Here is a 175,917-nt window from a genome sequence, read left to right as displayed (position 1 = left end):
ACTCGCCCATCTTGTTGGCGAGCCGGATCTCATTGCGCAATTTCGTGGCTTCGGCCTGCAGCCGCGTGATCTGCTCGGCATTCGCCTTGGGATCGACCTTGGGAGGCGGCGGGGGCTTGAGAGTGGTAATCGGGCGGATCATCAAAACCTCCGGAGCCGGTCCAGTCCTGCTTCAGGCAGTTTGCTGCCGTCAACGCCCCCGCGCCCGACAGTGAAGCCCCGGCCGTTTACCGGGGCGGCTTCCAATAAACATCAAGGGCGGCGAGTTCTTCCTCGACCTCCCTCGCCTTGCCTTCGGCGTTCGCGCCGGATTTGGCGGCGATCAGCGCAGCCAGTATTTCGGTTGCGGCGAGAGCCGGCGCCATGCTCCTGAAATATGACTGCGAGCCCGTGGTGACGATGATGCTTTCGCGCGCCATCCTGGCCAGCGGCGACACGCTGCTGTCCGTGATGGCCACGATCGCTACCCGGCGTTCCGCCGCCTGGCGCGCCACTTCGATCGTCGCCCGGGAGTAAGGCGCCAGACTTATCGCCAGCACTGCATCGCCGTCGCCGGCACCGCGCAAGGCATCGATACCCATGGCGCCGGAAGCATCCAGGAGTCTCACCTCGCGGCCCAGGAAAGAAAGCGTGTGCGCGAAATGCTGCGCGACAGCCTGTTCCGACCGCAGGCCGAGGCTGAATAACGTGCGTGAGCCCGCGAGAACATCCGCCGCGGCGATAAACTGGGTGGCGTTGCTGTACTCGCCGAGGCTGGCGATTTGGGCGGCAAGCATGTCGGCAACGACGCCCACCGTCGAGAAGCCGCCGTCGCCGGCAGGCTGCGTCTCCAGGAAGCGCGCGGACGTGCCGGACAGACTGCCCGGCTGGCGCATCGCCTTGGCGTAGAGACTGCGCATGTCCTCATAGCCATCGAGGCCGAGCCATCGCGCGAGGCGCATCATCGTGCTGTGCGAAACTCCCGCCTGATGCGCCTGCTCACGCATCGACATCAGAGCGACATCCTGTGGATGATCGAGCACAAACCGGGCAGCTACCCTGAGCTGCGGCGGCATCGTCTCATACCGTTCGACCAGTAGTTCCGCCAACGGACCTTTTTCCATGTCAATCTTACCCCATTCACCCCCCTTCAACCTACTCCCGACTTCCTCAGAATGCAACAGTTGGAACTTTGGCTGGAACCGCATTCCAAATGGACTTCCATTTTGAATCGCGCTACCTTAAGCTGCACTGGCGAACAACTTCGGTGCTGCAAGCTTCCGTGGATGTTCGCGAATACAACCGCATCTGAGGAGAGATCGATGGCTGGTCCCGTACCCCCGACAACCGGAGGAAGCCCAGAGCAGAATCTGGACAAGATGATCAAACACCAGGAGCGCATGTTCTCCCTGGAGATCAAGAAAGAGATCGCGAAGTCCGAGCACGACATGATGATGAGCACTGCAAGGACGCTCGGCCAATCCGCCGAGAAGGCTTAACGGCCGCGATCCCAAAATCTGCGCGCCGCCGAACAGATGCACCGGCGGCGCAACATTTCGGCAGTGGTCGGTTCAGCTCTGATTCGGGCTGGGAGCCGTTGCCTTCTGGAGGTGGAGTTGCATGTCCGCAGGATCGATCAACAGATTGTTGGACACGGCGCTCATGCGTCCGTTCCGGCTGAGTGCTCCTGATATCCTCGGCAAGACGGCTGGGCGCGAGGTCGCATTGCAGGTCACGCGCGGGCTGCATGCCGGCGCCACTCTGGACCTGGCCGAGCCGCTTTATACGGTCGGCTCGAGCACCGAATCCGACATCGTCCTGAGAGATACCGGCATCGCGCCCATCCATGCGCGCCTGCGCCGCAAAGGCGGGCAGGTCGAGGTTGAAGCGGTCGGCGGCGACATCGTTCTGGCGAATGGCGACATCGTGCCGAAAGGCCATGGCCGCCGCTGCGAGCTGCCGCTGGAGGTTGTTTTCGGCGAAGCTCAGGTCCTTTTGACCGGTCCCGAACAATCGCTGCCCAGCCGGAATACCCCCAGCCGGCCGATTCTGGTGGCGGCCGGACTGGTCGCGGTCGCCTTCGCCATATCCATTGCGGCCAATGGCTTGTCGCTGGCCGGTTCCGATCCATCCGCGCAACAAGGCGCCGGGGATGCGAAGCTGACCAAGCTCGCCTTCGCCGACGGAGTTCAGCAATATTCGCTTCTCGATGCCACGCAGGAGGCCGGTCTCGCGCAAGGCCCGGTGAGCATCGCCAACGCCGGGGCGCAGCTCAAACTTCGCCTCGCCGAGGCAGGAATCGGCACGCTTGGCGTGGAAGAAAGCCATGGCAGGCTGACCGTCTCCGGGACGATCGCAGAACAGCAGAATGAAGCCTGGACCGGAATCCAGTCGTGGTTCGACCAGACCTATGGCGGCCATGTTCCGCTCGTCTCCGACGTCGTGGCCGGAGGTGTCGCGCAGGCGCCGCGGCTGCCGCTGCAGGCGATCTGGTACGGCCAGCGGCCATACATCATCACGAGCGACGGCGCGCGCTACTATGAGGGCGCCTTCGTGAGCGATGGCTGGGCGATCAAAGAGATCGGCGAAAAGCAACTTCTGTTGACGAAAGGCGGCTCGACGGTCGCTCTGAACTACCCATGAACCGTCGTCTGGAGGGGCCGGGACTCGACGCGGGAAGACTGGACACATCGGGGCGCGAAGCGCAGCAGGCTGACGGCGCGCGCGGCCAGACGATCAACAGGCGGCGGCTGAACAATGTCGAGAAGGCGGCCGCGCGCACACGGGAAGCGAACGGGGCTGCGCGCTCCGAGCGCCCCGAAACCACCGATTTTCAACCACCGTCGGGCAGTACCGGAAAATCTCTCGACGATGCGCTCATCGACTTCATCATGCCGCGTATCCCGGACCCCGCGATTCTGCGCCGATCCGCCTCCATCCTCCAGCATTGCGTTACCGATCTTGTTCCGGAGCTTGAGGGCGGCGAGCAGCTCAAAAACCTCGCCAGGACGCTGATGCAGGACGAGATAGAGCGCCATCGGGAACTGCTCGGCCGGTTGCAGGGAGGTATCGAGACCTGACCGATGCGCACGACACGGTGCAGCTGCTCCATGTACTCGGCTATCTCTACGGGTGTCATGGGCAGGTGAAGCGCGGTGCCGCGTATCTGCTTATCGCCGCGCAACTTGCTCCCGGCAACGCCGGCGTCCTGCGAACACTCGCCCATGTCCTGACGCTCGACGGCGAGGCGGACAAGGCACTCGCAACCATCGCACGACTGGAGACCCTGGACGGAATGGACCATCCAACGCTTGCACTTCTGAAGAGCCGGGCGCTGCTGGCTGCGGGCCGCACGGCGGAAGCGCGGCACGCATTCCGCGACTTCCTCGTGCAACGGGATGACGGCTGACCATGATCGACCGGCTGACACAGCTGCTTGCGAAACTCTCGAACCGCGGCGACCTGGTCATCGCTATCCTGATGCTGACGGCGGTGGTGATGATGCTCATCCCGCTGCCGACTTTCCTCGTCGACATCCTCATCACCGCAAACATCGCGATCAGCGTGCTCATCCTGCTGGTGTCGTTCTACGTCACGCACCCACTGGAATTTTCGTCGCTGCCGTCGGTCATTCTCGTCGCCACGCTATTCCGGCTGGCAATCACCATCACCACGACACGATTGATCCTGTTGCAGGCGGACGCCGGCGAAGTCGTCACCGCATTCGGCACATTCGTGGTGGGTGGCAGCATCGCCGTCGGCATGGTCGTCTTCCTGATCATCACCATCGCGCAGTTCATCGTGGTGGCGAAAGGCGCCGAGCGCGTCGCCGAAGTGGCTGCGCGCTTCACGCTGGACGCCTTGCCCGGCAAGCAGATGAGCATCGACGCGGAGCTGCGCAACGGCGACATCGACCAGGCCGAAGCGCGCCGCCTGCGCCATCAGCTCGAGCGCGAAAGCCAGCTGTTCGGCGCGATGGACGGCGCCATGAAATTCGTCAAGGGCGACGTCATCGCCGGCATCGTCATCATTCTCGTCAACCTGATCGGCGGATTTGCGATCGGCACGCTGCAGCACGGCATGTCGCTGGGCGAGGCCGCTGCGACCTACTCCCTGCTCACCGTCGGCGACGGGCTGGTTGCGCAGATCCCTGCCCTTCTCGTGGCCGTCGCCTCGGGCACGATGGTGACGCGGGTGGCAAGTGCCGATGGCGACGGCGACCTCGGCCGGCAGATCACCGGGCAGCTTCTGCGCGATTCACGCGCCCTGGGTCTCGCCGCGGTAATCATGATCGGCCTCGGCATGGTGCCGGGTTTCCCCACTGTCGTGTTTCTGGTTCTCGGAGCAGCTTTCGGCGCGGGTGCCTACGCAATCCACCGGCGCACGGCGGCTGCCGACAAAAGCGAGGCGACAGGGCTTGTCGAGATCCCGGAACAGCGCGCCGTTTCGCCGGCGACCTCGGTCGGAGAAGTCGACGCCTCGCAATCCTCGTCCCGGATCGTCGTCCGGCTCGGACCCGAACTCGGGCAGGCGATTCCCGAACCTGAATTCAGCCAGCAGGCAACGCGTATCCGGCGCGAACTGTTCGGGGACCTCGGCGTCGATGTGCCGGCGATCGGCCTGCATGTCGACCCGGCGCTGGCACCCCGGCATCTGCGCATAGATCTTGAGGGTGCGCCCATCCTGGACGCGGAAATTCCAGCCGACCGCGTGCTGGTCGAGGAGGACGGAACACATCTCGATCTGCTCGGTGTCGCCCATGAAGACGGTCCGCCGGTTGCCGGGCACAAGACCAGGACGATATGGGCCGAAGCACGCCACAGCGGCGCCTTGCAGGAGGCGGGCGTCAGCTTTTTCACACCCGTCGAAACCTCGGCCAAGTGGCTCGCCCACGCGCTCAGGCTTTATGCCGGCCACTTCGTCGGTATCCAGGAAACACGCCGGCTTCTGTCGGACATCGAGCCGGACTATGCCGACCTCGTCAAGGAAGCGCAGGAAACCGTTCCGCTGCAGAAGATCGCCGAGGTGCTTCGTCGGCTGGTCGCCGAAAACGTGCCTATCCGCAACCTGCGGCTTGTGCTGGAAGCGCTCATCGAATGGGGCCAGCGCGAGCAGGATGTAGTGCTTCTCACCGAATACGTACGCACCGCCCTGAAGCGCCAGATCAGCTTTCGCGCGGCCGACCGCAACAACATCATCGCCGCCTATGTTCTGCAACGGTCGGCTGAAGAGATATTGAGAGCCGCGGTCCAGGAAACCTCCTCGGGCTCGTTCGTGAACCTGTCCGACGACGAGGCACAGTCACTGGTGGCGCAGATCCAGAAGGCTCTGTCGGAAACCTCGGCGGGCGTCCTGCCGGTAGTGCTGGCCGCGATGGATGTGCGCCGGCACATGCGCAGTCTGCTGGTGCACAGCGGCATCGAGTTGCCGGTGCTTTCCTATCAGGAGCTCGCTCCCGAATTCAACGTGCAGCCGCTGGCGACGATCGCTGCCCGGCAGGGGGCGCGGCCGGCTTCGCGATCGCTGCCCACGGGACGGGCGGCAACAGGACAAGAGGCCGCTTCTTGACGCCGTCAAGCGGCTAGGTGGGGAAGACATAAAATGGGCGAGAGAGGGACAGTATGACAATCCACGATATCGCAACAAGCGTTCGACCGGCCGCCGGCGGAGGGCGGCTGATCCATCGCTCGTGGGCTATCGCGGCGTTTTTGTTTTTTGTAGCGCTTTTCGGCATGATCGCAGGCTTGCGGGCACAGGAAGTGTCGCCCCTGCCAAGCAGGCCCACGATCGAACTGCCGGTCGGTCAGGGCCGTATCCTGCGGTTCAACGAGCCGGTCGAGTCGGTTCTCGTGGCGGATACCACGATCGCCGATATCCAGGTGGTGTCGCCGGACATCGTCTATGTCTTCGGCCTGAAACCCGGCATCACGAACCTGATTGCCATCACCACCGACCAAAGGATCGAGGCGACGGCGCAATTCAGTGTTACGCCGGACGCCGCCCCCGCGAACCAGGCCAAGCGTTCGTTGCAGCCGACGACGTCAACCGATCTGTCGATCTTCGGAAACCGCATCGTGGCGACCGGTGACGCGCAGAGCGTCGAGGAAGCGGTCGATGTCGACAATGTCGCGCGGACCTATTCACCGCCGGAACAGCCGCCGATCAACAACACGACGGTGCAGGGATCGCAGCAGGTCAACATCCGCGTGCGCTTCGCAGAGGTGTCGCGGACCGAGCTGCAGTCGTACGGAGTGGACTGGGCGGCGAGCTACGAATCGAGCGGCTTCGAGTTCAGCATGTTCGGCGACAACGGTGTCCCCTCTCCGGGGGAAGGGAATCTGGGAATCGGCGGCGGCGGCAACGGGCTCAATTTCGAAGTCGTCATCGAGGCGCTGCAGCGCAACGGCATCGTCAAGATCCTGGCGGAACCCAACCTGACCGCGGTGACCGGCCAGACCGCGAGTTTCCTCGCTGGCGGCGAAATCCCGGTTCCGATTCCGCAGAGCCAGGATACCACGACGGTGGAATACAAGCCGTTCGGCGTTTCCCTCACCTTCACGCCGACCCTGATCGGACGCAATCGCATCGGCCTCCACGTCAGGCCCGAGGTCAGCTCCATAGCGCAGAGCGGGGCCACCGTCAGCGCCAACGGTTTCAACCTGCCGAGCTTCGTCGTCCGCAAGGCCGATACCATTGTCGAAGTGGGCAGCGGGCAGACCTTCGCGATCGCCGGTCTGTTCCAGCAGAATTTCACCCGGAACCTCGAGAAATTCCCCGTGCTGGGGGACGTTCCAGTGCTCGGAGCGCTGTTCCAGTCGCAGCGTTTCCAGAAGGAGGAGACCGAGCTGGTCATCCTGATCACCCCCTATCTGGTCGAACCGGTGCGGGACAGCCTCGCGGCGCCCACCGACCGTCCCGCCGGCAAGCGCGCCACCCGGAAACATTCGAAGGACCCATCGGCGATGGGCCTGATCATCAAGTAGCGGAGGACGACAAATGACCTTTCCCATTGTTTTCCGTGCTGCGCTCGCCCTTCCGCTCGCCATGCTTGTCGGCTGTGCGAACAACGAAAAGCCGGAGCCCCAGGACTATTCGCCGGGCTACAGCTATGTCGCCACCAATTCATCCGGCTCCGAAAAGAGTGTCGGCGGTAGCGTTCTGGCGCCCAACGCCTGCCTTGCGGAACCGGCCGACGACGATCTTTCGGCGGCCTCGACCGGTCTCACGATCGTCTCCGGAGTGGGCACCCATCTGCCGCCCGGTTGCGCCAATGCCTACAACCTCCAGCGCATGGCCGAGAGCCAGCGCGATCTGGTTGAAGGACGGCAAATGGGGCCGGCCGCCGGGGCTCCGACTGCAAGGGCGGCGCGGCGCTACCTCTACGGCGATGAAGCGCCGATAGGCGGCGCCAACGAGGGTGCGGACGACACGTCGACGACGCAACCTGCAACCAACTGACGGATGTTCCCGCTGCCCGGCTGCCTGGTTCGTCGCGGCGACTTTCCCGGTCGGAAGTCAGCCGACGATCGAACCGAGCGCCTTCGCCTTTGCCTGCGTGCTGCCCTTGGCGCGGATCGATTTGGCACGGGCCAGCAGCGTGTTGATCTCCTTGGTCGACAGGCCTGTCGGCGGCGATGCCTTGATGTGATCGGCCTGGCCAAGCAGGCCGTAGACGACCACGACGTTGCGCTTGTGGTGCAGTTGCGCGCCGGGAGCTGCCTCGACTTTCTGGACGAGCGGAATGGCGGCGGCGGCATTGCCCCCCAGGGCGGCGGCCAGCGCCATGTTGGTCTGGATGTCGAGATCGCCCGGCTCCAGTCTGAGTGCCTGGCCGAAAGTGACCTGCGCTTGGTCGACCTGGCCGGCAAAGGTCTGCGCGACGCCCAGCCGGTTGTAGGCGCGGCTCGTGTTGACGATCGGCGCCGCCTGCGACAATGCGCGGATACCTGCCTCGACGTCGCCGGTTTCGATCATCGCGGAACCCAGGCCGAGCATGGCAGAGCCGTCGTTCGGAGCCTTGGACAACGCCGCCCGGTAGGCCTGGACCGCCTCGGTGGAATAGCCGGCGCGCATGTAAGCCTCGCCGGCTTTCACGAATGCCGTCGGCTTCGCATCCGGCATTGCCGTTGCCTTCTGGTAGAGCGCGATCGCGGTCTCCGATTCGCCACGGGCTTCGATGTCGGCCGCAAGCTTCATCAGCCTGTCCGACTGCGTCGACGCCGCCTGCGTTTCCGCGGCCTTGGCGTCGGCCTTGGATTTCGCCGTCTGGCAGCCGGAAAGCGCCAGAACTGCAACCGCAGGCAAGAACAAGATACGCAGCCGCATATCCACCTCTCCGTATTCAAGCCCGCCGCATCATACACATGGCGGCGCTCACTGGAACCACAAGCTTGCGCTAAGATACAGAAATGACGCAGGAAGCCGAAGAAAAACAGTTACCCGCTTCCGACAAGAAGCTGCGCGATTCGCGACGCAAAGGACAGGTCTCGCAAAGCCGCGACCTGATTGCCGGTTTCACGCTTTTTGCGGCACTTGCCTACCTGTATTTCATCTGGCCGACCGTCTCGGAACACCTTTCCCAGCTGATGCAGACGGTTACGGCTTCAGGCGCCTCGTTCGACGAAATCAGCATGCGTGCAATTCGTCATACCGTCTCTCTGATGTTTCTGGTCACAGCCCCTCTGGTTGGCATCGTTGTCGTCTTCACGGTGCTCTTCGGCTTCGTTGCGAGTTACGGACCGGTCTTTTCCTTCGAGCCGATCAAGCCGCAGTTCGATCACATAAATCCCGCCAAGGGGCTCATGAAAATCATCTCGCTGCGAAACGTCGTCGAGTTCGCCAAGGGGGTGGCGAAGGTGGTTTTCCTGGCCGGCCTGTTCGTCGTCATCCTTCTGGCTTGGATGCAGCCGCTTTTCGACGCGCCCGGCTGCGGCGAAACCTGCATCGCGCCGATGATCAAGGCGGTGCTGACGCCGCTGGGCATCGCGGCCGTGCTGGGTTTCATTCTGATCGGACTGATCGACGTTCCGCTGCAGCGCTGGCTGTTTCTGCGCGACATGCGCATGACCAAGACCGAATACAGGCGCGAATTCAAGGATCTCGAAGGCGACCCGTTGATCCAGCAGGAATTTCAGCGCCAGCGCCGCGAAGCGGTGACGCGGCCGATCCGGCTCGGCGTGAAGAACGCCGTCCTCGTTTTCGCCGCGGGAGACCGCATGGTCGCGTTGCGCTACGTCCGCGACGATACCCCCGTGCCGGTGATCGTCGGCAAGGGCCAGGGCCATGTCGCCGACACGATGCTCGCCGAAGCGCGGCGGCTCGGCATTCCGGTGGTCGAGGATGCCGAACTGGTCGAATCACTCTTCGAACATGCCGGCGTTGGCTCCTATGTCGGCTCGGAGTTGTTCACGCCGGTCGTGCGCCACCTCGTGCGGCTCGGTCTCACCTGACGCAATCCCGCCCATGCCCGCCCGCCGGGTTATGTGTTATCCAACCGGCGAGCATGATCCGGGAGCCGCAATGATGTCCGACGAATTCCACTGGTTGAAACCGCCCGCGGACTGGAGCGGCGATGCCGGCAGACTGGAATTGCGGACCGACGCAAAGACCGACTTCTGGCGCGAGACGTTCTACGGGTTCGTCCGCGACAACGGCCATGCCTATCTGCGCGGCGTATCGGGCGATTTCACCGCGACCGCAACGATCCTTGGCGATTACGAGCAGCTCTACGACCAGGCCGGGCTGATGCTTCGGATCGACGAAAGCCACTGGATCAAGACCGGCATTGAATATACCGACGGGCTGATGCATTTCAGCGTGGTGGTCACGCGCGGCGTCTCCGACTGGTCGGTCATTCCGCTCCCCGACGCGAAGCCGAGCGACGAGGTTTTCGTCCGGCTCACCCGCCACGGCGATGCCGTCCGCGTCCAGTTTTGTGTCGGCAATGCGCACTGGCAGATGGCCCGGCTCTGCCCGTTTCCCGATAAAGACGCGGCAATCGGGGTCATGGCCTGCTCGCCGGAACGGTCCGGCTTTCATGCCGTATTCAAGAACATCACCGTCGGGCCGCCGATCGCCCGCAAGCTGCACGAGGATTGAGGGAGCGGAACCTTGGGCCTACAGGGCGCCATGCTCTCGCGCACCCTGCACCAGCGACGCATGCGGCCGGCAGGAATTGCGCACCATCAGCCGGCCTTGCAGCACCAGCCGCCGCGGGCCGTTCTCGGTCTTGCCGGCCAACCGGTCGAGTACCAGTTGCGCGGCCTGTTCGCCGATCGCCCGCACCGGCTGGGCGACGGTCGTCAGTTGCGGCCGGAACACATCCGCCCAGGGAAAATCGTCGAAGCAGGCGACGGAAATGTCTTCCGGGCACGAAAGCCCGATGTCGCGGATCGCCTTCATCACGCCGATAACCATCAGGTTGTTGGCCGAGAATATCGCGGTCGGCCGGTCAGGCTGCGTCAGCAGTTGCATCGCTGCCTTGTAGGCATCGGCCTCGCGGAAATTGCCGAGCCTGACCAGTTCGTCGTCGAACGCGATGCCGGCCGAATCGAGCGCCTCGTGGTACCCGGCAAGCCGGTCCCGTCCTGTCGAGGTGTCGAGCGAACCCGAGATATAGCCGATGCGGCGATGTCCGAGATGCAGCATGTAGGTGGTTGCATCGAACACGGCGCGCTGGTTGTCGAGCACCACCGCATCGGTATCGACGCCGTCGCAGATGCGATCGATGAGCACGACGGGGACATTGGTGCCCTCCAGGATGCGCTTGAGATTGGCGTCGTCGCCGGCCGGCGCGATGATCAGCCCGTCGACCATGCGGTCGAGTAGCAGTTGGATCTGGTCGTCCTGCGTTTCGATATCCTCGTCGTTGCAGCACAGCATGACGGCATAGCCGGCGCGATGCAGCACCTCCTGGATGACGGAAACGACATCGGTGAAGAACGGATTGGTGATATCGGCGACGGTCAGTCCGATGGTGCGCGTCTTGCCGAGCTTGAGGCTGCGCGCGATCGCATTGCGCTTGTAGCCGATATCCTTGATCGCGGCTTCTATCCTGGCGGTGAGCGCGGGGCTGACGACCGCGGTGCCGTTGACGACAGCCGAAACCGTCGCCACCGAAACGCGCGCCGCCTCGGCGACGTGGAGCATTGTCGGAGCTGTCGATTTGCGCGGCCGCGTGCGCTTGCTTTTGGTCATTTCTTCAAAACGTTTTGATCGAGCCCTCGGCCAGTAATTGCGTATTTCGTTGCTCCACGCAACAATTGCGCCCGGATTTTTCACAAAGCGCCGATGTCGCCCTTGACTCGTTCGAAACGTTTAGATTAGCTTTTCAAGATCGAGAATTGACGAGGTCGGAAGGGAGGCCGCCATTGTCATGAGTGATCGCGACGCCGCGTCCGACCGCCGTTCCACGCCCGTGCCGGATCGTTCCCAGCCCGTCCTGACGGCGGTTTCCGTCTCCAAACGGTTTGGCGGCGTCGTTGCCCTTCGCGATGTCGGCTTCGATCTGAAGCCCGGCGAGATCCATGCCCTGATGGGCGAGAACGGCGCCGGCAAATCGACGCTGATGAAAATTCTTTCCGGCGTCTATACCACCTATGAAGGCGCCATCGCCGTGGATGGCGAACCGGTCCGCTTCACCAGCGTCCGCGACGCGGAGGCCGCGGGGATCGCCATCATCCACCAGGAACTCAACCTGGTCCCCGAACTCAGCGTTGCCGGCAATATCTTTCTTGGCCGCGAGCCGCTGATCGCCGGGCTGATCGTCGATCGCAAGGCGAGTACGAAGGCGGCACGCATCTTGCTCGACAGGCTGGGCATCGACCTCGACCCGGAAGCGCGGATCAGTTCGCTGCGGGTCGGCGAGCAGCAACTCGTCGAGATCGCCAAGGCGCTCTCCATGGAAGCGCGCATCCTGATCATGGACGAACCGACCTCGGCCCTGTCCCCAGCCGAGTGCCAGCGCCTGTTCAAGGTCATCCGCCAACTCGCCGCCGATGGCGTCGCCATCGTCTACATTTCGCACCGCATCGACGAAGTCATGCAGCTCGGCGACCGCGTTACCGTCTTCCGTGACGGCCGGCACGTGCTCACCAGACCGATGCGCGAACTCAGCGAAGACGCCATCATCGCCGCCATGGTCGGCCGGAGCCTCTTGGAAGCAGGCTCCGGTGACGAACGGGTTCCCGGCGAAACCGTACTGTCGGTTCATGGACTGTCACTTTCGGCTCCATATCGACAGGGCTGGCGGCAAGTGCTCGGAGGCGTCGATTTCGAACTGCGGGTCGGCGAGATCCTCGGCATCGGCGGCCTGCTCGGCTCGGGCCGTACCGAAATTCTGGAGACCATCTTCGGCTCCAGCGAAGGCCGCGCCGGCGGCGACATCAGGCTGGGCGGACAGCCGGTCGAGATCCGTTCGCCGCGCGATGCACGCCGCCACGGCATTGCCCTGGTGACCGAGGATCGCAAGACGCAAGGCCTGCACCTGGCTGCGTCGATCACCGACAACGTCGCGCTGCCGCTGGTCGGGCGCTTGGCGCGTTTCGGGCTTCGCTCCTTCGCCGGAGAGGCAGGGTTGGCCCGCCAGGCTGTCAAGTCGCTCGGCGTTCGCTGCGACAGCATCGAGCAGGTAGCCGGCACACTGTCGGGCGGCAACCAGCAGAAGGTCGTCATCGGCAAATGGCTGGCCACCGCACCGCGTATCCTGCTTCTCGACGAACCCACGCGCGGCATCGATGTCGGCGCGAAGCGCGAGATCTACGACCTTGTCTTCAAGCTGGCGCGCGACGGCCTTGCCATCGTCGTGGTCAGCTCCGAACTGCCGGAGCTTCTGCTGTTGTCGGATCGCATCCTCGTCATGTCGGAGGGCCGCCAGACCGGCATGCTCACCAGGGCCGAAGCGACCGAGGAACGCATCATGCAGCTTGCCGCACCCCGCAACAGTCGCGGAAAGGCCGCCGCATGAGCGCATTGAAACTTGTCTCCCGCACCAAGCTCTACTGGGGCCTGCTCGCCATCTTCCTGATCGGCGTGCTCTCCTCTCCGGTCAGTTCGTCCGGCAAGAACATCTTCCTGTCCTACGGCAACCTGCTCGACGTGCTGCGGCAGGTGTCGACCACCGGACTGATCGCGACGGGAATGACCGCGGTCATCATCACCGCGGGCATCGACCTGTCGGTCGGCTCGCTGATGGCGATCTGCTCGGTGGTCTGCGCCATGCTCTTGACAATGCCCGGCTACACGCCGGCGGCAATCATGGGCGTGCCGGCGGTCGGGCTGGTGGCGCTGCTCATCGGCGTCATGCTCACCCGGTTCGTCCTCCTCAACCTTGAAAAATCCCGCCAGGGCGACGTGAGGCGGGACATCCAGCTCGATCCGATCCGCGGCATCGTCGCGCCGGCCATCGTCGGCGTGCTTTTGTGTGCACTGGCGCTGTGGTTCCTGCTGCCGCAGATCCAGACCAAGTTCGGCGTGCTCGGGGTCCTCATCGTCGCGCCCTGTGTCGGCCTCGTCTTCGGCTCGATCAACGGCTTCATCATCGTCGCCGGCAGGCTGCAGCCTTTCATCGTGACGCTGGCGATGATGGTGACGGCGCTTGGCGTGGCCCGGCTCACCGCCGGCCAGAACAACGCGGTGCTGCCGGTCTACACCGGCTCCAACGCTGTCGCCGAATTCGACATTTTGCGTTCGCTGGTGTTCGGCATCATACCGATGCCCGGCCTGTTCTTCATCGCGGCGATCGTCATCTATGGCGCGGTGCTGCGCTTCACCCCGTTCGGCCGTTATGTCTACGCCATCGGCGGCAACGAGGAAGCCGCGCGCCTGTCCGGCATCGACGCCGGACGCGTCAAGATCGTCACCTACGCGATTTCCGGCCTGCTCGCCGGTGTCGCCGCCGTGCTTTACGTGGCGCAATACCGTCAGGGCAAGCCGGACGCCGGCGCCGGGCTGGAACTCGACGCCATCGCCGCCGTCGTCATCGGCGGCACCAGCCTGATGGGCGGGCGCGGCAGCCTCGCCGGCACCTTCTGCGGCGTGCTCATCTTCGGGCTGCTGTCCAACATCCTGCAGCTCCACAACATCAACTCGAACCTTCAGTTGGTGCTGAAAGGCCTGATCATCATCGGCACCGTGCTTGTCCAGGAGCGCAATGCCGCCGACCTGTTTGCCTATTTGCGCCTGCCCTTCTGGCGGCAGGCGCATCAGAAAACGTCCGCCGAAGAGCGAACGTCGGAAGAGACCCAGTCTCGAAACCTTGGAGGAAACGCAAATGAAACGCCGTGAATTCACGAGGCTCGCCGCCATTACGGCCGCACTCGTCGCATCGACCATGCTTCTGCAGGGCGGGAGCGCCTTCGCCCAGGACAAGAAATTCAAGATCGGCTTCAGCCAGGTGACCACGATCGAGCCGTGGCGCGCGCAGTTCAACAAGGACATCATCGCCGAGGCCGCCAAGCATCCGAACGTCGAGCTGATCGTCACCGACGGCGAGGACAAGACGGAGAAGCAGGTCGCCGACGTCGAGAACCTGATCCGCCAGGAAGTCGACGCGCTGCTCGTCTCGCCGAAGGAGTCGGCCGGCCTTACCGGCGTCGTCCAGCAGGCCATCGACGCCAAGATTCCGGTCTTCGTGCTCGACCGCAACGTCGAGACCGACCAGTACACGCAGTTCGTTGGCGGCGACAACAAGCTGATCGGCCGCGCGGCCGGCGAATACGCAGTCGAGCTGCTTGGCGGCGCCGGCAAGGCCACCGGCAATGTCGTCGAGATCTGGGGCGGCATGGGCACGCAGCCCGCGCATGACCGCCATGACGGCTTCCACGAATTCACCGACAAGGAGCCGGGCATCAAGAACCTGCTCGACCAGCAGTCGGGCGACTGGAAGCAGGACCAGGCCTACAACCTGATGGCCACGGCGCTCCGCAACAACGAGAAGATCGATCTCGTCTACGGCCATAACGACCCGATGGCCTACGGCGCCTACCTTGCCGCCAAGGACGTCGGCCGCGAGAAGGACATCAAGTTCATCGGCATCGACGCGCTGCCGCCGGAGGGCGTGACCTGGGTCAACAACGGCGAACTGACGGCTACCTTCCTCTATGCCACGCCGGGCGCGGAAGGCTTGCGGCAAGCGATCAAGTTCCTCAACGGCGAGAAGGTCGAGAAGACCATCACGCTCGACACCATGAAGGTGACCAAGGAAAACGCTGCCCAGATCATGAAGGACAACGGGCTCTGACACTCAGGACGCCGGGCGGCTCTCCTTGCCGCCCGGCCTTTCCCATATCGAAGCCGGCGGGCTGCCCGATGGGCGGCAAGCCGTGATGCACGACAGACGGAAGGTGCGGACATGAGCGAAACGATCAATATTTTCTGGCCGGGCGACTATCGCGACATGCCCAACAAGACCGCGCTCCCCGGCGTGCGGGAAGCCACCGCCCAGCTCGAAAAAAGCCTGACCCGGCTCGGCCGCAAATATCGCCGCGTCGAAGGTTTCATGACCAAGCCGCATGAGGCGATCGAGAAGCTTGGCCAGCTCGACGGGCCGATCATCGGCCTCTACACGCATTGGGTCTACGGGCCGCATACGGTCGATGGCGTCATCGGCCACGACAACCCGCTCCTGATGGTCAGCAACTTTTCCGGCAAATGGCCGGGTCTTGTCGGGCTCCTGAACACCGGCGCCTGCCTCGCCGCGGAAGGCCGCAAGACCAGCCGCCTGTGGACCGAGGCCACCGACTGGAGCGCCGACGCGAAATTTCTCGAAGGCCTCGAGCAATGGTGCGCCAAGGGCGTCATCGCCTATGACGAGGCAAGCATCCGCCCTGCCCCGAAAGTCTCGGCCGCGGCTGCGAAGATCGCCGAGGGCGTGCACGCCGAAATGAAACGCCGCCGGCCGATCGCGCTGATGCTGGGCGACACTTCCATGGGCATGACTAACGGCTGCTTCGGCGCCCGACTGCTGCACAAGCTCGGCTTTGCCGAGCACAAGGTCGACCAGGCCTGGATCATCGACTACGGCAAGCGTGTCTCCGACAAGCGCCTCGACGACGCATTGGCCTTCGTCAACGCCAAGGGCATCGAGTTCCATTATGGCGGCGCCGGCGCCGAGGATTTCGATGCCAACGGCACCCGCGAGCAGCTGCGCGACTATCTCGCGGTGCTCGACATCGTCGACGAGTTCAAGGCCGACTGCGTCGGCTGGCAATACCAGCTCGGCCTGATCAAGCTCCGGCCGCCATCCGATTTCGCCGAAGGCCTGCTCAACTCAACTTGCCGCCCAGAAACCAACGGCGACACCATCGTCGATTCGACCGAGGCTGACCAGGGCAATCTCCTGCCCATGGAGATGATGAAGCGGCTGCTGAAAGCCAAGGGCCTGCACCAGAGCGTCGCCTTCCACGACGTGCGCTGGGGCGGCGAGCACGACGGCCGCTTCCTCTGGCTGCTGCTCAATTCGGGCTCGGCTGGCGCCTATGCCTTCTCGCTCGACCCGGACACGCTGAAGGGAGTGCATTCCTGGCGTCAGCCGCAGCAATATTTCCCGGTGCCCGGCGGCACCTTCACCGGCGCCAGCCTGGCCGGCGGGATGACCTGGTCGCGGGCCTGGCTCGACAATGGCGAACCGGTGATGGACATCGGCAAGGGCAAGGTGGTCGAACTGCCGAAGGACAAGCTCGCCGAATGGTGGAATGGCACCACGCCCGAATGGCCGATCATGATCGCCGACCTCGGCATCGGCCGCGATACGCTGATGGCGCACTACATGAGCAACCATGTCGCGGTTTCTTATGGGGACATCCTTGAAGAAATGGCGGCATTGAGCAAACTCTGCGGCTATCGTGTCCGTTACCTCGCAGATTGAAAGCAGTGCATGACCGAACTTGTCGTCGCCGTCGATGTTGGAACCGGAAGCGCGCGTGCCGGCGTGCTTGACCGCGGCGGCCGGTTGCTCGCGCGTGCCGAACAGCCGATCGCCATCAACCGCCCTCGCCACGATCACGCCGAGCACGATTCGGAAGAAATCTGGCGCGCCGTCTGCACGTCGGTCCGGGCGGCCTTGGCAAAAGCCTCGGCGGCGCCGGAGGACGTGAGCGGCATCTCGTTCGACGCCACCTGCTCGCTGGTGGTGCGCGGCAAGGATGGCGGCCGGGTCAGCGTCTCGACATCCGGAGAGCAGCGCTGGGACACCATCGTCTGGCTCGACCATCGCGCCGTGGCGGAAGCCGAGGAATGCACCGCGACCGGCCACAAGGTGCTCGATTTCATCGGCGGGGTGATGTCGCCGGAAATGGAAACGCCGAAGCTGATGTGGCTGAAGCGCAACCTGCCGCAAAGCTGGGACAGGGCTGGATATTTCTTTGACCTCGCCGATTTCCTGACCTGGAAAGCGTCCGGCTCGCTCGAACGCTCGCAATGCACGCTCACCTGCAAATGGACCTATCTCGCCCACGAGAAGGAAAGCTGGCAGCGCGATTTTTTCGAAACGGTCGGCATTCCGGACATGCTGTCTCGCGGCAATCTTCCGGAGAAAGCCTCGCCGATCGGTCAAAGCGTTAGCCGGCTTGGCAACGAGGCGGCGAGCCAGCTCGGCCTCACCACAGACTGCCATGTCGGCATCGGCCTGATCGACGCCCACGCCGGCGCGCTCGGCGTCATCGGCGCTTTCGCCTCCGCCGGCCAGGACATCGAACGGCATCTCGGTCTCATCGGCGGCACCTCGACCTGCACCATGGCGCTATCGCGCGGACCCCGCCCCGTGCCCGGCGTCTGGGGTCCCTATTTCGGCGCGGTGCTGCCTGAACTCTGGCTGAACGAAGGCGGCCAGTCGGCAACCGGCGCGCTGCTCGACCATATCATCCGCTGGCATGGCGCAGGCGGCGAGCCCAATGCGGCAGAACATAAAAAGATCGTCGAGCGCATCCAGGCGCTGCGCGGGGAAGAAGGCGACCGCTTCGCCGAAAGGCTTTATGTCCTGCCGGACTTCAACGGCAACCGTTCGCCGCTCGCCGATCCGCGCGCCACAGGCGTCATCAGCGGCCTCACGCTCGACGCCTCATTCGACAGCCTGTGCCAGCTCTACTGGCGCACCTGCGTCGGCATTGCGCTCGGCGTCCGCCACATCCTCGACGCCCAGGCAAAGCAGGGCTATGCGATCGACACGCTGCACGTGACCGGCGGGCACACCAAGAACCCGCTGCTGATGGAACTCTATGCCGACGCAACCGGCTGCACCGTCATCGAACCTGCGGCGGAGGATGCCGTGCTGCTCGGCACCGGCATGGTCGCGGCCACGGCCGCCGGGCTCTATCCCGATCTGCCGGCAGCCTGCGCCGGCATGCAGCAGGGTGGCAAGGCCCGCCAGCCGGATACAGCCAGGCGCGCCGCCTACGATCGCGACTACCGGATCTTCCTGCAGATGCACGAGGACCGCAAGGCGCTCGACGACATCCGCTAGCAGATCATCGGACGCCGGGCAGTTAGCCGGCTTCGTATATCTCGATCAGAAACAGCGATGCGTTACGCCCAGCCCTCGCCGACACGCTCTCTGAGCCTTCCAGAACCAGGCAATCGAGTTCGCCGAGCCTGCCAGCTTCAGTTCCCACGGCGATGTCGACCGCACCGCGATGGCAAAGCAGCATCGTGACTTTCGCATCGGAAGGGATTTCCGTTTTCTCCAAAGCCTCGACCCGCCGCACGGCATGCTTGAAACGGCCGCGCCGCGTCATCACGTTCAGGTCCGTGACGGGTCCACCCAGCAAAACTGAATCGGTCGGCTGGTCGGCTGGAAAAGCGAAAGGATCGCCCTCACCGCGAAGTTCGACCGCCGGCTGACCGGCAATCGCCAGCCGCAGCCCCTCGCCCTCGAGAATGCTCAGCGTGCGGTCGATGCCCGAAAAAGCCGAAAACGGCCCGTCGCGTTCCACCCGTGCCATCGAGACCCGCCAGCCGAAATCATCGAGGCCGGCATTTTCCGGCCAGACGGCGATCTCGGTGGTCTCGCCGCCGCCGTTCTTCCACGGCATGCGGCGATAGTCGGCGGCACGCAGGATGCGCATCGTGCTAGCCCAGCCAGCCCATCGACACCGCCAGCCACGCGATGGGCGCGGTGATCAGTATGCTGAGCGCAGTGCGGGCGTACCAGATGACCAGCAGATCGCGGAAGCGGAACGGGATCGATGTTGCGAGTACACACGGAATCGATGCCGACAGGAACAGCACCTGGCTGACCGAGACGACGGCGGCGGTGAACTTCAGTGCGACATCGGCTTCCGTCAGCAGGATCGCCGGCAGGAACATCTCGGCGAGGCCGGCTGCCATCGACTTCGCCGCCAGCATCGGGTCGTCAAACTGGGCAATCCAGGTAAACGGATAGAGCGTCAGGCCGAGCCAGTCGAAGATCGGCGTATATTTCGCAGTGAGCAGCCCGAGAAGACCTACCGCCATGATCGAGGGGAGAATCATCGCGGCCATGCGCAGCCCGTCCATGAAGTTCTCCCGCAGTGTTTCAGGCAAACTCTTCGCCGCGGCGGCTTGCTCGACGCCGGCATCGATCGCGGCCTGGAAACGGTTGCGGCCCGTGGGCAGCGGTTGGTCGCGGTCACCAGGATGCTCCATTCCGGCCAGCGGCCAAAGGCGTGCGGTGATCGCGGAGACGATGAAGGTGACGACCAGCGTCGTCCAGAAGTAGAGATTCCAAGAGCCCATCAGACCGAGCGTCCTGGCGACGATCACCATGAAGGTCGCGGAAACGGTCGAAAAGCCGGTGGCGATGATGGCCGCCTCGCGCACCGTGTATTTGCCTTCGCGAAACACCCGGTCGGTAATCAGCAGCGCCAGTGAATAGCTGCCGACGAACGATGCGACCGCGTCGATGGCCGACCAGCCGGGCGTGCGCCAGATCGGCCGCATCACCGGCTGCACGAGCACGCCGGTGAATTCGAGCAGGCCGTAGCCGATGAGGAAGCCCAGCGCCAGCGCGCCGACCGGAACGATCAGCCCGACCGACAGGACGAGTTTGTCGAACAGGAACGGCAGCATGTCGGGTGCAAACAGCGCAGCCGGGCCGACGTTAAACAGATACATCGCCGTCAGCACCACGCCGAGAACGCGCAGCAGCGAAAAAATCATCTGTGTCGTGTTCGTCCGCCATGTTCCCTGCACGAACGGCGCAAATGCGCCGTAAAGGATTAGCATGCAAACGAAAACTACCGCCGCGGGCCGCGCATAGGTCGAAAGCGCGGTCGCCGCATGGTCGAGCGGGATCGTCGACTTGCCGGCGATCGTCACCGGCACAAAGAAGACGAAGATGCCGATCAGGCTGTAGGCGACCAGCTTGAACAGCGAGGCGCCGCGCGAACCGCGCGTGCCATAAGAAACGTCAGTCATTTTTCCTCCAAAACTTTTCGGCGGTGACAGATCAGCCGAGAATGCCCGGCAGGTTCAGCCCGTGTTCCTTCGCGCAATCGATGGCAATGTCGTAGCCGGCATCGGCATGGCGCATCACGCCTGTCGCGGGGTCATTCCACAGCACCCGCTCCAGCCGGCGCGCCGAGTCCGCCGTGCCGTCGGCGACGATCACCATGCCGGAATGCTGCGAGAATCCCATGCCGACGCCGCCGCCATGGTGCAGCGATACCCAGGTCGCGCCGGACGCGGTGTTGAGCAGCGCGTTGAGCAGCGGCCAGTCGGAGACCGCGTCCGACCCGTCCTGCATCGCTTCCGTCTCGCGGTTCGGCGAGGCGACCGAGCCGGAATCGAGATGGTCGCGACCGATGACCACCGGTGCCTTCAGTTCGCCGCTTGCCACCATTTCGTTGAAGGCGAGGCCGGCCTTGTGGCGGTCGCCGAGCCCGATCCAGCAGATGCGCGCCGGCAGGCCCTGGAAGGCGATGCGCTCGGCCGCCATGTCCAGCCAGCGGTGAAGGTGTTCGTTCTCCGGGAACAGCTCCTTCATCTTGGCGTCGGTCTTGCGGATATCCTCCGGATCGCCCGAAAGCGCGGCCCAGCGGAACGGACCGATGCCGCGACAGAAAAGCGGTCGGATGTAGGCCGGCACGAAGCCCGGGAAGGCGAAGGCATTTTCCAGCCCCTCTTCCTTGGCCACCTGGCGGATGTTGTTGCCGTAGTCGAGTGTCGGCACGTCGGCGTTCCAGAAGTCGACCATGGCGGCGACGTGCGTCTTCATCGACGCACGGGCGGCCTTTTCGACGGATTTCGGATCACGCTCACGCTTCTCGCGCCATTCCGCGACGGTCCAGCCGACTGGCAGGTAGCCGTTGATCGGGTCATGCGCGGAGGTCTGGTCGGTGACGATGTCGGGGCGCGGGCCGCCGGCCTTCATACGCTTCACCAGTTCGGGGAAGATGTCCGCGGCATTGCCGAGCAGGCCGACAGACTTCGCTTCTCCGGCCTTCGTCCAGCGGTCGATCTTCTCCAGCGCCTCGTCGAGGCTCAAGGCCTTCTCGTCGAGATAGCGGGTGCGGATGCGGAAATCGATGCGGGTCTCGTCGCACTCGACCGCGAGGCAGCAGGCGCCGGCGAAAACCGCGGCCAAAGGCTGCGCACCGCCCATGCCGCCGAGCCCGCCGGTCAGGATCCAGCGACCCCTGAGGTTGCCGTCGTAATGCTGGCGACCCGCCTCGGCGAAGGTTTCGTAGGTGCCCTGCACGATGCCCTGCGTGCCGATATAGATCCACGAGCCCGCCGTCATCTGGCCGTACATGGCAAGACCCTTGCGGTCGAGTTCGTTGAAATGTTCCCAGGTTGCCCAATGCGGAACCAGGTTGGAATTCGCGATGAGCACGCGCGGCGCGTCGGCGTGGGTACGGAAGACACCGACCGGCTTGCCCGACTGGACGAGCAGTGTCTGGTCTTCGTCGAGGTCGCGAAGTGCAGCGACGATGCGGTCGAAGTCGTTCCACGTGCGGGCCGCGCGGCCGATGCCGCCATAGACGACCAGCTCTTGCGGGTTCTCGGCCACGTCGGGATCGAGATTGTTCATCAGCATGCGGAGCGGCGCCTCGGTCAGCCAGCTCTTGGCGGAAAGTTCGGTGCCGGTTGCTGCGCGGATCGTGCGCGCATTGTCGATGCGGGTGTGCGTGGTCATGATAACCTCCGGTGAATTGGGTGGCGTCAGCCGCGCGCCCAGTCGCGCGCGGTCGTCAAAATCTTCTCCAGCGTCGCGCGCATCGGCGCCGCGAACTCCGGATCGTATTGCGTCGGCCAGTTCTCCGGTCCGACCGGACCGATCGGCTCGCGCATGTAGCCGCGGTTGGACAATTCCATCTGCAGGGCATGCACGCCCTTGGCGGGGTCGCCGTAATGCCGGGTGATCCAGCCGCCCTTGAAACGGCCATTGACGACATGCGTCTCGCCGCTCTCGGCCATGATCTGCGTGACCTGTGCCTGCAAAGCGGGATCGGCGCTCTTGCCGTCATTGGTACCGAGGTTGAACACCGGCAACGTGCCCTCGAACAGTCTCGGGATCACCGAGCGGATCGAGTGGCAATCGTAGAGCACGACCTTCGGATGCAGGCCGCGCAGGCGATGGAGTTCGCCCTGCAGTGCCGCATGATACGGCTCGAAATAGGTTTTCCGCCGCCGGTCGATGTCCGCCGGCCCCGGCTCTTCGCCGCCGCGGTAGAGCGGGTCGCCATCGAAGGTCTCGGTCGGGCACAGGCCGGTCGTGGTCTGGCCGGGATAGAGCGAGGCGCCGGACGGGTCGCGGTTGACGTCGATGATGGTGCGCGAGATCGCCGTGTGCACGACCGTCGCACCAAGCCCTGCGGCAAAGTCGTAGAGCTTGTCGATCCACCAGTCGCAGTCGCGCTGGCCGAGCCAGCGGGAGGTCAGCCGCGGCTCGAATTCGGCAAGATCGATGCCGGTGTGCGGCAGGCTGACCAGCAGCGGCGTGTCACCCTGATGAACGGTGAGCCAGGAAGGATGGGTCATGCGCCTTCTCCCGAAATCCTCGGCAGCGCAATCGCCCCCGCCGCATGGACAATCGCCCCGCTTCTCACCAGCGTGATCGCCTTGTCCATGTCGGGGTGGAAATGCCGGTCATTGTCGAGATGCCGCACCTGCGCCCGTATCGCGTCGCGCACCGCTTCCAGCGCATCGCTGGATTTCAGCGGCTGGTGGAAATCGCAGCCTTGCGCGGCTGCCAGCAGTTCGATGCCGACCACGGCGGTCGCGTTCTCGACCATGCCGATCAGCCGCCGCGCCCCGTGCGCTGCCATCGACACATGGTCCTCCTGGTTGGCGGAGGTCGGGATCGAATCGACGCTCGCCGGATAGGCCTTCTGCTTGTTTTCGGAAACGAGTGCGGCCGCCGTCACCTGCGGAATCATGAAGCCCGAGTTCAGCCCCGGCTTCGGCGTCAGGAAAGCCGGCATGCCCGACAGCGCCGGATCGACCAGCATGGCGATGCGCCGTTCGGCGATCGAGCCGATTTCGCAGACGGCGAGCGCGATCATGTCGGCGGCGAACGCCACCGGCTCGGCATGGAAGTTGCCGCCCGAAAGTGCTGTATCGTCCTCGGCGAAGATCAACGGATTGTCGGAAACGCCGTTGGCTTCGGTCTCCAGCGTCGCCGCTGCCTGGCGCAGCACATCGAGTGCCGCGCCCATCACCTGCGGCTGGCAGCGCAGGCAGTATGGATCCTGCACGCGCTCGTCGCCGACCCGATGCGATTCCCTGATGGCGCTGCCCGCCATCAAGTCGCGCAACGCATCGGCCGTCTCGATCTGGCCGCGGTGTTTGCGCAACGCATGGATGCGCGGATCGAACGGCGCGTCGGAACCCTTGGCGGCATCTGTCGACAGCGCGCCGGTGACCAGTGCCGAACGATAAAGCACCTCCGCCTCGAACAGCCCGGCCAGTGCATAGGCTGTGGAAAACTGGGTCCCGTTGAGCAGCGCCAGACCTTCCTTCGGGCTGAGCGTCACCGGCTCCAGCCCATGCGACACGAAAGCGACCTTGGCCGGGAAAATGCCGTGCGGCGTATAACAGTCGCCGACGCCGATCATCGCCGCGGTCATGTGCGACAGCGGTGCGAGATCGCCGGAAGCGCCGACCGAGCCTTGCGCCGGCACCACCGGAATGACTTCGGCGGCAATCATCGCCTCCAGCAATTCCAGCGTCTTCGGCTGCACGCCGGAAGCGCCCTGAGCCAGGCTCGCCAGCTTCAGCGCCATCATCAGCCGCGCGATCTTTTCCGGCATCGGTTCGCCGACGCCGGCGGCGTGCGAAAGCACGATGTTCTTCTGCAGGGTCGCCAGATCGGCCGCCTCGATGCGCACGCTTGCCAGTTTGCCGAAGCCGGTGTTGATGCCGTAGACCGGCTCGCCCTTGGCAACGATGCGGGCGACGGCGTCGGCGCTCGCCTTGACGCGCGGCTTGCAGCTTTCATCAAGTTTGGGCACGGCGCCGCGATAGATGGCGCGCCAGTCGGCCAGCGTCGCGCTGCCGGGCTTCAGGACCAGTTCATTCATCTTCCCCTCCACACCCGCTGATGCAGCGGGTTGTAACCCATGCGATAGACAAGCTCGGCCGGGCGCTCGACGTCCCAGATGGCCAGGTCGGCCCATTTGCCGGCTTCCAGCGTGCCGGTCTCGCCCAGCAATCCAAGCGCGCGCGCGGCCTCGCGCGTCGTGCCGGCGATGCACTCGTCCACCGTCATGCCGAACAGCGTCGCCGCCATATTCATGGTCAGAAGCAGCGAGGTGAGCGGCGAGGTTCCCGGATTGTTGTCGGTGGCGACAGCCATCCTCACGCCATACCGGCGGAACAGGGCGAGCGGCGGCTTCTTCGTCTCGCGGATGAAATAAAAGGCGCCGGGCAGGATCACCGCGACCGTGCCGGCTTTTGCCATCGCCGCCGCACCGTCTTCGTCAGTGTATTCGAGGTGGTCCGCCGACAGCGCCCCGAAACTGGCGGCAAGTGCTGCGCCATGCAGGTTGGAAAGCTGATCGGCATGCAGTTTCACCGGCAGGCCAAGCGCCTTTGCCGCCGTGAAGACGCGGGAAATCTCGTCGGTCGAGAAGGCGATGCCTTCGCAGAAGCCATCGACGGCGTCGGCAAGTCCCGTTGCCGCGATCGCCGGCAGCATCTCGTCGACGACCTTGGCGATGTAGGCGCCCTTGTCGCCATTTGCTTCCGGTGGCAGCGCATGCGCGCCAAGGAAGGTCGTCCGCACCGTGACCGGCCGCTGTTCGCCAAGGCGCCGTGCGGCAGCCAGCGATTTCGATTCATTCTCCAGGTCGAGCCCGTAGCCCGACTTGATCTCGACCGTGGTGACGCCTTCGGCGATCAGCGCGTCGAGGCGCGGCAGCGACTCGGCCACCAGCTGCTCTTCGCTCGCGGCGCGCAGCGCCTTGACCGAGGAAACGATGCCGCCGCCCGCCCGCGCCACCTCTTCGTAGGTCGCGCCGGCAAGCCGCATCTCGAACTCGTTGGCGCGGTTGCCGGCATGCACCAGATGGGTGTGGCAATCGATCAGGCCGGGTGTGATCCAGCGGCCCTCGCAATCGATCTGTTCCGATCCCGCGAGCAAGGCGGCCGGCATTTCTGCTTCCGGCCCGGCATAGACGATGCGGCCCTGGCTGGCGACCACGGCGCCGTTCTCGACGACACCCAGCCCCTCCGCGCCCTCGGCCAGAGTGGCAAGGCGGGCGTTGCGCCAAAGGCGGTTCCGCGCACCCTTTTCCTCTTGCGGCATGATCTTTTCCGTTTCCATCCCGTTGCTTTTATGTATATACATATCAACGCATGACGCAAGGGCTTTATGCTGCGGCATTGACGGTACGGAGGAAAAGCCAGTGACAGCGGTTTTCGCGGACCAGGCCCTGCTGCCGAACGGATGGCAGCGCGACGTGCGGCTGACGGCGGAGGCCGGCCGCATCGCCACGATCGAAACCGGCGTCGCGCCCCGGTCCGGCGATGAACGCCACGCCATCCTGCTGCCCGGCATGCCCAATCTCCACAGCCACTCCTTCCAGCGCGGCATGGCGGGACTGGCAGAAGTGCGCGGGCCGTCGGCTGACAGTTTCTGGTCGTGGCGCGAGGTGATGTACCGGTTCGCCCTGTCGATGACACCCGGCCAGGTCGAGGCCGTCGCGGCCCAGCTCTACGTGGAGATGCTTGAAGCAGGCTTCAGCCGTGTCGGCGAATTTCACTACCTGCACCACGACCGTGACGGAAAGCCTTACGCGAACATCGCCGAGATGGGCGAGCGCATCGCGGCTGCCGCATCCACGACCGGCATCGGCCTCACGCTTCTGCCCGTATTTTATGCCCATTCCACCTTCGGCGGCGCCGCTCCCAATGAAGGCCAGCGCCGCTTCATCAACAGCCTCGACAGTTTTGCGCACCTGCTCGACGGCTGCCGCGCCGCCGCGACCGGCCTCGCAGGCGCCGTCGTCGGCGTCGCCCCGCACAGTCTTCGCGCGGTGACGCCGGAAGAGCTTGCCGCCGTCACCGGGATGGCCGGCGATGCCCCGATCCATATCCATATCGCAGAACAGGTGAAGGAGGTCGACGACTGCCTTGCCTGGTCGGGTGTGCGGCCGGTCGAATGGCTGCTGTCGCACGCCGATGTCGGTGCCCGCTGGTGCCTTATCCATGCCACCCACATGACCGACGCCGAAACACGGCAGATGGGCGAGAGCGGCGCGATCGCCGGGCTCTGCCCCATCACCGAGGCCAATCTCGGCGACGGCACTTTTGCCGCGCCCGCCTTCATCGCGCATGGCGGCCGTTTCGGTATCGGCTCGGACTCCAATGTGCTCATCGGTCTGCCCGACGAGCTGCGTCAGCTCGAATATTCGCAGCGCCTCGCATTGCGCGCCCGCAACGTGTTGTCGGTAGCCGGCGGCTCGACCGGCAGGGCGCTTTTCGAGGCGGCGCTGGAAGGCGGAGGCGCGGCCCTCGGCACCGGCCTGCCGGCACTGATGGCCGGCGCGCCGGCCGATTTCATCTCGCTGGATGCCACGCGGCCGTCGCTCGCCGGCAAATCCGGCGACGCCGTCCTCGACGCGTGGATTTTCGCCAACGGCACCGGCGTCGACTGCGCCTGGGTGCGCGGCAGGAAGCTGGTCGAAGCCGGTCGCCACCACCGGCGCGACGCCATCGCCGCGAAATTCCGCGCGACCATGCTGGAACTCGCCGGCTCATGAGATAAGGGTTGCCTGAGACGCGCCGCGTCAGGACGGATGATATGGCCGACATGGAAACGTTGCGGGAGGAGGAAGCAGGCGGCGAGCCGGTATCGCTCTACCAGCGCATTCTCGGCGATATCCGCGACCGCATCCTGTCGGGCGAGTGGCCGCCCGGCTACCGCATCCCGTTCGAGCACGAACTGACCACCCAGTACGGCTGCTCGCGCATGACCGTGAACAAGGCGCTGTCGCAACTGGCGAATGCCGGCCTCATCGAGCGCCGCCGACGCTCCGGCAGCTTCGTGCGGCGGCCGCAATTGCAGTCGGCTATCCTGGAAATCCACGACATCAAGGCTGAGGTCGACGCGCTCGGCCTGCCCTATCGCTACGAACTCGCCACCCGGCTGCAGAGAAAGGCGACGCGCGCCGATCTGGTCCGTCTCGACGTGCCGCTGCCGAGCACCGTGCTGGAGCTTTCCTGCCGGCATTTCGCGGGCGACCGCCCCTTTTGTCTGGAAGATCGGCTGATAAGCCTGGCGGCGGTGCCGGAGGTTGCGGACGAAAGCTTTGCCGAGATGGCACCGGGACCGTGGCTGGTCAGCCGCGTGCCATGGAACGCGGCCGAGCACGCGATCCGCGCCGTCGGCGCCGATGCCGCCACCGCCGCCGCCCTTGGCATCGCGGCCGGCACCGCCTGCCTGGTCATCGAGCGCCGGACGTGGAGCGCCGACCAACCGGTCACGCATGTGCGCCTGACCTACGCCGGCGACAGCCACGCGCTGGTGGCGCGATTCACGCCCTCGCAGGGTTAGCTTTCCTCTCCCGAGCAAGGACTTTGTCCCCCTCCCCCTTGTGGGGAGGGGTTAGGGGTGGGGGTACCTTGAAGCGCAAGTGTTCGGGCATCTACCCCCACCCTATATCCCTCCCCACAAGGGAGAGGGAGGCGGCAACGTCGCGCTCCGTTCTCAGCGAGAAGAAATCACACCGCAGCGGTAATGATGATCTCGACCTTGTACTCCGGCGTCGCCAGCTTGGCTTCGCCAGTGGCGCGGGCGGGCGCGTTCGGGCCGTCGACCCACTTGTCCCAGACCGAGTTCATCTCGGCGAAATCGGCCATGTCGGCCAGCCAGATGATCGCCTGCAGGATCTTCGACTTGTCCGAGCCGGCCTCCTTCAGCAGGCGGTCGACCGACGCCAGGACATCCCCGGTCTGCTCGGCGACGCTCTTGCCCGGCGTGCCTACCTGTCCGGCCAGGTAGACGGTGTTGCCGTGGATGACGGCCTGGCTCATGCGGGGACCGGCTTCGATGCGGCGGATGCTCATGGGCAATTTCCTTCTCTGCTTTGGTGTTTAACTATAAGGTGTTCAACTGCGGAACCGGTCCGGCGACAGCGCCGGAACCAGCGCCGCAAGATCGTCCGGCAGGTTCGTGCGCCTTATCGACTGTCCGGCCAGATGTGACAAGGCCGGCGCCGTCTGGATTCCATAGCCGCCGTGTCCGGCAAGCCAGAAAAAGTTCTCCGCCGTGCTATCGAAACCCGCCACCGGAGTGCGATCCGGGGCGAATGTGCGCAACCCCGCCCAGCTGCGCTCTACCCGCGTTACCGGCACATCCACCGCCTGCTCGAACCGGTAGAGCCCTTCGGCCATCACCATGTCGTCGACGAAGGCATCGTGCGGTTCGACCGGAATTTCCTCCGCCGGAGAGATGAACAGTTTCCCGGCATCCGGCTTGAAATACCAGCCTTCGGCGGCGTCGGCGACCAGCGGCCAGCCCATTATATCCAGCCCCTGCGGCGCCGGCACCACGGCGATCGAGCGCCGCATCGGCGTCAGACCGAGCGGCTCGACCCCGCTCTCCCTGGCGACACGATCGGCCCAGGCGCCTGCCGCATTGACCAGGATGTCGGCCCGGATGCGGCTTGTCGGCGTTTCGATTTCCCACTTGCCGCCTTCCCGCAATGCCCGCAGCAGCGGCGCTTTGGTCAGCACTTCGGCGCCGCCGCCGCGCGCCTTGCGCAGCCAGCCCTCGTGCAATGCCGCGACATCGATGTCCTGTGCGTCTTCCTCATAGGCGGCCGCCGCGATTTTTTCGGGCCGCAGCACCGGCACCTTCGCCACCGCCTCCGCGGCGCTGATCTCAAGCAACCCGTCGGCGGAAGCCAGCAGTTCGGCCTGCTTGGACAGGCCATCGGCGTCGGCGACATAGAGCAGGCCGCGCTGGACGAGCAGCGGCTGCGGAAACAGCGTCCGGTCGGCGCCTTCGAACAGCGGCGCGCTGGCGCGGCTCAGCGCCCTGATCGTGGCATTGCCGTAATTGCGAATGAAGGTCGCCGCCGAACGCCCGGTCGAATGATAACCCGGCCGGTCTTCCTGCTCGATCAGCACGACCTTGAAATCGCCAGCCAGTTCCGCCGCAACGCCGGCGCCGGCAATGCCCGCCCCAATGATCGCAATGTCGGTGTCGATATATCGCATGCTGAAGCCGCCGCTGTTGAAGAACGGCCCTCTCCTAGCGGCTTCGGCGCATTTTTCCCATGGTCCAGAGCGGTGGGAAGCTTTCCGTCAGCGGAAGCTGGTTCGCATCCCTCGCGTCAATCCTGGCCAGTTCAAAAGAAAGAGCCTCTTTCGCACCGGTTCCCGTGTATGGTGGCGGGAGCCTACCCGCTCAGGCGGTCCGGCAGGAATTGCAATCTCAACCCTGGATGATGATGCGACGCCGCCATCCATCGACAACAAGGGTAGTGCTTCTTGCGGCTATCCTGCTCGCGTCCACTGCTTCGCGCGCCGAAGACCGGATGCTCCTGCTCGACAATGACAGGCTGACCGTGCGCGCGCATTTGCAGGCCGGACTGAACGCAGTGGCCGAAAACAACCTGTTCTGGAATTTCGCCGACACGTTCGCGCCGTCGTCGGATTTCGACCCCAACAAGCAGTGGCTGGAGGGTTACCTGAAACCCGGCCTCAGCTTCACCACGGATCTTGGCGGCAATCTCACCGGATATGGCAAGGGATCGATCGTCGTTTCCGGCACGCTCGGCATCGATGCCTACGACATCGGCAACACCGGCCGCATCACACTCGAGGAAGGCTATCTCGGCTTTCGCTCGACCGCGGACAAGGACCTGTCATTCGACGTTTCGCTCGGTCCGCGCGAATTCAAGGCCGGCACCGGCATGCTGATCGCCAACGGCGGCAACAGCGGGTTCGAGCGTGGAGCGCTCAAATTCGGACCGCGCAAGGCCTGGGAAATGGCCGCGCTTGGAACGCTCTCCTACGACGATCTCAACGGAACCGTATTTTACCTGCGGCCCAACGAACTGCCCGGCAGCAGCAGCGGCACGACGCTGATCGGCACCGATCTGCGATACGACTGGACGCCCGACAGTTTTACCGGCGTCACCTTCGGCCACGTCTTGAAATCGACCTCGCCCTATCCGCAAGCGGCACCGGACGGGATCGGGCCGCCGACTATCCTGCCCGACGGCCGCGACGGCCTGAACTTCGTCAATGCCTACGCCATCGGGACGCCATTCCCGGAAATTTCCGAAAATTTCTTCGCCGGCGCCGAATTCGCCTATGAATGGAACGACCGCATTGACATGTCGGCCTGGGCCGGACGCGCCCATGTGGGATACGTCTTTGCGGATATTGCGTGGTCGCCGACGCTTGCCCTCTCGTATCAGACATTTTCGGGTGACGATCCCTCCACCGCCAGGCTCGAGCGCTTCGATCCGCTTTTCTATGAAGGCAGCCCAAGCAACTGGTCGACCGGATCGAAGTCATCGATGGTGTTCATCAACTCCAATGTGAGTTCATATCAGGTCAGCTTACGTGTCACCCCAACGGAACGCGATACCTTCACGTTGCGCTACGCGCATATTCGCGCCAACGAGTTGCTCAGCCCGATCCAGTTCGGCCAGGGCACGCGCGTCGAGACGTCCGGCGGCGTGCCAAGCCCTGTTGCGGGGGTCACCAACCATCATCTCTCGGATGACATCTTTCTCGAATACAACCGCGTACTGAACCCGAATACCTATCTCACGGTCGGGCTGAGCGCTTCGTTTCCCGGACCGGGTATCGACTCTGTCGTCCAAGCCGACGCCCCAACCTGGACAGGAGGGTTTGCCAATGTCGTCGTCAATTTCTGAAGCCGGCGCAACGGCCCGTCGGGTGGCACGGTGGGGGAGATCCATGCTGGCCGCTCTTGCCTTCGGGGCAGCGATGCTGCCCACGATGTCTCATGCGCAGGAGGGGAAGACGATGACCGCGGAAGAGTCCGATCCCATGAAACTCGGCTGGATGGCCGGTTCGCCGCCGCCGCCCGACAAGATCATCCGCTTCACTGATCCCGATTATTTCAGCTTTCCAAAGATGCGCTGGACCGTCTGCCATTTCCGCCAGTTGATGCCGACGGTCAATGTCAGTCGCGGGCTGGGGGCGCCGACGCCCCTGCCGCGACAGATCGACGACACCATCGACGGTCTGACATTCACCCCGCTCGGCAGCGACAAGCCGATGACATGGGCGCAGTCGCTCGCGGCCAATTATACCGACGGCATTGTCGTCCTGCATGAGGGCGTCGTGGTCTATGAACGTTACTCCGGATGCCTCGATGATGCCGGCCAGCATGGCGCCATGTCGGTGACCAAATCGCTGACCGGGCTGCTCGGCGAGATGCTCGTTGCGGAAGGCGCTCTGGACGAAAATGCCGAGGTCGCCACCATCGTTCCGGAACTGGCAGCCAGCGCTTTCGGCGACGCAACCGTCCGGCAGGTGCTCGAAATGACCACCGGGCTGAAATACAGCGAGGATTATGCCGATCCGGAAGCCGATGTCTGGAAATATGGCGCTGCCGGCAACCCGCTGCCAAAGCCGGCCGACTACACCGGTCCGCGCAGCTATTTCGAATATCTCCAGACCGTTCGCAAGCAAGGCGAGCACGGCGCGGCGTTCGGCTACAAGACAATCAACACCGACGCGCTCGGCTGGATCATCGCGCGGGTCGCCGGCAAACCGGTTTCAGACCTCCTTTCGGAGCGTATCTGGAGCAGGATGGGCGCCGAGCAGGATGCCTATCTCACAGTCGATTCCATTGGCACACCCTACGCGGGCGGCGGCCTCAATGCCGGGTTGCGCGACATGGCGCGGATCGGCCAGTTGCTGCTCGACGGCGGCACGATCAACGGCCAGCGGCTGGTACCGGAAGCCGCGATCGAGCGCATTCGGGCCGGCGGCGACAAGGTTGCATTCGCGAAGGGCGGATATCCCCTGCTCAAGGGCTGGAGCTACCGTGGCATGTGGTGGATTTCCCACAACGCGCACGGCGCGTTCATGGCGCGCGGCGTGCACGGACAGGCGATCTACATTGACCCGACCGCCCGCATGGTGATCGCGCGGTTCGCATCCAACCCCCTGGCCAGCAACGCCGCCAACGACCCGACCTCATTGCCGGCTTACGAGGCTGTAGCCAGATATCTGATGAAATGACGGCAGCGCCTTCCGAGCCGTCGCACGGCGGCAAGGACCTCCGGCGCACGTGAGATGGCTCATGTCTCTTCGACGGCGTCTGCGATGTAGCCGCCGGTCTGCCGCTTCCACAGCCGGGCGTAGAGCCCGTCGCGTTCGAGCAGCGCGGACGGCGTTCCCTCCTCGACGATGCGGCCTTCGTCGAGCACGACGATTCGGTCCATGCTGGCAATCGTCGAGAGACGGTGGGCGATCGCGATGACCGTCTTGCCCTCCATCAGGAGTGCGAGCTTGTCCTGCACCGCCGCCTCGGCTTCGCTGTCCAGCGCGGATGTCGCCTCGTCGAGAACAAGGATCGGCGCATCCTTCAGCAGCACCCGGGCAATCGCCACGCGCTGGCGCTGGCCGCCGGAAAGTTTCACCCCGCGGTCGCCGACGAAAGCGTCGTAACCGCTGCGGCCTTCGCCGTCCTTGAGGCCGGCGATGAAGCCATCGGCTTCGGCAAGTGCTGCGGCGCGTTCTATCTCCTGCTGCGAGGCGTCGGGTTTGCCGTAGCGGATGTTGTCGCCGACGGAGCGGTGCAGCAGAGACACATCCTGGGTGACGACGCCGATGCTTTCCCTGAGGCTGGCCTGGGTCACGCTGCTTATATCCTGACCGTCGATGCGGATCGCTCCCCCCTTCAGATCGAAGAACCTCAAGAGCAGGCTGACCAGCGTCGACTTGCCGGCCCCGGACAGGCCGACGAGCCCTACCTTCTCGCCCGCCTGCACGGTGAGCGACAGGCCTTCAATCACTCCCTGGCCCTGCCGGTATTCAAAGGCAATGTTTTCGAACTCGACCTCTCCGGCCGACACAGAGAGCGGCCTGGCGTTCGGCGCGTCGGTTATGGTCGGAGGCGTCGTCACCACCGGCATCGCGTCGCGGATCGTGCCCACTGCCTGGAATATCTGCTGCCCCATCTGCAGGAAGGTGCGGGAATTGGCGTTGAGGCGCCCGACGATGGCGATCGAGGCGACGAACTGGCCGATCGTGACGAAGCCGGCGACGAGGCCCCATAGACCGACGGCCGCGTTGCTAAGCACCAGCATGACGTTGAAGAAGACGACGGCGCTGTCGGTCGTCAGATGGATACGCCTCTCGCGTTGCTGGGTCTCGATGACGTCGCCCATGAAGCTGCGCATGGTGCCCGCCTCGCTGTCCTCCGCCGCGAACAGCTTGACCATCTGTATGTTGCTGTAGAGGTCGGTCATGGCGCCGACGACAAGGCTGCGCGCCCGCGCCGTCCGGCGCGACCGTGAGGAATATTGCGGCACCGCCACCACTGCGAGCGTGACGTTCGCCGCGATCCAGACCAGCACCGGCAGCGCCAGCGGCCAGGACAGTGCTGCAAGCAATGTGAGCGACCCGACAAACTGCACCAGGAAAAGCGGCACGCTGTAGAAGGCGACGACGATCTGCTGCTGCACCGCGGAGGCGACCTGCGAGATGCGCGTCGCCACCTGGCCGGCGAACAGGTCGTGGAAGAAAGCAAGGTCCTGGCGCTCCACCGCCTTGTGGCCCTGCCATTGCATGGCCGCCGGCATGCAGACCGCCACGACCTGCGAGGCCAGCGTATTGCCGAGGAAGATGAGCAGCGGCAGCACGGGGAAAATCAGCACGCCGAGAATCGCGAGTGTCGGCCAGTCTTCCGCAAGGAAGGTCGCCGCGCCCTTCGCGGTCACCCCGTCCACGATGAAGGACGTGCCCCAGATGGTCGCGAGGTTGACGCCCTCGACCGCCATCATGAGGACGGCAATGGCGACGAGCACGCCGCGGAACATCCGCGAGAAATGCAGAACCAGCGCGAATGGTCCGCTTGCCGGCAGCGGCGCATAGGGAATGTCCAGCGGACGGATGAGCGTCTCGAACGGACGGTAGACGAAGTCTGACAACGACATGGCGTGGACCGGGCGACGGAAGGGAATCGCCGGTAGTTAAACACGGATCACCGCTCGGCGGGAAAAACTCGAAAGCCATCGGCCCGGATGCGGCGCAACCCGTCGGCGGAGGCCAGCAATTCCGCGTGCTTGGACAGGCCATCAGCCCTTCGCCAAAGTTATCCGTCAGTTCTCGGATGGGGGATATGGATCAGCGTTCAGGCTTATTTCGGTCACCAGTTTCCGGCGGAGGGCCGCAACGTAGTCGCCTGTGTCTCTCGGCGTTATCACGAAGGCCTGAGGGCCGCCGATGACATTGTCGGTGAAGTAGGTTGCCAACCGATAGTCAGGGTTCTCGTCTTGCGCCGGAATCGCGATCGCGTTGATCGTGTATCCTTTGGCTATCGCCTTCAACCTGCTCTCGTGAACGGGCAGCCCGTCATTGTTCTCGCCGTTGGCAGAGATGTCGATCACCTTTTGGGCCGCTTTTCCGGGAAACTGGTCAAGGAGCAGGCTTCCGACGTCGATGGCTGAGGAAACGGATGTTCCACCCCGGCCCCTGCGGCTGAAGCCGGTGTCGCCCTTGTCCCTGATCACCAATGCGGCAGCTTCGGCATCCTCAGGCCCGCAGATTCTTGTCCAGGGCAACACGTTCTGTCCGCGTCCGGGGCTCGACCACTCAAAATAAGCCACGCTGATGCAACCTAGATAGTTGCGGGCAATGGCCGAAACGATTTCGGGCGAAGTGAGTGCCGCGGCATGTCCCTCGCGCTGCAGATCGGCTAGGGCTGGATCGATCGAGGACGAGATATCGACCGCGAACACGATCGCGACATCGACCTCGGTGGCATGTGCCTGCAAACCCCAAAACACTGAAGCCGCAAGTGTCCTCGCTGCTACCGAGAGTAGATTTGCCCCCATTGCTGGCTCCGACCGGTTGTTCTGTCAGCGTTCTGCCCGGTTATTCTTTCGGAATTTTAGTTGAACTGCCGTCACGACGGCGCTTGGACACTGGACGGCATGGCTTGTGCGGCGTTATTTTTGAATTAGTATTTCGCTAATACAATGGTCCCAAGCCCAAATGCCGACTGACGACCGCATTGCCGGACTCAGAATTTTTCTTTTCGGCGGCTTCCGAGTCGAAAGAGAACGGGACGGTCAGATCTGGCTGGCCGGCAAGAGGGGCCCTGCCATCATCGCATACCTTGCCCGATGTCCGGGCATGGCGGCGCCGAGGGAAAAGCTGGCCGACTTGCTCTGGGGCGACAGCGATGGCGAACATTCGCGCAACAGCCTGCGGCAGACCCTCAGCGTTCTGCGCCGGGACCTGATGCGGGCAGGCGTGGATATCGTCGAATCCCGGAAGGATATGATCCACCTGAGGGCGGATGCGGTTGCAGTTGATGTTGACGACTTTGAAGCGGGGTTAGTTGGCCGCGCTGCGCAAGAACTCGAAACGGCTCTGGCGGTTTACAGCGGGCCGTTTCTCGACGGCTTCTATCTGGGAAGCAACATGTTCGACGACTGGGCAGCCCTGGAACGCGACAGGCTGCTGGACTGCGCGCTTGAATCCTTCGAAAGACTTGCCCGTCTCGTAGACGTGGAAGCCGGGCTGGTCTTGGCCGATCGGCTTCTGGCAATGGAACCGACGAGGGAAGCATCCTACCGGCTCAAGATGGAATTGCTGGTTGCTTGCGGTAGGCGCGACAGGGCTTTGCGGACATACGAGACTTGCAGGAGCATGCTGAAGAAGGAATTTGACGTCGATGTAAGCCCGGAGACGCGAGCTTTGTGGCAATCCCTGCATTCGGCTGCCGATGCGGGTTCAAATTCCATCCAAGGGCAGCCGGCAATTGGCGTTCCGGCTGGCCAGCGCTTCGGGCGCCCGTCCATCGGCGTCGCCGACTTTGTCAATCTGACGGGAGAGCGAAGCGACGACTATTTCGCTAAGGGGCTCGTTCAGGACATCACCACGGCGCTTTCCCAGCAGCGCAACTATGTCGTGATTTCAGGCCTGCCGCCCATCGGGCAGGATGGTGGAACCCTGGACACCGCGAGAATATGGGGCACAAGCGCGGGTCGCTATATCCTGAACGGCACCGTGCAGCGATCCGGCAGCGAACTGAGGGTGAACATCCAGCTCAACGATGCCGGCAACGGTCAAAATGTCTGGGCGCAAAGGTTCGACGGTCGGTCCCAGGAAGGGCTCGAATTCCAGGACGGGATCGCACAGTCTGTCGTGTCCGCGCTCAGTATCGAGTTGCACCTGAGCCGCAGAAGAGTTCACGACAGGAGCCCGCCCGGCAGCCCCGAGGTCCGCAGGTTGGTGAACGAAGCCCTCACCAAGCTTTATGAAATGAACCGGGACTCGGCATCGATCGCCATAAAGCTTGCCGAGGAGGCAATTGCGATTGCGCCGGGCAACGCACGCGCCATGCGGACGCTGTCTGTCGCAACATCCGTGGGTCTTGCCCTCGGGGCGCTTCCGGCAGGGCAGGAGCACATCGACCTTGCCTTACGGCTCGCGGAAGCTTCGGTGCAGGCGGTGCCTGACGACGAGATCGCCCGCTGCGTATTGTCGTTCGCTCTCGAATGTGACGGCCGCATAGACGAAGCGATTGTCGAATGCCGCCACGCAATCAGCCTCAATCCAAGCTATCCCATTGCTCACGGGGATCTCGCGGAACTCTACGCCTTGCGCGGGCAGGTAAACGAGGCACTGCACGAGGCCAATGAGTCAATCCGGCTTGGAGCCCCTGATGTCACCGACTTCTGGCGTCACCACAGCATGGCATTGGCCCACTTCGCCGGCGGGAGCGATCAACGGGCTCTCGAAGTTGCTCGCAAAGTGGTGCGGATGAAACCAGGTTTCGTTCGGGGCGCCCTGCATTGGGCTGCGGCGGCATCGGCAACAGGAAACAGTGCAGAGGCCTCGCGAGCCATCCATCACTGCCTGACGCAACTCCCGCATCTCAATATGAGCAATGTCTCACCCGGTTTTGTGCCACGCTACGTGAAAGACCATCATCACTCACGGTTCCTTGAAATGCTGTCGAGAGCGGGACTTCCGGGTTCTCAGGGCACCATTCCTTCGGAAGGGACCGTGCTTCAAGGATAATTTTGAAAACCTAGGCGCAGTTCGCGCAGTCGCCGCGGATTTCGATCGTCGTCTTGGTGGCGTGGAAGCCGCTCTTGCCCGCCCAGTCCTTCAGCCGCTTCTCCACCACCTCGTCGGAAAACTCCGAAACCTGGCCGCATTTTTCGCAGATCGCGAAGGCGGTCAGCCCGTGCGCGTGGTCATGGTCGTGCGCACAGGCGACAAAGGCGTTGAGGCTTTCCAGCCGATGCACAAGACCGCGCTCCAAAAGCTTCTCCAGCGCCCGGTAGACCTGCAGCGGTGCGCGGAACCCCTCGTCGCGCAGCTGGTCGAGGATCGTGTAGGCGCTGAGCGGGCCGCCGGCGCGCGACAGCGCGTTCAGCACCAGCGTCTGGTTTTTGGTCAGGTCGACGGTACTCAAATCATTCGGCTCCCGGCTGCCTCTGCATAACCTTCTCAGCGGCGATACACAATAACATTACGTTTTCGATTGACATATGTAATAACGTTACATATCCAGTTCCAGCCGGGCGCGACATTGCGTCCCGAAATCTACCGGACGCCGCATGACCGAAGCCAGCCTGACCTTCCGCGACCTGACGCTCGGCTATTACAGCCACCCGGCGGTGCACCACCTCGACGGCACCGTCGCGCGTGGTTCGCTGACGGCCATCGTCGGTCCCAACGGCTCCGGCAAGTCGACGCTGATGAAGGGCATCGTCGGCGTGCTCGAGCCGATGTCCGGCGAGGTCCTGCGCCGCAACGGCGCGCGCGTCGCCTACCTGCCGCAGCAATCCGAGATCGACCGCAGCTTTCCCGCCCGCGTGGTCGATCTCGTCTCGCTAGGCCTGTGGCCGAAGCGCGGCCTGCTCGGCCGCTTCACCGCCGAGGACCGCGCCAGCGTGTCGAAAGCGCTGATGGCGGTCGGTATGGAAGGCTTCGAAGCCCGCCCCATCGACACGCTGTCCGGCGGCCAGTTGCAGCGCGCCCTGTTTGCCCGCGTCCTGGTGCAGGACGCCGACCTGATCCTGCTCGACGAGCCGTTCAACGCGGTCGACGCCAAGACCGTCGGCGACCTGATCGAGCTGATCAAACGCTGGCACGGCGAGAGCCGCACGGTGATGGTCGTCGTCCACGACCTCGACCTGGTGCGGGCGCATTTCCCCGAAACCCTGCTTCTGGCGCGCCATCCCGTCGCGTGGGGCGAGACCCGGGAAACCTTGCTCCCGGAAAACCTGCTCAAGGCACGCCGCTTCAACGAGGCATGGAGCGACGACGCGCCATGGTGCGACGCGCCCGAGACCGGCGATCACGCGCATGCGCATAGTCATGACCACGCCCATGACGGCCACGATCATTCCCATCACGACCATCACCATCACGACGGCCCCGCCGAGCATCTCCACACCGGCAGCGGCAAGGCCTGAACCATGTATGATTTCCTGATCGCCCCGTTCGCCGATTTCGCCTTCATGCGCAGCGCGCTCTACGGCTCGCTGGCGTTGGCGCTGAGTTCCTGCCCGGTCGGCGTCTTCCTGATGCTGCGCCGCATGAGCCTCACCGGCGACGCGATGGCGCACGCCATCCTGCCGGGAGCGGCGACCGGCTTCCTGCTGTTCGGCCTCAACATCGTGCCGATGACCATCGGCGGCCTTATCGCCGGCGTCGTGGTGGCGCTCGGCGCGGGCGCGGTCTCCCGCTTCACCATCCAGAAGGAAGACGCCTCGATGGCCGCCTTCTACCTGATCTCGCTGGCGCTCGGCGTCCTGATGGTGTCGATACGCGGCTCCAGCGTCGACCTGATGCACGTTCTGTTCGGCACCGTGCTGGCGCTGAACGATGCCGCGCTCACCCTGATCGGCGTCATTGCCGCGATAACGCTGGTCACGCTGGCGATCTTCTGGCGCGCGCTGGTCGCCGAATGCCTCGACCCGCTGTTCCTGCGCTCGGTCAGCCGTTTCGGCACGCCGGTGCATTTCATCTTCCTGGCGCTGGTCGTGCTCAATCTGGTCGGCGGCTTCCAGGCGCTGGGAACGCTGCTTTCCGTCGGGCTGATGATGCTGCCGGCCGCCGCCGCGCGCTTCTGGACGGTGCGGCTCGAACCGATGATCGCGCTGGCGGTCGTCATCGGCGCCGTCTCCTGCGTCGCCGGTCTGCTTCTCTCCTACCATTTCTCGCTGCCATCCGGACCCGCCATCATCCTGTCGGCGGGCGCCGTCTACCTCGCTTCCATCGTCGCCGGCACCCGCGGCATCCTCAGTTCGCGCGTGCGCCATCACCGGCACCGCACCGCCTGATTTTTCCAGCCAGGAGATTTTGTCCATGAACAGGAAATTCCGCATCGCCGCATTACTCGGTGCCGCAACCTTGATGTCCGCTACAGCCCTCCCCGCCTCGGCCGCCGAGCTCAAAGTCGTCGCCAGCTTCTCGATCATCGGCGACTTCGCCCAAAATGTCGGCGGCGACCGCATCGAACTCACCACGCTGGTCGGCCCCGACGGCGACGCGCATGTCTACGAGCCGAAGCCCGCCGACGCTGTCGCCATGGCCGGCGCCGATGTCGTGCTGGTCAACGGCCTGCAGTTCGAGGGCTTCCTGCAGCGCCTGGTCGACGCCAGCGCCACCAAGGCTTCCATCGTCGAGCTGGCGAAAGGCGTCGAGACGATCAAGATGCAGGAGGAACATCACGAGGGCGAGGAAGAGGCCTCCGAAGAGGCCCACCATCACCATGGCGACATCGACCCCCATGCCTTCCAGTCGGTCCCCAACGCCGAGATCTATGTGAAGAACATCGCCGATGCCTTCTGCGCCGCCGATGCCGGCGGCTGCCAGACCTATCAGGCCAACGCCATGGCCTACACGGCAAAGCTCAAGGCGCTGGACGAGGAGGTCAAGGCGGCGGTCGCGTCGATCCCGGCCGACAAGCGCACCATCATCACCTCGCATGACGCCTTCGGCTATTTCGCCCACCAGTACGGCGTCGCCTTCCTGGCGCCGGAAGGCATTTCCACCGAGGCGGAAGCGTCGGCCGCCGACGTCGCCGCGCTGATCCGGCAGGTCAGGGACGACAAGGCCTCGGCGATCTTCGTCGAGAACGTCACCAATCCGCGCCTCGTCGAGCAGATCGCCGCCGAGACCGGTCTCAAGGTCGGCGGCACCCTGTTCTCCGACGCTCTCTCGGACGAAAGCGGCCCGGCGTCGACCTATATCGACATGATGCGCAGCAACATCGCAACGATCCGCGGCGCCATCCTCGGCAGCTAGGCGCGAGCCCTGGGGAAGGGGCGAAACGGCGGAAATCCCGTTCAATCGCACTTGAAATAGCTCCTCTCCGGTTTGCTTCGCAAACACCTCTCGCCCGCTTTGAGGGGGCGAGGAACCAAGGCTGGAGTGGCGTCGACATCTCGGCAGCGGTTCCTCGCCCCCCTGAAATGGGGGAGAGGTGCCGAGCGCAGCGAGGCGGAGAGGGGACATAGGCAATTGCCCTCAGGGAACGGCGCCGGACTCCGCCTTTTCTTTACTCACTACTTGTTACGTAATAACATTACAAAGGAGAAAAACATGCTTCTATCCAGAACCGCTCCGGCGCTCGCGCTTGTCATCGCCTGTGCCGCATCCCCCTCACGCGCCGACGAAAGATCCGCACGGCGGCTGTTCGTCTCCGACCATGCAGCGCCGGTCGTCAGCGCCATGGACGCCGCGACCGGCGAAAAGCTCGGCAGCTTCGACCTGAAGAGCCCGGCCGGTCTCTACACCAGCGACAGCGGCCGGACGGTCTTCGCCGTGCAGCGCGACGGCAATGTCGTCTCGGCGATCTCCACCGGCATTTCGGTCGACGATCACGGCGACCACGGCGACATCGAGGTGGAAGCGCCGAAACTGCTCGACGCCGATGTCACGGGCAAGAAGCCGGTGCATTTCGTCGATCATCACGGCGAGATCGCGCTGTTCTTCGACGACGAAGGCATCGCCCGCATCGTCTCGGAAAAAGCCGTGCTGGACGGCCGGCCTTCCGCGCGGGAAATCAGGACCGCTTCGCCGCATCACGGCGTCGCCATCGCCTTCGGCAGCCACACGCTGATGACCGAGCCGCACCCCGAAAAGCCGGTGGAAGAGCTGCCGGTCGGCATCAACGTGCTCGACAGTTCCGGCGCCAGGGTCGGCGACCTGCATGAATGTCCGGACCTGCACGGTGAAGCCACCTCCGGCAACATCACCGCAATTGCCTGCGCCAAGGGACTGCTGATCGCCAAGTCAGACAAGAATAGCCCCCGGATCGATTTCCTCGCCTATCCGGACAGCCTGCCGGAAGGCAAATCGACCACGCTCGCCGGTGGACGCGGCCTGCAATATTTCCTCGGCAATTTCGGCCCGAGCGCCGTCGTACTGATCGATCCCGAAGCGGAAGACGCCTTTCGCCTGATCGAACTGCCGGCACGCCGCGTGCATTTCGCCGTCGATCCGGTGCGGCCGAAATTCGCCTATGTCTTCACCGAAGACGGCAGGCTGCACCAGGTCGACGTGCTTGCGGGCACGATCGCGCAATCGCTTTCCCTGACGGAGCCCTACAGCATGGACGGCCACTGGAGCGATCCGCGCCCGCGCATCGCGGTTGGCGGCGACTCCATCTTCGTCACCGACCCGCTGAAGAGCACGATCCACGTCGTCGACGCGGCAAGCTTCGCCAAGGCCCGCGACATCCCGGTAGACGGCAAGCCGTTCAACATCGTCGCCGTCGGCGGTTCCGGCGAAACGCATTAAGCGATTCCGGACCGGTTCTGCCTGGGGCTACCGCTTCCGGAGACGCTAAGGGATTTCTGCTGCATACCCCCACCCTTAACCCCTCCCCTCAAGGGGGATGGGACGAACTCGCTGCTGTCTGACGCAGCGGTATCAAAAGTTCCCCTCCCCCTTGAGGGGGAGGGGTTAGGGGTGGGGGTTCTTCCATATCCGATTGCCAACCTGCCGCTCGGTCCCCCAGCAATCAGGTGAAGCGACTCCATCTCCGAACCTGCCACCGCGCGAAAACCCTCCCAACCCGATTGACCCCGCTTCCGCTTTGCAACATACTCGGTAGTATGTTTCTCTGAAGGGAGGTTCGGATTGGCGTTTTCACGCGTAAACGGCGTTGTCCTGCATCACGAACTTCGCGGCGTGGCCGAGAGGCCGGTGCTGGTGTTCGCCAATTCGCTCGGCACCGATTTCCGCATCTGGAACGATGTCGTCGCCCGTCTCGGCGACCGCTATCGCGTGCTTTTATACGACAAGCGCGGCCACGGACTTTCCGAAGCGACGCCGGCGCCGTACGGGATGGCCGATCACGTCAATGATCTCGCCGCGCTGCTCGACCATCACGGTATCGAGAAGGCGGCCGTTGTCGGGCTTTCCGTCGGCGGCATGATCGCCCAGGGCCTGGCCGCGCTGCGGCCCGATCTGGTCGCGGCACTCGTGCTTTGCGACACCGCGCACAGAATTGGCACCGAGGAGTTCTGGAACGCGCGCATCAATGCGGTGCTGGAAAACGGCATCGAAGCCATTTCCGACGGCATCCTGCAGCGCTGGTTCACCCCCGCCTACCGTTCGCCCGACAATGCGGACTACATCGGCTACCGGAACATGCTCGTCCGCTCGCCGGTCGAAGGTTATGCCGGCACCTGCGCGGCGCTGCGCGGTGCCGATCTCACCGAATCCACCCGCGCGCTGAAGATCCCGGTCCTCTGCATCGTCGGCGACCAGGACGGCTCGACGCCGCCCGACCTCGTCCGCTCGGCGGCCGACCTGATCTCCGGCGCCGAATTCCGCATCATCGCCGACGCCGGGCATATACCGTGCGTCGAACAGCCCGCCGCGGTCGCCGATCTGATGGCCGCGTTCCTCAAAAGCGCTAGATACGTTTGAATTGAACAGGCGGTCGGTGGGAACACACGACGCCTGAAGGAGTTGCCATGACGAAATCCGTGACCACCACCCGCAATGGCGATGTCGCCGTCATCACCATCGACAACCCGCCGGTCAACGCGTTGAGCTTCCATGTGCGCGAACCGCTGATGGAGGCGTTCGAGGCATTGCGTGACGATGCGTCGGTCGCGGCTATCGTGCTCGCCTGCGCCGGCCGCACCTTCGTCGCCGGCGCCGACATCACCGAGTTCGGCAAGCCGATGCAGCAGCCGGACCTGCGCGCTCTCATCGCCACGCTCGAGAAGATCGAGAAGCCGACGGTCGCGGCAATCCACGGCACCGCGCTCGGCGGCGGGCTCGAACTGGCGCTTGGCTGCCATTTCCGCGTTGCCGACAAGGCGGCCAGGCTCGGCCTGCCGGAAGTCAAGCTCGGCCTCCTGCCCGGCGCCGGCGGCACCATCCGCCTGCCCTACCTGCTCGGCCCGCAGAAAGCCTTGAAGATCATCGTTTCCGGCACGCCGATCGGAGTTGCGGAAGCACTTGACGGCGGCCTGGTCGATGCGATCGCCGACGGCGAACTGGTCGCCGCGGCGATCGAATTCGCGCGTGCCAGGGCCGCCGAGGGCAAAAAATTCCCCGCCGTGCGCGACCGTCGCGACAAGGTCGAACAGGCCGACCTCGCCGCCTTCGACAAGGACGCCGCCGAACTCGCCAAGAAGGCGCGTGGCCTGGAAGCCCCGGTCGCCTGCGCACAGTCGGTCCGCAACGCCATCACGCTCACCTTCGACGAAGCGCTGGCCAAGGAGCGCGAATATTTCGTCAAGCTCGTCTCCGGCGACCAGTCGCGGGCACAGCGCCATCTGTTCTTCGCCGAGCGCGAAGCCGCGAAAGTGCCGGGCGTCGGCAAGGACGTCGCGCCGCGCGAAATCCGCCGCGCCGGCGTCATCGGCGCCGGTACCATGGGCGGCGGCATCGCCATGTCGTTCGTCAATGGCGGCATCCCGGTAACCCTGCTGGAAATGAACTCGGAGGCGCTCGACCGGGGCCTTGCCACCATCGAGAAGAACTATGCCATTTCCGTCTCGCGCGGCTCGCTCAGCGAGGAAGCAAAGGCCAGGCGCATGGCGCTGTTCACACGCTCGACCGACTACGCCGACCTTGCCGATTGCGACATCGTCATCGAGGCGGTGTTCGAGGAGATGGCGGTGAAGAAGGAGGTCTTCGGCAAGCTCGACAAGGTGGCGAAACCCGGCGCCATCCTCGCCACCAACACTTCCTACCTCGATGTCGACGAGATCGCCACGTCGACCGGCCGCCCCCAGGATGTCGTCGGCACGCATTTCTTCTCGCCGGCCAATGTCATGAAACTCCTGGAGATCGTGCGCGGCAAAAAGACCGCGCCCGACGTTCTCGCCACCCTGCTTTCCCTCGCCAAGAAGATCGGCAAGGTCCCGGTGGTCGTCGGCGTCTGCCACGGCTTCGTCGGCAACCGCATGCTTGCCTCGCGTTCGGAGGAATCGGAAAGCCTGCTGCTCGAAGGCGCCACGCCGAGCCAGGTCGACAAGGTGTTCGCTGATTTCGGCTGGCCGATGGGACCGTTCCAGATGTACGATCTCGCCGGCCTCGACATCGGCTGGCGCAACCGCAAATCACTCGGCAAGACCGCCATCATCGCCGATCCGCTCTGCGAGCAGGGCCGTTTCGGCCAGAAGACCGGCAAGGGGTTCTATCTTTATGAAAACGGTTCGCGCACGCCGACACCCGACCCCGAAGTCGAAAAGCTGATCGACGACAAGGCGCGCGAGCGCGGCATCAACCGCCGCACCATCTCGGCCGAGGAGATCGCCGAGCGCACGCTCTACCCGATGATCAACGAAGGCGCGAAGATCCTCGAGGAAGGCATTGCGGCGCGCGCTTCCGACGTCGACATCGTCTGGACCAACGGCTACGGCTTCCCAATCGGCAAGGGCGGCCCGATGTTCTTTGCTGAACTGGAAGGCATCGGCAAGATCGTCGAACGTCTCGAATACTGGCATGGCCGCACCGGCAAGGACATCTTCAAGCCGTCGGCCCTCCTGAAGAAACTCGCCGCGTCCGGCGGCTCCTTCTCGGACCCCAAGGAGGCGGCCGCGTGACAAGGTTGCCGCCGGGCCCCTGGCCCTGGGCGAAATCCTATCCTGCGGGCCTGTCGCCCGAAACCGGCCTCGACGCGTGGCCGGTGCCGTCGCTGATCGACCGTGCCGCCGAACGCTTCGGCGCCAAGGACGCGATCGTCTTTCGCGAGGCGGCGGTGAGCTATGACGGCCTCAAGCGACAGGTGGACGCGGCCGCCGCCGCGTTCCAGCGCGCCGGCATCGGCCCCGGCGCGCGCGTCGCGCTCTACCTGCCCAACACGCTCTACCACCCGTTCGCCTTCTTCGGCGCCCTGAAGGCCGGCGCCACCGTGGTGCATCTGTCGCCGCTCGACGGGGACCGCGTACTGCGCCACAAGCTCGCCGACAGCGGCGCGCGTATCATCGTCACAACCAATATCGGCGACATGGCGCTGAAAGCCGTGGAACTCTTGGCCGCCGGCGCCGCCGACCGCATCGTCGTCGGCGACGACGCAGCTTTCGGTCCCTCGCCGCTCGCCGGCCTGCTGCCGCAAGGCGCCGGCATCCTGCTCTGGTCCAATTTTATAGGTAAGGGCAGCCCCGCCACATCGTCCACCCCCGTCGGCCTCGACGACCTCGCGCTGCTGCAATACACCGGCGGAACCACCGGCCTGCCGAAAGCCGCCATGCTGTCGCACCGCAACCTTTCCGCCGCCGTCTCCAGCTACGATCTGTGGTTCACCGCGCAGCGGCTCTCCATTCCGGCCAATGACCGCATCCTCCTGGTGCTGCCGCTGTTCCATATCTACGCGCTGACCACGGTCCTGCTGCGCGGCCTCAACAACGGCCAGACACTGGTGATGCATACCCGCTTCGACGCGGAAGCGGCGCTTCGTGAAATCGAGCGCGGCGTCACCAGTTTCCCCGGCGTGCCGACCATGTGGATCGCGGTCTCGTCCGTTCCCGGCTTCGAGAAGCGCGATTTCTCCAGCCTGCGCTACTGCGCCTCGGGCGGCGCGCCCCTGCCGGTCGAGATCGCCCGCAAGCTGAAGGCGGCTACGGGCCACGACATCCTCGGCGGCTGGGGCATGACCGAGACGGCGCCCGCCGGCACCAACATCCCCAAGGCCAGGCCCGACAAGGTCGGCACCATCGGCGTCCCCCTGCCCGGCATCTATGTCGACGTCGTCGCGCTCGCCGACCCCGGCCGGATTCTCGGCCCCAACGAAATCGGCGAATTGCGCATCTTCGGCCGAAATGTCATGTCCGCTTACCTCAACCGGCCCGACGAAACGCGAGCGGCGTTCAGCGAAGGCGGCTTCCTGACCGGCGACATCGGCTTCATGGACGACGAAGGCTTCTTCACCATCGTCGACCGCAAGAAGGACCTGATCATTTCCGGCGGCTACAACGTCTATCCGCAACTGATCGAGCAGGCGATCTACGAGCATCCCGACATCGAGGAGGTGCTGGTCATCGGCATCGCCGACGGCTACCGGGGCGAGGCCGCGAAAGCCTTTGTCAAGCTGCGCAACGGCGCAGCCACGCTCACGCTCGAAGCCCTGCGCGACTTCCTCAAGGGCCGCGTCGGCCCGCATGAACTGCCGAAGGCGCTGGAGATCCGCGCCAGCCTGCCGCGCACGCCGGTCGGCAAACTGTCCAAACTCGAATTGAAGCAGGAAGAGGCGGCGCGGCAGCTCGCCGCCAAGGCCTCGTAAGCAGATCCCAGGAGAAGAAAATGGTCGACGCCGTCATCGTATCCACCGCCCGCACGCCGATCGGCAAGGCCTATCGCGGCGCCCTCAACGACACCACCGGCGCCACGCTCGGGGCACACGCCATCCGGGCGGCACTCGAGCGTGCAAAGATAGACGGCGCCGAGGTCGAGGACGTCGTCATGGGCTGCGCCATGCAGGAGGGCACCACCGGCCTCAACGTCGCGCGCCGGGCGCTGCTCGCGGCCGGCCTGCCGGTCACCACGGCCGGCACCACGATCGACCGCCAGTGCTCGTCCGGCCTGCAGTCGATGGCGGTGCTCGCCAATGCCATCCGCAACGACGGCGTGCCGGTCGGCATCGCCGGCGGGCTGGAATCGATCAGTCTCGTCCAGAACGACCACCGCAACCTGTTCCGCATCAAGGACGACCTGCTCCTCAGCATCAAGCCCGAAACCCTGATGCCGATGATCGACACCGCCGAAGTGGTCGCCAAGCGCTACGGCATCTCGCGCGAGCGCCAGGACGAATATGCGCTGGAAAGCCAGCGTCGTGTCGCCGCCGCCCGCGAGGCCGGCCGTTTCGCCGCCGAGATCGTGCCGGTCAAGGCGACGATGGCCGTCGTCGACAAGGAGACCAAGGAGGTTTCCCACAAGGCGGTCGAGCTCGTCCATGACGAGGGCCCGCGCGCCGACACCACGGCCGAGGGCCTCGCCGCGCTGAAACCCGTGCGCGGCGAAGGCTTCTGCATCACCGCCGGCAATGCCAGCCAGCTCTCCGACGGCGCTTCGGCTGCTGTCATGATGAGCGACAAGGAGGCGTCGCGGCGCGGCCTCGCCCCGCTCGGGACCTTGCGCGGCTTCGCCGTCGCCGGCTGCGAGCCCGACGAGATGGGCATCGGCCCGGTCTTTGCGGTGCCGCGCCTGCTCGAGCGCCACGGCCTGAAAGTCGACGACATCGGCCTGTGGGAGCTCAACGAAGCCTTCGCCGTGCAGGTCATCTACTGCCGCGACCGGCTCGGCATCGACCCCGCAAAACTCAACGTCGACGGCGGCGCCATCGCTGTCGGCCACCCCTACGGCATGAGCGGCTCGCGGCTGGCCGGCCACGCGCTGATCGAAGGCAAGCGGCGCGGCGTCAAATACGCCGTCGTCACCATGTGCATCGGCGGCGGCATGGGCGCGGCCGGGCTGTTCGAGATCAACTAGATGCAGATGCCCCCTCCACCATGCTTCGCATGGTCCCCCTCCCCCGCTTCGCAGAGGAGGATCCGCGGCGGCGAAGCTCGCGCGACCTGGATCCTTCCCCGTTCACGGGGGAGGGGGACCGCCGGAGGCGGTGGAGGGGGCGCTGCGGGCGCCGGCATCTGAGGAGAGAAAAATGGACCTGCGTTTCACGCCCGAGGAAAACGCCTTCCGCGAGGAGGTGCGCGCCTTCTTCCGCGACCACCTTCCCACTGAGACCCGCCGCAAGCTTGTCGACGGCGAGCACATGGACAAGGACGATCTCGTCCAGTGGACGCGCACGCTCAACGAAAAAGGCTGGGCGGTCGCCCATTGGCCCAAGGAACATGGCGGCACCGGCTGGGACCCGATGCGGCAGTACATCTTCCTGGAAGAATTGCAGAAATTCCCGGCGCCGCAGCCGCTGCCCTTCGGCGTCAACATGGTCGGCCCGGTCATCTACACCTTCGGCAGCGAAGCGCAGAAGAAGCACTATCTGCCGCGCATCGCCAATCTCGACGACTGGTGGTGCCAGGGCTTTTCCGAGCCCGGCGCCGGTTCAGACCTTGCCTCGCTGAAGACCCGCGCGGTGCGCGAAGGCGATCATTACATCGTCAACGGCCAGAAGACCTGGACGACGCTCGCGCAATATGCCGACTGGATCTTCTGCCTCGTGCGCACCGATACGGAGGTCAAGAAGCAACAGGGCATCTCTTTCCTGCTGATCGACATGAAGACGCCCGGCATCGAGGTTCGCCCGATCGTCACGATCGACGGCGGCCGCGAGATCAACGAGGTCTTCCTGACCGACGTGAAGGTGCCGGTGGAAAACCTCGTCGGCGAGGAAAACAAGGGCTGGGACTACGCCAAATTCCTGCTCGGCAACGAGCGCGTCAACATTGCCCGCGTCGGCATGTCGAAACAGCGCATCGCCCGCATCCGCGAACTCGCCGCCACGGAATTTTCAGGCGGCCGGCCGCTGCTCGAAGATCCGCGTTTCCGCGAGCGGCTGGCTTCGGTGGAGATCGACCTGAAGGCGCTGGAACTGACCCAGCTTCGCGTCGTCGCCGCCGACGCCAAGCGCGGCAACACCGGCAAGCCGGACCCGGCTTCCTCCTATCTGAAGATCAAGGGATCGGAGATCCAGCAGGCGACCACGCACCTTCTGATGGAGGTGATGGGACCGCACGCCATGCCATACCATAGCGACCCGGATGATGGCTCCAACGAACCGCCGATCGAACCGGCCCATGCCGCCTCGGCCGCGCCAGGCTATTTCAACTTCCGCAAGGTGTCGATCTACGGCGGTTCCAACGAGATCCAGAAGAACATCATCGCCAAGGCGGTTCTGGGGCTGTGAGCACGATCATCAGCGTTGGCGCTGCCCCTCACCCTTACCCTCTCCCCGTAAGGACGGGGAGAGGGAGGTCGTCGACGCCGAAGCTGCTCATCCTCTCCCCGTTTTTACGGGGAGAGGATGCCGGCAGGCAGGTGAGGGGCAGCGTGATCATCGAAGTGCGAGGGAGTGTAAATGGACTTTGATCTCACCGAAGAACAGTCGATCCTGAAGGACTCGCTCGAACGGCTGCTGGCCGACAAATACGGTTTCGAGGAGCGCAAGCGCCACATGGCCGCGCCGGAAGGCTGGAGCTCCGACATGTGGAGCCACTATGCCGAGATGGGGCTGATGGCCCTGCCCTTCTCCGAGGAGGACGGCGGCATCGGCGGCGGACCGGTCGAAACGATGATCGTCATGGAAGCGCTCGGCAAGGCACTGGCATTGGAGCCTTATTTCCCGACGGTCGTGCTCGGCGGCGGCTTTCTCCGGCTCGGCGGCAGCGCCGAACAGAAGGCCCAACTCATCCCGCAGGCGGCCGACGGTTCGCTCAAGCTTGCCTTCGCCCAGGTCGAACGCAACTCCCGCTACGATCTCCACCACGTCGAGACCACGGCCAGGAAAGACGGCGGCGACTTTGTCGTCACCGGCGCCAAGAACGTCGTGCTCGGCGGCGACAGCGCCGGCAAGCTTTTCGTCACGGCCCGCACCGCGGGCGGTCCTCGCGACGAGAACGGCATCGGCGTCTTCCTGGTCGACGCGGATGCGGCCGGTGTCAGCCGCAGGGGTTACGTCACGCAGGACGGCCAGCGCGCCGCCGAAATCTCCTTCGATAATGTGCGCGTGCCGGCGAGTGCGGCATTCGGCGACCCGGAAAACGCCCTGCCCTTGGTGCGCCGCGTGGTCGACCAGGCAATCGCCGCACTTGCGGCGGAATCGGTCGGCGTCATGTCCGCCATGAACGCGCTCACCGTGGATTACCTGAAGGTGAGAAAACAGTTCGGCGTGCCGATCGGCGCTTTCCAGGTGCTCCAGCACAAGGCGGTCGACATGTATGTCGCGCTCGAACAGGCTCGCTCGATCACGCTTTACGCCACCATGATGGCCGACAGCGACGACGATGCCGAGCGGGCGCGGGCCGCGCATGCGGCCAAGACCGAGATCGGCCGCGGCGGCCGCCTGGTCGGCGAACACGCGATCCAGCTCCACGGCGGCGTCGGCATGACCATGGAATATGCGGTCGGCCACTACTTCAAGCGCATGACCATGATCGACCTCACCTTCGGCGACCATGATTATCACCTGCGCGCGCTGGCGGAAGCCGGCGGGCTGATGGCGGCTTAGGCGGCGCAGAACGTCCGCACCTCCCTTCTCCCCTTGTGGGGTGAGGAGCGGCGGCCGAAGGCCGAGAAAAAGCCAACGATTTGGCTTTTTCAGCGACGAACGCCCGGAGCCTTAGCGGAGGGCCGGGTGGCCGAGCCTAGCGAAGCGACGGCGAGGACAGATGAGGGATGCTGGACGGAGCGGGGCAATGCAAAAACCGGCGCGCCGATGGTGCCGGTAACTCGAGATATCGCACGCCACGCAACACCCCCTCTCCGTCTCGGCTTCGCCTCGCCACCTCTCCCCGCAAGCGGGGCGAGGAACTGCTCCCGCGATGTCGACGCTTCTCCCGCTTGGGTGCAGCGTTTCTCCAAGCTTGAGTGCAGCGCTTCTCCAGCCTGGGTTCCTCGCCCCCACGAATGTGGGGGAGAGGTGTCGAGCGCAGCGAGACGGAGAGGGGGCACATCTTCTCAGCCTGCACGTCGCTGCGCCCACTTTGTCACCATCTGTCAGCAATCTTTCCCGTCCCTTTATCCACCCCCTCCAGCCGCCCCGCATAATCCTTTCCATCAGCTTGGAAGGAACGGCGATGGACTGGAACCTGGCAATCGAGCGGAACACGGAGGCGCTGAAGCGCATCGTGGCCGCGCTCGTCGCCATGGCGGAACTCGGGGGACAGTTTACTTTCTTTCCGCAGAAAAGCGCGCTGCCTCAAGGTTCAGTGCTGGCGGAAAAAAGTAAACTGTCCCCGGCATCCACCCTTCCCCGCCATCTCCACACCGCCGTGCTGCGCCTGCTGCGGCCCGCCGAGGCGGCCACACGCCGGCTGATCATCGTGGCTTCGCGTGGCGTTGTCGTCCCGCCCCCTCCACCACGCTCCGCGTGGTCCCCCTCCCCCGCTTCGCAGGGGAGGATCCGCAGCGGCACCGCCTGCACCACCTGGATCCTCCCCCGTTCACGGGGGAGGGGGACCGCCGAAGGCGGTGGAGGGGGCATCGCGGAATCCTCCGCCGCCCGCCCGCTCGCCCTGCCCGTGTTCGATACGCTGCAGCGCTGGAATATCCGCCCCAGGCATCCAGTCGCAACCAGCGTGCCGCGCATCTCGGTCCCCGGCTACACCACGCCGTCTCCCATCGTGCCCCGCCGTCTGCCATCGCCCGACGACCCGGTCGACGCCACGCGGCTTGGCCGCCGGCTCGCCACGCTTGCCTCGGCCCTCGACGACCTGCCGCGCCAGGCAAAACGCTTCGCCCGCTGGCGCGCGCGCCGCGATGCGATCATCGCGCAGGAAAGAAACGGCGATGCCGCCGCGCCAACCGGAGAACCGCGCCGCAGCAAGCCGCACCGCATATGGCCGCTGCGCCCCGGCAGGCCGCCTGGCCAGCACCCGAGGCAGGGCCGGAAAAAATCCCGGCACGAGGTCCACGAAATCCTGAAAGACCTCCACGGCCTCGCCTTCGACGTGCTGGAGGAGCGCCGCGACACCTCCTGACGATATCCCTCCTCCTTGAGGGGAGGGTGGACAGCCGCCGAAGGCGGCTCGACGGGTGGGGTCGCCCTCGGCAGTGCTCGTCGCATCTTTGCTGCGGCGGGCCGACAAGTCGTGTCCAGTCGCACGACGCACCCCACCGCCTTCCGCACGACCCTCCCCTCAAGGCGGAGAGAAAGGCACCGCACCCGCCATCCCCCTTTGCCGCGGTGGCCGACAGGACTATCATGCCCCATATGACAAGCGACGTTCCCAACCGGAGCACGCCATGACGAAAACCATCCCCTTCAGCCCCGACCTTTCGGTCAAGCCCGAGGTTACCGGCTTCTTCGACGCCCAGACCAACACGATTTCCTATGTCGTGAAGGATCCCGTTTCCGACGCCTGCGCCGTGGTCGATTCGGTGATGGACATCGACTATGCCGCCGGGCGCATCACCCATGAGGGCGCCGACAGGATCATCGCCCATATCCGCGAGCATGGCCTCGAGCTCGAATGGATCATCGAAACCCATGTGCATGCCGACCACCTGTCCGCGGCCCCCTACATCCAGGACCAGCTGGGCGGCAAGCTCGGCATCGGCGAAAACATCATCATCGTGCAGGACACGTTTGGGAAGATTTTCAACGAAGGCACCGAGTTCCAGCGCGACGGCTCGCAGTTCGACCAATTGTTCGGCGACGGCGATTTTTACCAGATCGGTTTCATGACCGCGCATGTCATGCACACGCCCGGCCATACGCCGGCTTGCATGACGCATGTGATCGGCGACGCCGCCTTCATCGGCGACACGCTGTTCATGCCGGACGGTGGCTCCGCACGCGCCGATTTCCCTGGTGGCGATGCCCGCGCGCTCTACCGTTCGATCAAGCGGGTGTTGGAACTTCCCGGTCCAACGCGGCTGTTCATCTGCCACGATTACGGACCGAACGGCCGCGAGATCAAATGGGAGACCACCGTCGCCGACGAGCGCGCCCACAACATCCACGTCAAGGACGGCGTCAGCGAGGATGAGTTCGTCGAAATGCGCGAGGCGCGCGACAGGACGCTCGCCATGCCGCGCCTCATCATCCCCTCGCTCCAGTGCAATATGCGCGCCGGCCAGTTGCCGCCGAAGGACGAGGATGGCAAGACGTTCCTCAAAGTACCGGTCAACACGCTCTGACCGGCAAGCCCGCGAAAAGAAGGACCACAGAATGGAATTTCGTCAGATCGACAACGACTATGCGGTTTCGAAACAGATCACCGTCGATCAGGTGGCGGAAATAAAGGCGGCGGGATTCAAGAGCGTCATCTGCAACCGGCCGGACGGCGAGGATCCGGGCCAGCCGACGGTCGCCGAGATCAAGGCGGCGGTCGAGGCGGCCGGCATGAAGTTCCGTCATGTCCCGGTCAACAGCGGCCAGCCGATCACCCCGGACGACGCCGAGCGCATGCACCAGGCGCTCGGCGAAGTCGAAGGGCCGGTGTTCGCTTATTGCCGCTCCGGAACCCGTTCGGCAAACATTTACGGGCCGGCGAAATCTCTCGACTGACGAACCGGCTCAGTAAAGCCAGCGCACCATGAACAGCGAGATGACCGGAAACGCGGTCAGGACGATGGTGCGGATGATATCGCTGATCACGAAGGGCACGACGCCGCGATAGGTCTGGATGATCGGCGTCGAGCGGTCCATCGAGTTGATGACGAAAAGGTTCATGCCGACCGGCGGTGTGATCAGCCCGACCTCGACGACGATCAGCACCAGGATGCCGAACCAGATCGAGAACTCCTCCGGGCTGAGCCCGTAATCCAGCGTGATGACGATCGGATAGAAGATCGGGATGGTCAGCAAGATCATCGACAGCGAATCCATCACGCAGCCGAGCAGGAGGTAGAGAATCAGGATCGCCACCATGACGATCCACGGGTTGAAGCCCTGGCCGGAAATATAGGCGGCGGCTTCCTGTGGCAGTTGCGACAGCGCCAGGAAGGAATTGTAGAAGGCGGCGCCGAAGACGATGAAAAAAATCATCCCCGTGGCGCTGGCTGTCGCCAGAATGGATTGAATGAACGTGCTGCGGTTCAGCCCCCCGTTGAACCAGGCGACCAGTCCCGTACCGGCGGCTCCGACGGCGGCACCTTCCGTCGGTGTGAACCAGCCGAAATAGATGCCGCCCACAACCGCCAGGAAAATAAGGACCACCGGCCAGACATCCGCGAGCGCCCGGAACCGTTCCCCGTACGGCGCGCGCGCGCTCGACCCGGCCGATTCGGGGTTGAGCCGCACGTAGATCGAGATCGCGATCATGTAGCCGATTGCCGCGAGAATACCCGGCACGAAAGCGGCGAGGAAAAGCTTGGCGATGTTCTGTTCAGCAAGGATGGCGTAGATCACCAGCACCACCGAAGGCGGGATCAGGATGCCGAGCGTACCGCCCGCGGCCAGCGTGCCGGTCGCCAGGGCGCCGGAATAGCCGTAGCGGCGCAACTCCGGCAACGCCACCTGCGCCATCGTCGCCGCCGTCGCCAGCGACGAACCGCAGATCGCGCCAAATCCGGCGCAGGCACCGATCGCCGCCATGGCGACGCCGCCGCGCCGGTGGCCGAGCCAGGTCTGCGCCGCCTTGAACAGCGACTGCGACATGCCACCCAGCGACGCGAATTGACCCATGAGCAGGAAGAGCGGGATGATCGACAGCGAATAGCTGGAGAAGGTCGAGAACGTCTCGCTCTTCAGCTTCGACAGCATCGGCACGGTGCTGCCGGTCACCAACCACATGCCGACCAGACCACAAAGCAGCATGGCAAGCCCGATCGGGATCCTGAGGAAGATCAGGGCAAGTAGGACAGGAAAGGAAGCGATGCCGATCTCGAGGTTGGTCAATGGATAACCCCTTCGGCCGGTGCCAGGATCGCTCTTCCGGTCTTGACCTCGACGACCCGGATAACCGTCAGGTAGAACGACACCACCACCGCGATCGCCGCCGCCACGAGTGCCGCCGCCAGCGGCCACCAGACCGGAAACTGCAGGATGAAGGTCGTCTCGCCGTAATTGAACTTGTCCACGGTTCCCGCATACAGACGCCAGGCGATCAGGCCGAGAACTAGCGTCATCAGGATCTCAGTCACAAGGTCGATGATCCGGTTGGCGCCCGGCGAGAGCATGTTTGTGAACAGGTCGACCGTCGCGTGCCCGCGTTTCAACTGACACCACGGCAGGAATGCGAACACGGCAAATCCGGTGCCTGCCTCCACAAGTTCGAAGTCGCCAGGCACCGGTCCGAAGCCAAAGCCGAAGGTCAGCAAGGCGCGACCGGTTATGCTGACCACCACCAGCGCGGTCAACGCCACCAGCACGATACCTCCGGCAATAGCCAAGAGACGTGCCAGACCTTCAACGATCCGCGGTAAATTCATGCCCACCCTCCCCCGATGAGACAATACAGACGTCACGCTAATTGCGGCCGCGATGCATCGCAACCGCAATTGCCAGGACAGATTGGATATCCACCCTGGCGGCCGGACGGCAGAAGATTCACTTCGCGGTGTATTTGTCGATCAGCGCGCGCGCCTCGTCGAGCAACGCCTGCCCGTCGATGTCCTTGCCTTTCATTTCGCCGACCCAGTTGTCGATCACAGGCTGGGCGGCCGTCTTCCAGGCTTCCACGTCGGCGGCGCTCAGTTCGATGATGTTGTTGCCGGCATCGACGGCGATCTGGCGGCTCGGCGCGTCGGTTCCAGCCTGCGTCTTGCCGAACAGGGCCGACACATCCTGGCCGGAGTTATCGTCGATGACCTTCTTGAGATCATCCGGCAAGGCATCATAACGCGCCTTGTTCATGGCGAGCACAAAGGTCGTCGTGTAGAGCGCATGGTCGCCGCCGAATTCGGTATGGTTCTTGACCAGTTCCGGGACCTTCAGCGAGGTGGTGACCTCCCACGGGATGACGGCGCCGTCGATAACGCCCTTGGAGAGGTTTTCGGTGATTGCCGGCACCGGCATGCCCACCGGCGTCGCGCCGAGCTGGCCGAGCAGCGCGTTGACGATGCGGGTCGGGGCGCGCAGCTTCTTGCCCTTCATGTCGTCCATCGTGGCAATCGGCTCGCGCGAGTGGATGACGCCCGGCCCATGCACCCAGGCGGCGATGACGTGGACATCCTTGAACTCGGTGTCCTTCATCTTGCTTTCGAAGATGTCCCAATAGGCGCGCGAGGTGGCTTCCGCATTGGTCATGATGAACGGCAGCTCGAACACTTCGGTCGAGGGAAAGCGGCCAGGCGTCGAGCCGGGCAGCGTCCAGACGATATCGACCGACCCGTCGATGGCCTGGTCCATCAGTTCCGGCGGCTTGCCGCCAAGCTGCATCGCCGGGTAGCGCTCGATCTTGATACGGCCGCCGGAGTCCTTCTCGACCTTGTCCGCCCATGGGTCGAGCACAAATTTCGGCACATTGGCCTGCGCCGGCAGGAATTGATGCAGCCTGAGCGTCACTTCCTGCGCAAAGGTCGTACCGGCTCCGGCCATCAGGCCGACAGCCGTCAGAGCACCGGCTAACGCCAGCGACTTCAATGAAAAGTGCTTCATGAACTTCCTCCCGTTCTTCTCCCTGAACCGGTATCCGACCCTCATCGAAATACCGGCTTCAATCTCCATCGTGCCAGCGGTTTATGTAACAATAAAGCCCTCTGACTGCTGAAATTTGTAACATTCTCCAATCAAAGCGGCAGCGATCCCGTCTCCTTCAGCGTTTCCAGCACGATTGCCGTCTTCACATGCTGCACCGATTCATGCGGCAGAAGAACACCGTTGACGAATTCGGACACGGATTTGAGGTCCGGCGTGACGACTTTGAGAATGTAATCCATCTCGCCCGTCAGCGCATGCGCCTCCTGCACCTCCGGCAGCCGCGACAACAGATCGGCGAAGCGCCGCGCATTGTCGCGATTGTGGGTGGCGAGCGTCACCGAGATCACGTTGACCAGCGAAAAGCCCAGGCGGTCGCGATCGAGAACCGCGCGGTAGCCGCGAATGAACCCCTCCTCCTCCAGTCTCTGGCGTCGGCGCGAGCATTGCGATGGCGACAGGTTGACCCGTTCAGAAAGGTCATTGTTGGTCAGCCTCCCATCCTCCTGAAGACACGCCATTATCTTGCGGTCAAACTGGTCAAACTGCGCGGTATCCATTCCTTCTCCAAGAATCTCACACGAATTATGCATGATCTGAGCATTGCAGGCAGCTCATTGCAAGCACCTTGCGCGTCTGGAGGCGTATGATTCCAGGAACAATCAGCGCCTCAGGAGGACGCCATGGGTCCCTTCCCGCACAACGCCCCGCCCACGAAAATCAGTGCCGCAAACCCGGCCGGCACCGACGGCTTCGAATTCGTCGAGTTCGCTCATTCGGAGCCGCAAAAGCTCGCCGAGCTTTTCACGCGCATGGGCTACGTGGCGGTTGCCAAGCACCGCACCAAGGCCATCACCGTGTGGCGGCAGGGCGACATCAATTATGTCGTCAATGCCGAACCCGGCTCCCACGCGATGAAGTTCGTCGACCAGCATGGCCCTTGCGCGTCGTCCATGGCGTGGCGGGCGGTCGACGCCCAACATGCTTTCGACCACGCAGTGGCGAAAGGCGCGACGCCCTACGACGGCGACGACAAGGCGCTCGACGTGCCCGCCATCGTCGGCATCGGCGGTTCGCTGCTCTATTTCGTCGAGACCTATGGCAAGAAGGGTTCGGCCTACGATGCCGAATTCGACTGGATCGGCGAGCGCGATCCGAAGCCCGCGGGCGTCGGCTTCTATTATCTCGATCACCTCACCCATAACGTCTATCGCGGCAACATGGACAAGTGGTGGGATTTCTACCGCAACCTGTTCGGTTTCAAGCAGATCCACTATTTCGACATTGACGGCCGCATCACGGGCTTGGTCAGCCGCGCCATCACCTCGCCCTGCGGCAAGATTCGCATCCCGCTCAACGAATCCAAGGACGAAACCAGCCAGATCGTCGAGTACCTGAAAAAATACAAGGGCGAGGGCATCCAGCACATCGCGGTCGGCACGGACGGCATCTACGACGCCACCGACAAGCTCGCCGCCAACGGCCTGAAATTCATGCCCGGCCCGCCGGAGACCTATTATAAGAAGAGCCACGCGCGCGTAAACGGCCATGACGAACCGGTCGAGCGTATGAAACAGCACGGCATACTGATCGACGGCGAAGGCGTGGTCGACGGCGGCATGACCAAGATCCTGTTGCAGATTTTCTCGAAAACGGTGATCGGGCCGATCTTCTTCGAGTTCATCCAGCGCAAGGGCGACGAAGGTTTCGGCGAAGGCAATTTCCGCGCGCTGTTCGAATCCATCGAGGAAGATCAGATCCGCCGCGGGGTGCTGAAGGTCGAGGCGGCGGAATAACGGGAGCGAGGCCGCATTTACCTTTTGGCGGCCGCCAGCGCCTGCTCGAGCGTGCTCACGTCGTCGACGAGGTTGGCGAGGATCAGAACGAGGCGTGCGTTGAGGCGGGCGCTTTCCTCCGGCGTCAGTCCTTCGTGCGCCGCCATCAGCGCGGCATAAAAATCGTCGCCATCCGCTCCGAAACGGTCGCGGCCGATATCGTCAGCCATCAGCGCCTCCCGTGGCACGCCCGAACGCGCCGGCAATTTCCGCGCTCTCCCCCGCTTTGAACCGTGCGGCGATATGCTGGTCGGGACGGATCAGATAGGTCATCCCCGCACCATAACGCTCGGCGACGATCCCGTCTTTGTCGATGAGGGTCATTGCGCCATTGGCCCGTCGCGACCGGTCACGCGTCACGAACAGTTTCATCACCCCATCCGGAACGGTGTCCGGCAAATCGCTTTCCACCGCCATGACGGTGAAGCCGTTGCCGGCATGGTTCAGCAGCCAGCCTGTCTCGCCGTTCTCCACCGGGGCGTCGGCCATCGCCGCGCCAACCTCGAATCCCGGCCCCGTCCTTGCCTTGGTCTGCAGCGAAAGCCCCGCCAGCGAACACGGCCGCGAAAGACGCCCGGAATTCACCAGCTTGCGCGCGAAATCGTGTTCTCCCGCCAGTTCCAGCACGCTGTCGCGGAAGATCTTTTCCATTTCCGTCTTTGGCGTCATGAACGCGGTGGCGCGCGACGAATGCCGAATGTTCTCGTCGGCGCCGAAAATGCGCTCCTCGTCGTAGCTCGCGATCAGGCCCTTTGGCGCTTCGCCCCTCACGACCATGGCCAGCTTCCAGATCAGATTGTCGATGTCCTGGATGCCGCCATTGCCGCCGCGTGCCCCGAACGGCGAAACGATGTGGGCGCTGTCACCGGCGAAGATGACCCGGTCGTGCACAAAACGCTCCAGCCGCCGGCACTGGAAGGTGTAGACCGACACCCAGTCGAGCGTGAAGTCGCGGTGGCCGATCACCCTCTCGATGCGCGGAATGACGTTTTCCGGCTTCTTTTCCTCGTCCGGGTCGGCATCCCAGCCAAGCTGCAGGTCGATGCGATAAATATTGTCCGGCTGCTTGTGCAGGAGTGCCGACTGGCCGGCATGAAACGGCGGTTCAAACCAGAACCAGCGCTCCGGCGGGAAATCCGCCTGCATCTCGACATCGGCGATCAGGAAACGTTCCTCGAACACCTTGCCTTCGAAATCGAGCCCGAGCATGCCGCGGACCGGAGAGCGCGCGCCGTCGCAAGCGATCAGCCAATCGGTCTCCATGCGATAGTCACCGTCCGGAGTCGTTACCGAAACACGCACGCCGTCGCCGAGCTGCTCGACAGCGGTGACGCGGTTCTTCCAGCGCAGGTCGATCAGGCCCGGAAACGCGCCGGCGCGCTCGACCAGATACTGTTCGACATAGTACTGCTGCAGATTGACGAAGGCCGGCATCTTGTGGCCGGGCTCCGGCTGCAGGTCGAAGTTCCAGACCTCGCGGTCGCGATGGAACAGCCGCCCGACCTTCCAGGTGACGCCCTTCTCAACCATGCGGTCGCCGACGCCGAGACGGTCCATTATTTCGAGGGTCCGCTTCGACCAGCAGATTGCGCGGCTGCCCAGCGAGACGACGTCATTGTCGTCGAGCACAACGCATTTCACGCCGCGCAGCGCGCAGTCGATCACCGCAGCCAGGCCGACCGGCCCGGCGCCGACGATGATGATCGGGTGACGTTTCCCCTTGGCACCCCGCAATTCGGGCGGCCGCGTATAAGCGAAGGGCTCGTAGGCATAGCGGGACATCAGTCTGCCCCGCCAAGCCCCAGCCGCTCGACCTCGCTCCGCCTCAGCCGCAGGTCGTAGTCGAGGAAGAATTCGTCCAGTTGCGGCGGCTCGACCGACGTGCCCGACAGCATCGCGTGAACCTGGCCGCGATGATGGATCTGATGGATGAAAAGATGGGCGAGGAGATCGCCGATGCGCTCCGGGATCATGCCGTCGCCCCGGCGGTCCGTCATCACCCGCCGTTCGAGATCATGGTGCTGCAATCGATCGCAGAAAGCGATCAGGCGGCGATCCGAAGCGGCCTGCGCCGCAGCCAACTCAACCGCGTCGTCGAAATCCACGAAATCATCGGCGGCCGCGGCGCCGAGACCGCCTTCCTCGACGAAGTCGAGATAGAGGTGGTCAACGCCGAGAATGTGATTGAGCGTCTCCTTGATCGACGGGAAAAAGCTGGTGCGCAGCGCTTCGAACTCGCCGGGCTTCAATGCGAGTACAGCGCGGTAAAGGCGGTCGTTCGACCAGCGATTGTTGCGCGCCATGCTGCGATTGTGAGTCAGAAGATCCATGTTCACCTCTGGAAGGCGCCAGCAGACCACAATGCCACAGCGAAAAGTGCGAAGCCGACAAGGATAATCAGAAAACGCAAGTTCATACGGCGGCGCAGCGCCTGGGTTTCTTCATCGCGGGCCACGCGCCAGTTCAAAATGGTATGGATCCACATCGCCTTGCGCGGCACGCCGCTGGTGTTCTTCAGCCCTTCCGAGCGCGCCTCGATGCGGTAGGAAAGCCGGATCGCCGAGATCAGGACGGCAACCATTGCGACACCCCACAGACCGGCAAACCAGTATACGCCCATCGTCGCCCCTTCAGCCCTGCAGTTGCTCCCACATGTCCCGATCCCGCTCGGCGGTCCAGATGCGTGGCGTATCGATGCCGAGCGCTTCATCGTAAGCGCGCGCGACGTTGAACGGCAGGCAATGCTCATAGATCGCATACGACGCGAATTTCGGATCGCATTCGGCCCGCACCGCTTCCCATGCCTGTTTCAGCGAACCGCCGCCTTTTGCCACCCGCGCGGCCGGACGATAGGTCGACCGGACGAAATCCACGGTGTTGTCCAGTGCTTCGTTGACAAGCTTTTCGCCGACCAGCGCATCGCCACGGCCAGGCGCGATCGCCGCAAGGTCGAAGGCGCGGATCGCCTCGAGCGTGTCCGGCCAATCGTTGAAGTGGCCGTCGCCGCAATAACAGGCGGAGTGGTACTCGACGATATCGCCGGTGAACATCACATTCTCGTCGGGCACGTGGGCAACGATATCGCCTGCCGTATGCGCCCGGCCGAGGAACATCAGGTCGACGCGACGCTTGCCGAGGTAGAATGTAAGACGATCGTTGAAGGTCAGGGTCGGCCAGGTGAGCCCTGGTATGGACTCGTGGCCCTGGAAGAGCCGCGGAAAGCGGCCGAATTCCGAATCCCAATCCTCCTGGCCGCGTTCCGCCACCATGGCGCGCGCCTTTTCCGACATGACTATCTCGGAAGCGCCGTAGGCCGAAGCGCCGAGCACACGGACCGCGTGGTAATGCGAAAGCACCACATAATCTATCGGCTTGTCGGTGACGCCACGTATCTTTTCGATCACCTGGCCGGCCAGACGGGGCGTGGCCTGCGCATCGACGATCATCACGCTGTCGTCGCCAATGATGACGCCGGTGTTGGGATCGCCCTCCGCCGTGAAGGCCCATAGGTCGCGCCCGACTTCGGTGAAGGAGATTTTCTTCTCGGTCAGGTCGCCCTGCGAGGCGAACGCCTTGGCCATCATGCGCCCTTCTCGTATTTCTCGACCGTCTGCTCGATGGCGCCGAAGATCGAATGGCCGGCCTTGTCCTTCATCTCGATGCGTACCGTGTCGCCGAAGCGCATGAACGGCGTTTTCGGCGCGCCCTGTTCTATGGTCTCGATGGTGCGAAGCTCAGCGATGCAGGAATAGCCGGCGCCGCCGGCGCCCACTGGCTTGCCCGGTCCGCCGTCCAGTTTGTTCGACACGGTGCCCGAACCGATGATCGAGCCGGCAGCGAGCGGGCGGGTTTTTGCCGCATGGGCGATCAGCGTAGGGAAGTCGAAGGTCATGTCGATGCCGGCATTGGCGCGTCCGAACGGCTGGCCGTTGAGATCGACGGCAAGCGGCAGGTGCAGCTTGCCGCCGTCCCACGCATCGCCCAGTTCGTCGGGCGTCACCGCGACCGGAGAAAAAGCCGACGACGGCTTGCCCTGAAAAAAGCCGAAGCCCTTGGCGAGTTCAGCCGGGATCAGGCCGCGCAGCGACACGTCGTTGACCAGCATCACCAGACGGATCGCCTCGCGCGCCTCGCCGGCCGCCGCGCCCATCGGCACATCGTCGGTGACGACCGCTACCTCGCCTTCCATGTCGATGCCCCAGCCCTCGTCGGCCATTAGGATCGGATCGCGCGGACCGGTGAAGGAATCGGAGCCGCCCTGATACATCAGCGGGTCGGTCCAGAAGCTTTCCGGCATCTCGGCACCGCGCGCCTTGCGCACCAGTTCGACGTGGTTGACGTAGGCGGAGCCGTCCGCCCACTGGTAAGCGCGCGGCAGCGGCGATTCCGCATCATGCTCATGGAAACGAAGCGAGGGTACGGAGCCGTGCTCCTGGCCTTCGGCCATTGCCTCAAGATGCGGCGCGACCCGCGCCCAGTTATCGAGCGCCGCCTGAAGCGTCGGGACCAGGAACGAGGCGTCGGTGTAGCGCGTCAGATCACGCGAGACGACGACCAGTTGACCATCGCGCGTCCCGTTCTTCAGGCTGGCAAGCTTCATGCATCCTCCGTCAGGCTTCCACGAACACCTGGAAGCCGCCATAGATCAATCGTTTCATGTAGGCCGGCATCTTGTCCATGCTCGTCTTCATGCGCGGATCGTCCATCACTTTCTTTATAACCTCGTCGCGGTGCTCACGCGATTTGTAGGTTACATAGGAAAAGACGATGGTGTCGCCTTCTTCCTTCTTCACCGCCATCGGGAAGGACGTCACCTCGCCATCGTGAACATCGTCGGCCTTGGCCTCGACGTAGGACAGTGCGCCGTGTTCCATCCAGACGGTTCTGCCAAGCTCGGCATTCTTCGTGTACTCTTCCCATTCCGCATTTGGTACCGGCAGAACGAAGCCATCAACATAAGTCATTGTGCTCTCCCTTGTGGTCATGACGACCCAAGGACGAATGGCGGGCGATGGTTCCGACATCCGGTCGGAAAGATTCGGACTAGCTCCAATCGCCTTCGATTGTTCCGTTAAAGCGCTTCTTCAGATCGCTCCAGCAGTCGATGTAGTTGTCCTGCAGCGTCTCAAGCTCCGCCGCGTAGCGCGTCAGCATCTGCGGGAAGCGGGTTTCGAACATGAAGGCCATGGTGTTGTCGAGCTTCACCGGCTTCAGATCGGCCTTGGAAGCCTTTTCAAACCCCGGCGCGTCCGGCCCGTGCGCCAGCATCATGTTGTGCAGGCTGATGCCGCCGGGGACAAAACCCTCTTCCTTGGCGTCGTACTGGCCGTGGATCAGCCCCATGAACTCGCTCATGATGTTGCGGTGATACCAGGGCGGGCGGAAGGTGTTTTCGGCCACCAGCCAGCGCGGCGGGAAGATGACGAAGTCGACATTCGCCGTGCCGTCTTCGCCGCTCGGCGCCGTCAGCACGGTGAAGATCGATGGGTCGGGATGGTCGAACAGGATCGCACCGACCGGCGAAAAGGTCGAGAGATCATATTTGTATGGCGCGTAGTTGCCATGCCACGCCACCACGTCGAGCGGCGAATGATCAAGCTCGGTGACGTGGAACTGCCCACACCACTTCACGATCAGCCTGCACGGCGTCTCCTTCTCCTCGAACCAGGCGCACGGCGTCTTGAAGTCACGCGGATTGGCGAGGCAATTGGCGCCGATCGGTCCGCGATCCGGCATGGTGAATTTGGCGCCGTAATTCTCGCATATGTAGCCGCGCACCGTCTCGTCGATCAGCTCGACCTTGAACACCAGCCCGCGCGGCAGCACGGCGATCTCGCCCGGCTTCAGCTCGATCACGCCCATCTCGGTGATGAAATTCAGCCGCCCCACCTGGGGCACGACCAGCAACTCGCCGTCGGCGTTGAAGAAATGATCGTCGACCATCGAGTGGTTGGCGACATAGACATGGGCGGCCATGCCGCTCTGCCCCAGCGTATCGCCAGCGGTGGTGATGGTGCGCATGCCGGCGATGAAGTCGGTCGGCTCCGTCGGCATCGGCACAGGGTTCCAGCGATACTGTCCGAGCGCCAGTTCGTGGTCGTTGAGGTTCGGCGCCGTCTTCCATTGCGGATAGCTCGCGGCCCTGAAACGGCTGGTGTGCCTGACGCTCGGCCGGATGCGGTAGAGCCAGGAGCGCTCGTTGGTGCCGCGCGGCGCGGTGAACGGCGAGCCGGAAAGCTGCTCGGCATAAAGACCGTAGGCCGGACGCTGCGGCGAATTGCGGCCCTGCGGCAGCGAGCCGGGAAGCGTCTCCGTCTCGAAATCGTTGCCGAAGCCCGGCATGTACTGGAAGGTCATCGCTTCCTCATCCTGGTTGACGCGAATTGGTTGCAACTGTAACCATCGAAAATGTAACTATCAACCGGCGCGGAACCAATGGCGAAACCTGACGACGGAAAGGATAGCGGCCACGTGCTGCTTCTCGAATCCTTCCTTCCTTACCGGCTCAACCGGCTGGCCGATGCCGTCAGCCGCGAATTCTCGAAAATCTATCGCGACCGGCACGGTTTGACACGCCCGGAATGGCGGACCCTGGCGGGGCTCGGCCAGCACGGCACGATGACGGCCACCGCCATCGGCGAACAGTCTGCGATGCACAAGACCAAGGTTTCGCGGGCGGTGGCCGAACTCGAACGGCGCAAATGGCTGGTCCGCACGCGCGACCCAGCCGACCGCCGCGTCGAAAAACTGACGCTGACCAAGGCAGGCCAAGCGGTTTACCGGGAATTGGTACCGCTGGCGAAGGCTTACGAGGCGGACCTGCTGGGCAGGATGTCGCAACAGAGCCAGGCCGATCTCGCTCGCGGCATCAGGGCCATAGAGTCGGCTCTAAAGGAATAGCGATCCGGGCTATTTCAGCTGCTTCGGGTACTGGACCCTTGGTGGTATCCAGTGATGCAGAATTGCCAGGCCAACAAGGCTGACGCTGCCGATCAGCACCACGACAAACAGCGTCGGTCCCTGGAACGGTGACGCCGTCGCCACCAGCGGCAAGGCGCCTGCCGGCGGGTGCGTCACGCGCAGCATCAGCATGAGCGCGATGGCGATGCCGACCGCCAAGGCAGCCGCCCACCATGCACCCGGGAAAAGCAGCATGGCGCTCACGCCAACAATCGTCGCCAGAAGATATCCGCCGAAAATATTGATCGGCTGCGCCAGCGGACTGGCCGGTTGACCAAACAGGAGAACAGCCGTGGCGCCGAGTGGGGCAATCAGCAGTGGCAGCCCGGTCAGCGAGGAAAGACCGCCGACCAGCGACATGCCCAGAACAGCACCGGAGCCGGATTTCACATGCGAGAGAAACTGCCCGCTCGGCTCATGCCGGGCGGTAAAGGAACGGATATGATGGCGCATCGGCGATTCCGGATCGAAGGGCCCGCCTCGATAGCAAGTCCCTTGCGCTTCGCACAGCGATCAAAGTTCGAATTTTCGGTCGGAAACAGAAAATTCATTGCTCCAACTTCGCGAAATCCGATCGCACTGTGGTTGAGGCATCGACTTTCAAGACAACGGCCTTCGCCGAAATCACCAGTCCATCACCACCTTGCCGGAATTGCCGCTGCGCATCGCCTCGAACCCGGCGCGGTAGTCGTCGATGCCGATGCGGTGGGTGATCAGCCCGGAAACGTCGAGCGGGCCCTGTACCAGCGCGATCATCTTGTACCAGGTTTCGAACATTTCGCGGCCGTAGATGCCCTTGAGATGCAGCATCTTGAAGATGACCTTGTTCCAGTCGATCTCGAAACCGGTCGGAGCGATGCCGAGGATGGCGATCTTGCCGCCATTGTTCATGGTGTCGATCATGTCGCGGAAGGCATGCGCCGAGCCTGACATTTCGAGGCCGACGTCGAAACCTTCCGTCATTCCTTCCTCGCGCATGACGTCGCGCAGCTTCTCCTTCGACGCATCGACGACATGATGGATACCCATCTTCCGGGCGAGGTCGAGGCGCACCGGGTTGATGTCGGTGATCACCACTTTTCGCGCGCCGACGCATTGCGCCACCAGCGCACCCATGATGCCAATCGGCCCGGCGCCGGTGACCAGCACGTCCTCGCCGACCAGATCGAACGAAAGTGCGGTATGCACGGCATTGCCGAGCGGATCGAAGATCGCGGCGATCTCGTCCGGCACGTCGTCGGGGATCGGCACCACATTGTGCTGGGGGATGACCAGATATTCGCCGAAAGCGCCCGGACGGTTGACGCCGACGCCGAGCGTATTGCGGCAGAGATGGCCGCGGCCGGCGCGGCAATTGCGGCAATGGCCGCAGACGATGTGACCTTCCCCCGAAACGCGCTGGCCGACCTTGTATTCGGTCACCGCCGCGCCGAAATCCGCGACGGTGCCGACAAATTCATGCCCCGTCACCATTGGCACCGGCACGGTCTTCCGTGCCCATTCGTCCCAGTTCCAGATGTGAACATCCGTGCCGCAGATCGCCGTCTTCTTGACCTTTATCAGCACGTCGTTCGGGCCGATCTCGGGAACCGGCACCTCTTCCATCCAGAGACCCGGCTCGGCCTTAGCCTTCACCAGCGCACGCATCATGTTGGACATCTGTTTGGCCCCTAGCTGATTACGCCGAGTTCACGCCCGACTTCGCCGAACGCCTCAACCGCGCGGTCAATATCCTGCGTCGAATGCGCGGCCGACATCTGCGTCCGAATCCGCGCCTGTCCCTTCGGCACCACCGGAAACGAGAAACCGATGACGTAGATGCCGCGCTCCAGCATTTTCGCTGCCATCTCCTGCGCCAGGCTTGCGTCGCCCAGCATCACCGGAATGATCGGATGGCCGGCTCCGGCAAGTTTGAAGCCAAGCCTGGTCATTTTCTCGCGAAAACGCGCCGCATTGCCGTAAAGCCGTTCGCGCATCGCGTCGCCCTTTTCGATCATGCCGAAGACCTTGATCGACGCGCCGGCAATCGCCGGCATCAGCGTGTTCGAGAACAGATAAGGGCGCGAGCGCTGGCGCAGCCAGTCGACGACCTCGCGCCTGGCCGACGTGTAACCGCCGGACGCGCCGCCCAGCGCCTTGCCGAGCGTGCCGGTAATGATGTCCACCCTGCCCTCGACGCCGCAATGTTCGGCCGAACCGCGGCCGTTCTTGCCGACGAAGCCGACCGCATGGCTGTCGTCGACCATCACCATCGCACCGTATTTTTCGGCCAGGTCGCAGACACCCTGCAGATTGGCGATGATGCCGTCCATGGAGAAGACGCCGTCGGTGGCGATCAGCTTGAAGCGGCTGCCTTCCGCCTTCTTCAATTCTTCCTCGAGTGCGGCCATGTCGTTGTTGGCATAGCGGAAGCGCTTGGCCTTGGAGAGCCGCACGCCGTCGATAATGGAGGCGTGGTTCAACGCGTCGGAAATGACAGCATCTTCTTCGCCGAGCAATGTTTCGAACAGCCCGCCATTGGCGTCGAAGCAGGAGCCGTAAAGGATCGTGTCCTCCATACCCAGGAACTTCGAGATGGTCGCCTCGAGCTGCTTGTGCTCCTCCTGGGTGCCGCAGATGAAGCGCACCGAGGCCATGCCGTAGCCGTAGCGGTCGAGCGCGGCCTTGGCGGCATCGCGCAATTCCTCATTGTCGGCGAGGCCTAGATAGTTGTTGGCGCAGAAATTCAGGACCCTGGCGCCGCCGACCTCGATCCTGGCCGATTGCATCGAGTTGATGACGCGCTCGGACTTGTACAGACCGGCGGATTTCAGGCCTTCCAGCTCGGACGCGATATGGGAAAGGAAATTACCGCTCATGACACCGTACTCCGCAGGAATCGACCCGAACTAGCGCGCAGCTATGGCAGGAATCTATCATAAAAGCGACTTGGCGATCCGCCGTTTCCCTTGCTTCAACGAAGCGGGCACAGCGCTAGAGTGAAGATATCCGCCGACGCGAAATGAAGGAACCCCATGTCCGCCACGGCCATATCAAGCATCCGCATCCACAGGCAATGGCAGCCCTTTCGCGACGGCACCTATCGCTGTTCGGGCGGCCGCAGCGCCGAGGGTTTCGATTCAACCATCGTGGAAATCACGTCGCGAGACGGTCAACGCGGATATGGCGAGATGGCGCCGCTCGGTAGCTTCTATGATCCAGCCTTCGCCGAGGGCGCACGCGCCGCGATGCGTGAACTGGCACCGCAACTGTTGGGAGCCGACGCAAGCGGCGTCGAGGCGCTGAACCGCCGCATGGATCTGCTGCTGAAGGGCCACCCCTACGCCAAATCGGCGATCGACATGGCACTCTGGGATCTTGCCGGCAAGCACAGCGGCCTTTCGCTCGCCTCGATGAGCGGCGGCGCGGAGGGCGACAGCCTGGCGCTCTACCGGTCGATTGCCCAGCAGGCCCCGGATGCGATGGCTGCGCGGGCGCAGAAATACATCGCCGAAGGCTATCGACGCCTGCAGGTGAAGGTGGGGCTCGACGTCAATGAGGATATCGCGCGGCTGGAAGCGGTGCGGGCGGCCATCCCTTCGGACACGGTGCTGTTTTGTGATGCCAATGCGAGTTGGGGCACCTCAGAGACGCGGCAATTCCTGATGGCGACAGGCAACCTCGACTATACGCTGGAGCAGCCCTGCGCGAGCTACGAGGAAAACCTCGCCATCCGCCGCGCCTGCGAACGGCCGCTCGTGCTGGACGAAACCATCGACGGCGCCGATGTGCTGCTGCGGGCAATCGCCGATGGGCTTGTCGATGGCATCACCATCAAGCTCGCCCGCGTCGGCGGCCTGACCAAGGCAAAACTGGTGCGCGACATCGCGATTGCCCGCAACCTGAAGATCACCATCGAGGATACGGGCGGCGCCGAGATCGATACCGCGGCCTATTGCGGCCTCATGCTGTCGACACCGGAAATCCTGCGCCAGCACACCGTCGATTTCCACAATTGGGTAACGGTTTCGAACGCGAAAGCGGACTTCCGGATCGCGGATGGTGAGATGACGCTGCCAAGCGGTCCGGGGCTGGGCGTGGAAGTCGATATCGAAGCGCTGGGCGAGCCGATATTCCAAAGCGCCTTGTAGATGAATCTTCATCGGGAAAGCGGCGACAACGCCGCTTGTCCCTTCTCCCCGTTTAGGGGGAGAAGCTGGCCCGAAGGGCCGGATGAGGGGCAGTGAAAACCTCGGCGAGTTTAGAGCCGCCCCTCACCTGCCTGCCGGCATCCTCTCCCCGTGAACGGGGAGAGGAGCGCTCGTCACCTTCAGAAAAATGCCTGCAGCCCAGTCTGCGCACGGCCGAGGATGAGGGCGTGCACGTCGTGGGCGCCTTCGTAGGTGTTGACCGTCTCCAGGTTCTGCGCGTGGCGCATGACGTGGTAGCCGATCTGGATGCCGTTGCCGCCGTGCATGTCGCGCGCCTGGCGGGCGATATCGAGCGCCTTGCCGCAATTGTTGCGCTTGATGATCGAGATCATCTCGGGCTCCATCCGGCCTTCGTCCATCAGCCGCCCGACACGCAACGAGCCCTGTAGGCCGAGCGCGATGTCGGTCTGCATGTCGGCGAGCTTCTTCTGGTAGAGCTGCATGCCGGCCAGCGGCTTGCCGAACTGCTTCCTGTCGAGACCGTACTGGCGGGCGCGGAACCAGCAATCCTCAGCTGCTCCCATCGCGCCCCATGAGATGCCGTAGCGGGCGCGGTTCAAGCAGCCGAACGGACCTTTCAGGCCAGACACGTTGGGCAAAAGCGCATCCTCGCCGACCTCGACATTGTCCATGACAATCTCGCCGGTGATCGACGCACGCAGCGACAGCTTGCCGCCGATCTTGGGCGCCGACAGCCCTTTCATGCCCTTTTCCAGCACGAAGCCGCGGATCTGGTTGTCATGCGCCGCCGACTTCGCCCAGACGACGAAAACGTCGGCGATCGGCGCATTGGAGATCCACATCTTCGAGCCGGAGATGCGGTAGCCGTTCGCCGTTTTCTCGGCCCGCGTCTTCATGCCGCCCGGATCGGAGCCGGCATCCGGCTCGGTCAGGCCAAAGCAGCCTATCCATTCGCCAGAGGCCAGCTTCGGCAGGAATTTCTTGCGTTGCGCATCGTCGCCATAGGCGTAGATCGGATACATGACCAGCGACGACTGCACGCTCATCATCGAGCGATAGCCACTGTCCACGCGTTCTACTTCCCGCGCGACCAGCCCGTAGGTGACGTAGCCGGCGTCGAGGCCGCCATATTCTTCGGGAATGGTGATGCCGAGCAGGCCCGCCTCGCCCATCTCGCGAAAAATCGCCGGATCGGTCTTCTCCTCGAGATAGGCCTCCTCGATGCGCGGCGCGAGCTTGTCGGCGCAGAACGCGGCTGCTCCATCGCGCACCGCCCGCTCGTCCTCCGACAACTGGTCCTCCAGCAGGAACGGATCGCTCCACACAAAAGAACCGGCGGAGGATTTGCTGGCGGCCTTGGGCTCAATGTTCATGGACGGTTCCGATGTCTATTCTGGAATGAGAGGGCGGCATTTTAGTCCCGAACGCAGTGCCGACGAAAGCTCTTTATGCCGCGGCGGCAAAAGACGCTACCCTAAAAAATTCGGGGTTTCCTAAAGGCAGCGCTAACCATTCGATCAGATTCGGCGCCCCGACCGCAGGCAAATCCAAAACCTTTCCAGCCTGTTAACGCCTTGCAGCCAAGCTGTCGTCAACAACAAGAAACATCGCGTACAAGGGCCTCGGGGGCAAATGTCGCAGCAAACCGCATCGACAGGGTCGGGCAAGCTCATCCTGCTGTTCAAGAGCGCCTATTGGGTCGCGCTCCTGATCATCGCCGCGATGGCGATGGCGTCGTATCTGCTTCTCCAGCAGATGATGGCCGCGCAACAGCGCGACGAGGCGCTTCTCTCACTCGCCAACGGCCAGCGGGTGCTTTCCCAAAGGGTCGCGTTTCTCGCGGCGACGGTCGACACCGCGCCATTCACCGCCAAGCCAGGGCTGCTCGCCACGCTGCGGGAAACCAATGCCGAATTCGAGAAAAATTATGACCTGCTGCTGGAGCGCACCGCAGCCGACCCGCTTTCACCAAACCGGCTCGACAGTTCGACGGTCGAGAGCGTGCTGTTCGCCAAGCCGTTCCACCTCGACTACTTTTCGACCAGCCTTGCCGCCAACGGCAAGCGTTTCGCCGCGGCCGTCCAGGCCGAGCTCGGCATCGGCGGCCCAACGTCAGGCTACCTCGCCGACCGCGACCGCGCCCGTCTCGACGAGACGGTCGCCAAGGCGACGCTTGCCGGCTACACCGCGCTCGGCGAACAGATCAGGGGCAAGTCCAATGCCCGCCTGGAGAAAATGCTCAGCGCGCATCGTATCCTGTTCTTTGTCACCATCGGCATCCTTGTGCTCATCGTCCTCTTCATTTTCCGGCCGATGTCCAACGTGATCATGCGGCGTACCCATGAATTGGTCGATGCCCGCAACTCGATGGCCTTCATTGCCGTGCATGACGGCCTGACCGGCCTTCACAACCGCACCTTCCTTACCGACCATTTCGACACGCTGCTCAAGGGCACGCAGCGCCGGCGCGAACGGCTCGCCGTGGTGCAGCTCGATCTCGACCGCTTCAAGCAGATCAACGACACGCTCGGGCATGCCGCCGGAGACTATGTGCTGGTGATGACCGCCCAGCGCATGCGCGAATCCTGCCGCGCATCGGACCTCTGCGTGCGCCTCGGCGGCGACGAATTCGTCATGATCCTCAGCGGCGCCGGTTCCAGCGAGGACATCCACGCGCTGGCCAAGCGGATACTCGAACGCATCAACGAGCCGATCACCTACCAGGGCGCCGTCATTCATCCCGGCGCCAGTGCCGGCATTGCCGTTTATCCGGTGGACGCCGACAATGCCGGCGATCTCGTTGTCCATGCCGACCTCGCCCTCTATTCGGCAAAAAAGCTTGGCGGCGGCAACTTCTCCTTCTTTTCCGACGAACTGCGCCAGGAACTCGAGCATCGCAAGCAGCTCGAGCGCGACCTCAAGACCGCCATCGCGGAAGATTCCTTCAGCATCTATTTCCAGCCGCAGGTCTCGCTCGCCAACGGCGCCATCACCGGGGTCGAAGCGCTGGTGCGGTGGAAGCATCCGGAACGCGGCATGATCCCGCCTGGCGAGTTCATCCCGGTCGCGGAGAAATCCGGCCTGATGGTTCAGATCGGCCGCATCATCGTCCGAAAGGCCATCGAGCACGCCGCCGAATGGCACCATGCCGGGATCCATTTCGGGCGCCTCGCGGTCAATGTCTCGGGATCGGAACTGCGCGAACAGGATTTCGATCGCTTCCTCTTCGCGACGCTCGAAAAAGCCGGTCTGCCGCCGCAGAAACTATCGCTGGAAATCGTCGAATCCGTCATTCTCGACGATGAAAAGACCGGCATCGCGGCAAAGCTGCGCCATATCCGCGCCGCCGGCATCCATCTGGAGCTTGACGACTTCGGCACCGGCTATGCCTCGCTCAGCCACGTGAATCCGAACGAGATTGACCGGCTGAAGATCGACCGCCGATTCGTGCAGAACATCAACGCCAATGGCGACAACAGCAAGATCGTCCGCGCCATCACCGAGCTCGCACGCGGTCTCGGCATCTCGATCATCGCGGAGGGCGCCGAGACCGAGGCCGAACTGAACTCGCTGCTGTCGATCGGTTGCGAACAGGTGCAGGGATATTCGATCGCGTTCCCGATGCCCGACGACCAAGCCCGCTCCTGGCTTGCCGCCCGCAACCCGAAACGCGCCAGGCTGAAGGTGCTGCAAGGCAGCCTGGCCTGACGTCTATTCGGACGCTGTAAACCCCACATTGGCGCGCAGCATCGCCAGGATTTCGGCGAACTGCGCCTGTTTCTCCTCGGGAACACCGGCACGCAATCGTTTGTCGAAAGCCATCGCGACAGCGCGCAGGCGCAAGAACAACGCCTCGCCCGCCTCGGTCAGTTCGATCTGATGCACCCGGCGGTTGGCCGGATCGCGTCGCCGCGTCAAAAGACCCTGCCCCTCCAGCGCATTCAAATGATGGGTGAGCGTGGCGCCTTGGATGCCGATCGCTACTGCGTGCTCGCGCTGGTTCGCCAGGGACCGCGACTTGATCGACAGCAAGGTCAGCCAGACCGGAAGCGAACTGCCGGCCTCCGCCAGGGCCGCGTCGAAAGCGGTACCGACAATCTTGGCGGTGCGGTTGAGATCGAGGCCGGTCGGCGGGCGGGTGGATGAGATCATGATTCCAGCCTAGCATGATTTATGGATCCAAGTTGACTTCTAATCATTAGATATCTAATTGTTAGATATCTAGCATACATGAGGAGGTCGCGATGCAGTATGTCTATACCGTCGTTCTCGGACTGCACGTCTTGGCCGGAGTGTTCTGGGCGGGCACGACCATCACGCTGGCGCGCGACGCCGACATTCGCGCCGAGCGCTTTTTTCCCGCGCAGATGGGATCGGCAGGCATGGTGTTCGTGACCGGCGCGCTGCTCTGGTATTTCTTTCACGGCGCCTATTTCGGCGGCATGGAAAAGACGCTGGCCCTGGGCATCGTGGCTGCGATCACCGCAGCCACGTGCTCGGCGCCATGGTCGGCCCCGCGCAGCGGCAGCTTGCCGGTGCGGACACAGCGTCGGAAACCGTGCTGCGCGCCAAGATGGCGAAGGGCGAACGCATCGCCGCCCGCCTGCTTGTCGTCACCGTTCTCTGCATGGCCATCGCGCGTATGTTCTGAGCAATCGATACAGCCGTATCTAAATCCGCATCGCGAACCTGATCCCATCATAGATCGCCGCGTGAATGTTGCGTGACGCCACCGCATCGCCGATGCGCAGCAAGACAAAACCGGCTGCCGGTTGCGTGTTCGGAAAGATGTCGCCACCGTCGACCAGTTTCGCGTAATCGATCGCACCGGCGTTTTTGGACAGCGGTTTCAGCGCGAGATAGAGATCGTCGAGCGGCAGCGTGCCGTGCTCGACCACCACCTGGTCGACCCGCCGCTCATCGCGCCAGCCGTCGGCGAAGTCGGACGACAGCGTTGCCACAAGCTGGTTGCCGTCTCGCCGCACCGAATTCAGCCGCGTGTTGATGGTGACCCTGACGCCCTTCTCGTGGAAGGCGCGCATGTAGGGAACATGGTTCATTCCGCCCATTTCCGGTGCGAAGAAGCGCTCCGGCGACACCAGTTCCAGCCTTGCGCCGGCATTGGCGATCAGCTCGGCCGCCGTCATGCCCTGGTGGCCGCCATTATCGTCATAAAGCAGCACGTTCTCACCGGGCTTCACCGCTCCGGCGACGATGTCCCAGCTCGAGGTGACGAGATCGTCTCCCGCCTCCAGCGGTGGATTCTGCGGAACGCCGCCGGTCGCCACGATCACCACTTCGGGAGAGAGAGCCTGGACCTCATCCGCCTCCGCCCAGCTGTCGTAGCGGATTTCGACGCCGAGCCGCTCCAGCTCCGACAGCCGCCAATCGACGATGCCGATCAGTTCCTTGCGGCGTGCGTTCTGGGCTGCAAGCCGGATTTGCCCACCGGCCTGCCCGGAAGCCTCCAGTACGGTCACCTTGTGGCCGCGCTCGGCGGCAACCCGCGCCGCCTCCAGGCCGGCAGCACCGGCGCCTGCGACGATCACCCGCTTCGCAGGCCCGCTTGCCTTGGCGATGACGTGCGGGACCGTAGCTTCACGCCCGGTAGCGGCATTGTGAACGCACAGAGCCTCGCCGCCTTCATAGATGCGGTCGAGGCAATAGGTGGCGCCGACGCAAGGTCGTATCTCGTGCTCGCGGCCTTCCATGACCTTGCGCACGATGTGCGGGTCGGCGAGATGCGCGCGGGTCATGCCGACCATGTCCAGCTTGCCCGCCGCAATGGCATGGCGCGCCGTCGCCACATCCGAAATTCGCGCGGCATGGAAGACAGGGAATTTGGTCGCCGCCCTCACCTCGCCGGCGAAATCGAGATGCGGCGAGGAACGCATGCCGGTGATCGGGATGACCTTGGTCAGCGCGGCGTCTGTCTCGATAGAGCCGCGGATGATGTTCAGGAAGTCGAATTTTCCCGACGCAGCCAGCCGCCGCGCGATCTCGACGCCTTCGTCCTTCGACAGGCCGGCTGAAAAATCCTCGTCGGCGACCATGCGGATACCGACGATGAACTTTTCGCCGACCGCCTGGCGAACCGCATCGATCACCCGCCAGGTGAAGCGCAGGCGGTTGTCCAGCGTACCGCCATATTCGTCCATTCTCTTGTTGGTGGCCGGCGACCAGAAACCGTCCATCAGGTGGCCGTAGGCTTCGAACTCGATGCCGTCGAGGCCTGCCGCCTGCATGCGCTGCGCGGCCGAAGCATAGTCGGCGACGATGCGCTCGATGTCCCAGTCCTCCGCCTCCTTGGGGAAGGAGCGGTGAGCTGGCTCGCGCACCGGCGACGCGGACAACACCGGCAGCCAGTCGGCCCTGTTCCAGCCGGTGCGGCGGCCGAGATGGGTGAGCTGGATCATCACCTTGCAGTCATGCTCGTGGCAGGCGTCGGCAAGCTCGCGCATCCACGGAACGATCTCGTCGCGATAGGCCTGCAGATTGCCGAATGCGGCCGGGCTGTCGCGCGCCACGATCGCCGAGCCGGCGGTCATCGTCAGCGCCATGCCCCCCTTGGCCTTCTCGGCGTGGTAGAGCCGGTAGCGCTCCTTCGGCATGCCGTCTTCGGAATAGGCCGGCTCATGGCTGGTCGACATGACGCGGTTCTTAAGCCGCAGGTGCTTGAGCTGGTAAGGCTGGAGAAGCGGATCGTTACTCGACATGGTCTTTTTGTTCTACCGAAAGGTTCCTATAAGCGCCCGCAACGGAGCAATAACATGACCATTACCGACAGCCTCACCCAATTGGGCGCCAAGGTGGAGACGCCCACCTCACCAGACATCGCCATCCTCGAAACAGTGCCGTTTTCGCGCACTGAGGGCCCGCCGGCGATCGTACGCTTCACCTGCCCGGAATTCACCTCGCTCTGTCCGGTAACCGGCCAGCCGGATTTCGCGCACATCGTCATCGATTATGCCCCGGACAAGTTCCTGGTGGAATCGAAGTCGCTCAAGCTTTTCATGGTCTCGTTCCGCAATCACGGCGCCTTCCATGAGGACTGCACGGTGATGATCGGGCGGCGCATCGTCGAAGCGACGAAACCATTGTGGCTCCGCATCGCCGGCTACTGGTACCCGCGCGGCGGCATCCCGATCGACGTATTCTGGCAGACCGGCGCACCGCCCAAAGGCGCCTGGCTGCCAGACACCGGGGTGGCCCCCTATCGCGGACGCGGCTGAGGCGGGTTCTTTAGCGGGACGCATCAATTCAACGGCAGCCGGCGGTAGCGGCCGGGATTGGCGGGGTCCGAGAAGTGATGCATCGGACCGTGTTTGGAAAAATGCGCGGCCCAGCGTTTCATTTCCGCCGGATCGAGCTCGACGCCGAGACCCCGTCCTTCCGGCACGCGCACCGTGTTGTTAACCTGGCGGAACGGCCCATCCTTGATGACGTCGCCGATCTGCCAGCGGAACAGCGACTGCGAGGCCTCGGTGATCCACGGCGTCGCAGCGACGACATGCAGGTAAGCCGCGGTCATGATGCCGAGGTCGTTGGAATAGCACCAGAAACCCTTGCCCATCGCTTCGCAGGCGGCAACGAACTTCATGGTTCGCGAAAGTCCGCCAAGGGCTGCGAAATTGCACACGAAATAATCGGGCGCGCCGAGCGCCACGGCACGGCGCAGATCGGGGACGTGCGTCGAGAACGGGATGCGCGAATGCTGGCGCAGTGCCGCCATCTCTTCGAAGCTGGCGACCGGATCCTCGTAATTGCGAATGTTGTACGGCTCGATCTCGCGCAGGATCCAGCGGGCCGATGTCAGCGACCACTGCATGTTGGAATCGAGCTTGATCTGCGCAATTTCGCCAAGTGCCTTGCGCATCATCCGGACGGTCCGGATCTCGAGCTGCGGATCGCCCATGATCAGCTTGCCCTCGAAGATGGTCGAGCCGTGCTCTTCCCGCATCTTCAGGCAATAGTCGACGATCGCCTCGGGCGTCATCTCCCCGCCTGCGGCTCCTTGTTTTGGACGGAAGGCGAAATATTCGGAAAACGGAATGTCCTTGCGCACGGCGCCGCCGAGCAGCTTGTAGAGCGGCATCCCGAATACCTTGCCGCGAATGTCCCACAGCGCCAGTTCCACGGCGCCGAACGCCACCGAGGCGGCATTTTCACCGGTGTTCGCGGTGATCTGCCACGGCGGCACGCAACGCGCTTCGCAGTCGGCAAGGTCGAGCGGATCGGCGCCGATCAGCGCCGGCGCGATCTCGGCCTTGATGACCTCGCCGAAATGCCACCAAGGCGCTTCGCCGAGACCGACGACGCCTTCGTCGGTCTCGACCTCGACGATCGATTTCGAAGCGCCGGGGTAGACGCCGCCCGTCCACCAGAAAGGTGCGTCGAGCGGCACATTGACGTGGGTGACGCGGATATTGGTGATTTTCATCGCATACCCTCAGTTACCAAGCGTCCAGCAACGCCGGGGCGCGCCTTGTCGATCGCCGCTAGCCGCGGTTCCCCTCACGCGGCCTTGAGCCACACCTTCTGCAGATCTATCTGGAAGGTCGGGTGGATGCCGTAACCCTGCACCGACTCCGCCATGTGACAATAGAGCGATTGCCAGAAAGGCTGAATGATGACGCCGGAATCCTGGAGTATCTGCTCGATCTCCTTCATGACCTCGCGGCGTTTTTCGGGTTCGACGATTGCCAGCGCCTCGTTGAGCTTCGCGTCGAATTCGGGATTGGAATAGCCGCTCTCGTTCCAGGCTTCCCCGGTCCTGTAACCGAGTGCCAGAACCTGCACCCCGAGCGGGCGCATGTACCAGATGGTCATCGAATAGGGATACTTCGTCCAGTCGTTCCAGAAGGTCGAACCCGGCAGAACCGTGCGCTTCACCTTGATGCCGGCTTCGCGGAGCTGCGCTGCGATGGCGTCGCCCGTGTTCTTCTGCCAGTCGTCCTCCACGGTTATCAGGTCGTGCTCGAAGTCGGCCTGCCCGGCTTCCTCCAGCAGTTTCTTCGCGCCTTCCACGTCGCGCTGCTTCTTCGGCAGTTCAGCATATTCCGGATGGATCGGGGCCACATGGTGGTTCTCGCCGACGGTCCCGCGCCCGCCATAACCGAGTTGCAGCACCGCATTGTTGTCGACCGCCATCTGGAGGGCATTGCGCACCCGCTGGTCGTCGTAGGGCTTGTTGGTGACATTGGTGCGTGCGACCAGCGTCGTTGCCGTCGCGACTTCGGATTTCACCAGCGCCATGCCATCGAGTATGTCCACATAGTCGGCCGGCGTCTCGAAATTGGCTTGTATTTCCCCGGATTCGAAAGCGCTCAGCATCGCCGTCGGATCGGTGCCGTAGTCGATGAACTCGACGCCGTCGAGCAGCGCCTCCCCGCCCCACCAGCTTCCGTTTTCCCGGCGTTTGACCACAGCTTTCGTGCCAACCTCGTAGGACACGAGTTCGAACGCCCCGGTGCCTACCGGCTTGGCGACCGGATCGGCGCCGTCCGCCTCGAAGTTCCGGTGCACGACGAGCGCCGGATAATCCGTCAGATTGGGAATGATGGAAATGTCCGGGTTTTTGAGCGTCAGCTTGACCGTATGGTCGTCGACGCGGGTGATGGCGCCCTCCCGGGCACGGCCAGTCGCCTCATCGATCAGGGAACCCACCCGCGCGGCCATCGAGTTGCCCGTCGCCGCCTTGTCGCACCAGCGATTGAGATTGAAGACGACGTCATCGGCGTTGAACGCGTCACCATTGTTCCACGTCGCGCCCTTCCTGAGGTGCAGCACGTATTCGGTCGCATCGTCGTTCACGTCCCAGCTTTCGAGCAGGACCGGCTCGAAGGTAAACTCCCGCGTGTAGGTGACCAGCGGCTCCAGGAAGGTCCGGGTGATGTTCGCCATCTCCACCCAGTCATAGGTGCGCGGATCCTTCTGCCCTTTCACCGCCATGGCCACTTTCAGGACGCCGCCTTTCGTCGCCTCCTGAGCCACCGCCCGTGTGGGAGCGGCCAACCCGATCATGCCGTACGCGAATGCGGTCGACGCGCCCATCGCGCTCGCCAGCGCCAGAAATTCGCGGCGATCCACGCGCCCTGCCTGCGCCGCCGCGGCCATCCGCTCGATGACCGCGGGAACGCGATCGCCGTTACTCCTGAAAAATGCCATGCGGTTTCCTCCCGATGTTCCCTTATTGCTTGTTCTTGCCGGCTCAGTACCAGGCATCCTCCATCGACGCCTTCTTGCGCTTCATGAAATCCTGCAACGCTGCGTCGATGCCTTCGTCGAGCGGCGGAGCCTGATATTCGGCCAGCGCCTTCTTCCAGCGTTTGTTGGCGCGGATGGCGGAATCTTCCGAACCGGCCGCCTCCCACTTCTCGAACGGCTCGTTGTCGGCGATCTCCGAATCCCAGAACGCGGTTTCGTAGTTCTGCATCGTATGCGCACAGCCGAAGAAATGACTGCCCGGCCCGACTTCCAGGAAGGCGTCGAGCGCCAGCTGGTTGTCGTCGATCTTGACGCCGTCGAGATAGGTATGCAGCGCGCCGCAGAAATCGGCGTCCATCACGAATTTTTCGTAGGACATCGACAACAGCCCGTCGAGGAAGCCGGCGGAGTGCAAAATGAAATTGGCGCCGCAATGCACGGCGGCCAGCATCGACATGGTCGCCTCGTTCATCGCATGCGCGTCGGGAAGCTTCGAGGTGGTGAAGTTGCCGGAGCAGCGGAGAGGAAGGTTCAGCCGCCGCGCTAGCTGCCCGATCACCATCGAGCCGATCGCCGGTTCCGGCGTGCCGAAGGTCGGCGAGCCGGAACGCAGCGACATCGACGACAGGAAGTTGCCGAAGATCACCGGCGCGCCCGGCCGCTCCAACTGAGTCAGCGCGCAGCCGGCCATCGTTTCTGCCAGCGACTGCGCGATAGCGCCGGCGTTGGTCACCGGACCCATCGCCCCGCCGAGGATGAACGGCACGATCACCGCCGCCTGGTTGGCCCGCGCATAGGCGCGCAGCGCCGTGGTCATGGTGGCGTCCCAGACCAGCGGCGAGTTGACGTTGACATTGCCCAGGATGACGCAGTTCTCGTCGGTGAATTTCTCGCCGAACACGATCCGCGCCATGTCGATGGAGTCTTCGGCGCGGGATTCTGCGGTGACGGAGCCCATGAAGCCGCGGTCGGAATATTTGATATGCGAATACACCATGTCGAGATGGCGCTTGTTGACCGGCACATCGACCGGCTCGCAGATGGTGCCGCCGGAATGATGCAGCCAAGGCGACGACTGCGCCAGCTTCACGAAGTTGCGGAAATCCTCGATGGTGCCGTAGCGCCGACCCTTGTCGATATCCATGACGAAGGGCGAACCGTAGGCCGGCGAGAACACGACGTTCTTGCCGCCGATTTCCACCGAATTGGCCGGGTTTCTCGCATGCTGGGTAAAAGTGGCCGGCGCGGTTTTCAGAATCTCGCGCAGCATGCCCGGCTCGAATTTCACCAGAGCGCCGTTTATGCTCGCCCCTGCCCGCTTCCAGTGATCGAGCACTGCCGGGTCGTCACGGAACTCGATACCGATCTCGGCCAGGATACGGTCCGCGGTCTCTTCGATCCTGACCAGGTTCTCTTCGGACAGGATGTCATAGGTCGGGATGTTGCGGACGATATAGGGACGGCCGAGGCCCTCGGAACCGTGCGAGCGTATCTCGCGCCGCGCAACGCGGCCGCCGCGCTCCCGGCGTTTCACCGGATGATCGGCGATTTCGGCTGTGGCTGCGGTCATTCATGGCTCCAGCTGTATGCAATCATGAGCCTATCGGCTGCCAACGCCACTGTGACGCTTGAAAATCCTGATTGCTTGCATAAGCTGGACTTATGCAAAGCCTGCGTCATCTGCTGCCGTCCGCCGGCAACCTGATTGTCTTCGAAGCGGCCGGCCGGCTCTCCAGCTTTACCGCCGCCGGGCGCGAACTCGGCATGACCCAGGCGGCGGTTTCCTACGCGGTGCGCGGCCTGGAGGATCAGTTGGGCGTCAAGCTGTTCCAGCGCCGCCACCGTCAGGTGCGACTGACGGAAGCCGGCGGCCGCTTCTTCGCCGATGTCACCCTCGGCCTGTCGCATATCCGAAAATCGGCCGAAGAATTGCGTGCGCTGACCAGTGGCATGCATGTCACGCTTTCGGCCTCCACCGCCTTTACCTCATCGTGGATGATGCCGCGGCTGCAGAAGTTCCGCGACGACCTGCCCGGCATCGACCTCCGCATCCACACCGCCGATCGCGACCTCGATCTCATTGCCGAGGGCATCCCGCTCGGCATTCGCGGCGGCGACGCCGAGGACTGGCCGGACTACAACCTCCTGCCGATCGCCCATGAGGAAATCTACGCCGTCGCCGGACCGGCCTACATCGCGCGCGCGGGGGCGCCGCGGACCCCGGCGGAGATCACCCTTCATCATCTCATACACCTCGAAGAGCCTTTCCGCCGGGCAGCCAACTGGAACGAATGGTTCCAGTCGGCCGGCATCAACGGCGCCGTCGCCAAGCGCGGCCTCGTCATCAACGACTACGTGCTGGTCATCCAGGCGGTGATGGAGGGCCAGGGCATTGCGCTCGGCTGGCGGCATTTGACCGAACGCCTGATCGCCAGCGGCTTGCTTGTCCGGCTGACCGACCATGTGATGACAACCGGCAAGGACTTCCATGTCGCCTGGCCGAAGAACCGGCCGCTGTCGGAGAGTGCCGAAAAAGTGCGCGACTGGCTGGCCGCGCAGGCGTGATTGGCTTTCGCGTCGAACCCGAATCCGGATAAGGTCGGCGCCATGCCCATCCGCCAGCTTTCCGAAACCATGGTCAACCAGATCGCCGCCGGCGAGGTGATCGAGCGTCCGGCAAGCGTCGTCAAGGAACTGGTCGAGAACGCACTCGACGCGGGCGCCAGCCGCGTCGAAGTGGTGACCGCCGGCGGCGGACTGGCGTTGATCCGGGTCAGCGACGACGGTGCCGGCATTCCCGTCGGGGAGCTCGAACTGGCCATCGCCCGCCACTGCACGTCGAAGCTCGGGGACGACATCCACGATATCCGCTCGTTGGGGTTTCGCGGCGAGGCGCTGCCGTCGATCGGCTCGGTGTCGCGGCTGACCGTGCGTTCGCGCACCGCGTCTGCCGACAGCGGTGCCGAAATTCGCGTCGAGGGCGGCCGCCTGTCACCGGTCAGGCCGGCAGGCGCCAATCGCGGCACGCTGGTTGAGGTGCGCGACCTGTTCTTCGCGACGCCGGCACGGTTGAAGTTCATGAAGGGCGAGCGCGCCGAGGCAACCGCCGCCGCCGACGTGGTGAAGCGCATCGCCATCGCCTTCCCCGCCGTGCGCTTCACGCTGTCCGGCACCGATCGCTCGACGCTGGACCTGCCCGCTGTCGGCGAGGGTGCGGATGCCCGGCTTGCGCGTATCGCGCAGGTGATGGGCAAGGATTTTCCGGAGAACGCCATTGGCATCGACGCCGCGCGCGAAGGCGTGCATCTCGGCGGCTACGTCTCCGTCCCGTCCTTCACCCGCGCCAACGCCCTGCAGCAATACGCCTATGTCAACGGCCGCCCGGTGCGAGACAAGCTGATCGCCAGCGCCATTCGCGGCGCTTTCGCCGACGTTTTGCCGCGCGATCGCCATGCGGTAACGGCACTATTCCTGACGCTCGATCCGGCGCATGTCGACGTCAACGTCCATCCCGCCAAGGCCGATGTGCGCTTCCGCGATCCGGGCATGGTGCGCGGGCTGATCGTCGGCGCCATACGCCAGGCGCTTGCGGAAGCCGGCATCCGTTCCGCGACAACCGGGGCGGCGGCGATGATGGGCGCCTTCCGGCCAGGCCCGACGAGCTACGGCCATGCCGGGCCGGCCAACGGCCATCGCACCTTCCACGCCGGGTTCCGTGCCTCGGCGGCTGCCGGCTATGATCCGATGCAGTCGCCCAGCCGGCCGCTGCAGGCGGGATTTGGCGAAAGCGAGCAAGCGGCGTTCGATGCCGGGCCGATGACGAGTGCCGACGCGCGCGCCGGCAGCGGCGACATCGCCCCGGAGCTGCTGACGGCGCAACTTGGCGCGGCGCGGGCGCAGGTGCATGAAAACTACATTGTCGCGCAGACGGCGGATTCGCTGATCATCGTCGACCAGCATGCCGCGCACGAACGCCTTGTCTACGAAGCGCTGAAGACGGCGCTGCATTCGCGGCCGGTGCCAGCGCAGATGCTTCTCATTCCCGAGATCGTCGACCTGCCGGAGGAGGATGCCGAACGCGTTGCCTCGCATGCCGAGACGCTGCGCCGTTTCGGCCTGTCGGTCGAGCGCTTCGGGCCGGGCGCCATCGCGGTGCGCGAGACGCCCTCGATGCTGGGAGAAACCAACGCGGCGCAGCTCATCCGCGATCTCGCCGATGAAATCGCCGACAGCGACACCGCCGAGACGCTGAAGGAGCGGCTGGACAAGATCGCCGCGACCATGGCCTGCCACGGCTCGGTGCGCTCCGGCCGCCAGCTTCGCGCCGAGGAGATGAACGCGCTGCTGCGCCAGATGGAGGCGACGCCCGGCTCCGGCACCTGCAATCATGGGCGGCCGACCTACATCGAACTGAAGCTTGCCGACATCGAGAGACTATTCGGCCGCCGGTAACGTGCGGCAAGCCTCGCGCTTGACCTCGCCGCCGTTTTATGGCCGAAGAAATCCGTTGAAAGGCTCATATGATGAACCGCTTTGAGGGCCCTGGCGCCAGGGAAGCCCGCATCCGCTATCTCGACGGGGACTTCCAGGTCACCAGCCCCGGCGCCTTCGTGCGCTGCGCGGTCACCGGCGAGTCCATCCCGCTCGACGAATTGAAATACTGGAGCGTCGCGCGGCAGGAGCCCTACATCAGCGCCACGGTATCGCTGCAGCGCGAGATCCAGGCCAATCCGGATCTGCGCAAGCGGCGTTAGATCGCACTTTCCTAACCGCCACCCTCCAAAGGCGCGCGCTTCCACCGGAATCCGCTAGCCGCGAAGTTTTCGCTCGCGCCAGTTTTTCAGGGTCTCTTCGATCATCCGCCCGGGGGCGGTAGCGGGTTCGAATACCGTGTCGATTTCGAGAACATGCGCCCGTTCGAGCAGTGCCTGCGCGGCAGCCGATCCATGACGCAGCCTCGCCGCATCCTTCGCGGTGGTGACGATCTCCAGTTCCGCCGACCGGGCCGTTGCGGCGATGTCGACCAGTTCGTCATCGGCATAGAAGTGATGATCGCCGAAGGAGCGCTTCAGGGCGACCGTGGCACCAGCTTCAGCGACCGTATCGTAAAACTTGTCAGGATTGCCGATACCGGCGAAGGCAAGCAGGTGCTTGCCGGCGAGCCGTTGTGCGTCGCGTGGACGCGCAACCGCTTCAAAGATCGGCTTGCCGGCGCGTGCCGCACGGCGGATGACCAGATCGGCGGCGTTGCCCTCGCCCATCTTCAGGACGGCATCGGCCAAGCGCAACTGATCGAGAAGCGGCGCCCGCATCGGGCCCCCGGGAATGATGTGGCCGTTGCCGACGCCGCGCCGCGCATCGATCACCAGCAGCGCGAAGTCGATGTGGATGCGCGCGCTCTGGAAGCCGTCATCCATGATCAGGAAATCGCAGCCATTGTCGATCAGCAGGCGGGCGCCGGCCGCGCGGTTCGGCGTCACCGCCACCTGTGCATGCTCGGCAAGCAGCAGCGGTTCGTCGCCGACATGCCTGGCGCCGTCATGATGCGGATCTACCAGATGCGGTTCGGTGAAACTGCCGCCATGGCCGCGCGACAGAAATCCGGGCTTGAGGCCGAGAGAAGCCGCCTCTCCGGCAAGCGCGATCGCCACCGGCGTCTTGCCGGCGCCGCCGACGGTCAGGTTGCCGACGCACAGCACCGGACAATCGATCTTCTCGCGTTTCGCCGCATTCAGGCGCTGGCGGGCCACCGCGCCATAGATCGCCGAGAGCGGATAGAGCGCATAGGCGCGCCAGTCGGGCTTTTCCCACCAGAACGGAGGCGCCTCGCTCGCCATCCCTAAGGATAACTCCCGTTGCCGCCTTCCTTGAGCCGCGATTTCACGATGAGCGGCTGGATATAGGGCTCGAGCGCCCTCAAGGTCGCTGCAAGCGCGCCGCGCATATCGTCCACGGTCGCCGCGGCCGCGGCAATCATGTCCTCGCGCGCCTGCTTGTTCTTGAGCAGGAAGTTCACGGCGCCGGCAAGCATGTCGCGGTCACGAACGATCTTGGCGCCGCCGCCGTCGATCAGCCGCTGATAGGAATCGCGGAAATTCTGGACGTTGCGGCCTGCCAGCACCGCTGTATCGAGCATTGCCGGCTCGAGCGGGTTCTGGCCGCCTTCCGACGTCAGCGAACGGCCGACAAAGGCGATCTCGGTCAACCGGAGATAAAGCCCCATCTCGCCGATCGTGTCGCCCAGCAGGATGTCGGTGTCGGAATCGATCGGCTCGCCCAGGCTGCGGCGCGCCACTTTCAGGCCCGCCGCGGCAAACTCCGTGGCAAGCGCGTCGGCGCGGTTCGGGTGGCGCGGCACGATGATCGTCAGCAGGCCCTTGTGGCGGGGGCGCAGGATCTTGTGGACTTCCGCCGCAACCATCTCCTCGCCCTCATGGGTCGAAACCGCCGCCCAAGTCTGTCGCGATCCGATCTGGTGGCTGAGGTCGGCAAGCGACTTTTCGTCAACCGGTGGCGGATCTGTATCGACCTTCAGGTTGCCGGAAACGGTGACCGGCCGCGCGCCGAGCGCCTGGAAGCGTTCGCCGTCGAGTTCAGACTGCGCCACGACATGGGCGAGGTTCTCGAACAGCGCTTCGGCGATAAAGGGACGTTTTTTCCACGACGCGAAGGAGCGGTCCGACAAGCGCCCGTTGACCAGAACCTGCGGAACGCGGCGCGCCCCGAGTTCGAGGATCGTCATCGGCCATATCTCGGACTCGGCGATGATCGCCAGGTCCGGCTCCCAATGGTCGAGAAAACGGCTGACGGCGGGCTTCAGATCGAGCGGCACATATTGGTGGATGATGCCGTCGCCAAGCCGCTCCTCCGCGACCCGCGCGGACGTCACCGTCCCGGTCGTCAGCACCACATGAATGCCGAAGCCGAGAATGCGTTCGATCAGCGGAATGACCGCCACCGTCTCGCCGACGCTTGCCGCATGGACCCAGACCAGCGGGCCATGCGGCCGGGGGCGGCTCGCGATGCCATAGCGCTCGCGCCGGCGGCTTCGCTCTTCCTTGCCCCTGTTGGTGCGCCAGCCGACATAACCGCCGATGAGCGGATAGGCGGCGGCTCCCGCGAAGCGGTAGGCCGACAGCACAGCGCGCGCCCAACGCTCGCTCATCGGATCCGGTCCACCAGGCGATAAGCCTTTTCGGTGGCCGCGTTGAGGGAGGCCGTCACTTCCTGGCGCTTCTGTTCCATCTCGGCATCGCTGGCATTGGCCGGAACCCGCACGAGATCGCCGATGATCGCCGCACCGCGTCCGAAAGGCAGGTTGATGGCCGTCTTGTCCCAGCTTTTCTCCAGCACCTTGCGGCGGCTGGTGGCAACCGCGAGCGGCACCACCGGACGACCCGAAAGCTTCGCCAGCGTCACGATCCCCAAGCCGGCATCGCGCGGCTTGCCTTTGGGAATATCGGCGATCATGGCGACATTCTTGCCGGCATCGAGCGCCTTCTTGAGCGCGATGAGCGCCCGCGCCCCACCCTTGTCCATGCGACTGCCACCTTCGCGGCCACCGGAACCGCGCACCGCCTCGAGGCCCAGCTTTTCGACCACCATGGCATTCATCTCGGCGTCGGCGCTGCGCGACACCATCGCGACGACACCTTGCGCGCCCTTGTAAACGGCTGGCGCGAGCAGGTGCTGGCCATGCCAAAGCGCGATGATTGCCGGGGAAAACTCGTCGCGTGCCTTGGCCAGGTCGGATGATCCTTCGACAAGCGGGTTCGTCAGCTTGATGAAACGCAATGCCTGCGCAAGCATCGAAGCCAGCACGTTCTTCGAGAAGCGCGACTGCGCCAGCGGCTTGCGGATGGACCTCCAGAACGCCTTCATCGCGCCGGGACGGCGCGGCTGTATCTCGGTCCTTGCCACCGGCGTTGCTTTTTCGTCCATCGCGTCAGTTCTGGCCGGTCTTCTTGGCATCCGGTTCAAGCAGCCTGTGCAGGTGAACGATGAAATAGCGCATATGCGCATTGTCCACCGTGGCCTGTGCCTTGGCCTTCCAGGCCAATTCAGCGGATTTGTAGTCGGGAAAGATTCCGACAATATCAAGTCCATCGAGATCGCGGAATTCGGTGCTGCCAAGTTTGGTCAGTTCGCCGCCGAAAACCAGGTGCAAAAGCTGTTTCTTACCGTCTTCCCCAGCCATGTCCGTTATGAATCCCAAATCACGAAGCTGGTGCTGCTTAGATGAAAAAGTCATCGTTTGAAACCGCTTTGAGCGGTCTTCAATTCTCAAAGTCCGCGATCACAGCCATCATTGCCTGCAGAAGCGCACCACTGCCCGCGGCCAGCACACCATTGCGCGGGTTCGGCCCGGCATAGTGCAGCGTCTTTCCGTGACGGTCCAGCAGCCGGCCGCCGGCCTCGCGCAGCATCAGATCGGCAGCAGCCAGGTCCCAGTCGTGGGAATCGGGCTTGACGAAGCTCCCGTCGAGTTCGCCACTGGCGACCATCGCGACTCTATAGGCGAGCGACGGAATGTAGGGAACGGTCCGGAACCGGCTGCGCCATTCCTCGGGCGTCGCATCGATCAGAAGTTTGGGGCCGGCAACCGTGAAGCTGTCGCCGGGCGGATTGACGTGGATGGCGGTCCCGTTCTTGAACGCGCCCTTTCCCGCTTCCGCCCAGAAAGTCTCGTTTTTCACCGGACATTCCAGAACACCCGAGAGGGAGACGCCGTTCTCGACCACCGCGATCGACACGCACCAGGTGCTGCGGCCGTCGAGAAAGGCCCGCGTGCCGTCGATCGGATCGACCACGAAGGTGCGGTGGGAGCCGAGCCTGGCCGGCGAATCGACGGTCTCCTCGGAAAGCCAGCCGTAATCCGGCCGCGCCGCAAGCAAGGTCTGGCGCAGATAGGTATCGACCGCATAGTCGGCTTCGCTCACCGGCGACTGGCCGCTTTTCATCCAGACTTCGGGATTGCGCTTGAAGAAGCGCATGGCGATCCGCCCGGCTTCCTCGGCTGCTTCGCGGATCAGCGGCAGGTCAGCCGAGGTCTTCGACGATTGGCTGGCCTCAGCTGCCGGCAAGGGTCATTCCTTCGATCAGAAGCGTCGGCGCCGCCGTGCCGAAATTGCGGTCGAGGTCGTTGGCGGGAATCATCCTCAGGAACATGTCCTTGAGATTCGACGCAATCGTGACCTCCGAGACAGGATAGGCGAGTTCGCCGTTCTCGATCCAGAATCCGCTGGCACCGCGGCTGTATTCGCCCGTCACCATATTGACGCCCTGGCCGAAGACTTCGGTAACGTAGAAACCGGTTTTCAGCGCCTTGATCAGCTCCTCGGGCGATTTCCCGCCCGGCTCGATGGCGAGATTGGACGAGGAGGGCGAGACCGACGATCCGGCGCGCGAGCCGCGCCCATTGGTTTCGAGGCCGAGTTCGCGCGCAGTTGATGTCGACAGGAACCAGTGCCGCAGCACACCGTCCTTCACCATGTCGAGCGGCATGCCCTCGACCCCCTCGCCGTCGAACGGCCGCGACGACTGGCCGCGCACCCGCAGCGGATCGTCGGTGATGGTGATTCCGGCATGCGCCACCGGCTTGCCCATCATGTCGCGCAGAAAACTGGTCTTGCGTGCCACCGATGCGCCGTTGATCGCACCTGCCAGATGGCCGGCAATGCCGCGCGCCACGCGCGGATCGTAGATCACGTCGACGGGGCCGGTCTTCGCCTTGCGCGCGTTCAGCCGCTTCACCGCACGTTCACCGGCCTTGCGGCCGATCGTCTCGGGCGAATCAAGGTCGGAAAAATGCTGGCGCGACGAGAAGTCATAGTCGCGTTCCATGCCGGTTCCTTCACCGGCGATGACGCTGGCCGATCGCGAGAACCGCGACGCGACATACTGCCCGAGGAACCCTTCGGACGTCGCCAGCACGAGACCGCCAAGTCCGGCACTGGCGCCGCTGCCGCCGGAATTGGTGACGCCCGCAACGGCCAGCGCCGCTTCTTCGGCGGCAAGAGCGTCTTCACGCAATTTTTCAGCCAAGACGACCGTGGCGTCGAACAGATCGAGGTCACGCGGCTCTTTCACGAGCCGTGAGGCATCGGCGAGCCCCTGGAACGGGTCTTCAGGCGAAACGCGCGCCATGGCGACCGCGCGCCCGGCGAGTTCGGCCGGATCCGACGATGCCGTGGCCGACACGCTTGCCACCCGCTTGCCGACGAAAACGCGCAGCGAGATGTCGTCGCTTTCGGAGGCTTCGGTGCTTTCGACCTTGCCCAGCCGGACCGAAACCCCGGTCGACCTGCCGCGCACGGCAACCGCATCGGCGGCATCGGCACCCGATTTCTTCGCGGCCTCGACGAGTGCTGCTACCCGGTCGACGAGCTTGCTGGCATCGATGGTGTCGGTCATCAGCGGGTTCCGGCTTTTATTGATTTCGTATGCGGCGTTGGTGCAAAGCGTCTCCGGCACCATCTATTGTTCCGGCGTCCCTTGTGCAATGGGTGCCTCTCACCGCAAATGCCACGGGACTCGCGAGCGGGTCAGCATCGGGAACATTGTCTTGGCCGTCGAGGGAACAATCTATTCCGAAGTTCTGCTGCTTCTCGGCGGCGCCGTCGTGGCGGCCCCGCTGTTCAAGCGCATCGGTCTTGGCACCATCCTCGGCTATCTGGCGGCCGGCATCGCCATCGGCCCGGCAGCAAGGCTGATCACCGGCGGCGAGGAAATCCTGCATGTTGCCGAACTCGGCATCGTGTTCCTGCTTTTTATAATCGGGCTTGAGCTGAAGCCGTCGCGCCTGTGGGCGCTGCGGCGCGACATCTTCGGTCTCGGGCTGGCGCAGGTCGTGTTGACCGGCATCGTCCTTGCGGCGCTCGGCGTCCTCCTGGCCGGGCTTTCCTATCCGGCAGCGATTGTCATCGGCTTCGGCCTCGCCCTTTCTTCCACGGCATTCGCCATGCAACTCCTTGAGCAGGAGGGCACAACCAACACGCGTCACGGCCAGACGACATTCTCGATCCTGCTGTTCCAGGACCTTGCCATCGTTCCGCTGCTGGCGTTGATCCCGCTTCTGTCGCCAGGCGAAGGGACGCAGGCGGCCGTGTTGCCACAATTCGGCATCACGATTGCGGCAATCGCCACGCTGCTGATCGCTGGCCGCTATCTGATCAATCCGCTGTTCCGTATCATCGCCAACACCGGCGCCAAGGAAGCGATGATCGCGGCTGCGCTTCTGGTTGTTCTGGGCGCCGCCACCCTGATGCAGGTTGCCGGCCTCTCGATGGCGATGGGCGCCTTCATTGCCGGCGTGATGCTGGCCGAATCGTCCTATCGCCACGAACTCGAAGCCGACATCGAGCCGTTCCGCGGCATTCTGCTCGGCCTTTTCTTCATGGCGGTCGGCCTTTCGCTCGAACTCGATGTGATCGTCGAAAACTGGCAGACCATCCTGCTCGCCGTTCCCGTGCTGATGGCGGTCAAGGTTGCGGTCACCTACACGGTCTGCCGGCTGTTCAACTGCAAGCACGACGACGCGGTCCGCGTCGCCTTCCTGCTACCACAAGGCGGCGAATTTGCCTTCGTGCTGTTCTCGGTGGCTGCGTCGGCATCGATCTTTCCGCTGGAAACGGCGTCGATGCTGATCGCCATCGTCACGGTCTCGATGGCCTTGATGCCGCTCTTTGCACCGGCATCGAAGGCCTTTCTCACGGCCGACCAGCCTGAGGAGATGGAGGAAGATTTCGATGGCGCGGGCGGCAACGTCCTGATGATCGGCTTCTCGCGCTTCGGCCAGATCGCCTCGCAGATCTTGCTGACCGGCGGTTCGAGCGTCACCATCATCGACCATTCCGCCGATAGGGTGCGCAGCGCCGGCAAGTTCGGCTTCCGCATCTATTTCGGCGACGGCACCCGCAAGGACGTGCTGGAAGCCGCCGGCATCCGCCGCGCCAAGGTCGTCGCCGTCGCCACCAACAAGAAGGAAACCACCGACAAGATCGTCGAACTCATCCAGAGCGAGTTCCCCGACGCCAGGCTCTATGTGCGCTCATACGACCGCACCCACACGCTGCAATTGCGCGCCAGGGGTGTCGACTACGAGCTTCGCGAAACCTTCGAGTCCGGGCTTCTGTTCGGCCAGAAGACGCTGGAGGCGCTCGGCATGGATCAGGAGACGGCTTCGGCTATCCGGGAAGATGTCCGCCAGCGCGACGAAGAGCGCCTCGCCTTGCAGGCGGTCGATGGCCTGCAGGCCGGACGCTGGCTCACCAAGCCGGTCACGCCGGAACCCCTCATCAAGCCGACGCGCGAATCGAAGCGGCTTGACAACGAAGCCATCGACGACAAAACCCCTGAGGTCGCCGACAGCTGATCGCTTGCCGCAGGAATTCCTGATGACCTTATCGTCCATCGCTTCGGGCCGGCAGGCATGAGCACTCCGGCAGAGGCCAGCCAGGCCAAATTCACCGCCGGCTCGACGATGCGCCACGTCATCGTCATGACGGCGACGGGTTCGGTCGGCCTGATCGCCATCTTCATCGTCGACGCGCTGAACCTCTTCTACATCTCGCTGCTCGGCGTCCAGGCTCTCGCCGCCGCGATCGGCTTTGCCTCGACGCTGCTTTTCTTCACGGTTTCGGTAGCGATCGGCTTCACCATCGCCTGTTCGGCGCTGGTGGCGCGCTGTCTCGGCCGCGGCAGTCGCGATGAAGCCGCCAGCATGGGCGGCGCCTCCATGGTCTTCATGGCGCTGACAACCGGCGCCATCTCCCTTGCCGTATGGCCTTTCTTGCGCGAATTGTCCGCGTTGCTCGGTGCGCAGGGCGAAACGCTCGACCTCACCACCCGCTTCCTGCAGATGGTGCTGCCGTCGACACCGATCGTCGCGCTGGGCATGTGCACCACCGGCATATTGCGCGGCGTCGGCGATGCGCGGCGGGCGATGTATGTGACGCTTGCCGCGGGCGTCGCGGCGGCGATCTTCGATCCCATCTTCATTTTCGGCTTCGGGCTCGGCATCGACGGCGCGGCGATCGCGACGGTGCTCTCGCGGCTCGTGATGCTTGCCGTCGGTCTTTATGGCGCGCAGGCGGTCCACCATCTCATCAGGATGCCGGACCGCAAGAGGCTGGCTGCAGCCTTCAGGCCATTCTTCGTCATCGGCGTGCCGGCGGTGCTGACCCAGATCGCCACACCGGTCGGCAATGCCTATGTCACGACCCAGATCGCCCATTTCGGCGATGATGCGGTCGCCGGCTGGGCGATCATCGGACGCATCATACCGGTCGCGTTCGGCGTCATCTTCGCGCTTTCGGGAGCCGTGGGGCCAATCCTCGGCCAGAACTACGGCGCCCGCAAATACGACCGCCTGGTGTCGACCATGCGCGACAGCCTGCTGTTCACAATGGTCTACGTGCTGGCGATGTGGGCCTTGCTCGCCATTTTTTCCGGCCCGATCTCGTCGCTGTTCGGCGCCAGGGAGCAGGCGCACGAGCTTATCGTCTTCTTCTGTCTGTTCGCCGCCGGCAGCTTCCTGTTCAACGGCGCCATCTTCGTGTCGAGTGCGGCTTTCAACAATCTCGGCTTCCCCACCTATTCGACGGTATTCAACTGGGGCCGTTCGACGCTCGGCGTCATCCCCTTCGTGTGGATCGGCGCGCAATATTACGGCGCCAAGGGCGTCATCGCCGGCTGGGGGCTCGGCGCCGTCGTCTTCGGGATCATTTCGGTGATCGTATGCTTCAGGGTGGTCAGCCGGCTTGCCAAGACGCCACCGCCCGACCTGCCTGTGCCGGGGCCACCACCGTCGGCGCAATCGCCCTTCTCGACCGGCAAGGCGGCAACGGTGCAATAGCCGGCACGATCAGCCAGGATCGCCCGATCGCTTGCGCCTCGCTTCGACGGCCTCTTCGACGGCGCGTTTCAATTCGTCCTTGATCGAAGCCGTTTCGGCCATCACCGCTTCAATCTTCAGGAAGTCGAGCGCCCGGAAACGCGAGACCGGCGGCCGCAACAGGATATCCGGCCGGTTGGTCTTGAGCTTCATCGCGCTGATCGACTGCATCATCAGTTGCGTAGCGCCGAACATCAGGTCCATGGAGTTGGGCCGCCGCCGGTCGCTTGCCGCGGGTGCCCCGACAACGTCGATGGCAATGGTGATATCGGCCTCACCCTCGATCAGGTCGAATGGCACCGGATTGTAGATACCGCCGTCGATCAGCAGCATGCCGTCGCGCCGCACCGGCCTGAAAACCGCGGGAATTGCAGCCGAGGCGGCGAGTGCCGAATTAAGGTCTCCGCTGTCGAACACCGCCAGGCGATGTCCGAAGAAATCCGTCGCGGTCACCTTCAACGGGATATTCAGCTCGCCGAAGGTCGCGGGTATGGCCTCCGGCAGGAATGCCTTCAGGATACGTTCGATGTTGAATTGCGAGACACGCAGCCCGCCGGCCATCATCTCGCCGAAGCTGCCCGGCCGCGCACGCCAGACACGCGCGGCGACTTCAGCGCGCCTGCCAAGTGTCGAGCGCGCATAATGGTGGATTTCCGCCCCGGTCATGCCGGCGGCCATGCCGGCTCCCATGATCGCGCCGATCGACGAGCCGGCGATCGAGACCGGCCTGATGCCCAATTCGTCAAGGGCTTCGATCACATGGATATGCGCCAGGCCGCGCGCACCGCCGCCGCCAAAGGCGATAGCGAAACTTGGGTCGCCACCTTCGTTTGTCACGGGCGGCCGGGGCCGCGGCCGGCTGCTCACCCCTTGTCTCCCTTGGCCTGGGCAGGACCTATGATCAGGACCGCCGGCTCAGCCAGTAGTAGCCGCTTCGCGGCTGCCTGCACTTGGTCCGCGGTCACTGCATCGATCAGTCCCTTGCGCCGCTCGATGTAGTCGATGCCGAGTTTGTTGATCTGCAGTTCGACCAGCGTGCCGGCGATGCCGCGCGACGTGTCGAGGTTGTTGATCGCATATGAGCCGATCAGATATTTCTTCGCCGCATCCAGTTCCTCTTCCGTCACGCCCTCGTCGGCCATGCGCTTCACCTCGGCGCGAATGATCGCCAGCGTTTCGGCGGAACGGTCGGACCGCGTGGCCGTATTGATGACGAGAGCCGACGAATGCTCGTTGTTCACGATCGACGAGTCGACACCATAAGCCAGCCCACGCTTCTCGCGCACCTCGTTGAACAGCCGCGAGGTGAAACTGCCGCCGCCCAGGATGTGGTTCATCAGGTACGCGGCAAAGAATTGCGGATCGGTACGCTCGATACCGGGATAGGCAAGCAGCAGCGAGGTCTGCGGGAGATCGTAGGGAATTAGGATTTCCTGGTCGAGCTTGGGCTCCACCATCTCGACCTTTTGCAGCGCCGGCTCGGCCGGTAAATCACCGAACACCTTGTCCAGATCGCGCTTCAGCGTCTCCGCGTCGATGGCGCCGACGACGCCGATGGTCAGATTGCCGCGCGCGAACAGTCGCTTGTGAAAGGCGTGGAGATCGTCAGCTGTGATCGCGGCCAGCGTCTCCCTGGTGCCTTCGTCGCGGCGGGAATAGGGATGTTCGCCGTAAAGCGCCTGCGCCCAGGCAAATTGCGCGGCGGTCTGCGGGTCTTTCTCATTGGCAACGATGCCCGAGACGATCTGGGCGCGGATTCGATCGATGGGCGCGGCGTCGAAGCGCGGTTTCTCGACCGCCAGCCGCAGCAGTTCCAGCGCCTCGTCCTTCTGATCGGCAAGCATGCGCATCGAGCCGTACAGCGAATCGCGGCCGGCATTGAAGCGCATCTCGGCCCCGGCATCGTCGAGCCGTTCCTGGAAGGCGTCACTGTCGAGATTGTCGGCGCCCTCGTCGAACAGCCCGGTCATCAGGTTCGCCAGGCCTTCCTTGCCTGCCGGGTCCTGCGTCGAGCCGCCGCTGAAGGCAAAGCGGACCGAAACGATCGGCACCGAATAGTCCTCGACCAACCAGGCCTTGATGCCCTTTTCGGAGGTCACCTCCTGGATGGTGACCGCAGCCCGCGCCGCAACGATCGCCGGAAGCGTCAGGAAAACGATCGCAAGAAAGAGCGTGGCCACCGCGGTCAGAAGCTGGGAACGGTTTGGCATGATACTGGCCTTCTCAGTTCTTCGCTTCGGCAATCGGTAGCAGGTAGCCCGCGACCGAATGATCCGGATTGAGGTATTTTGCCGCCACGTCCTGCACCTGTTTCGCAGTGACCTTGCGGATTTGCTCCGGCCATTTCTCGATATCGTCGACGGTGCCGCCGGTGGCCAGCGTCGCGCCGTAGATGTTGGCCATGCCTGATTGGCTGTCGCGCGCGAAGATCATCGAACGCACGAAGCGGTTCTTGGCCTTTTCCAGTTCGGTCTCGGTGACGCCGTCCTTGATGAGCTTGCGTATCTCCGCGTCGATCGCCTCTTCGACGGCCTCCAGCGCCGCTTCGCCACGCGGCGCGCCGTAGATCGTGAAGCTCGATGGATCGAACGACGTGCCCTGGAAGGATGCTCCCGCCGCCGAAGCGATGCCCTGCTTGACGACCAGTTGCTGGTAGATGCGGCTGCGCGTTCCGCCGCCGAGGATTTCCGAAAGCAGGTCGAGCGCTTCCGCTTCGCCAGGCTCTGCATGGCTATAGGAAGGAACCACCCAGGATTTCTGGAAGCTCGGCACGCTGACGCGCGGATCGGTCAGCGTCACCGTACGCTTGGTGTTCTGCTCCGGCTCCTGCGGCCGCACGCGCGGCGGAAGGTCGGGACCGCGCGGCACCTTTCCATAGGTCTTTTCGGCCAGCGCCCGCACCGTTTCCGCATCGGTATCGCCGGCAACCACCAGGATGGCGTTGTTGGGCGCGTAATAGCGGTCGTAGAAGGCCACCGCATCGGTGCGGTTCAGTTGCTCCATCTCGTGCATCCAGCCGATGACCGGCACGCGATACGGATGGTTCTGGTACAGCGTCGCGTCGACTTCTTCCGACAGCAGCGCGTCCGGGCTGTTCTCAATGCGCGAACGGCGCTCTTCCAGGATGACGTCGCGCTCCGGGCCGATCACTTCGTCGGTCAGGATCAGGTTGCGCATGCGATCCGCCTCGAAAGTCATCATGGTTTCGAGCGATTCCGGCGTCACGGTCTGGAAGTAGGCGGTGTAGTCGTAGGATGTGAAGGCGTTCTCGCTGCCGCCGATTTCGGCGATCTTGGCGCCGAACTCGCCGGCCTTGTGGTCCTTGGTGCCCTTGAACATCAGGTGTTCGAAGAAATGCGCGATGCCGGACTTGCCGGGCGGCTCGTCGGCGCTGCCGACCTTGTACCAGACCATGTGGGTGACGATCGGCGCCCGGTGATCCGGGATGACGACGACTTCCATGCCGTTGCCGAGAAGGAAACTTTCGACTTCGGCCTCGCTACGCGGCGCCTCCGCCATGGCGGGGAAGGTCAGCACCAGGGCGACGAGTGCCGCCGAAAAGAAACCGCCAACCCGCGTCACATGGGATTCAGATGTCATCAAGCCGCCTCTTCAACCCTTGCAGGAGCGTTGGTTACAGGCTCCACCCCCGCAGGCAAAGTGAATTGTTCGTAATCCGTGATGTCATTTCGCCCGGCAACAAGGCCGGAATCAGGCGGTGGCTTCGATAAACCTGATGACGGTATCGCCGTAGGCCCGCTCGTCCGCGATGCTGAAACCGGCTCCAGGCCGGAAGTCCGCCGCGATGCTCTCCTCGACCAGGCACAACGCGCCGGGCGCCAGCCAGCCGCCCGTCCGGGCACTCTGCAGCGCCAGTTCGCCGAGGCCTTTTCCGTAGGGCGGGTCGGCGAAGACGAGATCGAAGGCTTGCATCGTGCCGGCCTCGCCGAGATTGGTCGCGTCGCGTCGAAAAATCTTGGTGCGGCCGGTGAGACCGAACGCCTCGACATTGGTGCGGATCAGGCCGCGGCCTTCCGCCGACTCTTCGATGAAGACGCCGTAGGAAGCCCCGCGCGACAGCGCTTCGAGGCCAAGAGCCCCGGTACCGGCAAAGAGATCGAGCACACGGCCGCCCGCGAGCTTTCCGGCAAAGCGGTGCGCCAGCACGTTGAACAGCGCTTCGCGGGTGCGGTCGGTCGTCGGGCGGATGGCATCGGAACGCGGCGTGGCCAAGGGCCGGCCGCGGAACTCACCGCCGACGATCCGCATTTCTTGCGCCCCCGCGCGGCCCCTTCGGGCCATCGCTGCGTGGACGGTCGCCGCCCTTTCCGCCATCCAGGCGTTCGCCGCGCGGCTTGCCGAATCCAGGTTTTCCGCCGGGTTTGCCGAACTTCGGCTTGCGGTCCTTCCGCGCCTCGGCATCGTGCTTTTCGGCTTCCGCTCTGCCCTTGCCAATCGGCCGTGCCCCTGGCGCCATCCAGACATTCGCCTTGCGCTGACCGGGCGGCTCGATCGGCCGCTGCTCGCGCTCCGGCTTCTTTCCGGCGCGCGGCTTCAGCTCCGGCTTGCCCGGCTTGTCTGCGAAGGTCGCGAAGCGATCGGGCCTGTCGCCGAATTTGGCGGCGCGCTCCGGCCTTTCACCGCGTTCGACTTTTGGACGCTCGGGCCTGTCCCCGCGATCGAATTTCGGCCGCTCCGGCCGAGACGTCGACAGCTTGCCCAGCGCCTCGTCGCGGGTGTTCTCGCGACGCTTGCGGTTCTTGATCAGGCCGCCCTCGCCGATCCTGCCGCGCTCGCCGTCGCGAACGATCTTCGGGCGTTCCGCGTGCTCTTCCGGCTCATATTCGCGCCGGGTCGGCTTGTTGGAGAACGGCTTGGCGATCTCTGCGTCGAAATTGGCGCCTGATTCCTCGATCAGCCTCTCGCCAAGCTGGTCGCGCAAGGTCTTGCCCTTCATCTCCCAGACATGGCCTTCCGGCAGTTCGGCAAGCTGGAACGGCCCGTAAGAGATGCGGATCAGCCGCGTCACGTCGAGCCCCAACGCGCCGAGGATATTCTTAACCTCGCGGTTCTTGCCCTCGCGCAGCCCGATCGTCAGCCAGGCGTTTGTGCCCTGGGCGCGATCGAGCGACGCTTCGATGGCGCCGTAGAACACGCCATCGACCGCAATGCCGTTCTTCAGCTCGGCGAGTGCCTTCTCGTCCGGCTTGCCATGCACGCGCACACGGTAGCGCCGCAGCCAGCCGGTCGCCGGCAATTCGAGAACCCGCGCCAGCCCGCCGTCATTGGTGAGCAGCAGCAATCCCTCGGTGTTGATGTCGAGGCGGCCAACGGTCATCAGCCGCGGCAAGTCCTTCGGCAGCACCTCGAACACCGTCTTGCGGCCTTGCGGGTCGCGATTGGTGGTGACGACGCCGGCGGGCTTGTGGAACAGGAACAACCGCGTCCGCTCGATCGGCGGGATGGTGGTGCCGTCGAGTTCGATCGTATCGTTGACCGAGACGTTGAAGGCGGGCGACGACAGCACCTTGCCGTTGACCCGGACCCGGCCCGCGGCGATCAGTTCCTCCGCGTCGCGGCGCGAGGCGATGCCGGCACGCGCCAGCCGCTTGGCGATGCGTTCGCCTTCGCTGGAGCCCGGAACTTCTGGCGTGCGGACGAAAGGCTTGCGCTCACCGCCCGAAGGCCGGGGCCGCCGATCCTGCCGTTCACCGGCAGGACGGTCGCCGCGCTCGAACCTGCGCTCGCCTCCGGCCACGTCGCGCGACGGCCGCTTTTCGAACGGTTTCCTTTCACCGTCCGCGCGCGGTTTGCCTGCGAAGGGTCGCGCCGGGCGCTCGCCATCGGTCCGCGGCCGCTCTTCGCGCCTGAAATCCGGCCGGGGACGCTCGCCGCGCGCATCGCCGCTGTCGTCACGCCGCTTCTGGAACGGTTTCTTGCCGCCGGCGGCATATGGTTTTCCCGCGGACGCGGGCTTGCCCGGGCCACCGCCATGTTTCGGCTTTCCGGCAAACCCCGGCTTTCCCGGGCGCGCGGACCGTTCTCCGCCACGCGCTCCGCCTGGGGATTTCGGGCCGCCCTGGCGAGGCCCCTTCTTTCGTTCGTCGTCCATGTGGCCTTTGCCTTTCAGCGCGGGTAGATAACAGGAACACCATCGCGGTGCGAGGGAAATGTCTCTTATGGCGGACGCGTGAAACGCCCCGATTTCATGGCTATGGCGCTGGCCGAGGCCGAGGCCGCCGCGGCGCGCGGCGAAGTGCCCATCGGCGCGGTGCTGGTTCGCGGTGAAACCGTGCTGGCCCGGACGGGCAACCGGACCCGTGAATTCAACGACCCCACGGCGCATGCCGAGATGCTGGCGATCCGTGAAGCCGCTTCAAGCCTGGCGGAAGAGCGCCTCAATGAGGCCGATCTCTACGTCACGCTCGAACCCTGCACGATGTGCGCGGCGGCGATCTCCTTCGCCCGGATCAGGCGGCTCTATTTCGGTGCGACGGACGAGAAGGGCGGCGCGGTGGTCAGCGGCGTGCGGTTCTTCGCCTCGCCGACCTGCCATCATGTTCCCGAGATTTACGCCGGCATCGGCGAAAGCAGCGCCGCAACCATCCTGAAGGACTTTTTCAAGGTCAGGCGCGACACCTGACCACTTCATCACCCGCCGGGGATGAGCTGGCGCCATGACCAGCTGCCCGGCTTGCGGGCGGCTGCCTTGGCGCGGCGTTCCTTCTTGAACTCGTCCTCGCCGATATCGTCGACCGGAGCGGTTGCGGCCGGTGCGCGGTAGGTCAGCGGCGGCTCGCTCAGATATTTGCGCTTGGTATCGCTGCCCTGCCGGTTTTCCGCCAGGCGCGCTTTGTAGGCTTCGCGGGTGTTGCGGTTTTCAGGCCTGTTCAGCGACGTGTTGACGCCGGAATCGTCGCCTCGCGGCGAGGCACCTGCCGGGCGCGCCTGAGTTGGCGCCGCGTTTATGGCAACATCCTGGACAATCGGCGAATCGTAGTTCGGGTTGTTCTGATTGGCCGTCGCGTCGGCACGCAGGCGGGCACGCTGTGCCTCAGGAGATTCGGGCCAGGACGGATTGGCGGATGCCGCCACGCTTTCCTGCGGTACGGGCAAGGCCGCAGCCGCAGCCGTGCCGGGCGCCGGCTTCACCAGTTCGGGGCGCGGCTTGTATTCGATCGGATCGCGGTGTTTTGGAGCGATGGAAAGAATCCCGGTGACATCGGACGCCAGCTGCTCGGTGGCGGTCTTGTCGGTGCCGTAGGTCGGCGATCCCATGCAGCCGCCCAGCATCAGGCTCGATGCGACCAGCGGCGCGCCAAGCCACAGCTGTGCGCGATTCCTGTCTGCCATGCCTAAATATCTCACTGCAAAGTGCCTCTACTCGAATCCGGATCTATCCGGATCCCCATCCAGAAACCGGTTTTCACTGAAAATCCGGCGACAACAAGGCGTTCGGACCCCGTCGCGCTTGTACCCCAAGCCTTGCGCGAGGGCAACGACCGGCCCACCGGTCGTCCCCATGGCAAGCGCTGCCGGCCGGTCAGATGCGCCCCAGAGCGCGCAGTTCGCGCAGCGCCGCGGCGTCGCGCGCCGAAACATCGGGGAATTCCGGATCGGAGCCGACATCGCCGGTGTACCGCCAGGAGCGCGCGCATTTTGTCCCGGAAGCCTTGGCAAAATCGGCCCAAATTGACCCCTCGCTCGCTCCGGTCATATCGATCGTAGCACTTCTGAGATCGTCATTTCGCGTCGGCGCATTCTTCACTCCATACTCGACGGTTGCTCCAGAAGTAATGAATATCTCGGCCGGATCGAGCCCATCGAAGAGTCTATCGTAGCGGGATTGAAGGTACACATGCGGCGAAGCTTCGAGCGAGCTACCGATCAGCTTACGCTCACGTGCTCTTTCGAGGACCGCCGTCACATGTGAGCGCACCTGTTTGATCATGTGCCATTTTTCAGCCAGCGTTCCGTTCCTCCAGTCCGCCGGAGTCTCGCGGAACTGCTCGAGATGGACCGTCTCCGAGGATGGATATCGCTCGAGCCAAGCCTCCTCCATGGTGAAGGGCAGCATCGGCGCCAGCCACGTCACCAGCCGGTCGAACAGGTGGCGCACAACCTGCACGGACGCCTTTCTTTTCAGGCTCGACGGCGCATCGCAGTAAAGCGCATCCTTGCGGATGTCGAAGTAGAAGGCCGACAACTCCACCACCATGAAGTCGAGCAATGCGCGGGTAACGCGCTTGAACTCGAACGCGTCGTAACCGGCGCGCACCACCTCATCGAGTTCGGCCAGCCGGTGCAGCATCAGCTGCTCCAGTTCCGGCATTTCTTTCAGCGGCACCACGTCGCCTTCGTCATGCGCCAGCGTGCCCAGCATCCAGCGGATGGTGTTGCGCAGCTTGCGGTAGGCGTCGATGTTGGTCTGCAGCACGTTCTTGCCAAGCCGTTGGTCTTCCCAGTAATCGGTCGTCACCACCCACAGGCGCAGGATATCGGCGCCGGACTGCTTGATGACGTCCTGCGGCACCACCGTGTTGCCGAGCGACTTGGACATCTTGCGGCCTTCCTCATCCATGGTGAAGCCATGGGTGACGACGGTGTCGTAGGGCGCGCGGCCGCGCGTGCCGCAGCTTTCCAGCAGCGAGGAATGAAACCAGCCGCGATGCTGGTCCGAACCTTCGAGATAGATGTCCGCCGGCCATTTCAGGTCCGGCCGGTCCTCCAGCGTGAAGGTGTGGGTCGAGCCGGAATCGAACCAGACGTCGAGGATGTCCTTGACCATCGTCCACTTCGCCGGGTCATGATTGCCGAGAAAACGCTCCTTGGCGCCTTCCGCGAACCAGGCGTCGGCGCCTTCCTTCTCGAAGGCCTCGGTGATGCGGGCGTTGACCGCATCGTCCTTCAGCACGTTGCCGTCGACATCGGCGAAGACGCAGATCGGCACGCCCCAGGCGCGCTGGCGCGACAGCACCCAATCTGGCCGCTCCTCGATCATGGCGCGCAGACGGGTCTGACCGGCGGCTGGCACGAAGCGCGTGGCGTCGATTGCCGCGAGGGCGCGCGAACGCAGCGTCGTGCCGTCGCCCAGTTCCTTGTCCATGTGGACAAACCATTGCGGCGTGTTGCGGAAGATGATCGGCTTTTTCGACCGCCAGGAATGCGGATACTGGTGTTTCAACCGGCCCCGCGCGAACAGCATGTTACGCTCGATCAGCGCATCGATGACTGCCTTGTTGGCGTCGCCCTTCTTGCCGTTGTCGTCGATAACGCGCGCCGGCCCGCCTTCGCGGTCGGGGCCGAAGCCCGGCGCATCCTTGGTGAAGTAGCCCGCATCGTCGACGGTGAACGGGATCGCTGTGTCGATGCGGCGCTGGCGCAGTTCCGGCGCGGCATCCATCCAGGCGTCAAAGTCTTCGCGACCATGGCCCGGTGCCGTGTGTACGAAACCGGTGCCGGCATCGTCGGTGACGTGGTCGCCCGCGACGAGTGGGACAGGGAAGCTGTAGCCGCCGCCGAGGCCGCGCAAGGGATGCCCGCAAGTCATGCCGAACAGCTCTGTTGCGGTGATGTCCCAGGTACGCCGATACTCAAGCTTGGCCTTGCCAAACGCTTCGGCAGCCAAGGCGTCGGCGAAAATGAGCTTTTCACCGGGTTGCGGTCCGAAATCGTTGGCCGCCGCCGTAACCTCGTAGAGGCCGTAGCTGATACGCGGCGAATAGCTGATCGCGCGGTTGCCCGGGATGGTCCAGGGCGTCGTGGTCCAGATGACGACGCAAGCCGCGTCAAGATCCGCCATCTTGCGCCTTCCCGCCTCGACGCCATCGAGATTTTCGAGGCCTTCGGGCCGTCGCAAGGTATCGGCAAGGATCACCTCTTTGACCGGAAACTTCACCCAGATCGTGTCGCTCTCGTAATCCTGGTATTCGATCTCGGCCTCAGCGAGCGCGGTGCGCTCGACGACGCTCCACATCACCGGCTTCGAGCCGCGATAGAGCTGGCCGGACGCGGCGAATTTCAGCAGCTCGCCGGCGATGCGCGATTCCGCGTGATAGGCCATGGTCAGGTACGGATTGTCGAAATCGCCGACGACGCCCAGTCGCTGGAACTCGGCGCCCTGTACCTTGATCCAGTGCTCGGCATAGGCACGGCATTCGCGGCGGAATTCGATCATCGCCGCCGGCTCGGAAAGATCCGGCTTCGATTTGCCCTTCGAGCGGTAGTTCTCCTCCTCGATCTTCCATTCGATCGGCAGGCCGTGGCAGTCCCAGCCCGGCACGTAATTCGAATCGTAGCCGCGCATCTGGAACGAGCGGGTGATGACGTCCTTCAGCACCTTGTTCAGCGCATGGCCGATATGGATGTTGCCGTTGGCGTAGGGCGGCCCGTCATGCAGCACATATTTCGGCCGCCCGGCGGCATCCTCGCGCAGGCGCTTGTACATGCCCATTTCCTGCCAGCGGGCCACGATATGCGGCTCCTTTTCGGGCAGGCCGGCGCGCATCGGAAATTCCGTCTGCGGCAAATAGAGGGTTTTCGAATAATCGATCTTTTCGGCGGTATCGGTCATCGTCTTGCCATATCAACAGCCCGTCGGCGGGAGCCCGGGCGTTCAACTATCATGAATTGGAAAAAGCGCGAGGGGTACGCGCACGGAAAATCCCGGATCTTCGGGCAGCCTCAGGCTGCCGGGAAGACCGGGCCGGTAATTCGTATCGCGGTCGCGAATTGTGGAGCGCGCTGCGTCATGCCGCGCTTCTAGCTCACAAGGAGAACAGAATAAAGCGGTTTATGCGCGCCGCCTCAGAGCTGGAAATCGAAGCGGTAGGTCGCCGAGACGCCGAACAGCCACTGGTTCTTCGAGCCGCGCTCCTTGACCAGGGTGGAATCGGCGGCGGGTCCCATGAGCCGCGAATACTCGCCGAACGCGCTGGTGGTGACGCGTTCAGTGGCCTTCCAGGTGATCGCACCGCCAATGCCTACCGATTCCACTCCGCTCTTCGGCGAATAGGTGCTGATGCCGGAGGCAGCCGATTCCTCCGGCGTCACCCCGTAATAGGCGTCGAAATAATCGCTCGACGCGAAGGTGATGCGCGGGCCGCCCGAGAGGCGGATGGTCGGCGTCACATCGGTGAAGGCGTCGACCGCGACATCGCCGACGATGCCGTCATGACTGCGGATGCCTTGCCGGAGCTCGCCGCGGACGCGCAGCCAGTCGGTCGGATAGATTTCGGCGAAGGCGCCAGCCTCGCCGCCGAACCGCACGGGATCGAGGCCCTTGAGGTCATCCGCCGTATCGCCGTCACGCTCGAAGATCAGCTTGCCGGTGACGCCCGCACGAAACCCGCCATTGTCGAACAGCGAGAGGGAAATGTTGTCGTTGCGCGAGGTAAAGCGGGCTTCCGGCCCGGCCTTGCCCAGCGAAATCATCGGCGAGACGTTGAAGAGGTAGCTGTCGTCGCCATCGAAGCGCGGGGCGACAAACCCGGCAGCGCCAACGGTCAGATACCAGTCGCCGCGCACCCAGCCGAACAGCCCGCCGCTGTCCTGCGCCGCTGCCTGCGCGGTCGCCGTGAGCGAAAGCGCAACGGCAACGGTCGAAATCCGCTTCAACGAAATCATGAAAACCCGCCCACATGCATGCATCAAACCGCTGGTCGCGGTCGACCCTTGTTGCGGCAGCTCGGTAAAAATTGATTTAATTCGTAGCGGTTACGGCAACGGCGTGCTGTTTTTCATTGCTCGGAAGAATGGACGCGTTTGACCTCAAAGGTTATCCTTACGGAAGCTCGCGGATCGAGGGAATGGCGAGCCAACGGAGGCCACCATGACTGACATACCGCACTCGCCGAAAAGCCTTGGCGGATCGATTACCGAGGTCCGTTCCAAATGGGGCTGGTTCGTTGCACTTGGCATCGCGTTTCTGGTGCTTGGCGTGATCGCCTTCTACAACGTGGTCATCGCGACCGTCGCTTCAGTCTTCTTTGTCGGCTGGCTGATGCTGATCGGCGCCGTCGCGGAGATTATCCATGCTTTCGGCGTCAAGACCTGGGGAAGCTTCTTCTGGTGGCTGCTCAGCGGCATCGTCTACGCCATCGCCGGTATCGTCACCCTGATGAACCCGCTGCTGGCCTCGGCCGTGCTCACCTTCGTCCTCGCGATCTCGCTGATCGCCGGCGGCGTACTGCGCATCTGGGTCGGTATCAAGGCGCGGCCCGATGCCAACTGGGGCTGGGTGGTGGCAGGCGGCGTGATCACCCTGCTCCTCGGCGCGATCATCGCCATCGGATGGCCCGTCAACAGCCTGTGGATCCTCGGCATGTTCCTGGCGATCGACCTGATCTTCCAGGGCTGGTCGTTCATCGCGTTCGGGCTGGCGCTGAAGCGCTGAGGCCCGATCAGCCGGCGGCGAAGGTAAGCCGCCGGTCGAGGTCGGAAAGCGGCCTCGCGCCCGAAAGCAGGGCGCGGGCCTCGGTTTCGTCGCGCTTCATCTGGACGATCAACGCGTCGAGTCCGTCGAATTTCACCTCGCCGCGCAGGAAGCCGAAGAAGGATATGGCGCAGCGCTCGCCGTAAAGATCGCCGGAGAAGTCGAAGACGAAGGTCTCGAGCAGCGGGGCGCCGTTGTCGTCAACCGTCGGCCGCCGGCCGAAGCTGGCAACGCCGTCATGCAGCGTTCCGTCGGCCCGGCGCAGCCGCACCGCGTAGATGCCGTGCTTCAGCCCGGTATTTTCCGGCAGCGCCATGTTGGCCGTTGGAAAGCCCAGTTCGCGGCCAAGCTGCTTGCCGCGCACGACTTCCGCTTCGACTGTGTAACGATAGCCCAGCAGCCCCGCTGCCTCGGCCACCTCGCCTTGCTCGAGCAAGATCCGTATCCGGCTCGACGAGACGACCTCCGCGCCTTCGTCCCGAAACGCATCGACAAGCGTCACGCCGAAGCCATGCCGTTCGCCCGCCTCCATCAGGAAGGCCGGGCCGCCCTGCCGGTTCTTGCCGAAATGAAAATCGAAACCGGTGACGGCGTGGCTTATGCCCAGCCCCTCATCCAGGATATGCGTGACGAACTCTTCCGCCGATTGCCCCGCGAATTCGCGGTCGAACGGCTGCTGCACGAGCGCTGCAAATCCAAGTTCGGCAATCAGCCGCGCCTTCATCGGCGGCGGCGTGATGACGTAGAGCGGAATGTCCGGCTGAAACACGGTACGCGGATGCGGTTCGAAGCTCAGTACCAGCGCCGGCACGTCGCGGCGCCGCGCCTCTGCCAGCGCCCGTTCAAGCACGGCCTGATGGCCGCGATGAACGCCATCGAAATTGCCGATCGCAACGACGCCGCCGCGCAGCTGTGCCGGCAGGAAAGCCGCTCCGGTTATGCGCTCGAAAGCGTGCTTCATACGAGCCCTATCGCAACCTCGGTATGGTTGCCACTGGCCGGTAGCCATGCTTTTCAAGGAACGCCGCAAGCCGGTCGGCATCGGGCTGCAGCACGTCGCCGTAGTCGCGGGCGTGGATGCCGCCCGACACGTAGAGCACGTCGAAACCGTTGTCGGCAGCGCCCTTCACGTCGGTCATCATGCCGTCGCCGATCGCAACGACCTCCGAGCGCTCGACCGCCCGGCCGACGATGTCGCTGACCGCGGCCATCGCGGCCTCGTATATCGGCGCGTGCGGCTTGCCGGCGATCAGCGTACGGCCGCCGAGTTGGGCATAGTCGCGCGCCAGCGCACCGGCACACCATATCAGCCGCTCACCCCGTTCCACGACGATGTCGGGGTTGGCGCAGATGAACGGCAGGTTGCGGGCCCTAAGCCGCCGCAGCAATTCCGCATAGTCCGCCGGCACTTCCGTCTCGTCGTCATAGAAGCCGGTGCAGACCACGCCGTCAGCTTCGAACTCTTCCACGGCCTCGACACCGAGACCGTCATAGATGTTCATGTCGCGCTCAGGCCCGAGATGCAGCACCTTGCGGGGTCCGACGCTGATCAGGTCGCGCGTCACGTCGCCCGAGGTGACGACGCGGTCATAGGCGCTTGGCGGAACGCCGATCACGTTCATCTGCGCCACCACGTCGTCCGTGCGGCGCGGCGCATTGGTAATCAGGACGACCGGAACGCCGGCCTCGCGGGCCGCCGCCAGTGCCGAGGCGGCGGCGGGAAACGGCTTCTCGCCATTGTGCAGTACGCCCCAGACATCGCAGAGGATGGCGGAATACCGCCCGGACAGGTCTGCAAGCGAACTGATCATCTTCAGCGAACCCGTCATCACGTCTCCTCGATCGATTTCGACTGGCGGTCGCCAAGCCGACCCGGAATTAGCCGAAGCCAGCCACCCTGTCACCAGCTTTCATTCCAGCGGCATCCGCCGGCATCGGGCAGAGAAATTGGTTGATGGCGAGACGTCCATCAGCTGCGGATGGTTAATTTCGGATAAAGCGCCTGCTCATCTTTCGAAAGGATTTCAGAACCGGGAATTTAACGATTCTCTGCCATTCTTTGCCATTCAAACTGGGTCTGGCAGGGGTGCTGAAACAATGATCCGCAGTTTTTTGAAAGACAGGCGCGGCAATTTCGCGATCCTGACGGCCATCTCGATGGTGCCCATCATGGGCGCGCTCACATTGGCGATCGACTATTCCGAGATGTCGCGCCAGCGCCAGATGATGATCAATGCACTTGACGCGGCGGGCATAGCCACCGCGCGCGAGCTCATCAACGGCGGCTCGGATGACGATTTGAAGATCTACGCGAAAGATTTCTTTGAGTCGAACCTGTCGAAGACAATCAATCCCACGGACACCTCGCTCACCGTTCTTCTTCCGCAAAACAACACTGGCGGCGGCACTCTGCAGCTATGCTCGAGCCTCGTTTACCACCCCTATTTTCTGCCTGTTTTCCGCGTGCTGCTGCGCGAGCCGATGGAAGAGATTTCCTTCGACGCCTGCACCGACGTCAGGCTCAAGAATACCCTGGAAGTTGCATTGGTGCTCGATAATTCCGGCTCGATGAGTGAAAAGGGAAAGGGCTCGACCAAGACCCGCCTGGAACTGCTCAAGGATGCCGCGAAGCAGCTTGTCGACACCATCGCCAAGGAAGGCGAGGCGCTGAGGCAGATCGACAAACCGGTGCAGTTCGGGCTGGTTCCCTTCTCGGCGTCGGTCAATGTCGGCCGGGACAACGCGCTTGGTCTGGGTGACGCGCCAAAATCATGGATGGATGGAGCCGGAATTTCGCCTGTCCATCACGAGAATCTCGACTGGACCCGGGTGGCCGCCAAGGTTCTCGGTAACCAGAAATTCGTCGAGAAAAGCGGCAATGGCTGGATTAAGAAGGGCACGGATTGGGGAGCAAGCAACGGCCAGCCCGCGACTCGTTTCAGTCTCTATGAAGACATGAGAACGACGTCGGGAGACAAGATCCCGTGGAAAGGTTGCGTTGAGGCGAGACCATCGCCTTACAACAACGACGACACCACTCCGACTCCAGGCAATCCTGCGACATTGTTCGTTCCCATGTTCGCACCCGACGAACCCGATCGGGTGAAAAACTGGGCCGGAAATTATCTCTACGGAAATTACAGCAACAGCTGGTGGCCTGATAAGTACGTCGCCGGCTCCATCGAAAAGCGGCAGGAGGACGTGGAGAAATATTTTCAGAAAGCATCGAGTACGGATGGTCCGAATTTCTCCTGCACGACCACCGGCATCACGCCGCTCAAGGATGTGACGGCGGGAACCGGCAAGGATGATGTGAAAGCCGCCATCACGGCGATGCAGTCTACCGGCAACACCAACGTTCCCGAAGGCCTGGCATGGGGCTGGCGCGTCGTCTCCCACGGCGAGCCCTTCACGGAAGGGCGCCCGGACAGTGAACGGGGCAACGACAAGGTGGTCATCGTCCTGACCGACGGTGAGAACACCTACGGCGATCTGAACGATTCCACGTCCAATTCCAACGACCCCATCAAGAACAGGTCGACCTATGCGGCATACGGTTACGCCGGACAACAGTACAACAACGGTGACCCCCGGATCTTCAAGGACACCACGGTGAGCAAGACCACCTTCACCGCCGACAACTACACCGGGGCGATGAACCAGCACTTCAAGAAGCTGTGCGACAACGCGAAGGCGCCCAAGACGACAGGTGGCCACGACCCCCACGTCATCATCATGACAGTGGCGCTGGATCTCAACAGCAACGACAACTTCGAGAAAAAGCAGATCGAGGCGCTCGAGGACTGCGCGTCCTTTTCGCGCATAAGCACCGACAAGAAGCTCTTCTGGAATGCCACTGGTGGCGAACTTGAGAAGGTCTTCCGGGAAATCGCCGACGAACTGTCGAATCTGCGCATCGTTAGCTGATCCAGCCTTCAAACCAGACAGTTCACCCCGCCGCCCAGCGGGGTGAACTGTTATAGGCACCGCTCGTTCCGGCTTGGTTACGCCTTCGTCAACGCGTGCCGGAGAAATCGACGGGTTTTCCAAACCGGACATTCAAGCCTTTATGAAAGCTTGGGTGGTCAACAGTTTCGCGGCGGGGGCCGCCTCGATGATCGGCAGATTTCTCAGGGACCGGCGCGGCAACTTCGCGCTGATGACGGCGGTCATGATGGTGCCGTTGATCGGCGCCGTCGCGTTGGCCATCGACTACACCGAGGTGACCCGCCAGAAACAGGCGACGCTCAACGCGCTCGACGCGGCTGGCATCGCCACTGCGCGCTACATGGTGTCCGGCGCGAAGGATGCCGAAATCATCGCCTACGCGCAGGATTTTTTCGAAGCCAATCTCGGTGCCATCGATCCCGCCGATGCCGTGCTCGACGTTACCTTGCCGACGAGCGCTGTCGGCGGCGGCACCCTGAAGCTGTCCGCCACGCTCACATACAAGCCATATTTCCTGCCTGCTTTCAAAAAGCTGATGGGAGATGCCGGGCCGACCGACTTGACCGTCAGCGCGCGCTCCGAGATCCGCCTGAAAAACTCGCTCGAGGTGGCGCTCGTCCTCGACAATTCGGGATCGATGGACGAGGAGGGATCCGGCTCTGGCGAAAAACGGATCGATCTTCTCAAGGCGGCAGCCAAGCAGCTGGTCGACACGCTGGCCCTGCAGGCGAACCTCATCAAGCAGGTCGAGAAGCCGGTTCAGTTCGCCCTGGTGCCCTTTGCCGCGTCGGTCAATGTCGGCCCCGAATACGCCGGCGCATCCTGGATGGATGTGGACGGCGTCTCCCCCGTCCATCATGAGAATTTCGATTGGTCGACGCTGAACGCGCCGGACAGATATGCCGAGCAGACCGGCAACAGCTGGTACAAGGGAGGCACCGGCTGGGGCGAGGAAGAAGGACAGGTGCTCAGCCGTTTCTCGCTCTATCGGGACATGAAGGTGGTCACCAGCCACGAGCGCGTCGACGGAAGCAGGCACTATGTCTGCACGAAGCATCGCGACAACGGCACCTGCAGGGATGGTTATTACGCCTACGACTATGTCGACACCTATGGTCCCTTTGCCTCCTGGCAGGGCTGCGTGGAAGTGCGCCCGCACCCCTACAACGTAAACGATGCGACAGCCTCCGCCACCGACGACCCTGCTACGCTGTTCGTGCCGATGTTCGCGCCCGACGAACCGGGCAACCATTGGAAAACCACCCAGAATCCGGATGAACCAAAGCCGGTCGGTTACGACGCGGCGAACAGCTGGTGGAACGACGCCCCGTCGAGCACCACCGGCACGACCCGCCAGCGCAACATGGCAAAGTATTTCATGGCACGAGCCGAAGATGCGCCGGTGCTCTCCAAGGGACGCGGTCCGAATTACAGCTGCACCACCAAGGCCATCACTCCGCTGACCGACGTCAGCACCGAGGAAGGCCTGACGGCTGTGAAGGCGGCAATCGACGAGATGGTGGCGAACGGAAACACCAATGTCCCCGAAGGCACCGCCTGGGGCTGGCGCACCATCTCGCATGCCGAACCTTTCTCCGCGGGCCGACCGGAAACCGAGAAGGGCAACGACAAGGTCATCATCGTGCTGACCGACGGCGAGAACACCTATTCTGTTCCCAACAAGGATCCGGGCAGGAACAAGTCCACCTACGCCGCGTATGGATATACGGGCCAGTCTTATGGCGACACCGCCGAGACCCGCCTCTTTAAGGGCACCAGCGCGGCGATCGGCCGGGCCAACTATACCGCTGGCAACTACACCAGCGCGATGAACGAGCAGATGGCGATGCTGTGCGACAACGCCAAGGCCGCCAAGGTTCTGGTGATGACCGTCTCGCTCGATCTCAGCACCGACGACTACGACGAGAACCAGGCGATCGAAGCCCTGAAGAGATGCTCCTCCGACTCGCGCTTCCGCAAGGACGCGGACGACCCTTCCAAACCGGCCAAGCTGTTCTGGAATGCGACGGGCAGCAATCTTGCCGAGAAATTCAAGGAAATCGCCGACGAACTGTCCAACCTGCGCATCGTCGGCTGATCGCAACCGGCCGCATCTGGCGCAATGGTTGGCCGCGCCAGCGTCTTGAAGGCTGCCGCGTCCGACACGATAGTCCCGCCGTTCGCGTGACTGGCGACGAGCCCGGCTGACCGCCGGCTCCAGATGGGCAACCATCGGGAAGCGCGAACATACCGATGCCGCGCGCCTGGGCACCTCTCACACATCTGGAGAATGCCCGTGCCCGAATCCGGAAATTTGATCGCCTTTGCACTTGTCGCGCTCGGCATGGTGCTGACGCCCGGCCCGAACATGATCTACCTGGTATCGCGGTCCATCTGCCAGGGTCCCGTCGCCGGCATGATCTCGCTCGGCGGGATCGCGCTCGGTTTTCTGTTCTACGTGTTTTCCGCCGCCTTCGGCATCACGGCGCTGCTGATTGCCGTTCCCTATGCCTACGACGCCTTGCGGTTTGCCGGCGCGCTCTACCTCCTGTGGCTGGCATGGCAGACGATCCGGCCCGGCGGCCGCTCGCCGTTCCAGGTCCGCAATCTGCCGGCAGACAGCCCGCGCAAGCTGTTCACCATGGGCTTCGTCACCGCGCTGCTCAACCCGAAGATCGCGGTGCTCTACCTGTCGCTGCTGCCGCAGTTCATCGACCCGCAGCAGGGCAGCGTGCTCACGCAGCTGCTGGTGCTGGGCGCAACGCAGATCGCCGTCAGCGTCACCTTCAACACCATCTTCATCGCCATGGCGGGGTCGATCGCCCTGTTTCTCGCCGGCCGGCCGCTCTGGACGGTCGTCCAGCGCTGGCTGATGGCAACGGTGCTGACGGGCCTTGCCTTCCGCATGGCGACCGAGGCACGGCGTTAGCTTCCTACCCCTTGAGAGGGCCATCGCATATAGAGATTGGCAGCTGCGCTCGGCTCATACCCCCACCCTCCCCACAAGGGGGAGGGAGACTTTGCGGCAGTGCATCCAGCGCTTAACACTCGATGGTTTTCAGCCGAAACAGCGCCTGTTCGATCCCCCTCCCCCTTGTGGGGAGGGGTTAGGGGTGGGGGTAACTCCAGCGATTACCCCTCAGCGACGGAATAAGCTGGCCTACGCCACCAGCCAGCACTTGGTCAGCGCATGGCTGCCCATCAGCTCACCGTTCGGGTCATCGACCCAGCCGCCGACCTTGTCGCTGGTCGCGTCGATGTAGTTGTTGAACATCGGCACGATCACGCCGCCCTCATCCTTGAGCAGGACCGCCGCCTGGCGATAGAGCGCCTTGCGCTTGGCCTCGTCGAGTTCCCTGCGCGCGCCGAGGATCAGCTTGTCGAAATCCTCGCGCTGGAAGCGGGTGTCGTTCCACTCGGCCTTCGACAGATAGGCGATCGAATAGACCTGGTCCTGGGTCGGCCGTCCGGTCCAGTACGACATCGAGAATGGCTGCTTGTTCCAGACCTCCGACCAGTAGCCGTCGCCGGGCTCGCGCTTCACCTCGAGCGTAATGCCGCATTTGGCCGCGCTCTGCTGGTAGAGTTGCGCCGCGTCGACCGCGCCGGGGAAGGCCACATCCGACGTACGCAGCAGCACGGAGCCGCTGTGACCGGACTTCTTGAAATGGAACGCAGCCTTCTCCGGATCGAAGACGCGCTGCTCGATATCGTCGTCGAACAGCGGATAGCCCTTGATCATCGGCGTGTCGTTGCCGACCGTGCCGTAGCCGCCGAGGATCTTCTGCACCATCTCCTCGCGGTCGACCGCATATTTCAGCGCCAGCCTCAGATCGTTGTTGTCGAACGGCGCGGTGTTGCAGTGTGCGATGAAGACATAATGGCCCTTGCCGGGAACATTGCGGATGGTGACGCCCGGCACCCGCTTCACCAGCTCCACAATTTTCGGCTCGACGCGGTTGATCATATGCACCTGACCGCCCTGCAGGGCAGACGTGCGCGCCGTCGAATCGTTGATGACGACGATCTCGATCTGGTCGGCATGTCCGCGCTGGTCGCTGCCCCAATACCCCTCGTGTCGCTCCGCGACATGCCGTACGCCCGGCTCGTTGACCACGATCTTGTAGGGCCCGGTGCCGATGCCTTCCGTCGGATTGTCCTTGCCGCCGTTCGGCTGGATCATCAGGTGGTAATCGCCGACGACATAGGGCAGGTCGGCATTCGGCTCCTTCAGCGTGATGACGACGGTATCGCCGTCTGCCTTGATCGTCTGGAATTCCTGCACGAAAGGCAGCGCTGCGGATTTCGAATTGGCGTCGGCATGGCGCTCGAGCGTTGCGACGATGTCGGCCGGCGTCAGTTCCTTGCCGTTGTGGAAGGTCACGCCCTTCCTGATCTTGAACGTCCACGTCTTGGCGTCGTCGGAAGCGTCGTATTCCTCTGCCAGCCGGTATTCGATCTCGCCTGTCGGTGAGGTCTCGAGCAGTTGCTCGCCCCAGCAGCGGCCCAGCGTGTAGGGCACCTGGCTCGACCAGGTTCCGGGGTCGAGACTGTTGGTGGACTCGCCGCCGACCATACCGGCCTTCAGCAGGCCGCCCTTCACCGCGCCCTGTGCCCGCGCGGCATTGCCCACGAGGCCGTTCGCGAATGCGGCGCTCACGCCGAGTGCCGCGGCGCGGCCGAGAAAATCCCGCCGCGACAGGCGGCCGCTGACAACGTGGCGGCTGAGAAATTCGAGTTCCTTTGACATGTGGGCTCCCTTGTTATCCGAACTATCCGGTCTCCTCGATGAAAATCCTGCAACAATTTTCACGGATTGGCTAGGCGAGACGCGCTGGCCCAACAAATTTAGAGGTGCGGGAATTGCGGAATTCAGGCCTTCGGGCGCGGTTTTTGGACGAGCGCGGCGGCTAGGTGTTTCATCCCGCGCGGTTTTTTCCTAAATAACGTCGGCGGCGGGCTGAACGAATCGGAATACGGGACAAGATTCATGTTCAGCGGTATTCGTGGCAGGACGAAAACCTGGCTGACGGCGGGCGCGGGGACCATTGCCGCCGTCTCGATCGCCGGGCTTCTCGGCGCCTTCGGGGCATTGCCCAATCCACCCATACCCGAGTCGACGGCAGGCAGCCCGATCGAAACCGGACAATGGCGTGCGGTGCCGTTGAAAGCATATGTCGGCGGGAAGGACATCTATCCGCCGCTCAAGGACGGCCAGAAGGCGCTGGTGCTGGAAGTCGAGATGACCAACCGCACCCATGAAAGCAGCGATGACTGTCTGTCGGTTTTCCGGCCCCACATACCCCTGGAGCGTGACGAGATCGCACCGACCCTCATTCTGATGCGGGATCCGCAGAGGTTGGATCGTCTCCACCCCGGAATGACCGAACGCATCGCCTATCTCTGGACATTGCCGGCCGCGAAGCCCGTCCCCGACCAACTGAAATTCACCGTAACCACCAAGACCTACAAGCCGATGGACAACCTCAAGGGCAAGCCGGGCTGGTTCAACGAGCAGCCGCTCGTCGAGGTGACGCTCCCGGTCAAGGAAGCATCGCCGGGAACGCCGTCATGATGAAGCTTGTCGGCAACATAGCGATCGTGTGCGTGGCCGCCCTGCTCTGCTACGGCATGCGGGAAACGAAACCACGCTTCAACGACCTGACCAGGACGATTCCCGTGGCAGGCAGCATGGGTGAGACGCTCGCGACGCGGTTTTTCGACATGCGCGTCGACAAGGTCGAGTTCGCCCGGGCGCTGAAGACCTCTCAGCAGACCTATACGACCAGCGGCGTGTGGGCGGTTGTGACGACGGACCTGACCGCCACCGAGGCCCCGAAATCGATCTATCGGCGGGTCTGGGAGGGGCCGACGGGACTGCGCTATGTCGAAACCGGAAGGATCGGTTCGGATTTTCCCACGGCATTTGCCGCGGGCCTGCCGCAGGGCGGTCGCCTCATTTTCGAAATTCCCCCGGATCAGGCAAGCGGCGCAAAGCTGCTCGTTTCGAGGGACTACCTGACGGAATTCGATTCTGAAGCGCGCATCACGCTCGACGCGATCGAACTGACCCCTGACGGCACCCCCGCGCAGATAGCGGACGTCCTCGATATCAGCCAGCTTTGAGGGAGAATGCGATGAGCGCTGCCGAACAGGCCGGCCCGGTTGCCGATCAGGATCTCCAGACCGAGAGAAAATGGCGCCGCCGCAGCCTCTGGGCGATCGTCATTTTGCTGCCGCTTGCTGCGATTGCGATGAACTTCGAGCATGTCCGCTGGCTGTTCAAAGGCAACGACCTGATCGCCAGGGACGTCCCTGCTGGCATAGAAGCGCCGTTCGGCGGCAGCGACTGGCGGCTGGTTGGAATGCGGAGGCTCGAGGGGTTCGAATCCGCCATGGTGCCTGCCAATGCCATCGTCATCGTCGTCGACCTCACCGCCAAGGTGGGATCGGCGAAGAACACACTGAAAATGGGCGACACGGTCTTCGAACAACTCTGGGGGGCGTGCAGGGTAGGAATTGTCGACGATGAAGGCCGGTCCTGGACGCCCACCTACCTTGGTCGCGTCCCTGCCTTGAAAGATGACAGCGAGGGCGTCGACACGTGCGGCTCCCAATCGCAGTCGATGGCCCCGCCGGAGGCCACTTTGAGAATCCGCGAAACCTTCGTCGTTCCCGAAGATGCAGCGGATCGGGTGCGGCCTACATTGGGACTGGACGGCGAGCCGCCTTACTATCTGCGCTTCGAGCGCCCGAAACCCTAAGTTATTCCGCCGCTTGCGGTGCCTGCGATGAACGCGCCCTTTTCGGCAGCGCGAAGGCCGTCTCCAGCACTGCGGCAAGGAAGCAGATCCGCAGCGGTTCCACGAGGATGCCCATTGACGAATCCTGGAATTGGCTGCCGAAGAACAGCGAGATGCCGTCGGGGATCACGTCCCAGGCGTAACCCGGCTGGTGGCCGATCAGATGGGCAGTCCCGAGCCAGAGCCAGGACGCCCCCCAGTCGATCAGCCGATATCCGACAATCAGCGTGACCAGCAGAACGACGCCGGAACTCAATGTTATGCGCACGCCGTTTGCGATCGGCAGGTAACGCGAGCGATAGCCGCCGATGAAGTGTTCGATGAAATCCCTGAAGAACGCCGGGATCGCGCGGTAGCGCTCGCCGAAACGCTGCATGCGGTTGTGGATGTGCATCAGCTCCTTGTCGTCGTTCACGTCGTAGCCGTAGATCAGCGCGGTCATGACCAGCCATACGACCGGCAGCAGCATGTACCAGAACAGAGTGCTCAGTTCGGCGAAGGCGCCCAGGGACATCTCTTCTACCGGCACCATCCCTTGCGCCCGCGCTCTCGCGACGGGGCCGACGATTGCTTCAACCAACGCCTGGAAGAAGGCCCAGAGCTTGCTCTCCATGAGCAACTCCATCCCCCTGTCCTTCCAGCGGCTGAGCACGTAAAGGCCGGTGAAGATCCAGTTCGTCTCGCAGACGACCACCACGATCTGCCAAAACGGGTGCGCGGCGTCCTTCTGCATTCTCAGTGCGAATTTGCGTACCGCCCATGCAACGGCCACCGGAAGCAGTATCCACCACGAATCGAGCACGTCGAGCGGCATGAAGCTTTCGCCGAACGGCGCCTGCTCGAGTGCGGTCCTGGAGTATTGCCGGACGATATCGCCCAAAAAACCGGAGGCCGCGTAGTAGGCAAAGAACGGCAGCAGGGCGATCGTGACCATGGAGGCGAAACGCGATGCGCCTCCCTTGGCCTGCGACTTTTCGGATCCCTCGGCTTCGGCCTGCGCCGCCGCGATCTCGGGCAGCGCCGGCCGCAGCACCTGGAACAGGGCAACGACGACCACCAGTTGCGTCAACGCAACCAAAGTCAGCACCGCCAGTCCGGCGTAATGGTCGAAAAATGCCGCGTTCACGGCAAGCTGCCGGAAAATACCGTCGAACAGAATGCCCAGCAGGACGAGTGCGACGAGTTGCGGCCAGAAACGGCGCAGCAGCTGGAATGTCAGAACAATCGGCGCGGTGACATCGGCAAGCATGTCGAATCTCTCACGGCGCCCCCCGGCGCGGCGTTTTAGACCATGAGCCGGCTCGATTGAACCCTTTTGCGAGAGAATCCGCATTCTCGGTCCACCAACCGGAGGTGGAAGGCAGTCCGCCGCCAGGTGGACTTGCCGAGAATGCGGGATGGTCAGTCCATGTGGGCGGCGGGCGCGGCACCGGCCGGGGTCGTCATTTTGGGCTTGCGCAGCAGCAGCGCCAGCGGAATTGCGCACAGCGTAATGATCATCATCAGCTTGAAGTCGTTGACATAGGAAATCATCATCGACTGCAGGTTGACGAGATTGTCGATCTGCGAAAGCGCGGTCACATCACCGCCGGCCGCTGCGGGCGAGGCCGACCACAGGTTCGGATTGAACGGCGTCATGCCGGCCGACAATTCGGCGTGGTTGATCTGCATGTTGCGGGTAAGGAGCACGGTGACGATCGATATGCCGATCGACGAGCCCAGGTTGCGGACCAGGCTGAACAGGCTGGCAGCGTCGGTCCTGAAGTGAGGCGGCAGCGTCGCGAAGGCCACTGTCGACAGGGGCACGAAAACCAGCCCGAGGCCGAGGCCCTGGACGATGCCGCTTTCTATGATCAGATAATTGTCCATCTGCGGGGTGAAGCCGGTCATCACATAGAGCGAGTAGGCCGTCAGCATCAGGCCAAGCACCACCAGATACCGCGCATCAACCTTCTGAATGATACGGCCGACCAGGATCATCGAGACCATGGTGCCGACGCCGCGCGGCGCCATGATGATGCCGGTGGTGATCGTCGGATAGTTGAAGATGCGCGCCAGCATCGGCGGCAGCAGCGCCAGGCTGGCGAGCAGGATGATGCCGACCACGAAAATGAACACCAGTCCGGTGACGAAATTCCTGTCGACGAAGATCTTCGGGTCGATGAAGGGATTCTTGGCCGTCATCGTATGCACGGTGAAAACCCAGAAGCCGGTGAGCGCGAGGCCGAGCTCGATCCAGATTTCGGCGGCCGAGAACCAGTCGACCTCGGCGCCGCGGTCGAGCATCAGCTGCAGCGCGCCGACGCCGAGCGACAACATGGCGAAGCCGAAGAAATCGAAGCCGCGCAGCCGTGTCCCAATGCTCGGCAGGTAGGCGGCACAGCCGAGGAAGGCAACGATGCCGACCGGCAGGTTGATGAAGAAGACCCAGCGCCAGTTGAAGCTCTCGGTCAGCCAGCCGCCGAGCGTCGGCCCGATGATCGGCCCGACCATGATGCCGGCGCCCCACAGCGCCATGGCGGAACCGTGGCGTTCCTTGGGATTGATATCGAGCAGGAAGGTTTGCGACAGCGGCACGATCGCCGCGCCGAACAGGCCCTGCAGCACCCGGAACAGCACCATGCTTTCCAGGCTCCACGCCATGCCGCACAGCATCGACATGACGGTGAAGCCCACCACCGTGGTCAGGAACAGTTCCTTGCGCCCGAAACGGTCGGCGAGCCAGCCGGTCACCGGCGTCATGATCGCCGCGGCGACGATGTAGGAGGTCAGCACCCAGTTGATGGTGTCCGGCGACGCGCCGAGGTCGCCGGTCATCGTCGGCAGGGCAACGTTGGCGATCGTGGTGTCGAGCACCTGCATGATCGTCGCCAGCATGATCGAAATGGTGATCAGCCCGCGATGCGGGACATTGTTCGGGTCGACCCCGGTTGCCTGTGCCATTGGTTCGGACTTTGCGATGTAAAGCGTTTACTCGGCAGCGTGCGCCTTGCCGAAGATGCTGCTCCAGCCCCGGCTGACGCCGGTATCGACGGTGACCGACGCACTCATGCCGGTGCGCAGCGCGACCTGCGCATCGGGTTCGTGGACCTTGAGGCGGACGGGAATGCGCTGGGTGACCTTCACCCAGTTGCCGGTGGCGTTCTGCGCCGGCAACAGCGAGAATTCCGCGCCGGTGCCGGCGCCGATGCTGTCGACGATCGCGTGGAACGGCCGGCCCGGATAGGTGTCGAGTTCGATCTCGGCGACCTGGCCGGGCTTCATGTTGGTGAGCTGGGTTTCCTTGAAATTCGCCTCGACCCAGGTATCGCCGGTTTCGACCAGCGAAAACATCGGCGCCCCGGCGGCCACGAACTGGCCGGTCTTCAGCGACGAAGCCTGCGAGACGATGCCGTCGGCCGGCGCGCGGACGGTCGTCTGCGCCAGGTCGTAGGCCGCCTTGTCGCGCGCGGCGAGCGCCTGCAACACGGCCGGGTGCTTGTCGGTCTGGATATCGGGATCGCCGCCAAGGGCGGCGCGGGCGCTGACGATGCCCTGCTGGGCAGCCGTGCGCTCCTCCTGCGCCTTGTCGAGATCGCGCCGCGCCTCGTCGAGCGAGGATTTCGCGTTGATGCCCTTCTTCGCAAGTTCGGTGGCGCGGTCGAATTGCGCCTGGGCATAGTCGAGTTCACCGCTGGTGACCCGTTCCTGCGCCACCGCCTGGCTGTAGGCGGCACGCAACTGCTCGACATTGAGCCTGGCGCCGGCCAGCGACGCTTCGGACTGCGCCAGGGCGATCCGGTACGGTTCCGCGTCGACGGTGAAGAGCACATCGCCCGCCTTCACGGTCGCATTGTCGTGGACCGAGACATTGGTGATGCGGCCGGCAGCTTCCGAGGTGATCGACACCTTGGCCTGGCGGAGATTGGCGTTTTCGGTTTCCTGATAGCGCCCGCCGGTCACCCAGACATAGGCGCCGCCGGCGATCAGGGCCAGCGGCAGCGCCGCCATGATGAAAAAGCGGCCGCCGCGGCGCTTCTTCGGCGCGGGCAGGATTTCCGGAGTCTGAACAGGCGCCAGCGCGAGCGGAGGCGCCTGTTCGAGCACCTTCACGTCGGGGTCGTTCTTGTCCATTTTTGACACGGCGTTCATGCTGCAGAACCTTTTGATGCACTTAATTCAGTTTCAGCCGCAGCCTCGGCGGCCGAGAGATTTTCCACGATCGTTCCGAGGCCATGGATCGTTGCCCGGCGCTGCTCCTGGGAGAGTCCCGCCATGGCCTGTTCGAACACCTCTCCGGCGACACCCTTCACCGACTGGAATGTCTTGCGGCTCTTCTCGGTCGGAAAGATCATCCTGACGCGGCGGTCGGTAGCATCCTGGCGGCGCTCCACCCACCCGCTTTCCTCCATGCGGTCGAGCAGGCGCGAAACGCTGATCGGCTCGATCTCGAGCAAGTCGGCCAGGCGTGCCTGTGTCTGTCCCTCTTCCTTCACGAGGCGCACCATCAGGCGCCATTGTGCTGCCGAAAGGCCATGTGCCGCGCCAACCGTCTCGAAACGCTTGCGCATCAGCCTGGCCGCATCGTGGATGAGAAAACCCAGTTTTTCGGTGCCGTCTAAATTCATAAGCGGCATATATTATAAGCATGCTTACCGTTCAAGAGTTGAACGGTCCATCACGGCGTCGTGATCGCTGCCATTCTGTCGCACCACGCAAGTCGTCTCACCCGCCCGTCGAAGCCGCCGGAATAACAGCCGCACTGCCCCGTTCTTCCCGCAGCCTTGCCACGGAGATCCCGATGTTTCACTTCCAGAAAAGCCCAGCTTCCATTCGTTTTCTTTGCCGGCCGGAGGACAGCGGCGTCATCGCGCCGCCGGTGCCGGCCAAGACCATCCTGCCGGACTGGTTCCGCAAACTGCCGCCGGTCGACAAAACTCAGTTGTCGACGACCAACAACGGCCTCACCGTCAAGCGCTGCATGCCCTTCCTCGATGCGATGACGGCGGGCTGGATCCTGCCGCTTGCGGCAACCGTTCGCCTCGACATCAAGGAAGGCGGCAGCATCGTCGATGCCGGCTGGGAGTTCGACCGGGTCATGGTCAGCAACCATGGTCCGCATCAGGTTGCGGGAAATCCGAAGGAACCCAGCCCGCCCTGCAAGTTCCACAATCACTGGACGATCCGCACGCCGCCGGGCTGGAGCTGCCTGTTCGTGCCGCCGCTCAACCGCCCCGGGCAGCCGTTCGAGTGCGTTGCCGGCGTCGTCGATACCGACACCTATGCCGCGCACATCCATTTCCCGTTCTTCGCCACGGCGCCGGACGGCCTCTACGTCATCGAGAAAGGCACGCCGCTGGTGCAGGTCATTCCGTTCCGCCGAGACAGCCTGTCGATGAAGGCGGAAATCCGCGCCGAGCGCGACGGCGAGGCCATGGAGCGCGAAACCGTCCACCGCAACACCATCGCTGGCGAAGGCTGGTACCGGAAATGGGCGCGCGCTGCGCGATAGAGAAAACGGATCACACAAAAAACGGGGGCCAATTGGGCCCCCGTTTTTCTTTGCCGCATGAATGTTCAGCGCTTCCACCGCCAGCCACCGCGCGGGCGGTCCGAGCTGTTCGAATTCGAATTCGAAGAGCTGTTCGAAGAGGAATTCGAGCTCGAGTTGCTCGAGGAGTTCGACGAACTGTTCGATGACGAATTCGAGCTCGAATTGCTGGACGAATTGGAGCTGGAATTGCTCGAAGAGTTGGACGAGCTGTTGCCGGCGACGATGATCGACCCATCATTGCGGCTGGTCGCCGTGTTGGACTGCCGCTCGATGTCGATTGCCGGTCCCGAATGCTGCTTGGCTTCCGCAGCGGTGCTGGCAACCGCCGCGATACCGGCGACCAGGGCGGAGGTGAACATGTTGGACTTTTTCATTGCTGCTACTCCTTGATGTATCGGACCTGCGTTCGGTCCGGCGGAGTAACGGGCGATGCTGCGTCTTATTCCATGCCCGCGAAAAGGCACACGTATTCGGGCTTATTTTGTCTGGCCGATGGCGCGCAGCGCGGCTGCCTCTTCGCCGGTTTCCAAGGGCGGCTGGGCATCGATCGCCGAAAGATAGGCGTCGAGCGCTTCGGTCGACGAGGCCGGCGCATAACCGGTATCGGTACCGGGCGCGACCACCGCAAAGCTGACCCGCCATGCATCGGCCGAACGGCAGGCGACGGAAATCACCGTCGAACGATCGGGCGAATCCACCTCGAACTCGCGGCATAGCGCGCCGGTGCTGTCACGGAAGGTCGCGATGGCACGGAACCGCTGGTTCGAATCCGATAACTCCGTTTCCTGGCCGGAAACGACCGTCGCCAGCGCCTGACCGAGTGCCGGACTGTTGATGCCGGCGACATGCAGGCTGTTTTGTTCGGCGGCACCTGGCAGCGCTAGCAAATACCCGCCAATGCCGCCGATGACGGCGGCAACCGAGGCAGCAAGCGGCAACGTCCACCGGGTGATCGCGAGCCGTGGCCCGGCTTGGCGCAGGGGCACGACATTCGCCGGCTCGGCGGTCTGCGCCCTTTTCTCCTCGACCATGCGCTCGACCGCCGCAACCAGATGGCCGGGCACCGGTTCATCGAGCAGCGGCTTCAGCGCGGTCTGCGCCGCGGCGCGCGTTTCCATGAACAGCGCGACGCGGGCGACGAGTTCGTCGTCGCTCTCCATCGCCTGTTCGATCGCCGCCGAAGTCTCGGCGTCGAGTTCGCCGTCGGCAAAACTCATCAGGATTTCGTCGGAGAAATCCGGCTTGGTCATTTTTCGATGCCTTTCATGACCCCAGAACGTGCGGGAGCCGGTGTTATTCCGGCGGAAAGCGCCAGATTTTTCCTCGCCCGCGCCAGCCTGCTCATCACCGTGCCGATCGGGATATCGAGCACATCCGCGGTTTCCCGGTAGGAAAGCTCCTCGATGCAGACGAGCAGCAGCACCTCGCGCTGCTCGTCCGGCAATTCCGTTATCGCCTCGCCGACGCTCCTGAGCGTCATCCTCGCCTCGACCTCCCGCTCACCGGAAACACCGGCGATGTCCTCGCGCTCGGAGATGTCTTCCTGCACGCCTGCCGTTTTTCGCCTGCGCACGACATCGATCCAGAGATTGCGCAGGATGCGGAACATCCAAGCGTCGAAACGGGTGCCGGGCTCGAAGCGCTCGGCACTGGCCAGCGCGCGCTCGCAGGCAGCCTGGACGAGATCGTCGGCAACGTCGCGCGACCCGCAAAGCGATATCGCGAACCGGCGCAGATTGGGCAGGAAGGCGACCAGTTGGTCCTCGACGCGGTCGGTCCTGTCGATCATGCTGTTGCCCGATTTCATTTCGGCGGGAATAATGCTCATTCCGGCCCGTTTCGCAAAAACAATATTCATTGTCGGGTCACACCGGGGCTCTACCCGTTTGAACTGACCGAATTCCGGAAGGGAAGAATGCGCACTTGGCTTTCAATGGCTGGACCGAAAGCGCTGCGGCGGTTCCTGCTCGCCATCGTGCTCTCCGGCGGGCTTCCCGTCAGCGATAGCTGGATAGCGTCGGAACTGGCAGGCGCCAAAGGCGCCTATGCGCAGGACGACGATGATGGCGGAGACGACGACGGAGATGACGGCGGCGGCGGCCGCAGCAGCGCTTCGGGTCGCGGCAGCGATCGTTCGGTCGGGCCGCGGCGACCCGGAAGCGGCAATTTCCTGCGCGGGCTGCAGAGGCGTTTCCTGCCGCGCCAGCAGCAAAGACGGGCGACGGTGCGCCGTCCCGCCGCGCCGCAGCCACCGCCGCCTTCCCGCGCAGCGGACGAGATCATCGCAGTCGGCCTGACGATCGAACAGGCGGCAACGCTGACGGCCAGCGGCTTCACGGTGGTCGAGCGCGAGAGCTTGCCCTTTGCCGGTTCGGATATCGTCAAGCTGCGCATTCCGTCCGGCACAAACATCGACGCAGCGCGCGACCAGGTTCGCACGGCCGCGCCAGAAGCTACCGCCGACTTCAACCACTACTTCCGGCCCGGCCAGGATACTGTCGCCTGCACCGGCACGCGCTGTCCGGCACGCGGCCTCGTCGCATGGCCGTCCGGCGAAAGCATCCCCGTGTGCGCCGGCACGCCGACCATCGGCCTCATCGACACGGCGATCAACGCCGATCATGCGGCCTTTACCGGGAACCGGGTCGAAGTTCTCAGGCTGAGCAACGAAGAATTGCCCGAATCCGGCCGCCAGCACGGCACGGCTGTCGCTGCGCTGCTGGTGGGCGACTTATCGAGTACCACGCCCGGCCTTCTGCCCGCCGCGAAACTGATCGCGGTCGACGCCTTTCACCGCGGCGCCCGCCAGGACGACCGCGCCGATGCCTACGATCTCATCCGCGCCCTCGACCTGCTCGCCGGACGCAAGGTCGATGTCGTCAACATGAGCCTTGCGGGTCCGGCCAATGCCGCGCTCGAGAAACTGGTGCGCAGGGTCGGCGCCGAAACGGTGCTGGTTGCAGCCGTCGGCAACAAGGGGCCGAAAGCCGAGCCGGTCTTTCCCGCCGCCTATCCAGAGGTCTTCGCGGTCACGGCTGTCGACCGCCGCAAGCAGGCCTATCGTCGGGCCGGGCAGGGCGAGCATATCGACCTTGCCGCCCCTGGCGTCGATGTGTGGACCGCCGCCTCGATCAGCGGCGCCCGGCCGAAGACCGGCACGTCCTTTGCCGCACCTTTCGTCACCGCCGCCGCGGCACTGGCGAAATCGTCGGGGAAGAATTCGGTTTCCGAAATCCACGATGCGCTGGCGAAATCGGCGGAAGATCTCGGCGATCCCGGCAAGGATCCGGTCTTTGGCTGGGGATTGCTCAACGCGCGGACACTCTGCCCAGCCCCTGAGACGCCTCGGCCGTAGAATCTTTCGCTTCGCCTCGGGCTTTTCCTTGACTCTCAAAATTCGAGCGCCTATCTCACCGCCACGATTAGCACTCCTCAAATGTGAGTGCTAATCGGATGTCCGGCCTGCCGGACGGAGGAACCTTCTCAACATCCCAATCGAGGATACCAAAAATGGCAAAGTCGAAGTTCCGCCCGCTTCATGACCGTGTGGTCGTACGCCGGGTCGAATCCGAAGAAAAGACCAAGGGCGGGATCATCATCCCCGACACCGCGAAGGAAAAGCCGCAGGAAGGCGAGATCATCGCCGTCGGCTCCGGCGCCCGCGATGAGGCCGGCAAGCTCGTGCCGCTCGACGTCAAGGCAGGCGACCGCGTCCTGTTCGGCAAGTGGTCCGGCACCGAAGTGAAGCTCAATGGCGAAGACCTTCTGATCATGAAGGAATCCGACATCATGGGCATCATCGGCTGATTTCGAGAAATTCACCCGCACCATCCAACTGAATTTCGGGTCAAAAGACCCAGGAGCAAAAAATGGCTGCTAAAGACGTAAAATTCTCCCGTGATGCCCGCGAGCGTATGCTGCGCGGCGTCAACATTCTCGCCGACGCGGTGAAGGTCACGCTCGGCCCCAAGGGCCGCAACGTCGTCATCGACAAGTCGTTCGGCGCCCCGCGCATCACCAAGGACGGCGTCACCGTCGCCAAGGAAATCGAGCTTGAGGACAAGTTCGAGAACATGGGCGCACAGATGGTCCGCGAAGTCGCTTCGAAGACCAATGACATCGCCGGCGACGGCACCACGACCGCGACGGTTCTCGCCCAGTCGATCGTCCAGGAAGGCCATAAGGCGGTTGCTGCCGGCATGAACCCGATGGACCTGAAGCGCGGCATCGATCTCGCCGTGACCGAGGTCGTCGCGTACCTCAACAAGAACACCAAGAAGATCAAGACCTCCGAGGAAGTCGCACAGGTTGGCACCATCTCCGCCAACGGCGAGACCGAAATCGGCGAAATGATCGCCAAGGCGATGCAGAAGGTCGGCAACGAGGGTGTCATCACCGTCGAGGAAGCCAAGACCGCCGAGACCGAACTCGAAGTCGTTGAAGGCATGCAGTTCGACCGCGGCTACCTCAGCCCCTACTTCGTCACCAACCCCGACAAGATGGTTGCTGACCTGGAAGACGCCTACATCCTGCTGCACGAGAAGAAGCTCTCCAACCTGCAGGCGATGCTGCCGGTGCTCGAGGCTGTCGTGCAGACCTCCAAGCCGCTCGTCATCATCTCGGAAGACGTCGAAGGCGAGGCTCTGGCCACGCTCGTCGTCAACAAGCTGCGCGGCGGCCTGAAGATCGCCGCCGTCAAGGCTCCGGGCTTCGGCGACCGCCGCAAGGCCATGCTCGAGGACATCGCGATCCTGACCGGCGGTCAGGTCATCTCGGAAGACCTCGGCATCAAGCTCGAGAACGTCGGCCTCAACATGCTGGGCCGCGCCAAGAAGGTGCAGATCTCCAAGGAGAACACCACCATCGTCGACGGCGCCGGCAAGAAGGCCGAGATCCAGGGCCGCGTCGCCCAGATCAAGCAGCAGATCGAGGAGACCACCTCGGACTACGACAAGGAGAAGCTGCAGGAGCGTCTGGCCAAGCTGGCCGGCGGTGTTGCCGTCATCCGCGTCGGCGGTGCGACTGAAGTCGAAGTCAAGGAAAAGAAGGACCGCGTCGACGACGCTCTCAACGCGACCCGCGCGGCCGTCGAAGAAGGCATCGTGGCCGGCGGCGGCGTCGCGCTGCTGCGCGCTTCGCTCGCCATCAAGGCGACCGGTGCGAACTCGGACCAGCAGGCAGGCATCAACATCGTGCGCCGCGCACTGCAGGCTCCGGCCCGTCAGATCGCCGCCAACGCCGGTGCGGAAGCATCGATCGTTGCCGGCAAGATCCTCGACAACAAGGGCGTGACCTACGGCTTCAACGCCCAGACCGGTGAGTATGGCGACATGATCGCCATGGGCATCGTCGACCCGATGAAGGTCGTCCGCACGGCCCTGCAGGACGCGGCTTCGGTCGCCGGCCTGTTGGTCACCACCGAAGCCATGATCGCCGAGGCTCCGAAGAAGGAGTCGGCTGGCGGCGGCATGCCTGGCGGCATGGGCGGCGGCGGCATGGGCGGCATGGGCGGCATGGATTTCTGATCCAGCCACGCCAGTTTCTCAGGCAATGCATACGGAAAGGGCGGCAGCAATGCCGCCCTTTTTCGTTGCGAGCAATCCGTTTGGACAACCCGCCTCCCTCACAACGGTGCTCCATAGGACCGCGCCCGCATCGAGCATGCCATCGGCAAACTCAAGCTTTCAAGCGCATCGCCCGCACTTCAGCAAGACACGTATCCTTCGTCGCAGTTGCCGCCGGCCTCATCTTGCTCAAATCGATCCACACAGCCTAGAGTTGCCGGCGGGAGGGTCAGATAGAAGGTGAAGTCGAGTGCCCATGAAAACGATCGTTACCGTAGCCGCATGTCTCGTCACCCTTGGCAGTGCTGCCGCTCAAGACTTGCCGCAGTCGGTCACCGACCTTGGTGTGACCGACATTCAAATCCATGAGAAGCCCCGCGCCGAATACGGCCGCAACGTTCTGGGCACTCTCCCGGATGGCTCCCAGGTAAAAATCGATCTCGATCGCAATGGCGTCATCAAGGAAATCGAAGCGCGCGGGAACGGCCTTTTTCCCGTCACCGCGATCAAAAGCCTTATCCCGGCCCCGGTCGCCGAAAACAAATCATGGCCTGCCGACGCCAGGCTGGAGAAAATCGAATTCGAGAGTGCTGGACGAATCGAGATCGAAGGCCGCCTTTCCGACGGGCGCGAATTCGATGCCGAGTTCGCGGTCGACGGCCTCATGACCGACTTCGACACGGACGACTAAAAGGCGGAACCCAGCCACACCCGTCCATGCGTCGTCCACCGATCAGCTAGGCGCCGCGAATCTCGGCCACCACCGCCGACGGAACCGCTCTTGCCGCGTTCTGCGTGAAGAACGACACCAGCAACAGGGCAAGGCCGATCAGCGCCGGCGGATAGCCGCCGTCGCCGGCATTGATATGGGCGGACGCCGCCAAGAGCAGGTGAAAGAACATCCCGGCATAGGCGAGTTCCGCGAGCCACACCGGCTTGCGCAGCAGGATCGCCAGCACGCCGAGCGGCTTCACCACGATCAGCACCCAGACGATGTAGGCCGGAAACCCGAAGCCCACGATCGCGGCTTCGGTGCCCGCGATATCCGAAAGATAGAAGCTGACGCTCGCGAGATAGAGCAACGAAACCAGCGCGGTGCTGACCCAGTAGGCAATCGTCGTGATGTTCATCCGGCTCTCCGTCCTCGTGAAGAATCCTGTCCACGAAGACGAAGCTAGCGCCGTCGGCGCATCACGACAATCGCCCGCTTTTCACGCCACCTTGCCGTACATCGCAAGAACCTGGCTGCAGGCGCTTGCCGCTTCCCGGCCCTTGAGATCGAAGTGGCGCAGGAAGAAGGCGCGATGCGCTTCTGTCTCCTGGAAATTGTGCGGCGTCAGCACGACCGAAAGCACCGGCACCCCGGTTTCCAGTTGCACCTGCATCAGCGCGGAAACCACCGTGCCGGCCACGAAATCGTGCCGGTAGATGCCGCCGTCGACGACAAAGGCCGCGCCGACGATCGCGGCATGGCTGCCTTCCCTGGCGAACTTCTTGGCCAGCAGCGGGATCTCGAATGCTCCCGGCACGTCGAACACGTCGACTTTCATGCCAGTTTCCTCGAGCGCCGACAGAAATCCCTTGCGGGCCTCGTCGACGATGTCCGCATGCCAGCGCGCCTGGATGAAGGCGACCCTGGCGGGTTCGAGTTTATTGATCAGTATCTGATTCATGGCTAGCTCCTGTTCTCGTCAACCAGAATCAGGGCGCCGAAACGGCCGCATCCAGGCCGTCGCCGGCCCGCTTGCCACCATCCCGTTCTCTTCCATCCGGACTATACCGTCGGCCTCGGAATCTCACCGAATCTGCTGACCCTTACCGGCAGGCCGGGAAGGCGCTCGCGGGCTTGGGCAACCGCCCTTACCGCCGGTGGGGAATTTCACCCCGCCCTGAGAACGTGTCCGGCATGATACCGGACATGGCGATCCTGCACAAAACGCGCAGGCAATCCAAGGGCAAAACGTACCGGGATTGTGCCTCCGGCGGGAAAGATTTTGTCCAGGGTGAGCGGTGACGGGCCTCACTCCACCCCGATGCTGCGGCACACCGGTTGCGCGACGTCGGCAGGTCCAAGGCTGCCGCGCTCCACTCGTGTTCATTCAAACCAGATTGGATCGTCGAGCGTGCTGGTAAGTGTGACTGGCATCGGCGGGTTGCCCACCAGAGTGATTTTCGTGACCGCGAAGCGGCGTTTGCCTCGCGCCGCCTCGACCACCTGGACAGTAATGGGAAACTCGTCGGGGAGGACGCTGTCCGGGTCGGGTTGTTCGATCAACACCACGTCACCGGGTTGGAGGTCGACGATGACAGCCCGCAGTCCCTCCGTGTCGAGCCCGCTCCCGGTCAGCACTACGTCCCGGGCAGAGTCCCCGATCCTGAACCTGTTTTCGTTCGTCCCCGTCAGTTCGAACGGTATGGACGGCTTGATCTTCGGGGCCCTTTTCTTTGCCGCCGGCCGTGTTTTTCGCGGCGCCTGTTTCCGGCTGGCATCGCCTTTCAAGCCGTCTTCTGCCTGTTTCTCTGCCATGATCGCCTCCTGCAAGCTCTGGGTTACTCGTCACCACCGCGGCGCGGCATCCAGCCACTGGACCTTCCCATCACGCCGCTGGACCGCCCTCCGCTGGAGCGCCCACCACTCGACCGGCCGCCGCTGGAGCGGCCGCCACTCGACCGTCCACCGCTCGACCATGCCTCTTCATCCAGTTCGGCAGCCAGCAGTATGTGCTCGAATGTACCGGTCTCGACGTCAAGCCGCATCGAGAAGTCGCCCTTGTCGTAGACCCACACCTTCATGTCCATCGAGAAGGACCCGGACTGGCGGCCGAGGCCTGTTTTGGATATCCGTCCGGGCGACCGCGCCAGACGCTTGAAGTCCTCGCCAGCCGGTCCAGGCGCATCCGGATCCTGTCCGCCGCCATGCACGAGGAAGAGGCTTGGCCGGGTCAGTTCATAGAGGCTGCCCTCGAAGGAGAATGCATAGATGCGTGCCAGGCCGGCCGTGTTGTTGCGAAGCTGGTCTTTCAGGAAATTGTTGGCGCCTTTGCGCGGTGGCCTGACGTTGTCGTCCGGATCGTTTTCTCCCACCACCAGCAGGTCGCTCACCAATCTGCCGAACAGGTAAATCGCTGATACGTTAAGTATGCTTTCCCTGATCCCACTTGGCGGATTCTTCGCCATGTCAAAAACCTCCCTGTAATTCGCTGCCGCCTACGGATTTCTCAGAAGCATATAGCTCTCGCGATAACTCATCCGCGGGAGCCTTAAACGGTCGCGCGGCTGGACCGTGCGCCGCGACGGCAGGCGGTCGCGCCGCTTGGCTTCGAAGCGCGGGCCGGCATGCAAAATCCCGATGCCGCGACGTTCGAAATTGCGGCCGATGATGCCGGCGAAGCGTCCGCCGGTTTCGCGCCCGTCGACGGCGAGCATCGTCTCGGCCACGTCGCCATAGTCGAGGAAGTCGGGATCGAGCCCGAAGAGCGTCTCGGTCAGATAGACGCCGACGACGTCGCGCGCGTCGACCAGCGCCTCGACAAAGCCGCCGCTGTCGTCGGCATAGGCGCGGTCGAAGGCGTCCTGCAGTTCCGCAGACTCCGCACCGCCGAACTCGACCATCTCGGCAAGTTCCTCGACTTCCGGCGAGATCAGTCCGCGCTCGAGCAGGCTCTCGTGGAAGATGTCGGCCAGGATGTCGAAAATGGCACCGGTCAGGGGTTCGGAGAGGTCGTGCTCATTCTTGAAGCCATCGGCGAACTCATCCATCGTGCGGGTATTGTTGGCCGTGCGTATCTGGCGCTGGCCGGGAAATTCGGAGAAACGTGCGATGCGGTTCGACAGATAGAGGTTGCCGCGCGTCTCCTCGAGCACCTGGTCGATGACAGACGGGAAGTGCATGGCGGCAATCAGCGACACACAGTCGGAAAACGCCTCCTGAAAGCCCTCATATTCGGGAAACTCGGCGTCTGCTCTCGGCACGCCGAGCACGCTGTAGATGATAGCGTGGCCGACTTCGTGGGCGATAACATCGAAATCGAGCGTGAAGGGCAGCACGCGCCCGTCCGGCTCGAACTGGCTTCCAATCTCGAGAAAGCCATAACCGTACTGCGCGTTGTCCCAGTGCGGCAGGATCGAGATTTCCAGCTTCTCGAAACGCTCGCCGAAATGCCATTCGAGGGGCTGGCCGAGATAATTTTCCCAGACGTCGAGCGTGAAGCGGACGCAGCCGAACGCGTGCGCGGCTTCAAAACCCGGCATATCAGGGGTCAAATAGTCGAAATCGCCGTTTTCGTCCTGCACAGCGGGCGCAAGTTGCGGTCCGCTCCACTGCGGCAGATAGATGAACGGCGTGCCGAGCGGCGCGCGATTCATGCCGTAGGGCCATTTCTTGCCGACAGGCTCGATGACAAACATGCGGTCATCGGACGGGCCGGCGTCTACAGTCCCTTGCGGCGATGAAACCGTAACGATTTCGGGGACGGAACTAGCATCCCCAAATGGAGGCTGAACAAAAAGCCTGAATCGGGTGCCCACTAGCTCCCCCCGCAAATGTATTTTCGATATAATACATTCTACAGTTCATGGCGACAGGTTATTTTGCAATTGTAGTATTACAACCGAGAGTTATACCGATTTAAGAACTAACTATTATTCGACAATTCGACAAGATTGATGTAGCGCGGATGAGTTCTTATGGGGTCGAGATCGGAATCGTTCTCGAACCACAACTTCATCTCTACGCCAACCTGCGGCACCCAGGCTTCCAGCACGTCGATCGCCCGCTCTATCTCGCCAAGCTGCGAATAGGTGCAGGCTGCATTATACTGGATGTTGATGTCGTTCGGATCGGTGGCGAGTGAATGCGCCAACCATTCCAGCGCCTGGTCGCGCTCGCCGAGAAAGGCCAGCACGATCGCTCCGAGACAGGCGACGTTGGCGTTTTCCGGATGCAGCTTCAACTCCTCCTCGGCCTTGCGAATGCCTATGCGCGCATAGCTTTGGGCCTGTTCCTGCTGACCGAGCGAGCGAAATACGTTCACCAGCATGATCGGCGAGACGCAATCCGTGGGTTTGATTTCCAGGGCGCGCATGAAATGCCGCGCCGCGAGCTCGAACTGGCCTTCGGTAACGCAGAACTCTGCGAAATACCGGTTCGCCTCGTAGCAATCGGGATCGCGGACGAGCGCCTGCTCGAAGGCGGCAACCGCCTCGGTGCGGCGATCGCCGACCGCCAGCGCAAAGCCCTTGGTGGCGTAGGCTTCGGCGAGATTGGGATCGATCGTCAACGCCTTGTTGGTGTTCACCAGAATGTCCTCGAGCGGAATCTCTACGCCGTAGTGTGACCGCAAGCGCGAGTCGCAAACCGCTATGCCGGCATACGCGCGGGCATAGTTGGGGTCGAGTTCAATGGCTCTGGCGAAATTCTGCTTGGCCATCAGATGATTGGCCTTGGACGCGATGTGGTAATATTCCCGCCCCCGCAGATAGTGCGTGTAGGCTTCGACATTCTCCGTCGGGGCTTGCTCGATGGCTCTTTTCTCCTCCGGGAGGAGTTTTACCTTCAACTGCCCCACGATCGCCTTGGCGATCTCGTCCTGCACATCGAATATGTCGATGAGTTCCCGGTCGTAGCGGGCCGCCCAGAGATGGCCGTCGGTTGCTCCCTCGATCAATTCGGCGTTGATGCGGACCCGATTCCCGGACTTGCGGACGCTGCCTTCGACGATGTTGCCAACACCGAGTTCCCGGGCCACGCGCTCAACATTCTGTGCCTTGCCTTTGTAGGTAAAGACCGTATTGCGGCTGAGCACGAACAGACCCGACACATTCGACAGATCGGTTATGATGTCCTCGGTAATGCCGTCGCTGAAGAATTCCTGTTCGGGATCGTTGCTCAGATTGGCAAAAGGCAGGACCGCCAGGGATGGCTTGTCGGAACGCGCCCGTATCTGAATGGTCGCACTCTGGGATTCGCCAGCCGAAGCGATTTGGCCCCAATCGGCAAAATAGACGCGCACCGGACGGGCTACGTTCTTCACCGTCTTGTCGCCCTGGTCGGCAAACTCCACATCCAGCTTGCTGCCGATCTCGTGACGCACCGCCGCCGAACAAGCGATGCCGCCTGGAGTTGCGAGGCCTTGCAGCCGAACCGCCAGATTCACGCCATCGCCATGGAAGTCATCGCCGTCGACGATGACATCGCCGAGATTGATGCCCATGCGGAACTTGAAGTGCCGGTCCTCGGGAACGCCGGCGTTGCGCTCCAGCATGCCACGCTGGATCTCGATGGCGCAGCGGGCTGCGTTGAGCACACTGCCGAACTCGATCAGGAAGCCATCTCCCATCATCTTGAAGATGCGGCCGCCATGCTTGACGACGGTTGGATCGAAGAACTCGCGGCGGTGTTCGCGAAGGACGCCGAGCGTTTGCTCTTCGTTGGCGCCCATCAGCCGGCTGTAACCGACCACGTCCGCGGCCAAGATCGCTGCCAACCGACGCTCAACATGCTCCGTGGACATGTCGTCTCCTGAAATCGAGTAAGCTAGGCTACTCGATTCAACGGCTCACCGGCAACGACAATGGAACGGCACCTCCGGTGAAGACCGAAAGGCGCTCGCGGGCGTGACGCGGATGGCGCTATCCTGCTTTTTCGCGAAAGTTCACCGCTGATGGCCTTCTGCCGGAACCGGGCGTCCGGACTCCGCCAGCCGATGATGGTCAGGCCACCTTGTCCGGTATCGATCCGACATAGCGCGACTGAGGCCGCATCAACCGGCCGTTGATCTGCTGTTCACGCGCATGGGCAACCCAGCCGGACACGCGGCCGGTTGCGAAGACGCAACTGAATGCCTCGGCCGGGAAGCCGACCGCCTCAAGCAGCAGCGCGGTATAAAATTCGACATTGGTCTGGATCGAGCGGGACGGCTTGGCGACCCGCAGCACCTCGAGTGCCGTCTTCTCCACCATTTCGGCGAAAACCAGGCGATCGGCGCCATCGCCGCTTCGACCGAGCTGGCGGACCACCGACTTCAGGACATCGGCGCGCGGGTCGCGCACCCGGTAGATGCGGTGCCCGAATCCCATGATGCGCTCGCCGCGCGAAAGCTGGTCGCGCAACCATGTCGCGGCGTCGCCATGCGCGGCGATGGCGTCCAGCATCTCGATCACCGGGCCGGGCGCACCGCCATGCAGCGGGCCCTTCAGCGCACCGAGCCCCCCGAGCACGCTGGACGTTAGTCCGGCCTGCGTCGAGGCGACCACCCGGGTGGCGAAGGTCGAGGCGTTGAGGCCATGGTCGCAAACGGTCACCAGATAAGTGTCCAGCGCCTTCGCCAGTGCCGGCGATGCGGGCGCGCCCGTCAACATGCGCAGCATATCGGCGGCATGACCGAGGTTGGCGTCCGGCGCCATCGCCGGCTCGCCGCGCCGGGCGCGAAGCAGGGCCGGCGTCAGCACGGCGGGCGCCGCGACCAGCCGCAGCGCATCGTCCAGGCTTTCCCCGTCCGGCAGGATCGCCATGCCGGCGCGCATGCCGCCGTAGACATCGAGCGAAGACAGCGCGGGCAGCACCGGCTCAATTCGCCGGAACACCTCGGCGCGGGCTTCGCCGATCCTTGCGCCCAGTTCCTCGTCCGCCGGCAGGTTTTCGAAAAACCCGTCGAACAGCAGTGCGACGACGGCCGGATAATTCCAGTGCCCGGCCAGAGCCGGCAGCGAATGGCCGCGGATGGTCAGGTTGCCGCCAAGTCCGTCGACATCGGAGAGCACCGTCTCCGCCGCCACCACATCGTCCAATCCATTCGTCATCGACTTCGCTCCTTGACCGATATCGATCTGTAGATAAAGGTGACGAAAACATCGATCAATCTTGATCAAGAGAATCAATATGTCGACATGGATCAGCCGCGACGAGGCTTTGGCGAACCTCGGCGTGCGGCCGCAGACGCTTTATGCTTATGTCAGTCGCGGGCGCATCGGCATGCGGCCCGATCCGGCCGACCCCCGCCGCAGTCTTTACCGCGCCGACGACATCGCCCAGCTGACCACGCGCCGCGCCCGCGGCCGACGACCCTCGGCAATTGCCGAAAGCGCGATGACATGGGGCGAGCCGGCAATTGCCACGACGATTTCCACGATCATCCATGGCAAGCTCGTCTATCGCGGCGAGGATGCCTGCGTGCTGTCCGAACGCGCCACGCTCGAAGAAGCCGCCGGCGTTCTGTGGGCGCATCCGGAGCCGATACGGTTTGCTTCGCGATCGAACGAAACGCCGCGTGAAGGCGGCAAGGCAGAGGCGTTCTCGGTTCTTGCCGTGCTTGCGGCAAACGGCCAGGCGTCGCTGGGGCGAGGTGCTGCGCGGCTCCACGCCGACGCGACGGCGGCAATCGCCGCCCTCGCCGCCAGTTTCGGCGCCGCCGCCGGCACGGAACCAATCCATTTGCGCCTGGCGAAAGGCTGGTCGGTGAAAGGCGCCGGCGTGGATGCCATGCGTCGCGCCCTGGTCCTGCTTGCCGATCACGAACTGAATGCCTCGACCTTTGCGACCCGGGTCGCCGCGTCGACCGGCGCGCCGCTGGCCGCCTGCCTGCTCGCCGGCCTCTCGGCGCTTTCCGGTCCACGCCACTGCGGTGCGGCGGATGCAATCGTGCTGCTTCTGGACGATGCCGCGCGGCTGGGGCCTGAGCGGGCGGTCGAACGCTGGCTTGCGCACGACCGGCCTCTGCCGGGCTTCGGCCATCCGCTCTACCCGGACGGTGACCCACGCGCCACGACCCTGCTCGCGGCGATCGATACCGACGAGGCCGTGCAACGTCTCCAGGAGGCGGTGTTCACGGCGACGGGCAGGCGGCCCGACGTCGACTTTGCGCTGGTAGCGCTCACCCGCGCCTTCCGGCTGCCGTCGGACGCGCCGTTCCGGCTTTTCGCGCTCGGCCGCAGCGTCGGCTGGGCCGCGCACGCCATCGAACAATCCCAGACCGGAAACCTCATCCGTCCGCGTGCCCGTTACGAGGGTCCCCCGCTCGCCGGCGAAGGCTATTAAACGCATCCGTCCATCTCGGAACAGGTTGTGGGTTGGCGGCGTTGCTAGCCGACGCTATGTTCGACCGGCGCGAGAGGACCGACAATGCAGGAATTCATACTTTTCGCGGTCGTCGGCTTTCTCGCCCAGGCAGTGGACGGGGCTTTGGGCATGGCCTACGGCGTCATCTCCTCGACCACGCTGCTCGCGTTCGGCGTGCCGCCGGCCCACGCGTCGGCAGCCGTCCACGGCGCCGAAATGTTCACCACCGCAGCCTCCGGCTCGGCCCATCTCTACCACCGCAACATCGACTGGAAGCTGTTCTGGAGGCTGGCGCCGTTCGGCATCATCGGCGGCTGCCTGGGCGCCTATGTGCTGACCGGCATCGACGCCAGCGTGATGAAACCCGTCGTCACCACTTATCTGGCGCTGATCGGCGCGTGGCTGCTGTTCCGCTCCTTCCGCAAGATTCCCAGCAATCCGGTTCCGCGGGCCATCGTCGCGCCGCTTGGGTTGGGCGGCGGCTTCCTCGATGCCGCCGGCGGTGGCGGCTGGGGCCCGATCGTCACCACCGGCCTGCTCGGCGCCGGCGGCCAGGCACGCTTCGTCATCGGCACCGTCAACGCCAGCGAGTTCCTGATCACGCTATCCGTGTCGCTGACCTTCCTGATCGCGCTGCTCACAGGCCACTGGGAAGACGCCGGCGACCTGACAAAGAACCTCGCTGCCGTCGCCGGTCTCGTGGTCGGCGGCGTCTGCGCCGCACCGCTCGCCGGCCTGATGGTCCGGCGTCTCAGGGAAAAGGTGCTGCTCAGGCTAGTCGGCACACTGATCGTCCTGCTCGCCGGTTGGCAGACCGCCCAGTTGCTGGGCTGGGCCTGACGGCCTCTCGAAAAAAAGTCAAAAAAATGCGCATCCGCCGGAACCCTTTTGCCGGCAGCGCATTATTGTCCTGTTGAAAGCGTTTCAGACGGAGCAATCCAGAAGAAAAGCATTCGACAAAAAGGCGCCTCCCGCACTCCATAAAGGTGCGAGAGGCGCTTTTGTTTTGGGCCTTGGCGCCTGCATTTTCCAACAATTTCCGGACCGGAACCGAACCGCCCGCGGCCCGTTGTGCTGCGCAATGTCAGCGCAACAGGAGATGCGGTCATGGTGAACAAGGATCAGGTCAAGGGCGTCGCCAAGCAGGTGAAGGGCTCCGTCAAGGAGGCCGCCGGCAAGGCGACCGGCAACAAGCGGACACAGGCCGAAGGCACCGCCGAAAAGGTCGCCGGCAAGGTGCAGAAGGGTTATGGCGACGCCAAGGAGAAGATCAAGAAATCGCTCTGAGTGTTCCCATATTTTCGGCAAGGAAGCGGCTTTCGGGCCGCTTTTTTGTGTCTGCAGACGATCCGGTGCTTACCCTCCCAAGCTTCCATCATCGCGCACTGAAATATTCCTTGAAGGCGCATGCCTGCCTTTTCTCGGAACGTCCGCCAGCCTCGCGGGTTTAGCTGCATCTGAAATTCAAGGAGATAGCCATGCGCATTTATCTTTCAGCCGCTGTGGCGGGGCTTATGCTTGCCGGAGCCGGCGTTGCCGCGGCGCAGGATGTCGTCATCGTCCCCGAGCAGGAGACGGTCATTCGCGAATATGTCGTCAGGCACCCCGTCGATCCGATCGAAGTGCCGCCGGGCGTCGAGATCATCGACGGAACGGTCTTGCCCGAGACGGTCGAACTCTACCCGATCGACGAGCCCGACATGAACTATCGTTATGTGATCGTCGACGGCCGTACCGTCCTGGTCGAGCCGGAAACCCGGCGCATCGTACGCGTACTCGAGTAAATCGACTGCAATTTCCGCGAAAGCGCCGGGCAACCGGCGCTTTTTTGCATGTTCCGGCTTCAGGCGGCGCGCGGTGTTGCCGCGGCGACCATCGCCTCGAGCTCGCCGCCCACGGTGACAACCGGGGCAACGTCGCGATAGGCCCTGGCGATCAGCAGCGCCCCCTCGAACGAAGACTGAGTGAGCAACGCAAGGGCTTCCGCCCTCTTGTCCGGGATGCCGGCCTCCTCGAACGATCCCCGCAACAACCCGATCCATTCCTCGAAAGTACTCCGGCATAGATCGGCAAGATCGGCCACGTCGCTGGTGCCGTCGAGCACGATCGGCGCGATCGGACAGCCGAGCTGATAATCGGTCTCGCGCAGCAGCACCACGATGCCGTCGGCGAAGGCGCGCACTGCCGCGGCCGGAGTGGCCGCCGCTGCCAGCACGTCGCGCCGGTGTTTCGTCACCTTGTCCACCGCGGCACGGCTCGCTTCAATCACCAGCTGGTCCTTGCCGCCCGGGAAATGGAAATACAGCGAACCGCGCGGCGCGCCGCTCTCGCCCAGGATGTCGTTGAGCGAGGTGCCGTGATAGCCGCGCTGCTGCAGCAATCTGGCGGTGGTGTCGAGCATACGGGTGCGGGTGTCGGCGGCCATGGCGTCCTCTGTCAGAAGAATCTCTCTTAGCAGACTTGACCTAAATATGACAATCGGTCTACATAATATGTAGATCGGTCTATTTATTATAAGAGAGCGCCGTGCAAACCTATCGTCTGGAAAATCTCGGAAGCGTCGACGGCATCGTTCTGCGCGACGAGCCGGAGCCGCGCCCGCGACCCACGGAAATTGTCGTGCGCATCCGCGCTGCTTCGCTTAATCGCCGCGACGCGGCGATCCTCGCTGGAACCTATCCGTTGCCGTCGAAGCCGGGCATCGTGCCTGTCAGCGACGGCAGCGGCGAGGTCGTCGCCATCGGCGGCCGGGTAACCCGGTTCAAGGTCGGCGACCGCGTTACCGGCAGCTATTTTCCGCGCTGGCGCGACGGCCGTGTCGCAATCGATCTGATCGACCAGCTCGGCTGCACGCTCGACGGCATGCTTTGCGAATACGCCGTGCTCGACGAACAGTGGGCCGTCGGGGTGCCGGAACATCTCTCTTGGGAAGAAGCGGCGACGCTGACCTGCGCCGGTGTCACCGCCTGGAGCGCGCTCACTGGGCCGAATGCGGTGCAGCCCGGCCAGACCGTGCTGGTCCTCGGCACCGGCGGCGTTTCGCTGTTCGCCCTGCAGTTCGCAAAATTGATGGGCTGCCGCGTCGTCGCCGTCACCTCGCGCGCCGCCAAGGTCGCGAAACTCGTCGCTCTCGGCGCCGACCATGTCGTGGACTCGGCGGAAACCCCGCAATGGGCAGACGCGGTGCGCGATTTCACCGGCGGCAACGGCGCCGACCTCGTCGTCGAGACCACGGGACCGGAAACGATCGGCCAGTCGCTGGCGGCCTGCGCGCTCCACGGCCGGATCGTCCTGCTGATCACCACGCAGGGCCAAAAACAGGAACTCGTCCTGCCGGGACAAGCCTATGCGCGCAGCCTCGCCACCATCAGCCGCATCTTCGTCGGCAGCCGCGCCAGCCTCGAGGCGATGAACGGGGCAATCGCCACGCACCGGCTGCGGCCGGTCATCGACCGCGTCTTCGATTTCGCGGACGCGCGCGGCGCCTACCGCTACTTCAACCAGGGTGACGTCTTCGGAAAAGTCGTCATCCGGGGTGTCTGAAACAACCAGCAAGGAGAAAAATCATGACCATCCGCCACGCCAACGCAGAATGGCACGGAACTTTGAAGGAAGGTTCGGGCAGGCTCAGCCTCGGCAGCGGCGTCTTCGAAGGCGCCTATTCCTTTCCGTCCCGTTTCGAAGACGGACCCGGCACCAATCCGGAAGAACTGATCGCCGCCGCCCATGCCGGCTGCTTTTCGATGGCGCTCACCTTCATTCTGGGCAGCGCCGGCCACACGGCTGAGACCATCCGCACCACGGCCAGGGTTCATCTCGGGGCTACCGAAGCCGGCCCCACCATCACGCGCATCGACCTCGAGACGGAAGCCTCGGTTCCCGGCCTCGATGCGGCGGCCTTCGTCGCACACGCCGAGACGGCCAAGGCCACATGCCTGGTGTCGCGCGCTTTGGCCGTCTCCGACATCCGGCTTTCCGCAAGGCTGACCGCGGCCGCCTGACGCCACCATTCAGAGGAGGAGAAGAATCATGAACCAGGATTTCATCGCTCAGTCGGAAAAGACAGCTGCGATCCTGCAGCGCTTCAACGATGCCTTCCAGAACCACGACCCGTCGGCCCTGCCCGAACTCGTCGCCGAGGACTGCACCATCGAAAACACCGTGCCGGCGCCGGATGGTGCCCGTTATGTCGGGCGCGAGGCCTGCCTGGAACTCTGGCAAGGCATTGCCGGCGACCGGTCCGGCGGTTTCGATCTCGAAGAGATTTTTGCCGCCGGCGAGCGAGGGACGATCCGCTGGCGCTACCGGTATGACGGCGGCTCGATCCGTGGGGTCAATCTGATGCGCGTGCGCGACGGCCTGATTGTCGAGGCGATGGGCTATGTGAAGGGAGGGTAACCTGCCTTCCGCGGAGGGTGATCGCACGGATGTCGTCCCTTCCGCGTTCAGATGAAAGCAACCGCATGTGGGATTACCCCCACCCCCAACCCCTCCCCACAAGGGGGAGGGAGATTTTGCGGCAACGCATCCAGCACTCAACACTTGATGGTTTCAGCCGAAAGAACGTCTGTTTAGTCCCCTCCCCCTTGTGGGGAGGGGTAGGGGTGGGGGTATGAACCAAGAGCGAATTGCCAAAATCAGCGTATGCGATGCCCTGCTATCCATGGCAGAGGGCATGCAACCCCGTACGCGACGCTCCCAACTCACCGACCGCCGCCCCCGAGAAACCCCTCCCCACACACCCGTAACACCCCCGCATCCTGGGCGGTCTTGGCCATCGACATGGCGCCGGAATAGGTCGCTACGGCAAGTGCCGCGAACTGTTCCGGATCGGCGGCCGCGCCCTCGATCCCGCGCTCCCGGTCTCTGCGGGCTTTTTCCGAGATTACATCCCGCCATTTGGCGAAGATCCCGTCCATCGCCGCGCGCAACTCCGGATCGGCGAGCGACAGTTCGTGCGCGAGGTTGTTGAGCGGGCAGCCGCGCACGAAGCCCTGGGCATCGAGTTCGTCGGCGACCGCCACAAACACGTTGCGCACGCTGTCGCGGGCCGAGATCGCCGCCGCCACCGGGCGTATCCAGGTCTCTTCCACCGCCGCTGCGACCCGCTCCTCGATCACCGCGAGCGCGATCGCCTTCTTGGTGGGGAAATGATGGTGCAATGCGCCGCCGGTCACGCCCGCCGCCTTCATCAGGTCGCCGAGGCTGGTCGCATGGTAGCCCTTCTCCTGGAAGGCCGCCTCGGCGACATCCAGAATCTTCCGCCGCATGCCTTCCGGATTGTTGGTGCGGTTTTTTTGGGCTTTCGGCATTTGTGGCTCCCTCCCTTCCCTTGTGGAGAAGGCGCCTGAACGAAGTGAAGGCGGGGCAGCTTGACGGCCAGCCATCCCCAGGTACCGCACGCAGGTCACGTTCCCCACATGAAAGGGCAAATTCTCGATATCAAATACCACATTGACAAAACCGGACAACCGGTCTGTTAATAAAACAGGGTAACCGGTTTGTTTTGGAGAGGGTAATGACAGGACATCATCAGGCGCGCGATACCGACGCAGTGAGCGAACGATTTTCGTCTGTCGTGGAATTGCGCCAGTACACGCTGCATCCCGGCAGGCGCGACACGCTGATCGACATTTTCGACCACCATCTCGTCGAGAGCCTGGAAGAAACCGGCATGAAGGTCATCGGCCAGTTCCGCGATCTCGACCGGCCCGACTATTTCGTCTGGATGCGCGGTTTCGACGGCATGGAAGCGCGACGGCAATCGCTCGAAGCCTTCTACGACGGTCCTGTGTGGGCGAAGCACAAGGACACGGCCAATGCGACGATGATCGATTCCGACGACGTTCTGCTGCTCAAGCCGGCATGGCCGGAAGCGGGTTTCGACCTGGCTGGTGCGCGCCGGCCGTCCCCCAACGCAGCGGACTGCACGTCCGAGCGCATTCTTGTCGCTGCCATCCACCACATCCTGCCCGGGAAAGAGCAGGAATTCGCCGCGCTACATCGGCGCGAAGCCATGCCTCCGGCCGCCGGCCGGCTTATTGCTGCCTTCGTCAGCGAACACGCCGAAAACACGTTTCCCCGCCTGCCGGTTCGTGCGGACGAAAATGTCTTCGTCGCGCTGAGGACCTTCGACACTGTCGGGGAGCATGCCGCATCCACGGCGCGCCTCGCCGCCTCGCCGGAATGGCAGGCTTTTGCCGCTGGCGCCGGAAAACTCGAAACCAGGCCGGCCGAAACGCTCAGGCTGACCCCGACATCGAGATCGTTGCTGCCGGTATGATCCGTGCGGTCTTCACCTCCCCCTTGAGGGGAGGTCGGCCGCCGGGTGGGGTGCTTCGGCAATCACCCATGAGAAAGCTGCCCGCAAGGGTGTGGACAGAATCACCCTGATTCCAGCCCTCTTCCTTCTCCACCGAAGATTCTTTCGAACAATTTCAATGGCTTGTACGATTTCTGCGAAATTCGTCTGTCCACACCCTTCGCCGCCTCCCGCATAATGACCGTGTTGTTCTCTGTGGGGGTCTGGGTGGCCACCGGGTTGACCAGGGAGAACAGCGGCGTCGGGACTGGCCTCGCTCCGGGTGCGAGGCTGGGGGCGGTAATGCCTCCAAGGTTCCGGCCCTCGACGTACGGTGAGCCTACGGCCCTCTGGCACAGGGCGAGCCGGGCGGGGCAGCAACGCCGGCGGTGCGCGTCTTTCGGGCATCGTTACTGAAAACAGCGCTGTCGGTCCGTCCGGCAGACGTGCACCGCCTCCCCCACACTTTTACACGGGAGGCACCACAGCCTCCCAATGGCCAGGCCGGCAAAAACCGGAGCGTGGCAACGGAGAGGCTTGGGCCGGGTTTCTTTCAACCGATTTGCACCCGGGCTGCCCGCAATCTCTGCTTGAAGCCCAGTATGCAACGCGATACGCCCTTGCCGACATTCGGAACCGGAGAGAACCCTTGAGCGCGCAGAAGACCAGAACCGAAACCGACACGTTCGGCCCGATCGAGGTGGCGGACGACCGCTACTGGGGCGCGCAGGCGCAGCGTTCGCTCGGCAACTTCAAGATAGGTTGGGAAAAGCAGCCGCAGTCGGTCGTCCGCGCTCTCGGCATCGTCAAGCGTGCGGCGGCGGAAGCCAACATGGAGCTCAAGCGCCTCGACCCGGCGCTCGGCAAGGCCATCGTCGATGCCGCGCAGGAGGTCATCGACGGCAAGCTCAACGACCATTTCCCGCTTGTCGTCTGGCAGACCGGTTCCGGCACGCAGTCCAACATGAACGCCAACGAGGTGATTTCGAACCGCGCCATTGAAACGCTCGGCGGCGTCATGGGCTCGAAGAATCCGGTGCATCCGAACGATCACGTCAACATGAGCCAGTCGTCGAACGACACCTATCCGACGGCCATGCACATCGCCTGCGCCGAGCGCATCGTGCACGACCTGCTGCCCGCGCTGAAGCATCTTCACGCCGCCCTCGATGCCAAGGCCAAAGCTTTCGATCACATCATCAAGATCGGCCGCACCCACACCCAGGACGCCACGCCGCTGACGCTCGGCCAGGAGTTTTCCGGCTATGCGGCGCAGGTCGCCTCGTCGGTCAAGCGCATCGACCTGACGCTGCCCGGGCTGATGGAACTGGCGCAGGGCGGCACCGCCGTCGGCACCGGCCTCAATGCTCCGGTCGGCTTCGCTGAAAAGGTCGCCGGCCGCATCGCGGCGATCACCGGCCTTGCCTTCACCACGGCGCCGAACAAGTTCGAGGCGCTCGCCGCGCACGATTCCATGGTGTTCTCGCACGGCGCGATCAACGCCGCGGCAGTCGCACTGTTCAAGATCGCCAACGACATCCGTTTCCTCGGCTCCGGCCCGCGCTCCGGTCTCGGTGAACTGAACCTTCCCGAAAACGAGCCCGGCTCCTCAATCATGCCCGGCAAGGTCAACCCGACCCAGTGCGAGGCGCTCACCCAGGTTTGCGTGCAGGTGTTCGGCAACAACGCCGCACTGACCTTCGCCGGCAGCCAGGGCCATTTCGAACTCAACGTCTACAACCCGCTGATGGCCTACAATTTCCTGCAGTCGGTGCAGTTGCTCTCCGATGCCGCCGTCTCGTTCACCGACAATTGCGTCGTCGGCATCGAGGCGCGGGAGGACAACATCAAGGCGGCGCTCGACCGCTCGCTGATGCTGGTCACCGCACTTGCCCCGACCATCGGCTACGACAACGCGGCCAAGATCGCCAAGACGGCGCACAAGAACGGCACGACGCTGAAAGAGGAAGCGTTGAAGACCGGTCTGGTCACGGAAGCCGACTACGACCGCATCGTGCGCCCGGAGGACATGACGCATCCGGGATAAATCGTGGAAAATGAAACTAATTGTGAACGAACTGTCGAAAAGAATACGGCTTCTGTGAACAGACGAAAGCCTCTATTCCGCGGTCACGAGAAACTTCACATCCGACCGACTTCCCAGGAGAGCACAAAATGTCGATCAGTTCCTCAACCACCGGTACAGATTCCGGCTCCGGCAGCGTCCTCATCCTTCTCGGACGCATCCTCTTGTCCATCATGTTCATCCTCGCCGGCTTCGGCAAGCTGACGGCGATCGGCGGCACCGCCGGTTATTTCGGCAGCCTCGGCCTGCCGCTCCCGAATGTCACCGCGGTCGTTGTCGGCCTCGTCGAACTGCTCGGCGGCCTTGCCGTTCTGGTCGGCTTCCAGACCCGCATTGCGGCGCTCGTGCTTGCCGTATTCACGCTTGCTGCAACCGCGGTCGCGCATCTCAACTTCGCCGACCAGATGCAGGTGCTGCTGCTGCAGAAGAACCTCTGCATCACCGGCGGCTTCCTCGTCCTTGCCGCCGTCGGCGCCGGCGCACTGTCGATCGACGCCAAGCGCGGCTGACACCTTCCACCTTTCATATCTGGAAACGGCCCGGAAGATTTCCGGGCCGTTTTCGTTTGAGTGGTATCTGCGAGAGAACGCGTGATGCGGAGTGACAACCGGCGATTGCGCTTGCATGCTGAGGTCCCCGGAAAGGAGAGAGCCATGTCCAGCGCTGTCATCGTCCTGGTCGGCCGCATCCTGCTTGCGGTCCTGTTCATCCTCGCAGGGTTCGGAAAGTTCACCGATATCGCCGGCACTGCCGGATATTTCGGCAGCCTGAACATCCCGGCGCCGACTGCCGTTGCGTGGCTCAATGCCATTTTCGAGACGGTCGCCGGGCTTTGCATCCTGGTCGGCTTCCAGACCCGCATGGCCGCGTATCTTCTGGCGGCGTTTTCGATCGTGGCGGGCTATCTCGGACATTACGGCCAGGGCGGCGAGGACGTCGTGTTGGTCACGATGCATTCGCAGGCCTTCATGAAGGACCTGGCGATAGCCGGCGGCTTCCTTGTCCTCGCCATTCACGGAGCGGGCAGCCTGTCGCTAGACGCACGGCGCGGCTGACGGCGTTATGCGGTGTTGGCGACAACCAGGCCGAGTTCGTCGACCATCTGGTCGCGCATGATGAATTTCTGCGGCTTGCCGGTGACGGTCATCGGAAGCTGGTCCTTGAAGCGGACATAGCGCGGCACCTTGTAGTGGGCGATCTGGCCCTGGCAGAACGCCTTTATCTCTTCCTCGCTCGCCTGCTCGCCGGGCAGCGTCACGATCCAGGCGCACAGCTCCTCGCCGTATTTCTGGTCCGGCACCCCGAAGACCTGAACCTCCTTGACCTTCGGATGCCGGTAGAGAAATTCCTCGACCTCGCGCGGATAGACGTTTTCGCCGCCCCGGATAACCATGTCCTTCACCCGGCCGACGATGTTGCAATAGCCTTCCGCGTCGATGACGCCGAGATCGCCGGTATGCATCCAGCCTTCGGCATCGATCGCCTCGGCAGTTTTTTCCTCGTCCTCCCAATAACCCTTCATCACCGAATAGCCGCGTGTGCAAAGTTCGCCGCGCTCGCCGACCGGCACGGTGTTGCCTTCCGCGTCGACGACCTTCACCTCGACATGCGGATGGATGCGGCCGACCGTCGACACGCGTTTTTCGAGTGGATCATCCACATGGCTCTGGAAGGAAACAGGGCTCGTTTCCGTCATCCCGTAGGCGATCGTCACCTGTTCCATGTGCATGAGCGAAACGACCTTCTTCATCACCTCGATCGGACACGGCGAACCCGCCATGATGCCGGTGCGCAGGCTCGACAGGTCGAAAGCTTTGAAGTCGGGACGGTCGAGCAGGGCGACGAACATCGTCGGCACGCCGTAGAGGCCGGTGCAGCGCTCGTTCTGCACCGCGCGCAACGTCGCGCCAGGATCGAAGCCCTCGCCGGGAAACACCATGACCGCGCCCTTCGACACGCAGCCCATCGTGCCCATCGACATGCCGAAACAGTGATAGAGCGGCACCGGAATGCAGAGGCGGTCCTGCGCGGTGAGCCTGATCGCGGCGGTGACGAGGTCGGCATTGTTGACGATGTTGGAATGCGTCAGCGTCGCGCCTTTCGGTGCCCCCGTGGTGCCGCTGGTGAACTGGATGTTGACGGCATCGTCCGGCCGCAGGCCTGCGGTTATGGTGTCCAGCCGCTGCCGCTCTTCGGCCCCGCCCATCGCCAGCACATCATCGAAATTGAACATGCCGGGCGTCTTGTCAGCGCCCATGCGGATGATCGTCTTGAGATGCGGGAATTTGGATGACGAAAGCTTGCCAGGCGCGCAGTCCGCAAGTTCCGGAGCCAGCGTATTCAGCATGTCGATGTAATCGGACGTCTTGAATTTCGCTGCGGTCACCAGTCCCTTGCAGCCGACCTTGTTCAAGGCATAGTCGAGTTCGGAAAGCCGGTAGGCTGGGTTGATGTTGACCAGCACGATGCCGATCCGCGCCGTGGCAAACTGGGTGACCAGCCACTCCCAGCGGTTCGGCGACCAGATGCCGACGCGGTCGCCTTTTTCGAAGCCGAACTTCAGCAGCGCCGCCGCGAGCGCATCGACGGCCTCGGCCAACTCGCGCCAGGAAAACCGCTTCTCCTGTTCGACGAACACCGCCGCGTCGCGGTCCCGGTACTGCGATGCCGTTTCGGCAAACAGTTGCGGGATCGTCTTGTTCAGGAGCGGAACCGAACGCTCGCCGGAGACATGCGACAGGCCGTCCCGCGGCGCGACGAACGTGTTGCCATGGCCGCGCTGGTTGCTTGCGCCTTCAACGGACTGATTGATCGCCACGGCTTCCTCCCAGAGCGTATCGCTGGCCGACCGGCAGCCTATCATGCGCCTTGCCCGCCGTGGACAAACTACCAGTGGCACTCGGGAGCGAAAATCCCTCCAAAGTACAGGCTTCAGGCCGAAGACACCGCCGTGCCGACAAGAGCGGCAATCTCGTCCAACAATGCCTCGTCACCAGGATCGCGACGGCGCAGCGACGAAACCAGGCAGGCTTGCGACTTCAGGATGACGCCGTCGTCGAGAACCTTCAGATGATTGGCGCGCAACGTCGAGCCGGTGGTGGTGATATCGACGATGACATCGGCCGAGCCCGCTGCCGGCGCACCTTCGGTAGCACCGAGACTTTCGACGATGCGGTAGACCTGGATGCCGTGCTTCTGCGAGAAGAACTGCTGGGTGAGCCGCCAGTATTTGGTGGCGATCCGCAACCGGCGGCCATGGCGCTGGCGGAAATCGGCGGCAACGTCGTCGAGATCGGCCATGGTGTCGACATCGAGCCAGACATCCGGCACCGCAACCACGACATCGGCGCGGCCGAAGCCGAGCCGCGCGAGGATCTCCGTGCGGGCTCCCCAGTCGGCGAGATTCTCCTTGAGCAGATCCTCGCCGGTGACGCCCAGATCGACGCTGCCCTGGCCGATCTCGTTGGCGATTTCGGAGGCTGACAGGAACGCCACCTCGATGCCGGCACGGCCTTCCATGCGGGCGCGGTATTTGCGGTCGTCGCCGGGCAGGCTGACCGGCAGGCCGGCACGCGAAAATATCTCCAGCGCCTGTTCCTTCAGCCGGCCTTTCGAGGGAAGCGCAAGAGTGATGGTCATTGCCCGCCCTCCCGCAATTCGCCGATGCGGTCGAGCCAGACGGAGAAGCCGACGCCGGGAATCGGTTTTTCCGCGCCGAGCAGCGTCAGCAGGCGGTCATAGCGGCCGCCGCCGACCAGCACCCGCTCGCTGCCCTCGGCGGTGATCTCAAAGACGAGGCCGGTGTAATAATCGAGCGGTCGGCCGAACGCAGCGTCATAGTGGATCGCGTCCATGGGGATACCGTTGGCGGCGATCCTTTCGGCGCGCGCGGCAAACCGCGACAGGGCGGCAGACAGAGACAGGCCGGCGCCCCTGGCGAAACTCTCCAGCGCGGCATGCGCGCCGTCGAGCGGCACGCGGATGGCGAGAAAGCGCTTCAGCGCGTCGAGCGCGGTGTCGGCCAGCCGCACGCTGCGCAGCTCGGTCTTCTGCAGCAGCCGCCGGGCGATTTCTTCCGGCGCGCGGCCGGCGGTCGGCGACAGGCCGGCAGCCTCCATCGCGCCTGAAATGTGCGCGGCAAGCGGCGCTTCGTCGCCCGCCATCACCAGCGCGGCGACGTCGTCATCGAGTGCCGCGATGCTGGCCGGATTGGCGAGATCGGCGAGAGCTGCAGTCAGCGCCTCGTGCGAACCGAAGGCGCGGGCAAGCCGCTTCTGCCAGCCGCGCGGCAGGCCGAGTGCTGCAAGGACAGCCTCGAAGATCGACTGATCGCCGAGCGTGACCGACAGCGAAAAACCGGGCAGCGTCTTTTGCAGCAGCGCAAACGCGTCGGCGATCGATCGCGCGTCGGCTGCCGCGATGTCGGTGTCGCCCAGATCCTCGATGCCGGCCTGGAAAAACTCGTTGCCGCCCTCGCGGCGCTGGCGGAAAACCTCGCCGAGATAGGAATAGCGGCGCGGCGTGCCGGATTGCGACTGGATGTGGTCGAGGCAGACCGGGATGGTGAATTCCGGGCGCAGGCAGAGCACAGCACCCGTCTCGCTTTCAGTCAGGAAAATGCGGCGGCGCAGGTCTTCACCCGCCATGTCGAGGAACGGGTCGGCCGGCTGGATCACCGGCACGTCGACCGGATCGGCGCTGCGTTCGGCGAACAGTGCCAGGATGTCGGGGGCGAAGGACGGGTAGCGGGAAGTCATGGGCGGGATGCTTTCTCCCCCCTCGAGGGGGAGATGGCTGCGCAGCAGCCAGAGGGGGTTGGCAAAGGCAGCGCGCGACGCAAAGGAACATCGAGCGCTGCCGCAGCAACCCCACCCGGCCGCTTCGCGGCCACCCTCCCCTCAAGGGGGAGGGAAAGCGCCGCGCCCGGCATCACCGCGCCCGGTCCTTTGCCTGAGCAGCAAGTATCTTCTGCACCTCGGCGACCAGGTCGCCTTCCGGCACGGTGACCTGGCCGGGGCGGCTTTCCTTGTATTCCTCGTGGCCGGCGATGCCTTGCGCCAGCCGCGCGCCCTCGATCAGGTCCTTGATCTGGACTTCGCTCTTCGCCCGCTCGTCGCCGCCCTGGATGACCGCGATGGGGCTGCCGCGGCGGTCGGCATATTTCATCTGCGCCTTCATGCCGGCGCCGCCGAGATACATTTCGGCGCGGATTTTTGCGGCGCGCAGGTCGGCGACCATCTTCTGGTAGCGGCCGAGGCTTTCGGTGTCTCGATCCATGACCAGCACGACGACCGGCGCGATCACGTCCGAGGTATCGAGCTTGCCGAGATTCTTCAGCGCCGTCATCAGGCGCGAGACGCCGATGGAAAAACCCGTCGCCGGCACCGGCTCGCTGCGGAAGCGCGACACCAGCCCGTCGTAACGGCCGCCGCCGCCGACCGAACCGAAACGCACGATCTTTCCCTCTTCGTTGGGTATTTCCGCGAGCAGTTCGGCCTCGAAAACCGGGCCGGTGTAATATTCGAGGCCGCGCACGACGGAGGGGCTGATTCTAACGCGCTTGGTGCCGTAACCGGAAGCCGAGAGAAGCGTTGCAATCTCTCTCAATTCCTGGAGGCCTTGCCTACCAATCTCTGTCGTTTCGAGAACCTCGCTCCATTCGTCCAGAACGAGCGAATTCAGCACCTTGGCTCGCGAACCATAGTTTGGAGAATCCAGTTCGTCGTCCACCGGTCGATCGCCGAGATGTTCAATGAACATGCTGTGCAGCCGCTCTTCACCAACAATGTCAAGCACGGTGGAAATCTGCTCGTCATCCAGCCCCGCACCCTTCGTAAAATCTCCCTCGCCTTCCTTGCCGCCGTCCCAGCGGCCAGGGCCGAGAAGCAAGCGCACCCCTTCCGGCCCGAATTTGTCCAGCTTGTCGATGGCCCTGAGCACAGTCAGCCGGCGACCGGCGTTCTCAGGCCCGCCAAGTCCGATGGCCTCCAGCACACCGTCCAGCACCTTGCGGTTGTTGACGCGGATAATGTAGTCGCCGCGCTTGATGCCGAGCGCCTCCATCACGTCGGCCATCATCATCGCCATCTCGGCGTCGGCGGCGACGCCCGGCGTGCCGATGGTGTCGGCGTCGAACTGCATGAACTGGCGGAAGCGGCCGGGGCCGGGCTTCTCGTTGCGGAACACCCAGCCGGAGCGGTAGCTGCGATAGGGTTTCGGCAGGCGCTCGAAGTTTTCCGCCACGTAGCGCGCCGTCGGCGCGGTCAGGTCGTAGCGCAGCGACAGCCATTGCTCGTCGTCATCCTGGAAGGAAAACACGCCCTCGTTGGGGCGGTCCTGGTCGGGCAGGAATTTGCCCAGCGCGTCGGTGTATTCGATCAGCGGCTGGTCGACGGGCTCGAAGCCGTAGAGTTCGAAGACCTCGCGGATCGTCGCCGTCATCTTCTCCATCGCGCGGATGTCTTCGGCCGAGCGGTCGACAAAGCCGCGCGGCTGGCGCGCCTTCATTTTTTCGGTTCTGTCGGCCATGTCGTGTTTTGCCGTTTCTTGCTGGATGCATGCCATTGTCGGTCGTCAAAACCGACAGGCGGGTCTCTAAACGATGGTGCCCGTACCGGCAAGGGTCGCGGGTTTGTCAGGGTGTGGTGTTGGACGGCTTCAGCCAAAGGATGCTCCTTTCACCGCTCGTACTCTACGGCGCCCCCCTCTGGCCTGCCGGCCATCTCCCCCACAGGTGGGGAGATCAGTCGCGTCGCCGGCTTCGCCCAATCTCAAACGCTGAAGGAAGAGCACCGCCGTTGATGACAGCCAATCTCCCCACCCGTGGGGGAGATGGCCGGCAGGCCAGAGGGGGGCGCCGTAGAGTACGGAGTTTCTCCGTTGCCACGTCCTGCTTTCGTAGTTCCCGGCCGCGTGAGCGCCGAATGAGCGAAGCATGTCGAGAATGACGGGCTCCTGAGGCGGCTCGCAAGCAACATCTCGTTAACCTTTTGACTCTTAAGCAAAAATCCTTGCTTTTGCCGCAAAGCCGCCGGAAATCCGTCGACAAGCAATGGTTTTTCAATCGTGCTGAAACATTCGTTTCGCCGCGCGACATCGGCCGGATACCGAATCCGGCGAGAAGCCCGCCTCCACGACGCCGAAAGCCAGAATCATGCGCACCCATGTCCGCGCCACCGCCACAGACTACGCAGACGCCACGGCGCTGCGCACCACCGTCACCCACGGCCCGGGCAACCGCAACCTGCCGGCGCCCGGACCGTTCAGCGCCGAAAAGACGAAGACCGCCGACAACGTGGTCGGCGGCGCGCTGATGACCGGGCTGCTCGTCATGTATCCCGTGCTGGCGATTATCGTCGTCGTTCTCGTCGGTCTCGCCCTGCCGGCGATGGCCGGCTGAGCCGAGCCTTTCAGCATCCGGCAGCGGGACTAGACCGGTCGCTTGAACGTTCCCCGATCCGCCTCGACCTCCGGACGGCAGAAGCAGCCTTCGAGATGGTCGTTGACCATGCCCATCGCCTGCATGAAGGCATAGACCGTGGTCGGGCCGACGAAGCTCCAGCCGCGCTTCTTCAGTTCCTTCGAAATTTGCGTCGAAACCGGCGTCGTCGGATTGGCCATGATCGTGGCGCGGTCGATGCGGGCGGGACGGTCCGCCGGCTTCGGCTCGAACTTCCAGAACCAGGCGGCGAGCGAGCCGAACTCGGCGATCATCTCCCGCGCCCGTTTCGCATTGTTGATGGTCGAGACGATCTTGCCGCGATGGCGGATGATGCCGGCATCGCCGAGCAGCCGCTCGACATCCCTGTCGGTGTATTTCGCCACCTTGTCGAAGTCGAAGCCGTCGAAGGCCGCGCGGAAATTCTCGCGCTTCTTGAGAATGGTGAACCAGGACAGGCCCGACTGGAAACCCTCGAGGCAGATTTTCTCGAACAGGCGGCGGTCGTCGGAAACCGGGCGTCCCCATTCCTTGTCGTGATAGCGCCGGTAAAGCTCGTCGCCGCCATGCCACGCGCAGCGCCGCATGCCGTCGTCGCCTGTCATCAATCCGGTGTTTTCGTCGCTCATGGCCGCTCATCCTCGATCGTTAACGGGCGCGCCACCCGATTCACGATGGCTTTACCAGATTCCTGAACCAGGCAGTAACCACACGAAAAGCTTTACCGACAACTCCGCCTTTTAAGCATCGCGATTCACTTTTCAGTTGCTGTCGCCAGACAACCATTCCCGCCAGTTCAGGCGACGAAAGTAGAGAGTGCGTCCATGAAGGCGAAGTTCTTGATTCTGGGTGCGGCGGCGTTTCTGGCCATTGCAACAGGCCCGACTGCAGCCAACGACCGTTACGGCAACCGGCCGCCGGTGATGGTGAGCCCCGACCTTTCCGCGCCGTGGGTGATGCAGCTGCGCGGCAACAAACAGGCGCGCCAGCGCCAGCCGCAGGTTCGGGAGCGGCAACCACAGGTTCGATACCGCCAGCAGCCGGTGCAATACGGCCAGCCAGGGCAGGTAAGGGTGATGGCGCAGCCGACGCTGCGCGAGGTGCGGCGCACCTACCGGCAGCGGCCGCCCTCGCCTTTCCGCACCGCCGGCATCCCGGCGCCGGTCAGGCGGGAAGTGCATCCGCAGATCAATCCGATGTACCTGCCGCAGGACGTCGCCTATGCCGGCAAGGAGAAGGCCGGCACGATCGTCATCGATACGACGCAGAATTTCCTCTACCTGGTGAAGCCGGGCGGCGAGGCACGGCGTTACGGCGTTGGCACCGGCAAGCCCGGCTTCGAATGGGCAGGCACCCACAAGATCACGCAAAAGCGCGAATGGCCCGACTGGCGGCCGCCGGCCGAAATGATCGTGCGCGAACGCGCCAAGGGCCGGGTGCTTCCGGCCCACATGGAAGGCGGCCCAGCCAATCCGCTCGGCGCACGCGCGCTCTATCTCGGCTCGACGCTCTATCGCATCCACGGCACCAACCAGCCGTGGACGATCGGCGGCGCCGTGTCTTCGGGCTGCATCCGCATGCGCAACGAGGACGTCGTCGACCTCTACGAACGTGTCGGGGTCGGCACCAAGGTCGTGGTGATGTAGGATTTCGAGGGAAAGCCTGGGCGTGGGGACGGTTCAGGCGGGGCGGGGCGACAAAAAACAAGCGCACCGCCCCACATTCTTCCCGAAGGGTGGCCGGGTGCAAATGCGCCTTTCCGACATGGAGCCAGGCTCAGGTACCCGGTTAGCGTGGCATAAAAATCACTGCCGCGATTTGATGTCGAAAGCACGCGATACGGCGCTGGCTTTCCGCGATACCTGCGCCTAGAAGGGCGCCGCTTCGGGGCCTGCAACCAAACCCTTTCAAACATCGTTTCTTCGAAGCGAAACCTAATCGTAACCGTGTTTGTGCCAGAAGTTCAGGAAGCCGAAACCGAGATGACCCCCTTGCGAGCCACGTTCCTGTCCTTCTTCATGCTTTTCGCCATCACGGCCTGGGGCGTTGCGATCTATACCGCCGACGCAGCGACCGGCCATGCCGTCGTCGACGGCTACGGCGTCACCGCGCTAACCCGCTGATTATCCGGCGACCGCCAGGATCGCCTTTTCCGCGCCGTCGATGACCAGTGCCGACAGGCGGCCGGACCTGAACGCGCCGGTGTCGACATTGACCCGGTTCGCCATCACCTCGACATCCGCCTCCGGCGTGTGGCCGTGCACGATAACTTTGGGGTGCAGGCCGGGATAATTCAGGAAATCGCCGCGTATCCAGATCAGGTCGTCCGGATCCTGATCCTCCAGCGGGCGACCCGGCCTGATGCCGGCATGGCAGAAGAAGAAATCGCCGAATTCCAGGTGGCGCTGCAGACGGCGATAGAAGGCAAAGTGACTGTCCGGCACTGCGTCCAGCAGCGCGGCGTGGCCGTCGCGCAAGGTTTCCGGCGTCCAGAAATCGATGTCGACGCCATAAGATCTCGCCGTTTCCCTGCCGCCATTGTGGGCAAACAGGCCGTCGGCACTCGGGCGGGCGAGAAATTCGAGGAAGCCGATGTCGTGATTGCCGGCAATCGCCAGCATGCGGCTGTCAGCCTTGCAGGCGGCAATCAGGAAGTCGGCGACACCCTTCGAATCCGGGCCGCGGTCGACATAGTCGCCAAGGTGGATGACGCGCCAGTCGCGTCCTGGATGCTGCGCCAGGTCGCGAGCGATCGTCTCGTGCATTTTTTGCAGCAGGTCGAGGCGGCCGTGCACGTCGCCGATCGCATAGATGCGGATACCGTCCGGGCCTTTGGCGTCCAGGTAGTGAATTCCCGAGCCTGTCACGCTCTATCCACGGGTTCTCTCACCACGGTTCGATACAGCAATTCCGGACCGACGTCCTGGATATTGCGCTTGCCGCAAAGCGCCATGGTCATGTCGAGTTCCTTGCGGATGATCTCCAGCGCCAGCGTCACACCGGGCTTGCCGAGCGCGCCGAGGCCGTAGAGGAACGGCCGGCCGATATAGGTACCCTTGGCGCCGAGGCACAGCGCCTTCAGCACATCCTGGCCGGAGCGGATGCCGCCATCGAGATGAACTTCGACCTTGCCATCGACCGCCTCGACGATCTCCGGCAGCACCGAGATCGTCGAGGGCGCCCCATCGAGCTGGCGGCCGCCATGGTTGGAGACGATGATCGCGTCGGCCCCGGTATCGAGCGCCTTGACCGCGTCTTCCTTGTCGAGAATGCCTTTCAGGATCAGCTTGCCGCCCCAGCGCTTCTTGATCCACTCGACGTCGGCCCAGGAGAGTTTCTGGTCGAACTGCTCGTTGGTCCAGGATGACAGCGAGGCCAGATCGCCGACCCCCTTGGCGTGGCCGACGATGTTGCCGAAGCTGCGGCGTTTGGTGCCGAGGATACCTCGCCACCAGCGCGGACGCCTGCCGATGTCGATGATGTTCGCCAGGGTCATCTTCGGCGGCGCGGACAGACCGTTGCGCAGGTCCTTGTGGCGTTGCGCCAGCATCTGCAGGTCGAGGGTGAGCACCAGCGCCGAACATTTCGCCGCCTTGGCGCGGTCGATCAGATTGTGGACGAAATCCCTGTCGCGCATGACGTAAAGCTGGAACCAGAACGGCTTCTTGGTCACCGACGCCACATCCTCGATCGAGCAGATGCTCATCGTCGACAGCGTGAACGGCACGCCGAATTCCTCGGCGGCCTGGGCGGCCAGCATCTCGCCGTCGGCGTGCTGCATACCGGTGCTGCCGGTCGGCGCCAGCGCCACCGGCATCGACACTTTTTCGCCGATCATGGTGGATTCCAGCGAGCGGTTGTCCATGTCGACCAGCACCCGCTGGCGCAGCTTGATCTTGGCGAAATCCGCTTCGTTGGCGCGATAGGTGCTCTCCGTCCACGCACCCGAATCGGCGTAGTCGAAGAACATCCTGGGCACGCGGCGGCGTGCCAGTTCTTTCAGGTCGTTGATTTCCAGAATAGCGCTCATCATTTCCTCGGTCGTTCAAAATTCCTGCCGGACATGACGCCGGCGCTGAAAAGTCGTCAGTTGTCCGGTTCGAGCCGGGATGGCGCCGTGCGCTGCCTCAGCCTGAGCCGCGACACGCGCTGCCAGTCGCCGGTGCGTTCGGCCTCGGTCATCGCCTGCGTGACGAAGTCGATATGCGCCATTGCCGCGCTGCGGGCGCCTTGCGGATCGCCCTCCGTCACCGCCTTGTGGATCGCCAGATGCTGTTCGAGCAGCCGGTCGCGCGCGCCGGGCAGGTTGTAGACCAGCAACCGGTTGTGGAAGACGCCGTCGGAAAGCAGCCTGTAGCAGGAGCGCAGCGTGTGCAGGAGGATGATGTTGTGGGCGCATTCGCCGATGGCGCTGTGAAACTCGACGTCGATCGCCGCTTCTTCCTCGAAGTCGCCGCCCTGATGCGCCGCCTGCATGCGCCGCACGATCTGGCCAAGCATGGCGCGATCGTCCGCGGTGGCGCGACGCGCCGCATATTCGGCGGCGATCGCCTCGATCTCGCGGCGGTATTCCATGTAGTCCGCCGCCGCTTTCGGGTGCGTGGCGACGAGGTCCATCACGGGTTTCGAAAAGACCTGGCCGATGACGTCGGCGACGAAAGTGCCGCCGCCGTGGCGCGACACCAGCAGCCCGCGCGCTTCCAGCGCCTTCAGCGCATCGCGCAGGATCGGCCGCGACACTTCGAACTGCGGCGCGAGTTCGCGCTCGCCCGGCAGCCGGTCGCCGACACGCAACACACCCTCGAGAATGAGGCTCTCGATCTGCTGCACTACTTCGTCGGCGGTGCGCGAATGCTCTATCCTGGAGAAGATCTCGCCCAATGCGGGCCTCCGGCGGGGCTGAATTGTCGTCAGCTTAGGAGCAAGCCGGGCAACTGGTCAAATTATTTATCCAATTTCGTCCGAACACTTCAATGGTATCTATATTGCAACGCAACATGAATTATGCTGCACTGCGACAACACTGCCCGATGCGCAAGGAAACCGAATGGCTTATTGGTTTCGCCACGACAGCGGAGCGCCAGGCGATGAATGACAAGGCGGCAAGGTCCGAACAAGGCGAGCGGCAGGCGGGTACCGTACTTGGCATGCCCTCGCATGAGGCGATGCCGGCGGCGATCGGCGAGGTTCATGCTCGCCCGTCACCGCTGATCGAAGCACCACGGCTGTTGCTGCAACTTTCATTCATGACCGAAAGCGGCTCGGTCGACCAGGCGGCGCTTGCCGACCTGTCCCGCCGCCTGGGCATCGCCGCGCCCGACCGGCATGCCCGCCACCACGCCATGAAGTGGGGCAAGGGCTCGCTGTCGTGGGAACGCCACACCGAGTTCTCGACCTATCTCTGGGATTGCCCGGCCGATGCCCGCACCGGCAGGCCGCTCGACGATTCGCCGTTCGGCAACGGTTTCAGCCCGCCCGGCAAGGTGATTTCGGGGGTGAAGCTCGAGATCCGCAAATGGACGCCGCAGAACGAACGGCTGATAGCCGGGTTCGATGCGGCCAGCCTTTGCTATTCGCTGGTCGAAAACGGCAAGGCTGCGGCGGTGACCGATTTCCGCCAGGATGGCGATGGCCTGACCCGCATCCTGATCCTCGACGGCGGCCTTTCGCCGGCCCGCACCGGCGCGCTGTCGCAGCGGCTGATAGAGATCGAGACCTACCGCACCCTTGCCATGCTCGGTCTGCCGCTTGCGCAGTCGCTGTCGCCGCGCATGCGCCGCATCGAGGACCGACTGGCGGCGCTGACCGGCGAGATGCGCGCCACCGACCACCGCGACAGCCAGGAATTGCTGGCAGAACTCACCGACCTCGCAGCCGAGCTGGAAGCCGACGCGGCGGCAAGCCTTTACCGCTTCGGCGCCAGCCGCGCCTATCACGGCATCGTCGAGGAACGCCTGGAGGCGCTGGGCGAGGCTGCCGTGCCCGGTTATGATACCTGGAGCGCCTTCCTGCAGCGCCGCGTCGCGCCGGCCATGCGCACCTGCCGCTCAATCGAAGCCCGCCAGGACAGCCTGTCCGAGAAGCTCGCCCGCGCCGCAACCTTGCTGCGCACCTGGGTCGATGTCGATGTGGAGCGGCAGAACCGCGACGTGCTTGCCTCGATGAACAACCGTGCCCGCCTGCAGCTGCGCCTGCAGCAGACGGTCGAGGGCCTGTCGGTGGCTGCCGTCTCCTATTATGTCGTCGGCCTGATCGGCTATCTCGCCAAGGGCTCCGCGATCTTCGGCGAGCCGGTCAAACCCGAGCTCGTCACCGCGGTTTCGGTGCCCTTCGTCGTCCTCGCGATCTGGTGGCTGGTCCGCCGCATCCGCCATTCCCATAGCGACGAAACCGGCAAATAGGCGCTTGCCCGAAGGTCGCACTTGCGCCAAGGTGCATGACTGGTAAATGAATTTTACCACTCGATGCAGGGAACTGGCGCGCCATGTCCGGATTGACCATGCCCAAGCCCGATGCGGCGACGCTTGCGCGCCGTGCCGAGATCGTCACCGACATGAAGATCATCGTGCCAGGTGAAGGCGTCGTCGACGCGGAAAACTCGATGCGGGTTTTCGAGAGCGACGGGCTGACGGCATACCGCCAACTGCCGCTGGTCGTCGTGCTGCCGGAAACCGTGAAGCAGGTTTCGCGCATCCTGAAATATTGCAACGAGCGCAGCATCAAGGTGGTGCCGCGCGGCTCCGGCACCTCGCTCTCTGGCGGCGCACTGCCGCTGGAAGACGCGGTGCTACTGGTGATGAGCCGCTTCAACCGCATCCTCGACATCGATTTCGACAACCGGGCCGCGGTGGTGCAGCCCGGCGTCACCAATCTCGGCATCACCACCGCCGTCGAGCAGGAGGGCTTCTATTACGCCCCTGATCCATCCTCCCAGATCGCCTGCTCGATCGGCGGCAATGTCGCGGAAAACTCCGGCGGGGTGCACTGCCTGAAATACGGGCTGACGGCGAACAACGTGCTCGGCATAGAAATGGTGCTGATGGACGGCGAGGTGGTGCGCCTCGGCGGCAAGCACCTGGACAGCGAAGGCTACGACCTGCTCGGCGTGATGACAGGGTCGGAAGGGCTGCTCGGCGTCGTCACCGAGGTGACGGTGCGCATCCTGCAACGGCCGGAAACCGCGCGGGCATTGCTGATTGGCTTTCCGTCCAGCGAAGAGGCGGGCCAATGCGTCGCCGACATCATCGGCGCCGGCATTATCCCGGGCGGCATGGAAATGATGGACCGGCCGGCAATCCACGCGGCCGAGGATTTCGTCCACGCGGGCTACCCGCTGGAGTGCGAGGCGCTGCTGATTGTCGAACTCGACGGCTGCGGCGACGAGGTCGACCACCTGATCGGCGCAGTCGAGGCCATCGCACTGCAGAACGGCTCGACCACCTGCCGTGTTTCGCAATCCGAACAGGAAAGGCTCGCCTTCTGGGCCGGGCGCAAGGCGGCATTTCCGGCGGTCGGCCGCATCTCGCCGGATTATTACTGCATGGACGGCACCATCCCGCGCAAGCAACTGCCGAAAGTCCTGCACGGCATGCGCGAACTGTCGGAAAAGTACGGGCTGCGCGTTGCCAACGTCTTCCACGCCGGCGACGGCAACCTGCATCCGCTGATCCTTTACGACGCCAATGTGCCGGGCGAACTCGAAAAGGCGGAGGAATTCGGCTCCGATATCCTGCGGCTCTGCGTCAAGGTCGGCGGCGTGCTCACCGGCGAGCATGGCGTCGGCGTCGAGAAACGCGACCTGATGCCGGAAATGTTCAACGAGATCGATCTCGACCAGCAGATGCGGGTGAAGTGCGCCTTCGACCCGCAACACCTGCTCAATCCTGGAAAGGTGTTTCCACAGCTTCGCCGCTGCGCCGAACTCGGCCGCATGCATATCCACCAGGGCAAGCTGCCATTCCCGGACATTCCGAGGTTTTGACGGGATGCTGTTCAGGTGGGAAACCCTCGACGGTATCGCACGTGGCGACGTCACGCTGGCTTTCCGGCGCTGGAAACGGCCGACGGTGAAGGCTGGCGGCCGCGTGCGTACCGCGGCCGGCGTCGTGCGCATCGGCGCGATCGAGACGATCGACGCTGCCGGTCTGACCGAGATCGATGCGCTAGCCGCGGGCTTCGCAAACCTGGCCGCGCTGCAAAAAATGCTCGGGCCGGAAAACGGCGATCCTGTGTATCGTATCGAACTCACCGGCATCGAAGCAGACGAACGGGCGGCGAAGCGGGAGGCGGCGGAACCTTCCGATGGCGAATGGCGCGACATCGAGGCGCGGTTCGCGCGCTGGGAAAAATCCACGCCCGGCTATTTTCCGGCGATCCTGCGCCTGATTAGCGAACACCCCGCCATTGCCGCGGCGACACTGGCGGCAGCGCTCGATGTCGAGAAGCTGAAGTTCAAGCAGGACGTGCGCAAGCTGAAGGAACTCGGGCTGACGGAAAGCCTCGAGGTTGGATACCGGCTGTCGGCGAGGGGTAAGGTGGTGTTGAAGCGGGTGGGCAAGGATCAATGACAAACGGCCGAGCCCTACGTTGCCCCCCTCTGTCCTGCCGGACATCTCCCCCACACGGGGGGAGATTGGCAGCGTCAACGCGGGTCCTCCTTCGGCAGCCCTTTGCGAAAACGGTGGCACAGCCAATCTCCCCCCGTGTGGGGGAGATGTCCGGCAGGACAGAGGGGGGCGCGAAGGAACGCGACCTCCTCTCAAGAGCCCTTCACCCATGACGACCTTCACGCCCACCTCCGCCGCCGAAACCCTCTCCGCCGTCCAGTGGGCGCTGGCGGAGGAGCAGCCACTGGAAATCGTCGGCCATGGCTCCAAGCGCGGCATCGGCCTTCCCGTGCAGGCGGCGCATACGCTCGATCTCTCCGGCCTGTCGGGCGTCACGCTCTACGAGCCGGAAGAGCTGGTGCTGTCGGCGAAAGCAGGCACACCGCTGGCCGAGATCGAGAGGCTGCTTGCCGACAACAAGCAGCAATTCGCGTTCGAGCCGATGGATTACGGCCCCCTGCTCGGCGGCGTAGCCGGGCGCGGCACCATCGGTGGCGTGCTCGCCGCCAATCTTTCGGGTCCGCGCCGGCTGAAAGCGGGGGCCGCGCGCGACCACATCCTCGGCATCGAGGCGGTATCCGGGCGCGGCGAGGCGTTCAAGTCCGGCGGCCGCGTGGTGAAGAACGTCACCGGCTACGATCTTTCCAAGGCGCTGGCCGGCTCGTGGGGCACGCTTGCGGCGCTGACCACCGTGACCTTCAAGGTGTTGCCGGCCGCCGAGACCGAGACCACGCTTGCGCTGCGCGGACTGATGGACGACGCGGCGGCATCGGCCATGGCGCTGGCGCTTGGTTCCAGCGCCGAAGTCGCGAGCGCGGCGCACCTGCCGGAAAACATCGCCGGTCGGGTTCTGGATGGCGCCTTCGCGGGCAGCCCGGCGACCCTGCTGCGCCTCGAAGGTTTCGGGCCATCCGTCGCCTACCGCCTGGCCAAACTGAAGGACCTGCTCAAGGCTGCACCCGGGCTGGAGGAGATCGGCGCCGATGCGTCACGCAACCTCTGGCGCGAGATCCGCGACTGCGCACCGTTCGCCGACGGCAGCGAGCGGCCGGTGTGGCGCGTGTCGATGGCACCGTCGCAGGGACACAGGATGGTGTCAGCGCTGCGCATGGAGGCAGGGGCCGACGCCTTCTACGATTGGCAGGGCGGCCTGATCTGGCTGCGCATGGAGAGCGATCCGGAAGCCGAGACGGTGCGCCGGCTGGTGAAAAATCTCGGCGGCGGCCATGCGACGCTGGTGCGCGCCGGCCTGCAATGGCGCGCCGCGACGCCGGTGTTCGAGCCGCAGCCGCCGGCCCTGGCGGCGCTTTCGGCGCGGCTGAAGAACGAGTTCGATCCGAAGGGGATCCTCAACCCCGGGCGGATGGCGGCAGGTGCGGACGAAGCGTCCCAGGTTCAGACCCAGGAGCGGTAGATGCAGACCAATTTTACGCTGGCGCAGCTTGCCGATCCGCACTTCGCGGAATCGGAAAAGATCCTGCGCAACTGCGTGCATTGCGGGTTCTGCACCGCGACCTGCCCGACCTATGTAACGCTCGGCAACGAGCTGGATTCGCCGCGTGGAAGAATCTACCTGATCAAGGACATGCTGGAGAACGGCCGCCCGGCTGACGAGCAGATCGTCACCCATATCGACCGCTGCTTGTCCTGTCTCGCCTGCATGACCACCTGCCCTTCGGGCGTCAACTACATGCACCTGGTCGACCACGCTCGGGCCCACATCGAAAAGACCTACAAGCGGCCGGTCGTCAACCGGCTGACGCGCGGCGTGCTCGCTATGGTGCTGCCCTATCCCGCCCGCTTTCGCGCGGCGCTGAAACTGGCGGCGCTCGGCCGGCCTTTCGCCGGCCTGCTTCGATCGATCAAGCCATTGAAGCCGCTGGCAGCGATGCTGGCGCTGGCGCCGGCTTCGGTGCCACCGAAGTCACCCATGGCATTGCCGGCGGTTTATCCAGCGGCAGCAGGCGGGCGCGAAAAGAAACGCGTCGCCATCCTCACCGGCTGCGCGCAGCCGGTGCTGGAGCCCGGCATCAACGAGGCGGCGATCCGGCTCATGACCCGGCTCGGCGTCGAGGTGGTGGTGCCAGAAGGCGAAGGCTGTTGCGGCGCGCTGGTGCATCACATGGGACGCGAGGAGGCCGCCCTGCATTCGGCGCGGCAGAACGTCGACACCTGGACGCGCGAAATCGACGGTGGAGGCCTAGACGCCATCGTGATCACCGCGTCGGGCTGCGGCACCACCATCAAGGATTACGGCTTCATGCTGCGGCTCGACCCGGCCTATGCCGAGAAGGCAGCGCGGGTGTCGGCGCGGGCCAAGGACGTGACCGAGTTCCTGGCGACACTCGACCTGCCGGAACCGGCCGAAAAGTCCGGCCTTGCGGTCGCCTATCATTCCGCCTGTTCCATGCAGCACGGCCAGAAGATCATCCGCCAGCCGAAGGAGTTGCTGGCCAAGGCCGGATTCACGGTGCGCGAGCCGCGCGAGGGTCACCTCTGCTGCGGCTCGGCCGGCACCTATAACATCATGCAGCCGGAGATTTCGGCGAAACTGCGCGACCGCAAGGTGAAGAACCTCGCCGCCACAGGCGCCGATCTCGTTGCCACCGGCAACATCGGCTGCATCACGCAGATCGCCGACCGAGCCGGCATGCCGATCGTGCATACGGTCGAACTGCTCGATTGGGCTTATGGCGGGCCGAAGCCGAAAGGGATTGCCGGCAAGAGGACGCTGGTGGCCGCGGAGTAAACGGCCGGAACGATCAGGCCGGGCGAACCGCCCTCACCCATGCGCGGGCGATCTCCATCCCGGTGGCGTCGGCAAGCGGCCCGTGGCGCGCCGCTTCGTCCTCGAAACGGGCGATCCAGTCTGGATTGCGGGCAGCGATGATCGGCGCGAAGGCCTCGTTCCAGCCGCGAACCAGCTTGCGGTCGGCCTCGAAATGGAACTGGATGGCATAGCCTGCACGGCCCACCCTGAAAGCCTGGTTGGCGGCCACCGCACTGCCGGCCAGCCGCACCGCGCCGTCGGGCAGGCTGAACGTGTCGTCGTGCCACTGGAAAACGGGGAATTCCCCGGCGAGGCGTCCGAGCACGGGATCGCCGGCGGCCTCGGCAGTCAACGCAACCTGATGCCAGCCGAACTCGCGGGCGCCGCCGACCTGGTTCTTTCCGCCATAGGCGCGCGCCAGCAACTGGCTGCCGAGACAGATACCGAGAACCGCCTTGTCGGCATCGACGAAGCCCCGCATCAGGTCGAGCAGGGCGGGAAAATACGGGTAGTTGGCGTCGTCGAGGGCGTTCTGGCCACCGCCGAGCACGATCAGCGCGTCATGCTCCCCGGCGTTTTCGGGGAAAGCTTCGCCGCGATGCGCGTTGCGGATATCTATTTCGGCGCCGGCTTCGTCGAGTGCGGCACCGACCTGGCCAAGCCCGGTATCGTCATAGTTCTGGACAACGAGAACCCGCATGACACTCCTGACATGAAATGAACGCCGGGAGCAGTATCATGAAGCCTGTTTTCCAGCCAACAAGGAAACTTTATGCCACTTCAGAACCGTGTCGACCCCTTCGGGCAGATCCATGCCGTGGCGGAGCGCGGCATGTTCACCGGCAACCGCGGCATCATCCACGACCCCGAAACCAGGACCCTCTTGAAAAAGCGCTGGGCTCTGCAAGCCTGGATCATCTGCGTCTGCGAATTCAAGGGCAGGAAGCGGGAACCGATGGGGCGCAACCGGCCCGGCGGCCCCAATGGGATCGGCAAACCCGGCTGGACGGAACTCTTCTTCATGGACGAGGTGACGGCGCTCGCCGCCGGGCACCGGCCCTGCTTCTTCTGCCAGCGCGAGCGCGCCAGGGATTTCGTGGCGCGGTTCGGTGAGGCGTTCGGTATAACCGAGCCACGGGCTCCGGCGATCGACAAGCGGCTGCACAAGGAACGCTGGGCATCGGGCGGCAAGCGCAAGGCCTTGACCCTCGACGAACTCGCCGGGTTGCCCGATGGCGCGATGATTGCGTCAGGCGGCCAGCCTTACGCGTTGAAAGGCGGCCGCCTGTTGCCCTGGAGCTTCCGGGGTTATGGGTTGCCTGTGGCGACAGCACAGCTTGACGCTGCATTGCTGGCGCTCATCACGGCGCCAACAACGATCGCGACACTTGTCTCGGGATATGCGCCGGTATGGCATCCGACGGCCGCCGACTAGCAGCGACGCGGGCAGACGGTCCGCCCCGTTGGTATTGTTTGTAGAATCGCAAGACGGCTTCGATGTAGGTGGAGGGGATCGTCATAACGACCTTGTCGCGACGTCCCACGACCTCGAATGACAAGCCGCTATCGGCATAGTGAGCCATGTCGTCCGCTCTAATGTCGATACCGACCGTCTCGACAACGGCGCAATCCGGGCCACAATCAACGCGCTCGCGGTCGATGACATTGGTGCCAAGCGGTTCGCCTTCGGAGAAGGCCTGCTTGAGATAGACCCGCTTCGGGAAGAAGGCGCGGACCAAGACCTGGAAGCGGTTATTCAGTTCTGGCTTGCTTGGGTTGACCCAAGCGCGGATCGTATAAGTGTTTTTTAGCAAATCATGGTCATGGAAGATCGTCGGACCCATCACCGTGATGGATCCTTCGTGAGAATCGGTGACCAGTCTAGTTCCGGCAAAAACCGCTTCGGAATCCGCGGGATTGACGACAGGAATGCCGTGGAGCGCCGCAATCTGCGCGCCGCATCCAGCCTGAAGGACAACGACCACAATACCGAGAACACGAACAACATAAGAGATCATTCGTTTCGCCCCCTCGAAACAAACAGTGAACAAACTTAGGGAATCATTTGAAGAAACGCAAGAGCGGACGCTAGAAGCCCGTCTGGCGTCGTCGACAAAACCCAGCTGAAGGGGCTCTCTTCGCCGCCACGCCACAGAAGGTAGACGACCACGAATTGAGACGATGGCGGCATGGCTCTGGCCGCAGTGTTTTAGCTCCCTTGGGAACCAACCACATTAGTAAATGTTAATATACTTCCACGCGCTATCGTGGAGTAAGCAGATTGCCGGCACGCAACGTCCCTTCCGTCCGGCAATCTGCTTTTCGGGATTTACTCAACAATTTTCCAGTATGAGTCCTTGCGGATCACCTTGCCGTCGCGGAACGTGTAGAAATCACACCCTCGGACCTCAGTTCTCTTCCCATCGCGGGTGGTGCCGGTGAGCGTCCATTTCGAGATGCCGGTGTCGGCAGCCGAATCCACGAAATGATCCTCATCGCCGTAGTGGACGTCCGGCAGGCCTTCAAAACGTGTCGCCAGCGCGTCCCGTACGTTCGGCTTGCCTTCGGCACGGGACCCCCAGGGCTTGTTTCCCCTCGGCATCTCCAGGACACAGTCGTCGGAAAAGAGCGCCATGATGCGATCGAGATCGTGCGCGTTGAAAGCCTTGCACAGTTCCGTCAGTGTCGATCGAATGTCCATCGCCCCGTCTCCTTACAGCCGGATAATCGACATTGTTCCCAGGTGGCCGGCTTTCCCAACAGATTTTAGCAAAAAACGTCGAAGCCCGCAGGCCCCGCTTCGACCCGATGTCTTCCACGGGGACTTGACCGCAAGCCCCCGCTACAGCATGTCTCCCGCTCATGCGCGCAAACTACCGGATGCAGCGGCTTTTCGTGCCGCTCGACCTTGCCCAGGGCCTCGAGATCGAGGCCGATCCCCAGCAAAGCCATTATCTTGCCAACGTCCTGCGGCTCGGCGCCGGGGCGCAGCTGCTTCTCTTCAACGGCCGCGACGGCGAATGGCTGGCGCAGGTCGCGGCAGTGGCGAAAAAGCGGGTGACGCTGGCGCCGGTGACGCAGACGCGCGTCCAGCCGGAACATCCCGATCTCGTCTATTGTTTCGCGCCGCTGAAGCAGGGGCGGCTGGACTATCTCGTGCAGAAGGCGGTCGAGATGGGTGCCGGCCTGCTGCAGCCCGTGATCACCCAGCACACGCAGATGTCGACGGTAGGCGTCGACCGGCTGCGGGCGAACGTCATCGAAGCGGCCGAGCAATGCGGCATCCTGGCGATCCCGCGGGTGGCCGAAGTGGTCAAGCTCGACCGGGTGCTGTGGGAATGGGAGCCGGGACGGCAACTCATCTTCTGCGATGAAAGCGCCGACACCAACAATCCGGTGCCGATCCTGAACGCAATTACCGGACGCAAGCTCGGCCTGCTGATCGGGCCCGAAGGCGGATTTTCCGAGGAAGAGCGGCGGCAGCTGCGCGCCCTGCCCTTCGTGACGCCGATCCCGCTCGGACCGCGCATCCTGCGCGCCGACACCGCGGCGGTGGCGGCACTCGCAATCATCCAGTCGACGATCGGGGATTGGTGACAGGCACCGTTGCCTGAAACGGCGCCGCGAAGCGGCGCCGTTTCAAAAGGAGATCAGGTTCCGACGGCGGCCATCACTTCCACAGTGCCGCGCCAGATCATTTCCACCGAGACGTAGAGAATGATGGCCAGGCCCACATAGGCGATCCAGCGATGTTTTTGCAGCAAGCGGGCGATGAAGCTGGCAGCGATACCCATGAGGGCAATCGACAGGACCAAGCCGAAGACGAGGATTTCCGGGTGATGGCGCGCCGCGCCGGCGACAGCAAGCACGTTGTCGAGCGACATCGACACATCGGCGATGACGATCTGCCAGGCCGCCTGCGCGAAGGTCTTGCGCGGCGCGCCACCGGCGATCGTTCCATCCTTGTTGAGGTCCTGACCGGAGAGCGCTTCGGCGCCTTCCGTCTCCTCGGCATGGGTGGTGCGAAGCTCGCGCCACATCTTCCAGCATACCCAGAGCAGCAGTACGCCGCCAGCGAGCAGCAGACCGACGATCTGCAGCAATTGGGTCGTGGCGGCGGCGAAGCCGATGCGCAACACGGTGGCGGCGATGATGCCGATCAGAATGGCCTTGGCACGCTGGTCCTTCGGCAGGCCGGCGGCGGCCAGGCCGATGACGATGGCGTTGTCGCCGGCCAGCACAAGATCGATCATGATGACTTGAAGAAGCGCGGACAACGCTTCCGGAGTAAACAGTTCTGACATTTTCTTGGCACCCTTTTGGCTGGGGCGCCGGCTGTGCATGGGCGTGACGCTGCAACGACGCGGGGCTGTCCCGCATTACGTCAGTCGATCATCGCTGAAATGTATTTCATGAAAGCCGGGCCTGGTTGGACTTCCAGTCCGACATCGCAGCTCGCTGGAGCTGCCAGAGGGGCCCGGCCTGGTGCCTTTACCTAGCCGTGCAGAGCCAGGAGTGCAAGTGCGTTCGAAAGTGCCCATGGCGGCGCGGGTGATTGCCGAGCTTCCTCAAGTCAAGGCAGATCAATCCTTGTTGAAGCCTCGATCAGGATTTTTTGCTTGATTGGCTACTGACATTTCGTCCATCACACGCCACCATTCAGCCGGCTTGGAGGATTTCATGGCGCGCGACACGACCGATTTCCGGCCCATCGAAAGCGTCGACGAGCTGGTCGACTATCTGGCCGAGGGCAACAAACCGCGGGACAAGTGGCGGATCGGCACCGAGCACGAGAAATTTCCCTTCTATATCGACGGCAACAGCCCCGTGCCTTATGGCGGCGAACGCGGCATCCGCGCGCTGCTGGAAGGCATGCAGCGGACACTCGGCTGGGATCCGATCGTCGATGACGGCCGCATCATCGGGTTGGTCGAGCCGACCGGCCAGGGTGCCATCTCGCTGGAACCCGGCGGCCAGTTCGAGCTTTCCGGCGCGCCGCTCGAGACGATCCACCAGACCTGCCGCGAGGGCAACGCACACCTGGCGCAGTTGCGCGAAATCGCCGAGCCACTGGGCATCCGTTTCCTCGGCCTCGGCGGCAGCCCGAAATGGACGCTCGCCGAAACGCCAAAAATGCCGAAATCGCGCTACGAGATCATGACGCGCTACATGCCGAAGGTGGGCAAGCAGGGCCTCGACATGATGTACCGCACCTGCACGATCCAGGTGAATCTCGATTTTTCCTCCGAAGCCGACATGCGCCGCAAAATGCAGGTTTCGTTGAAGCTGCAGCCGCTGTCGACGGCGCTGTTCGCCAACTCGCCGTTCACCGAGGGTCGGCCGAACGGGCTGCAAAGCTGGCGCGGCGAAATCTGGCGCGACACCGACAACCAGCGCTCCGGGCTGCTCGAGTTCTGCTTCTCGCCGGAATTCGGCTTCGCCGACTATGTCGAATGGGCGCTCGACGTGCCGATGTATTTCGTCATCCGCGACGGCCACTACCACGACGTCACCCACGTCACCTTCCGCCAATTCATGGATGGCGCGCTGCGCAATTCGGTGCCGCAGGGCGTGCCGACGATGGGCGACTGGGCAAACCATCTCTCGACGCTGTTCCCGGACGTGCGCCTGAAGCGCTTCCTCGAGATGCGCGGCGCCGACGGCGGCCCCTGGCGGCGCATCTGCGCGCTGCCAGCGTTCTGGGTCGGCCTGCTCTATGACGAAGAGGCGCTCGACGCGGCCGAGATGCTGACGGCGGACTGGACCTATGACGAAGTGCTCGCCATGCGCGACGCGGTGCCGGCCGCCGGCATCGGTGCGGAATTCCGCACAGGCAACCTGCGCGATGTCGCCCGCGACGTGCTGGCCATTTCGCGTAAGGGTCTCAAGAACCGCGCGCGCCTCAACCGCGACGATTACGACGAAACCAATTTCCTGTCGCCGCTGGACGAAGTGGTGGCACGCGGCACCACAAGCGCCGAAGAAATGCGCAACGCCTTCCACACGCGCTGGGGCGGCTCGATCGAACCTGTGTTCCTGGAATATGCCTACTGAGGGCGGAGATACCGGTTGCCGGAAGAGCCCCGGGCCGGGCAATAGCCTCCGCCAATTCTTCACGATCACAAACGCTGCGTCCTGTTCGCAGAGTATGCTCACGAGAGCAAACCGGTCGCCGTCGGCTTGAGCGAATGCCGTTCGGCGCCTCCTCACAGGTGGCGATAACAATGCTTGCCACCCGAGCGGCTCGAATTCGCCACTTCACCGACTAGTTCGACCAGCTCATCGATTAGAGCGTGCCCGTGCACCGCAGCGCGTCATTATCTCGAATGTCGGTGTTGCATCGCTCTAAGCCGAAAACATTGCCCTTGCCATGGCTGCCGCAAACGGCCGTTCAGGTCCGGGGTTCATCGCGTGGAATGGATCGCACGAGGAGGCTACGAAATGACGGACAGCCATATAGTCGGAGAAACAACATTCAGCGGATTGTTCCCCAACCACCGGAGCCGCTTGCTGTGGGCATTGTGCGCGATTGTGCTGGGTGTCTTGATAGCGGGCTTTTGGAACTACCACTGGGTGGACGGCTTCGGAAAAGATTTCGTTGCCGGTCAGACGATTGGCGATACGGAGCGCCTGTCCGGCTCCTATAACGAACAGGGCGTAGGATTTGGTTTTATCTTTGCGATCGTCGCCGGCCTGGCTGCCACCTTTACGGCATGCAACTGCGTCGTGTTTGCCATGCTCCCCGGATTGGCGTGTTCATCCGATGGGGCCGGATCTCCTCGCCAGCTCGCGCTCAAAGCTCTCGGAGTCTTCACGCTCAGCGTGCTCCTGGTCTGCTTTGTATACGGCGCGTATATCGGCACCCTTGGGGCGGAACGCATCGGCGTGTTCAATGAGAGACCGAACCGCCTGGCTCAGGCGCAGATTATTTTCACAGCACTCGGCGGTGTTTTGTTTGTTTGGGGGCTTATTTCCTTCGGGTTTCTGGACAGAGTGATAACGAGGCTTCCGAAGGGATTGCTTCGCTTTTTTGCTTCCCCGCTGACCAAGGCAGGTCTGATGGGGGTGCTTGTCGGATTGTTTGCCGTCGGACGTCCGTTTCCGGTATTCCGTGATTTTCTTGCATATGCGGCGGCTTCGGAAAACTCGCTCTATGGCGGTGCAGTGATGGCCGTCCAGGGTATCGGGCAGATCCTGGTGATGGTCCTGCTCTTCTTGCTGTTGTTGGTGCCGTTTTCCAAGCGAATTGCCAACTGGGCGTCGCGGCATCCGGGCAAACTGGAGCAGTTCAGCGCAGCCGCTCTGCTGGCGGGTGGATCCTACTTTATCTTTTATTGGGGGCTGGCCTTTGCTTACGATGTGGGAAGGTGGGGCTTCAAATTGAACTGGTATAGCTGATGTTCTGGAGGGCATGGCGAACCACCCCATAGGCGGACGGCGCGGTTTCGGCTAGGTTTCCAGCAACCGGATACGGCTTGCGAGGAGAAACCGTCATGCCCACCCTTTTCGACACGCTGGCGAATGCCCAGAACGGCCACGGCATCGAGATGCTGGCCAGGCAGTTCAACTTATCGCAGCAGCAGACGCAGTTGGCCGTCGAGGCGCTGCTACCGGCATTCAGCCAAGGGCTGAAACGCAACACGTCGGACCCCTACGGGGTCGGCTCGTTCCTGACCGCCATGGCGAGCGGCCAGCACGCCAAATATTTCGAGGACGCATCAAAGGCCTTTGCGCCGCAAGGCGTCGATGAAGGCAACGGCATCCTCGGCCATCTGTTCGGCTCGAAGGAGCTTTCTCGCGCCGTCGCCAGCCAGGCGGCGCAGGCGACCGGCATCGGCCAGCAGGTGCTGCAACAGATGCTGCCGGTGATCGCCTCGATGGTGATGGGGGGTCTGTTCAAGCAGTCGACCGGGCAGATGCAGGCGGCCAGCGGTTTCCCCGGCGGCGGCGGCAATCCGCTGCAGGAGATCATCGAGCAGATGATGAAGCAGGGCGGCGGTTTTGGCGTTCCGCAATCGCCACAGCCGCAACAGCGCCAGGCGCCGCAACAGCCTGCGAACCCGTTCGACAATCCCTTCGGCAAGGTGTTGCAGGACATGTTCGGCGGCGGTGCGGCGCAGCAGCCGCAAACCCGCCAGCAGGCCCCGCAGCAAAACCCTTATGGCGACAACCCGCTGGGGAAGATCTTCGAGGAGATGCTGGGCGGCGGCCAGGCCCGCGGGCGGCAGCCTGAGCCGGAACCCGCGCCACAACCCCGCGCCAACCCGTCTGGCCGCGCCAGCAACCCCTATGACGACCTGTTCGGCAAGATGTTCGAGACCGGCAGTAAGCAGCGCGACGACTACCAGAAGGGCGTGGAGTCGATCTTCGACCAGTTCACCAAGGGAATGGACCGGTATCGGTAGGCAAGTTTCGCCTGTGAGCTGGACCAGATGCGCCGTAATCCCAGAGGCGACTGGTCCATCCACGATGTCGCTGCGGTGTGTCGCGAGACCGGTGTTCGATGTGAACCGCCACGATCTGGTGGATCACATTACAAGGTGTTTCACGCCAACCTGCCGCAGATTTTGACGGTGCCTTTCAAACGCCCCATCAAACCCGTATATATTCGCAAGCTGGTAGCCTTCATCGACGAGGCCAACGAGAAACTATGAGCAGGCTTGAGTATCCGATTATCATCGCGCCGTTGCCATCCGAAGACGGAGGTGGGTTTTCGGCGATCGTGCCTGACCTGCCTGGCTGCATGAGCGACGGCGAGACGCCGGAACAAGCGCTTGCGAACGTGCAGGATGCCATCACCGTGTGGATGGAGGCAGCGCAGGACCTCGGGCGTGCAGTTCCCGCGCCTTCCGCCAGACTTGCATTGGCTCAGCAGCAATCCGCCAACAGGTCGGCCTAGTCCCAAAAAGGAGAAAGCGCCGGGATTTCTCCCAGCGCCTCCCTGTCAATTCAAGCCCACCGAAATGGCCTTGATGTTGACGGCCTGAGCGGTTCGTTTCCTTTTGAGATACGCCCGTTCCAGACCGCGCCCGCGCAACCGGTGAAGGCTTCGCTCAGCGCACCATCGAAAGCATTGTCCGGCTTTCATGGCAGCATCGGTCCATCGTTCGCGTTTGCAACCGTGGCGATGGCTCCCCGTGGGTCTCCGACCAAACTCGCCTGCGACCGAAGCCGCCTGCATGCCTGTCCGGCACGGGCCTCAAGCTACCCCAAGATTTCGATCCGTCGACCAGTCCGGGTCAATCAATGGGACTTAAGTTGACCCAACGGTATGCCAGGTTTCGGGCAGCGCCAACCCCTGCGGCCCTGTGGAAAACGGGATTAACGGGCATAACTCGCTAACTGGCAAAATTACCGGTGCCTGAGCAAGAAAAAGCCCGGCCTCGCAGGGAGGCCGGGCAGGATTGCAGGCAACCGGCGGGAAACCGGTGAGGGGAGTGTGGGGGAAATGCCTGCAGAACCCTTCGTGAGCGTCTTCAGCAGACCCGGCGCGCGGCATCTTCGCCGGCTTCGGCACGCGCTTTCGCCAACGCGCCGAGTTGCGCGGTCGGATCGAAATCGAATGGCGACCTCACCGCTACGTGGAGGTCGGCGCGGGTCAGGCCGATATCGGCCAGTTCGGCATCCGACATATTGCCGAGATGATAAAACTCGCGGCGATTTTTCCAGCTGCGATAAAAAATCGATACGGCGTTGACGGCACGGGTCACGAGAGCCGGACGCGTTGCAGGGTGCATCGCCGGGGTGCTGTGGTCGAGTGTCGTCATGGCCGTTTCTCCTTTTCATCAGGCCTGACGGGCGCGAATCCACGCAAGAACGGCGCCGGGAGGATGCGGCCGTTCCTGTGCGATTCACACACGTCTTCGTGGACGGGTTGGAGATTGCCAGCGGCCTATTGATTAGTCTAACGAATGTTTTTAATCTTTAGCATCAACATTGATGATGGATTGATCCCAATGGCCGCACCGCTCGATCTCGACCAGTTGCAGACCTTCATCCAGATTGCCGATACCGGCAGTTTCACCAAGGCGGCCGACGAGGTGCACCGCACCCAGTCGGCGGTGTCCATGCAGATGCGGCGCCTGGAAGAGCGCATTGGCAAGCCGCTGTTCGAGAAGGACGGCCGCACCAACAAGCTCAGCGAAGAGGGCGAGAAGCTGCTCTCCTATGCGCGGCGAATGATCCGGCTGAATCGCGAGACGCTTGCCGCGTTCGACGATTCCAGCCTTGAGGGCCATATCCGCATCGGAACGCCGGACGATTATGCCGACCGCTTCCTGCCGGAGATCATGGCGCGTTTCTCGCGCTCCAACCCGCGGGTCGAACTGTCGGTGGTGTGCGAACCGACCTTCAATCTCGTCGAGCACATCAAGCGCGGCAATCTCGACCTCGCGCTGGTGACGCATGACGGGACGCGCAGCCAGTCGGAAGTGGTCCGGCGCGAGCCGCTGCTGTGGGTGACGTCGGCCAACCACCTGACACATGAGCAGGAATCGCTGCCGCTCGCCTTCGGGAGGCCGACCTGCCAATGGCGCCGCCACGCCTGCGACGCGCTGGACGCGTCGAGCCGGGAATACCGCGTGCTGTTCACCAGCTGGTCGGCGACCGTCATCATCGCTGCGGTCATGTCCGGCTTGGCGATCTCCGTTCTGCCGGAATGCGCGCTGCGGCCCGGCATGCGGGTGCTGGGCGAAGCCGACGGGTTCAGCCCGCTGCCCGACATCAAGATCGGCATCATGCGCGGCCATTCGTCGAAGCCGGAGATCGTCGACGCCCTGGCGCGCCACATCACAGAGAGCCTGGACAACATTTCGGTGCCGTTGGCCGAGGATGCCGGCACGTTCGACTTCGCCGCAATGGCCGCCCTGCGCGGCCGCAGGCTGAAGCCGAGCCACGTCATGCCGGGCTGGTAGGCACCGGCGGCGGCCGAGCGCGGGAGGTTTCAACGCACGAAGAGCGAAGCTCTTGACCTTGGCCCTCCGGCGCGCGCCAATTCCGGCATGAGCGACATTTTCACCGCCGATTCG

Annotated in this window: 164 protein-coding genes and 2 riboswitches (1 of these 166 cut by a window edge); of the genes, 84 read left to right on the top strand and 80 right to left on the bottom strand. The window is 63.7% G+C overall.

Features of this window, described 5'->3' with window-relative positions:
• Nucleotides 1–227 precede the first annotated feature (227 nt).
• Entirely contained in the window at nt 228–1,088 is an 861-nt protein-coding gene (locus OHD58_RS20960) for a MurR/RpiR family transcriptional regulator (protein ID WP_263805363.1), read from the bottom strand.
• 213 nt (nt 1,089–1,301) lie between these two features.
• Here OHD58_RS20960 and OHD58_RS20955 point away from each other — a divergent pair, with 213 nt between their 5' ends.
• The 7 genes from OHD58_RS20955 (at nt 1,302) to OHD58_RS20925 (ending at nt 7,437) form a co-directional block, all read left to right on the top strand.
• The gene (locus OHD58_RS20955; protein ID WP_263805362.1) at nt 1,302–1,478 is read left to right on the top strand and encodes a hypothetical protein; all 177 of its coding nucleotides are present in this window, start codon (nt 1,302–1,304) and stop codon (nt 1,476–1,478) included.
• A 121-nt stretch (nt 1,479–1,599) separates the two neighbouring features.
• Nucleotides 1,600–2,622 (top strand): FHA domain-containing protein, encoded by a 1,023-nt coding sequence (locus tag OHD58_RS20950; RefSeq protein ID WP_263805361.1) that lies wholly within the window; start codon nt 1,600–1,602, stop codon nt 2,620–2,622.
• Nucleotides 2,619–3,059, top strand: coding sequence for a hypothetical protein (locus OHD58_RS20945; RefSeq protein WP_263805360.1), 441 nt, complete (start codon nt 2,619–2,621; stop codon nt 3,057–3,059). Before OHD58_RS20950 ends, OHD58_RS20945 begins: the two co-directional genes overlap by 4 nt.
• A gap of 17 nt (nt 3,060–3,076) precedes the next feature.
• A complete protein-coding gene (locus OHD58_RS20940) occupies nt 3,077–3,388 on the top strand; it encodes a hypothetical protein (RefSeq protein WP_263805359.1) in 312 nt (103 codons plus the stop codon).
• Nucleotides 3,389–3,390: 2 nt separating this feature from the next.
• Nucleotides 3,391–5,547, top strand: a complete 2,157-nt coding sequence (gene sctV, locus OHD58_RS20935; protein WP_263805358.1) for a type III secretion system export apparatus subunit SctV — start codon at nt 3,391–3,393, stop codon at nt 5,545–5,547.
• 53 nt (nt 5,548–5,600) lie between these two features.
• Nucleotides 5,601–6,962: a type II and III secretion system protein family protein gene (locus OHD58_RS20930; RefSeq protein WP_263805357.1), complete on the top strand. Its 1,362-nt coding sequence runs from the start codon at nt 5,601–5,603 to the stop codon at nt 6,960–6,962.
• Between the two features lie 13 nt (nt 6,963–6,975).
• On the top strand, nt 6,976–7,437 hold the full coding sequence (locus OHD58_RS20925) for a hypothetical protein (protein WP_263805356.1): 462 nt from the start codon (nt 6,976–6,978) through the stop codon (nt 7,435–7,437).
• Nucleotides 7,438–7,494: 57 nt separating this feature from the next.
• Here the strand turns inward: OHD58_RS20925 and OHD58_RS20920 are convergent, their stop codons facing one another.
• Nucleotides 7,495–8,304: a tetratricopeptide repeat protein gene (locus OHD58_RS20920; protein WP_263805355.1), complete on the bottom strand. Its 810-nt coding sequence runs from the start codon at nt 8,302–8,304 to the stop codon at nt 7,495–7,497.
• 83 nt (nt 8,305–8,387) lie between these two features.
• Here OHD58_RS20920 and OHD58_RS20915 point away from each other — a divergent pair, with 83 nt between their 5' ends.
• On the top strand, nt 8,388–9,428 hold the full coding sequence (locus OHD58_RS20915; RefSeq protein ID WP_263805354.1) for an EscU/YscU/HrcU family type III secretion system export apparatus switch protein: 1,041 nt from the start codon (nt 8,388–8,390) through the stop codon (nt 9,426–9,428).
• A 73-nt stretch (nt 9,429–9,501) separates the two neighbouring features.
• The gene (locus tag OHD58_RS20910; protein ID WP_263805353.1) at nt 9,502–10,077 is read left to right on the top strand and encodes a DUF1349 domain-containing protein; all 576 of its coding nucleotides are present in this window, start codon (nt 9,502–9,504) and stop codon (nt 10,075–10,077) included.
• A gap of 18 nt (nt 10,078–10,095) precedes the next feature.
• On the opposite strand, the gene OHD58_RS20905 is transcribed toward OHD58_RS20910, so the two are convergent.
• On the bottom strand, nt 10,096–11,127 hold the full coding sequence (locus OHD58_RS20905) for a LacI family DNA-binding transcriptional regulator (protein ID WP_263805376.1): 1,032 nt from the start codon (nt 11,125–11,127) through the stop codon (nt 10,096–10,098).
• Between the two features lie 226 nt (nt 11,128–11,353).
• Between OHD58_RS20905 and OHD58_RS20900 the strand changes: the two genes are divergently transcribed.
• From OHD58_RS20900 to OHD58_RS20880, 5 genes are all read left to right on the top strand, one after another.
• Nucleotides 11,354–12,943 (top strand): sugar ABC transporter ATP-binding protein, encoded by a 1,590-nt coding sequence (locus OHD58_RS20900; protein WP_263805352.1) that lies wholly within the window; start codon nt 11,354–11,356, stop codon nt 12,941–12,943.
• A complete protein-coding gene (locus OHD58_RS20895) occupies nt 12,940–14,262 on the top strand; it encodes an ABC transporter permease (RefSeq protein WP_263805351.1) in 1,323 nt (440 codons plus the stop codon). Before OHD58_RS20900 ends, OHD58_RS20895 begins: the two co-directional genes overlap by 4 nt.
• Nucleotides 14,249–15,217: a substrate-binding domain-containing protein gene (locus OHD58_RS20890; RefSeq protein WP_263805350.1), complete on the top strand. Its 969-nt coding sequence runs from the start codon at nt 14,249–14,251 to the stop codon at nt 15,215–15,217. The genes OHD58_RS20895 and OHD58_RS20890 overlap by 14 nt, the downstream gene beginning before the upstream one ends.
• Before the next feature lie 111 nt (nt 15,218–15,328).
• Nucleotides 15,329–16,843 carry a hypothetical protein gene (locus tag OHD58_RS20885; RefSeq protein ID WP_263805347.1) on the top strand — a complete coding sequence of 505 codons (1,515 nt, stop codon included), beginning with the start codon at nt 15,329–15,331 and terminating at the stop codon, nt 16,841–16,843.
• A 9-nt stretch (nt 16,844–16,852) separates the two neighbouring features.
• The gene (locus OHD58_RS20880; protein WP_263805346.1) at nt 16,853–18,436 is read left to right on the top strand and encodes an FGGY-family carbohydrate kinase; all 1,584 of its coding nucleotides are present in this window, start codon (nt 16,853–16,855) and stop codon (nt 18,434–18,436) included.
• A gap of 22 nt (nt 18,437–18,458) precedes the next feature.
• Here the strand turns inward: OHD58_RS20880 and OHD58_RS20875 are convergent, their stop codons facing one another.
• Genes OHD58_RS20875 through hutI form a run of 6 tightly spaced genes read right to left on the bottom strand, consistent with a single transcriptional unit; the run spans nt 18,459 to nt 25,699 of the window.
• On the bottom strand, nt 18,459–19,037 hold the full coding sequence (locus OHD58_RS20875) for a HutD family protein (RefSeq protein ID WP_263805345.1): 579 nt from the start codon (nt 19,035–19,037) through the stop codon (nt 18,459–18,461).
• Between the two features lie 4 nt (nt 19,038–19,041).
• Nucleotides 19,042–20,367 (bottom strand): YjiH family protein, encoded by a 1,326-nt coding sequence (locus OHD58_RS20870; RefSeq protein WP_263805344.1) that lies wholly within the window; start codon nt 20,365–20,367, stop codon nt 19,042–19,044.
• A gap of 31 nt (nt 20,368–20,398) precedes the next feature.
• Complete coding sequence (gene hutU, locus OHD58_RS20865) at nt 20,399–22,087, bottom strand: urocanate hydratase (RefSeq protein ID WP_263805342.1); 1,689 nt, start codon at nt 22,085–22,087, stop codon at nt 20,399–20,401.
• Nucleotides 22,088–22,113: 26 nt separating this feature from the next.
• Nucleotides 22,114–22,932, bottom strand: coding sequence for an N-formylglutamate deformylase (gene hutG / locus OHD58_RS20860; protein WP_263805340.1), 819 nt, complete (start codon nt 22,930–22,932; stop codon nt 22,114–22,116).
• Nucleotides 22,929–24,473 (bottom strand): histidine ammonia-lyase, encoded by a 1,545-nt coding sequence (gene hutH / locus OHD58_RS20855; protein WP_263805339.1) that lies wholly within the window; start codon nt 24,471–24,473, stop codon nt 22,929–22,931. Before hutH ends, hutG begins: the two co-directional genes overlap by 4 nt.
• Nucleotides 24,470–25,699 carry an imidazolonepropionase gene (gene hutI, locus OHD58_RS20850; protein ID WP_263805338.1) on the bottom strand — a complete coding sequence of 410 codons (1,230 nt, stop codon included), beginning with the start codon at nt 25,697–25,699 and terminating at the stop codon, nt 24,470–24,472. The genes hutH and hutI overlap by 4 nt, the downstream gene beginning before the upstream one ends.
• Before the next feature lie 100 nt (nt 25,700–25,799).
• Between hutI and OHD58_RS20845 the strand changes: the two genes are divergently transcribed.
• Nucleotides 25,800–27,155, top strand: coding sequence for a formimidoylglutamate deiminase (locus OHD58_RS20845; protein ID WP_263805336.1), 1,356 nt, complete (start codon nt 25,800–25,802; stop codon nt 27,153–27,155).
• A gap of 50 nt (nt 27,156–27,205) precedes the next feature.
• Nucleotides 27,206–27,949, top strand: a complete 744-nt coding sequence (gene hutC, locus OHD58_RS20840) for a histidine utilization repressor (RefSeq protein ID WP_412177263.1) — start codon at nt 27,206–27,208, stop codon at nt 27,947–27,949.
• Nucleotides 27,950–28,116: 167 nt separating this feature from the next.
• On the opposite strand, the gene OHD58_RS20835 is transcribed toward hutC, so the two are convergent.
• Complete coding sequence (locus OHD58_RS20835; protein ID WP_263805334.1) at nt 28,117–28,461, bottom strand: RidA family protein; 345 nt, start codon at nt 28,459–28,461, stop codon at nt 28,117–28,119.
• Between the two features lie 42 nt (nt 28,462–28,503).
• Entirely contained in the window at nt 28,504–29,616 is a 1,113-nt protein-coding gene (locus OHD58_RS20830; RefSeq protein ID WP_263805332.1) for an NAD(P)/FAD-dependent oxidoreductase, read from the bottom strand.
• A 266-nt stretch (nt 29,617–29,882) separates the two neighbouring features.
• On the opposite strand from OHD58_RS20830, the gene OHD58_RS20825 reads away from it, so the two are divergent.
• Nucleotides 29,883–31,289, top strand: coding sequence for an alginate export family protein (locus tag OHD58_RS20825; protein ID WP_263805331.1), 1,407 nt, complete (start codon nt 29,883–29,885; stop codon nt 31,287–31,289).
• Nucleotides 31,290–31,401: 112 nt separating this feature from the next.
• Nucleotides 31,402–32,628 (top strand): serine hydrolase domain-containing protein, encoded by a 1,227-nt coding sequence (locus OHD58_RS20820; RefSeq protein WP_412177262.1) that lies wholly within the window; start codon nt 31,402–31,404, stop codon nt 32,626–32,628.
• Nucleotides 32,629–32,687: 59 nt separating this feature from the next.
• Here the strand turns inward: OHD58_RS20820 and OHD58_RS20815 are convergent, their stop codons facing one another.
• A complete protein-coding gene (locus OHD58_RS20815; RefSeq protein WP_263805330.1) occupies nt 32,688–34,547 on the bottom strand; it encodes an ABC transporter ATP-binding protein in 1,860 nt (619 codons plus the stop codon).
• Between the two features lie 165 nt (nt 34,548–34,712).
• The gene (locus OHD58_RS20810) at nt 34,713–35,447 is read right to left on the bottom strand and encodes a DUF1194 domain-containing protein (protein ID WP_263805329.1); all 735 of its coding nucleotides are present in this window, start codon (nt 35,445–35,447) and stop codon (nt 34,713–34,715) included.
• Nucleotides 35,448–35,607: 160 nt separating this feature from the next.
• On the opposite strand from OHD58_RS20810, the gene OHD58_RS20805 reads away from it, so the two are divergent.
• Complete coding sequence (locus OHD58_RS20805; protein WP_263805328.1) at nt 35,608–37,644, top strand: BTAD domain-containing putative transcriptional regulator; 2,037 nt, start codon at nt 35,608–35,610, stop codon at nt 37,642–37,644.
• Between the two features lie 10 nt (nt 37,645–37,654).
• Here the strand turns inward: OHD58_RS20805 and OHD58_RS20800 are convergent, their stop codons facing one another.
• Nucleotides 37,655–38,044, bottom strand: coding sequence for a Fur family transcriptional regulator (locus OHD58_RS20800; RefSeq protein ID WP_263805326.1), 390 nt, complete (start codon nt 38,042–38,044; stop codon nt 37,655–37,657).
• A 145-nt stretch (nt 38,045–38,189) separates the two neighbouring features.
• On the opposite strand from OHD58_RS20800, the gene aztA reads away from it, so the two are divergent.
• From aztA to OHD58_RS20735, 13 genes are all read left to right on the top strand, one after another.
• Complete coding sequence (gene aztA / locus OHD58_RS20795) at nt 38,190–39,050, top strand: zinc ABC transporter ATP-binding protein AztA (protein WP_263805325.1); 861 nt, start codon at nt 38,190–38,192, stop codon at nt 39,048–39,050.
• A gap of 3 nt (nt 39,051–39,053) precedes the next feature.
• On the top strand, nt 39,054–39,920 hold the full coding sequence (gene aztB / locus OHD58_RS20790) for a zinc ABC transporter permease AztB (RefSeq protein ID WP_263805324.1): 867 nt from the start codon (nt 39,054–39,056) through the stop codon (nt 39,918–39,920).
• Nucleotides 39,921–39,945: 25 nt separating this feature from the next.
• Entirely contained in the window at nt 39,946–40,887 is a 942-nt protein-coding gene (gene aztC / locus OHD58_RS20785) for a zinc ABC transporter substrate-binding protein AztC (RefSeq protein WP_412177258.1), read from the top strand.
• A gap of 297 nt (nt 40,888–41,184) precedes the next feature.
• Entirely contained in the window at nt 41,185–42,384 is a 1,200-nt protein-coding gene (gene aztD, locus OHD58_RS20780) for a zinc metallochaperone AztD (protein ID WP_263805323.1), read from the top strand.
• A 342-nt stretch (nt 42,385–42,726) separates the two neighbouring features.
• Nucleotides 42,727–43,521, top strand: coding sequence for a 3-oxoadipate enol-lactonase (gene pcaD / locus OHD58_RS20775; protein ID WP_263805321.1), 795 nt, complete (start codon nt 42,727–42,729; stop codon nt 43,519–43,521).
• Nucleotides 43,522–43,568: 47 nt separating this feature from the next.
• Nucleotides 43,569–45,656 (top strand): 3-hydroxyacyl-CoA dehydrogenase NAD-binding domain-containing protein, encoded by a 2,088-nt coding sequence (locus OHD58_RS20770; RefSeq protein ID WP_263805320.1) that lies wholly within the window; start codon nt 43,569–43,571, stop codon nt 45,654–45,656.
• On the top strand, nt 45,653–47,332 hold the full coding sequence (locus OHD58_RS20765; protein WP_263805319.1) for an AMP-binding protein: 1,680 nt from the start codon (nt 45,653–45,655) through the stop codon (nt 47,330–47,332). Before OHD58_RS20770 ends, OHD58_RS20765 begins: the two co-directional genes overlap by 4 nt.
• A 20-nt stretch (nt 47,333–47,352) precedes the next feature.
• Nucleotides 47,353–48,537, top strand: a complete 1,185-nt coding sequence (locus OHD58_RS20760; RefSeq protein WP_263805318.1) for an acetyl-CoA C-acyltransferase — start codon at nt 47,353–47,355, stop codon at nt 48,535–48,537.
• Nucleotides 48,538–48,709: 172 nt separating this feature from the next.
• A complete protein-coding gene (gene pimC, locus OHD58_RS20755) occupies nt 48,710–49,912 on the top strand; it encodes a pimeloyl-CoA dehydrogenase large subunit (RefSeq protein ID WP_263805316.1) in 1,203 nt (400 codons plus the stop codon).
• A gap of 171 nt (nt 49,913–50,083) precedes the next feature.
• Complete coding sequence (locus tag OHD58_RS20750; RefSeq protein WP_263805314.1) at nt 50,084–51,232, top strand: acyl-CoA dehydrogenase family protein; 1,149 nt, start codon at nt 50,084–50,086, stop codon at nt 51,230–51,232.
• A 568-nt stretch (nt 51,233–51,800) separates the two neighbouring features.
• Nucleotides 51,801–52,703, top strand: a complete 903-nt coding sequence (locus OHD58_RS20745; RefSeq protein WP_263805313.1) for a hypothetical protein — start codon at nt 51,801–51,803, stop codon at nt 52,701–52,703.
• A gap of 265 nt (nt 52,704–52,968) precedes the next feature.
• Entirely contained in the window at nt 52,969–53,865 is an 897-nt protein-coding gene (locus tag OHD58_RS20740) for an MBL fold metallo-hydrolase (RefSeq protein WP_263805311.1), read from the top strand.
• A gap of 31 nt (nt 53,866–53,896) precedes the next feature.
• Nucleotides 53,897–54,235, top strand: coding sequence for a TIGR01244 family sulfur transferase (locus tag OHD58_RS20735; RefSeq protein ID WP_263805309.1), 339 nt, complete (start codon nt 53,897–53,899; stop codon nt 54,233–54,235).
• 9 nt (nt 54,236–54,244) lie between these two features.
• On the opposite strand, the gene OHD58_RS20730 is transcribed toward OHD58_RS20735, so the two are convergent.
• The 4 genes from OHD58_RS20730 to OHD58_RS20715 all read right to left on the bottom strand — a co-directional run bounded on the left by OHD58_RS20730 (nt 54,245) and on the right by OHD58_RS20715 (nt 57,867).
• Nucleotides 54,245–55,567, bottom strand: a complete 1,323-nt coding sequence (locus tag OHD58_RS20730; protein WP_263805307.1) for a TRAP transporter large permease — start codon at nt 55,565–55,567, stop codon at nt 54,245–54,247.
• Nucleotides 55,564–56,100: a TRAP transporter small permease gene (locus OHD58_RS20725; protein ID WP_263805305.1), complete on the bottom strand. Its 537-nt coding sequence runs from the start codon at nt 56,098–56,100 to the stop codon at nt 55,564–55,566. The genes OHD58_RS20730 and OHD58_RS20725 overlap by 4 nt, the downstream gene beginning before the upstream one ends.
• A gap of 118 nt (nt 56,101–56,218) precedes the next feature.
• A complete protein-coding gene (locus OHD58_RS20720; RefSeq protein ID WP_263805304.1) occupies nt 56,219–57,268 on the bottom strand; it encodes a TRAP transporter substrate-binding protein in 1,050 nt (349 codons plus the stop codon).
• Between the two features lie 131 nt (nt 57,269–57,399).
• Nucleotides 57,400–57,867, bottom strand: coding sequence for an Lrp/AsnC family transcriptional regulator (locus OHD58_RS20715; RefSeq protein WP_263805302.1), 468 nt, complete (start codon nt 57,865–57,867; stop codon nt 57,400–57,402).
• Nucleotides 57,868–57,990: 123 nt separating this feature from the next.
• On the opposite strand from OHD58_RS20715, the gene hppD reads away from it, so the two are divergent.
• Nucleotides 57,991–59,103 (top strand): 4-hydroxyphenylpyruvate dioxygenase, encoded by a 1,113-nt coding sequence (gene hppD / locus OHD58_RS20710; RefSeq protein WP_263805301.1) that lies wholly within the window; start codon nt 57,991–57,993, stop codon nt 59,101–59,103.
• Nucleotides 59,104–59,120: 17 nt separating this feature from the next.
• Here hppD and OHD58_RS20705 read toward each other — a convergent pair whose 3' ends face one another.
• The 8 genes from OHD58_RS20705 to hmgA form a co-directional block, all read right to left on the bottom strand.
• Complete coding sequence (locus tag OHD58_RS20705; protein WP_263805300.1) at nt 59,121–59,312, bottom strand: DUF2783 domain-containing protein; 192 nt, start codon at nt 59,310–59,312, stop codon at nt 59,121–59,123.
• A complete protein-coding gene (locus OHD58_RS20700) occupies nt 59,305–60,924 on the bottom strand; it encodes an FAD-dependent oxidoreductase (RefSeq protein ID WP_263805299.1) in 1,620 nt (539 codons plus the stop codon). The genes OHD58_RS20705 and OHD58_RS20700 overlap by 8 nt, the downstream gene beginning before the upstream one ends.
• Nucleotides 60,924–61,472: a DinB family protein gene (locus OHD58_RS20695; protein WP_263805298.1), complete on the bottom strand. Its 549-nt coding sequence runs from the start codon at nt 61,470–61,472 to the stop codon at nt 60,924–60,926. Before OHD58_RS20695 ends, OHD58_RS20700 begins: the two co-directional genes overlap by 1 nt.
• Before the next feature lie 2 nt (nt 61,473–61,474).
• Nucleotides 61,475–61,762 carry a hypothetical protein gene (locus OHD58_RS20690; RefSeq protein WP_263805296.1) on the bottom strand — a complete coding sequence of 96 codons (288 nt, stop codon included), beginning with the start codon at nt 61,760–61,762 and terminating at the stop codon, nt 61,475–61,477.
• Nucleotides 61,763–61,772: 10 nt separating this feature from the next.
• A complete protein-coding gene (locus OHD58_RS20685) occupies nt 61,773–62,723 on the bottom strand; it encodes an MBL fold metallo-hydrolase (RefSeq protein ID WP_263805295.1) in 951 nt (316 codons plus the stop codon).
• On the bottom strand, nt 62,723–63,742 hold the full coding sequence (locus OHD58_RS20680) for a fumarylacetoacetate hydrolase family protein (RefSeq protein WP_263805294.1): 1,020 nt from the start codon (nt 63,740–63,742) through the stop codon (nt 62,723–62,725). The genes OHD58_RS20685 and OHD58_RS20680 overlap by 1 nt, the downstream gene beginning before the upstream one ends.
• 10 nt (nt 63,743–63,752) lie before the next feature.
• Complete coding sequence (locus OHD58_RS20675; RefSeq protein ID WP_263805293.1) at nt 63,753–64,106, bottom strand: DUF1428 domain-containing protein; 354 nt, start codon at nt 64,104–64,106, stop codon at nt 63,753–63,755.
• 79 nt (nt 64,107–64,185) lie between these two features.
• A complete protein-coding gene (hmgA, locus tag OHD58_RS20670) occupies nt 64,186–65,499 on the bottom strand; it encodes a homogentisate 1,2-dioxygenase (RefSeq protein WP_263805372.1) in 1,314 nt (437 codons plus the stop codon).
• Nucleotides 65,500–65,577: 78 nt separating this feature from the next.
• On the opposite strand from hmgA, the gene OHD58_RS20665 reads away from it, so the two are divergent.
• Nucleotides 65,578–66,042, top strand: coding sequence for a MarR family winged helix-turn-helix transcriptional regulator (locus OHD58_RS20665; RefSeq protein WP_263805292.1), 465 nt, complete (start codon nt 65,578–65,580; stop codon nt 66,040–66,042).
• 9 nt (nt 66,043–66,051) lie between these two features.
• Here OHD58_RS20665 and OHD58_RS20660 read toward each other — a convergent pair whose 3' ends face one another.
• From OHD58_RS20660 to OHD58_RS20650, 3 genes are all read right to left on the bottom strand, one after another.
• Nucleotides 66,052–66,555 carry an HPP family protein gene (locus OHD58_RS20660; protein ID WP_263805291.1) on the bottom strand — a complete coding sequence of 168 codons (504 nt, stop codon included), beginning with the start codon at nt 66,553–66,555 and terminating at the stop codon, nt 66,052–66,054.
• 171 nt (nt 66,556–66,726) lie between these two features.
• Entirely contained in the window at nt 66,727–67,761 is a 1,035-nt protein-coding gene (tdh, locus tag OHD58_RS20655; protein ID WP_263805290.1) for an L-threonine 3-dehydrogenase, read from the bottom strand.
• An 11-nt stretch (nt 67,762–67,772) separates the two neighbouring features.
• On the bottom strand, nt 67,773–68,960 hold the full coding sequence (locus OHD58_RS20650) for a glycine C-acetyltransferase (RefSeq protein ID WP_263805288.1): 1,188 nt from the start codon (nt 68,958–68,960) through the stop codon (nt 67,773–67,775).
• A 156-nt stretch (nt 68,961–69,116) separates the two neighbouring features.
• On the opposite strand from OHD58_RS20650, the gene OHD58_RS20645 reads away from it, so the two are divergent.
• Complete coding sequence (locus tag OHD58_RS20645) at nt 69,117–70,232, top strand: mandelate racemase/muconate lactonizing enzyme family protein (protein ID WP_263805286.1); 1,116 nt, start codon at nt 69,117–69,119, stop codon at nt 70,230–70,232.
• Nucleotides 70,233–70,411: 179 nt separating this feature from the next.
• Here OHD58_RS20645 and OHD58_RS20640 read toward each other — a convergent pair whose 3' ends face one another.
• Nucleotides 70,412–71,626 carry an acyl-CoA dehydrogenase gene (locus OHD58_RS20640; RefSeq protein WP_263805284.1) on the bottom strand — a complete coding sequence of 405 codons (1,215 nt, stop codon included), beginning with the start codon at nt 71,624–71,626 and terminating at the stop codon, nt 70,412–70,414.
• Between the two features lie 259 nt (nt 71,627–71,885).
• Between OHD58_RS20640 and OHD58_RS20635 the strand changes: the two genes are divergently transcribed.
• Nucleotides 71,886–73,961, top strand: coding sequence for a putative bifunctional diguanylate cyclase/phosphodiesterase (locus OHD58_RS20635; protein ID WP_263805282.1), 2,076 nt, complete (start codon nt 71,886–71,888; stop codon nt 73,959–73,961).
• A gap of 3 nt (nt 73,962–73,964) precedes the next feature.
• On the opposite strand, the gene OHD58_RS20630 is transcribed toward OHD58_RS20635, so the two are convergent.
• Nucleotides 73,965–74,405 carry a MarR family winged helix-turn-helix transcriptional regulator gene (locus OHD58_RS20630; RefSeq protein ID WP_263805281.1) on the bottom strand — a complete coding sequence of 147 codons (441 nt, stop codon included), beginning with the start codon at nt 74,403–74,405 and terminating at the stop codon, nt 73,965–73,967.
• A gap of 92 nt (nt 74,406–74,497) precedes the next feature.
• Here OHD58_RS20630 and OHD58_RS20625 point away from each other — a divergent pair, with 92 nt between their 5' ends.
• Nucleotides 74,498–74,980 (top strand): hypothetical protein, encoded by a 483-nt coding sequence (locus OHD58_RS20625; protein WP_263805280.1) that lies wholly within the window; start codon nt 74,498–74,500, stop codon nt 74,978–74,980.
• On the opposite strand, the gene OHD58_RS20620 is transcribed toward OHD58_RS20625, so the two are convergent.
• Entirely contained in the window at nt 74,924–76,969 is a 2,046-nt protein-coding gene (locus OHD58_RS20620) for an NADH:flavin oxidoreductase (RefSeq protein WP_263805278.1), read from the bottom strand. The two genes, OHD58_RS20625 and OHD58_RS20620, sit on opposite strands and share 57 nt — an antisense overlap.
• A gap of 54 nt (nt 76,970–77,023) precedes the next feature.
• Between OHD58_RS20620 and queF the strand changes: the two genes are divergently transcribed.
• On the top strand, nt 77,024–77,485 hold the full coding sequence (queF, locus tag OHD58_RS20615) for a preQ(1) synthase (RefSeq protein WP_263805276.1): 462 nt from the start codon (nt 77,024–77,026) through the stop codon (nt 77,483–77,485).
• Between the two features lie 23 nt (nt 77,486–77,508).
• On the opposite strand, the gene OHD58_RS20610 is transcribed toward queF, so the two are convergent.
• From OHD58_RS20610 to OHD58_RS20600, 3 genes are all read right to left on the bottom strand, one after another.
• Nucleotides 77,509–78,693, bottom strand: a complete 1,185-nt coding sequence (locus OHD58_RS20610; protein WP_263805275.1) for a mandelate racemase/muconate lactonizing enzyme family protein — start codon at nt 78,691–78,693, stop codon at nt 77,509–77,511.
• A gap of 74 nt (nt 78,694–78,767) precedes the next feature.
• Nucleotides 78,768–80,420 carry an ABC transporter substrate-binding protein gene (locus OHD58_RS20605; protein ID WP_263805274.1) on the bottom strand — a complete coding sequence of 551 codons (1,653 nt, stop codon included), beginning with the start codon at nt 80,418–80,420 and terminating at the stop codon, nt 78,768–78,770.
• Between the two features lie 43 nt (nt 80,421–80,463).
• Nucleotides 80,464–82,029: a trimethylamine methyltransferase family protein gene (locus tag OHD58_RS20600; RefSeq protein ID WP_263805273.1), complete on the bottom strand. Its 1,566-nt coding sequence runs from the start codon at nt 82,027–82,029 to the stop codon at nt 80,464–80,466.
• Between the two features lie 92 nt (nt 82,030–82,121).
• Between OHD58_RS20600 and OHD58_RS20595 the strand changes: the two genes are divergently transcribed.
• From OHD58_RS20595 to OHD58_RS20585, 3 genes are all read left to right on the top strand, one after another.
• Nucleotides 82,122–83,024 carry a LysR substrate-binding domain-containing protein gene (locus OHD58_RS20595; protein WP_263805272.1) on the top strand — a complete coding sequence of 301 codons (903 nt, stop codon included), beginning with the start codon at nt 82,122–82,124 and terminating at the stop codon, nt 83,022–83,024.
• A 42-nt stretch (nt 83,025–83,066) separates the two neighbouring features.
• Nucleotides 83,067–84,911 carry a DNA mismatch repair endonuclease MutL gene (gene mutL / locus OHD58_RS20590; RefSeq protein WP_263805271.1) on the top strand — a complete coding sequence of 615 codons (1,845 nt, stop codon included), beginning with the start codon at nt 83,067–83,069 and terminating at the stop codon, nt 84,909–84,911.
• A gap of 68 nt (nt 84,912–84,979) precedes the next feature.
• Nucleotides 84,980–85,213, top strand: a complete 234-nt coding sequence (locus OHD58_RS20585) for a DUF2093 domain-containing protein (protein WP_263805269.1) — start codon at nt 84,980–84,982, stop codon at nt 85,211–85,213.
• A 54-nt stretch (nt 85,214–85,267) separates the two neighbouring features.
• On the opposite strand, the gene lpxK is transcribed toward OHD58_RS20585, so the two are convergent.
• From lpxK to OHD58_RS20555, 6 genes are all read right to left on the bottom strand, one after another.
• Nucleotides 85,268–86,296 (bottom strand): tetraacyldisaccharide 4'-kinase, encoded by a 1,029-nt coding sequence (gene lpxK, locus OHD58_RS20580; protein WP_263805268.1) that lies wholly within the window; start codon nt 86,294–86,296, stop codon nt 85,268–85,270.
• Between the two features lie 2 nt (nt 86,297–86,298).
• A complete protein-coding gene (gene waaA / locus OHD58_RS20575; protein ID WP_263805267.1) occupies nt 86,299–87,624 on the bottom strand; it encodes a lipid IV(A) 3-deoxy-D-manno-octulosonic acid transferase in 1,326 nt (441 codons plus the stop codon).
• A complete protein-coding gene (locus OHD58_RS20570; protein WP_263805266.1) occupies nt 87,621–88,400 on the bottom strand; it encodes a lysophospholipid acyltransferase family protein in 780 nt (259 codons plus the stop codon). Before OHD58_RS20570 ends, waaA begins: the two co-directional genes overlap by 4 nt.
• A 4-nt stretch (nt 88,401–88,404) precedes the next feature.
• Nucleotides 88,405–88,656 (bottom strand): DUF4170 domain-containing protein, encoded by a 252-nt coding sequence (locus OHD58_RS20565; RefSeq protein WP_263805370.1) that lies wholly within the window; start codon nt 88,654–88,656, stop codon nt 88,405–88,407.
• Nucleotides 88,657–88,735: 79 nt separating this feature from the next.
• A complete protein-coding gene (locus OHD58_RS20560) occupies nt 88,736–89,542 on the bottom strand; it encodes a 3'(2'),5'-bisphosphate nucleotidase CysQ (RefSeq protein WP_263805265.1) in 807 nt (268 codons plus the stop codon).
• A complete protein-coding gene (locus OHD58_RS20555) occupies nt 89,529–90,872 on the bottom strand; it encodes a TldD/PmbA family protein (protein WP_263805264.1) in 1,344 nt (447 codons plus the stop codon). The genes OHD58_RS20560 and OHD58_RS20555 overlap by 14 nt, the downstream gene beginning before the upstream one ends.
• An 88-nt stretch (nt 90,873–90,960) precedes the next feature.
• On the opposite strand from OHD58_RS20555, the gene OHD58_RS20550 reads away from it, so the two are divergent.
• The gene (locus OHD58_RS20550) at nt 90,961–92,832 is read left to right on the top strand and encodes a monovalent cation:proton antiporter-2 (CPA2) family protein (RefSeq protein WP_263805263.1); all 1,872 of its coding nucleotides are present in this window, start codon (nt 90,961–90,963) and stop codon (nt 92,830–92,832) included.
• 57 nt (nt 92,833–92,889) lie between these two features.
• Nucleotides 92,890–94,314: an MATE family efflux transporter gene (locus tag OHD58_RS20545; RefSeq protein WP_263805262.1), complete on the top strand. Its 1,425-nt coding sequence runs from the start codon at nt 92,890–92,892 to the stop codon at nt 94,312–94,314.
• Between the two features lie 9 nt (nt 94,315–94,323).
• Here OHD58_RS20545 and OHD58_RS20540 read toward each other — a convergent pair whose 3' ends face one another.
• The 5 genes from OHD58_RS20540 to OHD58_RS20520 all read right to left on the bottom strand — a co-directional run bounded on the left by OHD58_RS20540 (nt 94,324) and on the right by OHD58_RS20520 (nt 100,465).
• A complete protein-coding gene (locus OHD58_RS20540) occupies nt 94,324–95,220 on the bottom strand; it encodes a patatin-like phospholipase family protein (RefSeq protein WP_263805261.1) in 897 nt (298 codons plus the stop codon).
• Nucleotides 95,217–96,563, bottom strand: coding sequence for a M16 family metallopeptidase (locus OHD58_RS20535; protein ID WP_263805260.1), 1,347 nt, complete (start codon nt 96,561–96,563; stop codon nt 95,217–95,219). The genes OHD58_RS20540 and OHD58_RS20535 overlap by 4 nt, the downstream gene beginning before the upstream one ends.
• A 13-nt stretch (nt 96,564–96,576) precedes the next feature.
• Nucleotides 96,577–97,953 (bottom strand): M16 family metallopeptidase, encoded by a 1,377-nt coding sequence (locus OHD58_RS20530; protein WP_412177257.1) that lies wholly within the window; start codon nt 97,951–97,953, stop codon nt 96,577–96,579.
• Between the two features lie 111 nt (nt 97,954–98,064).
• Complete coding sequence (rsmD, locus tag OHD58_RS20525) at nt 98,065–98,622, bottom strand: 16S rRNA (guanine(966)-N(2))-methyltransferase RsmD (RefSeq protein ID WP_263805258.1); 558 nt, start codon at nt 98,620–98,622, stop codon at nt 98,065–98,067.
• Nucleotides 98,603–100,465 (bottom strand): pseudouridine synthase, encoded by a 1,863-nt coding sequence (locus tag OHD58_RS20520; RefSeq protein WP_263805256.1) that lies wholly within the window; start codon nt 100,463–100,465, stop codon nt 98,603–98,605. The genes rsmD and OHD58_RS20520 overlap by 20 nt, the downstream gene beginning before the upstream one ends.
• A gap of 78 nt (nt 100,466–100,543) precedes the next feature.
• On the opposite strand from OHD58_RS20520, the gene OHD58_RS20515 reads away from it, so the two are divergent.
• Nucleotides 100,544–100,996 (top strand): nucleoside deaminase, encoded by a 453-nt coding sequence (locus tag OHD58_RS20515; protein ID WP_263805254.1) that lies wholly within the window; start codon nt 100,544–100,546, stop codon nt 100,994–100,996.
• 8 nt (nt 100,997–101,004) lie between these two features.
• Here the strand turns inward: OHD58_RS20515 and OHD58_RS20510 are convergent, their stop codons facing one another.
• The 3 genes from OHD58_RS20510 to OHD58_RS20500 all read right to left on the bottom strand — a co-directional run bounded on the left by OHD58_RS20510 (nt 101,005) and on the right by OHD58_RS20500 (nt 105,978).
• Entirely contained in the window at nt 101,005–101,706 is a 702-nt protein-coding gene (locus OHD58_RS20510; RefSeq protein ID WP_263805252.1) for a hypothetical protein, read from the bottom strand.
• Nucleotides 101,707–101,896: 190 nt separating this feature from the next.
• A complete protein-coding gene (gene ileS, locus OHD58_RS20505) occupies nt 101,897–104,926 on the bottom strand; it encodes an isoleucine--tRNA ligase (protein WP_263805251.1) in 3,030 nt (1,009 codons plus the stop codon).
• 233 nt (nt 104,927–105,159) lie between these two features.
• A complete protein-coding gene (locus OHD58_RS20500) occupies nt 105,160–105,978 on the bottom strand; it encodes a MipA/OmpV family protein (RefSeq protein ID WP_263805250.1) in 819 nt (272 codons plus the stop codon).
• A gap of 205 nt (nt 105,979–106,183) precedes the next feature.
• On the opposite strand from OHD58_RS20500, the gene OHD58_RS20495 reads away from it, so the two are divergent.
• Entirely contained in the window at nt 106,184–106,747 is a 564-nt protein-coding gene (locus OHD58_RS20495; RefSeq protein ID WP_263805249.1) for an HdeD family acid-resistance protein, read from the top strand.
• Nucleotides 106,748–106,754: 7 nt separating this feature from the next.
• Here OHD58_RS20495 and OHD58_RS20490 read toward each other — a convergent pair whose 3' ends face one another.
• Nucleotides 106,755–107,747, bottom strand: a complete 993-nt coding sequence (locus OHD58_RS20490) for a bifunctional riboflavin kinase/FAD synthetase (protein ID WP_263805247.1) — start codon at nt 107,745–107,747, stop codon at nt 106,755–106,757.
• A 7-nt stretch (nt 107,748–107,754) separates the two neighbouring features.
• On the bottom strand, nt 107,755–108,615 hold the full coding sequence (locus OHD58_RS20485; RefSeq protein WP_263805246.1) for a TIGR01459 family HAD-type hydrolase: 861 nt from the start codon (nt 108,613–108,615) through the stop codon (nt 107,755–107,757).
• Between OHD58_RS20485 and OHD58_RS20480 the strand changes: the two genes are divergently transcribed.
• From OHD58_RS20480 to OHD58_RS20470, 3 genes are all read left to right on the top strand, one after another.
• Nucleotides 108,554–110,713, top strand: a complete 2,160-nt coding sequence (locus OHD58_RS20480; RefSeq protein WP_318528277.1) for a TadE/TadG family type IV pilus assembly protein — start codon at nt 108,554–108,556, stop codon at nt 110,711–110,713. The genes OHD58_RS20485 and OHD58_RS20480 overlap by 62 nt on opposite strands.
• 142 nt (nt 110,714–110,855) lie before the next feature.
• Nucleotides 110,856–112,832 (top strand): TadE/TadG family type IV pilus assembly protein, encoded by a 1,977-nt coding sequence (locus OHD58_RS20475; RefSeq protein ID WP_263805245.1) that lies wholly within the window; start codon nt 110,856–110,858, stop codon nt 112,830–112,832.
• A gap of 76 nt (nt 112,833–112,908) precedes the next feature.
• A riboswitch (ZMP/ZTP riboswitch) is annotated at nt 112,909–113,011 on the top strand.
• A 67-nt stretch (nt 113,012–113,078) separates the two neighbouring features.
• Nucleotides 113,079–113,663 (top strand): LysE family translocator, encoded by a 585-nt coding sequence (locus OHD58_RS20470; RefSeq protein WP_412177261.1) that lies wholly within the window; start codon nt 113,079–113,081, stop codon nt 113,661–113,663.
• A 231-nt stretch (nt 113,664–113,894) separates the two neighbouring features.
• Here OHD58_RS20470 and OHD58_RS20465 read toward each other — a convergent pair whose 3' ends face one another.
• Nucleotides 113,895–115,484 (bottom strand): ABC transporter substrate-binding protein, encoded by a 1,590-nt coding sequence (locus OHD58_RS20465; protein ID WP_263805243.1) that lies wholly within the window; start codon nt 115,482–115,484, stop codon nt 113,895–113,897.
• 240 nt (nt 115,485–115,724) lie between these two features.
• On the opposite strand from OHD58_RS20465, the gene OHD58_RS20460 reads away from it, so the two are divergent.
• From OHD58_RS20460 to OHD58_RS20450, 3 genes are read left to right on the top strand one after another with little or no spacing between them, the layout of a single operon-like run.
• Entirely contained in the window at nt 115,725–116,309 is a 585-nt protein-coding gene (locus OHD58_RS20460) for a hypothetical protein (protein WP_263805242.1), read from the top strand.
• The gene (locus OHD58_RS20455) at nt 116,306–116,860 is read left to right on the top strand and encodes a hypothetical protein (RefSeq protein ID WP_263805240.1); all 555 of its coding nucleotides are present in this window, start codon (nt 116,306–116,308) and stop codon (nt 116,858–116,860) included. The genes OHD58_RS20460 and OHD58_RS20455 overlap by 4 nt, the downstream gene beginning before the upstream one ends.
• Nucleotides 116,861–116,871: 11 nt before the next feature.
• Nucleotides 116,872–117,498 carry a hypothetical protein gene (locus tag OHD58_RS20450; protein WP_263805239.1) on the top strand — a complete coding sequence of 209 codons (627 nt, stop codon included), beginning with the start codon at nt 116,872–116,874 and terminating at the stop codon, nt 117,496–117,498.
• 1 nt (nt 117,499) lies between these two features.
• Here OHD58_RS20450 and OHD58_RS20445 read toward each other — a convergent pair whose 3' ends face one another.
• From OHD58_RS20445 to OHD58_RS20430, 4 genes are all read right to left on the bottom strand, one after another.
• Nucleotides 117,500–118,786: a hypothetical protein gene (locus OHD58_RS20445; protein ID WP_263805238.1), complete on the bottom strand. Its 1,287-nt coding sequence runs from the start codon at nt 118,784–118,786 to the stop codon at nt 117,500–117,502.
• Between the two features lie 152 nt (nt 118,787–118,938).
• Complete coding sequence (locus OHD58_RS20440; RefSeq protein WP_263805237.1) at nt 118,939–120,480, bottom strand: DHA2 family efflux MFS transporter permease subunit; 1,542 nt, start codon at nt 120,478–120,480, stop codon at nt 118,939–118,941.
• Between the two features lie 27 nt (nt 120,481–120,507).
• Complete coding sequence (locus OHD58_RS20435) at nt 120,508–121,668, bottom strand: HlyD family secretion protein (RefSeq protein ID WP_263805235.1); 1,161 nt, start codon at nt 121,666–121,668, stop codon at nt 120,508–120,510.
• On the bottom strand, nt 121,665–122,144 hold the full coding sequence (locus OHD58_RS20430) for a MarR family winged helix-turn-helix transcriptional regulator (protein ID WP_412177260.1): 480 nt from the start codon (nt 122,142–122,144) through the stop codon (nt 121,665–121,667). Before OHD58_RS20430 ends, OHD58_RS20435 begins: the two co-directional genes overlap by 4 nt.
• A gap of 173 nt (nt 122,145–122,317) precedes the next feature.
• Here OHD58_RS20430 and OHD58_RS20425 point away from each other — a divergent pair, with 173 nt between their 5' ends.
• On the top strand, nt 122,318–123,028 hold the full coding sequence (locus OHD58_RS20425) for a DUF6065 family protein (RefSeq protein ID WP_263805231.1): 711 nt from the start codon (nt 122,318–122,320) through the stop codon (nt 123,026–123,028).
• A gap of 57 nt (nt 123,029–123,085) precedes the next feature.
• Nucleotides 123,086–123,460 carry a hypothetical protein gene (locus OHD58_RS20420; protein ID WP_263805229.1) on the top strand — a complete coding sequence of 125 codons (375 nt, stop codon included), beginning with the start codon at nt 123,086–123,088 and terminating at the stop codon, nt 123,458–123,460.
• Nucleotides 123,461–123,546: 86 nt separating this feature from the next.
• Here the strand turns inward: OHD58_RS20420 and OHD58_RS20415 are convergent, their stop codons facing one another.
• Together OHD58_RS20415 and OHD58_RS20410 are read right to left on the bottom strand one after the other, a co-directional pair.
• Nucleotides 123,547–124,320 carry an anti-sigma factor family protein gene (locus OHD58_RS20415; protein ID WP_263805228.1) on the bottom strand — a complete coding sequence of 258 codons (774 nt, stop codon included), beginning with the start codon at nt 124,318–124,320 and terminating at the stop codon, nt 123,547–123,549.
• Nucleotides 124,317–124,859: an RNA polymerase sigma factor gene (locus tag OHD58_RS20410; protein ID WP_263805367.1), complete on the bottom strand. Its 543-nt coding sequence runs from the start codon at nt 124,857–124,859 to the stop codon at nt 124,317–124,319. The genes OHD58_RS20415 and OHD58_RS20410 overlap by 4 nt, the downstream gene beginning before the upstream one ends.
• A gap of 126 nt (nt 124,860–124,985) precedes the next feature.
• Between OHD58_RS20410 and OHD58_RS20405 the strand changes: the two genes are divergently transcribed.
• The 4 genes from OHD58_RS20405 (at nt 124,986) to OHD58_RS20390 (ending at nt 129,325) form a co-directional block, all read left to right on the top strand.
• Nucleotides 124,986–126,425 (top strand): S8 family serine peptidase, encoded by a 1,440-nt coding sequence (locus tag OHD58_RS20405; protein WP_263805227.1) that lies wholly within the window; start codon nt 124,986–124,988, stop codon nt 126,423–126,425.
• 155 nt (nt 126,426–126,580) lie between these two features.
• Nucleotides 126,581–126,877, top strand: coding sequence for a co-chaperone GroES (gene groES / locus OHD58_RS20400; protein WP_149761169.1), 297 nt, complete (start codon nt 126,581–126,583; stop codon nt 126,875–126,877).
• Nucleotides 126,878–126,939: 62 nt separating this feature from the next.
• On the top strand, nt 126,940–128,595 hold the full coding sequence (gene groL, locus OHD58_RS20395) for a chaperonin GroEL (protein WP_263805226.1): 1,656 nt from the start codon (nt 126,940–126,942) through the stop codon (nt 128,593–128,595).
• A gap of 295 nt (nt 128,596–128,890) precedes the next feature.
• Entirely contained in the window at nt 128,891–129,325 is a 435-nt protein-coding gene (locus tag OHD58_RS20390; RefSeq protein WP_263805225.1) for a hypothetical protein, read from the top strand.
• A 46-nt stretch (nt 129,326–129,371) separates the two neighbouring features.
• On the opposite strand, the gene OHD58_RS20385 is transcribed toward OHD58_RS20390, so the two are convergent.
• The 7 genes from OHD58_RS20385 to OHD58_RS20355 form a co-directional block, all read right to left on the bottom strand.
• Nucleotides 129,372–129,764, bottom strand: coding sequence for a DoxX family protein (locus OHD58_RS20385; RefSeq protein ID WP_263805223.1), 393 nt, complete (start codon nt 129,762–129,764; stop codon nt 129,372–129,374).
• 81 nt (nt 129,765–129,845) lie between these two features.
• A complete protein-coding gene (locus OHD58_RS20380) occupies nt 129,846–130,307 on the bottom strand; it encodes a 6,7-dimethyl-8-ribityllumazine synthase (protein WP_263805222.1) in 462 nt (153 codons plus the stop codon).
• Between the two features lie 80 nt (nt 130,308–130,387).
• Nucleotides 130,388–130,535: riboswitch (FMN riboswitch) on the bottom strand.
• Nucleotides 130,536–130,729: 194 nt separating this feature from the next.
• Nucleotides 130,730–131,161 carry a hypothetical protein gene (locus OHD58_RS20375; protein WP_263805221.1) on the bottom strand — a complete coding sequence of 144 codons (432 nt, stop codon included), beginning with the start codon at nt 131,159–131,161 and terminating at the stop codon, nt 130,730–130,732.
• Nucleotides 131,162–131,184: 23 nt separating this feature from the next.
• Nucleotides 131,185–131,811 carry a hypothetical protein gene (locus tag OHD58_RS20370; protein WP_263805220.1) on the bottom strand — a complete coding sequence of 209 codons (627 nt, stop codon included), beginning with the start codon at nt 131,809–131,811 and terminating at the stop codon, nt 131,185–131,187.
• 30 nt (nt 131,812–131,841) lie between these two features.
• Nucleotides 131,842–133,161: a hypothetical protein gene (locus OHD58_RS20365; RefSeq protein ID WP_263805219.1), complete on the bottom strand. Its 1,320-nt coding sequence runs from the start codon at nt 133,159–133,161 to the stop codon at nt 131,842–131,844.
• A gap of 107 nt (nt 133,162–133,268) precedes the next feature.
• Nucleotides 133,269–135,146, bottom strand: a complete 1,878-nt coding sequence (locus tag OHD58_RS20360) for an adenylate/guanylate cyclase domain-containing protein (RefSeq protein ID WP_263805218.1) — start codon at nt 135,144–135,146, stop codon at nt 133,269–133,271.
• Nucleotides 135,147–135,345: 199 nt separating this feature from the next.
• A complete protein-coding gene (locus tag OHD58_RS20355; RefSeq protein WP_263805217.1) occupies nt 135,346–136,434 on the bottom strand; it encodes a citrate synthase/methylcitrate synthase in 1,089 nt (362 codons plus the stop codon).
• Between the two features lie 79 nt (nt 136,435–136,513).
• Here OHD58_RS20355 and OHD58_RS20350 point away from each other — a divergent pair, with 79 nt between their 5' ends.
• The 4 genes from OHD58_RS20350 to OHD58_RS20335 all read left to right on the top strand — a co-directional run bounded on the left by OHD58_RS20350 (nt 136,514) and on the right by OHD58_RS20335 (nt 139,473).
• Nucleotides 136,514–137,668, top strand: a complete 1,155-nt coding sequence (locus OHD58_RS20350) for a citrate synthase (RefSeq protein WP_263805216.1) — start codon at nt 136,514–136,516, stop codon at nt 137,666–137,668.
• Between the two features lie 84 nt (nt 137,669–137,752).
• Nucleotides 137,753–138,529, top strand: coding sequence for a sulfite exporter TauE/SafE family protein (locus OHD58_RS20345; protein WP_263805215.1), 777 nt, complete (start codon nt 137,753–137,755; stop codon nt 138,527–138,529).
• A 267-nt stretch (nt 138,530–138,796) separates the two neighbouring features.
• Nucleotides 138,797–138,976 carry a CsbD family protein gene (locus tag OHD58_RS20340; protein WP_263805214.1) on the top strand — a complete coding sequence of 60 codons (180 nt, stop codon included), beginning with the start codon at nt 138,797–138,799 and terminating at the stop codon, nt 138,974–138,976.
• Between the two features lie 191 nt (nt 138,977–139,167).
• Nucleotides 139,168–139,473, top strand: coding sequence for a DUF1236 domain-containing protein (locus OHD58_RS20335; protein ID WP_263805213.1), 306 nt, complete (start codon nt 139,168–139,170; stop codon nt 139,471–139,473).
• A gap of 59 nt (nt 139,474–139,532) precedes the next feature.
• On the opposite strand, the gene OHD58_RS20330 is transcribed toward OHD58_RS20335, so the two are convergent.
• Nucleotides 139,533–140,114 (bottom strand): TetR/AcrR family transcriptional regulator, encoded by a 582-nt coding sequence (locus OHD58_RS20330; RefSeq protein WP_263805212.1) that lies wholly within the window; start codon nt 140,112–140,114, stop codon nt 139,533–139,535.
• Nucleotides 140,115–140,215: 101 nt separating this feature from the next.
• Here OHD58_RS20330 and OHD58_RS20325 point away from each other — a divergent pair, with 101 nt between their 5' ends.
• From OHD58_RS20325 to OHD58_RS20315, 3 genes are read left to right on the top strand one after another with little or no spacing between them, the layout of a single operon-like run.
• The gene (locus tag OHD58_RS20325) at nt 140,216–141,232 is read left to right on the top strand and encodes a zinc-dependent alcohol dehydrogenase family protein (RefSeq protein WP_263805211.1); all 1,017 of its coding nucleotides are present in this window, start codon (nt 140,216–140,218) and stop codon (nt 141,230–141,232) included.
• A gap of 23 nt (nt 141,233–141,255) precedes the next feature.
• Nucleotides 141,256–141,690 (top strand): OsmC family protein, encoded by a 435-nt coding sequence (locus tag OHD58_RS20320; RefSeq protein WP_263805210.1) that lies wholly within the window; start codon nt 141,256–141,258, stop codon nt 141,688–141,690.
• Between the two features lie 28 nt (nt 141,691–141,718).
• Entirely contained in the window at nt 141,719–142,087 is a 369-nt protein-coding gene (locus OHD58_RS20315) for a nuclear transport factor 2 family protein (RefSeq protein WP_263805209.1), read from the top strand.
• A gap of 305 nt (nt 142,088–142,392) precedes the next feature.
• On the opposite strand, the gene OHD58_RS20310 is transcribed toward OHD58_RS20315, so the two are convergent.
• Nucleotides 142,393–143,001, bottom strand: coding sequence for a TetR/AcrR family transcriptional regulator (locus OHD58_RS20310; RefSeq protein ID WP_263805207.1), 609 nt, complete (start codon nt 142,999–143,001; stop codon nt 142,393–142,395).
• A gap of 206 nt (nt 143,002–143,207) precedes the next feature.
• Here OHD58_RS20310 and OHD58_RS20305 point away from each other — a divergent pair, with 206 nt between their 5' ends.
• The 4 genes from OHD58_RS20305 (at nt 143,208) to OHD58_RS20290 (ending at nt 147,131) form a co-directional block, all read left to right on the top strand.
• Nucleotides 143,208–143,972, top strand: coding sequence for an NIPSNAP family protein (locus OHD58_RS20305; protein ID WP_263805205.1), 765 nt, complete (start codon nt 143,208–143,210; stop codon nt 143,970–143,972).
• A gap of 667 nt (nt 143,973–144,639) precedes the next feature.
• Entirely contained in the window at nt 144,640–146,037 is a 1,398-nt protein-coding gene (fumC, locus tag OHD58_RS20300; protein ID WP_263805204.1) for a class II fumarate hydratase, read from the top strand.
• A gap of 128 nt (nt 146,038–146,165) precedes the next feature.
• The gene (locus OHD58_RS20295; protein ID WP_263805203.1) at nt 146,166–146,585 is read left to right on the top strand and encodes a DoxX family protein; all 420 of its coding nucleotides are present in this window, start codon (nt 146,166–146,168) and stop codon (nt 146,583–146,585) included.
• A gap of 144 nt (nt 146,586–146,729) precedes the next feature.
• Nucleotides 146,730–147,131 carry a DoxX family protein gene (locus OHD58_RS20290; RefSeq protein WP_412177256.1) on the top strand — a complete coding sequence of 134 codons (402 nt, stop codon included), beginning with the start codon at nt 146,730–146,732 and terminating at the stop codon, nt 147,129–147,131.
• Nucleotides 147,132–147,136: 5 nt separating this feature from the next.
• On the opposite strand, the gene OHD58_RS20285 is transcribed toward OHD58_RS20290, so the two are convergent.
• From OHD58_RS20285 to hisS, 4 genes are all read right to left on the bottom strand, one after another.
• Nucleotides 147,137–148,894 carry an AMP-binding protein gene (locus OHD58_RS20285; RefSeq protein ID WP_263805201.1) on the bottom strand — a complete coding sequence of 586 codons (1,758 nt, stop codon included), beginning with the start codon at nt 148,892–148,894 and terminating at the stop codon, nt 147,137–147,139.
• Nucleotides 148,895–149,007: 113 nt separating this feature from the next.
• Complete coding sequence (hisG, locus tag OHD58_RS20280; protein WP_263805200.1) at nt 149,008–149,715, bottom strand: ATP phosphoribosyltransferase; 708 nt, start codon at nt 149,713–149,715, stop codon at nt 149,008–149,010.
• Nucleotides 149,712–150,833: an ATP phosphoribosyltransferase regulatory subunit gene (locus OHD58_RS20275; protein WP_263805199.1), complete on the bottom strand. Its 1,122-nt coding sequence runs from the start codon at nt 150,831–150,833 to the stop codon at nt 149,712–149,714. Before OHD58_RS20275 ends, hisG begins: the two co-directional genes overlap by 4 nt.
• Before the next feature lie 172 nt (nt 150,834–151,005).
• Nucleotides 151,006–152,604 carry a histidine--tRNA ligase gene (hisS, locus tag OHD58_RS20270; protein WP_263805198.1) on the bottom strand — a complete coding sequence of 533 codons (1,599 nt, stop codon included), beginning with the start codon at nt 152,602–152,604 and terminating at the stop codon, nt 151,006–151,008.
• Nucleotides 152,605–153,229: 625 nt separating this feature from the next.
• On the opposite strand from hisS, the gene OHD58_RS20265 reads away from it, so the two are divergent.
• The gene (locus OHD58_RS20265) at nt 153,230–153,475 is read left to right on the top strand and encodes a hypothetical protein (protein WP_263805197.1); all 246 of its coding nucleotides are present in this window, start codon (nt 153,230–153,232) and stop codon (nt 153,473–153,475) included.
• Between the two features lie 29 nt (nt 153,476–153,504).
• Here OHD58_RS20265 and OHD58_RS20260 read toward each other — a convergent pair whose 3' ends face one another.
• A complete protein-coding gene (locus OHD58_RS20260) occupies nt 153,505–154,143 on the bottom strand; it encodes a DNA-3-methyladenine glycosylase I (protein ID WP_263805195.1) in 639 nt (212 codons plus the stop codon).
• 195 nt (nt 154,144–154,338) lie between these two features.
• Between OHD58_RS20260 and OHD58_RS20255 the strand changes: the two genes are divergently transcribed.
• Nucleotides 154,339–155,160: a L,D-transpeptidase gene (locus OHD58_RS20255; protein WP_263805194.1), complete on the top strand. Its 822-nt coding sequence runs from the start codon at nt 154,339–154,341 to the stop codon at nt 155,158–155,160.
• A gap of 336 nt (nt 155,161–155,496) precedes the next feature.
• The gene (locus tag OHD58_RS20250; protein WP_263805193.1) at nt 155,497–155,637 is read left to right on the top strand and encodes a hypothetical protein; all 141 of its coding nucleotides are present in this window, start codon (nt 155,497–155,499) and stop codon (nt 155,635–155,637) included.
• On the opposite strand, the gene OHD58_RS20245 is transcribed toward OHD58_RS20250, so the two are convergent.
• Genes OHD58_RS20245 through OHD58_RS20235 form a run of 3 tightly spaced genes read right to left on the bottom strand, consistent with a single transcriptional unit; the run spans nt 155,638 to nt 158,395 of the window.
• A complete protein-coding gene (locus OHD58_RS20245; protein ID WP_263805191.1) occupies nt 155,638–156,381 on the bottom strand; it encodes a metallophosphoesterase in 744 nt (247 codons plus the stop codon).
• A complete protein-coding gene (locus tag OHD58_RS20240) occupies nt 156,378–157,544 on the bottom strand; it encodes an alpha-hydroxy acid oxidase (RefSeq protein ID WP_263805190.1) in 1,167 nt (388 codons plus the stop codon). Before OHD58_RS20240 ends, OHD58_RS20245 begins: the two co-directional genes overlap by 4 nt.
• Before the next feature lie 56 nt (nt 157,545–157,600).
• The gene (locus tag OHD58_RS20235) at nt 157,601–158,395 is read right to left on the bottom strand and encodes an FCD domain-containing protein (protein ID WP_263805189.1); all 795 of its coding nucleotides are present in this window, start codon (nt 158,393–158,395) and stop codon (nt 157,601–157,603) included.
• 206 nt (nt 158,396–158,601) lie between these two features.
• Between OHD58_RS20235 and OHD58_RS20230 the strand changes: the two genes are divergently transcribed.
• The 5 genes from OHD58_RS20230 (at nt 158,602) to glcF (ending at nt 164,869) form a co-directional block, all read left to right on the top strand.
• The gene (locus OHD58_RS20230; RefSeq protein WP_263805366.1) at nt 158,602–159,915 is read left to right on the top strand and encodes a DUF3422 family protein; all 1,314 of its coding nucleotides are present in this window, start codon (nt 158,602–158,604) and stop codon (nt 159,913–159,915) included.
• A gap of 83 nt (nt 159,916–159,998) precedes the next feature.
• Nucleotides 159,999–161,495, top strand: coding sequence for an FAD-linked oxidase C-terminal domain-containing protein (locus OHD58_RS20225; RefSeq protein ID WP_263805188.1), 1,497 nt, complete (start codon nt 159,999–160,001; stop codon nt 161,493–161,495).
• Nucleotides 161,496–161,499: 4 nt separating this feature from the next.
• Nucleotides 161,500–162,081 carry an ASCH domain-containing protein gene (locus OHD58_RS20220; RefSeq protein WP_263805187.1) on the top strand — a complete coding sequence of 194 codons (582 nt, stop codon included), beginning with the start codon at nt 161,500–161,502 and terminating at the stop codon, nt 162,079–162,081.
• A gap of 208 nt (nt 162,082–162,289) precedes the next feature.
• Entirely contained in the window at nt 162,290–163,534 is a 1,245-nt protein-coding gene (locus OHD58_RS20215) for an FAD-binding protein (protein WP_263805185.1), read from the top strand.
• A complete protein-coding gene (gene glcF, locus OHD58_RS20210) occupies nt 163,535–164,869 on the top strand; it encodes a glycolate oxidase subunit GlcF (protein WP_263805184.1) in 1,335 nt (444 codons plus the stop codon).
• Between the two features lie 13 nt (nt 164,870–164,882).
• Here the strand turns inward: glcF and OHD58_RS20205 are convergent, their stop codons facing one another.
• Nucleotides 164,883–165,590, bottom strand: coding sequence for a type 1 glutamine amidotransferase (locus tag OHD58_RS20205; RefSeq protein ID WP_263805182.1), 708 nt, complete (start codon nt 165,588–165,590; stop codon nt 164,883–164,885).
• Between the two features lie 72 nt (nt 165,591–165,662).
• Here OHD58_RS20205 and OHD58_RS20200 point away from each other — a divergent pair, with 72 nt between their 5' ends.
• Nucleotides 165,663–166,325 (top strand): hypothetical protein, encoded by a 663-nt coding sequence (locus OHD58_RS20200; RefSeq protein WP_263805181.1) that lies wholly within the window; start codon nt 165,663–165,665, stop codon nt 166,323–166,325.
• Here the strand turns inward: OHD58_RS20200 and OHD58_RS20195 are convergent.
• A complete protein-coding gene (locus tag OHD58_RS20195) occupies nt 166,252–166,908 on the bottom strand; it encodes a hypothetical protein (protein WP_263805179.1) in 657 nt (218 codons plus the stop codon). The two genes, OHD58_RS20200 and OHD58_RS20195, sit on opposite strands and share 74 nt — an antisense overlap.
• Nucleotides 166,909–167,219: 311 nt before the next feature.
• Nucleotides 167,220–167,591, bottom strand: a complete 372-nt coding sequence (locus OHD58_RS20190) for a nuclear transport factor 2 family protein (protein ID WP_263805177.1) — start codon at nt 167,589–167,591, stop codon at nt 167,220–167,222.
• 161 nt (nt 167,592–167,752) lie between these two features.
• Between OHD58_RS20190 and OHD58_RS20185 the strand changes: the two genes are divergently transcribed.
• Nucleotides 167,753–168,487, top strand: coding sequence for a 16S rRNA (uracil(1498)-N(3))-methyltransferase (locus OHD58_RS20185; RefSeq protein WP_263805176.1), 735 nt, complete (start codon nt 167,753–167,755; stop codon nt 168,485–168,487).
• 53 nt (nt 168,488–168,540) lie between these two features.
• Here the strand turns inward: OHD58_RS20185 and OHD58_RS20180 are convergent, their stop codons facing one another.
• The gene (locus OHD58_RS20180; protein WP_263805175.1) at nt 168,541–169,194 is read right to left on the bottom strand and encodes a TerC family protein; all 654 of its coding nucleotides are present in this window, start codon (nt 169,192–169,194) and stop codon (nt 168,541–168,543) included.
• A 376-nt stretch (nt 169,195–169,570) separates the two neighbouring features.
• Between OHD58_RS20180 and OHD58_RS20175 the strand changes: the two genes are divergently transcribed.
• The 4 genes from OHD58_RS20175 (at nt 169,571) to OHD58_RS20160 (ending at nt 173,789) form a co-directional block, all read left to right on the top strand.
• Nucleotides 169,571–170,944: a glutamate--cysteine ligase gene (locus OHD58_RS20175; RefSeq protein ID WP_263805173.1), complete on the top strand. Its 1,374-nt coding sequence runs from the start codon at nt 169,571–169,573 to the stop codon at nt 170,942–170,944.
• Between the two features lie 387 nt (nt 170,945–171,331).
• Nucleotides 171,332–172,288 (top strand): hypothetical protein, encoded by a 957-nt coding sequence (locus tag OHD58_RS20170; protein WP_263805172.1) that lies wholly within the window; start codon nt 171,332–171,334, stop codon nt 172,286–172,288.
• A 95-nt stretch (nt 172,289–172,383) separates the two neighbouring features.
• Nucleotides 172,384–173,295, top strand: coding sequence for a DUF937 domain-containing protein (locus tag OHD58_RS20165; protein ID WP_263805171.1), 912 nt, complete (start codon nt 172,384–172,386; stop codon nt 173,293–173,295).
• A 245-nt stretch (nt 173,296–173,540) separates the two neighbouring features.
• Complete coding sequence (locus tag OHD58_RS20160; protein ID WP_263805170.1) at nt 173,541–173,789, top strand: type II toxin-antitoxin system HicB family antitoxin; 249 nt, start codon at nt 173,541–173,543, stop codon at nt 173,787–173,789.
• Between the two features lie 577 nt (nt 173,790–174,366).
• On the opposite strand, the gene OHD58_RS20155 is transcribed toward OHD58_RS20160, so the two are convergent.
• A complete protein-coding gene (locus OHD58_RS20155; protein ID WP_263805168.1) occupies nt 174,367–174,657 on the bottom strand; it encodes a DUF1127 domain-containing protein in 291 nt (96 codons plus the stop codon).
• A gap of 189 nt (nt 174,658–174,846) precedes the next feature.
• Here OHD58_RS20155 and OHD58_RS20150 point away from each other — a divergent pair, with 189 nt between their 5' ends.
• Together OHD58_RS20150 and xseA are read left to right on the top strand one after the other, a co-directional pair.
• Nucleotides 174,847–175,803 (top strand): LysR substrate-binding domain-containing protein, encoded by a 957-nt coding sequence (locus OHD58_RS20150; protein ID WP_263805166.1) that lies wholly within the window; start codon nt 174,847–174,849, stop codon nt 175,801–175,803.
• A gap of 87 nt (nt 175,804–175,890) precedes the next feature.
• Nucleotides 175,891–175,917, top strand: partial view of an exodeoxyribonuclease VII large subunit gene (gene xseA, locus OHD58_RS20145; protein ID WP_263805165.1) — the 5' portion only. The gene runs 1,608 nt beyond the window's last position; the window shows 27 of its 1,635 coding nt (coding positions 1–27); its start codon is at nt 175,891–175,893; its stop codon lies off the right edge, out of view.

It is taken from the genome of Mesorhizobium sp. ZC-5, from assembly GCF_025753855.1.
Classification (GTDB): Bacteria; Pseudomonadota; Alphaproteobacteria; order Rhizobiales; family Rhizobiaceae; genus Neomesorhizobium.
The sequence above is the reverse complement of the archived record's forward strand: the minus strand, read 5'-3'. Positions and strand labels throughout refer to the sequence as shown.

Coding starts and splice junctions, on each gene's coding strand:
- OHD58_RS20205 (WP_263805182.1), bottom strand. CDS start 165,590: ATGCGGGTTCTCGTTGTCCAGAACTATGACGATACCGGGCTTGGCCAG.
- OHD58_RS20430 (WP_412177260.1), bottom strand. CDS start 122,144: ATGAATTTAGACGGCACCGAAAAACTGGGTTTTCTCATCCACGATGCG.
- OHD58_RS20380 (WP_263805222.1), bottom strand. CDS start 130,307: ATGAATCAGATACTGATCAATAAACTCGAACCCGCCAGGGTCGCCTTC.
- OHD58_RS20335 (WP_263805213.1), top strand. CDS start 139,168: ATGCGCATTTATCTTTCAGCCGCTGTGGCGGGGCTTATGCTTGCCGGA.
- OHD58_RS20330 (WP_263805212.1), bottom strand. CDS start 140,114: ATGGCCGCCGACACCCGCACCCGTATGCTCGACACCACCGCCAGATTG.
- OHD58_RS20320 (WP_263805210.1), top strand. CDS start 141,256: ATGACCATCCGCCACGCCAACGCAGAATGGCACGGAACTTTGAAGGAA.
- OHD58_RS20645 (WP_263805286.1), top strand. CDS start 69,117: ATGTCCGCCACGGCCATATCAAGCATCCGCATCCACAGGCAATGGCAG.
- hutH (WP_263805339.1), bottom strand. CDS start 24,473: ATGAATGAACTGGTCCTGAAGCCCGGCAGCGCGACGCTGGCCGACTGG.
- OHD58_RS20250 (WP_263805193.1), top strand. CDS start 155,497: ATGACCCCCTTGCGAGCCACGTTCCTGTCCTTCTTCATGCTTTTCGCC.
- OHD58_RS20745 (WP_263805313.1), top strand. CDS start 51,801: ATGGACTGGAACCTGGCAATCGAGCGGAACACGGAGGCGCTGAAGCGC.
- hutU (WP_263805342.1), bottom strand. CDS start 22,087: ATGACCACGCACACCCGCATCGACAATGCGCGCACGATCCGCGCAGCA.
- rsmD (WP_263805258.1), bottom strand. CDS start 98,622: ATGCGGATCGTCGGCGGTGAGTTCCGCGGCCGGCCCTTGGCCACGCCG.
- aztD (WP_263805323.1), top strand. CDS start 41,185: ATGCTTCTATCCAGAACCGCTCCGGCGCTCGCGCTTGTCATCGCCTGT.
- OHD58_RS20195 (WP_263805179.1), bottom strand. CDS start 166,908: ATGATCTCTTATGTTGTTCGTGTTCTCGGTATTGTGGTCGTTGTCCTT.
- OHD58_RS20510 (WP_263805252.1), bottom strand. CDS start 101,706: ATGGCAGACAGGAATCGCGCACAGCTGTGGCTTGGCGCGCCGCTGGTC.
- OHD58_RS20160 (WP_263805170.1), top strand. CDS start 173,541: ATGAGCAGGCTTGAGTATCCGATTATCATCGCGCCGTTGCCATCCGAA.
- OHD58_RS20585 (WP_263805269.1), top strand. CDS start 84,980: ATGATGAACCGCTTTGAGGGCCCTGGCGCCAGGGAAGCCCGCATCCGC.
- OHD58_RS20390 (WP_263805225.1), top strand. CDS start 128,891: ATGAAAACGATCGTTACCGTAGCCGCATGTCTCGTCACCCTTGGCAGT.
- hutC (WP_412177263.1), top strand. CDS start 27,206: ATGGAAACGTTGCGGGAGGAGGAAGCAGGCGGCGAGCCGGTATCGCTC.
- OHD58_RS20360 (WP_263805218.1), bottom strand. CDS start 135,146: ATGTCCACGGAGCATGTTGAGCGTCGGTTGGCAGCGATCTTGGCCGCG.
- OHD58_RS20435 (WP_263805235.1), bottom strand. CDS start 121,668: ATGAACGCCGTGTCAAAAATGGACAAGAACGACCCCGACGTGAAGGTG.
- OHD58_RS20680 (WP_263805294.1), bottom strand. CDS start 63,742: ATGAAGCTTGCCAGCCTGAAGAACGGGACGCGCGATGGTCAACTGGTC.
- OHD58_RS20620 (WP_263805278.1), bottom strand. CDS start 76,969: ATGTCGAGTAACGATCCGCTTCTCCAGCCTTACCAGCTCAAGCACCTG.
- OHD58_RS20340 (WP_263805214.1), top strand. CDS start 138,797: ATGGTGAACAAGGATCAGGTCAAGGGCGTCGCCAAGCAGGTGAAGGGC.
- OHD58_RS20640 (WP_263805284.1), bottom strand. CDS start 71,626: ATGAACATTGAGCCCAAGGCCGCCAGCAAATCCTCCGCCGGTTCTTTT.
- OHD58_RS20470 (WP_412177261.1), top strand. CDS start 113,079: ATGGTGCTGACGCCCGGCCCGAACATGATCTACCTGGTATCGCGGTCC.
- OHD58_RS20950 (WP_263805361.1), top strand. CDS start 1,600: ATGTCCGCAGGATCGATCAACAGATTGTTGGACACGGCGCTCATGCGT.
- OHD58_RS20485 (WP_263805246.1), bottom strand. CDS start 108,615: ATGACGGGTTCGCTGAAGATGATCAGTTCGCTTGCAGACCTGTCCGGG.
- OHD58_RS20535 (WP_263805260.1), bottom strand. CDS start 96,563: ATGCCAAACCGTTCCCAGCTTCTGACCGCGGTGGCCACGCTCTTTCTT.
- OHD58_RS20295 (WP_263805203.1), top strand. CDS start 146,166: ATGTCGATCAGTTCCTCAACCACCGGTACAGATTCCGGCTCCGGCAGC.
- OHD58_RS20925 (WP_263805356.1), top strand. CDS start 6,976: ATGACCTTTCCCATTGTTTTCCGTGCTGCGCTCGCCCTTCCGCTCGCC.
- hutG (WP_263805340.1), bottom strand. CDS start 22,932: ATGACCCATCCTTCCTGGCTCACCGTTCATCAGGGTGACACGCCGCTG.
- hmgA (WP_263805372.1), bottom strand. CDS start 65,499: ATGACCTTCCAGTACATGCCGGGCTTCGGCAACGATTTCGAGACGGAG.
- OHD58_RS20555 (WP_263805264.1), bottom strand. CDS start 90,872: ATGACCGACACCATCGATGCCAGCAAGCTCGTCGACCGGGTAGCAGCA.
- OHD58_RS20415 (WP_263805228.1), bottom strand. CDS start 124,320: ATGACCAAGCCGGATTTCTCCGACGAAATCCTGATGAGTTTTGCCGAC.
- OHD58_RS20905 (WP_263805376.1), bottom strand. CDS start 11,127: ATGCTCCACGTCGCCGAGGCGGCGCGCGTTTCGGTGGCGACGGTTTCG.
- OHD58_RS20480 (WP_318528277.1), top strand. CDS start 108,554: ATGGCGGAATACCGCCCGGACAGGTCTGCAAGCGAACTGATCATCTTC.
- OHD58_RS20820 (WP_412177262.1), top strand. CDS start 31,402: ATGACCGCGGAAGAGTCCGATCCCATGAAACTCGGCTGGATGGCCGGT.
- OHD58_RS20735 (WP_263805309.1), top strand. CDS start 53,897: ATGGAATTTCGTCAGATCGACAACGACTATGCGGTTTCGAAACAGATC.
- OHD58_RS20635 (WP_263805282.1), top strand. CDS start 71,886: ATGTCGCAGCAAACCGCATCGACAGGGTCGGGCAAGCTCATCCTGCTG.
- OHD58_RS20150 (WP_263805166.1), top strand. CDS start 174,847: ATGGCCGCACCGCTCGATCTCGACCAGTTGCAGACCTTCATCCAGATT.
- OHD58_RS20175 (WP_263805173.1), top strand. CDS start 169,571: ATGGCGCGCGACACGACCGATTTCCGGCCCATCGAAAGCGTCGACGAG.
- OHD58_RS20225 (WP_263805188.1), top strand. CDS start 159,999: ATGTCCGGATTGACCATGCCCAAGCCCGATGCGGCGACGCTTGCGCGC.
- OHD58_RS20460 (WP_263805242.1), top strand. CDS start 115,725: ATGTTCAGCGGTATTCGTGGCAGGACGAAAACCTGGCTGACGGCGGGC.
- OHD58_RS20220 (WP_263805187.1), top strand. CDS start 161,500: ATGCTGTTCAGGTGGGAAACCCTCGACGGTATCGCACGTGGCGACGTC.
- OHD58_RS20290 (WP_412177256.1), top strand. CDS start 146,730: ATGTCCAGCGCTGTCATCGTCCTGGTCGGCCGCATCCTGCTTGCGGTC.
- sctV (WP_263805358.1), top strand. CDS start 3,391: ATGATCGACCGGCTGACACAGCTGCTTGCGAAACTCTCGAACCGCGGC.
- OHD58_RS20810 (WP_263805329.1), bottom strand. CDS start 35,447: ATGGGGGCAAATCTACTCTCGGTAGCAGCGAGGACACTTGCGGCTTCA.
- aztC (WP_412177258.1), top strand. CDS start 39,946: ATGAACAGGAAATTCCGCATCGCCGCATTACTCGGTGCCGCAACCTTG.
- OHD58_RS20305 (WP_263805205.1), top strand. CDS start 143,208: ATGACAGGACATCATCAGGCGCGCGATACCGACGCAGTGAGCGAACGA.
- OHD58_RS20610 (WP_263805275.1), bottom strand. CDS start 78,693: ATGAAAATCACCAATATCCGCGTCACCCACGTCAATGTGCCGCTCGAC.
- OHD58_RS20170 (WP_263805172.1), top strand. CDS start 171,332: ATGACGGACAGCCATATAGTCGGAGAAACAACATTCAGCGGATTGTTC.
- mutL (WP_263805271.1), top strand. CDS start 83,067: ATGCCCATCCGCCAGCTTTCCGAAACCATGGTCAACCAGATCGCCGCC.
- waaA (WP_263805267.1), bottom strand. CDS start 87,624: ATGAGCGAGCGTTGGGCGCGCGCTGTGCTGTCGGCCTACCGCTTCGCG.
- OHD58_RS20600 (WP_263805273.1), bottom strand. CDS start 82,029: ATGACCGCAGCCACAGCCGAAATCGCCGATCATCCGGTGAAACGCCGG.
- hutI (WP_263805338.1), bottom strand. CDS start 25,699: ATGCCGCAAGAGGAAAAGGGTGCGCGGAACCGCCTTTGGCGCAACGCC.
- OHD58_RS20345 (WP_263805215.1), top strand. CDS start 137,753: ATGCAGGAATTCATACTTTTCGCGGTCGTCGGCTTTCTCGCCCAGGCA.
- lpxK (WP_263805268.1), bottom strand. CDS start 86,296: ATGGCGAGCGAGGCGCCTCCGTTCTGGTGGGAAAAGCCCGACTGGCGC.
- OHD58_RS20255 (WP_263805194.1), top strand. CDS start 154,339: ATGAAGGCGAAGTTCTTGATTCTGGGTGCGGCGGCGTTTCTGGCCATT.
- OHD58_RS20890 (WP_263805350.1), top strand. CDS start 14,249: ATGAAACGCCGTGAATTCACGAGGCTCGCCGCCATTACGGCCGCACTC.
- OHD58_RS20370 (WP_263805220.1), bottom strand. CDS start 131,811: ATGGCGAAGAATCCGCCAAGTGGGATCAGGGAAAGCATACTTAACGTA.
- OHD58_RS20315 (WP_263805209.1), top strand. CDS start 141,719: ATGAACCAGGATTTCATCGCTCAGTCGGAAAAGACAGCTGCGATCCTG.
- OHD58_RS20685 (WP_263805295.1), bottom strand. CDS start 62,723: ATGGCCAAGGCGTTCGCCTCGCAGGGCGACCTGACCGAGAAGAAAATC.
- aztA (WP_263805325.1), top strand. CDS start 38,190: ATGACCGAAGCCAGCCTGACCTTCCGCGACCTGACGCTCGGCTATTAC.
- groL (WP_263805226.1), top strand. CDS start 126,940: ATGGCTGCTAAAGACGTAAAATTCTCCCGTGATGCCCGCGAGCGTATG.
- OHD58_RS20520 (WP_263805256.1), bottom strand. CDS start 100,465: ATGGACGACGAACGAAAGAAGGGGCCTCGCCAGGGCGGCCCGAAATCC.
- OHD58_RS20915 (WP_263805354.1), top strand. CDS start 8,388: ATGACGCAGGAAGCCGAAGAAAAACAGTTACCCGCTTCCGACAAGAAG.
- hppD (WP_263805301.1), top strand. CDS start 57,991: ATGGGTCCCTTCCCGCACAACGCCCCGCCCACGAAAATCAGTGCCGCA.
- OHD58_RS20260 (WP_263805195.1), bottom strand. CDS start 154,143: ATGAGCGACGAAAACACCGGATTGATGACAGGCGACGACGGCATGCGG.
- OHD58_RS20465 (WP_263805243.1), bottom strand. CDS start 115,484: ATGTCAAAGGAACTCGAATTTCTCAGCCGCCACGTTGTCAGCGGCCGC.
- OHD58_RS20955 (WP_263805362.1), top strand. CDS start 1,302: ATGGCTGGTCCCGTACCCCCGACAACCGGAGGAAGCCCAGAGCAGAAT.
- OHD58_RS20675 (WP_263805293.1), bottom strand. CDS start 64,106: ATGACTTATGTTGATGGCTTCGTTCTGCCGGTACCAAATGCGGAATGG.
- OHD58_RS20550 (WP_263805263.1), top strand. CDS start 90,961: ATGGGTGCCTCTCACCGCAAATGCCACGGGACTCGCGAGCGGGTCAGC.
- OHD58_RS20885 (WP_263805347.1), top strand. CDS start 15,329: ATGAGCGAAACGATCAATATTTTCTGGCCGGGCGACTATCGCGACATG.
- OHD58_RS20720 (WP_263805304.1), bottom strand. CDS start 57,268: ATGAAGCACTTTTCATTGAAGTCGCTGGCGTTAGCCGGTGCTCTGACG.
- OHD58_RS20815 (WP_263805330.1), bottom strand. CDS start 34,547: ATGTCGTTGTCAGACTTCGTCTACCGTCCGTTCGAGACGCTCATCCGT.
- OHD58_RS20760 (WP_263805318.1), top strand. CDS start 47,353: ATGGTCGACGCCGTCATCGTATCCACCGCCCGCACGCCGATCGGCAAG.
- OHD58_RS20770 (WP_263805320.1), top strand. CDS start 43,569: ATGACGAAATCCGTGACCACCACCCGCAATGGCGATGTCGCCGTCATC.
- hisG (WP_263805200.1), bottom strand. CDS start 149,715: ATGACCATCACTCTTGCGCTTCCCTCGAAAGGCCGGCTGAAGGAACAG.
- OHD58_RS20565 (WP_263805370.1), bottom strand. CDS start 88,656: ATGGCTGGGGAAGACGGTAAGAAACAGCTTTTGCACCTGGTTTTCGGC.
- OHD58_RS20165 (WP_263805171.1), top strand. CDS start 172,384: ATGCCCACCCTTTTCGACACGCTGGCGAATGCCCAGAACGGCCACGGC.
- OHD58_RS20630 (WP_263805281.1), bottom strand. CDS start 74,405: ATGATCTCATCCACCCGCCCGCCGACCGGCCTCGATCTCAACCGCACC.
- OHD58_RS20930 (WP_263805357.1), top strand. CDS start 5,601: ATGACAATCCACGATATCGCAACAAGCGTTCGACCGGCCGCCGGCGGA.
- OHD58_RS20450 (WP_263805239.1), top strand. CDS start 116,872: ATGAGCGCTGCCGAACAGGCCGGCCCGGTTGCCGATCAGGATCTCCAG.
- queF (WP_263805276.1), top strand. CDS start 77,024: ATGACCATTACCGACAGCCTCACCCAATTGGGCGCCAAGGTGGAGACG.
- OHD58_RS20440 (WP_263805237.1), bottom strand. CDS start 120,480: ATGGCACAGGCAACCGGGGTCGACCCGAACAATGTCCCGCATCGCGGG.
- OHD58_RS20405 (WP_263805227.1), top strand. CDS start 124,986: ATGCGCACTTGGCTTTCAATGGCTGGACCGAAAGCGCTGCGGCGGTTC.
- OHD58_RS20705 (WP_263805300.1), bottom strand. CDS start 59,312: ATGGCTGACGATATCGGCCGCGACCGTTTCGGAGCGGATGGCGACGAT.
- pimC (WP_263805316.1), top strand. CDS start 48,710: ATGGACCTGCGTTTCACGCCCGAGGAAAACGCCTTCCGCGAGGAGGTG.
- OHD58_RS20605 (WP_263805274.1), bottom strand. CDS start 80,420: ATGGCATTTTTCAGGAGTAACGGCGATCGCGTTCCCGCGGTCATCGAG.
- OHD58_RS20215 (WP_263805185.1), top strand. CDS start 162,290: ATGACGACCTTCACGCCCACCTCCGCCGCCGAAACCCTCTCCGCCGTC.
- OHD58_RS20455 (WP_263805240.1), top strand. CDS start 116,306: ATGATGAAGCTTGTCGGCAACATAGCGATCGTGTGCGTGGCCGCCCTG.
- OHD58_RS20240 (WP_263805190.1), bottom strand. CDS start 157,544: ATGAGCGCTATTCTGGAAATCAACGACCTGAAAGAACTGGCACGCCGC.
- OHD58_RS20385 (WP_263805223.1), bottom strand. CDS start 129,764: ATGAACATCACGACGATTGCCTACTGGGTCAGCACCGCGCTGGTTTCG.
- OHD58_RS20700 (WP_263805299.1), bottom strand. CDS start 60,924: ATGTCCCGCTATGCCTACGAGCCCTTCGCTTATACGCGGCCGCCCGAA.
- glcF (WP_263805184.1), top strand. CDS start 163,535: ATGCAGACCAATTTTACGCTGGCGCAGCTTGCCGATCCGCACTTCGCG.
- OHD58_RS20695 (WP_263805298.1), bottom strand. CDS start 61,472: ATGGATCTTCTGACTCACAATCGCAGCATGGCGCGCAACAATCGCTGG.
- OHD58_RS20185 (WP_263805176.1), top strand. CDS start 167,753: ATGCGCGCAAACTACCGGATGCAGCGGCTTTTCGTGCCGCTCGACCTT.
- OHD58_RS20625 (WP_263805280.1), top strand. CDS start 74,498: ATGCAGTATGTCTATACCGTCGTTCTCGGACTGCACGTCTTGGCCGGA.
- OHD58_RS20530 (WP_412177257.1), bottom strand. CDS start 97,953: ATGACATCTGAATCCCATGTGACGCGGGTTGGCGGTTTCTTTTCGGCG.
- OHD58_RS20880 (WP_263805346.1), top strand. CDS start 16,853: ATGACCGAACTTGTCGTCGCCGTCGATGTTGGAACCGGAAGCGCGCGT.
- OHD58_RS20490 (WP_263805247.1), bottom strand. CDS start 107,747: ATGAAGCACGCTTTCGAGCGCATAACCGGAGCGGCTTTCCTGCCGGCA.
- OHD58_RS20495 (WP_263805249.1), top strand. CDS start 106,184: ATGACTGACATACCGCACTCGCCGAAAAGCCTTGGCGGATCGATTACC.
- OHD58_RS20875 (WP_263805345.1), bottom strand. CDS start 19,037: ATGCGCATCCTGCGTGCCGCCGACTATCGCCGCATGCCGTGGAAGAAC.
- OHD58_RS20805 (WP_263805328.1), top strand. CDS start 35,608: ATGCCGACTGACGACCGCATTGCCGGACTCAGAATTTTTCTTTTCGGC.
- OHD58_RS20870 (WP_263805344.1), bottom strand. CDS start 20,367: ATGACTGACGTTTCTTATGGCACGCGCGGTTCGCGCGGCGCCTCGCTG.
- OHD58_RS20835 (WP_263805334.1), bottom strand. CDS start 28,461: ATGAGCATCCGCCGCATCGAAGCCGGTCCCCGCATGAGCCAGGCCGTC.
- OHD58_RS20190 (WP_263805177.1), bottom strand. CDS start 167,591: ATGGACATTCGATCGACACTGACGGAACTGTGCAAGGCTTTCAACGCG.
- OHD58_RS20570 (WP_263805266.1), bottom strand. CDS start 88,400: ATGGACGAAAAAGCAACGCCGGTGGCAAGGACCGAGATACAGCCGCGC.
- OHD58_RS20750 (WP_263805314.1), top strand. CDS start 50,084: ATGGACTTTGATCTCACCGAAGAACAGTCGATCCTGAAGGACTCGCTC.
- OHD58_RS20650 (WP_263805288.1), bottom strand. CDS start 68,960: ATGAGCGGTAATTTCCTTTCCCATATCGCGTCCGAGCTGGAAGGCCTG.
- OHD58_RS20180 (WP_263805175.1), bottom strand. CDS start 169,194: ATGTCAGAACTGTTTACTCCGGAAGCGTTGTCCGCGCTTCTTCAAGTC.
- OHD58_RS20920 (WP_263805355.1), bottom strand. CDS start 8,304: ATGCGGCTGCGTATCTTGTTCTTGCCTGCGGTTGCAGTTCTGGCGCTT.
- OHD58_RS20410 (WP_263805367.1), bottom strand. CDS start 124,859: ATGATCGACAGGACCGACCGCGTCGAGGACCAACTGGTCGCCTTCCTG.
- ileS (WP_263805251.1), bottom strand. CDS start 104,926: ATGACCGATACCGCCGAAAAGATCGATTATTCGAAAACCCTCTATTTG.
- aztB (WP_263805324.1), top strand. CDS start 39,054: ATGTATGATTTCCTGATCGCCCCGTTCGCCGATTTCGCCTTCATGCGC.
- OHD58_RS20265 (WP_263805197.1), top strand. CDS start 153,230: ATGCGCACCCATGTCCGCGCCACCGCCACAGACTACGCAGACGCCACG.
- OHD58_RS20715 (WP_263805302.1), bottom strand. CDS start 57,867: ATGGATACCGCGCAGTTTGACCAGTTTGACCGCAAGATAATGGCGTGT.
- hisS (WP_263805198.1), bottom strand. CDS start 152,604: ATGGCCGACAGAACCGAAAAAATGAAGGCGCGCCAGCCGCGCGGCTTT.
- OHD58_RS20660 (WP_263805291.1), bottom strand. CDS start 66,555: ATGCGCCATCATATCCGTTCCTTTACCGCCCGGCATGAGCCGAGCGGG.
- OHD58_RS20310 (WP_263805207.1), bottom strand. CDS start 143,001: ATGCCGAAAGCCCAAAAAAACCGCACCAACAATCCGGAAGGCATGCGG.
- tdh (WP_263805290.1), bottom strand. CDS start 67,761: ATGTCCAACATGATGCGTGCGCTGGTGAAGGCTAAGGCCGAGCCGGGT.
- OHD58_RS20200 (WP_263805181.1), top strand. CDS start 165,663: ATGCCACTTCAGAACCGTGTCGACCCCTTCGGGCAGATCCATGCCGTG.
- OHD58_RS20900 (WP_263805352.1), top strand. CDS start 11,354: ATGAGTGATCGCGACGCCGCGTCCGACCGCCGTTCCACGCCCGTGCCG.
- OHD58_RS20425 (WP_263805231.1), top strand. CDS start 122,318: ATGTTTCACTTCCAGAAAAGCCCAGCTTCCATTCGTTTTCTTTGCCGG.
- groES (WP_149761169.1), top strand. CDS start 126,581: ATGGCAAAGTCGAAGTTCCGCCCGCTTCATGACCGTGTGGTCGTACGC.
- OHD58_RS20475 (WP_263805245.1), top strand. CDS start 110,856: ATGAAAGCTTGGGTGGTCAACAGTTTCGCGGCGGGGGCCGCCTCGATG.
- OHD58_RS20420 (WP_263805229.1), top strand. CDS start 123,086: ATGAATGTTCAGCGCTTCCACCGCCAGCCACCGCGCGGGCGGTCCGAG.
- OHD58_RS20155 (WP_263805168.1), bottom strand. CDS start 174,657: ATGACGACACTCGACCACAGCACCCCGGCGATGCACCCTGCAACGCGT.
- OHD58_RS20500 (WP_263805250.1), bottom strand. CDS start 105,978: ATGATTTCGTTGAAGCGGATTTCGACCGTTGCCGTTGCGCTTTCGCTC.
- OHD58_RS20665 (WP_263805292.1), top strand. CDS start 65,578: ATGGCGAAACCTGACGACGGAAAGGATAGCGGCCACGTGCTGCTTCTC.
- OHD58_RS20910 (WP_263805353.1), top strand. CDS start 9,502: ATGTCCGACGAATTCCACTGGTTGAAACCGCCCGCGGACTGGAGCGGC.
- OHD58_RS20830 (WP_263805332.1), bottom strand. CDS start 29,616: ATGCGATATATCGACACCGACATTGCGATCATTGGGGCGGGCATTGCC.
- OHD58_RS20595 (WP_263805272.1), top strand. CDS start 82,122: ATGCAAAGCCTGCGTCATCTGCTGCCGTCCGCCGGCAACCTGATTGTC.
- OHD58_RS20545 (WP_263805262.1), top strand. CDS start 92,890: ATGAGCACTCCGGCAGAGGCCAGCCAGGCCAAATTCACCGCCGGCTCG.
- OHD58_RS20725 (WP_263805305.1), bottom strand. CDS start 56,100: ATGAATTTACCGCGGATCGTTGAAGGTCTGGCACGTCTCTTGGCTATT.
- OHD58_RS20945 (WP_263805360.1), top strand. CDS start 2,619: ATGAACCGTCGTCTGGAGGGGCCGGGACTCGACGCGGGAAGACTGGAC.
- OHD58_RS20355 (WP_263805217.1), bottom strand. CDS start 136,434: ATGACGAATGGATTGGACGATGTGGTGGCGGCGGAGACGGTGCTCTCC.
- OHD58_RS20230 (WP_263805366.1), top strand. CDS start 158,602: ATGAATGACAAGGCGGCAAGGTCCGAACAAGGCGAGCGGCAGGCGGGT.
- OHD58_RS20350 (WP_263805216.1), top strand. CDS start 136,514: ATGTCGACATGGATCAGCCGCGACGAGGCTTTGGCGAACCTCGGCGTG.
- OHD58_RS20740 (WP_263805311.1), top strand. CDS start 52,969: ATGACGAAAACCATCCCCTTCAGCCCCGACCTTTCGGTCAAGCCCGAG.
- OHD58_RS20375 (WP_263805221.1), bottom strand. CDS start 131,161: ATGGCAGAGAAACAGGCAGAAGACGGCTTGAAAGGCGATGCCAGCCGG.
- OHD58_RS20690 (WP_263805296.1), bottom strand. CDS start 61,762: ATGGGCGTATACTGGTTTGCCGGTCTGTGGGGTGTCGCAATGGTTGCC.
- OHD58_RS20895 (WP_263805351.1), top strand. CDS start 12,940: ATGAGCGCATTGAAACTTGTCTCCCGCACCAAGCTCTACTGGGGCCTG.
- OHD58_RS20445 (WP_263805238.1), bottom strand. CDS start 118,786: ATGCTTGCCGATGTCACCGCGCCGATTGTTCTGACATTCCAGCTGCTG.
- OHD58_RS20275 (WP_263805199.1), bottom strand. CDS start 150,833: ATGACTTCCCGCTACCCGTCCTTCGCCCCCGACATCCTGGCACTGTTC.